205 protein-coding genes, 2 tRNA genes, 1 other RNA gene and 2 pseudogenes (2 of these 210 cut by a window edge) are annotated in these 230686 nt (G+C 57.3%); 120 read left to right on the top strand and 90 right to left on the bottom strand.

The window, feature by feature from the left end; genetic code table 11:
• Nucleotides 1-2543, bottom strand: partial view of a ribonuclease E gene (gene rne / locus IT895_RS10750; RefSeq protein WP_199283450.1) — the 5' portion only. The gene continues 781 nt to the left of window position 1, outside the view; the window shows 2543 of its 3324 coding nt (coding positions 1-2543); the start codon lies at nt 2541-2543; the stop codon falls past the left edge of the window.
• A gap of 665 nt (nt 2544-3208) precedes the next feature.
• Between rne and IT895_RS10745 the strand changes: the two genes are divergently transcribed.
• The 3 genes from IT895_RS10745 to sppA are packed head-to-tail and all read left to right on the top strand — an operon-like array spanning nt 3209 to nt 5920.
• The gene (locus IT895_RS10745; protein ID WP_085918037.1) at nt 3209-4150 is read left to right on the top strand and encodes an RluA family pseudouridine synthase; all 942 of its coding nucleotides are present in this window, start codon (nt 3209-3211) and stop codon (nt 4148-4150) included.
• Between the two features lie 9 nt (nt 4151-4159).
• A complete protein-coding gene (locus IT895_RS10740) occupies nt 4160-4810 on the top strand; it encodes an HAD family hydrolase (protein ID WP_085918038.1) in 651 nt (216 codons plus the stop codon).
• A 3-nt stretch (nt 4811-4813) separates the two neighbouring features.
• Nucleotides 4814-5920 (top strand): signal peptide peptidase SppA, encoded by a 1107-nt coding sequence (gene sppA, locus IT895_RS10735; protein WP_085918039.1) that lies wholly within the window; start codon nt 4814-4816, stop codon nt 5918-5920.
• On the opposite strand, the gene IT895_RS10730 is transcribed toward sppA, so the two are convergent.
• Complete coding sequence (locus tag IT895_RS10730; protein WP_085918040.1) at nt 5908-6522, bottom strand: Maf family protein; 615 nt, start codon at nt 6520-6522, stop codon at nt 5908-5910. The two genes, sppA and IT895_RS10730, sit on opposite strands and share 13 nt — an antisense overlap.
• Before the next feature lie 155 nt (nt 6523-6677).
• Between IT895_RS10730 and IT895_RS10725 the strand changes: the two genes are divergently transcribed.
• The 15 genes from IT895_RS10725 to IT895_RS10655 all read left to right on the top strand — a co-directional run bounded on the left by IT895_RS10725 (nt 6678) and on the right by IT895_RS10655 (nt 19648).
• Complete coding sequence (locus IT895_RS10725; protein ID WP_085918112.1) at nt 6678-7205, top strand: YceD family protein; 528 nt, start codon at nt 6678-6680, stop codon at nt 7203-7205.
• Between the two features lie 34 nt (nt 7206-7239).
• Nucleotides 7240-7410 (top strand): 50S ribosomal protein L32, encoded by a 171-nt coding sequence (gene rpmF, locus IT895_RS10720; RefSeq protein WP_027335444.1) that lies wholly within the window; start codon nt 7240-7242, stop codon nt 7408-7410.
• Between the two features lie 42 nt (nt 7411-7452).
• On the top strand, nt 7453-8475 hold the full coding sequence (plsX, locus tag IT895_RS10715) for a phosphate acyltransferase PlsX (protein WP_199283449.1): 1023 nt from the start codon (nt 7453-7455) through the stop codon (nt 8473-8475).
• A gap of 132 nt (nt 8476-8607) precedes the next feature.
• Entirely contained in the window at nt 8608-9567 is a 960-nt protein-coding gene (gene fabD, locus IT895_RS10710) for an ACP S-malonyltransferase (protein ID WP_085918042.1), read from the top strand.
• Nucleotides 9568-9622: 55 nt separating this feature from the next.
• The gene (gene fabG, locus IT895_RS10705; RefSeq protein WP_085918043.1) at nt 9623-10366 is read left to right on the top strand and encodes a 3-oxoacyl-ACP reductase FabG; all 744 of its coding nucleotides are present in this window, start codon (nt 9623-9625) and stop codon (nt 10364-10366) included.
• Between the two features lie 124 nt (nt 10367-10490).
• Entirely contained in the window at nt 10491-10724 is a 234-nt protein-coding gene (gene acpP / locus IT895_RS10700) for an acyl carrier protein (protein WP_008956801.1), read from the top strand.
• A 196-nt stretch (nt 10725-10920) separates the two neighbouring features.
• Nucleotides 10921-12159 (top strand): beta-ketoacyl-ACP synthase II, encoded by a 1239-nt coding sequence (gene fabF, locus IT895_RS10695; RefSeq protein ID WP_199283448.1) that lies wholly within the window; start codon nt 10921-10923, stop codon nt 12157-12159.
• 6 nt (nt 12160-12165) lie between these two features.
• Nucleotides 12166-12969 carry an aminodeoxychorismate lyase gene (gene pabC / locus IT895_RS10690; RefSeq protein WP_085918045.1) on the top strand — a complete coding sequence of 268 codons (804 nt, stop codon included), beginning with the start codon at nt 12166-12168 and terminating at the stop codon, nt 12967-12969.
• Nucleotides 12970-12990: 21 nt separating this feature from the next.
• Nucleotides 12991-14001: an endolytic transglycosylase MltG gene (gene mltG, locus IT895_RS10685; RefSeq protein ID WP_233337424.1), complete on the top strand. Its 1011-nt coding sequence runs from the start codon at nt 12991-12993 to the stop codon at nt 13999-14001.
• A gap of 24 nt (nt 14002-14025) precedes the next feature.
• Nucleotides 14026-14679, top strand: coding sequence for a dTMP kinase (tmk, locus tag IT895_RS10680; protein ID WP_176243639.1), 654 nt, complete (start codon nt 14026-14028; stop codon nt 14677-14679).
• Nucleotides 14670-15656 (top strand): DNA polymerase III subunit delta', encoded by a 987-nt coding sequence (locus IT895_RS10675; protein ID WP_085918048.1) that lies wholly within the window; start codon nt 14670-14672, stop codon nt 15654-15656. Before tmk ends, IT895_RS10675 begins: the two co-directional genes overlap by 10 nt.
• A gap of 18 nt (nt 15657-15674) precedes the next feature.
• The gene (locus IT895_RS10670; RefSeq protein WP_085918049.1) at nt 15675-16010 is read left to right on the top strand and encodes a PilZ domain-containing protein; all 336 of its coding nucleotides are present in this window, start codon (nt 15675-15677) and stop codon (nt 16008-16010) included.
• 19 nt (nt 16011-16029) lie between these two features.
• On the top strand, nt 16030-16866 hold the full coding sequence (locus IT895_RS10665) for a TatD family hydrolase (RefSeq protein WP_085918050.1): 837 nt from the start codon (nt 16030-16032) through the stop codon (nt 16864-16866).
• A gap of 23 nt (nt 16867-16889) precedes the next feature.
• A complete protein-coding gene (locus IT895_RS10660) occupies nt 16890-17465 on the top strand; it encodes a DUF1285 domain-containing protein (protein WP_085918051.1) in 576 nt (191 codons plus the stop codon).
• Nucleotides 17462-19648 (top strand): ATP-dependent helicase, encoded by a 2187-nt coding sequence (locus IT895_RS10655; RefSeq protein ID WP_085918052.1) that lies wholly within the window; start codon nt 17462-17464, stop codon nt 19646-19648. The genes IT895_RS10660 and IT895_RS10655 overlap by 4 nt, the downstream gene beginning before the upstream one ends.
• A gap of 66 nt (nt 19649-19714) precedes the next feature.
• Here IT895_RS10655 and IT895_RS10650 read toward each other — a convergent pair whose 3' ends face one another.
• Entirely contained in the window at nt 19715-21379 is a 1665-nt protein-coding gene (locus IT895_RS10650) for an electron transfer flavoprotein-ubiquinone oxidoreductase (protein ID WP_199283447.1), read from the bottom strand.
• A 427-nt stretch (nt 21380-21806) separates the two neighbouring features.
• Here IT895_RS10650 and IT895_RS10645 point away from each other — a divergent pair, with 427 nt between their 5' ends.
• The 13 genes and pseudogenes from IT895_RS10645 (at nt 21807) to IT895_RS10585 (ending at nt 33642) form a co-directional block, all read left to right on the top strand.
• Nucleotides 21807-22556 (top strand): electron transfer flavoprotein subunit beta/FixA family protein, encoded by a 750-nt coding sequence (locus tag IT895_RS10645; RefSeq protein WP_085918054.1) that lies wholly within the window; start codon nt 21807-21809, stop codon nt 22554-22556.
• A gap of 70 nt (nt 22557-22626) precedes the next feature.
• Nucleotides 22627-23553, top strand: a complete 927-nt coding sequence (locus IT895_RS10640) for an electron transfer flavoprotein subunit alpha/FixB family protein (protein WP_199283446.1) — start codon at nt 22627-22629, stop codon at nt 23551-23553.
• 213 nt (nt 23554-23766) lie between these two features.
• Nucleotides 23767-24378: a superoxide dismutase gene (locus IT895_RS10635; protein ID WP_085918820.1), complete on the top strand. Its 612-nt coding sequence runs from the start codon at nt 23767-23769 to the stop codon at nt 24376-24378.
• Between the two features lie 253 nt (nt 24379-24631).
• On the top strand, nt 24632-24853 hold the full coding sequence (gene nrdH, locus IT895_RS10630) for a glutaredoxin-like protein NrdH (protein ID WP_066320999.1): 222 nt from the start codon (nt 24632-24634) through the stop codon (nt 24851-24853).
• A 7-nt stretch (nt 24854-24860) separates the two neighbouring features.
• Nucleotides 24861-25295: a class Ib ribonucleoside-diphosphate reductase assembly flavoprotein NrdI gene (gene nrdI / locus IT895_RS10625; protein ID WP_233337220.1), complete on the top strand. Its 435-nt coding sequence runs from the start codon at nt 24861-24863 to the stop codon at nt 25293-25295.
• Nucleotides 25277-27457, top strand: coding sequence for a class 1b ribonucleoside-diphosphate reductase subunit alpha (gene nrdE, locus IT895_RS10620; protein ID WP_442786518.1), 2181 nt, complete (start codon nt 25277-25279; stop codon nt 27455-27457). The genes nrdI and nrdE overlap by 19 nt, the downstream gene beginning before the upstream one ends.
• Before the next feature lie 27 nt (nt 27458-27484).
• A pseudogene (gene nrdF / locus IT895_RS10615) lies at nt 27485-28459 on the top strand (class 1b ribonucleoside-diphosphate reductase subunit beta); the annotation flags it as partial.
• A gap of 224 nt (nt 28460-28683) precedes the next feature.
• Nucleotides 28684-29469: a DUF3450 domain-containing protein gene (locus IT895_RS10610; RefSeq protein ID WP_085918802.1), complete on the top strand. Its 786-nt coding sequence runs from the start codon at nt 28684-28686 to the stop codon at nt 29467-29469.
• The gene (locus IT895_RS10605) at nt 29466-30827 is read left to right on the top strand and encodes a MotA/TolQ/ExbB proton channel family protein (protein WP_233337219.1); all 1362 of its coding nucleotides are present in this window, start codon (nt 29466-29468) and stop codon (nt 30825-30827) included. The genes IT895_RS10610 and IT895_RS10605 overlap by 4 nt, the downstream gene beginning before the upstream one ends.
• Before the next feature lies 1 nt (nt 30828).
• Complete coding sequence (locus IT895_RS10600) at nt 30829-31371, top strand: MotA/TolQ/ExbB proton channel family protein (protein ID WP_066319976.1); 543 nt, start codon at nt 30829-30831, stop codon at nt 31369-31371.
• Nucleotides 31364-31771, top strand: coding sequence for an ExbD/TolR family protein (locus IT895_RS10595; protein WP_066319978.1), 408 nt, complete (start codon nt 31364-31366; stop codon nt 31769-31771). Before IT895_RS10600 ends, IT895_RS10595 begins: the two co-directional genes overlap by 8 nt.
• Nucleotides 31768-32526, top strand: a complete 759-nt coding sequence (locus tag IT895_RS10590) for an energy transducer TonB (RefSeq protein ID WP_199283445.1) — start codon at nt 31768-31770, stop codon at nt 32524-32526. The genes IT895_RS10595 and IT895_RS10590 overlap by 4 nt, the downstream gene beginning before the upstream one ends.
• Before the next feature lie 21 nt (nt 32527-32547).
• The gene (locus tag IT895_RS10585) at nt 32548-33642 is read left to right on the top strand and encodes a tetratricopeptide repeat protein (RefSeq protein WP_199283444.1); all 1095 of its coding nucleotides are present in this window, start codon (nt 32548-32550) and stop codon (nt 33640-33642) included.
• Between the two features lie 15 nt (nt 33643-33657).
• On the opposite strand, the gene xthA is transcribed toward IT895_RS10585, so the two are convergent.
• Nucleotides 33658-34491, bottom strand: a complete 834-nt coding sequence (xthA, locus tag IT895_RS10580) for an exodeoxyribonuclease III (protein WP_092825190.1) — start codon at nt 34489-34491, stop codon at nt 33658-33660.
• The gene (locus IT895_RS10575) at nt 34491-34739 is read right to left on the bottom strand and encodes a hypothetical protein (protein ID WP_066319991.1); all 249 of its coding nucleotides are present in this window, start codon (nt 34737-34739) and stop codon (nt 34491-34493) included. Before IT895_RS10575 ends, xthA begins: the two co-directional genes overlap by 1 nt.
• A 145-nt stretch (nt 34740-34884) precedes the next feature.
• On the opposite strand from IT895_RS10575, the gene rhlB reads away from it, so the two are divergent.
• Together rhlB and dinG are read left to right on the top strand one after the other, a co-directional pair.
• The gene (gene rhlB / locus IT895_RS10570; RefSeq protein WP_066319994.1) at nt 34885-36159 is read left to right on the top strand and encodes an ATP-dependent RNA helicase RhlB; all 1275 of its coding nucleotides are present in this window, start codon (nt 34885-34887) and stop codon (nt 36157-36159) included.
• A 5-nt stretch (nt 36160-36164) separates the two neighbouring features.
• Entirely contained in the window at nt 36165-38294 is a 2130-nt protein-coding gene (dinG, locus tag IT895_RS10565; protein WP_199283443.1) for an ATP-dependent DNA helicase DinG, read from the top strand.
• A gap of 42 nt (nt 38295-38336) precedes the next feature.
• On the opposite strand, the gene IT895_RS10560 is transcribed toward dinG, so the two are convergent.
• Nucleotides 38337-39413, bottom strand: a complete 1077-nt coding sequence (locus tag IT895_RS10560; RefSeq protein ID WP_066320000.1) for a 3-deoxy-7-phosphoheptulonate synthase — start codon at nt 39411-39413, stop codon at nt 38337-38339.
• Nucleotides 39414-39739: 326 nt separating this feature from the next.
• Here IT895_RS10560 and rpoE point away from each other — a divergent pair, with 326 nt between their 5' ends.
• From rpoE to acpS, 11 genes are all read left to right on the top strand, one after another.
• Nucleotides 39740-40339 (top strand): RNA polymerase sigma factor RpoE, encoded by a 600-nt coding sequence (gene rpoE, locus IT895_RS10555; RefSeq protein WP_066320008.1) that lies wholly within the window; start codon nt 39740-39742, stop codon nt 40337-40339.
• Between the two features lie 191 nt (nt 40340-40530).
• Nucleotides 40531-41283 carry a sigma-E factor negative regulatory protein gene (locus IT895_RS10550; RefSeq protein ID WP_085918792.1) on the top strand — a complete coding sequence of 251 codons (753 nt, stop codon included), beginning with the start codon at nt 40531-40533 and terminating at the stop codon, nt 41281-41283.
• A 131-nt stretch (nt 41284-41414) separates the two neighbouring features.
• Nucleotides 41415-41870 carry a SoxR reducing system RseC family protein gene (locus tag IT895_RS10545; RefSeq protein ID WP_199283442.1) on the top strand — a complete coding sequence of 152 codons (456 nt, stop codon included), beginning with the start codon at nt 41415-41417 and terminating at the stop codon, nt 41868-41870.
• A gap of 62 nt (nt 41871-41932) precedes the next feature.
• A complete protein-coding gene (locus tag IT895_RS10540) occupies nt 41933-43357 on the top strand; it encodes a DegQ family serine endoprotease (protein ID WP_199283441.1) in 1425 nt (474 codons plus the stop codon).
• 186 nt (nt 43358-43543) lie between these two features.
• Complete coding sequence (gene lepA / locus IT895_RS10535; protein WP_085918789.1) at nt 43544-45358, top strand: translation elongation factor 4; 1815 nt, start codon at nt 43544-43546, stop codon at nt 45356-45358.
• 15 nt (nt 45359-45373) lie between these two features.
• Nucleotides 45374-46168, top strand: coding sequence for a signal peptidase I (gene lepB / locus IT895_RS10530; RefSeq protein WP_199283440.1), 795 nt, complete (start codon nt 45374-45376; stop codon nt 46166-46168).
• A 61-nt stretch (nt 46169-46229) separates the two neighbouring features.
• A complete protein-coding gene (gene rnc, locus IT895_RS10525) occupies nt 46230-46922 on the top strand; it encodes a ribonuclease III (protein ID WP_066320021.1) in 693 nt (230 codons plus the stop codon).
• Nucleotides 46919-47818 (top strand): GTPase Era, encoded by a 900-nt coding sequence (gene era / locus IT895_RS10520; protein WP_085918787.1) that lies wholly within the window; start codon nt 46919-46921, stop codon nt 47816-47818. The genes rnc and era overlap by 4 nt, the downstream gene beginning before the upstream one ends.
• A gap of 8 nt (nt 47819-47826) precedes the next feature.
• Complete coding sequence (recO, locus tag IT895_RS10515) at nt 47827-48519, top strand: DNA repair protein RecO (RefSeq protein ID WP_199283439.1); 693 nt, start codon at nt 47827-47829, stop codon at nt 48517-48519.
• Nucleotides 48520-48551: 32 nt separating this feature from the next.
• On the top strand, nt 48552-49376 hold the full coding sequence (pdxJ, locus tag IT895_RS10510; RefSeq protein ID WP_199283438.1) for a pyridoxine 5'-phosphate synthase: 825 nt from the start codon (nt 48552-48554) through the stop codon (nt 49374-49376).
• A 3-nt stretch (nt 49377-49379) separates the two neighbouring features.
• Nucleotides 49380-49757, top strand: a complete 378-nt coding sequence (acpS, locus tag IT895_RS10505) for a holo-ACP synthase (RefSeq protein WP_085918784.1) — start codon at nt 49380-49382, stop codon at nt 49755-49757.
• A 24-nt stretch (nt 49758-49781) separates the two neighbouring features.
• On the opposite strand, the gene IT895_RS10500 is transcribed toward acpS, so the two are convergent.
• Complete coding sequence (locus IT895_RS10500; protein WP_199283437.1) at nt 49782-52478, bottom strand: ATP-binding protein; 2697 nt, start codon at nt 52476-52478, stop codon at nt 49782-49784.
• 92 nt (nt 52479-52570) lie between these two features.
• Between IT895_RS10500 and cysM the strand changes: the two genes are divergently transcribed.
• From cysM to rluF, 7 genes are read left to right on the top strand one after another with little or no spacing between them, the layout of a single operon-like run.
• On the top strand, nt 52571-53467 hold the full coding sequence (cysM, locus tag IT895_RS10495; RefSeq protein WP_199283436.1) for a cysteine synthase CysM: 897 nt from the start codon (nt 52571-52573) through the stop codon (nt 53465-53467).
• Nucleotides 53468-54868, top strand: a complete 1401-nt coding sequence (locus IT895_RS10490) for a TRAM domain-containing protein (protein ID WP_085918781.1) — start codon at nt 53468-53470, stop codon at nt 54866-54868.
• Between the two features lie 60 nt (nt 54869-54928).
• Nucleotides 54929-57205: a GTP diphosphokinase gene (gene relA, locus IT895_RS10485; protein ID WP_199283435.1), complete on the top strand. Its 2277-nt coding sequence runs from the start codon at nt 54929-54931 to the stop codon at nt 57203-57205.
• Nucleotides 57205-58047: a nucleoside triphosphate pyrophosphohydrolase gene (mazG, locus tag IT895_RS10480; protein WP_199283434.1), complete on the top strand. Its 843-nt coding sequence runs from the start codon at nt 57205-57207 to the stop codon at nt 58045-58047. The genes relA and mazG overlap by 1 nt, the downstream gene beginning before the upstream one ends.
• A gap of 47 nt (nt 58048-58094) precedes the next feature.
• Nucleotides 58095-60743 (top strand): phosphoenolpyruvate carboxylase, encoded by a 2649-nt coding sequence (gene ppc / locus IT895_RS10475; protein WP_085918778.1) that lies wholly within the window; start codon nt 58095-58097, stop codon nt 60741-60743.
• A 43-nt stretch (nt 60744-60786) separates the two neighbouring features.
• Nucleotides 60787-61332, top strand: coding sequence for a DUF924 family protein (locus IT895_RS10470; RefSeq protein ID WP_199283433.1), 546 nt, complete (start codon nt 60787-60789; stop codon nt 61330-61332).
• 36 nt (nt 61333-61368) lie between these two features.
• A complete protein-coding gene (gene rluF / locus IT895_RS10465) occupies nt 61369-62400 on the top strand; it encodes a 23S rRNA pseudouridine(2604) synthase RluF (protein WP_199283432.1) in 1032 nt (343 codons plus the stop codon).
• Nucleotides 62401-62411: 11 nt separating this feature from the next.
• Here rluF and IT895_RS10460 read toward each other — a convergent pair whose 3' ends face one another.
• The 3 genes from IT895_RS10460 to IT895_RS10450 are packed head-to-tail and all read right to left on the bottom strand — an operon-like array spanning nt 62412 to nt 64773.
• Nucleotides 62412-63080, bottom strand: coding sequence for an anthranilate synthase component II (locus IT895_RS10460; protein WP_199283431.1), 669 nt, complete (start codon nt 63078-63080; stop codon nt 62412-62414).
• Nucleotides 63077-64498 (bottom strand): anthranilate synthase component I family protein, encoded by a 1422-nt coding sequence (locus IT895_RS10455; RefSeq protein WP_066320063.1) that lies wholly within the window; start codon nt 64496-64498, stop codon nt 63077-63079. The genes IT895_RS10460 and IT895_RS10455 overlap by 4 nt, the downstream gene beginning before the upstream one ends.
• On the bottom strand, nt 64495-64773 hold the full coding sequence (locus IT895_RS10450; RefSeq protein WP_066320066.1) for a Trp family transcriptional regulator: 279 nt from the start codon (nt 64771-64773) through the stop codon (nt 64495-64497). The genes IT895_RS10455 and IT895_RS10450 overlap by 4 nt, the downstream gene beginning before the upstream one ends.
• 111 nt (nt 64774-64884) lie before the next feature.
• Between IT895_RS10450 and IT895_RS10445 the strand changes: the two genes are divergently transcribed.
• The gene (locus tag IT895_RS10445) at nt 64885-66789 is read left to right on the top strand and encodes a monovalent cation:proton antiporter-2 (CPA2) family protein (RefSeq protein WP_199283430.1); all 1905 of its coding nucleotides are present in this window, start codon (nt 64885-64887) and stop codon (nt 66787-66789) included.
• 234 nt (nt 66790-67023) lie between these two features.
• On the opposite strand, the gene IT895_RS10440 is transcribed toward IT895_RS10445, so the two are convergent.
• From IT895_RS10440 to IT895_RS10370, 15 genes are all read right to left on the bottom strand, one after another.
• Complete coding sequence (locus IT895_RS10440; RefSeq protein WP_199283429.1) at nt 67024-67521, bottom strand: hypothetical protein; 498 nt, start codon at nt 67519-67521, stop codon at nt 67024-67026.
• Between the two features lie 276 nt (nt 67522-67797).
• Nucleotides 67798-67959 (bottom strand): hypothetical protein, encoded by a 162-nt coding sequence (locus IT895_RS10435; protein ID WP_199283428.1) that lies wholly within the window; start codon nt 67957-67959, stop codon nt 67798-67800.
• Nucleotides 67960-68304: 345 nt separating this feature from the next.
• On the bottom strand, nt 68305-69054 hold the full coding sequence (locus IT895_RS10430) for a hypothetical protein (RefSeq protein ID WP_199283427.1): 750 nt from the start codon (nt 69052-69054) through the stop codon (nt 68305-68307).
• Nucleotides 69055-69076: 22 nt separating this feature from the next.
• A complete protein-coding gene (locus IT895_RS10425; RefSeq protein WP_199283426.1) occupies nt 69077-72430 on the bottom strand; it encodes a T6SS effector BTH_I2691 family protein in 3354 nt (1117 codons plus the stop codon).
• Between the two features lie 27 nt (nt 72431-72457).
• Nucleotides 72458-73375, bottom strand: coding sequence for a DUF4123 domain-containing protein (locus IT895_RS10420; protein ID WP_199283425.1), 918 nt, complete (start codon nt 73373-73375; stop codon nt 72458-72460).
• Nucleotides 73376-75448 (bottom strand): type VI secretion system Vgr family protein, encoded by a 2073-nt coding sequence (locus IT895_RS10415; RefSeq protein ID WP_199283424.1) that lies wholly within the window; start codon nt 75446-75448, stop codon nt 73376-73378.
• Between the two features lie 170 nt (nt 75449-75618).
• Complete coding sequence (locus IT895_RS10410; protein WP_442786517.1) at nt 75619-76191, bottom strand: hypothetical protein; 573 nt, start codon at nt 76189-76191, stop codon at nt 75619-75621.
• Nucleotides 76192-76227: 36 nt separating this feature from the next.
• Nucleotides 76228-77061, bottom strand: a complete 834-nt coding sequence (locus IT895_RS10405; protein WP_199283423.1) for a class I SAM-dependent methyltransferase — start codon at nt 77059-77061, stop codon at nt 76228-76230.
• A 42-nt stretch (nt 77062-77103) separates the two neighbouring features.
• Nucleotides 77104-78801, bottom strand: coding sequence for an AMP-binding protein (locus tag IT895_RS10400; protein WP_199283422.1), 1698 nt, complete (start codon nt 78799-78801; stop codon nt 77104-77106).
• A 59-nt stretch (nt 78802-78860) separates the two neighbouring features.
• Complete coding sequence (locus tag IT895_RS10395; RefSeq protein WP_199283421.1) at nt 78861-79769, bottom strand: hydroxymethylglutaryl-CoA lyase; 909 nt, start codon at nt 79767-79769, stop codon at nt 78861-78863.
• Nucleotides 79770-79780: 11 nt separating this feature from the next.
• Nucleotides 79781-81862 (bottom strand): acetyl/propionyl/methylcrotonyl-CoA carboxylase subunit alpha, encoded by a 2082-nt coding sequence (locus tag IT895_RS10390; protein WP_267905853.1) that lies wholly within the window; start codon nt 81860-81862, stop codon nt 79781-79783.
• Nucleotides 81859-82698 carry an enoyl-CoA hydratase/isomerase family protein gene (locus IT895_RS10385; RefSeq protein WP_199283420.1) on the bottom strand — a complete coding sequence of 280 codons (840 nt, stop codon included), beginning with the start codon at nt 82696-82698 and terminating at the stop codon, nt 81859-81861. The genes IT895_RS10390 and IT895_RS10385 overlap by 4 nt, the downstream gene beginning before the upstream one ends.
• Nucleotides 82699-82848: 150 nt before the next feature.
• Complete coding sequence (locus tag IT895_RS10380) at nt 82849-84456, bottom strand: carboxyl transferase domain-containing protein (protein WP_066320094.1); 1608 nt, start codon at nt 84454-84456, stop codon at nt 82849-82851.
• A gap of 22 nt (nt 84457-84478) precedes the next feature.
• Complete coding sequence (locus IT895_RS10375) at nt 84479-85648, bottom strand: isovaleryl-CoA dehydrogenase (RefSeq protein ID WP_066320097.1); 1170 nt, start codon at nt 85646-85648, stop codon at nt 84479-84481.
• Nucleotides 85649-85736: 88 nt separating this feature from the next.
• The gene (locus IT895_RS10370) at nt 85737-86186 is read right to left on the bottom strand and encodes a MerR family transcriptional regulator (protein WP_066320101.1); all 450 of its coding nucleotides are present in this window, start codon (nt 86184-86186) and stop codon (nt 85737-85739) included.
• A gap of 429 nt (nt 86187-86615) precedes the next feature.
• Here IT895_RS10370 and IT895_RS10365 point away from each other — a divergent pair, with 429 nt between their 5' ends.
• From IT895_RS10365 to mmsB, 8 genes are all read left to right on the top strand, one after another.
• Complete coding sequence (locus IT895_RS10365) at nt 86616-87407, top strand: ABC transporter ATP-binding protein (protein ID WP_199283419.1); 792 nt, start codon at nt 86616-86618, stop codon at nt 87405-87407.
• Nucleotides 87404-88162 carry an ABC transporter ATP-binding protein gene (locus IT895_RS10360; RefSeq protein ID WP_199283418.1) on the top strand — a complete coding sequence of 253 codons (759 nt, stop codon included), beginning with the start codon at nt 87404-87406 and terminating at the stop codon, nt 88160-88162. Before IT895_RS10365 ends, IT895_RS10360 begins: the two co-directional genes overlap by 4 nt.
• Before the next feature lie 109 nt (nt 88163-88271).
• Nucleotides 88272-89495, top strand: a complete 1224-nt coding sequence (locus IT895_RS10355; RefSeq protein ID WP_066320109.1) for an ABC transporter substrate-binding protein — start codon at nt 88272-88274, stop codon at nt 89493-89495.
• A gap of 85 nt (nt 89496-89580) precedes the next feature.
• Nucleotides 89581-90468, top strand: a complete 888-nt coding sequence (locus IT895_RS10350) for a branched-chain amino acid ABC transporter permease (RefSeq protein ID WP_066320111.1) — start codon at nt 89581-89583, stop codon at nt 90466-90468.
• A 3-nt stretch (nt 90469-90471) separates the two neighbouring features.
• A complete protein-coding gene (locus IT895_RS10345) occupies nt 90472-91470 on the top strand; it encodes a branched-chain amino acid ABC transporter permease (protein ID WP_199283417.1) in 999 nt (332 codons plus the stop codon).
• Nucleotides 91471-91732: 262 nt separating this feature from the next.
• Complete coding sequence (locus IT895_RS10340) at nt 91733-92887, top strand: acyl-CoA dehydrogenase family protein (protein WP_199283416.1); 1155 nt, start codon at nt 91733-91735, stop codon at nt 92885-92887.
• Nucleotides 92888-92949: 62 nt separating this feature from the next.
• Nucleotides 92950-94065 (top strand): enoyl-CoA hydratase/isomerase family protein, encoded by a 1116-nt coding sequence (locus IT895_RS10335; protein WP_199283415.1) that lies wholly within the window; start codon nt 92950-92952, stop codon nt 94063-94065.
• Between the two features lie 45 nt (nt 94066-94110).
• Nucleotides 94111-95013: a 3-hydroxyisobutyrate dehydrogenase gene (gene mmsB, locus IT895_RS10330; protein WP_199283414.1), complete on the top strand. Its 903-nt coding sequence runs from the start codon at nt 94111-94113 to the stop codon at nt 95011-95013.
• A gap of 33 nt (nt 95014-95046) precedes the next feature.
• On the opposite strand, the gene IT895_RS10325 is transcribed toward mmsB, so the two are convergent.
• Nucleotides 95047-95496: an Lrp/AsnC family transcriptional regulator gene (locus IT895_RS10325; protein ID WP_267905852.1), complete on the bottom strand. Its 450-nt coding sequence runs from the start codon at nt 95494-95496 to the stop codon at nt 95047-95049.
• A gap of 102 nt (nt 95497-95598) precedes the next feature.
• Here IT895_RS10325 and IT895_RS10320 point away from each other — a divergent pair, with 102 nt between their 5' ends.
• A complete protein-coding gene (locus tag IT895_RS10320) occupies nt 95599-96189 on the top strand; it encodes a LysE family translocator (RefSeq protein ID WP_199283412.1) in 591 nt (196 codons plus the stop codon).
• Between the two features lie 25 nt (nt 96190-96214).
• Here the strand turns inward: IT895_RS10320 and IT895_RS10315 are convergent, their stop codons facing one another.
• Nucleotides 96215-97147 carry a ketopantoate reductase family protein gene (locus tag IT895_RS10315; RefSeq protein WP_199285456.1) on the bottom strand — a complete coding sequence of 311 codons (933 nt, stop codon included), beginning with the start codon at nt 97145-97147 and terminating at the stop codon, nt 96215-96217.
• 274 nt (nt 97148-97421) lie between these two features.
• Between IT895_RS10315 and IT895_RS10310 the strand changes: the two genes are divergently transcribed.
• The gene (locus IT895_RS10310) at nt 97422-99113 is read left to right on the top strand and encodes a methyl-accepting chemotaxis protein (RefSeq protein ID WP_199283411.1); all 1692 of its coding nucleotides are present in this window, start codon (nt 97422-97424) and stop codon (nt 99111-99113) included.
• 101 nt (nt 99114-99214) lie between these two features.
• Here the strand turns inward: IT895_RS10310 and IT895_RS10305 are convergent, their stop codons facing one another.
• Nucleotides 99215-100069: a mechanosensitive ion channel family protein gene (locus IT895_RS10305; protein ID WP_199283410.1), complete on the bottom strand. Its 855-nt coding sequence runs from the start codon at nt 100067-100069 to the stop codon at nt 99215-99217.
• A 591-nt stretch (nt 100070-100660) separates the two neighbouring features.
• Here IT895_RS10305 and IT895_RS10300 point away from each other — a divergent pair.
• Nucleotides 100661-101785, top strand: a complete 1125-nt coding sequence (locus IT895_RS10300; RefSeq protein WP_199283409.1) for a molybdate transporter family protein — start codon at nt 100661-100663, stop codon at nt 101783-101785.
• A gap of 9 nt (nt 101786-101794) precedes the next feature.
• Here the strand turns inward: IT895_RS10300 and IT895_RS10295 are convergent, their stop codons facing one another.
• Nucleotides 101795-102223, bottom strand: coding sequence for a TOBE domain-containing protein (locus IT895_RS10295; protein ID WP_066320135.1), 429 nt, complete (start codon nt 102221-102223; stop codon nt 101795-101797).
• A gap of 176 nt (nt 102224-102399) precedes the next feature.
• On the opposite strand from IT895_RS10295, the pseudogene IT895_RS19605 reads away from it, so the two are divergent.
• Both IT895_RS19605 and IT895_RS10290 read left to right on the top strand, forming a co-directional pair.
• Nucleotides 102400-102594, top strand: a pseudogene (locus IT895_RS19605) (IS30 family transposase); the annotation flags it as partial.
• Between the two features lie 177 nt (nt 102595-102771).
• Entirely contained in the window at nt 102772-103524 is a 753-nt protein-coding gene (locus IT895_RS10290; protein WP_233337218.1) for a Crp/Fnr family transcriptional regulator, read from the top strand.
• A gap of 249 nt (nt 103525-103773) precedes the next feature.
• Here IT895_RS10290 and IT895_RS10285 read toward each other — a convergent pair whose 3' ends face one another.
• The 4 genes from IT895_RS10285 to IT895_RS10270 all read right to left on the bottom strand — a co-directional run bounded on the left by IT895_RS10285 (nt 103774) and on the right by IT895_RS10270 (nt 109121).
• On the bottom strand, nt 103774-104307 hold the full coding sequence (locus tag IT895_RS10285) for an invasion associated locus B family protein (protein ID WP_066320139.1): 534 nt from the start codon (nt 104305-104307) through the stop codon (nt 103774-103776).
• Between the two features lie 178 nt (nt 104308-104485).
• Nucleotides 104486-105898 carry a DegQ family serine endoprotease gene (locus IT895_RS10280; RefSeq protein ID WP_199285454.1) on the bottom strand — a complete coding sequence of 471 codons (1413 nt, stop codon included), beginning with the start codon at nt 105896-105898 and terminating at the stop codon, nt 104486-104488.
• A 172-nt stretch (nt 105899-106070) separates the two neighbouring features.
• The gene (locus tag IT895_RS10275; RefSeq protein WP_066320155.1) at nt 106071-106682 is read right to left on the bottom strand and encodes an exopolysaccharide biosynthesis protein; all 612 of its coding nucleotides are present in this window, start codon (nt 106680-106682) and stop codon (nt 106071-106073) included.
• 207 nt (nt 106683-106889) lie between these two features.
• The gene (locus tag IT895_RS10270; protein ID WP_199283408.1) at nt 106890-109121 is read right to left on the bottom strand and encodes a glycosyltransferase; all 2232 of its coding nucleotides are present in this window, start codon (nt 109119-109121) and stop codon (nt 106890-106892) included.
• A 117-nt stretch (nt 109122-109238) separates the two neighbouring features.
• Here IT895_RS10270 and IT895_RS10265 point away from each other — a divergent pair, with 117 nt between their 5' ends.
• Nucleotides 109239-109919 carry a TVP38/TMEM64 family protein gene (locus IT895_RS10265; RefSeq protein ID WP_199283407.1) on the top strand — a complete coding sequence of 227 codons (681 nt, stop codon included), beginning with the start codon at nt 109239-109241 and terminating at the stop codon, nt 109917-109919.
• 165 nt (nt 109920-110084) lie between these two features.
• Nucleotides 110085-111059, top strand: coding sequence for a calcium/sodium antiporter (locus IT895_RS10260; protein WP_199283406.1), 975 nt, complete (start codon nt 110085-110087; stop codon nt 111057-111059).
• 128 nt (nt 111060-111187) lie between these two features.
• On the opposite strand, the gene IT895_RS10255 is transcribed toward IT895_RS10260, so the two are convergent.
• Entirely contained in the window at nt 111188-113056 is a 1869-nt protein-coding gene (locus tag IT895_RS10255; RefSeq protein WP_233337217.1) for a putative bifunctional diguanylate cyclase/phosphodiesterase, read from the bottom strand.
• A 262-nt stretch (nt 113057-113318) separates the two neighbouring features.
• On the opposite strand from IT895_RS10255, the gene IT895_RS10250 reads away from it, so the two are divergent.
• On the top strand, nt 113319-114113 hold the full coding sequence (locus tag IT895_RS10250; RefSeq protein WP_199283405.1) for a 2OG-Fe dioxygenase family protein: 795 nt from the start codon (nt 113319-113321) through the stop codon (nt 114111-114113).
• Between the two features lie 110 nt (nt 114114-114223).
• Here the strand turns inward: IT895_RS10250 and IT895_RS10245 are convergent, their stop codons facing one another.
• Both IT895_RS10245 and IT895_RS10240 read right to left on the bottom strand, forming a co-directional pair.
• Nucleotides 114224-115588, bottom strand: a complete 1365-nt coding sequence (locus IT895_RS10245) for a DegQ family serine endoprotease (RefSeq protein ID WP_199285452.1) — start codon at nt 115586-115588, stop codon at nt 114224-114226.
• A 152-nt stretch (nt 115589-115740) separates the two neighbouring features.
• The gene (locus IT895_RS10240) at nt 115741-117972 is read right to left on the bottom strand and encodes a glycosyltransferase (protein WP_199283404.1); all 2232 of its coding nucleotides are present in this window, start codon (nt 117970-117972) and stop codon (nt 115741-115743) included.
• A gap of 117 nt (nt 117973-118089) precedes the next feature.
• Here IT895_RS10240 and IT895_RS10235 point away from each other — a divergent pair, with 117 nt between their 5' ends.
• Nucleotides 118090-118770: a TVP38/TMEM64 family protein gene (locus tag IT895_RS10235; protein WP_199283403.1), complete on the top strand. Its 681-nt coding sequence runs from the start codon at nt 118090-118092 to the stop codon at nt 118768-118770.
• A 90-nt stretch (nt 118771-118860) separates the two neighbouring features.
• On the opposite strand, the gene IT895_RS10230 is transcribed toward IT895_RS10235, so the two are convergent.
• Nucleotides 118861-119085, bottom strand: coding sequence for an amphi-Trp domain-containing protein (locus IT895_RS10230; RefSeq protein ID WP_085918741.1), 225 nt, complete (start codon nt 119083-119085; stop codon nt 118861-118863).
• Nucleotides 119086-119291: 206 nt separating this feature from the next.
• Here IT895_RS10230 and IT895_RS10225 point away from each other — a divergent pair, with 206 nt between their 5' ends.
• From IT895_RS10225 to IT895_RS10210, 4 genes are all read left to right on the top strand, one after another.
• Entirely contained in the window at nt 119292-120329 is a 1038-nt protein-coding gene (locus tag IT895_RS10225) for a hypothetical protein (RefSeq protein WP_199283402.1), read from the top strand.
• Between the two features lie 18 nt (nt 120330-120347).
• Nucleotides 120348-121154 carry a M48 family metallopeptidase gene (locus tag IT895_RS10220; protein WP_085918739.1) on the top strand — a complete coding sequence of 269 codons (807 nt, stop codon included), beginning with the start codon at nt 120348-120350 and terminating at the stop codon, nt 121152-121154.
• A gap of 131 nt (nt 121155-121285) precedes the next feature.
• A complete protein-coding gene (locus tag IT895_RS10215; protein ID WP_199283401.1) occupies nt 121286-122260 on the top strand; it encodes a calcium/sodium antiporter in 975 nt (324 codons plus the stop codon).
• Between the two features lie 88 nt (nt 122261-122348).
• Entirely contained in the window at nt 122349-123461 is a 1113-nt protein-coding gene (locus IT895_RS10210; RefSeq protein ID WP_199283400.1) for a mechanosensitive ion channel family protein, read from the top strand.
• Nucleotides 123462-123545: 84 nt separating this feature from the next.
• Here the strand turns inward: IT895_RS10210 and IT895_RS10205 are convergent, their stop codons facing one another.
• Both IT895_RS10205 and IT895_RS10200 read right to left on the bottom strand, forming a co-directional pair.
• On the bottom strand, nt 123546-123794 hold the full coding sequence (locus IT895_RS10205) for a hypothetical protein (protein WP_199283399.1): 249 nt from the start codon (nt 123792-123794) through the stop codon (nt 123546-123548).
• A 21-nt stretch (nt 123795-123815) separates the two neighbouring features.
• Nucleotides 123816-124349 carry an invasion associated locus B family protein gene (locus IT895_RS10200; RefSeq protein ID WP_085918737.1) on the bottom strand — a complete coding sequence of 178 codons (534 nt, stop codon included), beginning with the start codon at nt 124347-124349 and terminating at the stop codon, nt 123816-123818.
• Nucleotides 124350-124840: 491 nt separating this feature from the next.
• On the opposite strand from IT895_RS10200, the gene IT895_RS10195 reads away from it, so the two are divergent.
• Nucleotides 124841-125971 carry a putative sulfate/molybdate transporter gene (locus tag IT895_RS10195; RefSeq protein ID WP_199283398.1) on the top strand — a complete coding sequence of 377 codons (1131 nt, stop codon included), beginning with the start codon at nt 124841-124843 and terminating at the stop codon, nt 125969-125971.
• 89 nt (nt 125972-126060) lie between these two features.
• On the opposite strand, the gene IT895_RS10190 is transcribed toward IT895_RS10195, so the two are convergent.
• A complete protein-coding gene (locus IT895_RS10190) occupies nt 126061-126489 on the bottom strand; it encodes a TOBE domain-containing protein (protein WP_199283397.1) in 429 nt (142 codons plus the stop codon).
• A 211-nt stretch (nt 126490-126700) separates the two neighbouring features.
• Between IT895_RS10190 and IT895_RS19600 the strand changes: the two genes are divergently transcribed.
• Nucleotides 126701-126895 carry an ATP-binding protein gene (locus tag IT895_RS19600; RefSeq protein WP_442786534.1) on the top strand — a complete coding sequence of 65 codons (195 nt, stop codon included), beginning with the start codon at nt 126701-126703 and terminating at the stop codon, nt 126893-126895.
• On the opposite strand, the gene IT895_RS10185 is transcribed toward IT895_RS19600, so the two are convergent.
• Nucleotides 126890-128203, bottom strand: coding sequence for a DUF2254 domain-containing protein (locus IT895_RS10185; protein WP_199283396.1), 1314 nt, complete (start codon nt 128201-128203; stop codon nt 126890-126892). The genes IT895_RS19600 and IT895_RS10185 overlap by 6 nt on opposite strands.
• Before the next feature lie 666 nt (nt 128204-128869).
• On the opposite strand from IT895_RS10185, the gene IT895_RS10180 reads away from it, so the two are divergent.
• From IT895_RS10180 to IT895_RS10155, 6 genes are all read left to right on the top strand, one after another.
• Nucleotides 128870-129277, top strand: a complete 408-nt coding sequence (locus IT895_RS10180; protein ID WP_442786516.1) for a DUF2784 domain-containing protein — start codon at nt 128870-128872, stop codon at nt 129275-129277.
• Between the two features lie 53 nt (nt 129278-129330).
• Entirely contained in the window at nt 129331-130692 is a 1362-nt protein-coding gene (locus tag IT895_RS10175; protein ID WP_199283395.1) for a CHAD domain-containing protein, read from the top strand.
• Between the two features lie 133 nt (nt 130693-130825).
• On the top strand, nt 130826-131458 hold the full coding sequence (locus IT895_RS10170; protein ID WP_199283394.1) for an O-methyltransferase: 633 nt from the start codon (nt 130826-130828) through the stop codon (nt 131456-131458).
• Between the two features lie 166 nt (nt 131459-131624).
• Nucleotides 131625-132911 carry a cation:proton antiporter gene (locus tag IT895_RS10165; protein WP_199283393.1) on the top strand — a complete coding sequence of 429 codons (1287 nt, stop codon included), beginning with the start codon at nt 131625-131627 and terminating at the stop codon, nt 132909-132911.
• Nucleotides 132912-132978: 67 nt separating this feature from the next.
• Entirely contained in the window at nt 132979-133482 is a 504-nt protein-coding gene (locus IT895_RS10160; protein WP_199283392.1) for an MgtC/SapB family protein, read from the top strand.
• Nucleotides 133483-133708: 226 nt separating this feature from the next.
• Nucleotides 133709-134224, top strand: coding sequence for an MgtC/SapB family protein (locus IT895_RS10155; protein ID WP_199283391.1), 516 nt, complete (start codon nt 133709-133711; stop codon nt 134222-134224).
• 53 nt (nt 134225-134277) lie between these two features.
• Here IT895_RS10155 and IT895_RS10150 read toward each other — a convergent pair whose 3' ends face one another.
• Nucleotides 134278-136203 (bottom strand): DNA topoisomerase III, encoded by a 1926-nt coding sequence (locus IT895_RS10150; RefSeq protein ID WP_199283390.1) that lies wholly within the window; start codon nt 136201-136203, stop codon nt 134278-134280.
• A gap of 172 nt (nt 136204-136375) precedes the next feature.
• On the opposite strand from IT895_RS10150, the gene IT895_RS10145 reads away from it, so the two are divergent.
• Complete coding sequence (locus tag IT895_RS10145) at nt 136376-137623, top strand: ABC1 kinase family protein (RefSeq protein WP_199283389.1); 1248 nt, start codon at nt 136376-136378, stop codon at nt 137621-137623.
• Here the strand turns inward: IT895_RS10145 and IT895_RS10140 are convergent.
• Nucleotides 137620-138213, bottom strand: coding sequence for a GNAT family N-acetyltransferase (locus IT895_RS10140; protein ID WP_199283388.1), 594 nt, complete (start codon nt 138211-138213; stop codon nt 137620-137622). The genes IT895_RS10145 and IT895_RS10140 overlap by 4 nt on opposite strands.
• Nucleotides 138214-138365: 152 nt before the next feature.
• On the opposite strand from IT895_RS10140, the gene IT895_RS10135 reads away from it, so the two are divergent.
• On the top strand, nt 138366-140195 hold the full coding sequence (locus tag IT895_RS10135) for an SEC-C domain-containing protein (RefSeq protein WP_199283387.1): 1830 nt from the start codon (nt 138366-138368) through the stop codon (nt 140193-140195).
• A gap of 3 nt (nt 140196-140198) precedes the next feature.
• Here IT895_RS10135 and IT895_RS10130 read toward each other — a convergent pair whose 3' ends face one another.
• Nucleotides 140199-141566, bottom strand: a complete 1368-nt coding sequence (locus tag IT895_RS10130) for an AmpG family muropeptide MFS transporter (protein ID WP_199283386.1) — start codon at nt 141564-141566, stop codon at nt 140199-140201.
• Nucleotides 141567-141664: 98 nt separating this feature from the next.
• Between IT895_RS10130 and IT895_RS10125 the strand changes: the two genes are divergently transcribed.
• The 10 genes from IT895_RS10125 to IT895_RS10080 all read left to right on the top strand — a co-directional run bounded on the left by IT895_RS10125 (nt 141665) and on the right by IT895_RS10080 (nt 149831).
• Nucleotides 141665-142183, top strand: a complete 519-nt coding sequence (locus IT895_RS10125) for an FKBP-type peptidyl-prolyl cis-trans isomerase (protein ID WP_199283385.1) — start codon at nt 141665-141667, stop codon at nt 142181-142183.
• A 94-nt stretch (nt 142184-142277) separates the two neighbouring features.
• Nucleotides 142278-144605, top strand: coding sequence for a putative monovalent cation/H+ antiporter subunit A (locus tag IT895_RS10120; RefSeq protein WP_199283384.1), 2328 nt, complete (start codon nt 142278-142280; stop codon nt 144603-144605).
• Nucleotides 144598-145056: a Na+/H+ antiporter subunit B gene (locus IT895_RS10115; RefSeq protein WP_199283383.1), complete on the top strand. Its 459-nt coding sequence runs from the start codon at nt 144598-144600 to the stop codon at nt 145054-145056. Before IT895_RS10120 ends, IT895_RS10115 begins: the two co-directional genes overlap by 8 nt.
• The gene (locus IT895_RS10110) at nt 145044-145391 is read left to right on the top strand and encodes a Na+/H+ antiporter subunit C (RefSeq protein ID WP_199283382.1); all 348 of its coding nucleotides are present in this window, start codon (nt 145044-145046) and stop codon (nt 145389-145391) included. Before IT895_RS10115 ends, IT895_RS10110 begins: the two co-directional genes overlap by 13 nt.
• Nucleotides 145388-146905 (top strand): Na+/H+ antiporter subunit D, encoded by a 1518-nt coding sequence (locus IT895_RS10105; RefSeq protein WP_199283381.1) that lies wholly within the window; start codon nt 145388-145390, stop codon nt 146903-146905. The genes IT895_RS10110 and IT895_RS10105 overlap by 4 nt, the downstream gene beginning before the upstream one ends.
• Complete coding sequence (locus IT895_RS10100; RefSeq protein ID WP_199283380.1) at nt 146902-147375, top strand: Na+/H+ antiporter subunit E; 474 nt, start codon at nt 146902-146904, stop codon at nt 147373-147375. Before IT895_RS10105 ends, IT895_RS10100 begins: the two co-directional genes overlap by 4 nt.
• Before the next feature lie 13 nt (nt 147376-147388).
• Complete coding sequence (locus IT895_RS10095; RefSeq protein ID WP_199283379.1) at nt 147389-147658, top strand: monovalent cation/H+ antiporter complex subunit F; 270 nt, start codon at nt 147389-147391, stop codon at nt 147656-147658.
• A complete protein-coding gene (mnhG, locus tag IT895_RS10090) occupies nt 147651-148055 on the top strand; it encodes a monovalent cation/H(+) antiporter subunit G (protein WP_199283378.1) in 405 nt (134 codons plus the stop codon). Before IT895_RS10095 ends, mnhG begins: the two co-directional genes overlap by 8 nt.
• A 123-nt stretch (nt 148056-148178) precedes the next feature.
• Entirely contained in the window at nt 148179-148679 is a 501-nt protein-coding gene (locus IT895_RS19375) for a hypothetical protein (RefSeq protein ID WP_233337216.1), read from the top strand.
• Between the two features lie 3 nt (nt 148680-148682).
• Nucleotides 148683-149831, top strand: coding sequence for a GGDEF domain-containing protein (locus IT895_RS10080; protein ID WP_233337215.1), 1149 nt, complete (start codon nt 148683-148685; stop codon nt 149829-149831).
• Here the strand turns inward: IT895_RS10080 and IT895_RS10075 are convergent.
• The 6 genes from IT895_RS10075 to IT895_RS10050 all read right to left on the bottom strand — a co-directional run bounded on the left by IT895_RS10075 (nt 149815) and on the right by IT895_RS10050 (nt 156637).
• Nucleotides 149815-150249, bottom strand: coding sequence for a group I truncated hemoglobin (locus IT895_RS10075; protein WP_199283377.1), 435 nt, complete (start codon nt 150247-150249; stop codon nt 149815-149817). The two genes, IT895_RS10080 and IT895_RS10075, sit on opposite strands and share 17 nt — an antisense overlap.
• Nucleotides 150250-150269: 20 nt before the next feature.
• Nucleotides 150270-151130 (bottom strand): DUF3034 family protein, encoded by an 861-nt coding sequence (locus tag IT895_RS10070; protein ID WP_199283376.1) that lies wholly within the window; start codon nt 151128-151130, stop codon nt 150270-150272.
• 27 nt (nt 151131-151157) lie between these two features.
• Complete coding sequence (locus tag IT895_RS10065) at nt 151158-153485, bottom strand: bifunctional diguanylate cyclase/phosphodiesterase (RefSeq protein ID WP_199283375.1); 2328 nt, start codon at nt 153483-153485, stop codon at nt 151158-151160.
• Between the two features lie 36 nt (nt 153486-153521).
• Complete coding sequence (locus tag IT895_RS10060) at nt 153522-154193, bottom strand: Cupredoxin (protein ID WP_199283374.1); 672 nt, start codon at nt 154191-154193, stop codon at nt 153522-153524.
• A gap of 118 nt (nt 154194-154311) precedes the next feature.
• Entirely contained in the window at nt 154312-154920 is a 609-nt protein-coding gene (locus tag IT895_RS19370; RefSeq protein ID WP_442786515.1) for a transglycosylase SLT domain-containing protein, read from the bottom strand.
• On the bottom strand, nt 154901-156637 hold the full coding sequence (locus tag IT895_RS10050; protein WP_199283372.1) for a proline--tRNA ligase: 1737 nt from the start codon (nt 156635-156637) through the stop codon (nt 154901-154903). Before IT895_RS10050 ends, IT895_RS19370 begins: the two co-directional genes overlap by 20 nt.
• Before the next feature lie 181 nt (nt 156638-156818).
• Here IT895_RS10050 and IT895_RS10045 point away from each other — a divergent pair, with 181 nt between their 5' ends.
• Nucleotides 156819-157253, top strand: coding sequence for a hypothetical protein (locus IT895_RS10045; RefSeq protein ID WP_085918713.1), 435 nt, complete (start codon nt 156819-156821; stop codon nt 157251-157253).
• A 35-nt stretch (nt 157254-157288) separates the two neighbouring features.
• On the opposite strand, the gene IT895_RS10040 is transcribed toward IT895_RS10045, so the two are convergent.
• Both IT895_RS10040 and IT895_RS10035 read right to left on the bottom strand, forming a co-directional pair.
• On the bottom strand, nt 157289-158476 hold the full coding sequence (locus tag IT895_RS10040) for a benzoate/H(+) symporter BenE family transporter (RefSeq protein WP_085918712.1): 1188 nt from the start codon (nt 158474-158476) through the stop codon (nt 157289-157291).
• A 130-nt stretch (nt 158477-158606) separates the two neighbouring features.
• Nucleotides 158607-160022, bottom strand: coding sequence for an amidase (locus IT895_RS10035; protein WP_199283371.1), 1416 nt, complete (start codon nt 160020-160022; stop codon nt 158607-158609).
• A gap of 168 nt (nt 160023-160190) precedes the next feature.
• On the opposite strand from IT895_RS10035, the gene IT895_RS10030 reads away from it, so the two are divergent.
• The gene (locus tag IT895_RS10030) at nt 160191-160775 is read left to right on the top strand and encodes a helix-turn-helix domain-containing protein (protein ID WP_085918710.1); all 585 of its coding nucleotides are present in this window, start codon (nt 160191-160193) and stop codon (nt 160773-160775) included.
• Here IT895_RS10030 and IT895_RS10025 read toward each other — a convergent pair.
• Nucleotides 160736-161509 carry a glycerophosphodiester phosphodiesterase family protein gene (locus IT895_RS10025; protein WP_199283370.1) on the bottom strand — a complete coding sequence of 258 codons (774 nt, stop codon included), beginning with the start codon at nt 161507-161509 and terminating at the stop codon, nt 160736-160738. The genes IT895_RS10030 and IT895_RS10025 overlap by 40 nt on opposite strands.
• Before the next feature lie 141 nt (nt 161510-161650).
• On the opposite strand from IT895_RS10025, the gene IT895_RS10020 reads away from it, so the two are divergent.
• Nucleotides 161651-162628 (top strand): NADPH:quinone reductase, encoded by a 978-nt coding sequence (locus IT895_RS10020; protein WP_199285448.1) that lies wholly within the window; start codon nt 161651-161653, stop codon nt 162626-162628.
• A 70-nt stretch (nt 162629-162698) separates the two neighbouring features.
• On the opposite strand, the gene IT895_RS10015 is transcribed toward IT895_RS10020, so the two are convergent.
• The 3 genes from IT895_RS10015 to IT895_RS10005 form a co-directional block, all read right to left on the bottom strand.
• A complete protein-coding gene (locus IT895_RS10015; RefSeq protein WP_085918708.1) occupies nt 162699-164897 on the bottom strand; it encodes a TRAP transporter large permease subunit in 2199 nt (732 codons plus the stop codon).
• A 152-nt stretch (nt 164898-165049) separates the two neighbouring features.
• A complete protein-coding gene (gene dctP, locus IT895_RS10010; RefSeq protein WP_085918707.1) occupies nt 165050-166225 on the bottom strand; it encodes a TRAP transporter substrate-binding protein DctP in 1176 nt (391 codons plus the stop codon).
• 243 nt (nt 166226-166468) lie between these two features.
• The gene (locus IT895_RS10005) at nt 166469-167377 is read right to left on the bottom strand and encodes a MurR/RpiR family transcriptional regulator (RefSeq protein ID WP_199283369.1); all 909 of its coding nucleotides are present in this window, start codon (nt 167375-167377) and stop codon (nt 166469-166471) included.
• A gap of 272 nt (nt 167378-167649) precedes the next feature.
• On the opposite strand from IT895_RS10005, the gene IT895_RS10000 reads away from it, so the two are divergent.
• From IT895_RS10000 to IT895_RS09970, 7 genes are all read left to right on the top strand, one after another.
• Nucleotides 167650-168393 carry an enoyl-CoA hydratase/isomerase family protein gene (locus tag IT895_RS10000; RefSeq protein WP_233337214.1) on the top strand — a complete coding sequence of 248 codons (744 nt, stop codon included), beginning with the start codon at nt 167650-167652 and terminating at the stop codon, nt 168391-168393.
• Nucleotides 168394-168446: 53 nt separating this feature from the next.
• Nucleotides 168447-170624: an acetate--CoA ligase family protein gene (locus IT895_RS09995; protein ID WP_199283367.1), complete on the top strand. Its 2178-nt coding sequence runs from the start codon at nt 168447-168449 to the stop codon at nt 170622-170624.
• Complete coding sequence (locus tag IT895_RS09990; RefSeq protein WP_199283366.1) at nt 170621-171424, top strand: enoyl-CoA hydratase-related protein; 804 nt, start codon at nt 170621-170623, stop codon at nt 171422-171424. Before IT895_RS09995 ends, IT895_RS09990 begins: the two co-directional genes overlap by 4 nt.
• Nucleotides 171425-171593: 169 nt before the next feature.
• Entirely contained in the window at nt 171594-173444 is a 1851-nt protein-coding gene (locus IT895_RS09985) for an SLC13 family permease (RefSeq protein ID WP_199283365.1), read from the top strand.
• 169 nt (nt 173445-173613) lie between these two features.
• Nucleotides 173614-174372 carry a DeoR/GlpR family transcriptional regulator gene (locus IT895_RS09980; RefSeq protein ID WP_085918702.1) on the top strand — a complete coding sequence of 253 codons (759 nt, stop codon included), beginning with the start codon at nt 173614-173616 and terminating at the stop codon, nt 174370-174372.
• A gap of 122 nt (nt 174373-174494) precedes the next feature.
• Nucleotides 174495-175982, top strand: coding sequence for a glycerol kinase GlpK (glpK, locus tag IT895_RS09975; RefSeq protein ID WP_085918701.1), 1488 nt, complete (start codon nt 174495-174497; stop codon nt 175980-175982).
• Between the two features lie 542 nt (nt 175983-176524).
• A complete protein-coding gene (locus IT895_RS09970; RefSeq protein WP_085918700.1) occupies nt 176525-176749 on the top strand; it encodes a hypothetical protein in 225 nt (74 codons plus the stop codon).
• Between the two features lie 103 nt (nt 176750-176852).
• Here IT895_RS09970 and IT895_RS09965 read toward each other — a convergent pair whose 3' ends face one another.
• The 11 genes from IT895_RS09965 to betI form a co-directional block, all read right to left on the bottom strand.
• Nucleotides 176853-178502 (bottom strand): glycerol-3-phosphate dehydrogenase/oxidase, encoded by a 1650-nt coding sequence (locus tag IT895_RS09965; RefSeq protein ID WP_199283364.1) that lies wholly within the window; start codon nt 178500-178502, stop codon nt 176853-176855.
• A 131-nt stretch (nt 178503-178633) separates the two neighbouring features.
• A complete protein-coding gene (locus IT895_RS09960; RefSeq protein WP_085918698.1) occupies nt 178634-180373 on the bottom strand; it encodes an ABC transporter substrate-binding protein in 1740 nt (579 codons plus the stop codon).
• Nucleotides 180374-180446: 73 nt separating this feature from the next.
• Nucleotides 180447-180719, bottom strand: a complete 273-nt coding sequence (locus IT895_RS09955; protein WP_085918697.1) for a DUF2160 domain-containing protein — start codon at nt 180717-180719, stop codon at nt 180447-180449.
• Between the two features lie 11 nt (nt 180720-180730).
• Nucleotides 180731-181627, bottom strand: coding sequence for a carbohydrate ABC transporter permease (locus tag IT895_RS09950; RefSeq protein ID WP_199283363.1), 897 nt, complete (start codon nt 181625-181627; stop codon nt 180731-180733).
• 1 nt (nt 181628) lies between these two features.
• Nucleotides 181629-182513, bottom strand: coding sequence for a carbohydrate ABC transporter permease (locus tag IT895_RS09945; protein WP_176243663.1), 885 nt, complete (start codon nt 182511-182513; stop codon nt 181629-181631).
• A complete protein-coding gene (locus IT895_RS09940; protein WP_085918694.1) occupies nt 182506-183612 on the bottom strand; it encodes an ABC transporter ATP-binding protein in 1107 nt (368 codons plus the stop codon). The genes IT895_RS09945 and IT895_RS09940 overlap by 8 nt, the downstream gene beginning before the upstream one ends.
• Nucleotides 183605-184705 (bottom strand): ABC transporter ATP-binding protein, encoded by a 1101-nt coding sequence (locus IT895_RS09935; protein ID WP_085918693.1) that lies wholly within the window; start codon nt 184703-184705, stop codon nt 183605-183607. Before IT895_RS09935 ends, IT895_RS09940 begins: the two co-directional genes overlap by 8 nt.
• Nucleotides 184706-184906: 201 nt before the next feature.
• Entirely contained in the window at nt 184907-187396 is a 2490-nt protein-coding gene (locus tag IT895_RS09930) for an acyl-CoA dehydrogenase (protein WP_199283362.1), read from the bottom strand.
• A gap of 192 nt (nt 187397-187588) precedes the next feature.
• A complete protein-coding gene (gene betA, locus IT895_RS09925) occupies nt 187589-189262 on the bottom strand; it encodes a choline dehydrogenase (RefSeq protein WP_199283361.1) in 1674 nt (557 codons plus the stop codon).
• 97 nt (nt 189263-189359) lie between these two features.
• Nucleotides 189360-190829 carry a betaine-aldehyde dehydrogenase gene (gene betB, locus IT895_RS09920; RefSeq protein WP_199283360.1) on the bottom strand — a complete coding sequence of 490 codons (1470 nt, stop codon included), beginning with the start codon at nt 190827-190829 and terminating at the stop codon, nt 189360-189362.
• A 10-nt stretch (nt 190830-190839) separates the two neighbouring features.
• On the bottom strand, nt 190840-191463 hold the full coding sequence (gene betI / locus IT895_RS09915; protein WP_199283359.1) for a transcriptional regulator BetI: 624 nt from the start codon (nt 191461-191463) through the stop codon (nt 190840-190842).
• 182 nt (nt 191464-191645) lie between these two features.
• Between betI and IT895_RS09910 the strand changes: the two genes are divergently transcribed.
• The 6 genes from IT895_RS09910 to IT895_RS09885 all read left to right on the top strand — a co-directional run bounded on the left by IT895_RS09910 (nt 191646) and on the right by IT895_RS09885 (nt 195186).
• Entirely contained in the window at nt 191646-192581 is a 936-nt protein-coding gene (locus tag IT895_RS09910; protein ID WP_199283358.1) for a choline ABC transporter substrate-binding protein, read from the top strand.
• Nucleotides 192582-192667: 86 nt separating this feature from the next.
• Nucleotides 192668-192744 (top strand) — tRNA-Met (locus IT895_RS09905).
• A gap of 46 nt (nt 192745-192790) precedes the next feature.
• Nucleotides 192791-192887, top strand: an RNA gene (gene ffs / locus IT895_RS09900) — signal recognition particle sRNA small type.
• Nucleotides 192888-193194: 307 nt separating this feature from the next.
• Nucleotides 193195-193968 (top strand): DUF3750 domain-containing protein, encoded by a 774-nt coding sequence (locus IT895_RS09895; RefSeq protein ID WP_199283357.1) that lies wholly within the window; start codon nt 193195-193197, stop codon nt 193966-193968.
• Nucleotides 193969-194092: 124 nt separating this feature from the next.
• Nucleotides 194093-194491, top strand: coding sequence for an antitoxin Xre-like helix-turn-helix domain-containing protein (locus tag IT895_RS09890; RefSeq protein WP_085918675.1), 399 nt, complete (start codon nt 194093-194095; stop codon nt 194489-194491).
• Entirely contained in the window at nt 194491-195186 is a 696-nt protein-coding gene (locus tag IT895_RS09885; RefSeq protein ID WP_085918674.1) for an RES family NAD+ phosphorylase, read from the top strand. Before IT895_RS09890 ends, IT895_RS09885 begins: the two co-directional genes overlap by 1 nt.
• 30 nt (nt 195187-195216) lie before the next feature.
• Here IT895_RS09885 and mntR read toward each other — a convergent pair whose 3' ends face one another.
• The 4 genes from mntR to IT895_RS09865 form a co-directional block, all read right to left on the bottom strand.
• Nucleotides 195217-195693 carry a manganese-binding transcriptional regulator MntR gene (mntR, locus tag IT895_RS09880; protein ID WP_085918673.1) on the bottom strand — a complete coding sequence of 159 codons (477 nt, stop codon included), beginning with the start codon at nt 195691-195693 and terminating at the stop codon, nt 195217-195219.
• 128 nt (nt 195694-195821) lie between these two features.
• Entirely contained in the window at nt 195822-197375 is a 1554-nt protein-coding gene (locus IT895_RS09875) for a cation:proton antiporter family protein (RefSeq protein WP_199283356.1), read from the bottom strand.
• A 30-nt stretch (nt 197376-197405) separates the two neighbouring features.
• The gene (locus tag IT895_RS09870; RefSeq protein WP_085918805.1) at nt 197406-197855 is read right to left on the bottom strand and encodes an ion channel; all 450 of its coding nucleotides are present in this window, start codon (nt 197853-197855) and stop codon (nt 197406-197408) included.
• A gap of 64 nt (nt 197856-197919) precedes the next feature.
• Nucleotides 197920-199314 carry a GntP family permease gene (locus tag IT895_RS09865; protein WP_085918672.1) on the bottom strand — a complete coding sequence of 465 codons (1395 nt, stop codon included), beginning with the start codon at nt 199312-199314 and terminating at the stop codon, nt 197920-197922.
• Nucleotides 199315-199515: 201 nt separating this feature from the next.
• On the opposite strand from IT895_RS09865, the gene IT895_RS09860 reads away from it, so the two are divergent.
• Both IT895_RS09860 and IT895_RS09855 read left to right on the top strand, forming a co-directional pair.
• Nucleotides 199516-200862, top strand: coding sequence for a Na+/H+ antiporter family protein (locus IT895_RS09860; RefSeq protein WP_085918671.1), 1347 nt, complete (start codon nt 199516-199518; stop codon nt 200860-200862).
• 119 nt (nt 200863-200981) lie between these two features.
• Complete coding sequence (locus IT895_RS09855) at nt 200982-201668, top strand: type 1 glutamine amidotransferase domain-containing protein (RefSeq protein ID WP_085918670.1); 687 nt, start codon at nt 200982-200984, stop codon at nt 201666-201668.
• Between the two features lie 123 nt (nt 201669-201791).
• On the opposite strand, the gene IT895_RS09850 is transcribed toward IT895_RS09855, so the two are convergent.
• The 4 genes from IT895_RS09850 to IT895_RS09835 all read right to left on the bottom strand — a co-directional run bounded on the left by IT895_RS09850 (nt 201792) and on the right by IT895_RS09835 (nt 205379).
• Nucleotides 201792-202526: an RNA methyltransferase gene (locus IT895_RS09850; protein WP_085918804.1), complete on the bottom strand. Its 735-nt coding sequence runs from the start codon at nt 202524-202526 to the stop codon at nt 201792-201794.
• 127 nt (nt 202527-202653) lie between these two features.
• On the bottom strand, nt 202654-204297 hold the full coding sequence (gene groL, locus IT895_RS09845; RefSeq protein WP_085918669.1) for a chaperonin GroEL: 1644 nt from the start codon (nt 204295-204297) through the stop codon (nt 202654-202656).
• A 57-nt stretch (nt 204298-204354) separates the two neighbouring features.
• Nucleotides 204355-204648 (bottom strand): co-chaperone GroES, encoded by a 294-nt coding sequence (locus tag IT895_RS09840; protein WP_066320359.1) that lies wholly within the window; start codon nt 204646-204648, stop codon nt 204355-204357.
• A 224-nt stretch (nt 204649-204872) separates the two neighbouring features.
• Nucleotides 204873-205379 (bottom strand): FxsA family protein, encoded by a 507-nt coding sequence (locus IT895_RS09835; protein ID WP_085918668.1) that lies wholly within the window; start codon nt 205377-205379, stop codon nt 204873-204875.
• 181 nt (nt 205380-205560) lie between these two features.
• On the opposite strand from IT895_RS09835, the gene IT895_RS09830 reads away from it, so the two are divergent.
• Nucleotides 205561-206322, top strand: a complete 762-nt coding sequence (locus IT895_RS09830) for an SDR family oxidoreductase (protein ID WP_085918667.1) — start codon at nt 205561-205563, stop codon at nt 206320-206322.
• A gap of 49 nt (nt 206323-206371) precedes the next feature.
• On the opposite strand, the gene IT895_RS09825 is transcribed toward IT895_RS09830, so the two are convergent.
• Together IT895_RS09825 and IT895_RS09820 are read right to left on the bottom strand one after the other, a co-directional pair.
• The gene (locus IT895_RS09825; RefSeq protein ID WP_085918666.1) at nt 206372-207007 is read right to left on the bottom strand and encodes a hypothetical protein; all 636 of its coding nucleotides are present in this window, start codon (nt 207005-207007) and stop codon (nt 206372-206374) included.
• A 292-nt stretch (nt 207008-207299) separates the two neighbouring features.
• Nucleotides 207300-207384, bottom strand: a tRNA-Leu gene (locus IT895_RS09820).
• 76 nt (nt 207385-207460) lie between these two features.
• Here IT895_RS09820 and IT895_RS09815 point away from each other — a divergent pair.
• From IT895_RS09815 to IT895_RS09800, 4 genes are all read left to right on the top strand, one after another.
• On the top strand, nt 207461-208174 hold the full coding sequence (locus IT895_RS09815; protein ID WP_233337213.1) for a ComF family protein: 714 nt from the start codon (nt 207461-207463) through the stop codon (nt 208172-208174).
• Nucleotides 208175-208229: 55 nt separating this feature from the next.
• The gene (locus IT895_RS09810) at nt 208230-209204 is read left to right on the top strand and encodes a serine/threonine protein kinase (protein ID WP_199283355.1); all 975 of its coding nucleotides are present in this window, start codon (nt 208230-208232) and stop codon (nt 209202-209204) included.
• Between the two features lie 251 nt (nt 209205-209455).
• Nucleotides 209456-210007, top strand: coding sequence for a GTP cyclohydrolase I FolE (gene folE / locus IT895_RS09805; RefSeq protein ID WP_085919528.1), 552 nt, complete (start codon nt 209456-209458; stop codon nt 210005-210007).
• Between the two features lie 107 nt (nt 210008-210114).
• A complete protein-coding gene (locus tag IT895_RS09800; protein WP_085919529.1) occupies nt 210115-211572 on the top strand; it encodes an NAD-dependent succinate-semialdehyde dehydrogenase in 1458 nt (485 codons plus the stop codon).
• Nucleotides 211573-211659: 87 nt separating this feature from the next.
• On the opposite strand, the gene purH is transcribed toward IT895_RS09800, so the two are convergent.
• The 8 genes from purH to ppa all read right to left on the bottom strand — a co-directional run bounded on the left by purH (nt 211660) and on the right by ppa (nt 220454).
• The gene (gene purH / locus IT895_RS09795) at nt 211660-213240 is read right to left on the bottom strand and encodes a bifunctional phosphoribosylaminoimidazolecarboxamide formyltransferase/IMP cyclohydrolase (protein ID WP_085919530.1); all 1581 of its coding nucleotides are present in this window, start codon (nt 213238-213240) and stop codon (nt 211660-211662) included.
• 46 nt (nt 213241-213286) lie between these two features.
• Nucleotides 213287-213634 (bottom strand): DNA-binding transcriptional regulator Fis, encoded by a 348-nt coding sequence (fis, locus tag IT895_RS09790; protein WP_085919531.1) that lies wholly within the window; start codon nt 213632-213634, stop codon nt 213287-213289.
• The gene (gene dusB / locus IT895_RS09785) at nt 213631-214668 is read right to left on the bottom strand and encodes a tRNA dihydrouridine synthase DusB (protein ID WP_085919532.1); all 1038 of its coding nucleotides are present in this window, start codon (nt 214666-214668) and stop codon (nt 213631-213633) included. Before dusB ends, fis begins: the two co-directional genes overlap by 4 nt.
• A 109-nt stretch (nt 214669-214777) precedes the next feature.
• A complete protein-coding gene (prmA, locus tag IT895_RS09780; protein ID WP_085919533.1) occupies nt 214778-215689 on the bottom strand; it encodes a 50S ribosomal protein L11 methyltransferase in 912 nt (303 codons plus the stop codon).
• 71 nt (nt 215690-215760) lie between these two features.
• A complete protein-coding gene (gene accC / locus IT895_RS09775) occupies nt 215761-217101 on the bottom strand; it encodes an acetyl-CoA carboxylase biotin carboxylase subunit (RefSeq protein WP_085919534.1) in 1341 nt (446 codons plus the stop codon).
• A gap of 30 nt (nt 217102-217131) precedes the next feature.
• Complete coding sequence (accB, locus tag IT895_RS09770; RefSeq protein ID WP_199283354.1) at nt 217132-217602, bottom strand: acetyl-CoA carboxylase biotin carboxyl carrier protein; 471 nt, start codon at nt 217600-217602, stop codon at nt 217132-217134.
• A 259-nt stretch (nt 217603-217861) separates the two neighbouring features.
• A complete protein-coding gene (dsbD, locus tag IT895_RS09765) occupies nt 217862-219787 on the bottom strand; it encodes a protein-disulfide reductase DsbD (protein ID WP_199283353.1) in 1926 nt (641 codons plus the stop codon).
• Nucleotides 219788-219923: 136 nt separating this feature from the next.
• Entirely contained in the window at nt 219924-220454 is a 531-nt protein-coding gene (gene ppa / locus IT895_RS09760; protein WP_085919537.1) for an inorganic diphosphatase, read from the bottom strand.
• 262 nt (nt 220455-220716) lie between these two features.
• On the opposite strand from ppa, the gene IT895_RS09755 reads away from it, so the two are divergent.
• Nucleotides 220717-222432, top strand: coding sequence for a bifunctional protein-serine/threonine kinase/phosphatase (locus tag IT895_RS09755; RefSeq protein WP_085919637.1), 1716 nt, complete (start codon nt 220717-220719; stop codon nt 222430-222432).
• Between the two features lie 93 nt (nt 222433-222525).
• On the opposite strand, the gene IT895_RS09750 is transcribed toward IT895_RS09755, so the two are convergent.
• Nucleotides 222526-223785, bottom strand: a complete 1260-nt coding sequence (locus IT895_RS09750) for a 6-phosphofructokinase (protein WP_199283352.1) — start codon at nt 223783-223785, stop codon at nt 222526-222528.
• A gap of 80 nt (nt 223786-223865) precedes the next feature.
• Nucleotides 223866-224534, bottom strand: a complete 669-nt coding sequence (gene rnt / locus IT895_RS09745; protein WP_066320406.1) for a ribonuclease T — start codon at nt 224532-224534, stop codon at nt 223866-223868.
• A 191-nt stretch (nt 224535-224725) separates the two neighbouring features.
• Here rnt and IT895_RS09740 point away from each other — a divergent pair, with 191 nt between their 5' ends.
• The 3 genes from IT895_RS09740 to IT895_RS09730 are packed head-to-tail and all read left to right on the top strand — an operon-like array spanning nt 224726 to nt 227486.
• Nucleotides 224726-225946, top strand: coding sequence for an argininosuccinate synthase (locus IT895_RS09740; protein WP_199283351.1), 1221 nt, complete (start codon nt 224726-224728; stop codon nt 225944-225946).
• Nucleotides 225947-226001: 55 nt separating this feature from the next.
• Entirely contained in the window at nt 226002-226325 is a 324-nt protein-coding gene (locus IT895_RS09735) for an HlyU family transcriptional regulator (RefSeq protein WP_199283350.1), read from the top strand.
• Nucleotides 226326-226358: 33 nt separating this feature from the next.
• Nucleotides 226359-227486: a DUF294 nucleotidyltransferase-like domain-containing protein gene (locus tag IT895_RS09730; RefSeq protein WP_199283349.1), complete on the top strand. Its 1128-nt coding sequence runs from the start codon at nt 226359-226361 to the stop codon at nt 227484-227486.
• 12 nt (nt 227487-227498) lie between these two features.
• On the opposite strand, the gene IT895_RS09725 is transcribed toward IT895_RS09730, so the two are convergent.
• The 3 genes in view from IT895_RS09725 to IT895_RS09715 are tightly spaced (at most 2 nt apart) and all read right to left on the bottom strand, a layout consistent with a single transcriptional unit that may run on beyond the window.
• Nucleotides 227499-230270 carry a sensor histidine kinase gene (locus IT895_RS09725; protein ID WP_199285370.1) on the bottom strand — a complete coding sequence of 924 codons (2772 nt, stop codon included), beginning with the start codon at nt 230268-230270 and terminating at the stop codon, nt 227499-227501.
• 2 nt (nt 230271-230272) lie between these two features.
• Nucleotides 230273-230482: a hypothetical protein gene (locus IT895_RS09720; RefSeq protein ID WP_085919543.1), complete on the bottom strand. Its 210-nt coding sequence runs from the start codon at nt 230480-230482 to the stop codon at nt 230273-230275.
• A protein-coding gene (locus tag IT895_RS09715) for a 3'-5' exonuclease (protein WP_199285369.1) crosses the window boundary here: on the bottom strand, nt 230479-230686 show its 3' portion. 1856 nt of this gene lie beyond the right edge of the window; only the last 208 of its 2064 coding nucleotides appear in the window; its start codon lies off the right edge, out of view; its stop codon occupies nt 230479-230481. The genes IT895_RS09720 and IT895_RS09715 overlap by 4 nt, the downstream gene beginning before the upstream one ends.

The raw sequence follows: 230686 nt of genomic DNA, 5'->3' as shown, positions 1-230686 counted from the left end.
TCGGCAGGGCTTTCAGCCGTTGTGGTTGGCGCCTCGTCGACTGAATCAGCGATGCTATCTACTGAAGAGGAGGTTGCTTCCTGTTCAGCGGGCGGTTGCTTGGCCGTGTCCGCTGGCGCAGCGGCCGTTGGCTGAGTTGCCTGCGATGCAGTCTCGGTGGTCGCGTGGTTATCTGCTTGGCGCTCGTTGCCGTTGCCTGTCACCGCGTCATTTGATGCATTATCCGACTCGCTGGGGGCCTTGGCAGCCTCTTCCTGAAGTTTTAGCTGCTCGGCTTCGGCCTTCGGATTGATGGCCTGCTGACGCGTGCGCTGGCGCGGGTTGTTACGCGTGCGCTTGGGCTTGCCGTCATCCTGCTTGGCCGTCGGCGTATCGGCGTTGGCCTTGGCAGCGTTTTTGGTGTCGCTGGCATTCGCGTCACTGGCATTGCGAGAGGTGTCACGGTTCGACTCGCGACGGGCTTTGGGGGGTGCGCTTTTGCCTGCTGTATCGCTGTCGCTGCCCTTGGCAGAACTTGCCTGAGCAGTGTCCTTCTGACGGTTTGGCTTTTTGTCATTGCCCTGTGCGCTGTTGCCATCATCTTGCTGGGGATGGCGGCGACGGTTGCGGGTCCGGCTTGGGCCGTTACGCTTTTCGTCGGTCTCGTTGCCGGTACTGCGCTGGGCATTGCCCGTATTGCTCTTGGCCGCACTATCGCTGCGCTGCCGGTTGGGTTGCGTCTCTTCACGGCGAGCGGAGGGTGTGCGTTCGGTTTTGCGCGGCGCGGCTGGTTCTGACGGCTTCTTGGTCTGGTCAGTGGGCGTGGGGCGCTGTTCATCGCTACCCAGCCATTTGGCAACGCCGCGCATGAAGCGACCCAGCATGCTGGCATCGCTGGTGTTGCTTTCAGGTGCCGGGCTTTCCGGGCTTGGTTCATGCTGCAACGAGGCAGGAGCAGGGGCGTTGTGGGCAACGCTTTTAACCGCCGCTTCAGCCCGCTGGGCAGGGGGGACAAAGCTTGGCGCCGGTTCTTTGCCGATGTCGCTCTCCGTGGACAGCTCAAAGCTTGAGAGCGTTTGGCTGTCGTCTTCGTCGAGGTGGTCATCGCGGAGACGCTGCACATCGTAATGGGGGGTATCCATTTCCGGGTTGGGCAGCAGAACGACGCGAACGCCCTGGCGGGATTCGATGTCGGCCAGCACACTACGCTTTTCGTTAAGCAGGTAGGTTGCCACAGGGACTGGCAAGATAGCCCGTATTTGCGCGCTGCGCTCTTTCATGGCCTCTTCTTCGATCAGGCGCATGATGGATAGCGAGAGCGAGCGGACATCGCGAATGGTGCCTTGACCGTTGCAGCGCGGGCAGACCACGCCGCTGGTTTCGCCCAGTGAAGGACGCAGCCGCTGACGTGACATTTCCATCAGGCCAAAGCGAGAGATGCGGCCGATTTGTACCCGTGCCCGGTCAAGCTTGAGGGCATCGCGCATACGATTTTCAACTTCACGCTGGTTGCGGGCGGGCCCCATGTCGATAAAGTCGATGACCACCAGGCCGCCAATGTCGCGCAGGCGTAGCTGACGAGCGATTTCATCGGCGGCTTCTGAATTGGTTTGCAGCGCGGTTTCTTCAATATCGCTGCCACGTGTGGCGCGGGCCGAGTTGATATCGATGGATACCAGGGCTTCGGTATGGTCGATAACGATCGATCCACCGGACGGCAGTTTGACTTCGCGCTGGTAGGCCGTTTCGATTTGCGATTCGATCTGGAAACGCGAGAACAGCGGCACTTCATCGGCGTAAAGCTTGATCTTCTGCTGGTAAGACGGCATCACCTGACGAATGAAGGCGAGCGCTTCTGCGTGTATCTCGGGGCTGTCGATCAAGACTTCGCCGATGTCCTGGCGCAAGTAGTCCCGCATCGCGCGAATGATTACGTTGGATTCGCGGTAGATAAGGAAGGGGGCGGCGCGTTTACCCGCTTCGGTAGTGATCGACTCCCATACCTGAACGAGGTAGTCCAGGTCCCATTGCAGTTCTTCAGGGCTCCGGCCGATGCCAGCGGTGCGCACGATCAGGCCCATTTTATCGGGTACGGTAAGGTGGCCCATGGCCTCTTTCAATTCGCTACGCTCGTCGCCTTCGATACGGCGTGAGATGCCGCCGGCGCGCGGATTGTTAGGCATCAGCACCAGAAAGCGCCCGGCCAGACTGATGAAGGTGGTTAACGCTGCGCCTTTATTGCCGCGCTCTTCCTTATCGACCTGGACAATGACTTCCTGGCCCTCTTTGAGTACTTCCTTGATGCTCGGACGGCCGGAAACATCCTTGATGAAATATTCCCGCGAGATTTCCTTTAACGGTAGAAAACCATGACGTTCGGCGCCGAAATCAACGAAGGCTGCTTCCAGTGAGGGTTCAACACGAGTGATCTTGCCACGATAAATATTGGCTTTTTTCTGCTCTCTTGCGCCGGACTCGATATCCAGATCATACAACCGTTGTCCATCAACCAGAGCGACGCGCAGCTCTTCAGGCTGGGTCGCATTGATTAGCATTCTTTTCATAATGTCTCGCATAGCGTAGCGTGCCGACGAACCACCTTGGGGGTGATGTGGCGAACCGCTGGGTGCTGCGTGCTTGTGCTCGGCGCATAGCGATGCTGACGCATTTTACCAGGACGGCATGATCGCCGACCTGGCTAATTAGGCGTTGAGTACGTGGCGGAGGCAAGACATGTTTCGGTGGCTGTCACGTCCATCCGGCCCTGCTGACACCGCCAACACCTGGCATTCATCGATTCACCAACACCGTCATCGGCACGGTGTTGAACTTTGTCGTCTTAAGCAGGCAGCGCGTTGTGACGTTTCAGCCTGGCTACTTAGGACGTGGCGTTTTAAGCGATTGCCCACCGTTCAGGGTTGGGCACAATCTTGTCTGCCGTATGGAAAACGGGCGGCAGAGTTACTGCATTTTTTTACGGCGAGGGGTGGGTAATGCGTACACTGAACCACGCCTCTTGCTTCGGCCTGCGTGTTAGTCGGGCAGGCGCTGGCCAAACATCATCTTGATACCATCAATTAGCTTAATGACAACGCGATGCTATCAATGATCTCTATCAGCCGGTAAGCGCTTTGGAATATAACAGTAAAGCAAACGACCAGCAATTGACGCATTGGTGTTGGGTCTACGGTAGAATGTTGTTTTAGCCTATCAGCAGGAGTGCGCGGCAATGGCCGAAGGGCGTGAAGTACAGTGGGTGGAAATTGCCCAGGAACAATCTGGCCAGCGAATTGATAATTTTTTGATGACCCGCCTTAAAGGCGCGCCGCGTGCGTTGATTTACCGGATCGTGCGCAAGGGTGAGGTGCGAGTGAATAAAAAACGCATCAAGGTCGATTACCGGCTTCAGCCGGGCGACCTGGTGCGCATTCCACCGCTTCGTCTGGCGCCCCGCGAGGCGGTCAAGGAAGTCAGCGATAATTTGCGTGATCTGCTTGTCGGCAGCGTCATTATGGAGGGGCCGGACTGGATGGTGCTCAATAAGCCGTCAGGGCTCGCCGTCCATGGCGGCAGTGGGGTTAAAATCGGCCTGATCGAGGCGCTTCGTCAGGTGCGCGACGACCTGACGTTTTTAGAACTGGTGCACCGTTTGGACCGCGATACCTCGGGCTGCCTGCTGCTGGCCAAATCCCGCGATGCGCTTGTCACCCTGAACGAGTCACTGAAAAAGCACGGCATGGACAAGCGCTATCTGGCGCTGGTGGCAGGCCGCTGGCCGGCACGTAAGACCTACGAAAGCGCCCGTCTGGATCGCTATGACGCGGGCAACGGCGAGCGGCGTGTCAGGGTGGATCCCGATGGTAAGGTGTCGCGCACGCACTTCGCGGTTGTCGAGACGTTTGAAAAAGCCACGCTTATCGAGGCCGAGCCGGTGACCGGGCGGACGCATCAAATCCGTGTGCATGCCGCGCATGCCGGTCACGCGCTGCTCGGGGATGACAAGTATGCCAATCGAGAGAGCGGCCTGCTTACCAAGCAGCTCGGGCTTGGCCGACTATTTTTGCATGCCCGCGCACTGACCTTTCCTGAGCCTTCCAATGGACGTCCTGTAACGGTCAAGGCGCCGCTGCCTGAGGCGCTGGAAGACACACTTAATCGCGTGCGCCGATAAGGAGTTCCCATGCGCTATGAACTGGTCATCTTTGATTGGGACGGTACGCTGATGGATTCGGTGCCGCGTATCGTGTCGTGCATGCAGACGGCGGGTATCGAAGCGGGATTGGGTACGCTTCCACAGGCGGATATCGAGAACATCATCGGTCTGGGATTGCCTGAAGCCATTGAAACGCTTTGCCCGGGTATATCGCCAGAGCAGGCCGAGCGTCTCCGCCAAGGCTACGCGCATCAATTTGTGCATGTGGATACCACTCCCATGCGATTTTTCGCTGGTGTGGAAGATCATTTGGCGCGCCTTCGGCTAAATGAGGCGCAGCGACTGGCGGTCGCGACAGGCAAAAGTCGCCGTGGTCTGGACCGGATTTTCCAGGAGACGGGTAGCCTCGACTGGTTTCACGCCAGCCGCACTGCCGACGAAACACGTTCCAAGCCTCACCCGCAAATGCTGCAGGAATTGCTCGACGAGCTATCGGTACCTGCTGAGCGGGCGGTCATGGTGGGGGATACCGAGTATGATCTGGAAATGGCTCGATCGCTCGGTATGCCTCGCGTCGGCGTCAGTTATGGCGTTCATTCCCCTGAGCGCCTGGCGGCTAGCCAGCCGCATGAGATCGTGCACAGCGTTGATGAACTTTTTACCTGGCTACAGGGGTAAGTGATGAAGGATGATGATTCCCGCAGCAACATGAACAACGATGCATCGCCATCGTCCGAGCAACAAAAGATGGCAGATCGTTGGACCCAGGGCCCCGAAGTGCCCCCAAACAAGGGAAATGAGGAGGCGGGGCAGCCCGGTGACGACGCTGATACGCTGCGCGAGCGCCAGCGGTTGGCGCAGATCGAGATGATGGATCACTGGATTGGCGGCGTGTTGGCAGAGCAGCGGCGCTCGCGTCGTTGGAAGCTGTTTTTTCGTCTGCTGATGCTGACCCTGTTCGCGGTGGCGCTGGGGCTGGGTATATACCGTTTCTATGCCCCGTCGGAAGCGACGCCCGCTGCCGCGCACCTCGCCAGAGTGGACGTTAACGGCGTGATCGCCGCGGACGCGCCAGCCAATGCTGAACGTATCATTGAAGGGCTGCGCAACGCCTGGGACGCCGATAGCGCCGAGGCCATTGTGCTGCATATCAACAGCCCGGGCGGCAGTCCTGTGCAGTCACAGCGCATTTATTCGGAAATCATGCGGTTACGGGAGTCGGGCGATAAACCCATTGTGGCCGTCATTGAAGATATTGGTGCCAGTGGTGCTTATTACATAGCGGCGGCGGCTGATGACATCGTCGCATCCCCGGTGAGTCTGGTCGGTTCGATTGGCGTTATATACGCCGGTTTTGGCCTGGAAGAGGCCATTGACCGCGTGGGCATCGAGCGGCGGGTGTTGACGGCAGGTGATAACAAGGCGTTTCTGGATCCTTTTCAGCCCTTTGATGAGGAAGATGAGGCGTTTTGGCAGAGCGTACTCGAAAGCACCCACCAGCAGTTTATTGATGATGTAAAAGCGGGACGCGGAGATCGCTTGAGCGATAACGACGATTTGTTCAGTGGCCTTGTCTGGAGTGGTGCGCAGGCCCAGACGCTGGGGTTGGTCGACCAGTTGGGTAGTATCGATGATGTTGCCCGTGAGTACAGCGATGAGGCTGAGTGGCAAAACTACACGCCGAGCCTGGATCCGTTTGATCGGCTGACCCGGCGCTTCACTCAGACGGCCGCTCAACTGCTGGGGGTCGATACATCCCCTTCGCCGCTGCGCTTTCAGTCACCCTGAAGAAGGTTGGCGCCAAGCGGGTCGAGGCCCGCTTGGCGTAGCATGTCGCAAAGGGCGATCAAGGGTAACCCCATCAGGGCGTTGGGATCGCGTCCCTCAAGGCGTTCGAACAGCGCGATGCCCAGACCCTCCATGCGAAAGCTTCCAGCGCTATCAAGCGGCTGCTCTTTAGCGACGTAAACGCTTATTTCCTCTTGGCTCAGCTGTCGGAAGACAACCTCGAAGGGCTCCACGTGGACCCTGTGAGATTGGTGTCGGGTGTCAAGCAGGGCTAAGCCGGTAAGGAAGGTCACCCGTTGACCGGAAAAGCGGTTGAGATTGTGTTCGGCGCGCTCGCTGGTGTGCGGCTTGCCCAGGATGTCGCCCTCGAAGACGGCAATCTGGTCAGAGCCGATGATCAAGTGGTCGTTAAACCGGTCAGCCACGGCGTTGGCTTTGCTTAACGCCAGGCGATGCACCAACCGCTGCGGCGTTTCACCCATTTGCGGTGTTTCGTCAATGTCGGGCGAACAGCATTGATAAGGCAATTGCAGTCGGTCGAGCAGTGCGCGGCGCGAACGCGAGCTTGAAGCCAGCACCAGCGCAGGTGTTGCGTTAGACATGCGTTTTTCCTTCGTAAGGTAAGTGGCTTTTGCGGTCAATGGGCCTGATGGATGCCCAGTTTACCGAAACTTGGGCCTTATCCTATCGCGCGACCACAAAGAATTATGCCCTTGGCTTTGACACCAGCATGGGGAGTGCCTATCATTGCGCGCCTATGTTGACCTCACAACTCCCCAGCCGGGTTGAGCCTTATAAGCTTGCAGCCCGCCGCGAACGACTCGAAGGCCTGGTAGCGCTTGATAAGCTGCCACGCCTCGCCGAAGAAGCCGGACTCCAATCGGGTGACTGTCACGTCGTGCTCGAATTTGGTGTTGATGCTCAGGGGCGACGTGAAATTCGTGGTCATATGCAAGCAACACTGGCCCTTCCTTGCCGCCGATGTCTGGAGCCGCTCAGCCAGCACGTCACCAGCGATTTTCTATTAGGGATGGTCGCCGATGAAAGCCTGGCCGGAGAGCTGCCAGCCAGTCATGAACCGGTGCTGGTGGAACATGAACAGCTGGACTTGCTGACGGTCGTCGAGGATGAATTAATCCTCAGTCTGCCTCAAGTGGTCTACCACGACGAAGCAGATTGCCACGTTTCGGCAGAGCAACTGGTCAGCAAGACAGAAGGTGGGGAGCAGGAAGAAGCCCCCGCCAATCCTTTCGCGGTGCTTAGCACGCTGAAAGGCAAGAAGTAAGCACCCATAATCCGACAGACCCTGGAGTAATCCCATGGCAGTTCAAAAGAACCGTAAAACTCGTTCCAAGCGCGGTATGCGTCGTAGCCACGATGCCTTGACCGCTCCGACGCTGTCTCAAGACAAAGAAACCGGCACCACCCACCTGCGTCACCACGTTTCGCCGGATGGTTTCTATCGCGGTCGCAAGGTGGTTGACGCGTAAAGCGTCTTTGCCGGTCGATACGACTAAACGAATGGGTGCTTTGTGCGCCTAGCAATTGATGTGATGGGGGGCGATGAAGGCCCTCACGCGCTGATTGAAGGGGCTGCCAGGGCTGTTATCGATACCCCTGGTCTAGAGCTTGTTCTGTTTGGTCCGCATCAGCATATCAGTGCTGAGCTCTCGCGTTTGCCGCGGCCTTTGGCTGCGGCAACGTCACGTATAGCGGTCCACGATGTGGCTGATAGCGTTGCGACGACGGCGACGGCTGCCTGGGCGTTGCGTCGCGGGCAGTCGACCAGTATGGCGCAAATGCTACGCTGCCTGGCCAAAGGCGATGCCCAGGCGGGTGTCAGCGTTGGCAATACGGCCGCCCTGGTAGCGTTGGCCCGCCGAGAGCTGGGTATGCTGACGGGTATGTCGCGTCCGGCTATCAGCACGGCTATTCCGGCGCGCTGCGGGCGGCGCTGCTATCTGCTGGATCTGGGCGCTAATGTTGATTCGCCGGCGAGCCGCCTGGTCGAGTTTGCCCTGATTGGTGCAGCAATGGCAGAGCAGGTGGACGGTATCGCGCGCCCTCGCGTGGCGTTGCTCAACGTTGGTGCCGAGTCAACCAAAGGGAGTGCCAGCGTGCGCGAAGCCGATAGATTGCTTCAAGAATCGGCGGACAGCTTGCCATTTGACTACCTTGGTTATGCTGAGGGCGGCGATATCTTCCAAGGCGAACTGGATGTGATTGTCTGTGATGGTTTTGCGGGCAACGCCGTGCTCAAGGCAAGCGAGGGTTTGGCGGGTATGCTGGTCGAGCGGGTGCAGCTGGCGTTTGCGTCACGCCTGAGAGGGCGCCTGGCGAGCTGGGTTGCCAAGCCCGAGTTAAAGCACTTAAAACAAGAGCTGGATCCGGTACGCTACAACGGCGCCAGTTTACTAGGCTTGCAGGGAATCGTGGTGAAAAGCCATGGAGGTACCCGTGCAGATGGTTTTTACTATGCCATTCGCCGCGCGATGCAGGAGGTTGAGCACAACCTGCCCGAGCGGCTTGCCAAGCGCTGGTCTTTCAATGAGTAGCGACTTTTTTAATGGTGCAGTGATGATGTCACTGCATTGCAGGTTAGCGGGTTATGGCGAGCAGCAGGATGTGCCCATAACCGCGTCTATCGCTCAATTGAGCAAATGCCTACAAGAGCAAAGGTGAACGACATGTCTCAACCCCTTGCCCTCATTTTCCCCGGGCAGGGCTCTCAGCAGCTTGGAATGCTGCGCGAGCTTGCCGAGCGTTACAGCGTGGTGGGAACGACCTTTGAGGAAGCATCGGATGCGTTACGCTACGACTTGTGGAAAGTCGTGCAAGAGGGGCCAGATGCCTCGCTAAATGCTACCGAATGCACTCAGCCAGCGTTGCTGTCCGCCAGTATAGCGATATGGCGCGTCTGGCAAGAGCTGGAAGGGCCGCGCCCGACGGTCATGGCCGGGCACAGCCTGGGTGAATACAGCGCCATGGTATGCGCAGGTGTGCTTGGATTTGCCGAGGGCGTTAAATTGGTTCGTCTTCGCGGTGAGGCCATGCAGCACGCAGTGCCAGCGGGAGAAGGCGGTATGGCCGCCATTCTGGGCCTCGATAACGCGTCTGTGGAGGCCGCCTGTGCCAACGCAGCGCAAGGGGACGTCGTTTCAGCTGTCAACTACAATGCCCCGGGCCAGGTAGTGATTGCGGGCGGCAAAGCGGCCGTTGAGCGGGCGATTGTGGCGTGTCAGGAAGCGGGCGCCAAGCGGGCGATGCCGCTCCCGGTTTCCGTGCCTTCGCACTGCGACCTCATGCGCCCTGCGGCAGACCGCCTGGCGGCAGCGATGCAGGAAATCGAACTGCGTCCGCCGCGCTACACGGTCATTCAAAACGTAGACGCCGAGGCGCATGCTGACGTCGATACGCTGCGCACGCGACTGATTGAACAGCTTTATCAGCCTGTGCGCTGGAGCGACTGTGTCGAAACAATGGCCGCCCAGGGAGCAAACGTGTTCATCGAGTGTGGCCCGGGTAAAGTGCTGACCGGCTTGAATAAGCGTATTGTGCGTGGCAGTAAAAGTCTGGCGGTCAACGATCCCGATAGCTTGGATGCCGCGCTTGAGTTGGCTCGCGACGCGTTGGCGGATGATGCATGATAAGTGGTGATTTTCCGCTATCCTTGCTTATTTACATGGTGAAAGGCAGTACCTTATGACCCAAGAACGTAGAGTTGCGCTTGTTACGGGTGCCAGTCGTGGCATCGGCCGGGCAGTCGCTTACGAACTGAGCCGCCAGGGACGTATTGTCGTTGGTACCGCGACCAGCGAAGCTGGTGCAGCCAACATTGACGCTGACTTCGCAGATCAGGGCATTGAAGGGGCTGGCTTATGCCTTGATGTCACCGATCAGGCGAGCATCGATGATGTCTTGAAAACCATTGCTGAACGGTTTGCCGCGCCGACTATTCTGGTCAACAATGCCGGTATCACGCGCGATAATCTCTTGATGCGCATGAAGGAAGACGAATGGGACTCGGTGATGGATACCAATCTCAAGTCTGTCTACCGGGTCAGCAAAGCGTGCCTGCGAGGGATGACCAAGGCGCGTTTTGGGCGTATTGTGTCGATCAGCTCCGTGGTGGCGACCATGGGCAACTTGGGCCAGACTAACTACGCGGCGGCCAAGGCTGGCATGGAAGGCTTTAGCCGAGCGCTGGCCCGTGAGGTTGCCTCGCGTGCCATTACGGTCAACTCGGTGGCGCCGGGGTTTATCGCCACCGACATGACCGAAGCGCTACCGGAAGCGCAGCACGACATGCTGCTCAAGCAGATTCCGTTGGCGCGCCTGGGTTCTCCGGATGAAATTGCCGCTGCCGTGGGATTTCTGGCCAGTGATGCGGCAGGATACATCACCGGCGAGACACTGCATGTCAACGGCGGCATGAATATGCGTTGATGGCCTTGAGTTTGGCGGTTGCGTCAGCTCAAGGGCGTCTATAAACTACCCCGCAGCTTTTGGCTTGCGGTTCCCAAATAGCTGGTTATCCAAAACGGCTAATGTGAATGACTGGAGTACGTTGATGAGTACTATTGAAGAGCGCGTAAAGAAAGTAGTGGCTGAGCGCCTGAACGTTAAAGAAGAAGATATCCAGAATAGCTCTTCTTTTACTGAAGACCTGGGTGCTGACTCGCTTGACACAGTTGAGCTCGTCATGGCGTTGGAAGAAGAATTCGATACGGAGATTCCGGACGAAGAAGCCGAGAAGATCACCACGGTTCAAGAAGCTATCGACTACGTTAACGCCCATCAGTAAGGGGTAGTTGATGCATCGAACCCGGGTAGGTGGCTTGATGTCTACCCGCATTAAAAAGCCGTCCTTCCAGGGGCGGCTTTTTTGCTTTGCGGTCGCACTGAATATAACGTTCAATCTCCGTTATACTAGCGGCAACTTTGACGACTGATAATGACTCACAAGGGTCGAGTCACCATGGATGCCTGGAGGAAGATTGATGGCGCGAAGAAGGGTAGTGGTAACCGGGTTAGGCCTGGTGACCCCAGTTGGAAATACGGTCCATGAGTCGTGGGCCAACATTGTGGCCGGGCAAAGCGGTATCGCGCCGATTGAGCATTTCGATACCAGCGGCTTTAACACGCGGTTTGGCGGGTCGGTAAAAGGGTTTGATATCAGCCCGTACCTGAACCCTAAAGATGCCCGCAAGATGGATCTGTTCATCCAGTACGGCATGGCCGCGGGTGCTCAGGCAATTCAGGACTCAGGCCTTGAGTGTACCGAGGCCAACGCTGACCGTATTGGTGTAGCGATCGGGTCCGGCATTGGCGGGTTACCCATGATTGAACATAATCATGATGCGCTGAATAAAGGCGGTGCACGCAGGATATCGCCGTTTTTTGTCCCAGGGTCCATCATCAATATGATCTCGGGCAATATGGCGATTCAGCACGGCTTTAAAGGGCCCAATATTGCGATTACCACGGCCTGCACCACGGGAACGCACAATATTGGTTACAGCGCCCGCACCATTGCCTATGGTGATGCCGAGGTGATGGTCTGCGGTGGCGCGGAAATGGCCACCACACCGCTGGGGCTGGGGGGGTTCGCAGCCGCACGCGCGCTGTCGACCCGCAACGATGACCCGCAGGCTGCCAGCCGTCCCTGGGATACCGACCGTGACGGCTTTGTGTTGTCAGACGGGGCCGGTGTGATGGTGCTTGAAGAGTTCGAGCACGCCAAGGCCCGCGGCGCAACCATCTATGCGGAGTTGGCAGGCTTTGGCATGAGCGATGACGCTTATCACATGACGTCACCACCTGAAGATGGCAGTGGTGCTGCATTGTCGATGAGTAATGCCATCAAGGACGCGCAGATGAATTCTGCCGAGGTGGATTATATCAATGCCCATGGTACCTCAACGGCATCGGGCGACCTGGCTGAAAGTCGAGCTGTCGAAAAAGTCATGGGGCAGGCTGCTCAGCAAGTGGCCGTCAGTTCGACCAAGTCGATGATTGGCCACCTATTGGGGGCGGCTGGCGCTGTGGAAGCGGTGTTTAGCGTGCTGGCTATCCGCGATCAGGTCGCACCGCCCACGATCAACCTGGACAACCCGCAGGAGGGCTGCCGACTCGATTACGTACCGCACACGGCTCGTGACATGCGTATCGATGCTGTGCTGTCGAACTCCTTCGGCTTTGGCGGTACCAATGGGTCATTGCTGTTCAAAAAGGTGTAAGCCTGTATGAGTCAGCCCTGGGTACCTTTTGACGACCGCGGGCTGGCCTACGGTGACGGCGTATTTGAAACTGTTCTGCTGCACGATGGTCAGCCGGTGCTTTGGCAGCAGCATGTGGAGCGGCTGCTGGAGGGCTGTCAGCGGTTGATGATCGACCCGCCTTCGCCAGCCGCATTGTCGGCCACCTGGCAAGCAGCACCCACTGTCGGGTGGGAGGTGCTCAAGATTATCGTCACCCGGGGGAGTGGTGGTCGTGGCTACGCGATTCCTGACGTGGCGGCCCCCCGTCTTATGAGCCGTCGTGTGCCTTTTCAGCCGGATTCGTCGGCCTGGTCGAAGGGGGTTAGCGTACGTATCTGTTCGCTACGCCTGGCCCGGCAACCCCGCTTGGCGGGTATCAAACACCTCAATCGTCTTGAAAATGTGCTGGCTCGCCAGGAGTGGCAGGCAACGGACTACCGTGAAGGTCTGTTGGCTGATAACCACGGCCTGGTCGTGGAAGCCACCAGCATGAATCTGTTTTGGGAACAGAACGGGTGCATCATGACGCCGACGCTGGATCAGTGTGGTGTGGAAGGTACGCTGCGCGCCGCGTTGATTGATGCACAGCTTGTTACCCCTGCTCAACTGGCAATCGATGAGGTCGCGGCGGTTGACCGGTTGTGGCTGGCCAACTCAGTGCAGGGTGTATGGCCGGTCAATGCGTTGTGGACGGCTGAAGGCGCCCCTCTTCGTCGCTGGGGAGCGCCCAGGCATGATCCCTTGCAAGCCGTGGCCCACCCGCTGCTCGGTTACCCAGCGACGTCTTAACGTATTGAATATTGAGGTCTTATAGTGAAACGCTTGGTGGTTGCACTGGCCGTGATGGCCGTGGTTGGCGTTGCCGGTGTCGCGGGTGGTTATGTTTATTGGCAGCAGCGGCTTGATGCGCCGCTGTCGATTGATGAGCCCACGCTTTATCAGGTGCCTTCTGGTGCCGGCCTCAATCGCGTGGTCGCCGAGTTGGAGGCGCAAGGCATTATTGAGGATGCCTGGGCGTTCCAACTGATGACGAAACTTCAGCCGGATGAATTGCCGGACCTGCGCACAGGGGAATATCTTCTCGAGCCTGGCATTACCGGCATGGAGCTTTTGGCGCTGCTCGGCAGCAACGATGTCGTAACATATCCGCTGACCATTCCCGAAGGGTGGACCTTTGCCCAGATGCGTGAGCAACTGGCGGCAGCCCCCAAGCTTGAACAGCGCACGGCGGATATGAGCGATGGGGAGCTCATGGCATTGCTTGATCGAGAGGGGACGCACCCGGAAGGCTGGTTCTTCCCCGATACCTATCGCTATCACCTGGGGATGAGTGACGTTGATATCCTGCGTCAGTCGCTTGAACGTATGGAACGCATACTTGACGAGGTTTGGGCCGAACGCGACGACGACCTGACCATCGACTCGCCCTATGAAGCGCTGATCATGGCATCGTTGATCGAACGCGAAACCGGAGCACCTGAAGAACGGCGTGAAATCGCGGGCGTTTTCAAGCGGCGGATGGAGAGCGGCATGCGGCTGCAAACCGACCCGACGGTTATCTATGGAATGGGGGATCGCTACGATGGGCGGATTACCCATGCCGATTTACGCGAGGCCACGCCCTACAACACCTATGTGATTGATGGGCTGCCGCCGACGCCAATCGCGATGCCGGGGCGGGCCTCGCTGGAAGCGGCTGTGAACCCTTTGCCGGGCGACACGCTGTATTTTGTCTCGCGGGGTGACGGGACCCACAAGTTCTCGAGCACGCTGCGGGAGCACAACAACGCCGTGAACCGGTATATCCGTAACCGTGACTAATATTACCCAAATCCAGAGGCCATGATGACGAAGCGCGGGCGCTTTATTACCCTAGAAGGCGGTGAAGGTGTAGGGAAGTCCACCAATATGCAGTTCGTGGTGGCCTGGCTGGAGGCTCAGGGAATCGAAGTGGTGGCCACGCGGGAGCCAGGGGGAACCCCCCGGGCAGAAGCGATTCGCCAACTGTTGTTGGACCCCGCCCCCGAGGAATGGCTGCACACCGACGCCGAGCTGCTGTTAATGTTTGCCGCCCGCGCCCAGCACCTGGCCGAAAAGATTCTGCCCGCGCTGGCGCGAGGCGCCTGGGTGGTGTGTGACCGTTTCACTGACGCGACATACGCCTATCAGGGCGGCGGCCGTGGGATTCCGGTAGAGCGTATCGCAGCGCTTGAGGCATTTGTGCAGAAGGGAGTGGCGCCTGACCTGACGCTATTGCTGGATATGCCACACGATGCTGCCAGGCAACGCCTGGAATCACGCCTGCGCGACCAGCATACCCAGCGAGACCGGTTTGAGAAGGAGCAGGCAGACTTCTTTCAGGCTGTTCGTAATGCCTACCTGGCGAGGGCCGAGCAAGCGCCGGAGCGGTTTGCCCTGATCAACGCCCACCAACCCCTGACAGAGGTCCAGTCCGATATTTGTGACACCCTGGCCGGTCGAGCCGCGTTATGGGACTGAGCGGTGTGCTGCCCTGGCATGACCCCACCTGGCGCCAGCTATGTCGTCTTGCTGATGCTGGGAGAATGCCCCATGCGCTGCTGTTCAGCGGCGAGCATGGCGTAGGCAAGCAGCGCCTGGCAGAGGCACTGATTGCCCGAACGATGTGTGCCGCCCCCGGTGAGCAGGCCTGTGGTCAATGCCGCAGCTGTCAGCTGCTGGCGTCCGGGTACCATCCCGATTTGCTACGCATTTCGCCGGAGGAAGGCAAGCGCCAGATCCGTATTGATACCATTCGTGACGTCAATCGCTTTGTCTCGCAAACCGCGCAGCAGGGTGGCTACAGGGTCATCGTTATCTCGCCGGCTGAAGCCATGAACGTGGCCGCTTCAAACGCACTGTTGAAAAGCCTGGAAGAGCCGGGCGATCAGACACTATTTATCCTGTTGGCGGATGTGCCGTCCAGAGTGCTGCCCACCATTCGCTCACGCTGCCAGCAGTGGCCGCTACCCAGCGTCGCGTTAGCCGATTGCCTGGGCTGGTTGACCGAGCAGTTGGCAAGCGAGGACGAAGCGCGCTTCTGGTGGCAGGTGTCAGGTGGGCTGCCGTTGAGGGCGGTCGAGCTTGCCGCTCCTGAGGCGCGCGCCTTGCGTCAGCAGTTGCACGACTGCTTCGAGCAACTGGTACGCGGCGGGGAGCCGGTATCTGAAGCCGCGCGATTAGACCGTCAGGCGATAGATGCCATTTTATGGTACGGTATTGCCTGGCTTGAAGACCTGATCAGGCTGGGGTTGTCCGGCTCCACCTCTGCCCTGCGTAATCCCGATTTGCTTCCGCTTTACCGTCAAGCGGTGAAAAATGCCCGGGTACGGGACTGGTTTAAGCTGCTGGACTATGCCCGCGAGCAGCGCCGCCTGCTCGCCGTTGGTGCCAACCCCAATCCGCAGCTTGTGTTGGAAGCGTGGCTGGTGCGCTGGTCGGCATTACTCCGCTCCTAGACCGACTTGCGAGGTGTTATGGCAACGCAAAAAGCGCTCTCCCTCACGGTGCCCGATGTGCCCACTTTATTGTCTGCCTATATGCCGTTTCTTGACCGCGGTGGCATGTTCATTCCCACGCGCGGCTACTATGACCTGGGCCAGACCGTTTATTTACTGCTGACACTGCCGGGGGAGAGCGAGCGTCTCTCGCTAAGCGGCGAGGTGATCTGGGTGTCTCCCGACGGTGTCAGCGGTCGGCGCATGCCGGGGATCGGCATTCACTTCCACGCGCAGGATTACCGGGTACGTGACCGTATTGAAACCCTTCTGGCGGGGCAGTTGGATAAAGCTGCGCCCTCATTTACTCTTTAACGCCCACCACGAGAGCGACATGTTTGTTGATTCCCACTGTCACCTGGACCGCTTATCCGACACCACACACAACGGCAGCCTTGCGGCCACGCTGGAGGCCGCCCGCAACGTTGGCGTCAACCAGTTTCTTGCCATCTCCGTGACGCTTGAGGACATGCCCAAACTTGCCGGCATTGCCAGAGAGCACGGGGATGTCGTGATATCGGCGGGCCAGCATCCTCTCCATGACGCACCGGTCGAACCCGGTGTCAGTGATATCAAGGAGGCGGCGGAGCAATTCGACGCGGTGGCCATTGGCGAGACGGGCCTTGATTACCATTATGCGGACCGCGTGTCGGCAGGGGTTCAGTATGAACGTTTCAAGCGCCACTTGATCGCCGCTCGTGAGCTCGAGCTGCCCGTGGTGGTGCATACCCGCGATGCCAAGGAAGACACTCTGGCCTTGCTGCGTGAGCACAGCGACCCGCGAGTCGGGGGCGTGCTCCACTGCTTTACCGAAGATATCGAGATGGCGCGTGACGCCGTACGCTTAGGCTTTTATATTTCATTATCAGGGATTGTCACCTTCCGCAATGCTGAGTCGCTGCGTACCCTGGCGTGCCAGTTGCCCCTTGACCGGTTGCTGATCGAAACCGACAGCCCCTATTTGGCACCCGTACCGTATCGTGGCAAACCCAATGAGCCCGCCTGGGTGGTTGAAGTGGCCGAGTGCATTGCCGAGGCGCGTGGCATCAGTGTTGATGAAGTCGCCATGCAGACCACGGCCAATTTCTATCAGCTATTTCGTAATGCGGCCCCCGACGCCCCCGAACAGGTTAAGCAAGCGTTGGCACAATCGGGGTTATTGGCTAAGTAGGCGGGCCAGGGCGAGGTAATACGATGAACATAGACCGATTGCTTGATTATCGCCAGGGCGCTTCCAGCATACCGCCACTTGATGACTGGCAGCCCGCCTTGTCAGGCGATATGGATATACGTATCGACGCCCAGGGTGGCTGGTGGCACGAGGGCGTGCCCTTTGCCCGTGCCAGCGTCGCGCGGTTGCTGTCGACCTTGCTGCGTCATGATGCCGAGGGCTATTGCCTGGTAACACCGATCGAGCGCTGGCGTATTCAGGTGGACGATCGGCCGCTAGTCGCCGTGGAAGCCGATTTTCGTGACGATGCATGGTGGTTGACCACGCAGTTTGACGACGTCGTGCGCCTTGATGCCGAGCACCCCCTGACGTTGAGCGAGACGCCCCAGGGAGACCATGTGCCGGAAATTGCCGTACGTTTCGGACTGGCTGCCAGGTTGCATCGCCATGTCTATTATCAGCTTGCCGACGTTGCTGAGTTACGCGATGAAAGGGCCGGTCGTCAGGCGCTGAGTGTCTACAGTGCTGGTCACTGGCATCCCATCGGCTACCTTGAAGGGCATGAGCTTGATGGGTTATCGCCCAGCGAGGGGTCGTGAAGCTAACCGCTGAACAGCAAGCCGTCATTCACCACGATGAGGGCCATGCCCGTGTTGCAGCGGTGGCCGGCGCCGGTAAAACCACCACCATGGCCGCGCGGGTTCACTATTTGCTCGGCAGTGGTGTTCCGCCCAAGCGCATCCTGGTGCTGATGTTTAACCGCTCCGCCCGGGAAGATTTTCAGCGTCGGTTGGCCAGTATGGCGCCATCCGGCCAGGCGTTACCTGACGTTCGTACCTTCCACTCGCTGGGTCACCGGCTGACGCAAAGCCTGTGCCGCTGGGGCGTCCTGGCGCCGCGTCGCCTGTTGTCGGCGGAATGGCAGCTCGAGCGTTTGCTTCGCCAGGCCAGCCTGAATGTGCTCAGCGATGCCGTTGAGCGCCGCGATGCGGCGCTGGAAGGCGATCGACTCGAGACGCTGGCCCATTTTTGCGGTCTGGTTAAAGCCGAAATGATGGCGCCAGAGGCCCTCTTTGAACGTCTCAATTACGACCCCGATACGGACTATTTCCCCGCCGCCTTCAAGGAGGCCGAACGCCTGCTGCGTAGTGAAGGGGTGATGACCTATGCGGATTTGCTTTACCGTCCGCTGCAGGCAATCGAGGCCGATAGCGCCTTACGCAGCCGGGTAGAGGGCTTTCTCGATCACGTGATCATCGATGAGTATCAGGATATCAATGCGGCCCAGCAGCGCTTGCTGGCGGTTCTGGCGGGTAAAAGAGCCTCCGTGATGGCGGTCGGCGACGCCAACCAGTGTATCTACGAGTGGCGCGGCGCGCGGCCGGATACCATGCTGGAAAACTTTACCACCACCTTTGGTGAAGCAACCGATTACCCTCTCTCGACCACGTTTCGCCACGGCCATGCCCTGGCACTGGCGGCCAACCATGCGATTGCCGCCAACCAGCGTCGGCCGGATCAGCTATGTTTGGCCGCGACCCACAATCCGGATACCCGCTTGTCAGTGGGGCAGGGCGGTCGACAGCTGCTGGATGCGTTGATTGACTGGCAGGCGCAGGGCCGTGTGTTGAGCGACGTGAGTCTCCTGGTACGCAGCTGGGCGCTCTCGGTGCCGTTTCAACTGGCGCTTCTGCAGGCTGGCATCCCCTTTCGGCTGGCCCGGGAAGACCGCTTTGTGTTTCGCCTGCCGCTGGTTCAGGCGCTGGCCGGGTATTTAAAACTTTCCCGTCGTCCGACATTGCTGCAAGATCCCGAACAACTCACCTTGCTGCTGGCCCAGCCCACGCCTTTCGTGGCCCGTGAGCGCCTGCAGCGCCTAGCTCGGCAGCTCGCCAGTCGTCAAGCATGGCCGGAAAATCACGACCCGGTGATCAGTGATTTAAAGCCCATCCAACGGCGCACGCTGAAAAAACGCTGGGCGTTGCTGTGCGAACTGCCGCAGCTCAGTGCATGGCCGCCCGCCAAGCTGTTGCAGTACGTGGTCGACACCATCGAGGCCGAGAAAACCCTGAAACGCGCCGCCGCCCGGCGCGATAAGGGCGAAGAGGACGTGCGTTTGCTGGACGTGCTGATCGAGCAGGCGCAAAGCGTTTCAGACCCGGATGCATTTATCGAGTTGTTGGAGCGGCCGGTAGAGAATCAAGCGGCGGGGGTGCTGATCAGCACCGTTCACGGCGCCAAGGGGCTTGAGTGGCCCTTCGTCGCCGTGGCGGGTGTCAACGAGGAAGACTTTCCTTATTACAGTCGGGATAACCCGCTCACCGATGACCGCCTGGAAGAAGAACGGCGGCTGTTTTACGTCGCGATCACGCGCTCGAAAGAACAGTTGCTTGTGCTTCACGACGGCGGTGCACATCGCCCCAGCCGTTTTATTGCCGAAAGTGCCTGGCAGGACAGCATGCAGGTCGCCGCCTGCCTGGCCAGCGACAAGACGCCGTCGCCCACGCTGACGGTCACGTCGCCATCGCTTGTGGGACGTTATCTCAGCCAGCTAGGGCGTGATGACATTGAATTGGCCGCGCCCCAGGTTCAGGCCCCCCAGGCAGGCTACACCGCAAGCGCGTTCTATCCTGGCCAGCGGTTGCACCATGCGGTATTCGGCGAAGGCGAGGTGGCCACCGTGGAAGGTAACCCAAGCGACCCGGTGATTGATGTGCGCTTTGATCAGGCAGGGCGGCGACGACTGATTGCCAGCCGAGCGCCCATCGAGCGGCTGGCCTGATAAAGAAAATGCCCCAGTGATGGGGCATTTAGGCTTATTGACATGCGGGTTGCGTCACAGCGACCGCTACATATTCGGGTAATTGGGGCCGCCGCCGCCCTCCGGTGCTACCCAGGTAATATTCTGAGCCGGATCCTTGATATCGCAGGTCTTGCAGTGGATGCAGTTCTGGAAATTGATCTGGAAGCGAGGTTCGCCCTGATCATCTTCGACGACTTCGTAGACACCTACCGGGCAGTAGCGCTGCGCGGGTTCAGCGTACTTGGGCAGGTTGTCGCGAATCGGTAGGTCAGGATCGTCCAGCCGCAGGTGGCAAGGCTGGTTTTCTTCGTGGTTGGTGTTGGACAGGAACACCGACGAAGGTTTGTCGAATGATAGCTTGCCGTCGGGTTTGGGGTAGTCGATTTTCTCGCACTCGTCGGCGGGCTTGAGAGCCCCATGGTCGGTGGTCGTATCGTGAAGGTTGGGTAGTTTGTTGCCCAATAGCTGATTGGCAAAATTATACGCGCCGCCGCCGACAGTGCCGTATTTATGAATCGCCGGGCCGAAACTGGCGCTTTCTTTCAGTTCTTGATATGCCCAGCTGGCTTCCCATTTGTCGGTGAAGCTCGTCAGTTCCTGGGCGCCCTCGTCGCCGTTCTTGATCGCTTCAAACACGCTTTCTGCCGCCACCATGCCCGACTTCATGGCTGTGTGCAGACCCTTGATCTTGGCAAAATTGAGCGTGCCCGCATCGCAGCCGATGAGCAGGCCGCCTGGAAACGTCATTTTGGGCAGGCAGTTGAAGCCGCCTTTTGTGATCGCCCGGGCGCCGTAGGCGACGCGTTTTCCGCCTTCCAGATACTGGCTGAGTACCGGGTGATGCTTCATGCGCTGGAATTCGTCGAACGGTGACAGCCAGGGGTTCTGGTAGCTCAGGTCCATGATCAGCCCGACCACTACCTGCTGATTTTCAGCGTGGTAGAGGAACCAGCCACCATGTGCATTGTTGCCCAGCGGCCAGCCAGAGCCGTGCAGCACGACGCCCGGTTCATGCTTGTCGGCAGGCACGTCCCAAAGTTCCTTCAGGCCGATACCGTAGTGCTGTGGGTCGCGTCCGGCGTCGAGGGAAAAGTCCTCGATCAAGCGTTTGCCAATATGGCCGCGGGCGCCTTCGGCAAACAGGGTGTATTTTGCGCGCAGTTCCATGCCGGGCATGTGGCTATCTTTTGGCGAGCCGTCGGCGGCCACGCCCATGTCACCGATGAGGATGCCGCGTACCGCACCGTCTTCAACGATGGCTTCCTGGGCGGCAAAGCCCGGGAATATCTCCACGCCCAGGGCCTCTGCCTGTTCGGCCAGCCAGCGGCACAGGTTGCCCGCGCTGATCACGTAGCGGGTAAGGTCGCCGCCGGTATTATGCATGCTCTTGGGCACCAGCGCGTTGGGCAGTTTCTGCGCCTTGTCAGCATCTTTCAGCAGGTAAACATCATCGCGGATGGCGGGCGTGTTGAGGGGCGCGCCGCGCTCTTGCCAGTCGGGAAACAGCTCATTGAGAGCGCGGGGTTCAAACACGGCGCCGGACAGAATATGCGCGCCGACTTCCGAGCCTTTTTCAACCACGCAGACGGTCAGTTCCTGCTCCGCGTCGTTGGCCTGCTGCATTAGACGGCAGGCTGCTGCCAGTCCTGAGGGACCAGCTCCGACGATGACCACGTCAAAGTCCATCACATCGCGTTCAACGTTATCCACCTGGTGTCTCCTTACTCTCATAAGGGCCATTGTTTACAATGACTAGCGATTGGGAACTAGCTTATAAAAACATGGCCTTAATTTTAAACGGTCGTTTGCTTCTGGTTATCCTTCATAATAGGCATAATACCTGTGTAAGGTCACGCCTACGATGCTAAATGGCGATTTAACATTTAGCGATGGTGAATGGCGGCCTATCTATCGATGGGGATTCGACCAAGGCCGTAAGCAACCCCTATTGTTGCAGGCAGGTAGGCTATGGCAAATTAAAAAGGTTTTTTACTTGCACACCTATCAAACGCTCGAATGAATTTTATGCGGTAGCCTTTCCATGGGCCGCAATGTGATATCCCAAGCTTCTCAAGGTGCCTGCCAGGTGGGTGCCATCCAGGGTTAACGGCTTCACCACAAGCCAAGCGAGGAACCTATGAAAGTACTTGTCGCGGTGAAACGCGTCATCGACTACAACGTCAAAATTCGTGTCAAAGCAGACCACTCTGACGTCGATCTTACCAACGTCAAAATGGCCATGAACCCTTTCTGCGAAATTGCCGTGGAAGAAGCCGTGCGTCTGAAAGAGAAGGGCGTTGCGACGGAAGTGGTCGCCGTGACGGTGGGCCCCAAGGCCGCCCAGGAGCAACTGCGCACCGCGCTGGCGCTGGGCGCGGATCGCGCCATTCATATCGAAACCGACGAGCGCGCTGAATCGCTGGCCGTGGCCAAGCTGCTGGCCAAGGTGGTTGATGAAGAGCAACCGGGCATGGTGATTCTCGGCAAGCAGGCCATTGACACCGACAATAACCAGACCGGCCAGATGCTTGCCGCCTTGACCAACCTGCCCCAGGGTACCTTTGCGTCAGAGGTGGCCGTCGACGGTGACAAGGTTCACGTCACCCGTGAAATCGATGGCGGCCTGCAGACGGTTGCATTGACGCTGCCGGCGATCGTCACGACCGACCTGCGCCTCAACGAGCCGCGCTACGCCAAGCTGCCGGATATCATGAAAGCCAAGAAAAAGCCCATGGACGTGAAGACCCCCGCCGATCTGGGTGTCGAGATGGCGTCCAAGGTCAGCCTTTTGAAAGTCGAATCGCCAGCGGAGCGCAAGGGCGGTATCAAAGTGGCCTCGGTAGACGAGCTGATCGACAAACTGAAAAACGAAGCCAAGGTTCTTTAAGGTCGGTTCTTTACAACCCGTACTTTGAGACAAGTTCTTCGAGACAAGCGCTTTGAAAGGAGCTGATTTTATGAGCATTTTGGTACTTGCCGACCTGCATGAAGGCCAACTGGCGGGCGCCACGGCCCACGTCGTGGCCGCGGCTAAAGCCATTGGTGGCGATATCGACGTTCTTGTCGCCGGTGAAGGCGTTCAGGCCGCGGCCGAGGCGGCGGCCAAGCTTGACGGTGTGAGTAAAGTACGCGTTGCGGATAACGCCGTTTATGCCCACCAGCTTGCTGAGCCCATGGGCGCGCTGCTGGTCGAACTGGCCGATGGCTACACCCACGTGCTGGCCAGCGCCTCTACCACTGGCAAGAACGTACTGCCGCGTCTGGCGGCCTTGAAAGATGTCAGCCAGCTTTCCGATGTGCTTGCCGTGGATAGCGCTGATACCTTCAAGCGCCCGATTTACGCCGGCAACGCCATTGCGACGGTCAAGAGCGACGACGCGCTGAAAGTCATCACCGTGCGTACCACCGGCTTTGATGCCGTGGGTGATGGCGGCAGCGCCACCATCGAAGCCGTTGATACCGTGGTCGACAATGCCCAGTCCAGTTTCGTCAAGCAGGAGCTTGCCGAGTCGGACCGCCCGGAGCTTGGCGGCGCCAAGGTGGTGATTTCCGGCGGCCGCGGCATGGGCAACGGTGAGAACTTCAAGCTGCTCGACGGCATTGCCGACAAGCTTGGGGCGGCGATTGGTGCCTCCCGCGCCGCGGTTGATGCCGGCTTTGTTCCCAACGACATGCAGGTCGGTCAGACCGGTAAAATCGTTGCCCCGGAGCTGTATATCGCGGTAGGGATTTCCGGTGCCATCCAGCACCTGGCGGGCATGAAAGACTCCAAGGTGATTGTCGCGATCAACAAGGACGACGAAGCGCCGATCTTCCAGGTTGCCGATTATGGCCTGGTGGGCGATCTGTTCGAGATCCTCCCAGAGCTGGAAGGTAAGCTGTAACCATCTGAAATCTCGGAATTAAAAGCCGACTTCATGTGAAGTCGGCTTTTTTATATGAGCTGGGTTAGATAAACTGTCATTAGTTGACTAAAATGCTGGGGCAAAAGCGAAATCAGCCCCTTGCGGTTGAAAAAGCAATGAGGTGACCATACCTAGTTATTGAAACCGGATATTGCTGAACGCAAAGAAAGCCACTGAAAGGAGATGATCAATATGGCACATACACTTCCAGAGTTACCCTACGCGTACGATGCGCTAGAACCGCACATTGATGCGATGACCATGGAGATCCACCATTCTCGTCACCACAACACCTATGTCACCAACCTGAATGCTGCGCTGGAAGGCACCGGGCTTGAGGACGTGCCGGTGGAAGAGCTTGTGTCCAACCTGGACCGTGTTCCGGAAGACAAGCGTCAGCCCGTCATCAATAACGGCGGTGGTCACGCCAACCACTCCATGTTCTGGCAAATGATGTCACCCAATGGCGGCGGTCAGCCACAAGGCGGCGTGGCCAAGGCTATCGATGCCGAGTTAGGCGGTTTTGAGGCTTTCCAGGAAGCGTTCAAAAAAGCAGCGCTTGGTCGTTTCGGTAGTGGCTGGGCCTGGCTATCCGTCACGCCCGAGAAAAAACTGGTCGTTGAAAACACACTGAACCAGGACAGCCCGCTGATGCACGGCAATACGCCGGTGTTAGGCCTGGATGTCTGGGAGCATGCGTACTACCTCAAGTACCAGAACAAGCGCCCTGACTATGTCGCCGCTTTCTTTAACGTAGTGAACTGGGAAGACGTCGAACGTCGCTACCAAGCGGCCACCGCCTAACACCTAGCCGCGCTACGTATGACGCCATCTGATGGTGTCTGCTTAAAAACCGCCTCCTTAATCGGAGGCGGTTTTTTTTGCTGTCGTGAATAGTAATGGGCAATAGCTGTCAATATCCTGTGGATGAAAAATACCACATATGCTTGAATTGATTTTCTGATGGTCTATATATAGTATGCGTTGTAGCTTCTATAGGGGGCGGGCACAAGATATGCCCTACCCGAAAAATGCCGCTATGAAAAGGGAAATGACCATGGAAATTCAAATTTATAGCAAGCCAGCCTGTGTTCAGTGCACCGCTACCTATCGCGCGCTGGACAAGCAGGGACTTCCTTATACCGTGATCGACATCACCGCCGAATCGGGTGCCCAGGAAGAAGTTGAAGCGCTGGGCTATCGTCAGTTGCCGGTCGTCGTTGCCGGTGAAGACCATTGGTCAGGCTTCCGTCCAGACCGCATCCAAGCCCTGGCGTAAGTTACCCATGCTGACAGATGGACGCACGCCCTCCATGGTCGGCAATCTGGTGTACTTTTCCACCAAATCAGGTAATACCCACCGTTTCATTGAAAAAACAGGTTTGGTTGCACAGCGCTTGCCGCTTAATCGGGAAGCGCCGGTACCCCAGGTGGATCAGCCTTACATTTTGGTAACGCCCACCTATGGTGGCGGCCAGGCGAAGGGCGCGGTGCCGGGTCAAGTGATCCGGTTCCTGAATGACGAGCACAATCGCCACCTGATACGCGGGGTGATTGCCGCGGGTAACACCAACTTTGGCGACGCGTATGGCTTGGCGGGCCGCATCATTGCGGAAAAATGCCAGGTACCGTTGCTTTATCGATTCGAACTGTTTGGCACCGACGAAGACGTCGCCAAGGTCCGTGAAGGAGTAGAAGAGTTTTGGAAACGACAACCCTAGCCTCAAAAAACGTCACTGAAACGCAAAGGCCTGCGGCGGCAAGCGACGGTCGCACCATGGATTACCATGCGCTGAACGCCATGCTGAATCTTTATGGTGCCAACGGTGAGCTGCAGTTGGATAAAGACCGCGAAGCCGCACGTCAGTACTTCCTGCAGCACGTCAATCAGAACACCGTGTTTTTCCACTCCCTCGAAGAGAAGCTCGATTACCTGGTCGAGGAGCAGTACTACGAAGCGGACACGCTGGCGCAGTATGACTTTTCTTTCGTCAAAGCGCTGTTCGAGCAGGCGTATGCCTACAAGTTTCGTTTTCCAAGCTTCCTTGGCGCCTTCAAGTATTACACCAGCTATACGCTGAAGACCTTTGATGGCAAGCGTTACCTTGAACGCTACGAAGACCGCGTTTGCATGGTCGCGCTTGCCCTGGCGCGTGGGGATGAAACCCTGGCCAAGTCGCTGGTCGATGAAATTATCAGCGGCCGTTTCCAGCCGGCGACCCCCACCTTCCTGAACTGCGGTAAGCAGCAGCGCGGTGAACTGGTGTCGTGCTTTTTGCTGCGCATCGAAGACAACATGGAGTCGATCGGCCGCTCGATCAATTCGGCGCTGCAGCTTTCCAAGCGGGGCGGCGGCGTTGCCTTCCTGCTCAGCAATATTCGTGAGTCAGGCGCCCCCATCAAGCGCATTGAAAACCAGTCGTCGGGGATTATCCCGATCATGAAGCTGCTCGAGGATGCGTTTTCCTACGCCAACCAGCTCGGCGCGCGTCAGGGGGCCGGTGCTGTGTACCTGAACGCTCACCATCCCGATATCCTGCGCTTCCTGGATACCAAGCGTGAAAATGCCGATGAAAAAATCCGCATTAAAACGCTCTCGCTAGGGGTGACGATTCCCGATATCACCTTCGAACTCGCCAAGCGCAACGAAGATATGTACCTGTTCTCGCCCTATGACGTAGAGCGGGTCTACGGCGTGCCCTTCGGTGATATCAGCGTGACCGAGAAGTATCACGAAATGGTGGCGGACGCGCGTATCCGCAAGCAGAAGATCAACGCGCGCGCCTTCTTCCAGACCCTGGCCGAACTGCAGTTCGAGTCCGGTTATCCCTACATCATGTTCGAAGATACGGTGAACCGCGCCAACCCCATCGCGGGCCGGATCAACATGAGCAACCTGTGCTCGGAAATCCTTCAGGTGAACACGCCGACGGATTATGACGAAGATCTCGGCTATCGGCATATCGGCCAGGATATCTCCTGCAACCTGGGGTCGATGAACATCGCCAAGGTGATGGACTCGGGCGATATCGGCACCAGCGTCGAGGTGGCCATTCGGGGTCTGACGGCCGTGTCGGAAATGAGCAACCTGAGCAGCGTTCCCTCCATCGCGGAAGGTAATGCCAAGTCCCGGGCGATCGGTCTTGGGCAGATGAACCTGCATGGCTTCCTGGCACGCGAGCATATCTATTACGGCTCGGATGAAGGCCTGGACTTTACCAATCTGTATTTCTACTGCATCGCCTTTCACGCGCTGCGGGCGTCAAATCGTCTGGCAATCGAGCACGGCGATACCTTCGCCGGTTTTGCCGACTCTACCTACGCGTCGGGTGAGTTCTTCGATCAGTACACCGAACACGCCTGGGAGCCGCGGACCGAAAAAGTGCGTGGGCTTTTCGAGCGCAGCGGTATCGCCTTGCCGACCCAGCAGGACTGGCAAGAGCTGAAAGCCAGCGTCATGGCGCACGGGCTGTATAACCGCAACCTGCAGGCCGTTCCGCCCACGGGCTCGATTTCCTACATTAATCACTCGACGTCGAGCATTCACCCGGTCGCGGCCAAGATCGAGATCCGCAAGGAAGGCAAGCTGGGGCGGGTTTACTACCCGGCGCCGTTCCTCAATGAAGCCAATTTTGATTACTTCCAGGACGCCTACGAAATCGGCCCTGAAAAGATTATCGACACCTACGCCGAGGCGTCCAAGCACGTCGACCAGGGCCTGTCGCTGACCCTGTTCTTCCCGGATACCGCCACCACGCGTGATATCAACAAGGCGCAGATTTACGCTTGGCGCAAAGGGATTAAAACCCTCTATTACATCCGCCTGCGCCAGAGTGCGCTGGAAGGTACAGAGGTTGAAGGCTGCGTATCCTGCACGCTTTAAGCGTCCGACGACTTTCAAGAGACTGACGATATGAACATGATGCAACGTTTATCGCGGGTCGATGCGATTAACTGGAACCGTCTGCAAGACGATAAAGATCTCGAAGTGTGGAACCGTTTGACCAGCAACTTCTGGCTGCCGGAAAAAGTCCCGCTGTCCAACGATATCCAGTCGTGGAATACGCTGACGGATAAAGAGAAACAGCTGACCATTCGCGTGTTCACCGGCTTGACGCTGCTGGATACCATCCAGAGCAGTGTCGGCGCACCGGTACTCATGGAAGACGCGCGCACGCCCCACGAAGAGGCGGTCTACACCAATATCGCCTTTATGGAATCGGTTCATGCGCGCTCCTACAGCTCGATTTTCTCGACGCTGTGCACCACCCGGGATGTCGACGATGCCTTTCGCTGGAGTGAAGAAAATCCGACGCTGCAGGCCAAGTCGGAGCTGATTCTCGGCCGCTATCGCTCAGACGATCCGCTGATGCGCAAGGTGGCCAGTGTTTTCCTGGAGTCGTTCCTGTTCTACTCCGGCTTCTACCTGCCGATGTACTGGTCGAGCCACGCCAAATTGACCAACACGGCGGACCTGATCCGCCTGATCATCCGCGACGAAGCGGTGCACGGCTATTACATCGGGTACAAGTTCCAGCAGGATTTGGCCGAGGCAACGCCGGAGCGCCAGCAGGAAGTCAAGGACTACGCGTACGAGCTGCTGCTTGAGCTGTACGACAACGAAGTCCGCTACACCGAGTCGCTGTACGACGAGGTAGGGCTGACCGAAGACGTCAAGAAGTTCCTTCACTACAATGCCAACAAGGCGCTGATGAACCTCGGCTTCGAGCCGCTTTTTCCCAGCAGCGAAACGGATGTGGACCCCACGATCATGGCGGCGCTATCACCCAATGCCGATGAGAACCACGACTTCTTCTCCGGCTCAGGGTCGTCCTATGTAATCGGCAAGGCCGTCGCCACCGAAGACGATGATTGGGCTTTTTAGGCAATCATTGAGCACACAGCCTAATAAAGATCGGGAGCCCCAGCGGCTCCCTTTTTTGTTTTGTAGCAGGCTAAAGTTAGCTGAACGCTAATGATAAATATTGTCATTTATTTTATAAGTGGGTAGGCTATGGGCACTCGATATGAAACGCAACTCGTTCTTATATTTGATGTGTTCTCTATAGCGGCAGGGTGACTGCCAGTGATCAGTGACGGAGAGTCGATGTGCTGAATAAGCCTTTCTTTGCCATGCAGGGCTGCTGGCTAGCGTGCATGCTGGCCAGCAGTTCGCTAATGGCAAGTGACGAGACGCTCGAGCAGGCCAGTCAAGGTATTGATGCCCAGCAGCTTCAAGCCGAGCTTCAACAGCAGATAGATAGCGCCGATGAACAGACCCGGGCCGCGCTGCAAGAGCTGCGCGAGCTAGAGCGCGATACTCGCCAGCTTGAATCCCAGAACGCCTCGTTAGCGGGCCGCTTGGCCGAGGAAGCCGAGCGGCAGGCCCGCCTGGCTTCCGCGTTGGATACCCTGGCCGATACGCGCGCCGCGCTGCCGGACATTGAGCAGAACATGCAAGCCCAGCTCACCCAGTGGATCGAACGCGATCTGCCGTTTCTTAAAGAGCAGCGGCTGGCCCGCATCGAAACCTTGAAAAACGACGAGGGTGCGGAGCCCGCCGAGCAGATTGAAAGCATGCTCGATATCTGGCGCACGGAGCTGGATTACGGCCGTGAAATGGATACCTGGCGTGGGCGTTTGCGCTTAGACGATGATCAGCAACTGGAAGTGGACTTCCTGCGCATCGGGCGTATCGGTTTTTACTACCTGACACCCGATGGCCGCGAGGGCGGCGTATGGAATGCCGAGGACGGCGAGTGGCAGTCGTTGAGTGCCGAACACCTTCAGGCGGTGCGTGACGGGCTGCGGATAGCGGAAGACCAGCGGGCGCCGGATATCCTGACGCTGCCGCTCTCCATCACCGTCTCGGCCGATCAGGGAGAGCAGCCATGATACGCGATCTCAAGAAGTGCCATCGTTATGTGATGGTAGCGCTGCTGATGGGGCTGACAAGCTTGAGCCCGTTGGCGAACGCGCAGTCGCAGGAGACAACCTCGCTGCGTGAGGCCCGCGAGGCCGCTGAAATTCGTGACCAGCAGCGCTTGATCAAGCTGCTGGACGACCAGGCGGCGCTTGAAGAGGCACTGGAGCAGGCGCGGGATCGCCAGCAAACCGCCCAGGCGCGTCACGATGCCCTGCAGGCACAGGATGCCGCGCAGTCGGTCGAGGCGGAGCGCCTGGCGGCGCGTCAGTCAGAGCAGGGCGAAGCGCTAAGCAATCTGCTGGATGCCCTCAACCAGCATAGTAACGAGGTGCGTAACGCACTGGGTGAAGATAGCTGGCTGACCTTGAATGAAGACGTGTTGCCGCCAAGGCTGAGTGACGTCAACGTGCTCGAGCGGGAAGTGCTGGAAGACGTGGTCGACAGGCTGGCGATGCTGACGCGGAACACCGGCAATGCAGAGCGGCTTGAACGCCCCGTGGCCGATGCCAGTGGCGAAATTTCTCTTCAGAACGTCGTGCGGCTGGGGGATTTCGCCGCATTTACCAACACCGATTTACTGCGCCAGGACGAGGAAGGGCATTTGACGGTGCTGCCCCGGACACCAGCGGAAATAGCCGATTATCTGGCTGCTTATCATCAGGGCGAGACGCGCGTGATGGCGATGGACCCAACCCGAGGTAGCGTGATCGATGCCCTGGCGCAGCGTCCCACCCTGATGGAGCGTTTCCATCAGGGCGGATACGTCGGCTATGTGGTCGTTGCTCTGGGGGGCATTGGCTTGTTGGTTGCCTTGCTGCAATACCTTTATCTGCTGGTTACCAGTCAGCGAGTGAATCGTCAGCTGAAAAGCCCCGACCAGCTCAAGGGTCATAATCCCCTTGGGCGCGTCCTGCTGCGCTTTGAAGGCATGGACAAGCATCAGACGCCGGAAGCATTGGAAGCACGCCTGGATGAGGCGGTGCTCGCCGAGCTGCCTCGTCTGGAACGCGGGCAGCCGATTGTCAAACTGCTGGCGGCCATCGCGCCCCTGCTGGGGCTGTTGGGGACGGTCACCGGCATGATCGTGACCTTCCAGGCGATCACGGTGTTTGGCACCGGCGACCCGCAGCTCATGGCGGGTGGTATCAGCCAGGCGCTGGTGACGACCGTTCTTGGCCTGATTACCGCCGTACCGCTGCTGTTTGCGCAGACGGCGCTGTCAAGCCGCAGTCGCCACCTCACTCATGTTATTGAAGGGCAGGCAAGTGCCGCGCTGGCCGACCACCTGGAAGCCCAGCAGCCTTCCCAAGACGTGTCGGTGAGCTGATATGTTGACCGTTCCCCTTTGGCTTGAGCCCGTCGAGCGGCTGATGAATGCGGGCGGCGTGGTGCTGGTCGTGCTGGCCGTGGTGGCGCTGCTGGTATTTGGCATGGCCATTGAACGCTTCTGGTTCTATCGCATGACCTGGCGGCGAGCACGCCGCCAGCTTGTCAATCGCTGGGCCAGGCGAGATGACCATCACAGCTGGAGCGCGCGCACGCTGCGCAACGTCTGGACGGCGGACCTCGTGGTCCGTTTGCGCCGTCCGCTGCCCTGGCTAAAGCTGCTGGTGGCGTTATGCCCGCTGTTTGGCCTGCTGGGTACCGTGACCGGCATGATCGGCGTCTTCGACAGTCTGTCGCTGAGTGATACCCATCAGGCCCGGGCAATGGCCGATGGCGTGGCACGGGCAACGCTGCCGACGCTGACCGGCATGGCGATCGCCGTGGTCGGGCTTTTGTTTATCAGTCGTCTGGAACACATTATTCGACGCGAGGATCAGCGGTTGCACGACCGGATGGCGCGAGCAGTGGAGGAAAATGATGCGTAGACGACGTTCGATGGGAAGCGCTGACGACAATACCGAGGTGAACCTCACGCCGATGCTGGACGTGGTGTTCATCATGCTGATTTTCTTTATCGTGACCACCAGCTTTATCAAGGAAAGCGGGATTGAGATCAACCGCCCGGAGTCGAGTGACGCCAGTCCCAGGCCCGATGCCCAGGTATTGGTCGCGCTCTCGCCCGAAGGGGCGGTATGGGTGGATGGCCGCGCGATCGACGCCCACCGGGTGGGCGAAGAAGTCGCCGGCATGCTCAGCGAGGATGGCTCGGTGGTCATCCAGGCGGATCGCGAGTCGACCACCGGGCTGCTGATTGAAGTGATGGACCGTCTTGACCAGGCCGGCGTGGATCAGGTGGCGGTGGCGGCCAGCCGGAGCGGCCAATGATACGCCAGGCATTATCCATGGTGAGTGGTGGGATATTGGCGATTGGGCTGTTTTGGCTGCTGGCGCTGCTGGTCGCGCCGCCGGACGACCAGGTGGAACCACCAGAGCAGACGGTCTCGATGAACATGGTGGAAGCCCCCGAAGTAGCCCCGCAAGAAGAGGCACCACCCCCGCAGGCTGAACAGGCACCCACGCCTCCGCCACAGCCGATGCCGACACCCGAGCCGCCCCCGGTGGCCGACAGCACCATTGCCTTGCCGGAGATTGACCTGCCCGAGCCGCCCGAAGAGCCGGTGGAGATGGAAAGTGAGTTGCCGGAATTGACCGAGGCGACGCCCGAGCCGGAACCCGAGCCGCAGCCAGAACCGGAGCCGGCGCCTGAACCAACGCCGCAGCCCGACCCCGTTGCGCAGCCAAGTGAAGCCGAGCCTTCCGACGCCGAGCGCGAGGCAGCGCCAGAAGCGCCGCAGGAAGTGTCGGATGAACCGGTCAATGTCGGTCAGGCCGCGCCGACCAGTCGGGTCAATCCGACGTACCCTGCTCGCGCCCAGCGTCGCGGCATGGAGGGCTTTGTTGAGGTATCGTTTACCATACGTCGTGACGGCAGCGTTGATGGTTCTTCGATTCGCATTACGGATGCCCAGCCACGTCGGGTATTTGACGATGCGGCCCGCGACGCGATTGCGCAGTGGCAGTTCGAGCCTAGTGATCGGTTGCGCAACGCGACCCAGCGGATCGAGTTTCAACTGCGTTAACGACTTTATTGAGGTATGACCATGCGTGTATGGGGGTGCATCTGTTTAATCGGTTTGTGGGCATCGCTTGCCCACGCCAGCCCGGCGCTTCCCGGCGATATCATTGACGACCTGAACCGCTTGCAGACGCAATTACGCGACGCGCAATACGCAAGCGTGGTCACCCAGGCCACCCAGCAAGCCACCCGTCTGCAAACGGGGAATGCGGCTGACCGCTGGGCCAGCGCGCTGTATCAGCAGCTGGCCGCTAACGCCCTGGCGCGCCAGGGCCAGCCGGGTGATGCCGCAAATCGCTTGGCGCAAGCGCGCGAACTGGCCGAAGGTGAGCAAGCCCAGGCGGCCCGCTGGCTGCGCGAAGAGGCATCGTTGCGCCGCACGGCGGGGCAGACGACGCAGGCCAGCAACTTGCTTGCCGAGTGGCTCGAGTCCCAGGGCACCGCAGCCCCTGCCGCTGACACCTGGAAGCTGACCCGCTGGCTCGCCGACGATCAGCGTTGGCAGGAAGCGGCGGATTGGCTTGAACGTAGCCTGAGCCAAACCGCTGAGCCTGATGCTACCCAACGCAGATTGGCGCTGGTGATCTACCAGCGCACCCAGCAAACCGATCAGGCGCTTGACGTCTTGCTGGGCGGGCTTGATGAAGGCAGTGATGCGACTCACTGGCGCCAAGCCGCCGGTCTTGCTCAGCGGGCCGGTCAGCCGGGTATCGCCGCGGCGTTGTGGGACACCGCCTGGCGACTGGGAAGGTTGGATGAGGACGAGGACCGCTGGCAATTGATAAACCTGCACATGGCGGGGGGGACGCCCGCCAGAGCCGCCGAGTATCTTGAACGATGGCTTGAAGCGGGCGACATCGTGCGGGATGAAACCACGCTGCGCCTGTTGGCGAACGCCTGGCATCAGGCCCGCGACAAGAGTCGGGCCCTTGATGCCTGGCGGGCATTAGCGACCCTCAGCAAAGAAGGCAGCGACTGGCGACAATATGGACAGCTCGCTTTTGCCTGGGGGCAGGATGAGCGTGCCGAGAAGGCGCTGTCCCGTGCCCAGTCGCTGGGCGATGACCAGGCGGCTGAATGGCTGGCGACGCTCGAGCAGTCACCGCGCCATTCACTATAAAGCAGACCGCGTGGGTTATTCCGCCGACGTCAGGCTGAGCGAGAAGTCGCTCCAGGTGGGGGCGTGATCAGAGGGCCGCTGCATACCGCGCAGTACATAGTCGATTCCCGCGGCGCTGATACACTCGGCCAGCGGCTGGGTAACCAGAATATAGTCGATGCGCAGCCCGCGTTTGGGTTCGCGATCAAAGCCTTTTGAGCGATAATCGAACCAGCTGAACCACTCGGCATCGGTGGGGTGGCAAAGCCGGTAGCTGTCGCTCAATCCCCACGCCTTGATACCTTCCAGCCATTCACGTTCGATGGGCTGGAAGCTGGTTTTGCCTTCGCGGAGCCAGCGTTTGCGGTTGGCTTCGCCGATGCCGATATCCTGGTCCTCGGGTGAAATGTTAAAGTCCCCCATTACCGCAACGCGCTCGTCGGGTTGGTGCTGCTCGTCAAGCAGGCGCGCCAGCTGCTGGTAAAAGCGGGTCTTGTACGGGAACTTGGTGGGGTGGTTGATATTTTCCCCCTGGGGGAAATAGCCGTTCCACACGGTGACGGGCTGACCATCGTCGGCGAGGAGTTTGACGCCGATCATGCGGCGCTGGGCGTCTTCGTCATCGTCGGGGAAGCCGTAAAAGACCGCCTCAGGCTTGTGACGGCACAGCAGCGCAACGCCGTAGTGGCCTTTTTGGCCGTAGTAGTAAACGTGATAGCCCATGGCCTCCACATCGGCGAGGGGGAACTCGCTATCCTGCACCTTGGTTTCTTGAAGGCCGATCACATCAGGCTTTTGCGACTCGATCAATGCCTGCAGTTGATGAAGTCGCGCGCGAATGCCGTTGATATTGAAAGAAACAAGGCGCATCACGAACGATCTCCCGGCGGGTTATCCGTATCCTTGTCGGGGTGAATGGCGATATCCTGCCCGCTCTGTTGGCGCGCCAGCTTGCGCACGGCCTGAAGTTTGCGTTGCTGCTGTTTTTTTGCCACAAAACGGCGTGATGATGTCACCTGATCAGGGTTATCATGACGCCACTTTTTATAATCTTTACGCCGACCGGTTTTGATGGTTACTTTATCCGCCAGCGAACGGGTCTTTTTCTTACGCGTCATATCGCGCTCCTTGGTTCGTTAATGGGCCTATTCTAGCAGTCTAGTCACCTCCTTCGACAGCAGGGCGCGCTCTTATCGCCAAGCCCTGTTACAATGCGCGCGTCAAGATGCCTAATATCCACAGCAATGGACAGATAGATAGCCTATGAGCGAGTCGGAACAGACCACAGCATCGGCCCAGAACCGTAAGCCTAAACGTCGTCGTCGGAAGCCGCGTCGTCGTCAGTCGAATTGGGATCTTCGCCAGTTTCAGGTGCCTGCCGTGGCCGGCAAATGGCGCTTTCATGACTTCGATCTGCCGCTGCCGTTAATGCGCGCGATTCATGCTCAAGGGTTTGAGTACTGCACGCCCATTCAGGCCGAGGCACTGCGTCATACGCTGCTGGGCGGCGATATTGTCGGCAAGGCACAGACCGGTACCGGAAAAACCGCTGCCTTCCTGATCTCGGCGCTGGCTTATTTTCTCGAAGAGCCAACCCCGGATGGGCAGAAGCCCGGCGCGCCGCGTGCGCTGATTATCGCGCCCACCCGTGAGCTGGCATTGCAGATCGAGAAGGACGCCAAGGCCCTTGCCCGCTTTACCAAGCTGAACGTGGCAAGCGTCGTGGGCGGGATGGATTATCAAAAGCAGCGCGATAGCCTGGGTAAAAAGATCGACCTGCTTGTCGCCACACCCGGCCGCCTGCTCGATTTTCACGAGAAGCGCGATATCGACCTTTCCGAGGTGGAAGTGCTGGTGCTGGATGAGGCCGATCGCATGCTATCGATGGGCTTTATTCCCGATGTGAAGCGAATCATCCGCTACACGCCCAAGAAAGAAGAGCGCCAGACCTTTCTGTTCTCGGCCACCTTCACCGACGATATTCTCAACCTGGCCAGCCAATGGACGCTGAACCCTGCCCACGTCGAGATCGAAGTGACCGTCGAGAATCAGGCCGATATCGACCAGCGGGTCTACATGGTCTCTGACGATGACAAGCAGCGTTTGTTGGTCAAGCTGCTGGAGCAGGAAAGCTTCGAGCGGGTGATGGTGTTCGGCAATCGCCGTGACCTGGTACGCCAGCTCGACAGTCTGCTCAAGAAAGCCGGTATCAGTGCCGCCATGCTGTCAGGCGATGTGCCGCAGAACCAGCGTATCAAGACCCTGGAAAGCTTCCGCGAAGGCGAGATCCAGGTGCTGGTGGCCACCGATGTGGCAGGGCGTGGCATTCATATCGAAGACGTCAGTCACGTGATCAACTACACGCTGCCGGAAGACCCGGAAGATTACGTTCACCGTATCGGGCGGACCGGCCGGGCAGGCGCAAAAGGCGTCTCCATCAGCTTTGTCGGCGAAGAGGATGCTTTTTCTCTGCCTGAGATCGAGCGCTATATCAACGACAAGCTGCCCTGCGAACATCCGCCGGAAGGTATGCTTTAAGCCGCATGCTCGATACTGCCCTTAAAAGCGAGATTCAGGACGCCTACCGTCGCGTGGTGGAAAACCTCGGGTTGACCCCGCGCTACGGGCAGCGGCTGATGATCGCTGAAATCGCCCGCACGCTGGGGGGCATCGAGTGTGACGACGAGGGCAAGCGCACCAGCGACAACCACGTTTGTGTGCTGGAGGCGGGGACTGGTACGGGCAAAACCCTGGCCTACCTGGTAGCCGCGCTGCCCATCGCCAAGGCTCGCGGCAAGCGGTTGATCATTTCGACCGCCACTGTGGCGCTCCAGGAACAGGTGCTCAATCACGACCTGCCATCCCTGGCGAATCACAGTGGTTTGGCGTTTCGCTATGCGTTGGCCAAGGGGCGTGGGCGCTATGTCTGCGTTGCGCGGCTGGACCAGGCGCTGGAAGGTGCGGAGCCAAATCCCACGCTTTCGCTGTTCGAGCAGTCACAGCAGTCGCAGAGCAGTGACCTTGGCGTGATTGCCAGCGATATGGCCGAGGCCTACGGGCAGGGTGAATGGGAGGGCGATCGGGATAACTGGCCCCATGCGATCGACGATGCCCACTGGCGTCGACTGACCGTCGATCACCGCCAGTGTACCGGACGCCGCTGCGGCCATTTTGGTGCCTGTGCGTTTTTCCGCTCCCGCCGGGAACTGGAAAACGCCGATGTCATCGTGGCCAACCACGACCTGGTGCTGGCGGATCTGGCGCTGGGCGGCGGTGCCATCCTGCCGGACCCCGCCGACTGTATCTTCGTATTCGATGAAGGCCATCACCTGCCCGACAAGGCGCTGTCGCATTTTGCCCACCGCTTTGCCATCAATGGTTGCCTGCGCTGGTTGAAAACCCTCAAGAGCAGCTTGACGGACTTGAACCAGGGGCTGGCTGTCCAGCCAACCATCGCCCGATTGCTTGCCGGTTTGCCCGAGCTTATTCATACCCTGGAACCCGCGTTGGGCGATGTGTTCAGTATGGGACATCAATTGGCGGGTCGCGCCAATGGCCTGGCCGATGAAGAAACCACCCATCAGTCGCGGTTTGAAAAGGGGCAGATTCCTGATGCGCTGCGCGAACAGGCCGAGCAGTTGTTAACCTTGTTTGCCACCTTGTCGCGCAGTCTTGAGAGCATCAGCGATGTGCTGCGTGAAAGCCTCGATCCAGACAAGCAGACCGGCTTGGACCGCGAGCAGGCGGAAACCTGGCTGCCGCTGGTGGCGCTGCTTCACGGACGGTCGCTGGATGCCCACTCACTGTGGCAAGCGTTCAGCGACCGTGACGCGGCCAATGCGCCGCCCAGCGCGCGCTGGATCACCCTGAGCCGGGTGGCTGGCGAGCCGGAAATCGAGTTTTCGGCAAGCCCGGTATCCGCCGCGCACACATTGGCCAAGCACCTTTGGGGGCGCTGCCATGGCGCCGTGGTCACCTCGGCAACACTGACGGCGCTGGGTCGCTTCGAGCGGCTTCAGGAGCGGGCAGGGCTTGCCAATCGCTACCGCTATCAGGCGCTGCCCAGCCCGTTTGATTACGCCAATGCCGTGCTGAGCGTGCCCAAGGAAGCGACGGACCCGAGTGACCGTGACGCCCACGAAAAGGCGATCGTCGACTTTGTGACCCAACTGGCGGATCGCGAAGCGGCGCTGGTGCTGTTTTCATCAAGGGCGCAGCTGCGCGGGGTCGAGAAGGCGCTGGGTGAGCCCGTCAGGGAGCGCGTGCTGGCCCAGGATGCATTGCCCAAGCGGGAGCTGATTGAGCGTCATCGCGCGGCGGTGGACAGCGGTAAGGGCAGTATTATTTTCGGACTGGCCAGTTTTGCCGAGGGCATCGATCTACCGGGTGATTACCTGACCCATGTGGTCATCACACGGTTACCCTTTGCGGTGCCGGATGATCCCGTGGGGGCGACGCTTGCCGAGTGGATCGAAAGCCAGGGCGGCAACCCGTTCATGCGCATCAGCGTGCCGGATGCATCGATCAAGCTGGTGCAGGCCTGCGGCCGACTGATCCGCAAGGAAAGCGACAAAGGCACGATCACGTTGTTGGATAAACGCGTCATCACGCGACGCTACGGTCAGGCGCTACTGGATGCGCTGCCACCTTTCAGGCGTGAAATCGCCTCATGACATGACGCCCACCGCGTTCAACGCGGTGGGCGACAGGCAGGGTTACGACGGGCGGCGCTTGGCCAGAACCGGTGCCAGTTTGGCGTTCATCTGGGTAAAGGCATCGACGGTGGTTTGCCAATCGATGCAGGCATCGGTAATCGAAACGCCGTATTGCAGGTCTTTTAGATCGGCAGGGACTTTCTGATTGCCCCAGCCAATATTGGATTCCACCATCAGGCCGATGATGGACGTATTGCCATCCAATATCTGGTTGGTCACGTTTTCAAGGACCAGGGGCTGAAGTGCCGCGTCCTTGTTCGAGTTGGCGTGGGAGCAGTCGATCATGATATTGGCGGAAAGGTTGGCTTTTTTCAGCTCTTTCTCGGCCAGGGCCACGCTCACGCTATCGTAGTTGGGCTTGCCGTTGCCGCCGCGCAGTACCACGTGACCATAGCCGTTCCCGCGGGTACGGATGATGGCGACTTGTCCCGACTGGTTGATGCCCAGAAAGTTGTGCGGGCTGGCGACGGATTGCAGCGCATTGATCGCCACGTCCAGGCTGCCGTCGGTACCGTTCTTGAAGCCGACCGGTGAAGACAGGCCAGAGGCCATCTCGCGGTGGGTTTGCGACTCGGTGGTACGCGCGCCGATAGCGGACCAACTGATGCAGTCCTGCAAATACTGGGGGGAGATCGGGTCCAGGGCTTCGGTGGCCAGCGGCAAGCCGATCTCGGCAAGGTCGACCAGCAGCTTGCGGGCGATATGCAGGCCTTCGTCGATTTCGAACGAGTCGTTGATGTGCGGGTCGTTGATCAGGCCTTTCCAGCCGACGGTGGTGCGGGGCTTTTCAAAATACACTCGCATCACGATATACAGGCTGTCGCTGACCTCATCCGCCAGTTTGCGCAGGCGCTTGGCATAATCGAGGGCGGCATCGACATCGTGAATCGAACAGGGGCCCACTACCATCAGCAAGCGCGGGTCGCTGCCGTCCAGAATGCGCTGGATGGTATGACGACCCTCTATCACGGTGCGCTCGGCAGCATCGGTAAGCGGCACATCCTGCTTGAGGGTTTCCGGGGTGGTAAGTACGTCCTGGGCAAGGACGTTAAGATTGTTGACCTGCTGATCTGACATTGTGCTACCTGTGCGTGCGTGATGATCGATTAATGGCGCCTACTATCGCTTGTCAGCGCAGTAAAAATCAATTGTTGCGGAACTTGGCGAGGTAAATTGAAGTCAGCCGCTGGGTTTTGTTCAAGGGGTAAACGCTTGATGCGCCGTGCAGAACGCGTAACACTTAGCTATCAAAAGGCGATCACGTTACAGTGCCAATTCATGTCATTCGAATGATTAACCAATGCCCAAGGAACGTTATGTTGCTTGCTGTCAACACCCAATGTATCGGGTTTAAAGGAAGAGTTGCGCTCGGCGGTCACCGTCCGGGTGGGGGGAGCGTGTGAATGGGCACTCATGAAACAGATCAACAGCTTGTAGAACGTGCCCAAAAAGGCGATACACGTGCATTTGATCTGCTGGTAAAGAAATACCAGCATAAAATTATTGGCCTGATTGGGCGCTATGTCCATGACCATGCCGAAGTTCACGACGTCGCTCAAGAGGCTTTTATCAAGGCCTATCGAGCGCTGGGAAAGTTTCGCTCGGAAAGTGCCTTTTATACCTGGATGTATCGCATTGCGATCAATACTGCCAAAAATCACCTGGTATCCCGCGGGCGGCGTCCACCCGGCAGCGATCTGGATATATCCGATGCCGAAATCGTCGACCAAAGCGGTCGCCTGGCTGATGCCGAGTCTCCCGAAGCGTCGATTGCACGTGACCAGCTGGAAGCCGCCGTTTATGAGGCGATCGAAAAGCTGCCGGATGATTTGCGCACCGCGATTACGCTGCGTGAACTTGACGGGCTGGCGTATGAAGATATTGCACAGGTGATGCAGTGTCCGGTGGGTACGGTGCGTTCGCGCATTTTTCGTGCTCGCGAGGCCGTTGACGAACATATTCGCCCCCTGGTGTCCACGGCACGGAACAGTCGCGATGATTAATGGTCAATGTGGGTAGATTAAACGTGAATGGCGAAAAATGACTGATCACCGTGAACTGTTTGGTGTCATCATCGTCAAAGCCATTACATTCCCCAATGGGAAGCGACAGCGAAGCAGCCGGTGAATCAGCGTAAAAGCAACCTATTACGATGGCATCAGCGCTTCTTCTCAACAGTGTGAGGGTGTGAAGTATGAGTCAAAACACACGGGAATCACTTTCGGCATTGATGGATAGCGAAAGTGATGAGCTTGAACTGCGCCGAGTGTTGAAGGCACTACCGAACGATGATGATGCCGCTGATACGTGGCGACGCTATCATTTGGCACGCAGCATGATGCGGCGCGAACGGGACGTGGATGTGAGTGTTGATCTTTCCGCTGGCGTAATGGCTCATTTGCAGAGTGAACCCACACCCGCGTCGGAAGACGACTCGATGGTAAGCCGTAGTGCTGGAAGCGTGTCTTTCGCACGTGGTGCCGGCGTGGCAGCGGCAGTTTCGCTGATGGTGATTACCGGCGTTCAGTTTTTCGGCAACAATGCCGGAACTGTCGAGCAGGGTGGTAATGAAGGGGTAGCAACCACTACGACGCCTGCCTCTAACCAGGTGCAGCCGGTCAATCTTGCCGCCACACCGGCTGTCTCCGGTGGCCAGGCAGCGGGCGCTGGGCAAAACGAAATGCCCATGTTCGAGCAGACCCCTTTTCGTATGAACGCGCAAGCCTCGGGCAGCGGCCTGATGAATGTCAGTGAAGGTGGCTTCGTGGGGCCTAGTTCCCAGCAGGCTGTCTCGGCCCAGCAAGGGACGAATATCGACATTGAACAACTGCGCATGCTGCAGTCTTATCTTGAGCAACAGACCCAAGGCGCAGCAGGATATCAAGCCGATCAAGGGTCGACGTTGATGCGGTCCGCAGGAGTGACAGAGCCCTTGGGCCAACGCTGATCAACAAAACGAGCGGCCAACATGGAAAGTGATAAATAGACGTTGAAAAGAGCTTCTCTCTATTTCAACGTCCATTTTTTGTGGGTGCCGATTGGGCGATCACTCCTCGGCGACTTGTGGAGAGGGAAGTGATGCCGATATTACCGAGCAAGACGTTTATTGAGCGCAAGGCGCGGGTAGTGGGCTACCACGACAAGGGGATTATCGTTGAAGCGACGGCATCGTCTGGCTGCACTCAATGCGCGAAAGGGCAGGGTTGTGGGCTGGGGCTTCTCTCGCGTCCCCGCTCGTGGCAGTTGGAAATAGACGTACCAGCATGTTGGGAAGGAGACCCCGTTCCGCCACTGAACAGCGAGGTAACGGTGGCGATAGAAAAAACCTCAGTGACTCGGTTGACGTGGTTGGTCTACGGGTTTCCGCTTCTGGCCGGATTGGTGGTCGCCGGCCTGGGGAGTGTGGTGAGTGATTCGACCTGGCTTGCCCCGGGGCTTTTTTTTGGTGTCTTGATGTGTGGCATGGTGGGTCTTAAATATGCGTTAGGTCAGCGAGCGGAGTTATTTCGCCCACGATTGATCGACGCACCGTGATGGATGGCTCGCTGTGAGCTGTATTAACTTGGCATGATAGTGTTTTTAGTAGGAGTTCTTGCATGAAGCGCTTAATGTTTTCCTCCACATTGTGGGTATGCTTTGTCGTGTTGTTCGCTTGGGGGCAAAACGCCCACGCCCAGGATCTGCCTGACTTTACCGATCTCGTTGAAGACGCTGCCCCCGGTGTGGTCAATATTTCCACTAGTCGCACGGTGCAGCGCGGCGGGCCCTCATTTGACAATTTTGGCGGGCAGGAGATACCCGAGATATTTCGCCACTTCTTCGGCGATAATTTTAGTGATCGTTTCCCGTCACCTCCAGGTAGCGGTCGTGGGCGAACAGAAGAACGCCAATCACTGGGCTCTGGCTTCATTATCAGTGAAGACGGCTATGTGATGACCAACGCCCACGTGGTGCAGGATGCCGATGAAATTCTGGTGCGTTTGAACGACCGTCGTGAATTGAACGCCGAGCTTATTGGCAGTGATCCGCAAACTGATGTGGCGCTTTTGAAGGTGGAGGCAAGTGATTTGCCCACGCTAGAACTCGGCGATTCCGACGAGCTTCGCGTCGGTGAGTGGGTGGCGGCGATAGGTTCTCCATTCGGATTCGATCATTCGGTGACCGCTGGCATTATCAGTGCGATCAATCGCACGCTTCCGCGGGATGCCTACGTGCCGTTCATTCAAACCGATGTGGCGATCAACCCGGGTAACTCCGGTGGTCCGCTGTTCAATCTCGATGGCGAAGTTATTGGTATCAATTCACAGATTTTCACGCGTAGCGGCGGGTTCATGGGCGTTTCCTTCGCCATCCCGATCAATGTCGCGATGGATGTGGCCGATCAGCTTCGCGAAGATGGGTACGTTAACCGTGGCTGGTTAGGGGTGATGATACAGCCCGTATCCCGTGACCTGGCCGAGTCATTCGGCATGGAAGAAGCCGAAGGCGCGCTAATCGCTGATCTTGACCCTGAAGGGCCGGCGGCGAAAGGCGGGCTTAAAGCGGGTGATGTGATCCTTGAAGTCAACGGCGAAACCGTGGACAGTTCGAGCAGTCTGCCGCGTCTGATCGGGCGTGTCGCGCCGGGCAACGAAGTGGACTTGCTGTTGATGCGTGATGGAGAAGAGCGCAGTGAGTCAGTCGAGCTGGGGACCTGGCCGAACGTTGAACAAGCGTCTGTACCATCGTCGTCCAGCGATAGTCAGGTACGCCTTGGGGTGTCGGTGGCCGAAATTGACCAGGAAACCCGTGAGCAACTTAACCTGGAAGGCGGTGTCATCGTGCGTGAAGTAGAGCCCGATAGCGTGGCAGCACGTGCAGGGCTGCGTGCAGGTGATGTGCTGGTGAGCCTGGACCATCGCAGCTTAACGTCGCCTGAAGAGCTGCGTCGCATCGTGGAGGAGTTGCCCACTGATCGAGCGATTCCGCTACGCCTCTATCGCGAGGGGCGCTCGCTCTTTGTGGCGCTGCGCTTTGAGTAACTGATTAACCTCTCTATAACGGCAGTCCGTTTTCACTTAACGGGCTGTCGTTTTTTTTGCTCTTTTTTTTGCACATAGCACCGGGACCGTCGTAACGGTACAATGGCGTCAAATTTCTACTGCGTATACCACAGCAAGACTGTTAACCGTACATGGTTGCGTACATATACCGGATAAAAACGGCCAATGACCCAAGAAACAGTTAGCAAAATCAAGCACATTAGAAACTTCTCGATCATCGCGCACATTGATCACGGCAAATCCACCCTATCAGACCGGTTGATTCAAACCTGTGGTGGTTTAACCGAGCGCGAATTGAAAGAACAAGTGCTTGACTCGATGGATATCGAACGCGAGCGTGGCATTACCATCAAGGCTCAGTCGGTAACGCTGGACTACACCGCGTCCGACGGGCAGGTCTACCAGCTCAATTTTATCGACACGCCCGGGCACGTCGACTTTTCTTATGAAGTGTCCCGCTCGCTTTACGCCTGCGAGGGCGCGCTGCTGGTTGTCGATGCCGCTCAGGGGGTTGAAGCCCAGTCGGTTGCCAACTGCTACACCGCCGTTGAACAGGGCCTGGAAGTATTGCCGGTGCTGAATAAAATCGACTTGCCCCAGGCCGACCCTGACAGGGTGGCTCAGGAAGTCGAGGAAATCATCGGCATTGATGCGACCGATGCCTGTCAGGTGTCCGCTAAAAGCGGGATTGGCATCGATGAGCTGTTAGAACGTCTGGTACGCGATATACCGCCCCCCAAAGGCGACCCTGACGCCCCCTTGCAAGCGTTGATTATCGACTCGTGGTTTGATAACTACCTTGGGGTTGTGTCGTTGGTTCGCCTGTTTGACGGTACGCTGCGCAAAGGCGACAAGATCCGAATCAATTCCACAAATAGAGATTGGAATACCACTGAAGTGGGTATTTTTACGCCGCTGCGCAAACAGACCGATATTCTGCGTGCTGGCGAAGTGGGCTTTATCGTGGCGGGTATTAAAGACATTCACGGTGCCCCGGTGGGTGATACCATTACGCATACCAAAACACCGGATGTGCCCAGGCTGCCAGGCTTTAAAAAGGTCAAACCGCAGGTGTATGCCGGGATCTTCACCGTCAATTCCGATGATTATGAAGATTTTCGCGATGCGTTGGAAAAGCTGGCACTTAACGATGCCTCGCTCGAATACGAACCTGAAAATTCGGATGCGTTGGGCTTTGGTTTCCGGGTAGGTTTTCTTGGCACGCTCCACATGGAGATCATTCAAGAGCGCCTGGAACGTGAATACGATCTGGACCTGCTGACGACCGCTCCCACGGTGGTCTACGAGCTTTCCATGAAAAATGGCGATCTCCTTTACGTATCGAACCCCTCCAAGCTGCCCGACATGGCCGACGTTGAGCAAATGCGCGAGCCCGTTGTGCGAGCAAGTATTCTAGTACCCCAGGAGTTTGTCGGGAATGTGATTTCCGAATGTGAACTCCGTCGCGGCACCCAGCTGGACATGCAGTTTCTCGGCAACCAAATCCAGTTGACCTACGAATTACCGATGTCTGAAGTCGTGATGGACTTTTTTGATCGATTGAAGTCTATTTCACGGGGTTACGCGTCGCTTGAATATAATTTTGAGCGTTTTGAAGCGGCCCAACTGGCCCGCCTGGACGTGCTGATTAACGGTGATAAAGTAGATGCCCTCGCGGTGATTATTCACCGCGATCACGCCCACTCGCGGGGTCGACTGCTGGTGGAGAAAATGAAAGAGTTGATCCCCCGGCAAATGTATGACGTGGCGATTCAGGCCGCTATCGGAGGGCAGGTTGTGGCGCGCTCCACTGTCAAAGCGCTGCGTAAAAACGTGACGGCAAAATGTTACGGCGGTGATGTTAGCCGTAAGAAAAAACTGCTGGAAAAACAGAAAGCTGGTAAGAAACGTATGAAGCAGGTCGGTCGGGTGGAGATCCCCCAGGAAGCCTTCCTTGCTGTACTCAAGGTTAACGACTAAGGAAGACGTCCACCCATGGATTTTGCATTACTGCTGGTACTTGCCGTTGCGCTTTCTGGCGTTATCTATTTGCTTGATGTGGTTTGGCTGCGTCCCAAGCGTCGGGAGCGTGTCGAGCGCGCCGACGCCAATACCCAAGAGGGGTTGGACCCGGCCACCCGGGAAAAGCTGCTTAAAGAGCCATGGCTAGTCGATTATTCGCGCTCATTCTTCCCGGTATTGCTGGTCGTGCTGGTGGTACGCAGCTTTATCGTTGAGCCGTTTCAAATCCCTTCCGGGTCGATGCGTCCGACCCTTGAGGTGGGCGACTTTATTCTGGTCAACAAGTTCGCTTATGGCCTGCGCCTACCGGTCGTCAATACGCGGTTCCTTGAAGTCGATGATCCTGAACGTGGCGATGTCATGGTGTTTCGCTTCCCTGAAGAGCCCTCGGTCAACTTCATCAAACGCGTGGTAGGTCTGCCTGGTGACCAGATTCGCTATGAAGGCAAACAGCTGTACATCAATGGCGAGCCGGTGCCCAAGGAGCTGATGGAAGAGAGCGCGACTCAGCAGCCGTTATTTGAAGAGCGTTTAGGTGACGTGGAGCATTATATCTATAACAACCCCCGTGATCCCGGGCCGCAGATGCGTGAGGTGGAGGTGCCCGAAGGCCACTATTTCACCATGGGCGACAACCGCGACCACTCCAACGACAGCCGTTACTGGGGGTTTGTGCCTGAAGACAATATTGTCGGGCGCGCCTTTGCTGTCTGGATGCACTGGGATGGTGGTCTGCCAAGCTTTACCGACGTGCGCCGTATTGAGTAATGAAAACAATCGTCATGTATAACCATTTATTTTTAGTCGACGTCAATGACGTAGGGGCCCCGTGAGTACTTCGTTAACCGCTTTTTGCCGACGTATTGGCCATACCTTCGGCGATATTACGCTGATAGAGCTGGCCATGACCCACCGCAGTTACGGCGGCCGCAATAATGAACGCCTGGAGTTTCTGGGCGATTCCATCGTCAATTTCGTGATTGCGGAAGCCCTTTATGAGCGTTTTCCGCAGGCCCGTGAAGGTCAGCTATCGCGCCTGAGGGCGCGTCTGGTTAAAGGACAAACGCTGGCAGAGCTGGCCAGGGAAATGACTTTTGGTGAATGCTTACGGTTAGGCTCAGGCGAAATGAAAAGCGGCGGGCATCGCCGGGAATCGATTCTGGCGGATGCGGTAGAAGCGGTGATCGGTGCCATCTACCTGGATGCAGGCATGGATGCCGTTCGCGAGCGTGTCCTGTCATGGTACGCCGAACGGCTGGCGGGTATATCGCTGCAGGACACCCAGAAAGACCCTAAAACACGGCTGCAGGAATTTCTTCAGTCTCGCCAGGCGGCGCTACCCCGCTACGAAGTGGTTAGCGTCAAGGGGGAGGCTCACGCCCAGATGTTCACTGTGGAATGTTACATTGATCTGCTGAGCGAACACACAACGGGCAAAGGCCCCAGCCGTCGCCACGCAGAACAGCAAGCCGCTGAAGAAGCGCTCGCCCACCTTGAAAAACGTCCTGGAGACAATGCATGAGCCAGTCCTGTGGATTCGTTGCGATTGTCGGCCGCCCCAATGTCGGCAAATCCACTTTGATGAATCGTATTCTGGGGCAGAAGATTTCGATTACCTCCCGGCGGCCGCAGACCACACGCCACCAGGTGATGGGGATCAAGACGGAAGGCGACGCCCAGTTTATTTACGTCGATACACCGGGCATGCACATCATGTCCAAAGATCGCAATAAAGCGATTAACCGGTTCATGAACCAGGCGGCGACCCAGGCCCTGCGTGACGTTGACTGTGTCGTGTTCATTATTGACCGCACTCGTTGGACCGATGAGGACCAAGCGGTGCTTAAGCGCCTTGAACACGTCGATGCGCCCATCATCCTGGCGGTTAACAAGGTGGACCGTCTCAATGACAAAAGCGACCTGCTCCCCTGGCTTTCCGAGGTGGGAGCGCGCCGTGAGTTTGCCGCCATTGTGCCCATTTCCGCCAAGCATGGTACCCAGGTAGATACCCTCGAGGAAGAGGTTGCCAAGCATCTTCCCGAAAGCATTCACTATTTCCCCGAAGACCAGATTACCGATCGTAGCCTGCGGTTCATGGCGGCTGAGCTGGTGCGGGAAAAAGTCATGCGCCAGTTGGGTGACGAGTTGCCCTATCAGATGACCGTGGAAATAGAAGAGTTTCGCGAAACTGAGCGCGTGACCCACATCAGTGCGCTGATTCTGGTGGAACGCCAGGGGCAGAAAGTCATTTTGATCGGTGAAAATGGCGAGCGCATCAAGAGCATTGGCCGTGAGGCGCGCCTGGATATGGAGCGTGCGCTGGGTACCAAAGTCATGCTGAATCTGTGGGTGAAGGTTAAACGTGGCTGGTCAGACGATGAGCGCGCGCTGAAGAGCCTGGGCTACGATCTCGATTGAGCATGGCAATGTCGGCGGAGCCGGCCTTCCTGCTTCACCGAAGGCCATACCGCGAAACCAGTGCGCTGGTGGATCTGTTGACACTCCACCATGGGCGTATCCGAGCGGTCGCCCAGGGCGGTCAGCGACCCACGTCAAAATCGCGCCAGCGGCTTCAGCCTTTTACTCCTCTTCTAGTAACCTGGCGAGGCGAACGTGAGCTCAAGCGGCTGAACCTGATGGAATCACGGGGAGCGACAGCGCTGTTGGCGGGCGAGGGCCTGCTTTGTGGGTTTTATGCCAACGAGATTGCGACTCGCCTGCTGCCGCTGGAACTGCCCGCAGGCAATGTCTTTGCCTTTTACACCGCCTTGCTGGAGGCGCTGCCGATGCCTGCCGCCCGTGCGCTGGCGCTGCGCCGTTACGAATGGTCGCTGCTGGAGGTCCTGGACGCCACGCCACGCTTCTGCACCCCTGACGGTGGCGCGCTCGACCCTCAGGCCCAGTACCGATTCGATGCCGCCAGCCGGGCGTTCATCCCGGCCGCCAAAGGGCTGGACGGTCGCACCCTACGCTATATTGATCAACATGACTGGCAGGAACCGACGCTTGCCAACGCGTTGAAGGCCGTCATGCGCGCCGCGCTGGCGCCGCATCTGGGGACCACTGCATTACGCTCCCGGGAATTGATGCGCGATCTTGCCCAGCGTCGCCAACGTTAGGTAATCATCCTTTATAAAACTGGAGGCCATTTATGCATCCCCCCCGGATACTGTTAGGCGTCAACATCGATCACATTGCCACGCTGCGTCAGGCACGCGGCACCCGCTATCCGGATCCCGTTCAGGCCGCGCTGTTAGCCGAAGAGGCGGGCGCCGACGGCATTACCGTGCACCTGCGCGAAGACCGCCGCCATATTCAGCTGCGCGACGTGAAGCTGCTGGCCGAGGTGCTCAATACGCGCATGAACCTGGAGATGGCGGTAACTGAAGAGATGCTGGCGCTGGCCGAGGACATTCGTCCGGCCCATGTATGCCTGGTCCCCGAGAAGCGCGAAGAATTGACCACGGAAGGCGGTCTCGACGTGGTGGGAGGCTTCGACGCCGTGGCCAGTGCCTGCCAGCGACTGGCGGCAGCCGGTTGCGAAGTGTCGTTATTTATCGATCCCGACGCGGACCAGATCGACGCAGCGCAGCGGGCGGGCGCACCGGTCGTTGAATTGCACACCGGGGCGTATGCCGAGGCGCGCCCGGGCAGTGAGACAGCCACGGCCGAGTACCAGCGGTTAACCGCTGCCGCCACGCACGCGGTATCACTTGGGCTGGTGGTCAATGCCGGCCACGGGCTGCATTACCATAACGCTGAGGCCATCGCCGCATTGCCGGGCATCAATGAGTTGAATATCGGCCACGCGATTATTGCACGCGCTCTCTTTGTTGGTCTGAAAGACGCCGTTGCCGAGATGAAACGGTTGATAATCGCGGGTCAGGAAGCCGGTCTGATGGCGGCGCTGGATGCTCATGACCATGAACATGAGGAGCAGCACGGTCATGTCCATGATGGCTGCTGTGGGCAGTGATCCGTGATCGTCGGTATCGGCTCAGATATAGCGCGGATAGAGCGTTTTGAGCGGGCCTTAAAGCGTCATGGACCGCGCTTCGCACTGCGTATCCTGGGCCCTGAAGAACACGTCATGTGGCAGCAGAAAGCGCATCCCGTCGCCTTTCTGGCCAAGCGGTTTGCGGCCAAAGAGGCTTTTGTCAAAGCGCTGGGCCTGGGATTGCGGCATGGGTTGCAGTGGCGCGATATTCAGGTGCTCAATGATGCCCTGGGCAAACCCTACTTTAACCTCCAGGGGGCTGCCGCCGAGAAAGCGTCAGCCGCCGGGGTGGCCGCTCTGCATATCACGTTAAGCGATGAAGATGACTATGCCATTGCGTTTGTAGTCCTGGAAAGCTAAGTGGTCCTGGAAAGCTAGGTCGTCCTAGCCAAGCGTGCCCCGCTGGGCAATGAGCTTGTCCATGGCCCGGTAAAGATCGTTGATGAGGGTGTCCGCATGGTCCAGCCCGCTGGTGCGCAGCCGGGTTTCCAGGGTCTCGACAATCAGTGCTAACTCGGGGGTCCCGCAGTAGCGGCTGGCACCGTTCAGGTCGTGGACGCTGTCCAGCAGCGCTTCAATGTCGCGCTGCTGATGAGCGGCATCCATGGCTTGCCGCGTGGCGGGCAAATTGTCGATCAGGCGCTTGATCTGGGCCCGTGCAATGTCATCCTTGCCGCCGGCCAGGCGTGTACCCAGCGTCAGGTCGATTACCGGTAACGTGGCAGATGTGGATGTTTCGCTGGGCAGCTTTTTAGTCGGCAAGGGCGCTGAATCCGGTGCGTCAATGCCCAGGAACCGGTTGAGCAATTGGTTCAAGTCATGTTCGTCTATCGGCTTGATAATCACGTCGTCCAGCCCTTCGGCCAGCCAGTGCTGACGCTCACTATTCAACGCGTGCGCGGTCACCGCAATGATCGGACAGCGGCTCCAGGCATTGCTGATGCGTCGCAGCGTCTGGGTGGCTTGGACACCATCCATCTCAGGCATGCGGATATCCATGAACACCATGTCAAACGTCTGCTCCCGACCAATCTTGATCGCTTCATGACCGCTTTCCGCCAAGGTAATGTGCCGACCGGGTGCCTCCAATAACGCACTGAGCAGTTGTCGGTTGGATGTATTGTCGTCGACAACCAATAATCGATACCCCTCGTCCGCGGCAGGTAACGCCGGAAGAGGAGCGTTTTGGAGGGAGGGGACTTCGCTGACCGACACCAATAGATGCGTCAGCGAGACAGCCAGTTGCGAACGGGTAAATGGCTTGCAAAGCAGCTCGCCTTTGAACGGAAAATCGAGTTTTGGCAGTTCAAAGCTTGACCCGTTGACCAGCACCAGTACGGGACACTCGGCGGCACGGATGATGTCCTGCCACTGGCTAAGCGCCTTGGGTTGTAAATCATCCTGGTCAAGACTGATGAGCAACAAATCGCTGGCCGCGTTGCTGGAAAGCGCGACCGGCATTGCTCCCCAGCGCTCCAGTAGATGATCCAGCACATGGCGCGTGGTGGTGTGTGGTTCGTGAACGCGGATGATCGGACCGTCAAGGCGCAGCTCTGGGCTGCGCTCGTCGGCGTGGGTGGCCTGGAGGGGCAGGGTAAAAGAGAACGTCGAGCCTTTATTCAGTTCGCTCTCGACGCTGATCTCGCCCCCCATACGGTGAATGAGCTGACGGCAGATGGTCAAGCCGAGCCCGCTGCCGCCAAACTGCCGGGGGTGGCTGGGCTCGGCTTGAGAAAAGGCGCTGAATAACTGTTGCTGGTGTTCTTCGCTCAGGCCGATGCCTGTATCGCTGACGCTGATATTCAGCACGACATGTTTGCCCGCATAGTGCTCCAGCATGACCCTGACGACCACATCGCCCTGATGGGTAAACTTGAGGGCATTGCTGAGCAGGTTATTGAGCACCTGGTGCAGTCTGAGCGGGTCGCCGCTGAGCGGTGTTGGCACATCGTCGTACACCATGGCCACCAGATGAAGGTGTTTACGCTGGGCTTCGGGGGCATGCAGGCCGAGAACCTCATCAACCAGCGTCACGATGTCGATATCGGCTTCTTCCAGGGTTAGCCGGTTGGCTTCCAGCTTGGAAAAGTCGAGCACATCGTTGACCAGCATGAGCAGGTTATCGCAGGCCCTATGCACGTGCTGTAGCCAATCGCGCTGCCGGTCATCCAGGGACGAACGGCCCAGTAGCCGACAAAATCCGATGATCCCGTTCAGTGGTGTACGGATCTCGTGACTCATGTTGGCGAGAAACTCCGACTTCACCGTATTGGCCCGCACCGCGCTGCGATGGGCCAAGTCGAGCTTGATATTCTGTTCTTCGATGGTCTCCATGGATTCCTGGAGTTCGCTGGTCGCCTGTTCGATTTGCGTTTGCATGTCATGTTTGGCGCTTTGGAGATGACGGGCAAGGGCATTGATCTGTTGGGCTAACCGGTTAAGCTCGACGGCGTCATGTGACATCGCCGTTTGCTCATAATCGCCCCGCGTCAGGCGATAAAGTGCATGGTTTGCCTCTTCAATGGGCCGCGTGACATAGCGGCTGATCGCAAAGGCAATCAGGAACAGGCAAAGCCCGAGAAGCATGCCGCCCAGGCTTAAACTGGCAATCATCTGATAGCGAGCAAGGTTTAGTGAATAGGTGTCAATCGTGGCTTCGAGCCACCCCGCTCGTGAGGGAGGCTCGTTGCCTGTCGTCGACGCCTCCAGAGGAGCTTGCAAGCGCCATCCATCATCAGTGGTGACCAGTTGTGTGGTATCGGGATATGACGAGAGCGGTGATGCTGAGTTGGTGCGCCCGCGCACCATGAGACGGTTTTTGTGATCATCGAAGATGGTGACTGAACTGATGCTCGGCTGTGCCAGGAAGGCGGCAACGTGGGTGTCCAACTGATCAATATCTGTTTCCAGTAACGCCTCTGCCATGTCGGGGGCAATGGCGTGACTGGCGCTTACAATACGCTCCTCTAACAGTGCGTGGGCTTTTTGGTCGTTTTGGATGATGAGCAGTATCGCCATGCAGGCATAGACCACAAGCGGAAGGCCAAGCAGCGCAAAAAGAAGTCGCGTGTTCAAAGACATGAAAGCAGCCTGCTGATTCAAGAGGGTTACCTGTCCAGTGTACGTTAGCACCGATATAATGTAGGTAACGATCACGATAAGGAATTGATGCGATGGATTATCCCACGTTAGAAGAGGTGGTTGGCAACACGCCGTTGGTGCGTCTGAAGCGTATCAGCGCGGGGCGCAACAATACCCTCCTGGCGAAACTGGAAGGTAACAATCCGGCAGGGTCGGTGAAAGACCGGCCCGCGTTGTCGATGCTCAGCGAGGCAGAAGCGCGCGGCGATATTACGCCCGGCGACACGCTGATCGAGGCCACATCGGGCAATACCGGGATTGCCCTGGCGATGGCCGCTGCCATTAAGGGTTACCGCATGGTGCTGATAATGCCCGAGAGCGCATCCGAGGAGCGTAAGCAGGCCATGGCAGCATTCGGCGCTGAGCTGGTGTCGGCAAGTAAGGAAGGCGGCATGGAAGAAGCCCGGGATATTGCCGACGGCATGATTGCTCTGGGGGAAGGCAAGCCGCTCAACCAGTTCGCCAATCCGGACAATCCCCTGGCCCACTATCGGACGACAGGCCCTGAAGTCTGGCGGCAGACGGGCGGCGAGGTAACCCATTTTGTCAGCTCCATGGGGACAACCGGTACCATCATGGGGGTATCGCGTTATCTGAAAGAGCAGAATCCTGCCATCCAGATTGTTGGCCTGCAGCCAGCAGATGGGGCGAGCATTCCGGGGATCCGGCGCTGGCCGCAGGAATATCTGCCAGCCATCTTTGAAGCGCCACGAGTGGATGCCACGCTGGATATTGCCCAGCACGAAGCCGAGGAGCACATGCGGCGTCTGGCGCGTGAAGAGGGCATTTTTGCGGGCGTCTCCTCCGGCGGGAGCCTGGCGGGAGCGCTGCGTATTGCCGAGCAGGTGGAAAATGCCGTGATCGTGTTTATCGTCTGCGATCGCGGAGATCGCTATCTTTCCACGGGCTTGTTTGCCCCGGAGGTATAGATGGCCATGCTGGGAAAACGGCGACCGCCGCGTCCCGCGTCGGGGCATTCCGGGCTGGCACGCCAACCCACGGCGAAACCCTCGAGCCAGTCGCCGCAAGAGTCAAACACGCTGGTGATAGAGCGCCTGGCGCATGACGGCCGGGGGGTGGCTCACAACGCCGAGGGCAAAACGGTTTTTATCGACCAGGCGCTACCCGGCGAGTACGTTGACGTGGCGGTTCACCAGACCCGCAAGCGCTACGACGAAGCGCACGTCAAAAATCTGCTGACCCCCTCGGCGCAGCGTGTTGCGCCGCCGTGCCCGCATTTCAGCCATTGCGGCGGCTGCGATCTTCAGCACATGACAGTGGCGGCGCAGCGCGAGCATAAAAGGGAGGTGGTTCGCGATTTAATGGCCCGCCAGGGAATCGAACTGGGTGAGATCGAATCGTTGCACGACGATGTTCAGGGCTACCGTCGGCGGGCACGCCTGGGCGTTAAGGTCGATGCTGACGGCCATCCACGGCTGGGCTTTCGAGCGGCCCATTCTCACAGACTGATCGACATCGAACGCTGTGTGGTGCTGGTCGATGGGTTGCAAGCGCTGATTGCTCCCTTGCGCGATCTGCTGGCAACGCTGGATGCCCCGCGTCAGGTTGGGCATATCGAACTGCTGGCGACCGCCAGCCAGCGAGTCGTTCTGGTTCGTCAATTGAAAGCCAATCCATTGGACGCCGAGCGCTGGCAGGCGTTTGCTGACCACCACCAAGTCGCTTTAGGCACCTGGTTAGGGCGTGAGAGCCCGAGACTGCATTGGTATGGTGCAGCGCCGGTACTGGAAGAGACCCTCGATAGGCCGGATGCGACGCCGTTGACTCTTCATTTTGCGCCTGGTGACTTTTTACAAGTCAACGCCGCCGTGAATCAGCAGATGGTCAATACTGCCATGCATTGGCTGGCGCTTTCGCCCGGCCAACGAACGATGGACCTGTTCGCCGGTATCGGTAACTTCAGCCTGCCAATGGCAGCGGCCGGAGCTTGTGTACATGCCGTGGAAGGCAGTCCTGCCATGGTCGAGCGGCTGGCGGATAATGCCCATCGAAATCGACTTGATGTGACGGGCCAACAGGCCGATCTCAGCGACCCGGATACCGTCGCCTCACTGCTCAAGGCCGAAGGTCTGGAGGCACTGGTGCTTGACCCGCCACGTAGTGGGGCCGAGGTCATTTGCCAAGCACTGGCGCGCAATCCGGTTGCCAGGATAATGTATATTTCCTGTGATCCCGCCACGCTTGCCCGTGATGCGGCACATCTTGTGCATGCAGGTTACCGCATCAACCGCGTCGCAGTGGCCGACATGTTCATGCACACTGCACATATGGAAACGCTGATGCTGTTTGAACACACTAAGTGTGCCTAAAACGTCGTTAGCCTCGGCAGCGGTGTCGCAAACGGCTGCCTCGAATGGATGAGAATCGTCATGGTAAAAGTGCGTGAAGACCAGCCGCTAACCGACAGCGGAACGGTGGACTTGCAGAAATGGTTATCTCGCCTGCAAGAAGACGTGCGTCTTCCGGAACCAGCGCGTTTACGCGAGGCCTGTGAGCTTGCTCAAACCCTGGAGCTCGAGGCGCCCAGGTCACACCGTGTGTGGCTGACGCCGGGTTCCAGCTTTCGTATGGGCCTGGAGATGGCCGACATCCTGGGGGAACTCAAGCTCGACCAGTCAACGTTGGAAGCAGCCGTTCTCTATCGTGCGGTGCGAGAAGGCCTGTTGAGTTTGGAGGGAGTCACCAAGCGCTTCGGCGATGAGGTGGCCAACCTCATCGATGGTGTCTTGCAGATGGCCGCGATCAGCTACCCGCTGGCCCCCAACCATGGCATGGGCCAGCACAACCAGCAGGAAAACCTGCGCAAGATGCTGGTCAATATGGTCAGTGACGTGCGCGTGGCGCTGATCAAAATTGCCGAGCGTACCTGTGCTCTGCGCCAGGTCAAAGATGCGCCCCGTGAAAAGTGCCAACAGGTCGCCCGGGAAGTGGCCGATATCTATGCACCGTTGGCGCACCGCCTGGGTATTGGCCAGCTCAAGTGGGAGCTGGAAGACCTCTCGTTTCGTTATCTCCACGAAGATGAATACAAAGCGATTGCCAAGCTACTGGCGGAAAAACGCCTCGACCGGGACCGCTATATCAACGATGTCGTAGAGACCTTGAAAGGCTTGATGGAAGCTCAGAACATCCATCATTACGATGTCGATGGGCGCGCCAAGCACATCTATTCGATCTGGCGCAAAATGAAGCGCAAGCGGATCGATTTTTCCCAGGTTCACGACGTACGCGCCGTACGTATCCTGGTGCCTGAAGTGGCCGATTGCTACACGGTATTGGGGATTGTTCATTCCCGTTGGCATCACGTACCCAACGAGTTTGACGACTACATTGCCAACCCCAAGAAAAACGGCTACCAGTCGCTGCACACGGCTGTGATGGGGCCGGAAAACAAGGTTCTGGAAATTCAGATTCGCACCTTTGCGATGCACGACGAAGCCGAGCTAGGGGTCTGTGCCCACTGGCGCTACAAGGGCCACGACACCAACGCCAAGAGCCGCAGCTACGAGGAAAAAATCGCCTGGCTGCGCCAGGTGCTCGAGTGGCAGGACGAGGTTGGCGGCTTTGGCGACCTGCGCGAAGGGCTTTCAAGTGATGTCGCCCCGGACCGCATCTACGTGTTTACCCCCGATGGCCACGTGATCGATTTGCCACGGATCGCCACGCCTATCGATTTCGCCTATCGCGTGCACACTGAAATTGGACACCGTTGCCGCGGGGCCAAGGTCAATGGCCGTATCGTGCCGCTTACCTACAAGCTGAAATCCGGTCAGCAGGTCGAAATTCTTACAGCGACAAAAGGCGGGCCAAGCCGGGACTGGCTCAACCCGAGTCTTGGCTATGTGCGCACCTCCCGGGCCCGGGCGAAGATCCAGGCCTGGTTCAAGTACCAGGCCCGCGATCAAAACCTGGACGAAGGTCGCGTGCTTTTTGATCGTGAAATGCGCCGCCTGGATGTCGATGGGCTCGATCTTCCCAAGCTGGCCAAAGCGGTTAATTACCAAACGCCGGATGACATGTATGCCGCCTTGGGGGCGGGCGACTTGCGCATTGGACAGGTTCTTCACCTGGCCCAGCAGTTGTTTGGTGAAACCGATGACCAGGACCAGCTCGACCGACTGCTGGCCAAGCCCAAGCGTCAGTCCAGCAAGGCGACCAAAAGCGATATTACCGTGCTGGGGGTCGGCAACCTGAAAACCAGCATGGCGAACTGCTGTCGCCCGGTTCCCGGCGAACCCATCGTCGGTTTCATTACCCAGGGTCGCGGCGTGACGGTACATCGCCAGGATTGCAGCAACATCCTGCAATTGCGCCTGGACGAACCCCAGCGCATTATTGAGGTGGAGTGGGGTGAGCGCGCCGAGACGCGCTATCCGGTAACTATCGAGATCCAGGCCTGGGACCGTTCAGGCCTGCTGCGCGATGTCACCGGTCTGCTGGGCAACGAAAAAGTCAACGTGCTGGCGGTGAATACGCTGACCGACACTGACGAAGGTATTGCCCGGCTTCGCATTACCCTGGAAGTCGATGGTCTGGAAGCGCTGGGGCGTCTTTTCTCACGTATTCAACAATTGCCCAATGTGACCGAGGTGCGTCGCCTGCGCGACACCGACCCGGACAAGACAACGCGGGGGGGAAGGGGCTGATGCGTTACTCGCTGGATGATTTGCTCACCCTGATGCAGGTGCTTCGAGACCATGAGCAGGGCTGCCCCTGGGATATCAAGCAGGATTGGGACAGCATCGTGCCGCACACTCTTGAAGAAGCCTACGAAGTGGCCGATGCCATCGAACGCCGCGCTTTTGATGAATTGCCCGGCGAGCTGGGCGATCTGTTGTTTCAGGTGGTTTACTACGCCCAGTTCGGGGCGGAAGAGCAGCGCTTCGATTTCCATGACATTATCGATACGCTCACCGACAAGATGTTGCGTCGCCACCCGCATGTCTTCCCCGACGGCACCTTGAACTCACGTCGACCACCGGGGGTCAGTGCCAGGGACGTACAGACACAGCAGGTGAATAGCCGCTGGGAATCGCTGAAAGCCGCAGAACGTGACGAAAGGGCGCGTGCTGACAGGGCAGGCGTACCTGCCTCGGTGCTTGATGACGTGCCCCGAACCCTGCCCGCACTTAGCCGTGCGGCCAAGCTTTCCAAACGCGCGGCAAGGGTGGGCTTTGACTGGCCGGATTCCCATGGCGTTCTGGCCAAGATCCGCGAAGAGCTTGATGAAGTGGAAGAGGCCCTTGCCGCAGGCGACCAGCAGCAAGCCCATGAAGAAGTCGGTGATCTGCTGTTTGCCGTCACTAATTTAGCACGCACGCTAGGGGCCAACCCGGAACAGTGCCTGCGCGCGACCAATGCCAAATTCGAGCGGCGCTTTCGCTACGTAGAGGGCGAACTCAGCGCTGCCAAGCGGCCACTCGCCGAGGCCACGCTGGACGAGATGGAAGCCCACTGGCAGGCAGCCAAAGCCGAAGACACCCAATAACATCGTTATCAACCGTTTATACGCGACCCCTGCAAGGAGGCCACGCCATGAGCCATGATCTACACGAATCGCTGCGCGATAACGTGCGTATTCTGGGCGACAGCCTGGGGCGTACCATTGCCGACGACCTAGGCCAATCATTTGTCGATAAAATCGAAACCATTCGTGCCCATGCCAAGCAGGGGCGGCAGGGTGATTCGCTACAGCAACGTGATTTGATTGAATACCTGCGTCAGCTACCTGAGCAGGATTTGCTGCCCGTCACCCGTGCTTTCAACCAGTTCCTCAATCTCGCCAATATCGCCGAGCAGCACTACCGGGCGCGATTCCGCCGTGTTGAAGACTACAAGCCAGGCTCGCAGCCGGTGCTAGGCGAGCTGCTCAAGCGCGCCGAGCAGGCAGGCAACTCGCCGCGCAAGCTGGTCGAGAGCCTTGCCAATATGCGGGTTGAACTGGTGCTCACCGCGCACCCTACCGAAGTCATTCGCCGCACGCTGATTCAAAAGTACGATGCCATCGACGACTGCCTGACGGCCATTGAAGGTTCTGATGACTACCCTGAGCGTGGTGCCCGCGCACAGGGGCGGCTGGAGGAACTGATCAGTCAAGCCTGGCATACCGACGAGATTCGCCATGAACGACCCACGCCCGTCGATGAGGCCAAGTGGGGCTTTGCCGTGATTGAAAATTCGCTGTGGCAGGCGGTGCCTGACTTTCATCGTGATCTGGACAACCTGCTGCTCGATACCGCTGGCGAACGCTTGCCGCTGGACGCCGCGCCCATTCGCTATGCCTCCTGGATGGGAGGTGACCGGGATGGCAACCCAAACGTCACGGCCAAGGTCACCAAAGAAGTGCTTCTTTTGGGGCGTTGGATGGCAGCAGACCTCTACCTGCGTGACCTTGAGCAACTCAAGACCGAGCTCTCCATGTGGAAGGCCAATAGCGCCCTTAAAGCCGAAGCGGGCGACGTGGCAGAGCCTTACCGCGAAGTACTGAAGCGCCTGCTGGCGAAAATGGAGTCCACTCGCGACTGGGCAAAGGCCGAGCTGGAGGGGCATAACTATGACGGCGGGCCGATTATCGAAACCCGCGACCAGCTGTATGCGCCCTTGCTGGCCTGCTACCGTTCTCTGTGCGATGTGGGCCTGGACACCATCGCCAACGGCGCGCTGCTGGACACCCTGCGCCGGGTGGCGGTCTTCGGCGTCACGCTGACCAAGCTCGACCTGCGTCAAGAAGCTAGCCGTCATGCCCAGGTAATGGAAGAGCTGACCGACGCGCTGAACCTGGGTCACTACCGTGAGTGGGATGAAGCCCAGCGCCAGGAATTTTTACTGGCCGAACTTGAATCGCGGCGGCCGCTGATCCCGCGCCGCTGGGAGTGTTCGGCAGAATCCCGCGAGGTGCTCGATACCTTCAAGGTGGTCGCCCAGGAGCACAGTGAAGCGCTGGGGACCTACATCATCTCCATGGCGGCTGAACCGTCAGACGTGCTTACCGTAGCGCTGTTGATGAAAGAGGCCGGCGGCAACGTGACCCTGCCGATTGCACCGCTGTTTGAAACCCTGAACGACCTGGATCACGCAGGCGACGTGATCGACCAACTGCTGGCGCTGCCGGGCTATCGCAAGCTGATGCGCAAGGGCCAGGAGGTGATGATTGGCTACTCGGATTCTGCGAAGGACGCCGGGCAGCTGGCCGCCGCCTGGGCCCAGTACCGCGCTCAGGAGTCGTTGGTCAATGTGTGTGAGCGCCATGGTGTCGACCTCACCCTGTTTCATGGCCGCGGTGGCACCGTTGGCCGTGGCGGCGGCCCCGCCCACGCGGCGATTCTTTCCCAGCCGCCTGGCTCGGTGAACGGCAGCCTACGGGTGACTGAACAGGGCGAGATGATTCGCTTCAAGTTTGGTCAGCCCGATATTGCCCTGCGTTCGATGGAAATTTATGCCTGTGCGGTGTTGGAGGCCACGCTGCTGCCGCCGAGGGCACCCGAACCGCACTGGCGCGAAGAGATGGACCAGCTTTCCAGCGTTGCCCACGCCGCCTATGTTGGCGTTGTGCGTGAAGACCCGGACTTTGTACCTTACTTCCGTTCGGTAACACCGGAAGGCGCACTGGGTAGGCTGCCGTTGGGCTCGCGGCCAACTAAACGCCGCCAGGATGGTGGGGTGGAGACACTCCGCGCGATTCCGTGGATTTTTGCCTGGACGCAGATACGTCTGATGCTGCCCGCATGGCTGGGTAGTGGCGAGGCGTTCTCGCACCGGCTGGCGCAGCCGGGCGGGCGCGAAGTGCTACAGGAAATGCGCAACGAGTGGCCGTTCTTCGGCACCTACCTCGATATGCTGGAAATGTTGTTGGCCAAAGCCGACGTGGCGATTGCTGCCTACTACGAGCACCGCCTGGTGGACGAGCCTTCGTTGAAGGCATTGGGTAAACAGTTGCGTGAGCGGTTCGCACGGCTGGAAGAGTCCGTGCTGGATATTCTGCAGCAGGAGGAACTGCTGGAAAATACGCCGCTGATTCGTCAGGCGATTGATGTGCGTAACCCCTATATCGATCCGCTCCACGGCTTGCAGGCGGAGCTCTTGCAGCGTAATCGTGACGCCGACGGGGCTATCAGCGCCGATCTTTCAAGAGCACTGATGGTTACCATGGCGGGGATTGCGGCCGGTCTACGTAATACGGGCTAGTTTTTATCACCATCAGCGTTTTTGTCACCATCAGGAGGCGTCAATGTCATCAGATGCTCAAGCGGTACTCGATTTCTGGTTTGAGGCCTTGACGCCTGCGCAGTGGTTTAAAAAAGACCCCGAGATGGATCAGGCGATCCGGGAGCGGTTTGGCACTCTGCATGCCCAGGCAGCGCAGTGCGAGTGTTACGCCTGGCGGAAAACGCCCCAAGGGCGGCTCGCGGAGATCATCGTGCTGGATCAGTTCTCGCGCAATATCTATCGCGACGACGCCAGTGCCTTTGCCACCGATACCTTGGCGCTGGCGCTGGCTCAGGAAGCGGTGGCCGCTAGCGCCGATGCTGAGTTTTCCAGTGAGCAGCGGGCGTTTCTGTATATGCCCTATATGCATAGCGAGTCGGCGACAATTCACGAGCGGGCGATGGAGCTGTTTAACCAGCCTGGGTTGGAGAAAAACTTCGACTTTGAAGTGCGCCACAAGGCGATTATTGATCGCTTCTGCCGCTACCCGCACCGTAATGCGCTGCTGGGGCGAGTTTCTACCGACGAGGAGCTGGCGTTTCTGAAGCAGCCCGGGTCGTCTTTTTAAGCGTTTTCTTTATCCCTTTCAGACACATGGCGTTCTATGACGTTACGAAAATCTACCCGTATCAACAAATATATCAGTGAAAGCGGCCTGTGCTCACGGCGGGAAGCCGACCGCTATGTGGAGCAGGGCAACGTCTGGATTAACGGACGCCGCGCGACGACAGGCGACCAGGTAGTGGCAGGCGATCGGGTCAAGGTCAACGGCCAGGATATCGAGCCTCAGGAAGAGGAAGACCTTGTCCTCATCGCGCTCAATAAGCCGGTGGGTATTGTCTGTACCACAGAGCCAAGCGAAAAAGACAACATTGTCGATTTTGTAAAACACGGCACGCGCATTTTCCCCATTGGTCGGCTGGATAAGGACTCCCAGGGGCTGATTTTGCTCACCAATAATGGCGACCTGGTGAACAAGATATTGCGGGCCAACAACCACCATGAAAAGGAATACCGGGTAACGGTCAACAAACCGATTACCGATGACTTCATTCAAGGGATGCAGAACGGGGTACCCATCCTTGGTCAGGTCACCAAGAAATGCCACGTGGAAAAGGTATCCACCTTCGAGTTCACGATAACGTTGGTGCAGGGATTGAACCGTCAGATTCGCCGCATGTGTGACTATTTCGGCTATGACGTCACCCAGCTCATTCGCACGCGCATCATGAATGTATCGCTCAAGGGCCTGGCGCTGGGCGACTGGCGCGACTTGACCCCGAAAGAGATCGCGAAGATTGAGGCGTTAACCGCCAGTTCAGAGGCCAAGCCCGCGCCGTCGTCTGCGCCAAAGCGTTCGAGCAGCCAGAATAAATCTCGGCAAAATGCCGTTGGCACGCCGGGCAAGCGTGGCGGTAAATCCAGTGACAAAACGCCGAGCAAAGGGACGGGAAAACGCACTGCCAGCGGGTCAGGGCGGCCCAAGGCCAAAAGCGCTGGCGGCAAACCAGCGCTTAAAGGCAAGTCAAGTGGCGTGCCTTCTGGCAGGAAAGCGACCGGACGAGGCAAGCCCGTCAAAGGCGGTGGTGGCAAAAACAAGCCTATGAAGGGAAAGTCTCCCTCGCGCCGAAAGTAATAGCGCCAACGTCAGGCGTCATAGGCAAACAGAAAGTTGCCAATCAACTCCTTGCCGCCTTCGGTCGCAAACGATTCCGGGTGAAACTGAATGCCGTGAATGGGGTAGTCCCGGTGTTTAACCCCCATCAATTCGAATTCGCCGACCGCCTGCCAGCGGCTACGCTGTTCAAAGTTGTCCGCCGCCAGGGCACCTACCGTCGCGGTGACTTCCAGGCATTCAGGCAGGGTCGCGGCATCAGCAATCAGCGAGTGATAGCGCATCACTTCGAGCTGGTCGGGGACGCCATTAAACACCGAGTGGTTGTTGTGGTTGATGGGACTGATCTTGCCGTGCATGGGTAGCGGTGCTTTGACCACCTGGCCGCCAAACACGTGCACAATGCCCTGCATGCCAAGACAAACCCCCAGCAGCGGGGTGGTTTTACCGAGCTTTTCTATCACCTCTGCACAGACGCCGAAGTAACGCGGGTCATCCGGTGAGCCGGGGCCAGGCGAGATAATAATGCGGTCCGGCGCCATGGCTTCAATGGTCTTGAAGTCGATCTGGTTGTTGCGCTTAACGAGTATCTCGAAATGGGGCACCCTGCCGCGGTTTTTTTCGGTGGTCAGAATCTCACCAATGAACTGATACAGGTTATAGGTGAAGGAGTCGTAGTTATCGATGATCAGCACCTTCATGCGGGGCTCTCCGTTTCCGTGCTCATAAAGGGGGCCAAGGCCTTGCGGGTGCCGGCAAATTTACGGCGAATCTCCTCGTACTCATCCTCGGCGTTGCTGTCATACACGTTGCCGCCGCAGGTCTGCACGTAAGCACGCTCGCCGTTCACAAATACCGTACGAATGGGGATGGCAAAGGTGCAGTCGCCGTTGAACGAGAACTGCCCCACAGCGCCGCCGTAGGGGCCCCGTCCGTCATTTTCCAGGTCGTCGATAATCTTCATCGCCTCGATCTTGGGGGCGCCGGTGAGCGTGCCCGCCGGGAAATTGCTGGCCAGGGCGCTGAACATGTCATCACCCTCGGCGATAATGCCGACAATCTCGCTGGAGATGTGCTGGACGTGGCTGAAACGCTTGATATCCATCAGACTGCGCACTTTTACTGTGCCAAACTGCGCCACCCGGCCAATATCATTGCGGTGCAGGTCGACGATCATATTGTGCTCGGCGATCTCTTTGGGGTCATTGAGCAGTGCCCGGGCGAGTTGGGTATCCTCCTGGGGCGTTTGACCACGGGTGGTGGTGCCCGCCAGCGGGAAGGTTTCCATTTCGCCCTGGCGTAGTCGAAACAGCAGCTCCGGGCTTGCGCCAATCAGCTTCTGATCACCAAACTTGACGTAGTACATCTGCGGCGAGGGGTTAATGGTGCGTAGCTGGTCGTATAGCGCCAGGGTATCGCCCTGAATCCGGAAGCGCTTTTTAAAGCCGACCTCGCACTGGAAGACCTTGCCGTCGATGATGTCCTGTTTCACCTTGGCCACGGCCTCGGCGTGCTCTGCCTGGCTCATGGTATCGCCCAGGGCAGTGATATGCAGCGGGCCGGGGGGCGTGTCGTCGGCGTCGATCAGCGTCTGCAGGAACTCGTAGCGGCTATTGTCGTAGTAAAAATAGATAACCTCACCGGTCATCTTGTCGAGGATCAAGCCGTCTTTATAGAGCCCGAACCGGAACGTATCGAAATCATCGCTGGCTTTTAACGTCAGCGATGGCTCGAAGTACTGCATGGCGTCGTAACCGAGGTAACCGCTTAACCCACCGGCATATTTACGCGAAATAATGTTCTGGGGAATCAGGCTGCGCAGCAACTCATAAGGGTTATCGCTCGGGTAGTGATTGGCATGGCCGTCGCGGTCTTCGATCGTCAGCGTGTGGCCGTTGGCGTAAAGCGTGTACTCTGGGTCAAAGCCGATGATCGAGTGGCGCGCCATATGGCTATCTTCGCCCAGCGACTCCAGCATGTAGCAGTTGGTAAACTGCCGCTCGATTTTTTGGAAGAGCGCAAAAAAATCGCAGTCCGCCGCCAGCGTCACGTAGTGCGGCTTGCGCGGCAGCGTAAAAGGCTCAGGGCCTTGTGCGTCTTGCTTATCGGCCGTGGTCATAGATGATCATTCCGTGAAGAAGGTCGTGAAGAGGGTAACGAGGTCAAGGCGCGTGAGCCACGGGATACCGTGGCGATCCCTACGCCCAGGGTTTCGGCAATTTTGCGATGGGGGACACCCTCGCGCAGCAGCTTGAAAATCTGTAGGCGCTTACTGATTTCTTGATACTCTGCAGGGGTCAGCAGGCTGGCAAGTGCTTCATCCATTGCCTCTGGAGAGTCGATGGCAAGCAAGTGGCGAACCAGCTCCGCCTGGTAATCATCGTTTGAAAGCATGGTTTGAAGACATCGTGTGCCACCAGGTAATAGATAATGTACTAGCGTACTAGTACGATACCGTTTGCGTCAGTGAAGTCAAGCTAGTTTAAAAAAATACAAGGAGTCTCAATGACCGCGTACTTTATCCAGGCGTTTATTTATCTTGTGGCGGCGGTGATTGCTGTTCCCCTTGCAAAACGCTATGGGCTTGGCTCGGTACTGGGCTACCTGATGGCCGGTGTGGTCATTGGCCCGATACTGGGTCTGGTGGGGCAGGAAACGACCACGATTCAGCACTTTGCCGAATTTGGTGTGGTGATGATGCTGTTTTTGGTCGGTCTGGAGCTTGATCCGAAAGGGCTCTGGGCCATGCGCGTACGCCTGGTCGGTCTTGGCGGACTGCAGGTAGGATTGACCACGGTGGCAGGCACAGCCATTGCCTGGTGGCTGGGGCTTACGTGGCAAACCTCGCTCGCTATCGGCTTGCTGTTCGCATTGTCCTCGACAGCGATTGTGCTGCAAACCCTGAGTGAAAAGGGTCTGGAAAAAACCGAGGGAGGCCGCAGCGCCTTCTCCGTGTTGCTGTTCCAGGACATCGCGGTCATTCCCATGCTGGCGCTGATTCCCCTGCTGGCGCTGCCAGAGTTGATGGGGGCAGGGGATGATCGCGCCAGTCATGCGGGCATAAGCCTGGTGGCTCACTTGCCCGGCTGGGCGTATGCCCTGGTGGTGGTCGCGGCGATCGGCAGCGTGATTGCCGGCGGTTACTACCTGGTACCGAAACTATTCCGTTATGTGGTGGGCTCCGGGCTGCGTGAAGTGTTCACGGCGACGGCGCTGATGCTCGTCATCGGTATCGCTGCCCTCATGAGCCTGGTGAACCTTTCCCCGGCACTGGGCGCGTTTCTGGGCGGTATCGTACTGGCCAACAGCGAATTCAAGCATGAGATCGAAGCCAATATCGATCCGTTCAAGGGGCTTCTGCTGGGCCTGTTCTTTATCACCGTCGGCGCGGGGATCGACTTTCAGGTACTGGCCTCGCAGTGGGGCACGGTGCTGGTACTTGGCGTCGTGGTGATAGCCGTCAAGGCAACCATTCTGCTCGTTTTGGCGTTGCTGTTTCGGGTGCGTGGCAGCAACGGTTGGCTGTTCACCCTGAGCCTTGCCCAGGCCGGTGAATTCGGGTTCGTGCTGTTGACCTATAGCGTGCAGAACAGCGTGATTCCCGTCGAGATTTCCCAGGTACTGTCGCTTGTCATTGCGCTGTCGATGTTCCTGACGCCGCTGCTGTTCATCGCCTACGACCGCTTGGTGCTGCCACGCTATCGCCGGGCCAAAAACGACGGGCGCGAGGCGGATGCCATTGAAGAACAGGCGCCGGTGATCGTGGCGGGCGTGGGGCGTTTCGGACAGATCATTTGCCGCCTGCTGTGCGCCAACAACATGCCCATCGTCGCGCTCGATCACGAGCTCGAGCAGATCGAGAACCTGCGGCGGATTCATATCAAAAGCTATTTCGGTGATGCCAGTCGCTCAGATCTACTGGAAACCGCCGGTATCGAACAGGCGCGCCTGCTGGTCGTGGCCATTGATGACCGCAAGCGTGCCGTTGATATGGTCAAGTACGTCAAGCATTACTACCCCCATGTGTGGGTGCTGGCCCGGGCATTTGACCGTGGCCATGGTTATCAATTGCGCGAGGCTGGTGCCGACGACATCGTCAGCGAAACCTACCATTCCGCACTGGAGATGGGCGGGCATGCGCTGACGGCCATGGGGGTCCACCCGATGCGCGCCAAGCAGATGACCTGGGCATTTGTGCAGAACGAGGAGGCCCACGAGGACGAACTGTTCGATGCCTGGAAAGAAATCGAGGAAGGCATCAACTTCAGCCCTCGCTACGGCGAGCTTTTCATGAAGCTGGAAGAAGCCCTGAACAGCGCCATGCAGCAGGATTGGCCCGAGCCCCAGCGTGAGGACGTGCCGATCTGGACGCCGCCTGTGCCGACGGAAGATAGTGATGAAAAACGCTAGAACGGCATATGCAATGAAGCGCTGAGCATATTGAGATGATCAAGGGTGGGGTCATAGACCCGCTCCGCTACAAGCTTGAATTTGGTATCGTTCGGTCCGATTAGTTGTCGGTATCCTATACTTTGCTTCACTTTAGTGGATAAAGCAGAAGGACTGCTGGCCTTCTTGCTTCTTTGGGTGCTTCAAAGTGCTACGGTTGCTCTATGAAGCTAGGACTAACCCCCTCAGTAGACCTTATTCCGGCAGCGTCGCAAAATGCGAATGCACAACAAGCTTTCCTTCACGATAGGGCGTATTCGGAAGGCGCTGCTTAAATGTATCTAGGCACTTCTCAAAATCTTTTTTGTGGCAATAAACTTTGCTGTAAACAGAGTAATGTGAGCCATCTTCATTATACCAAGTAAAACGCAGGCCAATCAGGCGACGCTTTCTCCAAACAGCAATATTTTCTGTATTCGGCCAATCTATCTCATGATATTCTTCATTGCGCACCATCGACTGATAGTCTTTAGAATTACCCATCAACGCCGCCATCACGCCAATGCCGATAGGGCCAATTGCGGCGATAATAAAGTCAGGATTAATAAACATCAAACACAACACCCCCACGCCGGAAATAATGGCCGTCCATTTCATCACCGGCTTGACTGAGTCGATCTGTGGCTTCCAGGAAAATACCTCAATGTGTTTATCGGTTAAACGATAAACGATGATCGTCGTTTGGTGAGTCATGCTCATGCTAATAAGTATGACAAATCCCCCCCCCCACCTGCTCCCAATATAAACGAGGACATACTAGGCTCATTAAAAGAGAAAGCTGCAAACCCTACTGCGAATGAAATAATAAAGTTTATACAAAATAAAATATTAGCAATAAACGTATAGTAGTCCCGAGTCCGTATCTGCCATGCCATCACTGCTGGTTCATCAGCATGTCTCCAGGGCATTTCTGCTACATAGTCCCGCTTGGGTTGAATAAACCACATGGTGAATACTCTCTTTAATCAATCAGGCAGTCGGTAACGTCAGAGGTAAGCTTGCTGAGTTTTCTGTGTAACGGTAGTGTTTATCGATCTCGATATTCCCCTGGCTGAGCATTGCTTGATAGAAAGGAAAGCGCAACTGCCCCTGACTATCGCTGTAGATAGCTTCGTCATAGATGACTTCCATCAGGAGCGGCTGGCCTTTGGGAAGTTGATCTACTGATAACCAGGCTTGCCATACCCGTAGCGGATCATCTGCGTTTTAGGAAATAGGCTCTTGTAGATGCAAGGGCACTTCCGATGACGGTGTGGTTTGAAAGCTACCAGAGGAGGCCCAGGACCCTGCCGCCAATCGCTCCGGTATGGTGATATTTTCTCCCGATAAACTGGCAGGCAAGGCTAGCTGCACCCAATAGCCTTGTATGATGGGCACACGTCTAGCTAGGAAGTGATAGTAGTACGAAAGCATGCGATATATGGCAAATTCTGTTTTAACACCCGGCCTCAGGTGAACTAAATACGCCAGCATTGCTTATTCCGGCAGCGTCGCAAAGTGCGAATGCACAACAAGCTTTCCTTCACGATAGGGCGTATCCGGAAGGCGCTGCTTAAATATATCTAGGCACTTCTCAAAATCTTTTTTATGACAATAAACTTTGCTGTAAACGGAGTAATGTGAGCCATCTTCATTATTCCAAGTAAAACGCAGGCCAATCAGGCGACGCTTTCTCCAAACAGCAATATCTTCTGTATTCGGCCAATCTATCTCATGATATTCTTCATTGCGCACCATCGACTGATAGTCTTTAGAATTACCCATCAACGCTGCCATTGCACCTATTCCTATGGGGCCAATCGCGGCGATAATAAAGTCAGGATTTACTAATACCAAACACAACACTCCCACACCGGAAATAATGGCCGTCCACTTCATTACCGGCTTGACCGAGTCAATCTGTGGTTTCCAGGAAAATACTTCGATGCGCTTATCGGTTAAACGATAAACGATAATCGCCGTTTGATGGGTCATGCTCATGCCAACTAGCAAGAGAAAAGCGAACATTACCCCCCCCAATAATAATGAAGACATAAAATGTTCATTAAAGGAATAAACGGCAACTGCGCCTACAGTGGCAATAGCCAATATCATATAAAACATTAAGTTAGCATAAAATATGTCGTAGTCTCGTGTGCGTATCTGCCACGTCATCACCGCTGGTTCATCAGCATGTCTCCAGGGCATTTCTGCTACATAGTCCCGCTTGGGTTGAATAAACCACATGGTGAAAACTCTCTTTTATCAATCAGGCAGTCGGTAACGTCAGAGGTAAGTTTGCTGAGTTGTCTGTGTAACGGTAGCGTTTATCGATCTCGATATTTCCTTGGCTGGGCGTTGCTTGATAGAAAGGAAAGCGCAGTGCGCCCTGGCTATCGCTGTAGATCGCTTCGTCATAGATGACTTCCATCAGGAATGGCTGGCCTTTGGGAAGTTGATCCACCGATAACCACGCCTGCCATACCCGTAGCGGATCATCTGCGTTATAGGAAACAGACTCTTGTAGCTGGAGAGGTACTTCCGATGGCGGCGTGGTTTGAAAGCTATCCGAGGGGGTCCAAGCCCCGGCCGCCAATCGCTCTGATATAGTGATGGTTTCCCCCGACAGACTGGCGGGGAGAGCCAACTGTACCCAGTAGCCTTGTATGATGGGCACGCGTCTACCCGGGGAGTAGGGAGACATCGTGCGGGAGGTGTCGAACTCAGCTCCAAGGGTGGTAACAGGGGTTAGCTTGAGTGAAGGTTCAAGCAGCGCCTCATTCAAGGCACGCAGTTCTGCGCTATTGTCATTATCACTGCCCGTCCACTTATTGGCTTTACCCCAGGTGCTTTGATAGAGCCATAAGCGTATGCCTTCGCGACGGTAGTTTTCTGCCAACACCGAGAACAGCAGATAGCCAACACTTAAAGTCAGCATTGCCCACCCCGCCCAGGGCGCCATAATCCAGCCAAAGGCAAACCGGCGACTCAATAATGCGCCAACCAATTGAGCACCACTGACACCTGTCATGCCTATTGTCATGAAAAACTTTGCTGTCAGTGCTTGTCGTTCATCCTTGTTTGTTGAGTTTTTGCGCTGCTGCCATATCTGCCAAGACTCTACCCCCGCCCCAATCGCCGCAAAAGCGGCTAAACCGGCTACGCGACTTGCGAGTTTTCCAGCAATCCTAGCAGCACTAGATTGTCCAGCAGCTTTCCACGTTGATATACCCGCACCAGTAATGCTGGTCATTGAACCGCGTAATGGCGCTAAGTTTTTGGCATGCCGCTGCCAATAAGGTATTACCCAAAGCGACATCACGGCAGAGGTGGCATAACTTGCCTGACTGGCAAGGGTGGCCATCTCCTCGCGGTCAACGCCATCTTTTTCCGCATCTAGCAGAGTATTGGTCACGTTGACGAGGTTAAGCGCCGCTATCAATAGTGGTAGTCCACCGATGCCTCGGGCATTTACCCAGCGCTGCAGGCGCTCCCGCGCGGCGGCTGCGTTTCCCGCTGCCCGGCCTAGCCGCTGCCGGTGCTGTTCGCGCAGTTCGCCAAACCCAAGGTCAGCCAGCACGCCCGCGCTCGCTTGACTACCTCCGCCTGCGGTGAAGCGCTTGGGTTCGTTTAGTGCTAGCAAGCGGTGCTCCTGTTCAAGGCGGGCGATGTCACGATGCGTATTGGCGCGCGCGCCAGGCGACATGGGCAGGCTTAACCTGCTCGAAAGGTTTGCCTTGGACTGCGACAAGCGCTGCATAGCCCGTCGCCAGCGGCGGTGCTGTGCGCGTGCGGCGTCGTCTCGTTCTAAATAAAGGCCATCATTATCCGGATGGACGAAGGCCACCACCATGGTGATCGAGAGGTTTCTGATTAACTGCTTTGAGGCGACTTGGGCGCCTGCTCCGGCGGCGGGAAGCGCATGGTAGGCGATAGATTGCCAACTCGCTTTGCCTGCCTCTGCAGCGACTTGTTTGAGTACGGAGAAAGCATCTTTGACAGGAGGTGCCAATGCTTGAAAAACGGCTGATTGCTGCACATGTTCGTAGCCCAGGACAGTGTCAAGGTTAACGGCCACATTACCGATGTTCAGCGCATCACCCAGTTCGATGCTTATCGCTTGATCATCCGGGTCGCCGGATGCCAGCCACTGAGCAGACACTTGATCCAGTGCTTGTGCCAACACTGGAGAAAAGTTGAATGGGCCGGTGCCAACCAGCGTATCGCGCTCACGGAAGGTACGGGTTAACCACTCACGGCCTGTCTCATTCGCTCCAACGGCGTCCGCGATTAAGGCGACGAACTCCATCAGGCACTGGCTTTGCGCCTCATCACAATTGTCATAAAAGAGTTCTTCCGCTTGAGCCGGTAACCGTTCAAGCCAGACGATGATATCGCTGAGGCTGGCATGTGCATGGCTGCGTAACCGTTCTAGCTTGGGTTCGTACGTAGCAAGATAATCAAGAGCCTCGTCATGATATACGTCATCACGCCATGGACGTTTGCTTTTCCAGGCATCCAGGTCGTCTCGGCTTGGCGGTTCGATTCCCATGGCGGCTAAATTGGAATCGATCGTTTCAAGCCGTTCTTCATGATGGCGCTGTAGGGTGGAGCCCTGCTGCCCAAAGGGAGAGCCGCGGTTAACGGCGTTAGACAGTTCCTGGGCCTCAAGAGCTTCCAGGCGCTGCTGAAGCAGTTCCTGGGCCTGCCGATGCCGCTCTGGATCGTTACGTACGTCTTTGGGTAGTTCGCTATCGTCGGTCCCGCATAACAACTGCGTGACCGACGCCATCTCTAATCGATGCCCGTGTTCATCAAGAAAAGCCTCAAGTTCCATTTCGCGGCCAACAAGCGCCATGGCCAGGTCATTGACAATCCCTAAATCGTCATCAAGCGCGATAAAGAGTGCTTCGTCGTGACGGTCCACCTTAGCCAGTACGCTGTCCTGAGTGATTTCAAGCTTGACCGTGAGTAACTCGTAGACGCTATCGTCATCGGCTTGGCTGTTTTCGGTGTCACTGTCCCGCTCAACGGTCGAGACGGTGGTAGCGGTAAAACCATCGGCCGCGCCATTGGGGGTAATATCAGCGACATGCTCTGCGAGTTGGGTTAAAGGTCCCACGTGGGCAGTGAGCGATGTGCCATCTGCGGTGGCGTTCAACGCCGTCATCGGGTCAAGGGAGCGCATCAAACGCTGGCGTGCGTCGGCATTTTCCCGCATGTGCGCGCGAATACGCTCAGTCCACTGCACTGATGAGTAGGCCAAGGCCAGCGACGTACGCGTTGAGTAAGTGAGGTGGGGGGCTCCGCTGAACGTGGCGCCTTCCACGCGGTATTCGTCAAGTCGTTGCTCTCCTTCTTCCTCTACCCAGACATAGAGCCAGCCATCCCGTAGTTGCCGAAGCGTGTAGCCGCGAGTTTCGATAGCAGGATAGCCAGGCCCCTGCCAATGCGCATCAATTGGGTGTGGCGCCGGAGCCTCTGCCTCGGCGGACGATTCATCAATGGCATAGCGGGCGGGGAAAATTGCAACGTCGATAAGTAAGGGGCACATGCCTGTGCCAAAAGGGGTTTCATCAAATTGGGCGTCGCGAGCTTGGGCCTGTGCATCCGTGTTAGCCATGGGTGTTCTCATCTAAAAAAGCGGTACTTAGGAAAGTGATTCATGATTCTGGATACCTTGAGAAGCGTTAACAGCCGGTGTGCGGCTCCAGGCATCAAGGGCCTTAAGCTGATCTTGCCGGGAGAGTCGAGCTTTGTTGGGTGCATGCCGTGTCCAACGGGCATAGAGTCCATCGTTTGCCGTCATAAAGTCGTCGCCCCAGATCAAACTAAGCGCTACCCAGATCGCTATTTGGCGTTCGGTATTCGCCCCCCAAGCCATGGCATCGTCCAAACGGTCATCAAGCCATTGGCCACGGCCTTCGGTAGGGCGGGTTTGCCACGCCTCGGCCGCGTGCTCGTTGAGGTAATCCGTCAGGCGCTCCTTGAGTTGCCAGCGGGTCACCGCCTCAAGGGCCGCTAGCTGGTCACGCCCCATGGGTGGGAAGGCATCTGCTGGCACCGTCTTCGTTGTCCCTGAACTCACTTGAGAGCTAAATGCCTGCCAGGTAATGGGACGCGGCTCGGCCCAGTTCGGCGCCCAGTCCGCCACCCACCACGTATCGATAGGCCCCATGAGCGCCGCCGGGAGGGCATTCCCATAGCTGCTCAACCAGTGCCTCGTCACCAGGGGGTCGCCGAAGCGCAACAACTGTTCTTGGCCTTCTTCCCCTTTAAATGTCACAAACCGAACCAGGTGATTGCTCAAGTCGCCCGTGCTTGCGTGGCTGCTCAGTAACGAAAGCGAACGATATAGTCTTTCGTCGTCAGCATGAGCTTCATCCGCCAGGCCATTGCTTTTAAGACGAACCAGAATTGGCCCCTGCTCAGCCAACGATGACCAGCGGGTCATCAAGTAGAGGGGCTCAATCTCGTCAACGTCATCGCGGCTATACAAGCGTTGGAGCGCATTGGGGTAACGAGCCCCGTCCACCAATGCATGTGTGATTGCCTGGGGACGTTCCATCTAGCTATTTCCCTGGTTTGTCTCTTCACAAATCTCACAGCTTGGCGGTGCTTTCAGCAAGGTTTTAAGCTGGGCGGGCCGATTGATAGGCGCAACGGCCTGGTGGCTCGCTGTCTCTGCTTCCATCGGCAATGTCGGTCCCTGCGCGGCCTGACCACTGCCACTGCCTGGACTGCCCCCAGAATTGATCTTGACCTGCGGACCTACAATGGTGACGCCGCTGGGGTCGATTTTTAGGAAGCTGCTGCCGGCGGCTTTGAGGGTGATTTCCGCACCGGCTTCGATCACGACTTTCATGCCTGCCTTGTGGTGCACTTCCTGTCCCGCTTCCAGCAGTTGTGCGCGGCCGACTTTTTCGTGGCGGGTGCCATCAACCGTTAGATGATCGTCGCCTTCTACCTTCGTATGGCGGTTGTTATGCACCGTGTGGTGATCGTCGTTATCGATCTCGCTGATGCGGTCGTTGTGCACCTTGAGGTGGCTGTCGCGGCGGATCTCTTCGGTGCGGTCGTTGAGCGTTAACAGCTCCAGGTCTTTCTGGGCGTGGAGCCAGATCTGCTCTTCGCCCGCTTCGTCTTCGAAGCGCAGTTCGCTGAAGCCCTCGGCCTTGTGGCTTTGTGTGCGCAGTACCGTGCGGGTTTTGTGTTCCGGCAGCGAATAAGGTGCGGTATTCACGGCGTGGTAGGTACGCCCGGTGATCAGCGGCTGGTCGGGGTCGCCTTCGAGAAAGGAGACAATCACTTCGTGACCAATGCGCGGAATGGCGATGCTGCCATAGCCGCCGCCCGCCCAGCCCTGGGCAACCCGCACCCAGCAGCTTGCCGTTTCATTGGGTTCGGCGTAGCGGTCCCAGGGGAACTGGATCTTGACCCGGCCGTGCTCGTCGCAGTGGATCTCTTCGCCCTCAGGGCCGACTACAAAGGCGACCTGGGGGCCATCGACACGGGGCTTGGGATTGGGCGTAGCGCGCCAGGGGGCATCACCGGGGATGAGCGTGACCTGATTGTGGTAGCGGGTCATACCGTTGGCATCGCCCTGCGTGATGCCATCTTCTTCCAGCGCCTGGGGCTGTTCGCCGTGGTGAAGAACACTGATGGCCTGCCAGTCGCGGTTGAGGCTGTCGGTGTCGTGGTCGGTCAGCGTAAAGCGCAGGCCGGGGGCCAGTTCGGGCAGGTCGCTTTCGGCGCTGGCGGTGATCGCTTCCCGGCGCAGTTGCTCCAGGCGGATACGGGTAAAGGGCTCGCCGGAGGCGTCCTGCTTATAGCGGCCGGGGTAGTCGTAGTGTTCGTAATCGACCTGCTGTCCATGGCCTTCCACGTCACGGCCCAGGTGGTCGTGCAGCTGCGCATAGGCGGGATTTTTAAAGCTGTAGTCTTTCAGCGTGGCGGACGAACTCGCCACCCGGGCGGTATGGCTGAGCTTGCGCACATGGCGCATGGGCGCAGTGCCTCCGGCACGGCTGTGGTAGCTGCGCTCGCCGAGATGGGTCAGTACCTGCGGATCGTCGGCAAACACCAGTCGGTGGGCGCCCGCGTCACTGTCCTCAAAGTCATGGAAGTAAAACAGCCCTTCTTCGGCGGCCAGGCGCTCAATAAAGGCGAGGTCGGTCTCGCGGTACTGCACGCAGTACTCGCGCTCGGGCAGGTCGCGGGTGACTGCAAAGGCTACGTCGCGAATGCCGCGCTCATCGCATAGGGTATTGATGATGGTGAGCGGATCGGTCTTCTGGAAAATCCGCGAGTTGTGGCGTAGCGAGAGCCGCCACAGCGCCGGGCGCAGTACCAGGGAGTAGAAGGTGCGCCGATGGCCGCGATCGCCCCGGCCAAATTCGCTGACGATACCGTGCACCCGGCGCAGCGGTTCGCCGTCCTGCCAGATGGTGAGTGTTGCTTCGCGATCCAGCAGCTCGGCAGCCTCCAGGCTGCCGTCGCGGCTGGCCAGGTTGAGCGCCAGTTCGAAAGGCTGGGAGAGGGCTTCGCGATGGGTGAAGTCGATCACCGCGACCTCTTCAACGCCGGGGAGCGCTAGGGTGAATTGCAGGCCTGTTTTGTGTGCCCCCGTTCTTTCCGACATCGTGCCGCTCCCTGGACCATTAATCGCTAATGAAAACGGTCAGAATAGCGAGCCAGAAGCGAAGCGCAACCCTTGCAGGGCACGTCACAGCGATCTCTTACATGTGTAAGAGATCGCTTACAGATCAATGGGGCATCACAAGAACGCGAAGTAGGCTGTGGGGAAAAAAGTTAAAACGGCAGATGCAATGAAGCGCTGAGCATATTGAGATGATCAAGGGTGGGGTCATCGACCCGCTCGTATTCCAGGCGGCTGACGAGGCGGTCGACGGTGAGGGTGGCGCCAAACCCTTGCAGTAGGGCGGTGCCGCTTTCATCGATGTCTTGCATTGGCCGGTAGCTTTCACCGCGCCATTCAGTGAGGCCTGATTTTGCGTAAACGCTGAATGCCCCCATGCGGATGCCTGCCACCACAGCGCCGCCTAGGCTGAGGGTGTCCATGATCAACGGCTTAATACTTGATGAGATAGGCACTTCTTCGCTCTCGCGGTAGGCCAGTTCAGCGCCGATATCCAACTGGGGCAACTGCCATGGGCTGAAGCCAGCGGTTAACCGGAAGCCGCTGGTGTAACTGTCGATACTGCTCAGGTCGCTGCCTTCGAGGATGACGCCATTGTCCAGCTGCATTAACTCACTTTGCGGCAAGGCATACGACGTGGCGGGCGCGAACTCGTCAGCAGCATGGGCGCCAGCGTAAGGCACGGCGCAAAAAAGGAGGGTGCTTGCCAAGCGTTTCATTGGCATTTTTCTTACACCTAGAAGCGTAATGAAAGGGTAGACCTAGTAAGCGTAGCAACTGGCCTTGATTTCTACCAATTTAATTGCCCCATTGACCAGGTTTTCGACCAGGTGCTTGCCCATTTGGGTAAAGCGGTCGCCAAAAACCCACGCTGGTGAAAGTGCAGCTGACCGCGGGGTCTGTTCTTTTTGCAGTTGGCGCTGCCGCCACTCAAGGGCCGTATCGGTCCAGTCGTCGAGGTGTTGAATGTGAAAGCCCTTCGATTCGAGTAGATGGACTAATGCATCCTGGGTAAGTAAATGGGAATGCGCTGGTGAAGCCGCCCAAGGTACGGGGTAGACAAGGTCTTCCACGTTGGGGCCACTGATCACTTCGTGCATCACCAGTTGACCGTTCGCGCTCAGCACGCGGTGACATTCATCCATCACCCTGGCCGCATCGGGCATGTTGAGCAGGCTGTGCTGGAAGACCACCGCATCGAAACACCTCGAACCAAACGGCAAGGCACAGGCATCAGCAGTGACAGAGACAAGCGTCGGGCTGCCTGCGTTGACTGCCAGCGCGCTAAGCGATTGGTTGAGTACGTTAAACCGATGGGTGAGGTCGAGGCCGACCATGTGATAACCCAGCGTCGCTCCCTGGCGCATTAGCCCACCCAGACCAGCGCCAATATCCAGCACGCGTGTGGGGGCAACGGGGTCAATCAGGTTCAGCAACCTGGCGGACGCGGCCATGCCGCCAATATGCAGTTGGTCCAGGGGGGCAAGCTGGGGCAGCGTCGGTCCGTCAGGGTAATGGGCCCGGATTTGTTCAAGCACTTCGCGATCGCGCAGTGCCTGCTGGTAATGCGTCACCAGAGGCGAATGAAAAGCCATTTGATGCTCCTTCGCTAGCCGACGAGCCGCCAGCGTGTGCCGCTAGTCGTCTAACCCGAGCTCTTGAATGGAAATCTCGCGCATTTTGAATTTCTGGATCTTGCCGGTGACGGTCATCGGGAACTCATCGACGAATTTGAAGTAGCGCGGAATCTTGAAGTGGGTGATCTTGCCCTTGCAGTACTCGCGCAGTTCTTCCCCAGTGACTTCATCGGCGGTGCTGTTGAGCTTGACCCAGGCAATCAGCTCTTCGCCATACTTCTTGTCCGGCACACCGGTCACCTGTACTTCTGAAATGGCTGGGTGGGCGTAAAGGAATTCCTCGATCTCCTTGGGATAGACGTTTTCCCCGCCGCGAATCACCATGTCCTTGATGCGACCGACGATCTGGATGTAACCCTCTTCGTCCATGGTGGCCAGGTCGCCGGTGTGCATCCAGCCTGCTTCGTCAATCGCCTCCGCGGTGGCCTTGTCGTTGTTCCAGTACTTCAACATGACGCTGTAGCCGCGGGTACACAGCTCGCCGATTTCGCCACGGGGCAGAATACCGCCGTTGCCGGGGTCAACGATTTTGGTTTCCAGGTGCGGCTGGGTACGCCCCACGGTGGAAACGCGCTTATCAAGGCTGTCATCGGCACCGGTCTGGGTGGACACCGGGCTGGTTTCGGTCATGCCGTAGGCGATCTGCACGCCCTTCATGTTCATCTTGCTGATGACCTGCTTCATGATCTCGGCAGGGCAGATGGAACCCGCCATGATACCGGTGCGCAGCGACGAGAGGTCGGTATCAGGGAAATCCGGGTGATCCAGCTCGGCGATAAACATGGTGGGCACGCCGTACAGTGCGGTGGCTTTCTGTTCGTGCACCGCCTTTAGCACGGCGCCGGGGTCAAAGCCTTCATCAGGGTAGATCATGGCCGCACCATGGGTCATGCAGCCCAGGTTGCCCATCACCATGCCAAAGCAGTGATAGAGCGGCACCGGGATCACCAGGCGATCTTCGTTGGTAAAGCCCATGCTTTCAGCAACGAAGAAGCCATTGTTGAGAATGTTGTGGTGGGAGAGCGTCGCCCCTTTGGGGAAGCCCGTGGTACCCGAGGTGTACTGAATATTGATCGGGTCGTCGAACTGGAGCGTGGCCTGCAGGTCGTCAACGTCGGTTTGGCTGACGTGGCGAGACGCTTCCATCATGTCGGCCCAACGCCACATACCGGGGTGTTTATCGGCGCTTAAATTAATCACGCACTCAAGCTCGGGCAGCTTTTGTGACGTCAACTGGCCTTCGGTACAGGTGTTAAGTTCTGGCGCCAGTTCATACAGCATGGCGCTGTAGTCCGAGGTTTTGAAACGGTTGGCCGTCACCAGAAAGCGGGCACCGGATTGATTCAGCGCGTACTCCAATTCATGGGTCCGGTAGGAGGGATTAATATTGACCAGGATGGCGCCAATTTTGGCAGTGGCGAATTGGGTGACGGTCCATTCGCTGCAGTTGGGCGCCCAGATGCCCACACGATCACCTTTTTTGACGCCAATAGCCAGCAGGGCTCGGGCACAGCGGTTCACTTCATCCTGAAGCTCGCGGTAGCACCAGTGAATATTCTGGTGTAATGCAATCAAGGCGTCGTTATCCGGGTACTGCGCGGCGATCTGGTCAAATTTATCGCCAATGGTCATGCCCAGCAGCGGCTTGTGGGCGGTGCTGCTGGTGTAGCTTGGAAGGGTAAGTGCAGGTGATGCCATGGTATCTCTCCAAATATTATTGTCTTGTCCGAGCGAGGGCCGCGACGGTTTGTTGCTTGTTATGAGCTGGCGCGGCCTTTTGCCAGGGCGACTTTAGAGCTGGGCTTGCGGCCTAACTGGCCGGTAATCCAGTAGCCGGTATCGATCACGGCCTGCAGGTCGATGCCCGTTTGAATCCCCAGCCCTTCAAGCAGGTAGAGTACGTCTTCGGTGGCCACATTGCCGGAAGCGCCCTTGGCATAGGGGCAGCCGCCGAGCCCGGCGGTGGCGGCATCGATCACGCTGACGCCTTCTTCCATTACCGCGTAAAGATTCGCCAGCGCCATGCCGTAAGTATCGTGGAAATGAGCGGCCAGGAACTCGACGGGCACCTGCTGGCGCGTCGCCTCGATCATGCGCCTGGCAGCCAATGGGGTGCCCACACCAATGGTGTCGCCCAGTGAAATTTCGTAGCAGCCCATGTCATAAAGTGCCTTGGCTACCTCGGCCACCTTGCCAGGTGCTATCTCGCCCTCGTACGGACAGCCCAGCACGCAGGAGACGTAGCCGCGAACTCGAATGCCTGCCTCACGGGCGCGTTCCAGTACCGGTTCAAAGCGCGCCAGTGACTCGGCAATCGAGCAGTTGATATTTTTTTGCGAAAACGCTTCTGACGCGGCGCCAAAGACGGCCACTTCGTCAACGCCCGTTTCCAGGGCGTTCTCCAGGCCTTTCAGGTTGGGCGTCAGTGCAGAATAGACCACGCCTGGCTGGCGCTTGATGCCGCTCATTACCTCAGCCGCATCGCCCATTTGCGGCACCCACTTGGGTGACACAAAGCTGGCCGCTTCAATATGCGTCATACCCGCCTTGGCGAGGCGTTCGATCAGGGCGATTTTGGTCCCCGTGGGCACGATGCCCCCCGGCTCGTTTTGCAGGCCATCCCGGGGGGCCATCTCAAACAGCTTGACGGACGTAGGCAATGGCATAAGAGTGACTCCTATTCGTTGGCCGCAAAGTCGAGCAGCACAGCGCCCTGGCTGACCGTATCGCCAGCTTGAAAATGGAAAATCTCCACGCTGCCATCCGCGGGGGCGGTCATGGTGTGTTCCATCTTCATGGCTTCCATGACCATCAGCGGCATGCCTTTCTCGACGGCAATACCGGGCTCCACCAGCAAGGCGACCACCGTGCCGTTCATGGGGGCAGTGAGGGTGGATTCCGCTTCGTGGTGGCCGTGGTCAATGGCATCAATACGCCGCCAGAACAGGCGGGTTTCACCGCTGGGGTCGGCCATGATCACCACGTGCCCATCCCGGCGTGCCTGCAGGCGTTGGCGGTGGCCGTTCAGGGTGACGGCGACGGCGTCGCCGGTCAGCGGCTGTAGGCTGGCGGTGAGCGTTTCATCATTGATTGTCAGGTTCCAAAGTGACTCGCCAGCGTTGCGCTTGCCCTCGACGATGACCACCGCTTCATCGCTGTCGGGTGCTTGAGCACTTGCCGGGTCACACAGGGCGATGCGTATGGTGTGGGGCGCGTTGAGGCGAAAGCCGTCGTGGCGATCCCAGGGAGAGTCACTTTCGCATTCCTGGGCAAGCTGGTGCAGGCCGATCAGCGCGGCACTGGCATAGTCTTCCCGGCTATAGGTTCGCGGCGCGAATAGCGTGGCTTCGTTGCGCTCGATAAAGCGCGTATCCAGCTCCACGTTCTTGAAACCAGGGTGGGTCGCCAGGCGCATTAAAAAGGCACGGTTAGTGACCACCCCTTGAACGTCCAGCGCTGCAAGCGCGCGGTTAAGCGTCGCCAGCGCCGCATCGCGGTCGGGGCCGTGCACAATCAACTTGGCGAGCATGGGGTCGTAGTGCATCGATACCGCATCGCCGCTTTCCACACCGCTATCCAAGCGAACCTGATCGGCGTTCAAGCCTGCACCTTCCAGATCCAGTGCAAAGCGGGTAAGCAGGCCGGTGGCGGGGATGAAATCCTGGTCCGGGTCTTCAGCGTAAATACGTGCTTCAAAGCTATGGCCGGTGATGGCTAGCTCATCCTGATGACACGGGAGCCGTTCCCCCATGGCAACACGCAGTTGCCACTCGACCAGATCCTGGCCGGTGATCATCTCGGTGACCGGGTGCTCGACCTGGAGGCGGGTGTTCATCTCCATAAAGTAGAAGGAACCATCCGCGTCTAATAGAAACTCTACGGTGCCTGCACCCACGTAGCCGATCTCTTTTGCGGCACGCACCGCCGCATCGCCCATGGCGCTGCGCAGTTCCGCCGTCATGCCGGGAGCGGGGGCTTCTTCGATCACCTTTTGATGACGCCGCTGAACGCTGCAGTCACGCTCGAACAGGTAAACCCCGTTGCCGTGGCGGTCACAGAATACCTGCACTTCCACATGGCGGGGCTGCACCAGGTATTTTTCGATCAGCATGCGGTCGTCGCCGAAGGCGGCTTTGGACTCACGGCGGCAACCGTCTAACGCGGCCTGAAAGCCATCACCCGATTCAACCACGCGCATGCCTTTGCCACCGCCACCCGCGCTGGCTTTGAGCATGACCGGGTAGCCGATTCGGTCAGCTTCACTGCGCAGTAGGGTATCGTCCTGGTCATCCCCGTGGTAGCCAGGCACCAGCGGTACACCCGCATTGGCCATGCGCGCTTTGGCGGCGGATTTATCGCCCATGGCGGCAATGGCCGAGGCGGGCGGGCCCACAAAGGTAATGCCTGCTTCTTCAAGCGCTTTGACGAAACTGCCGTTCTCGGAAAGAAAGCCGTAGCCCGGGTGAATCGCGCCGGTGCCGGTGCGCTTGGCGGCGTCTATCACGGCGCCAATATTGAGATAGCTCTCACGCGCGGCAGCAGGGCCTAAGCGCACGGCCTCGTCGGCTTCGCGCACGTGGCGAGCGCTGGCATCGGCGTCGGAGTAGACGGCGACGGTTTTCAGGCCCATGCGGCGTGCCGTGCGCATTACTCGGCAGGCGATTTCGCCGCGGTTGGCGACCAGTAGGGTGTCAAAAGGTGTTGTGCGAGCAGCGTTGTCAGCTTTTTCTGTTGTGTTGATAGAGGGCGAATGGCTCATGAGCGACGCTCCGAAGCGTTAGATGTGTTATTGGAGTCGACCCAATCCGGGCGGCGCTTCTCAAAAAAGCTGGATAAACCCTCCTGGCCCTCCTGGCTTACCCGCAGCTGGGCGATGACCTGGCAGGTATGCTCGCGGGTGGCATCACTATCAGGCGTTTGAGCCACTGCGGCCATTAGCGCTTTGGTGGCACGCTGGGCCTGGGGCGAGCCTGCTAACAGCGTTGCCAACAGGGTCTCCACCTCGTCGTCCAACTTATCGTGCTCCACTACCAAGTGGACTAGACCAAGAGCGAGCGCCATTTCCGCGTCTATCACCTCGGCGGTTAGCGCATAGCGGCGCATTTGCCGCTCGCCCAGGGCGCGCTGCACATAGGGGCTGATGACGGCGGGCGAAAGGCCAGTCTTGACTTCCGACAGACAGAATTTGGCTTTTCCTGATGCAACCACTACATCACAGCAGGCGGCGAGCCCCACCGCGCCGCCAAAGGCGGCACCCTGAACGCGGCAAACCGTCGGGCAGGGCAGTGTGTCGAGACCGTGCATCAATGCGGCGAGTTTGCGGGAGTCGGCGAGGTTATCCTCCAGGTCGTAATCGACCATGCGTTTCATCCAGTTCAAATCGGCTCCGGCCGAGAAGCTCTTGCCTTCAGAGCCGAGTACCACCACGCGCACATCCCCTGCGTCCGCAAGCGAATGCAGCCGACTCAAGTGATCGTTCAGCTCGGCGATCAAACTGTCGTCGAAGGCGTTATGCACCTCGGGGCGGTTCAGGGTTAGCCAGGCGACGCCACGCTCGTCGATTTCGAGTCTTGAGTAGGAGGTGTTATCTGACATCTTGGACCTCGTTAGCAAAGCTGGAAGCTGCAAGAGCGGCGCTTCGCGCCTGGAAGCTGGAAGAAACCCCGATACCTTGCCGCCGAAGCGTGAGGACGAGACTTCCAGCTTATCGCTTCAAGCTTCTAGCTCCCTTGCGTAGCAAGGGGGTTACATTCGGAACACGCCAAAGCGTGTCTCTTCGACTTCGGCATTCATCGCGGCAGCCAGTGAAAGCCCCAGCACATCGCGGGTTTGCAGCGGGTCAATCACGCCGTCATCCCAAAGGCGGGCGCTGGCGTAGTAGGGATGGCCCTGGTGCTCGTACTGCTCGCGGGTGGGTTGCTTGAAGGCTTCTTCTTCCTCCGGCGTCCACTCGCGGCCTTCGCGCTCGTACTGCTCGCGTTTCACCTGGGAAAGCACGCCCGCGGCCTGTTCACCCCCCATCACGGAAATGCGCGCATTGGGCCACATGAACAGCAGGTTGGGGTCATAGGCGCGGCCGCACATGCCGTAGTTACCGGCGCCGAAGCTGCCGCCAATCAGGACGGTGTATTTGGGCACCTTGGCGCAGGCCACGGCGGTGACCAGCTTGGCGCCGTGCTTGGCAATACCTTCATGCTCGTACTTGGAGCCGACCATAAAGCCGGTAATGTTCTGCAGGAAGATCAGCGGAATCTTGCGCTGGGCGCACAGCTCGATAAAGTGCGCACCCTTAACCGCACTTTCGGAAAACAGCACGCCGTTATTGGCCACGATGCCTACCGGGTAGCCGTGAATATGGGCGAAGCCGGTGACCAGGGTGTCGCCGTAGTAACGCTTGAACTCGTCGAAGTCGGAGCCGTCGACGATGCGGCCAATGACTTCCCGCACGTCATAGGGTTTTTTAAGGTCGGTGCCGACAATGCCATACAGCTCGGAAGGATCGAGCTTTGGGGGCTTGGGCGCCTGCATAGCGAGCTGGCCGCGCTTTTGCCAGTTCAAGCGTGATACGCAGGCACGGGCCAACTGTAGTGCGTGGGCGTCGTTTTCCGCATAGTGATCGGCCACGCCGCTGACCTTGGCGTGCACGTCGGCACCACCCAGGTCTTCAGCGCTGATGCTCTCGCCGGTGGCGGCTTTTACCAGCGGCGGGCCGCCGAGGAAAATCGTGCCCTGTTCTTTGACGATAATCGACTCATCCGCCATGGCGGGTACATAGGCGCCGCCCGCGGTACAGGAGCCCATCACCACGGCAATTTGCGGGATGCCCTCGGCGGAGAGGGTCGCCTGGTTGTAGAAGATGCGCCCGAAATGTTCACGGTCGGGGAAGACTTCATCCTGGCGGGGCAGGAAGGCGCCGCCGGAATCGACCAGATAGATGCATGGCAGGCGATGCTTGCGGGCGATCTCCTGGGCGCGAATATGTTTTTTGACCGTCAGCGGAAAGTAAGTGCCGCCTTTCACCGTGGCGTCGTTGGCGACGATCACGCACTCGACGCCGGAAACGCGGCCAATGCCTGTGACCACCCCTGCCGCCGGGATCTCGCTTTCATACACGTGGTGGGCGGCAAGCGCTGAAAATTCGAGAAACGGTGAGCCTTCATCGATCAAATGATCGATACGGTCACGCACGAAAAGTTTGCCGCGGCTTTCGTGACGCTCCCGGGCCTTGGCGCCGCCGCCCTGGGAGATGGCCGCGGTCAGTTCACGCAGTTTGTTGACTTCACCGAGCATGGAGGCTTCGTTGGCTTGAAACACATCGCTGCGGGGATTGATTTGGCTATTCACGGTGCTCATGGCGCGGCCCTGCTGATGTTCGTTAAAGGGTTTCAGTGAAGAGTTCGCGACCGATCAGCATCCGCCGAATCTCGCTGGTACCTGCGCCAATTTCATACAGTTTGGCGTCACGCAGCAGGCGGCCAGTGGGGTACTCGTTGATATAGCCGTTGCCGCCGAGTAGCTGAATCGCATCCAGTGCTACCTGGGTGGCTTTTTCCGCGCAGTAGAGAATCACCCCGGCAGCGTCTTTGCGGGAAGTCTGGCCGCGGTCGCAGGCTCCTGCCACGGCATACAGATAGGCCCGGCAGGCGTTCAGGGTGGTATACATATCCGCTACCTTGCCCTGCACCAGTTGGAACTCGCCAATCGACTGGTTGAACTGCTTGCGCTCGTGGATATAGGGCAGCACCACATCCATGGCGGCCTGCATGATGCCGATGGGGCCGGCCGCGAGCACGGTGCGCTCGTAATCCAGGCCGCTCATCAGTACGCGAACGCCTTTGCCCTCATCGCCCAGAATATTCTCGGCGGGCACGGCGCAGTCCTGGAACACCAGCTCGCAGGTGTTGGAGCCGCGCATGCCCAGCTTGTCGAGCTTCTGGGCGGTCGAGAAGCCGGGCATGTCTTTTTCGATAATAAAGGCGGTAATGCCTTTGGAACCGGCGTCCGGGTCGGTCTTGGCGTAGACCACCAGTACATCCGCGTCCGGGCCGTTGGTGATCCACATCTTGTTGCCGTTGAGAATGTAGTGGTCGCCATCGCGTTTAGCACGCAACTGCATGGAAACCACATCGGAACCGGCGCCGGGTTCTGACATGGCCAGCGCCCCCACATGGTCGCCGCTGATCAATTTGGGCAGGTACTTGGCCTTCTGCTCGGCGGAGGCGTTGATCTTGATCTGGTTGACGCACAGGTTGGAGTGGGCGCCGTAGGAGAGCGCCACCGAGGCGCTGGCGCGGGAAATTTCTTCCATGGCGATACAATGGGCGAGATAGCCCATACCGCTGCCACCATCTTCTTCAGAAACGGTAATCCCCAACAAGCCCATGTCGCCAAACTTCTTCCATAGGTCGTTGGGAAATTCATTGCTCTGGTCGATCTCGGCAGCGCGGGGGGCGATCTCGCTAGCGGCGAAGGCGTTGACCTGCTCGCGCAGCATATTCAGCTCGTCATCAAGACCGAAATTGAGTTCTGAGTAGTGTGAAAACATGGTCAATCACCTGTTGTTCATTGTGTTGATAGTGATATTTAAAAGTGTGTTGGTAAGCGCGCTGGCGGTATCTAGTGCCGTTATCCGTTCAATGCGTGGTCGCGGATGAAGAGGGCGATGTTGTATCGGTTTCCGTCTGCTCTTCTTCGCGTTGCTTTTGATTCAGTTCTTCCAGCGCCTGGCGGCAGCGAATTTCTGCGCTTTCGAGCTCAAGCTGGACCATGGTGATGTCTTTCATCTGTTGGTCGAGCGCCGCCCTGCGCTCGGCGATCTTGCTGAGCATTAAATTCAGCTGTTTTTTACTACCGCTGCGGGTCTCGTCCCAGAGCTCGAACAGCTCGCGGATTTCGGCGAGTGAAAAGCCAAGACGTTTACCACGAATGGTCAGCTTGAGTCGCACCCGATCCTTACTGCTGTAGACTCGGGTTTGCCCACGGCGGGTGGGGTGAAGCAACTCCTGATCTTCGTAGAAACGGATGCTGCGGGTGGTCAAATCAAATTCGTTGGCCAATTCACTGATCGAGTAGGTTTTGCTCATGGTGACGTTCTCTCAAAAGGGCATTGTTCCCAAGAATCATTCTTAAGGCATACCTTCTATGGAACACTGCCAGTGAGGCTAAAACAAGTTTACGTTAACGTAAAGCATATCTTGTTTTCTTTGTTTTGCTGATGAAAATTGCCAATCTTCTGAATTTTCAGTTGTTTTTGTAAAACATGGTTAGTGTCTTTCCCTTGCGTAGACCAAAGTTGTAATTGTAATTACCTGACAGAGGTTGCTAGTTTGCACCTACACCTTACGTTAAGGTAAGAATATGTTGCCAGCTAACGAATTCTGTTTCTGCAAGTTGATAGAGGTCGATAGAGGCTGGTGTAAAGAAGTCACTGGAACATGAGGCATGCATCAGCATGCCATCGTGGGTCAGGGGGCTCTAAGTCAGCACAAGAACAACAAGAGGCTTACCACTTCATGTGTGCAGACGATGTCCGGAAAGTGCCCGTTCTCGAAACGCGCGGGTTGACCAAAGAGTTTCGTGGTTTTACAGCGGTGGACGATGTCAATCTCCAGGTACAGGAAGGGCATATCCACGCCTTGATAGGGCCTAACGGCGCGGGCAAAACCACAGTTTTCAATCTGCTGACCAAATTTCTACCCCCTACCCGCGGAGAGATTCTCTATCGGGGTAACCCCATTACCTCGATGAAATCCAATGAGATCGCGCGATTGGGTCTGGTGCGCTCCTTCCAGATTTCAGCCGTCTTTGCCCATATGACCGCGCTGGAGAACGTGCGGGTGGCGCTCCAGCGTAAGTTGGGTACCTCGTTTCACTTCTGGAAGTCAGAGAAATCGCTGGATCACCTCAATGAGCGTGCCCTCGAATTACTGGAAGAGGTGGGGCTTGGCGAGTATGCCGATACGCTAACCGTTGAGATGCCTTACGGGCGCAAGCGGGCATTGGAAGTCGCCACCACGCTGGCCCTTGATCCGACCATGATGCTGCTGGATGAACCCACCCAAGGCATGGGCGCAGAAGACGTCGACCGCATCGTGGCCTTGATCAAGCGGGTATCGAAAGGCCGTACCGTCTTGATGGTAGAGCATAATCTGAGCGTGGTGAGCCGCCTGTGCGATCGTATTACCGTTCTGGCGCGGGGGGCCGTGTTGGCCGAGGGCGATTACGACAACGTTTCCCGTAACCCGCTAGTGCGCGAAGCCTATATGGGCAGCGACGCCGTCGAAGAGGAAGGAGCTGCCGTATGAATACCGCTGAAGCGCAGGCACCTATCGATCAGGCACCTGGCGATAATGTTCAAGGCCTGGAAATGCTGCGCGTACAGGATCTGCATGCCTTTTATGGCGAGTCGCATATCCTCCACGGGATCGATTTCGACGTAAAGCGCGGTGAACTGGTGACCTTGCTGGGCCGCAACGGCGCCGGGCGTAGCACTACCCTGAAAGCCATCATGAACATGGTAGGGCGGCGTTCCGGCTCGATCGTCATCAACGGTAACGAAACACTGCACATGAAGCCGCACCATATCCCGCGCCTGGGCATTGGTTATTGCCCGGAAGAGCGTGGCATTTTTGCCAGCCTTGATGTGCATGAAAACCTTTTACTGCCACCTACTGTGCGTTCAGACGGCATGAGTCTCGATGAAATCTACGCCATGTTTCCTAACCTCTACGAGCGGCGTAGAAGCCAGGGTACCCGGCTTTCCGGCGGTGAACAGCAGATGCTGGCGATGGCGCGTATTTTGCGCACGGGCGCGCGGATGCTGTTGCTGGATGAAATTACCGAAGGCCTCGCGCCGGTGATTGTGCAAAAGCTCGGTGAGGTGCTGGAACAGCTCAAGGCGCGTGGCATGACCATTGTGCTGGTGGAGCAAAACTTTCGTTTTGCCGCGCCGCTGGCGGATCGCCACTTCGTCATGGAGCACGGGCAGATCGTCGAGGAAATCAGCGCAGCCGAGCTGCCAAGCCGCCGTGAGCATCTCAATTCAATGCTGGGGGTATAACCCGACACGGTTTTCAAGCTTTATTTCACAAGCCACATGCTTGACCAAGCACGCTTGATATTTCGCCTGTATCACAACAACAAAGGCTCTCTAGAGTCAGGAGAATAGCATGACATTTAACAAGAAAACGCTAGCCTGCTGTGTTGCCGCGGCGGCAGCCACCAGCCTGATGGCCTCGAATGCCCAGGCGCAAATGAGTGACGACGAAGTGCGTATTGGCTATTTAGCCGATATGTCGGGTACCTACCGTGATCTTGCTGGCCCTGGTGGCTTAACCGCCATGGAAATGGCGGTTGAGGACTTTGGCGGCAGCGTCAACGGCGCGCCCATCGTTATTTCCAGTGCTGATGATCGCAACAGTGCTGACGTCGGCGCCAATACCGTGCGCGGCTGGATCGACGAGGACAACGTCGACATGGTTGGCGGCCTGGTGGCGTCATCGGTGTCGATCGCCGTCAGCAATGTGATCGAAGAAAACGATGGCCTGGCGATTGTGTCTGGCTCTGCGGCGTCGAGTATCACCAACGAGCACTGCACGCCTAATCACATTCATTGGGTATACGACACTTACCCGCTCGCCAACGGTACCGCTAAAGCGGTGGTGGATCAGGGCGGTGACAGCTGGTTCATGTTGACGGCGGATTATGCCTTCGGTCATGCGTTGGAAGCCGATGTAACCAGCGTGGTGGAGGCGAATGGCGGTGAAATTGTTGGTGGTGTCCGGCACCCGTTCCCGACCAACGATTTCTCATCCTATATCCTTCAGGCCCAGGGTTCAGGTGCCAAGATTGTGGGCCTGGCCAATGCGGGCTCCGATACGGTCAATGCCATCACCACGGCGAGCCAGTTTGGTCTGACGCAATCCGGGCAGCAGTTGGCAGGCCTGCTGATTTTCCTTAACGATGTGCACGCGCTTGGCCTGGAAGCCACCCAGAACCTGCTGCTGACTACTGGCTGGTATTGGGACATGGACGATCAGTCACGCGAGTGGGCGGAGCGCTACTACGCAGAAGAAGAACGCATGCCGACCATGGTGCAGGCAGGTATCTACTCAAGCACCATGCATTACCTGAAAGCCGTTGAAGCCGCTGGGACCGACGACCCTGAAACCGTTCGTGCCCAGATGGCGGAGATGCCGATCGATGATTTCTTCGCTCGCAACGGTCGTATTCGTGAAGACGGCCGCATGATCCATGACATGTACCTGGCCCAGGTGAAAACCCCTGAGGAATCTACCGGTGAATGGGATCTTTACGAAATCCTCAGCACCATTCCCGCCGAAGAAGCTTACCGTCCGCTGTCTGAGAGTCAGTGCGAACTGGTGCAGAACTAAATCAGCCCAGAGGTAATAAACAAGCATCCATCTTCGGGTAGCAGTCGTTGGCTGCTACCCGCTTGATGTCGGGGAGAGTCGTACCATGACGATGATATTCGGCGTGCCATTGGCCGTTTTCCTGGGGCAACTGACACTGGGCCTTGTGAACGGTGCTTTTTACGCACTGCTCAGCCTGGGTCTGGCGGTCATCTTCGGTCTGTTGAAGATCGTCAACTTTGCCCACGGAGCGCAATACATGCTGGGCGCTTTTGCCGCGCTGCTGGGCTTTCGCTATTTAGGCATCAATTACTGGCTGGCGCTTGTGTTGGTGCCGCTTGTTGTGGGGGCTTTCGGTATGTTGATGGAGCGCTTTTTGCTTCGTCGTATTGCTCACCTGGACCATTTGTACGGCCTATTGCTGACCTTTGGTCTGGCGCTGATATTCGAGGGCACGCTGGTCAATATTTTCGGCGTTTCTGGCGCGCGCTATACCGCCCCTGAAGCGCTACAGGGCGGTATGAACCTGGGCTTCATGTTCCTGCCCGTGTATCGGGGGTGGGTGCTGGTGGCGGCCCTGGCGATGTGCCTGTTCACCTGGTTCATGATCGAGCGGACCCGGCTGGGGGCCTATCTTCGCGCGGGGACAGAAAACTCCCAGCTGATGCAGGCGTTTGGCGTTAACGTGCCCTTGCTGATTACCTTGACCTATGGCTTTGGCGTTGGTCTGGCTGCCTTTGCCGGTGTGCTGGCGGCGCCGTTGTATCCGGTATCGCCGACCATGGGCTCCAGCCTGCTGATCGTGGTGTTTGCCGTGGTGGTGATCGGCGGAATGGGGTCGATTCTGGGGGCGATTATCACCGGGTTGTCGATGGGAATCATCGAAGGGCTAACAAAAGTTTATTACCCCGAGGCAGCCAATACGGTGATCTTTCTGGTGATGATTCTGGTTCTGTTATTACGCCCCTCAGGGCTGTTCGGTAAGGAGGCGTAAACCATGACGCAATCTCAACACGAAGCCATAGCCGCGCCGTCGATGGTCGTCGAGCGGCAGCGTCGGGCCAAGCAGCGCCGCACCATGTTCTATCTCGCGCTGATCGCGATAGGGTTGGTCGCCCCGTTTCTGGCCTATCCTGTCTTCTTGATGAAAATTCTCTGTTTTGCACTGTTTGCCTGTGCATTCAATCTGCTACTTGGCTACGCGGGGCTGCTTTCGTTTGGGCATGCGGCCTTTCTGGCGAGTGGCGGTTACGTCACCGGTTATCTGTTGGCCAGCTACCCTGGACTCACGCCAGAGGTGGGAATTATCGCAGGCACGTTTTCAGCGACGCTGTTGGGAATACTGTTCGGCGTGCTGTCGATCCGCCGCCAGGGCATCTACTTTGCCATGGTGACCTTGGCGCTGGCGCAACTGATGTTCTTCGTCTACATCCAGGCGCCCTTTACCGGTGGAGAAGATGGGCTTCACGGCGTACCGCGGGGCGAGCTGCTGGGCTTTATCGACCTGAGTAATAATGTCGCCATGTACTATTTCGTGTTTGCGATCTTCCTGTTTGGCTTTGCGTTGATTCAGCGCGCGGTGCATTCGCCATTCGGGCAGGTATTAAAAGCGATTCGCGAAAACGAACCCCGGGCGGTCTCGCTGGGCTATAACGTGGATGCCTACAAGCTACTCGCCTTCGTGCTGTCTGCCGCGATCGCGGGGCTGGCGGGTTCCACCAAGACCGTGGTGTTTCAATTGGCGTCGCTGACCGATGCCCACTGGCATATGTCGGGCGAGGTGATTCTGATGACGCTGCTGGGTGGGGTCGGCACCTTGCTCGGCCCTGTGATGGGGGCAAGCCTGGTGGTCAGCCTTCAGCATATCCTTGCGCAATCACCGCTGGGTAATTGGGTGAGCGTCATCCTGGGGATCATTTTCGTGGTCTGCGTGCTGAGTTTCCGCAGCGGCATTGTGGGGGAGCTTGGCAAGATGTACCGCAAAAACTTTAAGTAAATACCCGCTGCTTTATCGACAAAGCGGGTCGCGTCTGTCCGTTGTTGGGTGCCATTCGGCACCCTTTTTTGATCAGGAAGCCGTCTACGCCAAAGGTCGAGGGGGAGGGTGGTTGCTTATGGCAGGGTTAAAATATAAGTTAACGTAAACGTCAATTAGCGTGTTTGGCTTTTCGTCATCCCCGCTTGAAGAACACAATCACAATATCGAAAGCGCCCCCTTGAGGCTTGTTAAAGGGGGCGGCTTTCAGCGGAGCGTCGCGATGAATTTCGAGCTGAGTGAAGACCAGGTTGCGTTTGCCGATATGGCGCGTGCCTTTGCCCAAAATGAGCTGGCTCCCCATGCGGCGGAATGGGACCAGGAGGCTATATTCCCCGTTGAGGTGATCCGCAAGGCAGGTGAGTTGGGTTTCTGCTCGCTCTATGCACCGGAAAGCGTCGGTGGGCTGGGGCTTTCACGGCTTGATGCCAGCATCATTTTCGAGCAGCTTTCCATGGGCTGCACCTCTACCACGGCGTATCTCACGATCCATAACATGGTCACCTGGATGCTGGCCGATTTCGGCACGCCTGAGGTCATCGAGCAGTGGGGCGAAAAGCTGGCCACCGGCGAGCTGTTAGGTTCTTACTGCCTGACCGAGCCCAACTCAGGTTCCGACGCCGCCTCGCTCAAAACCACGGCCAAGCGCGATGGCAGCGACTTCCTGCTCAACGGCAGTAAAATGTTTATTTCCGGTGCGGGCAGTACCGATGTGCTGGTAGTGATGGCACGCACGGGCGGAGAGGGCGCAGCGGGCATTTCCGCTTTCGCGGTGGATGCCAATTCAGACGGCATCAGCTACGGCCGTAAGGAAGCCAAAATGGGCTGGAACAGCCAGCCTACCCGAATGATTACCTTTGAGGACGTGCGGGTGCCTGCAAATCAGATGCTTGGCAACGAAGGTGACGGCTTCAAGATCGCCATGAAAGGCCTGGATGGCGGCCGAATCAATATTGCCACCTGCTCGATTGGTACCGCTCAGCAGGCCATCAACGAAGCCCGGGCCTATATGCTCGACCGCAAACAGTTCGGCAAGCGTCTGGCGGACTTCCAGGCGCTTCAGTTCCGCCTGGCCGACATGGTGACGGAGCTTGTCGCCGCGCGGCAGTTGGTACGCCTGGCCGCCACCAAGCTGGACGCGGGCGACGCGGATGCGCTTACCTACTGCGCCATGGCCAAGCGCTTCGCCACCGATGTAGGCTTCAAGGTATGTGACGAAGCACTTCAGCTGTACGGCGGCAACGGCTATATCAAGGAGTACCCGATGGAGCGCTTTGTGCGTGATACCCGCGTGCATCGTATTCTTGAGGGGACCAATGAGATCATGCGTCTGATCATTTCACGCCGGGTGCTTGCAGAAGGCGCCGCCGAGCTATGAACGCTGCAAAGCCGGTCGTTGATCCAATCATTGTCGTGGTTGCACCGAATAAGGATGGTTAGATGAGTAGCGTACTGTTTGCCGAACACCCCACCCAGGACGGCCACATCATTGCGGAAATAACCCTCAATTCTGAGCGTTCGCTGAATGCCCTGACCCTGGAAATGATAGAGGAAATACTGCCCCGCCTGGCCGACTGGCAGGAGGACCCGCGCGTGGTCGCCGTGCTACTTGATAGCGCCGGAGAAAAAGCCTTCTGCGCCGGTGGTGATGTGGTCAGCCTCTACAAGGCGATTAAAGGTGAGGGCGATCCCGATTTTCCGGAGCGCTTTTTCCATCAGGAGTATCGTCTGGATTACGCGTTGCATACCTACCCAAAGCCAGTGATTTGCTGGGGTAACGGTATTGTCATGGGCGGCGGTATGGGACTGCTGAGCGGCAGCAGTCATCGGGTGGTGACAGAAACGTCGCGTTTGGCGATGCCCGAGGTCACCATCGGCCTTTACCCGGACGTGGGTGCCAGCTGGTTCCTTAACCGCCTGCCCAATGGCACCGGGCGTTTTCTGGCCATGACGGGCAGCCAGATCAACGCGCCGGATGCCGTTCACCTGGGTTTGGCCGACCGAGCCATTGCCAGCCACGAGCGCGATACGCTGGCGAAAAAGCTGACTCAAGCCGCCTGGGGCGAAGGGGAGAACACGGATACCCATGGGGTCGTCAACCGTATTCTGCGCGAGCTGGAGCAGGCGTCCCAGCCGGTGTTCGAAGAGCTGGAAGCCCCGGTATATAAATTCTCCCCGCTGATCCGCGAGCTGATGGATCACGATACCGTTGAACAGATTGTTGCTGCTATTGCGGACGTCAAAAGCGATGACAAGTGGTTTAGCAAAGCGCAGAAAACGCTGGCTCACGGCAGCCCGGTGTCCATCACGCTGATCGATGAACAGCTCAAGCGGGCCAAGTACATGTCGCTTGCCGAGGTGTTTCAGTCGGAACTGGCGCTTTCGGTCCAGTGTTGCCGTCACCGGGAGTTCCCCGAGGGCGTGCGTGCCCTGCTGGTGGATAAAGACGGTGAGCCTGCCTGGACCTACCCCGATGTGGCATCGGTTGAGGCGTCGTTCATCGATGAACTGCTAACACCGCCGTGGGCAACGAATCCGCTCCACGATCTTCGCTAACGTTTTCCAACATACAATTAACGACTTACAACAAGGACAAACGCTATGAGCACCGTCGCATTTATCGGTTTAGGCAATATGGGCGGCCCCATGGCCGCCAACCTGGTCAAGGCAGGCTTTCATGTGTGCGCCTTCGACCTTTCGGCAAGCGCGCTGGAAACGGCAAAATCCCAGGGCTGCGACGTCGCAAGTTCCGCCCAGGAAGCCGTTGCCAATGCCGACTTCGTGATTTCGATGCTGCCTGCAGGCAAGCACGTCATGGGCCTTTATGCCGAAGGCGATGCGCCTCTGTTTGACGTGATCAAGCCCAGCGCGTTGGTGATCGACTGCTCCACGATCGATGCGGATACCGCCCGAGACGTGGCGGCGCTGGGTGAGGCGAAAGGGATTGGCTTTGTCGATGCGCCGGTGTCCGGCGGTGTGGGCGGCGCCCAGGCAGGAACGCTGACGTTTATCGTGGGTGGCAGTGAGGCCCAGTTCGCACAGGCCGAACCCGTGTTGGACGCCATGGGTAAGAATATCTTCCACGCCGGTGATCATGGCGCCGGGCAGATTGCCAAGGTATGCAACAACATGCTGCTGTCGATTCTGATGGCGGGTACCTGTGAAGCCATCAATATGGGCGTCAAAAACGGCCTGGACCCGGCGGTGCTGTCGGAAATCATGAAGCAAAGCTCCGGTGGCAACTGGGCGCTCAATGGTTATAACCCCTACCCGGGCGTAATGGAAAAGGCGCCCGCGTCGAACGACTATCAGGGTGGCTTCCAGGTGGACTTGATGATCAAGGACCTGGGCCTGGCCATGGACGTCAGCCAGCTAAGCGCCTCGCCGGTGCCCATGGGCTCCGCCGCCCGCTCACTGTTTACCTTCCACAAAGCAGGCGGTAACGGCAAGCTCGACTTCTCAAGCCTGATGCGATTCTACCAGGACAAAGACGGTCACGCATAACGCGCAGGCAAGTGATGGGCTCGTTGGCAGAGCCTAGCCGCGCTCGTCCTTGGGCGAGCCCATCACAATCAGGGTGGAAATGGCGCTGACATGAGGCTGGGTGCCCAGCACCTCGGTATGAAAGCGCTTGTAGCTGGCGAGGTCGCGGGTTTCGACGCGCAGCAGATACTCGAACGGGCCGGCGATGTTGTGGCATTCTGCCACTTCATTGGCCACGGCCATCGCCCGCTCAAAACCCTCCTGAGCCGCCTTGGTATGTATTGCCAACCCCACCGTGACATACGCCACAAAGCCTCGCCCCATCGCCTCTGGCGCCGTGATTACCCGATACCCGAGAATGACCCCGTTTTTCTCGAGCTCCTGCACCCGGCGCAGGCATGCCGAGGCAGACAGGTTGACCCGCTTGGCAAGTTCAACGTTGCTCAGGTTTCCATCACGCTTGAGTTCGTGCAATATTTTTCTGTCAAGGGCATCTATTTTCATATTTTCTTGCGAAAAGTGGTTATTTAAATGGATATTAGGCACCATATTGCGCATTCGAGCACGTAAAATTCTACGCATACTCACCCAAAAGAGACAGCGAGAATGAGCATATCGGTATTGGCTGCCTTAACGGCCTTTGCGTTTGTCACCACTGTGACCCCAGGTCCCAACAATTTGATGCTGATGGCTTCAGGCGCGAACTTTGGCTTCAGGAAAACCCTGCCTCATATGCTTGGTATTATGGTGGGCGTCAGCGTGATGGTGCTGGTAGTCGGGGGCGGACTCATGTCGCTTTTCGATGCCTATCCGCTGCTGAGCAAGGTGCTGCAGGCGGTATCGATTGCCTACCTGCTTTGGCTTGCCTGGAAGATCGCCAACGCCGCGCCGCTCAAGGCATCGGATGAAAAGGGCACGCCCATGACGTTCCTGCAGGCGGCGGCCTTTCAGTGGGTGAACCCCAAAGCCTGGGCAATGTGCCTTTCGGCCATCACCCTCTACGCGCCGGACAGAACCCTGCTTTCCGTCGTGATGGTGGCCAGTGTATTTGCCATGGTCAGCTTTCCCGCGATTTCGATCTGGGCCTGGCTGGGTCTGGTGGTGCGCCAGTGGCTGACCAGCCCCAGGCGTAATCGGGCGTTCAATATCACCATGGCGGTGTTGCTGGTGGGCTCGCTGTATCCGGTGCTGGGCTAGATCAACAGGTCTTAGGTTTTTGTGCTTAGTGAGGGCTCAGATAACTGGCTTCCAACGCCGCTAGCTCGGCATCAAGCGCTTGCAGCACCTCGCATGGCAACCCATGGTGCTGGGCACTTTCGATGAGTGGCCCCAAAATCGCCCCGCGCTCGGTGGGGCGGCGGGCCTCCACATCCTGAAGCATCGAGGCCTTGTTATCCGCGGTATTGTCCACCACCTGCCATACCAGCGCCCGCCACGCGTCTTCGCCTTGGCCCGAGTTTGGCGGCTGAATGCCCTCTGCCTGCAATATCATCGCCACTTCGGTGATCACAGACACCACGCGGCCCGAATACTCGGTACCGCGTAATTTGCCGTTGTGCACGCCATGCAGCGCCACCAGCGGGTTGATGGCGGCGTTGACTGCCAGCTTCTGCCAAAGCCGCTGGCGGATATCGTCCACTGCCGTGGCATCAAACCCAACCTGGGCTAATATTTGCACCAGCGTTTTCGCCAGGGCAGGGTGCCGGTTATGCAAATCGCCAATAAAGGTGTGCCCGCGCCCCGCATGCACCACCTCAGCATCGCCGCTCAGATAAGCACCTTGGGTCGTGGTGGCATTTAGCACAGGGCCCGGCCACGCCTGGGTAATCCGCGGCTGGGCCAAAAAGCCGTTTTGCCAGAGCACCAGCAGGGTCGTCGAGGGGATAACCTGCGAGATGCTTTCAAGCGCCTCTTCAGCGGCCATGGCTTTGGTGGTGATATGCACAAACCCAGGCGCAGGCAGGCCTGCAGATGCCATTTGATCAACGGTAAGCGCGTTTAAACGCTGAGGGCGCCGCTCGCCTTCTGGCGTGGTCAGCCATTGCGGCTCAGCCAGCGCCCGGCGGCCAACCAGGGTGATGTCACCTATGGGCGACAGCGAATGGGCCAACAGGCGGCCAATGGCACCAGGGCCGAGTATCCAGTGGGGAGTCATCATCGAGACAGCATCTGCAGCGAGTATGGCGACAAGCTTACCGTGTTCATTACCCAGAGTTGAAGGTCGGTAACGGTCCAGGGTGACTGTCATCGTTAATTGACACAGGTCAATATTGTCAGAAATGCCGTCTTTTTAACTCAATTTTATGCACCTGGCGCCGATATTCTCTTTAACCTCGCATAAACCAGTATTTTAAATACTTTTTTACGAGGTGCCCTCCCATTGGCTGGATGCATTCACCTTGAATGATCCCCTCTCGTAGAGAACGAAGATGCATAACCTATTGAAAAAATTAACCGTCAAGGCGAGCCTGACGGTCGTGCTAGGCCTGTTTACCACCTTGATTCTGGTCGTGGCGGGGCTTGGCTACAAAACCAGCATGCTGGGCGCTGGTTCGATTGATGAGCTCAACCGCATCAATGTCCAACAGCTGAATTCTTTGAATCGGGCGCAGGTGAATATTGCCGATACACAGCTGTTTTTTATGAACCATCTGGACGCGCTGAACGAGGGAGACCAGGCGCTCGCAGAACGCTATCTTGACCAGGCAGGGCAGACCCTCCAGATGGCCCAGCAGCGTTTTGATGCCTTTTTGGCTGTGCCCAAGTCAGAAACAGGCAAGCCTTACGCAGACGCGATCGAGACCGCTTTTACTCAATTGCTCTCGCGAGGCCTGATACCTCAGTACGAAGCACTTAACCGCAATGATGAACGTGCCTATCGAGCGGCCAAGCGCGAAGGCGACCAGCTCAATCTTGCCTATATCGAAACCAATGAAGTCTTTATCGACTATGCCACAGCCCGGGGCAGTGAGTTGATGGCAGGCTACCAGTCAACCATGACGACGTCAGAGTACGTAGGGATCGGCGCATTGTTGCTGGTCATCCTGAGTGTCGTTGTGGTGCGAGTCGGTATGATGCGCGTGGTCATTCGGCCCCTTCAGGAAGCCGTTCACCACTTTGAACGCATTGCCCAGGGCGACTTATCGCACAAGATCGCGGATCGTGGCCGAAACGAAATCGGCCAACTGTTCGCAGCCATGCAGTATATGCAGTCAGGACTTTCTCAAACGGTATCGAGCGTGCGTGACAGCAGTGGCTCGATTCATATTGGGGCGCGGGAAATTTCAATGGGCAACGCCGACCTCTCATCACGCACGGAGCAGCAAGCCGCCTCGCTGGAAGAAACCGCTGCCAGCATGGAACAGCTCACCGCAACGGTGAAGCAAAATTCAGACAATGCCCGTCAGGGTAGCAAGCTAGCGAGTGATGCCTCTACCACCGCAGCGCGGGGTGGTGACGCGGTCGGCCAAGTCGTCGACACGATGCATAGCATCTCGGAAAGCTCCAGAAAGATCAGCGACATCATCGGTGTGATCGACTCGATTGCCTTTCAGACCAATATTCTGGCCCTAAATGCGTCTGTCGAGGCAGCGCGTGCGGGTGAGCAAGGCCGCGGCTTTGCTGTTGTTGCCACGGAAGTGCGCAATCTTGCCAGCCGCAGCGCCGATGCCGCCAAGCAGATAAGAGGCCTCATTGAAACATCGGCAGGCCAGGTGCATCAGGGGTCTACCCTCGTGGAAGGAGCCGGTAAGACAATGGAAGAGATCATGGCGTCCGTTAAGCGCGTTGCTGACATCATGGATGAAATTTCGGCGGCATCCACAGAGCAAAGCGATGGCATCGAACAGGTGAACCAGGCCGTTTCACAGATGGACGAGGTAACGCAACAAAACGCCGCCTTGGTTCAGGAAGCCGCGACCGCCGCTGCGTCCCTGGAAGACCAGGCCGCCCAGCTTGAAACAGCGGTGGCTATCTTCAAACTGCAGGGTGGCGTCGCCTCTTCAGCGCTGCCGCTTCGCAAACCGGCGGCAAGAGCAATCGCCAGCAACCCGGCGCGCCCTTCACTTGGCCAGCCTGCCAGCACCAAGAAGGTAGCAGAACTGGAGTGGGAAGAATTTTAAGTCATCGATTTGGATGAGGGGCACTTCATCCCTGGTAATAGTCATAGGGCCACTACTGGAGTGGCCCGCTGCCAGCGTTTCTAGCGGTCTGGCGTAGCTGGTTATGCTGGGGCTGAGGCATTCGCTGTCGTGCGCAAATGCCAATAGCGGCGCAGTACGGCATCATTGATAGCGCGTTCCATTTCAAAGGCGCTTGGCGTGGGGCAGAAAAGCGTGACGCCAATGCGCTGCTTGCCAATGTCTGTGGTCGTCAGGGTCACGCGGGGTTGGGGGTCAGCGATGTCGACGCCGCTGCGTTTTCTGATGACCTCGCTGTAGCGTTGGGCCAATTCGGAATGCGGCGCATGCAGGGAGGCCACTTCGTCTTCAAGCGCCGACAGTTCGGATCGCATATCCACGTCGGCCTCTAACACCACGCAGACGTCGAGATATACCCACTTCTTGAAGAAGTTCTGGTTCTGAACCGGGGTGGTCAAGAACACGCTGTTGGGCACCACGATGGTCTTGCCGGAGTATTCAAAACGGCCCACCGCGCCGCCAATTTCCTGCAGAGTCGTCGCCAGCATGGTCTCGTCGACCACCTGACCGCGCAGGCTGCCGATTTCGACCCAGTCACCAATCTCGAACGGCTGGTTGACGATACGCAGCACGGTGCCCGAAAGGCACAGAATCAGCTCCTTGGTCGCGATAACCAAGGCCACGGCAAAAGCGGTGATGGAAAGGGCAAAGGCATGCAGGGAAGGCAGCCAGATCAACGCCAGGCCGAGCAGCGTCAGGATGACGGCCACATTGCGGATACGGGCCAGCCACGCACGCCGGTAATCGGATAGAATCTCTTGGCGCCCTCGAATGACACGCACGGCAAGGATACGCAGCGTTATGAGAATCGCCACGAGCGCAACCGAGCTTACCAGACGGTTGCTCAACAGCTCCAACCAGAAGGAATCCTCAGGCATGATGGTTTGGCGCTCCTCTTGCAGGTCTTCGACACATCACGATCTTGGCACAGTGATGCGATGCCGTCGATCAGAGGCGAGCGCCACCTTCCACGGAAAGCATGGGCGACGCCTGTCTACCAGCGGCAAAGCAATTAAAACCCGCAGGGCGGGGATACACTGATTAGCAAGATTTTTTGCGGCAGTGTTGAGGGTGAGGATCCCGTTATTTGAGCCTGACCGGTAGCATGGTTTTGATGGTCACGAGGCTTCTGCCCCCTTATGTCCAACACTCAACGTAGTGTTCGGCTCAATAAAGTAAGGCACGCTGGTGCATTGTGTTCGCATGCCTTTGGGTTGCATTATCTACCTTGGTTGTTTCACCTGTATTCAACGGTGGAATTAATGCAGCTTTATGCATAATAAAAGTACCTCGGCATTACAGTGTTCGAAATCGAGCACCTGACTTTATGCGTGGGGCAATATTTTTGCCAAGCCACCGGCTTTCCTGAGCGTGTTTATGACCAACGCGATTGGGGAATAGATGTTTTACAAGCCTCAAGAGATCAATAACTTCCTGCTAATGGAAAGGTGATTGCCGAGTAAACCCGTATGCCCTCATCGAAAAATAATTTATTGAAAGATGCCAGCGGCGCGCTGGGCGATTTAGGTACCTTGCTTCCATTGAGCCTAGGAGCTATTGGGGTTGCGGGATTAGCCCCAATACCTGTGCTCTTGGGGTTTGCGGCGTTCTACATTGCAACGGGGCTGTATTACCGTCTTCCGATACCGGTACAGCCGATGAAAGCCGTCACTGCCGTATTACTTACTACCCAGGTGAGTGCTGAGAGCCTGGTCGCAAGCGGTGTTTTGATCGGCGTAATATTGTTGTTACTGGGCTCGACCGGCTGGATTAATTGGCTGGCACGTCTCTTACCAAGATCCGTGTTAACCGGCCTACAATTAGGGCTGGGGATTCTACTGGCCAACATGAGCCTGGGGTTGATAGGGACCTCCTGGGCGGTGGGATTGACTACGTTAACCGTGTTGATCATTACCCTAAAGATGTTGCCGAACATGCCAGCGGCGCTGATAGGGCTTTGTGCGTCAATAGCAATCGGCTTATTGGTTGGGGCTCCGAGCTTATCGCTCCATATAACCCATTCGTTCACTTTTTCCTGGCCTGAGCTACCGAATATAACCAACTGGCAGCAAGGGTTTTCCATGTTGGTGTTGCCACAGTTGGCGCTTACATTAACCAATGCCATCTTGCTCACAGCGTTAATGGCAGAAGACTACTTCGGCGAGCAAGCTCATCGTGTCTCGCCAGCTCGGCTTTCGGTGAGCACTGGATTGGCCAATCTGTTTATGGTCCCCCTCGGTGCGTTGCCTATGTGCCACGGAGCGGGCGGATTAGCGGCGCACTATCGTTTCGGAGCCCGCACAGGCACGGCTCCCGTATTGCTGGGAATTGGCTTGCTTGTGACCGCTATGGTACCGGGAGGGCTTGCCTCCATTGGCACTATTCCCATGGCAGGTCTAGGAGCAATGTTATTATTGGCCGCCTTCGAGCTCGCATTCACTAAGCGCCTTAGGGCAGCCAAACCGTCGTGCTGGCCTGTTATCGCCATCACTGCGTTGATTACCGTCTGGACCGATCCATTTTTTGGATTATTAGCCGGTGTCGGTGCGGAAACGATTAGAGCTGCATGGGAGCGTAGCCAAAAGGTGGCGTAGAAAAAGTTGTTAGGCAGTGGCCGCCAAAATAATGTGTGAGGCCTTGATAATCGCCGAAGCGTTAACGCCAGGCTCCAAGCCCAACTCTTCCACTGCATCACGGGTGACAATAGAGCATACTCGGCTACCCCCCAGCAGTTCCAATATGACCTCGGCATTGACAGCACCATCGCTAACGCTAAGGACTTTCCCTTTCAGGCAGTTGCGTGCAGATAAGCGCACATCATCAGACTCGGTCATCAGCATGACCCAAGGTGCTTTAATAAGCGCAATGGCCTCACTTCCTGGAGCCAAATTCAAGTTCTTGACACTATCACACGTCACTACCGCGACCAGTGTCTCCCCTCCAGACAGTTCCATTGTTACTTCAGAGTTTACAGCCCCGTCTTTCACTGCAAGAACGTTGCCTTTTAATACGTTACGGGCGCTAATTTTCATTGTCTATTCCTTAGTCAGTCAGCTGATTTGGATTCCTGAATTCATAGAATAACTGCAGCACTTTGGATAATACGATAGAGGCAGGAGGGGCCAGCAGCGGTATCCTCTCCGCCTGACTGACCAAAGTGAAGCAGCGTATGGGATACCGACAACTGACCCAGGCACAACGATAGCAAATTTTTGCCCATAGGGATGTAGGATTGAGCCAACGTCAGATTGCTCCACAGCTTGGCATTCACAACAGTACCGTGAGCCGTGAGCAGAGATATAATTCGGGTGCCAAGGGATATGAACCCTCACAAGCGCAGTCTTACAGCGATCAGAGGCGCCGCTCCGCCTGGAAGTGGACAAAGCAACTTCCTAGCCTGATTATCGAAATTCAAGCTGGCCCATCGCCAAGTGTGGCTCAAAGGCCTTTCCTGTCGCCGCTCTGCAGGAATTTACTCAACTGCTTGATAATACGCACTATCCATAACCTATGTTAAGTGAGCGAGTAGGCATATGCATTAGAATAAGATGAAAAAATCATTTGCCTGAGAGGTGATAGAGTGGCTCTCCTCGATACAGTCGTCATGCGGGGCCTTAGCAGCCAAGGGGCATTGTCAAATGAAGACAAAGCCTTTTTGCTGGAGCTTGAGCTTAGCCCTCGGCACATGTCAGCCAGCGAGGTGCTGTGGCTGGAGAACGGGCATGCTGATCTGTTCTGCGTGGTCAAGGAAGGTTGGGGATACTCCTATCGCAACTTGAAAAATGGTTCGAAGCAGATTCTAAAGTTCTACCTCCCCGGGGATATCATCGGCATTCGCGATTTTGGCTTCACCCGTCGACTGGCAAGTGCGGCGATGATAAATGACGGTGTGATCTATCCGTTCTCCTATCAGCAGCTTTTTGAACTCTTTGGACGTTCAAGCCTGGCTGTCGGGATCATGGCCACCGCGATGCGTCAGCAAGCGTTGCTTTCCGAGCGGCTGGTCTATCTTGGCAAGTATGCCGCTCATGAGCAGCTGGCACACTTTCTCTACGAGATCTATCTGCGACTCAAGCGGATTGGAGCGGTGGAGGATAATAGCTTTCTCATGCCGCTCACTCAGGAGCTGATCGGCGATGCGCTGGGGATGAGCCCGGTACACGTGAGCCGGACCTTCTCGATGCTGCGGGAGGAGGGGCTGGTGATCCGAGATCGCCAGCGTGTCAAGTTGCCCGATCCCGAGGCGTTGGCGCGGCTAGTTGAATTCAATGACAGCTACATCGATGAATTCCTACCTCACGCGTTTTCTGAGCTGCTAAGAGCTACCCCATAAAGCAGAAGCGCGGGTCGCTTCCGCTGGAATGATTGCTAGCTTGAAGCAACATCTCCATGGGTATGTCTTGGAGCATGCATGTAGGCCAATTTCGCTTACCCAGGCTTTCACAATTCGCGCCGACTGGCTGGTAGAAAGATGTGTTGATCTGTATTAAGTACAACGGTTCGGGTCTGGGGCCTGCTGACAGCGGCTGGGTAGACAAAACCAGCCTTCGTGGGCCGGTTTTGTCTGGTAAGGCTCCCAAGATCAGGGAGCGATGCGGCTACTGGCGTCGGTAAAGCCGATCAGCGAAATATCTAGATCCATGCGTTCACCGCGTGGATCAATCATGCTGAGGGTTGCCGAAGTGCCACTACGGAGTTGCTGCAACATCGACGGCTCAATGGGAACATCAGCACGGCACCCTTGCGCCTGGCAGACCTGATAGGGGAACTGGATGGGCTCACCGTCATCCACACTCAACTGCATGCCCGCGGACAGACGTACCCCCAGCGGCACGAAGAAGCTCATCACCGGGCCATCGATCTGGGGCGGGTAGTCGAGCACTACCTGCATCAATGGCTGGTTGCTGCCAGGTTGAGTGACCAATTGCACCATCGCACAAGGGGTCGGACTCTCGGCATTACGCTGGCAACGGACCTCCCAGTCCTGGAACGACTCGGTGGTGACATTATCACCGGAAGCTGTCCCCGGTTGTTGTTGGCTGAAGGCGTTGGGTGAAAACACCAAGATCGATAATAGCCCCATCATGCGTAGGGTTTGAGTAAGATAGTGCGGCATTGGCGTAACCTCCGTTGGTTTGCTGATAGTAAATGATAATATCTACCATGCCTGCTTGTTCGCTTGAGGTCGAGCCCCTAGGGTCACGAAAGGTGGCCACCGCCTCGAGCCGCTATGAAAAAGCGCATCGGTGATACGGGCCACCGATGCGCTGACGGGGTGAGCTTTCTCTCAGATGTCAGTCCTCGTCGCCAAGGCGAATGGCGACAAAGTAGGCGCGGCCTTCGCGATTGAGCAGCACAGGCAGCGTTTGATCGCCAGACAGATTGGTCAGCATTTCCTTCAACTGGCCCGGACTCTCAATCGGCTGCTGGCCGATGCTGACCAGCACATCGCCGGGGCGAATGCCAGCGGCAGCGGCGCGTCCGGTCGGGTCGACCCTGACGATGCGTACCCCATGTTCGATGCCGAGCTGACGTTTCTCCATGTCGTTCAACGGCTGGACCGCGATGCCGAGTCGAAGCGGATCGCCGTCTGATTGATGAGGACCGGCATTCGGCCACTCGCCAACCTCTACCGTGACGGTCTCATTCTGGCCGTCGCGCAATATGGAGAGCTCGACCTCTTCGCCGGGTGTCGTCTTACCGACCAGGCGCGGCAGCGTGGTCGAGTGGTCCACCTCCTGGCCGTTGACTTCCAGGATGACGTCGCCTGCCTGAAGGCCACTGTCCGCCGCTGGGCCGCTGGGTTCGAGTTCGGCGATCAAGGCGCCTTCGGCCTGTTCCATACCGAAGGATTCAGCCAGGTCTTTGGACACCGGCTGGATGCTGACGCCGAGCCAGCCGCGACTCACATAACCGTCTTCACGCAATTGTTTGGCAACATCCATCGCCACATCGATGGGGATGGTGAAGGAAAGGCCCATGTAACCACCACTGCGGGTGATGATCTGGGAGTTGATGCCCACGACTTCGCCATCCAGGTTGAATAGAGGTCCGCCCGAGTTGCCAGGGTTGATCGCGACATCGGTCTGGATGAAGGGGACATAGACATCCTGGGGCAGGGTGCGGTTGATGGCGCTGATGATGCCGGAGGTCACAGAGTGATCAAAGCCAAAGGGCGAGCCGATGGCGGCGACCCACTGGCCGACCTTGAGGTCGTGGGACTCGCCCATCTCCAGAGTGGGGAGGTCGTCGGCTTCGACCTTGAGGACCGCCACGTCGGTCTTCTCATCGGCCCCGATCAATTCTGCCTCAAGCTCGCGGCGGTCATTGAGGCGGACCAGAATTCTGTCGGCATCCTTGACGACATGGGCGTTGGTCATGATGTAGCCGTCTTCATCGAAGATAAAACCCGACCCCAGTGACCGACGCGGCTCGTTATCATGACGGGGTGCGCCGCCAGGCGGCATCGGAAACCGGTCGCCAAAGAAGTGGCGAAAGATCTCCGGGATCTCCTCTCCGCCGAATTGCCGGGAGGAGGTCATTGCCCTGTCGACATCGCGAGTGGTCGAGATGTTGACCACGGCAGGCGCGGCCGTGTCGACCAACTCCGTAAAGTCTGGAAGCCGTGGTTCGGCGAGCGCAGGCGTTGCCAACATCAGCAATAGCGCTAAGCTTATCAGCCAAGAGGGTGAATGGAGCTTGGGCATCACGATTGACTCCTGTCTTTCGAGTGCATGTAACATGACAGCATTTTTATTACAGCAGTCACTTTACAAAGTTCCGTACGCTTTCTGAGCGGGGCTCCTATCCGTCAGTCTCTATAAGCGATGAATCCTGCTAGGGCGTGCTAATTACCGTCTTGTCATGATGATTTTCGCATCAGGTTGATGTGATGAGCGGCCCGTTGAAGAAGCCTTCGATGAGCCACCAACTACTGCCGATAATGGCTGTGGAGACCACACCGGCAATCAGGGCAAGGCCGAGTCCCGCGACGACAGCGATGCCATCGCGCTGGGCGAGGCCTAACGACAAAATCAGTACTGCCAAGCCGGGCAGCGTATTACCGAATGGAATCGGGAGCGCTATCAACACGGCCATGATGAAAATGACGACGCCGATGCTGCGAATTGCCAGCGGTGTGTTAAGGCACGCCAGGCGGGCGCTCAGGCGCCGTTCAAGCTTTTCGAGATGAGGCGTTGCCTTGCCCAGGACCCGCTCCAGCTGCTCAATTCCGATACGCAGTTGGGCAATACGCGAAGGCAACCGAATACGCTTGGCGCCGACAGCCATCTGCATGCCAATGAAGGCTAGCGCTGTCCCAAACACCATGCCAGCGGGAATACCAGGCGTGGGCACAATCGCAGGGATCGCGAAAAGCATTAATACCAAAGGAGTCGCGCGCTCATCGAGAGCGTCCAGAATGTCACTTAGGGAGGGGCGTTGATTTTTCAAGCTACCAGGAAGAGCACGCAATACATCGGCCAAGCTCATCTCTTATGCATCCCTCATCCACGTCGTTAGAAGTTCGACGAGTGGAATATATATAGATGGGCGGTAAATAGATATCCATCTCTTCCCATTTTTTGCTACCGCTATGGTCAAGTCTGCGTTGTTTGACAAAAGCCACTGCTATTTCGACAGGCTCATGTGTCATAAGTCCGGGTCAGTTAAGCCATTAAGTCGTCGGGACTCGCACGCTTAATCAGCATGGCGCTTACGTCGCGCTTCGATCACGTAGCGGTAAACACGTAGCACAGCTGTGGCAAACTTCTCGATACAGTGTTCGGCGGCACAGCGCGAGGCTTGTTCGCTCATGCGTGTTTTTAATTTATCGTCGCTGAGCAGGGTGTCGATACGTTCGCACCAAGCCTGAGGGTCGGGGGCCGTCTTGTAGCCGTTAACCCCGTGCTGAACGATATCCTCGATGCCGCTGGAGCGGATCACCACTACCGGCAGTCCCGCGGCCATGGCTTCGAGTACCACCATGCCTTGCGTTTCCGAGCGGGAAGCGAAGACGAAAAGCTCGGCCAGGTGGCAGTAGCATGCTACTTCGTCGGGAGGGACGGCCCCAACCAACGTAATGTGCTTGCTAAGGCCTAACGCTTCAATTCGTGCCTGCAATCGCTCGTGGTCGTGACCCTCCCCAAGCAGTAGCAGGTGAAAGTCGTGCTCACTGCTGTCGCGTAAAAGCGCTAAACCATCGAGCATAAAGTCGATGTTCTTCTCTTTGCTCAGGCGTGAAATTGATACCAGCACGCGTTTGCCTTCAAGCCGGTAGCGTTGGCGTAGCGTGTCGATCGCGGCGCTGTCAGCGGTGGCAAAACGTGCGTATTCGATCCCCGTCGGCTGGACAAAGATCGGTTGCTTGACGCCGATAATACGCATGTACTCCTCGGCGGAGCTGGTAGGAACAATCACCGCATCGCAGCCGTTGGCAAAGCGCTTGACCAGGGCGTGGGAAATCAAGTTGCGAAACAACGGCCCTGGTAGTGGCACATAGTGAGCGTAGTGCTCCAAGCGGGTGTGGTAGGTGTAAACCACGGGCACTCTCAATAACCGACCCAACAGCTGACCGGCGCGGCCGATCCAGAACGGGTGGTGAACGTGAATCACCTGTGGAGCAAAGGCGCGCACACGCTTAACCAAACGCCAAGAGAAAATGTTAGCCAGGCGAAACTCTTTGTGGCGGCCCATTGGCAACAGCGAGGCCAGGCGCAGTACATCGGCTTCCTCATTGGGAGGCTGATGGGGGTAGCCCGGGGCGACGACCAAGACGCTATTACGAAGCTCTGTTAAACCGCGTTTTAAGCGCTCAACCGATATCGGTACGCCACCGATAAATGGCAGGTAGTTATTGGTAAACATGGCCACGTGAAGTGGCATATCACCACCGGCATCCGGGTCAATATCAAAGTCAGGGTAGTAATCCTGCTCGGTGAAAATCCGCTTGTATAACCAGAGCGCGATGGCAATGAACGTGGAAACGATCAAGATGAAGTTCAGGTAGCCAACGTAAAACAGTGAGTAGATAAAAAACCATAAACTTTCCAGCGTGCGCCAGATCGGGTGCTGGCCAATATCCAGGCGCCGTTCGCTAATCTGGATGTCATCGCCGTCAACGCTGACGGAGACAAAGTGATGGTAGCTCTCGTCATCATTGAGCACTAATCCGCCGGCACCGCCGGTGGTGATATAAGTAGTGCCACCATGTTGCTGACGGTCAAACAGCGGCACCTGGGAAGAGAACACTGCATCCACGTCGGCCTGCTCGATCTGGCGGGTCAACCCTTGGCGCGCGGGATTCTCAAGGTGATAGTCATGGTCATCGTCCAGGCCGAACAGCCCTGCATGGTCCACCGGGTAGAGTGGGTGGGCACTGAAAAGAAACTGATTGGGTTCGCGCTTTGCGGCAAGTACTTCATCAAGCCATCGTATTTGCCAGCCAAAGTCGGTGGTGCCGGTGCTGTCAAGAAAGGTGAACCGGCTTTTCCCTGCGGCAAAACTAAAGTGATAGGGGCCGAAGTGGTCGTAAAAGCGAAAGCCACCGAGCCGACTTTCCTCATGGGGGCCGAAGGTTAGCAGGTATGGCATTTCCAAATAACTGAGGGTGCCAAACAGTGCGCGGTATTTGTCCTCGCCACCGCTGGCGACAGCATTGCCAGCGGAGATGATAAAGTCATAGCCCTCGCGATTCAGGCGAGGGATAATTTTGCGCTCAAAAATGCCCACCGAGTTGTTAATGTTGCCCAGCACAGCAAAACGGTAGGTATCACGTTCGGTAAGCATCGACTCAATGGCGTTGACCTGGGCAGCGTGAGCACTGGCAAAGTCCTGCTCAAAAAAATTCAGGTAAGCTTTGTAACCCAGCAGTGCAGCAATAAGGGCAAGGTTGAGATAGAAAAACCACGAAATGAGTCGCTGGCGGGGCACTCGGAGTGTCTCCTGGCTGGGTGGGTAACAGGGGCGATAAGCTGACACAAACGTGCCCGCGCGTCGACAACCCAATATTTTACCCTGTTGGCAATTGGATTTGAGGAGAAAAAGCGGATGGTGCGTCCCGTCACAATAGCGCTAAGTGTTCTAGCATTGCTGCTTGCACTCGGCGGGTTATGGCAATGGCTGACGGTCAATGACGTTGTGACAGTCAATGGCCTCCGTGCGTGGGTAGCCGCATCCCCTCAGTGGCGAGATTCTTCTTGGGTGTTTGTGCTGGTGACGATCGTCTATGTGATCGCCCTTTTGGTGATGTTTCCACTGAGTATCCTGGTGGCCGTCACCGGTTTGATCTTCGGTCCGGTATGGGGGTTTGTTTATGCGACGATGGGGACGCTGGCGTCGTCGGTAGTGTCGTATGCTGTAGGGCATCGCCTGGGACGCGAGGCGTTGCTGAACCATGGCGGCAAGCACATGAAGGGGCTTTCGCACTACCTGTCCCGTCGTGGCATCCGTGCAATGACGCTGATTAACCTGCTCCCATTGGCACCTTTTACCCTTACCAATATGATGGCGGGTGCGTTTCACATCAAGTTTCGCGATTACATGGTCGGTTCAACCCTTGGCATTGTGCCTGGGCTCGCAGCCGTCACCCTGCTGGGCAGCCAGTTGGGTGCGCTTGTGACGGCCAGTGATCCGCGCGATGTCATGCTGTCGCTGGCCGGTCTGGGGCTTGGCATCTTGCTGCTATTTGCGTTGCGCTACTACTCCCGGCGCAAATCACGCACGCGCTAGCGGCTTGCTGTTACTCAGTCGACAATAACTAGTGCCGCTTCAGCCGTCGCCAAGTGAATCCTCGCCGTCACGTCAGATCAATAGCGAGCGCTATTCATGATAAAGATACCGGCATCTTACGGGCTGGTTACAAACAGTGCCATTCACAACGATTGAGGAAACGTCGTGATCCTACCGATTCTGGCCATCATCCTGGGTTTTATACTGCTCCTGTGGAGTGCTGACCGCTTCATTGATGGCGCCTCGGCGGTGGCTGGGCACATCGGGTTACCGTCGTTGGTGATCGGCATGGTCATCGTCGGGTTCGGTACTTCGGCGCCCGAGATCGTCGTGTCCATCATGGCGGCCCTGGAGGGAAATCCCGAGCTGGCCCTCGGCAATGCGCTGGGATCCAATATCTACAATGTTGGCCTGATTATCGGAGTGACGGCGCTGATCGTGCCGATTGCGGTGCATTCGACGATTATCCGCCGCGAGTTACCGCTGCTGTTGCTGTTTGGCGCCGTGGCTGGGGCATTTTTCTGGAATGACCAACTGGGTCGGCTGGAGTCCGTGTTGCTACTGATGGGGTTCTTCGGCCTGATGGCCTGGACGACCTGGACAGCACTGCGTGGCAAGGGTGACCCATTAGCCTCGGAGACTGAACAGGAACTTTCATCGCCTGCCATGACGCTTGGCCGGGCCATCCTGTGGCTCCTGGTTGGCCTGGCGCTGCTGCTGGTGAGCTCGCGGGTGCTGGTCTGGGGTGCCGTCTCCGTGGCGAGTGCCCTGGGCGTCAGTGACCTCATCATCGGATTAACGATCGTGGCGCTGGGTACCTCGCTCCCGGAGTTGGCATCGTCGATCGCCGCGGTGCGCAAGGGGGAGCACGATATTGCCATTGGCAACGTCGTGGGTTCCTGCATGTTCAACCTATTAGCGGTGGTGGGCATCGCGGGTGTTATCGCACCGATGGAGGCGCTTTCCGCCGAGGTCATGCGCCGAGACTGGCCGGTGATGATGGCCATGGTAGTGGGCCTGTTCATCATGGGGTTTGGGGTTCGCGGAAAGGGACGGATCAACCGTATCGAAGCGAGCCTGCTACTGCTGGGGTTAGTGGTCTACAACGGCTGGCTGGTAAGTGCTGTGCTGACAGTCTGACCGAGCCGAGTAGTGGCATGCCGTCGGGCGAATGACTGGGCGGCCAAGGGTGCCGTTTCTAGGCGTGCGATAAAGGCACTGTCGGTCAACTGAAAGCCTGGGGGTTGTACGTCAAATCACCATGCGGTTCAGCTAGACGGCCCTTCGTTACCAGGCATAAAACCGCCCAACAGGCGTTCGATTTCCTTGGCAGGCATCGGACGGTAGAAGAAGAACCCCTGGACGAGGTCGCAATGCATTTCGCGAAGCAACGACAACTGTTCGGCGTTCTCGACGCCCTCGGCCACCACCTCCAACCCCAACCGGTGACCGATGAAGATGGCACCTTCCATGATGGCCCGATCCTTCGGCTGCGTGGGAGCGTCGTGGATGAAGGAGCGATCAATCTTCAGGGCGGTGACTGGGAAGTGCTTGAGATAGCTCAGGGACGAATAACCGGTCCCGAAGTCGTCGATAGCAATGTGAATACCGCGATGATAGAGGCGCCACAGGTCCTCGAGGACGGTCTCGTCGGCTTCGATCAGGACATTCTCGGTCAATTCGATGCCGATATCCCGCGGTCCCAAGCCGTGACGCTGCAGCGCGTCCTCGAAGCTCATTAGGGCATCGGGACGCACCAGTTGACGCCCCGAGACATTGATGTCGACGCGGTGCTCATGAAAGCCCTTGGCACGCCATTCCACCTGCTGGCGGCAAGCCTCTTCGATGACCCAGTCGCCCATGCGATGGATCACACCGGAACGCTCGGCCAGCGGGATAAACTCGGCAGGCGAGATCGGCGGGCCCTCGGCAGGCTCCCAGCGTAGCAAGGCCTCGAGATTCTCTATTCGCCCACTGGCCGCCGAGACCTGGGGCTGGTAGTGGAGGGAGAATTCACCGTTATCCAGGGCTTCCTCGAGTTGCGCCGAGAGGTAGTGCTGGCGAACCAGCTCATCATGGAGCTTCTGTTGGAAGAAACGTACAACACCCCGACCATCCAGTTTGGCACGATTCTTGGCAACATCGGCATTGCGGATCAATTCGCGTGACGATTCACCATTCTCGGGAAAGAGCGCCACACCCAGGCAGGCTGTGACCTGAGACTCCCGACCATCCAGGACGAAAGGTTCGCGGAAGACATTCTGGACATGACGAACGACCCGTCTGACATCGGGGGCCAAGTGGACGCCGGGAAAGGCCAGCACGAATTCATCGCTAGAGACACGGGACACCAGGTTAGTGACTTGCTGGCACTCTCTCAGTCGCCGAGTCAGCTCAATGAGCAGGCGATCGCCCTGATCATAGCCAAGGGCATCATTGATCTCGACGAAGTGATCGATGTCCAGATAGATGGTTGCCAGGCCATTGCCCTGGCGTCGACAGGAATCCAACTGACCGTCCAGATCGACCTCGAAGGTCTGGCGGTTAGGGAGATGGGTGAGCCTGTCGAAACGGGTGGCGAATTCCAGATCACGGTGGGCGCGCTTTTGGTCGGAAAGATCGACATCCACGCAGAACATCAGGGGGGAGTCGGTATGCTCATTGAGCATCAGATGCTGCGAAAAGACCGATACCAGTTCGCCGGTTTTGTGCTTGAGCTCAAGTTCATCGGCGGGTATTGCGACCCCTTCTTTGATCCAGGCACAATGCGCCTGGATCACCTCGTCACGCATGAAGGCAGGAATGATCAGATCTTCCAGTAACTGTCCCTGGGCTTCCTCAGCGGTATAGCCATAAAGACGAGTGCTACTCTCATTCCAGTAAATCACTCGCCGATCGCGATCATAACCCTGGACCGCCACCTTAGGCAGGCTCTCCAGCAGGGCGCGGAATCGCTGCTCACTCTCCAGATACTGGCGACGTACTAACTCAACTTCTTCTCTGTTGGCATCGTGCGAATCGATGCCAGCAGTTGAAGGTGTCTTTGACGCCTTCAACACGCGCGCACCGGAAAACCCCCTGCGTTTTTTCTTCAGGCGTTCCGGATCTCGGTAATGTCGGGAATCGCTGGCAGCCATGGGGTCCACTTAAATAACAAACACTGTTAAGAGCCATCATGATGGCCAAAATAGGCACTTTGTTATGATTATCCTACACCTTGTAGGAGATAACCTACACATACGTCATCAACGGTCTGATCCTTTTTTCAAAAATAATCACTCTTTTTTAGTACATTTTTTTGACATATCGTTGCAAATCTTTTCATTTTCTTCCTGTTGACCGCAGTGTTTACACCGGCAACACCGGGCAATTCCGCCCAGTTAACAGGAGAAGACCCACATGAAACTCGATACTCTGAAGCACGGTTTCGACCCCACCTCCATGCCTGCCGATTCACTTGCCGATTATTGGAATCCGGGAGTGACCGAGGCACTGAGACAACAGGATTGGGCGAAAACCGATATTCGGGAGCGAATCGATCTGACCGCCTGGCAGGGATTTACCGCTGACCTGCCGCGCGATCCCTATGTCAATCAGCGATGGAAACGGATGTCGTGGCTTGCCCTGAATGATCAGGGAGATGTCGAGGATATGGGCCAATGCCCCATGGCCCAGGGAGGGGCCTTCAACGACGCGGAAAGCATGGCGGATCGTCTGCGGTACTATGATCCGCTGACTCGGGAGTTCATGGGACGCCCCGATGTAAAGGCCTTCGTTCGCGCCTGGGCAAGGCTGTGGAGTATCGGTGCGCACGAACCCATTCTGATGCAGATCACCGGGGTTCGCGGAGAAGGCAACATCGACCCCCTTCAGGGACAGGGAATTCATGCTGATGGCTGCAAGGCTCTCAGCATTCTGGTCATCAATCGGGAAAACGTGGCGGGCGCTGAGAACCACCTCTACGCAGACAAGGCCGGCACGCAACCCTTGGTCGATATCACCATGGATCCGGGTGATATCCTTCATCTGCGCGATGATCGGCTATTCCACAGTGTCGACGGAATCGAACAGCTCGACAGCGAGGCACCCTTCGAGCGGTTCATCATCATCATCAACAGCCGCTTCGTGGACGACTTCCAGAACCGGATGCTGCGTCGCCACTTCCCGGAAGCGGTCCTCAATGAGAGCTGCTGATACTCTCGGTAAATGGAGAACCTAGCAATACCCACGCCCCCGGAATTCCGGGGGCGTCTTGGTTGTGCGCCAGGCAGAACGAACCTGGGTGAATTTTCTCTCAGCCGTGATCAGTCATCGTTGCCAAATCGTATGGCCACAAAGTAGGCGCGGCCTTCGCGGTTGAGCAGAACAGGCAGCGTTTGATCGTCAGGCAGATTTGTCAGCATTGTCTTCAGCTGGCCTGGGCTCTCAATCGGCTGCTGGCCGATGCTGACCAGAACGTCTCCGGGGCGAATGCCAGCGGCTGCGGCGCGGCCGGTCGGGTCGACCCTGGCAATGCGTACCCCATGATCGATGCCGAGCCGACGTTTCTCCATGTCGTTCAACGGCTGGACAGCGATACCCAGTCGAAGCGGATCGCCGTCTGATTGATGAGGACCGGCATTCGGCCACTCGCCAACCTCTACGGTGATGGTCTCATTCTGGCCATCGCGCAATACGGAGAGTTCGACGACGTCACCGGGTGCTGTCTCACCGACCAGGCGTGGCAGTGTAGTGGAGTGGTCCACCTCCTGGCCGTTGACCTCCAGTATGACGTCGCCTGCCTGAAGGCCACTGTCAGCCGCTGGGCCGCTGGGTTCGAGTTCGGCGATCAAGGCGCCCTCGGCCTGTTCCATACCGAAGGATTCTGCCAGGTCCTTGGACACTGGCTGGATGCTGACGCCGAGCCAACCGCGACTCACATAGCCGTCTTCACGCAATTGTTGGGCAACATCCATTGCCACATCGATGGGAATGGCGAAGGAAAGGCCCATGTAACCACCACTTCGGGTGATGATCTGGGAATTGATACCCACGACTTCGCCATCCAGGTTGAACAGAGGTCCGCCTGAATTGCCGGGGTTGATCGCCACGTCGGTCTGGATGAAGGGAACATAGACGTCCTGAGGCAAGGTGCGGTTGATGGCGCTGATGATGCCGGAGGTCACAGAGTGGTCGAAGCCAAAGGGCGAGCCGATAGCGGCGACCCACTGACCGACCTTGAGGTCGGTAGACTCACCTAGGTTCAGGGTGGGCAGGTTGTCTGCCTCGACCTTGAGAACCGCCACGTCGGTCTTCTCATCGGCTCCGACCAACTCTGCCTCAAGCTGGCGGCGGTCGTTGAGGCGTACCAGAATCTTGTCGGCATCCTTGACGACATGGGCGTTGGTCATGATGTAGCCGTCTTCATCGAAGATGAAGCCCGACCCCAGCGATCGACGCGGCTCGTCTCCATGGTCGGGTGAGCCGCCTGGCGGCGTCGGAAAACGGTCGCCAAAGAAGTGGCGAAAGATCTCCGGGACCTCTTGCCCGCCGAATTGCCGGGATGAGGTCATCGTCCTATCGACATCGCGAGTGGTCGAGATGTTGACCACGGCAGGCGCGGCAGTGTCGACCAACTCCGTAAAGTCCGGAAGCTGAGGTTCGTCGGCAAAGGCTGGCGTTGCCAACATCAGCAATAGCGCTAAGCCTATCAGCCAGTAGGGCGATTGGGGTTTGAGCGTCACGACTGGCTCCTTTCTTTCAAGTGCATGGAACATGACAGCATTTTTGTTACAGCGGCCACTTTATAAAGTTCCTTACACTAGTGTCGGGACTTGCACGATTAATCAGCATGTGACTTACGTCGTGCTTCGATCACGTAGCGGTAAACACGTAGCACTGCTGCGGCAAACTGCTCGATACGGTGTTCGGCGGCACAGTGCGAGGCTTGCTCACTCATGCGTGCTTTTAATTTATCGTCGCTGAGCAGGGTGTCGATACGGTCGCACCAAGCCTGAGGGTCGGGGGCGGTTTTGTAGCCGTTAACCCCGTGCTGAACGATATCCTCGATGCCGCTGGAGCGGATCACCACTACCGGCAGTCCCGCGGCCATGGCTTCGAGTACCACCATGCCTTGCGTTTCCGAGCGGGAAGCGAAGACGAAAAGCTCGGCCAGGTGGCAGTAGCATGCTACTTCGTCGGGAGGGACGGCCCCAACCAACGTAATGTGCTTGCTAAGGCCTAACGCTTCAATTCGTGCCTGCAATCGCTCGTGGTCGTGACCCTCCCCAAGCAGTAGCAGGTGAAAGTCGTGCTCACTGCTGTCGCGTAAAAGCGCTAAACCATCGAGCATAAAGTCGATGTTCTTCTCTTTGCTCAGGCGTGAAATTGATACCAGCACGCGTTTGCCTTCAAGCCGGTAGCGTTGGCGTAGCGTGTCGATCGCGGCGCTGTCAGCGGTGGCAAAACGTGCGTATTCGATCCCCGTCGGCTGGACAAAGATCGGTTGCTTGACGCCGATAATACGCATGTACTCCTCGGCGGAGCTGGTAGGAACAATCACCGCATCGCAGCCGTTGGCAAAGCGCTTCACCAGGGCGTGGGAAATCAAGTTGCGAAACAACGGCCCTGGTAGTGGCACATAGTGAGCGTAGTGCTCCAAGCGGGTGTGGTAGGTGTAAACCACGGGCACTCTCAATAACCGACCCAACAGCTGACCGGCGCGGCCGATCCAGAACGGGTGGTGAACGTGAATCACCTGTGGAGCAAAGGCGCGCACACGCTTAACCAAACGCCAAGAGAAAATGTTAGCCAGGCGAAACTCTTTGTGGCGGCCCATTGGCAACAGCGAGGCCAGGCGCAGTACATCGGCTTCCTCATTGGGAGGCTGATGGGGGTAGCCCGGGGCGACGACCAAGACGCTATTACGAAGCTCTGTTAAACCGCGTTTTAAGCGCTCAACCGATATCGGTACGCCACCGATAAATGGCAGGTAGTTATTGGTAAACATGGCCACGTGAAGTGGCATATCACCACCGGCATCCGGGTCAATATCAAAGTCAGGGTAGTAATCCTGCTCGGTGAAAATCCGCTTGTATAACCAGAGCGCGATGGCAATGAACGTGGAAACGATCAAGATGAAGTTCAGGTAGCCAACGTAAAACAGTGAGTAGATAAAAAACCATAAACTTTCCAGCGTGCGCCAGATCGGGTGCTGGCCAATATCCAGGCGCCGTTCGCTAATCTGGATGTCATCGCCGTCAACGCTGACGGAGACAAAGTGATGGTAGCTCTCGTCATCATTGAGCACTAATCCGCCGGCACCGCCGGTGGTGATATAAGTAGTGCCACCATGTTGCTGACGGTCAAACAGCGGCACCTGGGAAGAGAACACTGCATCCACGTCGGCCTGCTCGATCTGGCGGGTCAACCCTTGGCGCGCGGGATTCTCAAGGTGATAGTCATGGTCATCGTCCAGGCCGAACAGCCCTGCATGGTCCACCGGGTAGAGTGGGTGGGCACTGAAAAGAAACTGATTGGGTTCGCGCTTTGCGGCAAGTACTTCATCAAGCCATCGTATTTGCCAGCCAAAGTCGGTGGTGCCGGTGCTGTCAAGAAAGGTGAACCGGCTTTTCCCTGCGGCAAAACTAAAGTGATAGGGGCCGAAGTGGTCGTAAAAGCGAAAGCCACCGAGCCGACTTTCCTCATGGGGGCCGAAGGTTAGCAGGTATGGCATTTCCAAATAACTGAGGGTGCCAAACAGTGCGCGGTATTTGTCCTCGCCACCGCTGGCGACAGCATTGCCAGCGGAGATGATAAAGTCATAGCCCTCGCGATTCAGGCGAGGGATAATTTTGCGCTCAAAAATGCCCACCGAGTTGTTAATGTTGCCCAGCACAGCAAAACGGTAGGTATCACGTTCGGTAAGCATCGACTCAATGGCGTTGACCTGGGCAGCGTGAGCACTGGCAAAGTCCTGCTCAAAAAAATTCAGGTAAGCTTTGTAACCCAGCAGTGCAGCAATAAGGGCAAGGTTGAGATAGAAAAACCACGAAATGAGTCGCTGGCGGGGCACTCGGAGTGTCTCCTGGCTGGGTGGGTAACAGGGGCGATAAGCTGACACAAACGTGCCCGCGCGTCGACAACCCAATATTTTACCCTGTTGGCAATTGGATTTGAGGAGAAAAAGCGGATGGTGCGTCCCGTCACAATAGCGCTAAGTGTTCTAGCATTGCTGCTTGCACTCGGCGGGTTATGGCAATGGCTGACGGTCAATGACGTTGTGACAGTCAATGGCCTCCGTGCGTGGGTAGCCGCATCCCCTCAGTGGCGAGATTCTTCTTGGGTGTTTGTGCTGGTGACGATCGTCTATGTGATCGCCCTTTTGGTGATGTTTCCACTGAGTATCCTGGTGGCCGTCACCGGTTTGATCTTCGGTCCGGTATGGGGGTTTGTTTATGCGACGATGGGGACGCTGGCGTCGTCGGTAGTGTCGTATGCTGTAGGGCATCGCCTGGGACGCGAGGCGTTGCTGAACCATGGCGGCAAGCACATGAAGGGGCTTTCGCACTACCTGTCCCGTCGTGGCATCCGTGCAATGACGCTGATTAACCTGCTCCCATTGGCACCTTTTACCCTTACCAATATGATGGCGGGGGCCTTTCACATCAAGTTTCGCGATTACATGGTCGGTTCAACCCTGGGCATTGTGCCAGGGCTCGCAGCCGTCACCTTGTTGGGCAGCCAGCTTGGTGCGCTTGTGACGGCCAGTGACTCCCGCGATGTCATGTTGTCGCTGGTCGGCCTGGGGCTTGGCATCCTGCTGCTATTTGCGCTGCGACAATACTCCCGGCGCAAATCGCGAACGCGCTAGCGGCTTGCTGTGACTCAGTCGACAATAACCAGCGCCGCTTCGGCCGACGCCAAGCAAATTCTCGCCATCATGTCAGGTGACTACCAGTCGCTATTCATGATGCCATTTGATCTGAAACTCTATTTCTTCTTCATCATCTGAGCGTTCGTGCTCGATGGTGAACGCCGCTCGGACGGGAACGTAAATACGCTCGCCTGCAATCTGAATATCGAAACGTTCGCCGTTCTCGATGGAATCCGCCAACCGCCGCAGCTTGGCCACAAAGTCTGCTTTCGAGTAGCCTTTTTCTACATCCCTTTCTTCTTTAGTGCTCATTTAACGCTCCTCGGGTCAGTCGTTATTGCCAGTACGTATCGGTAAGTCGCTTGATTTCCAGCATAACAGGCCATACGTAGTTGGTAATGTGCGACGTAAGGCAAACGCGGCAGCGACGAAACTTTTCCAGAGCTTCTGGGACACGCGACGCCGACGTTAAGGTCTAGGCTTCGCTCCACTTTTGGCAGTTGTAAGGATCATACACCATGACGCACGCGACCATTCTACAGCAAGGAACTATCCACTGCTTTCCCGCTGGGTTGCGCGATGAGCAAGGAAAACTGGTCAATGCCGAGGTCTCCGCGGTGCTCTATGACGGCAAAAGGCTGATTCTGGCCAGTGACAAGCCGGTCCCCGGCGAGGAACGCTCGGCGGTCTTTGCCATGCCGATGACGGCACAAGGCCCGGATGACAGCCAACTGGAATACTACACAGCGCCGCTGGTCAAGCAGGCTGTCAAGTACGAGGATTTATCCCTCACGGCGGATGGCCGTCACGTACTGGCAACCACAGGCTTTGATCGAATCGACAGTGAAAGCCATGTCCTGAACGACTATAACCATTTATTGATTTGGCCGCTGGGCGAACCTGAAAAAGTGCAGGCAGTAGACCCCGACCCACGGGATGGCGTCGAAGGCTCCCTGGAACTGCGCACCAAGCTCGATGAGGCCGTTGGCTTCCCTTATTACAAGGTTGAGGGGCTTGCTGCGGTACCTGGAGAGCGCGGCGATGGCCTGTTGTTGTTCGGCATTCGCGAACAGGGGCGGGCGCATGATGACTTCCGTTACGTAAGCCGTATCGTGGGCGCTCATTACGAGATTAGCGACACTGGTAACCTGGTGTTTATCGATAAAATGCGCGAGCACTACGCCTTTGATCCCGGCCATCACCCGGCGGTTCGTTATGACTGCGGTTTATCGAGCCTGGAGTATGATCCCTACCATGCACGCCTTTACCTGCTTAACAGCTTCGAGGTGAAGGAAGCCGGGGAAGAACGCATCGGCGGTTACCTGTGGGAGGTTAGCCTGGGCGATTTTCGAGCGGGCAGCAGCCCGGCACTAGTGACCACGCCTGAGGGACTGCCCTTGGAGTTCGAGCACAAGGCTGAGGGGCTTGCCGTACTGGATCATGATCGACTGTTTGTTGCTTACGACAACGATCGGCATCTCGGTCTAGGCAGCGTGGATGAGCGTGATGAACGACATGCCTGCGAGGCGCCCTATACTCTCCTGCAGGTTACCTGATCCTTGGCGAGGCCGTTGATGCGTCTGCGATTCCCGTTACACCTGCTGTTCATATTGCAGCTGGCACTTCTGGCTGGTTGCGATGAGACGCCAACAGGGCGTTCCCAACTGGCATTGGTGCCCGAAAACCTGATGGCACAGATGGGGGAGGACACCTTCGACCAGTTACTCAATCGCCAGCCAGTATCACGCGATACGCAGGTGAATGAACTGGTACAGTGTGTGGCTGACAAAGTCGTGGCGGGCGCTGAGGCAAGCTACCCAGGGCTCGCTTTCCCTGAGCGCTGGGACGTTGTCGTCTTTGAGGACTCTTCTCCCAACGCCTTTGCTCTCCCTGGGGGGCGCATCGGTGTGCATACCGGTTTACTTCGAGTGGCCGAGACACCCGCGCAACTCGCGGCGGTGATCGGACACGAGGTAGGCCATGTGCTGGCTGACCATGGTAATGAGCGATTGACCCAGCAACTCGGCATCAAGGCTGGGCTTTTGGTCGTAGGATTACTGGGTGAGGGTGAGCTGGGGCATCAGCAGTTGATGCAGGCTTTGGGCATCGGCGCCCAGATCGGCATCAGTCTGCCGTTCAGCCGGACCCATGAGGAAGAAGCCGACCTGATGGGGCTGGCGATCATGGCCCGTTCGGGGTTTGACCCGCAAGAGAGCGTTGCGCTGTGGCGCAATATGGCCGCTACCGGTGGAGGTCAGCCTCCAGAGTTTCTTTCGACTCATCCCGCTCACGAATCTCGTATCAAGGTGCTCGAAACGTCCATGGATGAAGCGTTGGCAACCTACGAGAATGCCTCGCCTGCAGACTGTTCCACATCGTGAGGATCCAGATAATCTGCCATCCTGTCTCTTCAGCTATCTGATACGACATTCCGACCATGACGACGATAAAGATACCGACATCTGACGGGCTGGTTACAAACAGTGCCCTTTACAACGATTGAGGAGACGTAGTGATCTTACCGATTCTGGCCATCATCCTGGGGTTTGTCCTGCTCCTGTGGAGCGCTGACCGCTTCATCGATGGTGCCTCGGCGGTAGCCGGGCACATCGGGTTGCCTTCTTTGGTGATCGGCATGGTCATCGTCGGGTTCGGCACGTCGGCACCCGAGATCGTCGTGTCCATCATGGCGGCCCTGGACGGGAATCCTGAACTGGCCCTCGGCAATGCGCTGGGATCCAATATCTACAACGTTGGCCTGATCATCGGAGTAACGGCGCTGATCGTGCCGATTGCGGTGCATTCGACGATCATCCGTCGTGAGTTGCCGTTGCTATTGCTGTTTGGAGCCGTGGCAGGGGCATTCTTCTGGAATGATCAACTTGGCCGATTGGAGTCGGTGTTGCTACTGATGGGGTTCTTCGGCCTGATGGCCTGGACGACCTGGGCAGCCCTGCGTGGCAAGGGTGATCCATTAGCCGTCGAGACTGAACAGGAACTCTCTTCGCATGCCATGACACTTGGCCGAGCCATCCTGTGGCTCCTGGTTGGTCTGGCGCTGCTGTTGGTGAGCTCGCGGATGCTGGTGTGGGGGGCTGTCTCCGTGGCGAGTGCCCTGGGCGTTAGTGATCTCATCATCGGACTAACGATCGTGGCGCTTGGTACCTCGCTGCCGGAGTTGGCATCGTCGATCGCCGCGGTTCGCAAGGGGGAGCACGATATTGCCATTGGCAATGTCGTGGGTTCCTGCATGTTCAATCTATTGGCAGTGGTCGGTATCGCTGGTGTTATCGCACCGATGGAGGCACTTTCAGCGGAGGTCATGCTCCGCGACTGGCCGGTGATGATGGCCATGGTAGTAGGCCTGTTCATCATGGGCTTTGGAATTCGCGGCAAGGGGCGGATCAATCGAATTGAGGCGAGTCTGCTACTGCTGGGGTTAGTGGCCTACAACGGCTGGCTGGTCAATGCTGTGATGACTGTCTGATCGAGTCGCGTAATGGCGCCCCGTTAATGTCCAGGCTAGAACGCTGCCATACACGGCTGAGCCAACAGTCGACCAATGAAGGAAGGCAATGCTGAAAACTTTGGAAGCGGGTTTACAGGCCTGGATGTTGCCGGGCATTTTGACGTTGCTTGCCGTGATAGCCAGTTACGTCCTCTACCGGCTGACACTAGCGGTGATCCGGCACTTTTCGAAACGGCGAACCGTCCCCCGACTGTTTCTGGATGCGGTTGACAAGGCGCTGGGCTTGGTTATCAGCCTGCTGGTACTCAGGGCTATGCTTGATGGCGCTCCGGATGGCCTGCTGCTCTTGAGTCCGTTGAAGCAGATGGTCACTTTGCTACTGATTCTGTCACTGACGTGGGCTGCCGTTCGCCTTACTTCTGTCATTGGCGACGTTATCGTGTTTCTGAACCCGGTATTGGAAGGACAGTGGAAACGGGCCCGCAAAGTAGAGACACAGACACGCTTCCTGGTCCGTTGCCTGAATGTCCTCGTTGTCATTGTGGGCTTTGGTGCCGCGCTGATGACCTTCGAGCCGGTACAGAAAGTGGGGGCCAGCCTGCTGGCGTCTGCAGGTGTTGGCGGTATTGTCCTGGGTTTTGCTGCACGGCCGGTACTCAGCAACCTGTTATCGGGCATTCAGATTGCGCTCACCCAGCCGTTTCGTATTGATGATGTGCTGATTGTGGAGGGCGAGTGGTGTTGGGTCGAGGAAGTGACTGCAACCTATGTCGTCCTGCGGGTGTGGGACCAGCGTCGGCTTATCGTTCCGTTGCAGTGGTTTATCGAGAACCCTTTCCAGAACTGGTCGCGGAATACAGCGGATTTGCAGGGCGCAGTCTTTATCTGGGTTGATTACACCATGCCCATCGAGCCGCTGCGCCAGGAGTTCTCGCGCTTGCTGGATACGATGAAGCAGTGGGATGGCAAGGTGGCGACGGTTCAGGTGACCGACGCCAATGAACAGGCGATACAGGTCCGCTTCCTTATGAGTGCACCGAACTCCAATCAAAATTGGGACCTGCGATGCTCTATTCGTGAAGGGTTGGTGACATTTATACAGCAGCATTACCCCTCGCAACTGCCTCGCCTTCGGGCGCGATTGGAGGATACTTCTCCGGAGTTTGAGGGCGGCGAAAAACTGAATCGTTCAGGGCCTTCCGGAAGCTCAAAACCTTGAGTTGATGAAGCTTGCCGGTCTCTCGGCTTACATGAAAAGCCTAGGCTCACCACTCGCTACTCCTGTTGCTCCTCCATCACTTTCTCAATCCATTCTAGCCAGGTTTCGGTCAGGCACTGGCCGAGGCTCAGCGTGTGTCAGAGTGCGCTGGGCGGGCGTCAGCGCTTGTGGGTTGCGGTACCACTCCTGCTTAATGTCGGAATAGGTCGCCAGGCGCTCCTTGAACTCCCGGAGAGTGGCGAGCTGTTGGTAACGGGCCTGTTCATCATGGGCTTTGGGGGTCGCGGCAAGGGGGGCAATCGTATCGACGTGCCGGTCCTTATGGACCGGCATTGTCGGGCAAGGCCCCAACGATCAGGGGTTGAGGCGGTTATTGGCGTCGGTAAAGCCGATCAGAGAAATATCCAGGTCCATGCGGTCGCCGCGTGGACCAATCATGCTGAGGGTTGCCGTATTGCCACTGCGGAGTTGCTGCAACATCGACGGCTCAATGGGGGCGTCAGCACGGCACCCTTGCGCCTGGCAGACTTGGTAAGGGAACTGGATTGGCTCACCGTTATCCACACTTAATTGCAAGCCTGCGGCCAGACGCACCCCCAGCGGAACGAAGAAGCTCATTACCGGATCATCGATCTGGGGTGGGTAGTTGAGAATGACCTGCATCAAGGGCTGGTCGCTGCCAGGTTGAGTAACCAATTGCGACATCGCACAAGGCGACGGGCCCTCGGCATTACGCCGGCAACGCACCTCCCAGTCCTGGAAAGACTCGGTGGTGACATCATCACCGGTAGACGTACTCGGTTGTTGTTGGCTGAAGGCGTTGGGAGACAACACCAAGATCGATAATAGACCCATGATGCATAGATTTTGAGCAAGACAGCGCGGCATTAGCTTGATCTCCTGTTGGTTCACGGATGATGGATGATAATACTCACCATGCCTGCTTGTTCGCTTGAGGTCGAGCCCCTTGGGTCAGTGTTGAGCTCAATGACGCTCGAAGCAGTCCTGAATTGTCAGCTAGGCCCGAGGCGTTAAGTTAAAAGTCGAGCAACATTCAGCGAAGTATCCGGCTCAATAAAGTAAGGCACATCGAGGCATTGTGTTCGAATGCCCTTTAGCTGCATTATCTACCTTGATGGTGTTGCATACATTTAACGACGGAAATAATGCAGCTTTATGCATAAAAAGCTTCTGCGTTTCAGTGCTTGAATTCGAACACCTGCCTTCATGAGCTGGCACAAATTCGCTAACACCTCTTGCACTGCCACCGGCTTCCCTGAGCGTGTTCATGACCACGAGCATGTGTAATAGGCGCTTTACAAGCGCCAACAGATGAATCAATTCCAGCCCAGGTAAAGGTGATAACCGAGTAACCCCATATGCCTTCATCGAAAAATCAGTTTTTGAAAGATGCTAGCGGCGCGCTCGGTGATCTAGGCACGTTATTGCCGCTTAGCATAGGTGCTATTGGGGTAGCAGGTTTAGCCCCGATACCTGTTCTGTTGGGATTTGCTGTGTTCTATATTGCAACGGGGCTTTACTATCGCCTGCCTATACCGGTACAGCCCATGAAAGCAGTGTCTGCGGTGCTTCTCACCAGTCAGGTAAGCGCGGAAAGTTTAGCCGCGAGCGGCATACTGATGGGTGTCGTTTTACTGCTATTAGGTTCAACCGGATGGATTAATTGGCTAGCGCGTCTGGTGCCTAGGTCGGTTCTAAGCGGCATCCAGTTAGGGTTAGGGCTATTACTCGCCTATATGAGCATTGGCCTTATTTCCACATCACCGCTGGTTGGTGTTGTCACGTTATCTGTACTGGTTTTAATCTTGCGGACATTGCCACATTTGCCTGCGGCTCTATTGGGGCTTTGTGTGGCAGTAGCCCTCGGCACCTTAATGGAAGCGCCAGGCATTGAACTGGATACAGAGCAGTTTTCTACTTTCTCTCTGCCTGATTTGCTTAGCTTGAGCGTCTGGCGAGAAGGGTTTTCGATATTGGTGTTACCCCAGTTAGCGCTGACCTTCACCAATGCCATTCTGCTGACTTCATTAATGGCGGAGGATTATTTTGGTGCTAAGGCATATCGTGTCACGCCTGCTCGGTTGTCGATGAGTACCGGACTTGCCAACTTTTTTATGGCACTGCTCGGGGCATTACCCATGTGCCATGGCGCGGGTGGTTTGGCGGCTCATTATCGCTTTGGGGCTCGAACTAGCATTGCGCCTGTTTTGCTGGGAATAGGGTTGTTCTTGGTGGCTGTGGTGCCGGGCGGACTCGCGTTGTTAGCTGCCATTCCGACGGCGGGTCTTGGGGCGTTACTGCTAGTGGCGGCCACTGAACTAGCCTTTACAAAGCGTCTTAGGACTGCCAAAGCATCTTGTTGGCCAGTGATCGGCATAACGGCAGTCGTCACGATATGGGCAGACCCTTTTTTAGGACTGCTAACCGGGATGATCGTAGAAGCTACCCGAGCTGTCTGGGGGCGTCGCCAACAGATAGCTCGAAGATAGAAATGTCGCTTTAAAATACAACGAAATGAAAGCGCTGTCGCTGCAATATCAGTTGAGCTGCGACAGGCTTAGCAAGTAGCTAAATCTACTCAAGCAGAAGCGGCTAGAATGATATGCGATGATTTTATGACGGCGGAAGCGTCGACTCCTGGCTTCAGGCCTAGCTCTTCAACGGCATCGCGGGTAACGATTGAGCAGATGCGGCTACCACCTGAAAGTTCGAGTATTACCTCGGCGTTTACGGCCCCATCGCTAACGCTAAGGACTTTTCCATTCAGGCAATTACGGGCGGAGAGGCGAATGCCATCTGACTCGGTCATCAACATTACCCATGGTGCTTTAATAAGCGCAAGGGCTTCAACACCGGGTTCCAGGTTAAGGTTTTTAGCGCTTTCGCAGGTCACGACTGCGACCAATTGCTCACCACCGGCCAGTTCCATGGTGACTTCAGAATTTACAGCACCTTGGTTGACGTTGAGAACGTTACCTTTCAATACGTTGCGCGCACTAATTTTCATTCAAGTCTTCCTTAGGATTTGTTCATTCAATATCAGCGTAAACTAAGTGTTTCGGCAAGGCCAAACAGTGGTCACTTTAACCGCATCCATGACGAAACATAACCGAGTTCGATTCCTGCGACCTCCGTACACTTGTTCCTATCGCCACCCATGGCAAGCATTGTATTAGCTAAAATTAAAATATAGGTTTTGGCCGAAAAAGGCCCGATGCCTGTCTCCAGGTTTTCATGAAAAGCTGAGGACTACCTTACAGCGATCCTGGGAAACACTTCTGAAGTCCGCCGTCTTCCCGGGACATAAACTATTTGAGGGCTGCGACTTCAAGTTCGCTAGCGGCATCCTGCGCAAACCGCTGAACGAGCTGACGAGCCTGGCGTTCGTAGAACGAGTGGAAGACCCGTTATAGTGAGTTTGGTTCTGTTATGGGTGGCAATGCCGAAAACTCAGCAGTTTTGCGCACAGCATCGATATCGTCTTGAAGCGACATGGCGCTTTCTGAACGGGCCAGTGCCATCCTTGAATGTTTTCTGGCGGCCGCCACCATCGCACTGTCACCTGTTCCGGCCAGAGCGAGCAGGGCTTTCTGCAATCGGATCGACACCTCCACCATACCCGCGCCGTCCCGGGCAATTGCCGTAAAAGCATCGTCGAACAGGTCGTCGATCAGCAGTTCTGGCACTGAGATACGGTTATAGGTAATCGCTTGCAACCGGTCTATCTCTACGGGGGATTGCCAAAGGGTAAATAGTCGCACCAGTGTGCCAATCACGTTTATCGCGGTTCCCGGGTCATTGATGCCCGGCGACAGCGCTTTGTCGGCGATTTCGGACAACGCCAGCAGCCCGAAGCGAGGATCATCCTCAAAGGTACGGCTTGAGCCAATTGTGAAGGCACTGGAGAAAGCCTCTGTCTCGAACGCCTTGCATTCTTCGGCGTCTTTAACAATATGAAGCAATGGAAGGTGTGTATGAACAAAGGTACCCGGCAGTACCGCTACTGTTACGTGGCAATTGTGCGCTTCAGCACAGGCTTGTAATGTCTCCAGGTCGATATGCTGGACATAGCCAATTTTCGAAGAACAGGTAGGAATGCCCTTGTCAGCCGCTTGATGCGGGGAGGCTGTCAACGCGCCGAGTGAAGGCGCATGCCGACGGCGGTTCAGTGCGTCGCCTGCGGCCTTTTCCGCTTTCTCGATGGTATTCACCACCTTGCCTAGCCGTGCGATTCTGTCCACCCAACGAACGAATGTGATGATGACAATGGCAAACACCAAAAGCGTCAGTGCAAAGATCGCAAACCGTCCTGCCGCGTCAAACATGTCATTCTGGATGGTTATCAGCGAAACAATACTGAAGATAAAGGCGCCTATAAATGCCGACAATGCGTTCTGGGTAACGTCATCCGCAATCACCAGCGGTATGGAGCGGGGAGTTGCCCCGGTGCTGGCGGATGCATAAGCGGCCACCATGGAGCCCACTGCAAATGTTGCAATCACCAGCATGCTGGACGCCATGATGGTCAGTAGCGATTCGACAGACGCCAGGGTGATATCGGGTAGCACACTCGACAGCCCCATCGTGTCAGCGAGCATGGCGATGAAGGTACCGCCTATAGAAAGCACGCAAAGGAGCAGTGGTTTGACCCAAAGACGCTCGCTAATCCGACTAAAAGCAAAGCGCAGCTTGTCCAGGGTAAACAGCTTTGATTGAGCCATATTTCCATCCTCTGTGGTTAGGCTCAAGGTTCTGAGGCCGACTTGTAAAAATCCAGGCGGCAGGTCCGACGTCGAACCCAGTCGAGCTAACGGCCGCGCATATGCTGTCTTCGTTCTCACGCGCCTGCACCCATCTAGGCAATCCAGAAAACGCCCAGGCGAGAACCTGTATCTGGAGAGTGTACGCCTACTCGAGATGCGGAGGAATACAGCGAGCGCCGCATAAGCGCTGTAAACAGTGCATTCCATCGGCGAGGTATGCCAGGATTGCCGTTTATCCTAGGCAGCGTGCGCTTGCATCTTTCAGGCGCTTAATGGTGGGAATTCACGAGTTGGCCAATGCAGCTGGATATGTGTGGTTTATCTATTTCGTCAGTTGTGTCGACTTGTCGCTCTCGCTGGTCCCAGCGGGCTTCACGGAAGCTGCAAGACGCTGTTTACGATTTCGGGTGGCGCGATAGGGTTTGTCATCGTTATTGCTCTTTGCATGTTTGGCATGCGTGATGACGGAATCTTTGGCAGAGTTTATTTTGGCAAGCGTTGCTAGCCGCATTCGACACTGGCTAGAACGTGCCGGGCGAGGGTTTAATCGCGTTTGCAGAGGTCTGTTCATGGTAATTGGCGCAGCGCTGCCGTTGCGGGCTTGAAGCATCTACGGAATGAATCGTGATATCTGAACAGTGGCTACTGCTGTTACTCGCAGACGCTATCCTGATACTCCACGTACTATTTGTAGCCTTCGTGGTATTAGGCCTGTTGGCTATTTACGCAGGGTACTTCCTGGCGTGGCAGTGGGTGCGTCATCGTGTTTTTCGTATCGTGCATTTATGCGCCATCGGTTACGTCGTGGGGCAAACCTGGTTGGGAATGATCTGCCCGCTGACGACCTGGGAGATGGCGCTCAGAGCCGAGGCGGGGGCTGTCACCTATGCCGGGTCTTTTATTCAGCATTGGCTGCACAGCCTGCTTTACTACAGCGCCCCGGATTGGGTGTTTGGCATCGTTTACAGCGTATTTGGCGGCTTGGTGCTGACAAGCTGGTGGGTGGTCAAGCCGAGTAAACGGATTCACTAGCATAAGGGTGTGTACTAGGCTTTGTGAATCATGTCGCAATGAGGAGCGAATACATGCGGCATCTTTTCGTGATGCGCCACGCCAAGGCCAAGCAGCCCAGTGGCAACATGACCGACCACCAACGGCCGTTGCGTAAACGGGGAAAACGTCAGGCGACGGCAATGGCGCCTGTGCTGCAGCGCTGGCAAGCGTTGGAGGGGCAGGTTCACGTCAGCACGGCGGCTCGTACGCGGGAAACCCTCGACGACATCGCCGCGCAGTTGCCAGAACGAGCACTCATCAATCAGCCTCAATTTGACGACGCTCTCTACACCTTCGACGGTGAAGAACTACTGGCATGGCTCAAAGCACTGCCTGATGAACCCGAAAAAATGCTTGTTATTGGTCATAATCCGGCCCTTGTGGATCTCGCCTGCTGGCTCAATAAGGAAACGCCGACGTCGCTGCCTACCGGCAGCGTGCTGCATTTCAGGTTGCCCGATAGACCCTGGTCATCCATGGAACCTGGCTGTGCGGAGCTGGTGAGACGACTGACCCCGGAAGAGGCCAGCTATTCACTTTTCAAGCGCCTTGCCCCCAAACCATCTGATCATAAAGGCAACACGTCCAGCCGACTCCTTGCCATGCTCGAGCACCAGTACCGGATGGTCAGGGCCCTGGAGCCGGGGGTGATCGCAGGTGTTGATGCTGAATTTCTGCATCAGTACCGGGTTAACCTGCGTCGCAGCCGGGCAGTGGGCGAATCCGTACGTTCCATTACCAAAGTGCCTGGCCTGAAAAAAATGCTTAAGCGGCTCAAGCACCGTGCCCGGGCCACCAGCGACCTCCGCGACCTTGACGTGTTTCTGGAGGATATTGGCAATACGTCACCGCCGCTTTCTTTCGCGACTCGTCAAGCTTTGCAGCAATGGCTTCAGGATTGCCAGCGGGCAGAGCATCAAGCCCTTTGCGAGCAGTTAAGCGCGCCAGCCTACGCTGAGGAAATGCAAAACTGGCAGAGGTTTATCGTTTCCGATGACGTCAAGAAGGCGCTCACCAAGCTGACGCCCAAGCGTATCAAGGCGGTGCTCAATAAGCGCATTGCGCGTCACGATGAGGATCTGGCAGCACTGTCTTCAGATAGCTCTGACACCGCTTTGCATGAACTTCGCAAAGGCGTGAAGCGCATCCGTTATCTGGCCGATCTGAATCCCAAGGTCCCCAAGTCGTTTCTGGCAGAATTGAAGCACCGTCAGCGCCTGCTCGGTGACTTTCAGGATCTATGCACTCGACAAGCCTGGCTGAATGCCTTCATCGAAAGCGCTGATAACGACGCTGAACAGAAGAAAGAGTGCGCGTCATGGGGCGCTTCGTTGGAGAAGCGAAAGCACGAACTGCGCAATGAGGTATTGGCATTGGCGCCTCTGGCCCGCTAGTTGATACCCATCTGGCGAAGCTCATCAGGTGCGTTAAGTTAAAATCGTGCAGTTTTGCATGGCGATACATGGCTTTCCATGGTCAAGCACTTGAGCCTCAACACTATACGGTCAAACGCAAAGGAGTCCTGGGATGGCTAAAAAACCTCAAGGAAGCGGCAGTTCGCCTTCCGGGTCAAGTGAGTCATTACAAGCGCTGCTAGTCGAATTGGAGCAATTTGGGCAGGAAAACGACGCGGCAATCGCCGAGCGCCCACGGCGAATGCTGAATATTACCCGTGATACCGGGGAGTTTCTGTCAGTACTGGTTCAGGCGACCAACGCGCAGCGTGTGCTTGAGATTGGCACGTCCAACGGATATTCCACCTTGTGGCTGGCTCAGGCGGCACAAAAGATTGCCGGGCACGTGACGACAATTGAGCAATCTGACTTCAAGCTTGAGCTAGCGGCCAGTAACTTTGAGCGCTCGGGGCTTTCTGATGTCATCACCCTGCTTCGCGGGGAAGCGGGCGGCCTGCTGGAAACAATGCATGACGAAAGCTGCGACCTTGTTTTTCTGGATTCCAAACGCTCGGCGTATGTGGCCTGGTGGCCTACCATCAAACGTTTACTACGCAGGGGCGGGCTTCTTGTCGTTGACAACGCCACGTCCCACGCCGATGAAGTGGATTCTTTTATGACGTTGGTATCGGCAGATGCCGATGTCACTACCTGCACAGTACCCGTCGGGAATGGACAGTTCCTGGTCACCCGGTGTGCCTTTTAGCGGCATAGCTTACAGGGACCGGCAATTTTGGCAGCTTTGTTCCATAACATGGAATGACGATTTAGCTGAGGTGATCGCCAGTTTTGTGGGTGCCATCGTATTGTGTTCGTGACCGGACAGCTTTCATGCGCCACACTGCTACTCAACCCGCCTCGGATGAATCCCTGTGACCAACGCTACCTGGTTTGTATTGATCGGAACCCTGCTGATCATGATGGGGTTGCGTTCGCCCGTTCTACATCGCCTGCGACTGACACCTTCCATTGTCTATTTGGCTATTGGGGTGACTCTTGGCCCGTCGGTCTTGGGAGCATTTCATTTTAATCCGTTAGAACAAGCGCATTTGCTGGAAGTGCTCGCTGAAATTGCGGTTCTCGTATCGTTGTTTATCGCGGGAATGAAAATGCCGATGCCGTTCAAATGGCGGGAGTGGAATGCCCCCGTTCGGCTCGCGATTATCTCCATGACCATCAGTGTCGTCCTGACCGCTGTGTTTGGCTATTACGTGCTGGCCTTGCCACTAGGGGCGGCGATTCTGCTGGGGGCTATTCTGGCACCCACTGATCCCGTTTTAGCCACCGATGTTCAAGTCCGGCACATGGGGGATAAAGATCCTTTACGTTTCACGCTGACCAGTGAAGCGGGCATGAATGACGGCAGTGCTTTTCCGTTTGTCATGCTGGGGCTGGCAATGCTCAGTTCCCCGGTTAGTTACGAACTGCTTGGGGCTTGGGTGTTAAAGGATGTTTTATGGTCGACAATCGTTGCCCTGGTTGTCGGGCTCGTAATGGGGCGCTTATTAGCACAGCTTGTATGGAAACAGCGCTTTCTCAGTAACGAAGGCCCGTTGCTGGATGACTTTCTGGGTATGGGCTTGATCGGCGTGGTCTATGGCGTCTGTCTGCTACTCGATGCCTGGGGGTTTCTGGCCGTTTTCGCGGCGGCTATTTCACTTCGTCAGTCGGAGCTTAAGCTGGCGAGTATTCACGGGCCTAACCAAGAAACGGGCTTTAACCGGCAAATTCCGGTTAATTCCGAAGAGCCGACGCCACCGAATAGCACTCAAGTATCTGAAGGTTCCATGTTGTTCAAGGAGTCACTGGAGCGGCTCTCCGAGCTGGTGCTGGTCATGCTACTGGGTGGAATGTTGTTTCTTGACTCATGGAGTTTAAGGGCCGTCGGGGTGGCGCTATTCCTTTTTCTCGTGGTTCGCCCCGCCAGCGTATTCTTGGGTCTGCTTGGTTCTGGTACACCGATGCGGCTGCAGATGCTGGTTGGCTGGTTCGGCGTACGTGGAATCGGCTCGATCTATTATTTGATGTTCGCGATCGTCTTTGGTCTGCCGGAAGCGCTGGCCGTGGAATTCATCCACATCACGCTAGTGGTCATCGTGCTCTCGATCGTCGTCCACGGACTAACCGTCAAACCGATGATGACAAAGTGGTGGCCATGAGCAGGCCTGGCGCCTCCATTTACCCTTTTCAGGCCTGAGCTTTTTAGTGACCAACAGGAATGAAGTGATGGAATTGATCCGCAGTGTCGTTATTTCCGAGTTCTCGGATTTCAATGACATAAGTGAGCTTATTGCTTTGATAGTTCGACTACTGATGGCTATCTTGCTAGGTGGCCTGCTGGGCCTTGAGCGTCAACAGAGCGGCAAGGCGGCTGGAATACGCACCCATATGCTAGTTTGCATGGGCGCTGCGTTATTTATATTGATTCCCCAGCAAGCAGGTATTTCTGATTCGGAGATGAGCCGAGTTATTCAAGGTGTTATTGCCGGGATCGGCTTTCTTTGCGCCGGAAGTATCATCACTGGCAAGAATGATCAGGCTGCTACAGGGCTTACCACAGCAGCCGGTATTTGGTTCACAGCGGCCATCGGCATAGCGGTTGGCCTTGGGCGTGAGCAAACGGCGGTACTGTGCACACTTCTGGCTTGGCTGGTGCTTTATGTGGTGCCTTTCTTTTCACACTCAATCAGCCAGAAAAAAGCTGCCTATTTAAAACGATATCAGCGCTAAACCCCAAAATGGCAGTATTCTTCCTGACGTTTCTGCCGCAGTTTATCGTCGGGGGTGATGGCCCTGACCAGGCACAGCTTTTATTGAATGGCAGTTTGATTATCTTGGGGGCAGCTTTAATAGAATTCCATCTGGTGCTGGCTGGAGCTAAGCTGGGCAATTTCCTGAAAAGCAGATGCCATTTCTTCGCTACCCATCTATGTTCAAGAGGTACAGGAGCTAAAAGGTGCACGCGATCAGCGACGTCATAATCTCCGAGTTTTCAGATTTTAACGATTTGGGTGAGCTCATCATTGTGGTGATCCGGCTACTATTGGCAGCTGTTCTCGGTGGCCTGTTGGGGCTCGAGCGAGAGCAGCGAGGCAAGGCGGCTGGTATTCGGACCCACATGCTGGTCTGCATGGGCGCTGCTTTATTCATTTTTATTCCTGAGCAGACGGGGATTTCTGATTCAGAGATGAGCCGTGTCATTCAGGGGGTCATTGCAGGCATCGGTTTTCTGTGTGCCGGCACCATCATTACCCGCAAAGATGAACAAGGTACGTCAGGCCTCACCACGGCGGCTGGTATTTGGCTGACGGCCGCCATTGGGGTAGCCGTTGGTCTGGGGCGCGAGCAGACAGCCGTTTTATGTACGCTGCTGGCCTGGATGGTGCTTTACGTGGTGCCTTTCTTTTCGCGCCCCATCAGCAAGAAAAAAGCTTCAACCTCTGAGGATGATGACGATCATTCCGATGTTTGAAGCCACCAAACGACCATAGCCCCATCAGTTGCCAAGTCGATAAGGCGTTAGCTTTACTGCACTGTTGTTTTACGACTGCCCCTGCTGTTGGCTTTCTTCTTGCTATAACGGTTTCTCGGCTTACTAGCGTGCTTCACCGGGCCACCGGCTTCGCCCTGTGCCGTTTGCAGGCTGTTGCGAAGCCTGGCGGCGTCGCTGTGGCTGAGCAGGCCGCGCAAGTCGTCCAGTAATGCCTGCTGAAAGGTGTTGGCGTCGTCCTGCTGTTCGGCGATGGCGCGCAGTCGCTGTTCCCAGAGTGCGGTGCGTTCGGGGGTGCTGACCGCTTCAGGCAGGGCGGCGATCAGGGCGCTGCCGAGCTTGGTGGCGCGCAGGGCCTTTTGCTGGCGGACCAGGTAGCCGCGCTGGACCAACGTTTCGATAATACCGGCGCGGGTGGCTTCGGTGCCCAGGCCATCGGTGTCGCGCAGGGTGCGACGCACGGCAGGATCGTCTACGTAGCGGCCGATGTTCATCATTGCCTTGATCAGGCTGGCATCGGTGAAGGGTTCCGGTGGGCGGGTTTCCTTCTCCTCAACGCCTGCACCCAGCGCCTGGCAGGCTTCTCCTTGGGTGAGCGGCGGCAGCGGCGGGCTTTCATCGCGGGTGGTAAACAGCGGTTTCCAGCCGGGGTCAAGAATGCTTTGGCCGCGAGCGCGGAAGGCTTCATTAAGCAGCGTAAACTCGGCTTTTACCTCAAAGGTGCGCAGCGGACGGTAAAACTGGGCCATAACGTTGCGTACGATCAATCGAAAGACATGCCCTTCGGTGGCGGAGAGCTGGCTGAAATCTGCTGGCTTGCCGCTGGGGGCGATGGCGTGGTGGGCGCCTACCTGCTTGTCGTTCCAGGCTTTGGAACGTAGCGAAAAGTCCGCGCCTTTCAGCCACTGTTGAAGGGCTTCATCGTTCTGGCAGGCACCGTTCAGGCTGCGCTGGGCAAGCGGGAGGTGCTCTTCGGGCAGGTAGCGGCAGTCGGAGCGCGGGTAGGTAATCAGCTTGTGCTGCTCGTATAGCCGCTGGCAAATATCCAGTACTACCTGTGCAGAAAGCCCGTGACGGCGGGCAGCGTCGACCTGAAGGGCTGAGAGCGAGTACGGCAGCGGCGGTGCCTGGCGTTTTTCCTGCTGGTCGAGTTGGGTCAATTGACCCGAGGCGCCGGGTAGCTGCGCTGCCAATGCGTCGGCGGGTCGGCGGTCGATCAAGCGCCCCTGGTCATCTAATGGCTGGTGTTCCTTGGGTGCCCACCAGGCGCGCAGCTGGCCCTGAGCAACCTTGAGGTCGACCCAAAGGGGGTAAAAAGGGTGGGGCACAAAGTCTCGAATAGCGTTGTCGCGGCGCACGATCAAGCCCAGCACCGGGGTTTGTACGCGACCTACGGAAAGCACGCCGTCGTGGCCTGCCTGGCGGCCGGTGAGCGTCCAGGCGCGGGTCAGATTGATGCCGTAGAGCCAGTCAGCACGGGCGCGTGCCTGGGCCGCCTGGAACAGTGGCTGGTACTCGGCGTTGGGTCGCAGACTGGCAAGGGCGCGGCTGACGGCGGGCCTGTTGAGGTCGCTGATCAGCAGCCGTTGTACCGGGCCGCGGTACTTCATGTAGTCGATCACTTCCTGTACCAGCAATTGACCTTCGCGATCCGGGTCACCGGCGTGAACGACCTCGCTTGCCTGTTTAATCAGCTTGCGTATCACCGCCAGTTGCCCGCGCGCTTTTGAGCGCGGCATCAATTTCCACTGCTGCGGCACAATGGGTAGCCGATCCAATCGCCATTGTTTATCGGCAGGGTCGTAGGCCTCCGGGGCTGCCTGTTCCAGGAGGTGTCCCAGGCACCAGGTAACCGTGGTATCGCCGCAGTGAATGGCGCCGTCCTGTCGTTTTCCGCTCCCGGGAAGTGCATCGGCAATTGCCCGGGCAAGGCTGGGTTTTTCGGCGATAATCAAGCGCATGCGGAAGATGCCTTAAATTGTGTAACGTAGGAATATGGTAACAGACACCACACACGTAAGCGCATAGCAGGGGTTGTCGAAAAAATGATGTTCAGCAATTATGCGTATAGCTTTTGTATAATTTGACAGGATTGCGTAAGCTGCTTATCAGATGCTCAACGAGGCGACTTAAATGCGAGATCGCGGCAGAACACGACGTTTGATGGGGTTGGGGGCACGCACTGGCGGGGCGCTACTCAAGACACGCCTGGGTGGCCAGGCAGACTGGCGGGCTCTGGGCGAGGCGCTATTTGAGGGACTATCCGAGCTGAAAGGCCCGGCCATGAAGCTGGCGCAGATCATGTCCCAGTGGGATGACCTCTTGCCGCCGGACCTGGCCGAGGAGCTTTCGCGCCTTCAACGCCAGGCGGAGCCGATGCCCTGGCCGCGCATACGCGAGGCGCTGGTGATGCAGTACGGCGAGCTGGATTCGCACTTTCGGGACATCGAAGAGCGGCCCTTCGCCAGCGCTTCCATGGGGCAGGTGCACAAGGCGGTCACCCATGCCGGCGAAACAGTGGTGCTAAAGGTGCAGTACCCCGGGCTTGCCGACGTGCTGGAAAGCGATCTCAAGCAGGTAAAGCGTATCATGGGATTGGGCCGCTGGTTCAAGGTGCCCCAGGCGCGCCTGGATGCGCTGTTTGAAGAGCTGGCAGCGGGGCTACGCGACGAGCTTGATTATCGCGCCGAGGCCGATGCCATGGCCCGTTACCGCGAACGCTACCAGGCCGATAGCCGCTTGGTGATACCCGAGCCGCTTTTTGAGCTTTCCGGCCAACATGTGCTGGCGATGCGTTTTGTGGGTGGTACACCGCTGCGCGATCTGGAAAGCGCTGACGATGACACCCGCCAGAAAATCGCCGGGGCGTTGGCGGACTGGATCACCGAGGAATTGTTTACCTACGGCGAGCTGCACGCCGACCCGCATGCGGGTAATTTTGCGGCCGATGATCAAGGCCGGTTGGTGATATACGACTTTGGCGCGGTGATTCCAGTGCCCGAGACCCGCTTGAAAGCGATGATGCAACTCCTCAACGCGACCCTTGCCCATGATCCGATGGCAATGGATGAAGCGCTGATGCAAATGGGGGGCCGCCAGGGGCAGGGCGCCCCCTTATCGCTTTATCGCGAGTCCGCCGAGTGCGTGGCGCCGCTGTTTAGCCCCGGTGAACAGGACTTCAGCGATGTGCGCGTCCATCGCCGCCTGCGCGAACTGACGCCCAAGGTATGGGGGGCCATGGACCGTCTGCAGCCCCCCGCCGATACGCTGCTACTTTCACGCGCCCTCAATGGCCATTACTGGAACCTGGTGCGCTTACAGGCAAGGCTTGATATGCACTCGCGGACGGCACCCCTGCTTGAATGGGCGCGAGTGGCTTAATCGAGACGCTTCATCCAGAACACCATTGATTTGTGGCTTTCTTCATTTTCGCCGATATCTTTCCAGGCGAAAGTGGTGGCGAGTTCTGGGTGGCGTTGGTAACCCTGGGCATTCCAGAAATCATGCAGCGGACGATAATTGGATGGCGCTAGTGGATGGCCGGCGGGGCGCTCAACAGCGCAGAAAGCGACTCTATCAAACCCTCTGAGCTTGGCATGCGCCTCTCGTTCGGCCATGAAGCGTTTGCCGATGCCGCGTCCACGGTAATCATGAAGCAGCACCGATTCCCCATAATAAAACACGCTCGAGGGATCAATGCCGTTGGCCTCGAACGGGCGACGGAACTCGTCGACTTCATCGGCCAGCGGCTGTCCGGTGGCGGCGCCCACCAATGATTCGCCGTCGAAGACCAGGACGAACAGGCTGTCTGGATTATCCGCGTAGCGACCCAGGTAATCCGCTTCGTAGCTCAGGTCACCATCGTAGAGGTAGGGGTAGTCACGAAATACCTCAATGCGCAGGCGTGCCAGTGCCTGGACATGAGGCGTTATTTCGGCCCCTTGGCAGGTGGTTAGTGTCAATGTGTCCATTGGGTTGCTCTCCAGATAAACGTTGGCCGGGTGGGTAGAAGCGTTTCCCGCTGGCAGTCCTTGGCGATCTTGCCAATCCTCTCTGCGTGCCCCCAATGGTCATGCTAGACTATGTCGCTTTTCAATAGGGTCTTTTATAAGTGGAGACGGCAATGCTGGCGGTATGGGTCGATCAGCTGCTGGGATTTGCCTCCGGGGCACTCTCGGCTATCAGGCAGGATGAACACTACCCCGATTTTATGACCTGGGTGCGTGCCGAGGGGGCGGAATATTTCAATGATGATCTGGCGACGGCTCAGGCGCTTGCCCCCATTCTATGGTCGCAAACGCCATTGGAACGGCTGGATTTTGCCTGCGAACCCCTTGCCACGCCCGGTCTAAATGAGCCCTGCTGGTGCGATTCCGGTCACAAGTTCAAGCAGTGCTGCGCGCGGGTCGAATTCCCCACTGAAATCCCCGAGCAGATGATGTGGATGCTCTCGCTGCGCGAGTGGAAGGGCGCGACCCTGAAAGCCGCGCTGGATAGCCAGCGTGCGCTGCCCCAGGCACTGCTTGAAGCCGGGTTGATTGCCGCTGAAAGTGGCCAAAGCGGCCGCGCCATGCAGATTCTTGAATCGCTGTTCGATGGCAGCGACTGGTCGCGGCTGCCTGAACAGGCTGAACCCGCGTTTGAAATTCTGCTGGATATTTACCATGAACGTGGTTTTTCCCGCAAGCGTGCCGACCTGCTCGACGAAGTCCTTGAGCGCGGGCCGCTGTTCCTGCGCGGGGTGGCACTTGAACGGCTATGCCTGACGCACCTGGACAATGATGACCTGGACAGCGCCCGCGCAGCGTTTGTCAAAGCCCAGCAGGCATTGCCGGATTCGCCGACGCTGGCGTATATCGAAGCCATGCTGCTGCTGCATGAAGGGCACGAGCGTGAAGCTAAGGAGCGCGCCAATTTCTGGTATCGCCGCTTGGTCCGGCAGGGCGACCTTGACGACGATCAGCTCGATTTCCTGGCGGCGCTGGCGGACAACCCCGGTGCTACCCTGGCGGATCAGTTGCTCAGTGCTGAAGAAGACTTGGCAACGCCTCTAATCTCATTGCAGGCGCTGCTCGCCGCGCTCCCCACTGCGCCGAAGATCGACATCACACCTAATCCTGATACCGGGCATCTGGAGTACCACGTCAGCGCACGCGAAGCGACGCTGTTCGCTGCCTGGCACGAGCAGTTTCAGGTCATGGTTGATGACGACGTAGCGCTGGGTTTCCGCGGCGAGCCATGGGGCAACGCAGTGGAGTGGATGTCGGCGTTGTGCGCCCACCCCGAATGGCTGGATGCGCCTCAAGTGGTGCAGGACCTGACGCTGGCCCTGACTAGCCGTTTTGGCAGCTTGCCGTGGATGGCCCCCAGTCTGTTGGCACCGCTGGCCAAACGTCTCTCGCGCTGGCTGACCCAGGCTCGTGCCGAGGGCGAAGGTAGCCTGCGCTGGGACGATGCCAATAATGCCATCCTGCTGCGCATTGGTCTGGCCCTGGTGGTGGGCATGGAGCGCGGCGCGCGTCAGCATTCACGTGAACTGGCCGAAGAGCTCTTGGCGATCGATCAGGAAGACAGCCTGGGGCTCCGTGAACTGGTACTGGACCAACTGCTGCGCGACGACCGCAATGAAGAGGCGCTGGCGCTCACCGAACAAGCCAGTGGCGATGGATCGCTGGAGCTGGGACTGCTAATGGGCCGCACGCTGGCGCTATACCGCCTTGGCCATCACGAAGCCGCAGAACGTTCGCTCAAGGAGGTAGTTACCCATAACCGCTATACGCTGGACATGATTTGCGCTGAAAACCCACGCCCGGTAATGCCCCATCCCGATGGTCAGGTTGATCCTGGCTCGAGAGCCGAGGCCTGGCAATACCGCACACTGATGCGCGATCAGTGGCGGACGACCCCGGGGGCGTTGGACTGGCTTGATGCCCACCGCCCGGCGAGCCGTTAAGCGTTAGCGGGTGGCCGCGACGGGGGCGGGAACGAGCTCCTTGTCGCGATTGATCCAGATGGCCAGCAAAATGGCGGGCAGGCCCAGCAGGGTGGCCAGCACAAAAAAGCTGGCGTAGCCCTGGCCAGTCACCACCAGCCCGCCAAAACCGCTGAGAAACTTGCCGGGTAGCGTCATTAACGAAGAAAACAGCGCGTACTGGGTGGCGGTATAGGCGCGGGAGGTCAGGCTGGAAAGAAAGGCGATGAATACCGCGCTGGCAAGTCCGTTGGCCAGGTTGTCGCCAGTAATCGTGAGCACCAGCATGGGTAGTTGGTTGCCAATTAGCGCCAGCGCTGCAAATAACAGGTTGGTGACCATCACAATCCCTGCGCCGAAGATCAGCAGCGGCCCGATGCCGTAGCGGGCCACCAGCAGGCCGCCAAGAATGCCGCCCGCAATGCTCATCACGATGCCAAACACGTTGGTTACGTTGGCGATGGTCTCCAATGAAAACCCCAAATCGATGTAGAGCGGGTTGGCCATCGAGGCCATGGCCAGATCGCTGATGCGAAACACCCCAATAAACACCAACAGCCACAGCGCCTTGATCCCATAGCGGGTGAAGAAGTCGGTGAAAGGGCAAACGATGGCGCCTATCACCCAGGCGCCGATGCGTCGCAATAGCTTAGGTTTGCCCCGACTGGCTCGAATGAACGCCCGCACCCTGGGTTCGTGAATCAACTGCACCGTCAACGAGGCCCGCTTGGGTTCCGGGCGCACCAGTACGGTCACCACGCCGACACCCACCAGCGCCGCCATGGTCAGGTACGCCACCTGCCATGACACCGCCGAGGCGACATACAGCGCCAACGCCCCGGCGGCTATCAACCCGCCTCGATAACCGATGATATAGGTTGACGCCATGGCCGCCTGTACATCGTCCTCGGCGGATTCGATACGAAAGGCATCGATGGCAATATCCTGGGTGGCGGAACCGAAAGCCACCAGCAGCGCAAAGGCCGCGACCCATCCCAGATTGCCCACCGGCTCAAGCCCCGCGAGACCGACGAGCCCGGCGGCGATCATTGCCTGGGCGAGCAACATCCAACCCCGTCGCTGGCCGAAGTGGCGGGTCAAGACCGGCAGTGCCAGGCGGTCGACCACCGGGGCCCAGAAAAACTTGATTGAATAGAGCATGCCGATCCAGGCGAAAAAGCCAATCGCCGCGACTTCTACGCCGTCGCTGCGCAGCCAGGCGGAAAGCGTCGAGAACACCAGCAAGAAGGGCAGTCCGGCGGAAAACCCCAAAAACAGCATGGTAATGACCGGGGCACGCAGGTAAATCGCCAGGGCGGCGCGCCAACTGCGCTGGGGCGTAGGGGTGGGCATGAAATGCGACTCCAGAGTAAGACGGTGACAGCGGCCTGATGATACGCTATGCCCACGCTTGGACACACAGCCAACAGCTTACCGGAGAGGAGTTTTGCATGTCGATTTCAGCACATCAGGTGGTTACCTTGCACTATCGTTTGTATGACGTGTTGAACGATGGCGGAGAACAACTGCTGGATGATTCCCAGTCGCGGGATAAGCCGCTCGAGTATTTGCATGGGCATGACAATATCCTGCCGGGGCTTGAGCGTGCCCTGGAAAGCCAGCCAGCAGGTGCCGAGCTTAGCGTAATGCTGGCCCCGGCAGACGCCTACGGGGTTTATAACGAGGCGTTGGTGCAAACGGTCAGCCGTGCCTCCTTCGGGAATACCCCGCTTGAGGTGGGCAGCCGTTTTCAAACTGAGGGAGAGGCCGGGCCACAGATCGTTACGGTGCTCGGCCTTGATGGGGATAACGTGAGCATCGATACCAACCACCCTCTGGCAGGCCATACGTTGCGTTACCAGGTCAACGTGCTCACTATCCGCGAGGCAACAAGGGCGGAACTGGCCAAAGGACATCCGTTACCGCCGGATACCGATTACAGCAAGGTAGAAGACCGCAAGGTACTTTAAAAGGTACTTTAAACCGTTGATTGGCAAGCCAGCGCTGACTAGTCTAAAGTTTGCTCCTTGAACGTGGGGGCGAGAACACAGGAGATACCGCCAGATGCAACTTGCCTTATTGATGGGATTTTTGCTGGCGGCGGTAGCCCCGCTGCTGCATCGCTGGTTCGGTGGGCACACGGCGCGAGTCATGGCGGCATATCCTGCGCTGATGGCTGTCTGGTTGCTGGGGCTGGCCCCGGAGATACTGGCCGGCGAGTCGCTGTTGCTGGAGTGGGCCTGGGTGCCGGGGCTCGACATTAGCTTGACCTTTTTCATCGACGGGTTGTCTTGGCTGTTCGCGATGCTGATCACGGTGATCGGCACCCTGGTGCTGGTCTACGCGGGCGAGTACCTGCGCGGCCATCGCGATCTTGCTCGTTTCCTGGTGATAATCACCGCCTTCATGATGTCGATGCTGGGCCTGGTGCTGGCCGACAACCTGGTGACGCTGTTTGTCTTCTGGGAGCTCACCAGCATCACGTCTTACCTGTTGATCGGTTTCAACCACACCGACCCGGAGGCTAGAAAGTCGGCGTTGCAGGGGCTCTTCGTTACTGCGGGTGGTGGTTTGGCATTGCTCGCGGGCTTCGCCATGCTGGGGGTGGCCGGCGATAGCTGGTCACTCGTCGAACTCAATAGCCAGGGCGAGGCGCTGCGCGAGCATGCCCTCTATGCGCCACTCTTGGTCTGCGTGCTGCTGGGCGCCTTCACCAAATCGGCCCAATTCCCTTTCCATTTCTGGTTGCCCAACGCCATGGCAGCGCCCACCCCTGTCTCCGCTTATCTGCATTCGGCGACCATGGTCAAGGCGGGCGTCTATCTGCTGGCTCGCCTGCATCCCTCGCTGGGCGGGACCGAACTCTGGGTGATTACCCTGTCACTGGTGGGCGCCCTGACCATGGCCACTGGGGCTTTCTTGGCCATTCAGCACACCAATATCAAGAAGCAGTTGGCCTATTCCACGGTGATGGCGCTGGGCACCCTGACCATGCTGCTGGGTATTGGCACCGAGGGTGCCCTGACTGCTTTCGTGGTTTTTCTGCTCGCTCACTCTCTCTATAAGGGCGCGTTGTTCATGGTCGCCGGTATCCTCGATCATGAGACCGGCACCAAGGACGTCACCGCCATGGGCGGCTTGCGCTCGCTGATGCCGCTTACTGCCGTCGTCGCTGCGGTGGCCGGGGTGTCCCTGGCCGGCCTGCCGCCGTTGCTGGGTTTTTTGGGCAAGGAGCTGATGTTCAAGGCGGTGCTTGAGGCGGAGGCCTGGCGCTGGTTGGTTCTGCTGCTGGCCTTCACGGCGGCCTTCCTGACGCTGGCGGTGGCGGCCGTCGTGGTGCTGCGCCCCTTCTTCGGGGAGCGTCGTACGACGCCCAGTTCGCCCCACGACCCGCCCATGGACATGCTGTTCGGGCCGGCGCTGCTGGCTGGGTTGTCACTGGTCTTTGGTCTGGTGCCGGGTCTGCTGGATAGCCTGGTGTCGGCCACCGCGTCCGGGATCGGTACCGCTGAGGTGGCAGCACACCTGACGCTTTGGTACGGGGTCAACCTGCCGCTGATGCTGTCGCTGGCCAGCCTTGCGCTAGGTATTCTGGTATTCCGCCACTGGGATCGTGTGCGCGCCGCGCTGACGCGGCTGGAACCGCTCATGACCCGTGGCCCGGAGGCCGGCTATGAGGCCATGATGCGCGGCCTGGTGGCGGTCGCCGGATGGCAGACGCGGATGCTGCAGAACGGCTACATCCGTAACTATCTGGTGATGACCCTACTGGTACTGTTGGGTCTGGTAGGCCATGCGCTATTCTTCCGGCACTCGCCGAGCTTTCCCTTTTCGGTGGACGCCTATTTCCACGAGGTGGTGACGGCGGGTCTGATGGTGGCCGGGGCGGTGGCAGCCTGCGTGATGCGCTCCCGCCTGGCCGCGGTGGCCGCGGTGGGTATCATGGGCTTCTCCATCGCCCTGACTTTTGTGCTGTTCAGTGCGCCGGACCTGGCCATCACTCAATTGCTGGTGGAGACCCTGACGGTCATCCTGCTGGTCCTGGTGTTATTTCGTCTGCCGCGCTTCGCCACCCTTTCCACCACGACAGAGCGCCTGCGCGACCTGGTGGTCGCCTGCCTGATGGGCACCATGGTCACGCTGCTGATGCTCTCAGTACTGGGTGGCGAGCGGCTGCCCAGGATCTCCGACTACATGGTCCAGAACAGTCAGCCGCTGGGCCATGGCCACAATATCGTCAACGTCATCCTGGTCGACTTCCGGGCGCTGGATACCCTGGGGGAGATGTTCGTGTTGGCCCTGGCGGCCATCGGTGTCTATGCCATGATGCGCTTCCACGCCGAGGAGTATGACGCCAAGCCCTCGGCTCCGCCGGAGAGATACGATGATTAAACCGGGCACGCTGATCCTTACGGTTGCCGCGCGGCTGCTGATGCCGTTGCAGTTGCTGTTCTCCGTGTTTCTTTTGTTGCGCGGCCATGATGAGCCGGGCGGGGGATTCATCGCCGGGCTGGTAGCGGCGGGGGCCTTCGCCCTTTACCTCTTCGCCTTCGGGCGACGGGCCATGCACGCCATCCTCAAGGTCTCGCCGCGGGATCTGGTTGGTATGGGATTGCTGCTGGGAGTGCTCTCGACGTTGCCTGCCTGGTGGGTCGGCGATCCTTTCTTTACCGCCCAGTGGTGGACCATCCCGATCATCGACTTCAAGGCTTCGACGCCGCTTATATTCGATATTGGCGTCTATCTGGTGGTGCTAGGCTCGGTGCTCACTGCCATTAGCGCCCTGATCAAGACCGACCACGAGGATCAACCCGACCCTGAGGAGGCCACATGGAACCATTGATGGCTGTGTCCATCGGCATCCTGTTCGCTACCGCTATCTACATGATGCTGCGCCGCTCCATCGTCAAGCTGGTGATCGGACTGATGTTGCTTTCCAATGCGGCCAACCTGTTGATCTTCGTTACCGCAGGAATGACTCGCGGGGCGCCGCCGCTGGTCCCCCCAGGCATGACGGCGCCAGAGGGGGCGGTCGCCGACCCGCTGCCACAAGCCCTGGTGCTTACCGCCATTGTCATCGCTTTCGGCGTGTTGTCCTTTGCGGTGGTACTGGTGCGGCGTGCCTGGGAGATCGTTCGCGCCGATGACCTCGACAAGATGAAGGATACCGACACGTGATGCCCCAAGTTGCGCTGCCCATCCTGATCCCGCTACTTGCCGGGGCCGTCTCGCTGGTATTCTGGCGCTCCCGCGGCATGCAACGTTTCGTCGCCGTGGCTGGCACCGGTGGCCTGCTGGCCACCGCCATCTGGTTGCTGGCCACAGTGAATCGCGAGGGCATCCTGGTGATGCACATGGGTGACTGGCAGGCGCCCTTCGGTATCAGCCTGGTGGCCGACCTGTTGGGCGCCATCATGGTGGTGCTCACCGGTATTATCGGCTTCGCCGTGGCGCTTTACTCCCTGGCCACTGTTGGTCGAGGCCACGAGAAGTTTGGCTACTTCCCGCTGATGCACCTGCTGCTGGCCGGGGTAGCCGGGGCCTTCCTCACCGGCGATATCTTCAATCTCTACGTCTGGTTCGAAGTAATGCTGGTGGCGTCCTTTGCGCTGTTGATACTCGGCAGCGAGAAGGCCCAGATGGAGGGCGCAATCAAGTACGTGACCCTGAACCTTGTGTCCTCGGTGATCTTCCTGGTAGCCGTCGGCTTGCTCTACGGCATGGTCGGTACCCTCAACATGGCCGACATCGCCCGGCGTCTCGCCACGCTGGAAGACACTGGCATGGTCGATGTGCTGGCGATGATGTTCATGGTCGCCTTCGGCATCAAGGCAGCGGCCTTTCCGCTGTTCTTCTGGCTGCCAGCTTCCTACCATACGCCCCCAGTGGCGGTCTCGGCGCTGTTCGCCGGGCTGCTTACCAAGGTGGGTGTCTACGCGTTGTATCGGGTCTTCACGCTGATCTTCAACCAGAGCCCCGGCTATACCCATGAGATTCTGCTCTGGGGGGCAGGGCTGACCATGCTCTCCGGGGTATTGGGCGCGGCGGCCCAATATGAGTTCCGGCGCATCCTGTCGTTCCACATCGTCAGCCAGATCGGCTACATGATCCTGGGGCTTGCGCTGTTCACGCCACTGGCGATCATCGGCGGGGTCTTCTACATCATGCACCATATCATCGTGAAGACGAATCTCTTCCTGGTCAGCGGCATCGTGCACCGCTTGCGCGGGACTTATCAGCTCAAGCAACTGGGCGGGCTGTATCGCAGCCATCCCTGGCTGGCCGTGTTGTTTCTGATTCCGGCTCTTTCACTGGCGGGCATGCCGCCATTGTCCGGCTTCTTCGCCAAGTTTATCGTGATCCGTGCGGGCGTTGAGGCCGAGGCCTGGGGTGTGACTTTCATCGCTTTGCTGGTCGGCCTGCTGACGCTCTATTCGATGGTCAAGATCTGGAACGAGGTATTCTGGAAGGCTACTCCGGAGGATGGCGATGCCGACCCTTATCCAGCGTTGGGTCAGCGCGAGATGTGGCTGATGACCGCGCCAGTGGTGGGGCTGGCACTGTGCACCTTGTTCATCGGCCTCAACGCCGAGCCGATCTATTCTCTGGCCGAAGCCTCCGCAACCGAACTGCTCGATCCGTCTCGTTACATCGAAGCAGTGCTGGGCGAGGCTGAGGAGGTAATGCCATGATCGGTGCGGCCTGGAACCTGTTGCTGGGGTTTGCCTGGGTAGTGCTCACCGGCGACTTCAGCGGACGCAACCTGCTCGCCGGTCTGCTGTTCGGCTATCTGGTGCTGGCGTTGATCCAGTCCCAGGTGCCGGCGCTGGCGGGCCACGCCCAGCGCCTGCCGCGGCTGATCATGTTCATCGGCTTTTTCCTCAAGGAACTGTTGCTGGCCAACCTCAAGGTGGCCTTCGACATCATTACGCCGCCCTGGTACATGAAACCGGGGGTGATTGCGATGCCGCTCAAGGCGAGCAACGAGTTCGAGATTGCCTTCGTCGCCAATCTCATCTCGTTGACGCCTGGCACCTTGAGTCTGGACGTCTCCGACGACCGCCGGGTGCTTTACATCCACGCCATGTTCCTCGACAACGAGGACGAGCTGCGCCGGAGCCTAGCCGAGCTTGAGCGCCGCGCTCTGGAGCTGTTCCATTGAGAGGAGGGGAGCCGTGTCGACTGTCATTCTGCTGAGCCTCGCGCTCATGTGCCTGGCCTTGTGCCTCGCCTTCGTGCGCCTTTTCAAGGGCCCCAGCCTGCCCGACCGGGTGGTGGCACTGGAGCTCTTTTCGTCGATTCTTGTCGGCACCATTGGTCTCGTCGCCATCGCCACCGATGTGGCCAGCTTGCTGGACGTGGCTATCGTCATGGCGCTGATGGCCTTTATGGCGGCCATCGGCTTCGCGCGATTCCTTGAGCGAGGAGGGCCACGCAATGATTGAACTGCTCAAGAGCGGGCTGATTCTGGTCGGCGCCATCTTCATGTTCCTGGCCGCCCTGGGGCTGGTGCGGATGCCCGACCTGCTGACGCGCATGCATGCCACTACCAAGGCAGCGACCCTGGGGGCTACCCTGATCATGCTGGCGGTGGCTCTGCACTTTGGCGAGGTGGCGGTAGTCGCGCGGGCCTTCGGGGTGATTCTCTTCATCATGATGACCGCGCCAGTGGCGGCCCATGTGATTGGCCGGGCAGGTTATTTTGTGGGGGCGCGCCTGTGGAGCGGCACGGTCAAGGACGAGCTAAGACCCAATTACGATCCGTTGACCCATGAGCTGAAAAGCGGCCTTGAAACGCAGGAGAACGCCAAGCGGCACCCCCGCGACACAGACCCTGATTGACCTGCCGCCCACTTCTGCCTTTCAGTCGATTGAATTCAACCTGAGTTCATCGCGGTTGAAAGGCAAAGTAAATTTGGAAATGGTACAGTCGGTCCTATCGTCAACTATTGAGAAGTTCACGCTATGGATGCTGCCGTTTTCAAGCGTTGTTTGCGCCGTTTCCCCGCAGCTCGCTGGGCGCTAGGGGTGGGCATCGCCGCTTTTCTGGTGCCGGTAACGAGCATGGCGCAAACGCTAAGACTGATTGATGGTGATATGGTCAAGCAGGTTGATGTCGAGCAGCTTCGCCAGTCTTCAGACAGCCACTTTCAAGTGTTTGACCCTTATCAGGGAGAAACTGTGGCAATGCAAGGCATGCCGTTTGCTGACTTTCTTGCCCGCCACTTTGGCCGTGTGCCTGCCAAGTTGCGCTTTACTGCCTGGGACGGTTACGAGGTCACGCTAGGCGGTTGGGATGACCCCAACTGGTATCTGGTGACGATAGAAGACGGCAAGCCATTGAGTCTGCGTTCAAGGGGCCCTGTACGTCTGGTGGAGCGGGAATACGGTGACCGGGACGTTAACAGCTTACGCGAGTTCAATGACTGGATCTGGATGATTCGCAGTATCGAAGCGCGTGGGTAACCCATGAAGCCAATTCTTGACTCATCCCGTGACGTTGATAAAAGCGACTGGGCCAATCGCAAGCGGCCGGGCCGCTACATCAAATGGCTATCGCTCAGCCTGATGAGTTTCATGGCGCTGATGGTGTTGATCATCTATGAAGCCCGCTGGGTGTTTCCCGAGATTCAGACTTACTTCAGCCAATCGGGTAACCTGACGGGGCAACAGTTGGCTACGCGTTCCCGGCACTATTTACAGGATGCTCAGGCCCGTCTGTTGGACATGCCTGGGCCCGAAGAACGGGCAGCGGCGATAACCGACATCGAGTTGGCCTACGGCCTGTTCGACGTGGATGTTTACCATCAGCAATATGACTGCACGTCACCCAGCTTAGGCGTGCTGGACGAGACGGTGACGTCGCTGGAAAGCGATAGCGTGTTACCGGTGGTGCTCGCTCGAGAACTGCTCGACCCGATTGCCTGCCTGACGCGTATCGAAATGGGGCAGTTGGATCGCCGCGCGGAAGCCATTAACACCTTTTCGGAGAGAACCCGCTGGCACAACCAGGTGCTTATCTATACCAGCCTTCTGATCTTTGTATTTGGCCTGCTGTTCTGGTGGCTGCATGAACGGCAATTAAGGCGTACAGAAAAGGCGACTCAGGAAACACTGCGGTGGATGGGGCGTGCCATGCGTGACCCTTTAACGGGCATTGGCAATCGCAGTGCACTCCACCAGGACGTCATGCAGCAAGCCCAGCAGTTGCTAGGCCTGGTGTTAGTGGATATCGATTTTTTCAAACAGTATAACGATACCATGGGGCATCCGGCGGGTGACGCTCTGTTACGCAACCTTGTACTGTTAATTGCCGATGCCTTGCCAGAAGAGGCGACTCTCTATCGGCTGGGCGGCGATGAATTTGCGGCGTTATTGCCTTGCGAGGATATTGATGCGCTGGGTCGCTACTGCCAACAGCTTCACCAAGAAGTGCAACGGTCAGCGTTCTCGCACGCCGCCCATCCGGATAAAAAACAGGTGACGCTCAGTATCGGGGCAACCTGTTTTATGCCGTCGAGAGTGGGGTTCCCCCGGGCCTATGAAGCCGCGGATAACGCCCTTTATCAGGTGAAGACAGCGGGACGGGATGATTGGCAAATCATTGCCGTCGCATGACATCGGCATACAGTGGCGCTAATCGCCCTAATAACTCGTTTTGAGCTGCCAGAGGAACGCCTTCCTCCGCCATTGCGTCGGCCAGATACTCAACCACACGATTGAAATGCGCATCGTTGATGCCCATGTGCTGGTGGGCACGATCCATGGGCGGCCCTTCGTATTGGCAGGGACCGTCGCTGATATCGCATAGCTGGGTGGCGAAAGCCTCTGCAAAATGGTCGATGTTGGTGTTGGCAAAAAAGACCACGACCTCCGGGTCGTCTGCCACCCGATATAGCATGTTCTCGACCACGCGATCAATGGCCTGCATGCCGCCAAGTCGTGTGTAAAGCGATGGTTGGGTCGTATGCTGGGCCGAACAGCCAGTCAGCCAGAGTGCCATCAGCAGCGTGGTGGCGTAGTGGTGAAAACGCATGATGGAGTCTCCTTGACGGGTCAAAAGGCTGCCTGAAGCGACGCATAGGCGCCATCCTGAGACGGTAACCCGGCGATATCGCCCAACGCTAACCAGGCCGCGGTCAGCGATACGTGCTTGTTGAAGAAGTAAGCGCTATAAAGGCTTTGCCAGTCGTCTTCCCGGGCTGCGCTAAGCCGATCAGGCTTTTGTCGATATTCCATTCCCATCACCCACTTGGGTGTCACAAAGAGTCCCAGGCTGCCTTCGGCAACCCATTCGCGGCCGCCGTTATTGCCGCCAAACCCCAGCAATCCGCCTTGATTAGCGTCGGTATTACGCAGGGTGGCATTCAGCAACAGGTTGCGCCCAGCCACGGTGTTGAACACCAGTTTGCTGGCACTTAGATAAATATCGTTCCCCTGGCCGTGCTGCGCCCCTAACGCGTTGGGGATACTGTCATCGGCCAGGTTTTTATGTTGAACGCCCGCGCTCCAGATCCCCCAGGGGTGGTACAACACATCGCCGAATAACCGTACCTTGGCACCGATAATGGTTTGCTCCAGCTCGCCGCCTAAGGTTTCGAGGTCCAGGGTTTGGCGTGCCACAGAGACCTCGACGCGATCGTAGATGTTGGCGCTGGCAGCCTCGACCGTTAAGCGATAATCATCCAGCCAGGCGCGCGAGACGGTTGCCGTTGCCCCGAATTCCTGCTCACTGGCGGTACTTGTAAGCAAGGCCCAGGGCGAGAGTCCACCGCCAGCGGCTCCCTCAATAGCGCCCACACCACCGGTACCTATCAGACGACTGCCAGCAAGGGACGCACTGCTTATTGAAAGCCCAAAGAGGATAATAAGGAGTGGCTTGCCTTTTGCTATTGCCTTAGGGATGACGTTGGACATGGACAGGCTCTCTCGGTAAGCACGCTGTTAATGCGTGAAGGTGAAGATTTCGGTGCTTTTCAGCCAGGGAATCACCTGGTCACTCGGCATGGGTTTGGCGATCCAGTAGCCTTGTAGATAATCGCAGCCCAAGTCATTCAGCAAGGCGGCGCTAGCCGCATTTTCAACCCCTTCGGCAACAATGCTCAGCCCTAGGCTGTGACCCATCTCGATCGTCGAACGTACAATCGTCAGGTCGTCTTCCTGGGAGTCGAGCTTGAGCACAAAGGACTTGTCGATCTTGAGTTCGTTAACCGGCAATCGCTTGATCTGTGCCAGGGACGAATACCCGGTGCCATAGTCGTCTATCGCGATGGACACGCCGAGGCGGCTCAGCTCATCCAGCGTTCTGGCAGCGGCATTGATGTCCTGCATGACGGCACTTTCAGTAACCTCCAGGCTCAATTGATCCGCTGCTAAATCATGGCGCGCCAGCAACTCGGCTAACTGCCCCGGAAGATCGGGGTCGGTGACATCGCTGGCGGATAAATTGACAGCCACGCTGATTCGAGAGCCTTGTTGCTGCCACTGTTGGAGCTGTGAGGTTATGTGTTCAAGCATCCACTGGCTAAGCTTGCGAATATTGCCCGAGCGCTCGGCCAGGCCAATGAACTCATCCGGGGGCACAAAACCAAGCGAAGGGTGCCGCCAACGCATCAGTGCTTCAAACTGGCATACCTCCCCATCATGCGTTGCCACTTTGGGTTGATAGGCCATCCAAAGCTGATTGTTGCTCACTGCATCGCGGAGATCATGAATCAGCGTCAGCTGGCGTAAGTGGCGTTCGTCCTGGCCTTCGGCGTAACGCTGGTGGGCATCCGGGTGATGACGCGCCATGTCGAGAGCAATATCGGCGCGGCGTAGCAGCAACTGCGCCTTCGCACCGTGTGCTGGATAGCTCACTTCACCCGCAGCCAGTGAAATGCCGATTGACGAATTATCCAGGTCGATGGGCGTTGAGAGTGCTGCGAGTTCACTGATGCGCCAGTTTGGCGTGGTGTCAGGTTGATTGATCAGCAGTAAGAATTCGTCGCTGGCCAAGCGATAGGCGGATTGAATAGGGGATGTCAGCGCTTTCATACGGTGGGCAAGGGTTACCAGCACATGATCGCCCAGTTCGTAGCCGAAGGTATCGTTGATGTTGCGAAAGTCCTTAATGGCCAGGCGCAGCAGGGTAAAGGGGTGACCGTCGTCTATGCGGGCATTGATGTCTTCCAGGGCGCTGATGCGATTGGGCAAATCGGTGAGCAGGTCATGGCGTGACTGATGCCGCAGGATCGCTTCACGTTCGGCAATATCGTCTTGCATCGAGCGCAGCGTCCCCGCGAGCAGCCCGGTTTCACTTTGGGATGATTCTGCTGGGACGTCAGTGACACGCTCACCTTGACCAATCCGTCTGGCAACGTCGGCCAGCGCGACGAGCGGGCGGCTGATACTACGGGCACTCCAGGCCGCAATAGCGATTGTGAACAGCAATATAAGTGCCACGATAATGACTAGCTGCCACTGTAGGTCGTCGTAGGCGGCTAGTAATTCGTTACGTGACAGCTGAATGAGCGCGAACGTTTGATTCCTTGAGTCCTTATATAGCTCGCTCGCATAGGTCAGATAACCATCGTCAGGCGTCATCTGACTGGTTCCTGAGTACGCCCCTGCCTCAGATGCATTATTGAACTGACTTAATGGCTCGGCTGCTTTTTGGGAATGCGAACTGGCTAGATACGTTGATGTCTGGTCAGAGGTGTAATTGACCACGCTGATTTCCAGGCCGGTGAGGGCATTGATTTCCTCGACGACGGCGTCGTCAATTAAAAAGCCCATGCCCACCCAACCAATCACGTTGGGCGCTTGTACCGGCAACATGACAAGCTCGTAGGGCTGTCCATCAGCAATCACGACGCTGAACGCAGAACCCTGCTGGCGAGCGGTTTCAAACAGCTCGGGAAAGGGCATGGGCGTTTGTGAGGGATGATGGCTGCTGGCAAGCAGTTGGCCGTCCAGGTCGCTTAACAGCACGATGTCGGCATCAGCCCGAGTACCGTGATTAACTAATACCGACTGTAGCGTTTCACGATCCTGGGAGGCGACCGCGCTTTTAAAGCCAAAATCATCGGCCAGAATCGCCACGTTATCGTGTAGCTGATCGCCGCGTCTTTCGAGTAATTGGTCGAGAACACGGGCTCCCACCTCAAGGCGCTGAGTACCCTTGGCCAGGGCATCTTGCTGAGTGGCGCGCAGAAACGCCAGGCCGGTGGCCAGCTGTGAGACCACCACCACGGTTAACAGCACGAGCATCAAACGGGTACGAAAGCGCATATCGTTGTTATCTGGCCCTCAAGTTGTCGCTAGGCACTAGGTGGCCTCTCTAAAACGTTGCTGCAACGGCGACAGCTTCTCGGGTGGCTTCGGGGTGGCGCGCAGTTCCAGAGGGACCGACAACTGCTCGGTTGGGGCAATTTCGCCTTCCCACCAGCGCTGCTGGCTATCGTGGAGGCGTTGATGCCAAACCCTTACGCGATGCTGGCCGGGTGGCATCGATGGCAGGACGACCTGTCCGTTGTTATCGGTCATGGCATAAAAAGGGGCATCGCTGACCACTATAAAGGCCTGCATGTGATCGTGAATGTTACATCCCAGCACCACCACGCCAGGCGTATCAAAATGAACGGGCGGTGGCGTTTCGTTCAGATAAAGATTGAGATCAAAGGTTTTGGCGTCGGAAAAAGAAAATACATGGTGACGTGTCGTGTCTTCGTTGGGAAATGTTACCTGGCTATTCACCGGGATTGTCAGCACCTCGGGGTGAAAAGCCGCACCGCGCTGATAAATTTGCTTTACGCTGGTATCGCGCGATGCCGAGTATGGAAAATAGACTTCCACCACGGCATTGCTCAGCGGTTCACCATTGCTGTCGGATACGCTGATACGGGTATCACTGGCAAGCGTATCAGGGCTGACACTGAGAAGAACAAGCGAGGCGCCGCCGCATAAAAGCGCCCGATACGCACGTTTGAGATATACCATAAGCATCCTTGGTTAGCAGAGCCGGATATCGAACTACTATCATGCGAGTTTATGTCAGGAAAGTCATGCCACGTACTTAACGATAGGCTCACAGATATACCACACGCAAGTATCAGACTTATCGCCAGTGGTCACGCCAGGTACGCAGTACCCGTTCTGGATACCAGGTTTTGCCTAAGCTGCCGTTGTAACGTGCCAAAGCCCGGGTAAAGTCGCCCTGTTCGACGGCGAGGTAGTGGGCGAGGATGGTGCAGCCATAGCGCAGATTGCGGTTTGGGTTCGTCAAGTCATCCATCGGCAACCCCAGTTCTTTGATCCAAAACGGCATGACCTGCATGAGGCCCACAGCGCCCGCGGACGATACGGCTTGTTTATCAAAGCCGCTTTCCACGTGAATCAATGCCAGAACAAGCTCGGGCGGCAGCCTGGCAAGACGTGCCTCCTGGTAGACTTGGGTAAGCAGCTTGCGGCGCTCGGCTGGCTCGCTGATAAAGTCAGCCAGATCGGTGTCCATACGCTGTCGCCACTGTCGCATCAGCCATTGCTGTTGAGGTGTCTGATGGCGCTGATGGGTATCCGCCAAGGTCGGGCGAAGAGACCCGGGTAGTGGCTCCTCGGCCTTGACCGGTGGGCCTAAGAAGAGACTGGCGGCCAGGCAGGCCGCCAGTGTTGGCCGTGACAATGGCCGGGCGATGCAGGTTGAGCGTCTATTGAGCAGTCGGGGCAAGGCCGGCCTTTTCTCGAAGGAAGTCAATAATCTGCTCGGCAGGCACCATGGTGGCATCGCTGTCACGGCGGCCTTTGTATTCGAGTTCGCCGTTGTCCAGGCTGCGGTCGCCAATGACCAGGCGATGGGGGATGCCCATGAGTTCCAGGTCGGCAAATTTAACCCCGGGACGCGTGTCGCGGTCATCCAGTAACACATCCAGGCCAGCGGCACTGAGCGCTTGGTAAAGGCGCTCAGACTCTTCGCGCACCCGCTGCGACTTGTGAGCGTTCATGGGGACGAGCGCAACCTGGAAAGGCGCTATGGCGTTGGGCCAAATGATACCGGCATCATCATGATTCTGCTCGATAGCGGCGGCCACCACACGGGTAATGCCAATGCCATAGCAACCCATCCAGGGGTGGCTGGTTTTACCATTATCGCCGAGCACGTTGGCATTCATGGCTTGCGAGTATTTTTGGCCCAATTGGAAGACGTGGCCCACTTCGATACCGCGCTTGATCGAGAGCGTGCCTTGTCCGTCGGGTGAGGGGTCACCATCAACCACATTGCGCAGGTCGGCAATCTCGGGCAAGGGCGTGTCGCGTTCCCAGTTGATACCGAAATAGTGTTTGTCATCGGTATTGGCACCGGCTCCAAAATCGCTCATCAATGCCACGCTGCGGTCGATGATGATGGGCAGATCTAAGCCTACCGGGCCAAGGGAGCCAGGGCCTGCACCAACCACGGCGCGAATTTCTTCCTCGCTGGCCATGGTCAATGGTGTTGCCACTTGGGGAAGGTTTTCCGCCTTGACTTCGTTCAGTTCGTGGTCACCGCGCACCAGCAGGGCGATGAGTTGGCCATCGGCACCCTTCACGATCAGCGTTTTGATGGTTTTCTCGATGGGCAGGCCAAACTGCTCGACCAGTGCCGCAATGGTTTTAGCGTCTGGCGTGTCGACCAGACGCATATCTTCTCTGGGGGCTTCGCGCAAGGCGTCACTACCCAGCGGTGCAGGTATTGCCTCGGCTTTTTCCATATTGGCGGCATAATCCGAGCCATCGGAAAACACGATATCGTCCTCGCCCGAGTCGGCCAGGACGTGAAACTCATGCGAACCCGTACCACCGATCGAACCGTTGTCGGCGATCACCGGGCGGAAGTCGAGGCCCAAACGGTTGAAGATGCGCGTATAGGCATCGTACATACCCTGGTAAGTTTCCTTGAGCGATGTCTCGTCCAGATGGAAGGAGTAGGCATCTTTCATGATGAATTCCCGCGAACGCATGACCCCGAAGCGTGGGCGAATCTCGTCGCGGAACTTGGTCTGAATCTGGTAGAAATTGATCGGCAGCTGTTTGTAGCTGGCGATTTCTTTACGCACCAGATCTGTGATGACTTCCTCGTGGGTGGGGCCAACGCAGTAATCGCGGGCGTGGCGGTCTTTCAAGCGTAAAAGTTCAGGACCGTACTCCTCCCAGCGCCCGGATTCCTGCCAGAGCTCGGCTGGCTGAACCGCAGGCATCAACACTTCCTGGGCGCCAGCGTTGTTCATTTCCTCGCGCACGATGGTTTCCACTTTACGCAGCGTGCGCAAACCCAGCGGCAGCCAAGTATAAAGGCCCGAGGTGAGACGGCGGATCATGCCCGCGCGTAGCATGAGCTGGTGGCTGATCACCTCGGCGTCCGCCGGGGTTTCTTTCAAGGTGGCAATGAGTAGTTGGCTGGCGCGCATGGGCGAGAGCATTCCTTGTTGATGGGGTGGACCCGTTATCATTCGTTGGGACATTGTACGGCCAAGCGGTTAAGGCGGCAAAATTGCGCTGAGATTACCCGCGCTGACTTATCCGTTCGGTGTGCTAAAATCATCCCGTTTTAACCCTATATACAATCGATTATCAACGGGGAGACCCTGCATGCAACGCACAGTTAACCAGTGGTTGAAGGGGGCCGTCATTGGCGCGGCGGTTGTCGCCATCAGCGGTTGCGGGACGCTTTTTCACCCGGAAAGGAAAGGTCAGTTGGGCGGCGATATTGATCCTGCCGTAGCGGTGGCCAATGGCGTTGGACTGCTTTTCTTTATTGTCCCCGGCGTGATTGCCTACGCGGTGGATTTCTCTAATGGCACGATCTATCTACCCAGCCGGACCAACAGCGATATCGAGATGCAGTCGCTGGGTGACGACATGGACATAGCGTCGCTGGAAAAAGTGTTGTCTGAGCAGGCAGGGAAGCCTGTGGCGCTGAAGAATGAATTGGTCAAGGTTGAACAAGTGGATAGCCTTGAAGAGGCGCTGGCCATGGTGCGCATGTCGGGCGTGATGGATGACGATCGCCTCTCGGCCATGTAGTCACGCCTGCCCGCAAAGACCAGGCGCCAGACGCATCAGCGTCGTCTGGCGATGAGATGGCGGGTGACCATCCCGGCGATCAGTCCCCAGAAGGCGCCGCCGATGCCCAGCAGGGTAATGCCCGACCCGGCGAACAGAAACGTCACCAGCGCGGCGTCGCGTTCGTCGGGCTTCGAGAACGCATCGGCCAGCCCGCTGCTCAACGTTCCCAGCAGGGCAATGCCCGCCACGACCGCCACCATGGCCCCGGGTAGCGCGGCAAACAGCGCCGTGACGGTGGCCGCAAAGACCCCCAGCAGCAGATACAACAGCCCGGCGACGATGCCGGCCGGGTAGCGGCGCCTGGGATCCGGGTGGGCATCCGGGCCGGTACACACGGCGGCGCTGATGGCGGCCATGTTGAGTGCGTAACCGCCGAAGGGCGCCAGGGCCAGGGTAGCGCCGCCGGTCGCTACCAACAGCGGCGAGCTGTTTGGCGTATAGCCGGCGGCGTTCAGCACGGCCATGCCTGGAACGTTCTGGGTGGCCATGGTGATGATAAACAGCGGAATTGCCACGCTGATCAGCGTCGCCAGAGAAAACTCAGGCGTCATGAGTACTGGCAGGGTAGGCGACAGCGGCAGGCCCTCAATCGCCAGCTGACCCTGCAGAATGGCCCAGATAATGCCGGTCAACACCACGCCGGGTACGGCAAGCGTCGGCCAGAAGCGCCGCCCGATGCCCCACGCGGCCAGCAGCGCCAGGGGCATGAGCCAGTGCTGCTCGAGCCGGGTAAAAATCTCCAGGCCGAAATTGAGCAGGATGCCCGCCAGCATGGCCGAGGCCAGGCTGCTCGGGATATGCCGCATCAGCCGTTCGAACACACCGGTGAGGCCACACAGGGTGATCAACCCCGCCGATACGATGAAGGCGCCAATCGCCTCCCCCAGCGGCACGCCTGGCAGGTTGGTCGCCAGAAACGCTGCCCCGGGCGTCGACCAGGCGGTCACCAGCGGCATGCGGTAACGCCACGATAGCCCCAGCGACGTCAGCCCGACGCCAATGCCCAGCGCCCACAGCCAGGAACTGGTCTGGGCGCTAGAGGCGCCGGCGGCTGAGGCCGCCTGAAAGATGATCGCCGCTGAACTTGTGTAGCCAATAAGTACCGCGACAATACCCGCCGTCACGTTGGAGAGCGAGATATCGCGCTTGAGACATGGGGTATCGGAAGAAGGCGTCGGCATGGCAGTGACTCGTTCGCGGCTGGCGTCTGGAAAAACGCTCAGCCTCGTCAATGAGGCCGAGCGTTATAACGGACAAATCAGCCTATCATCGTGCGCTATAACGCACAACGGTGGTGAGTACTGCGCCTTTTCATGCGAACTGTGAGGGATTGGGCACGGTGGGAAAGCGCGGCGGGTGCGCTTCCATGAAGGCATGGCAGGCGCGCAGTACCCGCACGTCGTCGAACTTGCCGCCCGCCAGTTGGAAACCCACCGGCAGCCCGTTGTCGGTAAACCCGCAGGGCACCGAGGCAGCGGGCTGCTGGCTGAGGTTGAACGGGTAGGAAAAAGGCGCCCACTCTTCCCAGTCGCCCATCCCGCTGCCCGGCGGCACCTCCTGATTGACTTCGAACGGCAGGACGGCCACGGCCGGGGTCATGATGAGGTGATAGTGCTGGTTGAAGTGCTCGAGCTCTCGGGTCAGCAGGGCACGATCCGACAGCGCACGGAAGAGGTCGAGGGCGTTCCACGCCTCGGCCTCGCGGGCGTTGGCCACCATGCCGGGGTCCAACTGCTCGCGCTGGGATGGAGTCATCTGCCGCCATTGATCCAGGGAGGCGGTAAACCAGATCTTGCGAAAGGTATCCAGCGGCGAGGAGAACCCGGGGTCCACCTCGACGATCTCCGCCCCCAGCGCTTCCATTTTCTGAGCGGCCTCTTTTACCCGGCTGGCAACTTGCGGGTCAACGTCGGCGTAGCCCAGATCGGCCGAATAGCCAATGCGTAATCCCGTAAGGCCCTTGTCGAGGTCGGCACCCCAGCAGTCAGGCTGCCCTCGGGTGGCGTAGGGGTCGCGGTAGTCGTAGCGGCCCATCACATCGAGCATGCTCACCGCATCGCGCACCGAACGCGTCAACGGCCCGAGATGCGAAAGGGTCGGTTCCTTGGCAGGCGGCCACTGGGGCGTCCAGCCGAAGGTGGGCTTGAAGCCGAAAACGCCGGTGAAGGCAGCGGGAATACGTATAGACCCGCCCGAGTCACCGCCCTGGTGCAGCACGCCCATGTTGAGAGCGGCGGCCGCGGCGGCACCGCCCGACGACCCACCGGGGGTGAGGCGCGTGTCCCAGGGGTTATTAGTGGCGCCAAACACGCGGTTATCGGTAACGGCTTTCCAGCCAAATTCGGGCGTATTGGTTTTGCCGAGAAAAATTGCCCCGGCCTCACGCAGCATGCGCGCCGGGGGTGCATCGGTATCGCAGAGCCCGTCGCCGCTGGTCAACGAACCCGCGCGACAGGGCATACCGGCCACCTCGGTCAAATCCTTCATCGATACCGGAATGCCATCAATCGGGCTAAGTGGTTTGCCCTGGCCCCAGCGCCGGGCCGACGCTTTCGCGGCTTGCTCGGCGCCCTCAGCATCCACATGGATGTAGGCGTTGACGGCACAGTTGAATTGGTCAATGCGTGCCAACGCTGCACGCGTCGCCTCCAGTGGAGACGCCTGGCGTGTTTCGAAGAGCTGCCTGAGGGTTTGCGCATCCATGGCGCCGAGGTCTGTATCACTCATGTCACTGTCCTTGTTGGTCATGGCTCAAAAGGGCTAAATAGAGCCTAGTGGACGGGGCGGTCAGCGTCTAACCGGCCTCCGCGTATTACTTAACATCAACGTCAGTGGCTGGTACATGTCCTGTGATAAGTGGTGGGCAAAAAACGCCACGTACCTAAGGAGCGTTTTATGACTGCTGAGCCTCACACTCTGGCGGCGCATATCGCCGCGACCGTGAAGCAACTGCGCCGTGAGCGTGGCTGGAGCCTGACCCGTACGGCGGAGGCCACCGGCGTCAGTAAAGCCATGCTGGGCCAGATCGAGCGGGGCGAGTCGAGTCCGACCATTGCCACGCTGTGGCGGATGGCCAGCGGCTTTCGCGTATCGTTTTCCAGCCTGTTTGATGCGGGGGCAGAGGTGGAGGCCAGGCCGCCGCATCCGCCCACCTGGCAGGATAGCGCCGGGATGCAGGCGCAGGTGCTGTTTGCCTACGACCCGCTACTCGGGTTTGAAATGCTGGCGATCGAGCTGGCGCCGAATTGCGCCAGCGAATCGGCACCCCACGCGCCCGGCGTGGTGGAGCATATCGTGGTGATCGAGGGCACCATGGCGCTGCGCATCGACGACGCCTGGCAAACGGTGACGGCGGGCCAGGGCGTTCGTTTCGCCGCTGACCGGCCGCATGTCATGCGTAATGACGGCGATACACCGCTACGCTTTCACGACGTCATCCATTATCTGCCGTGTGCGGCGCTGGCCGAGGCCGATAAATAACGCTGGAAGGCCTCGGGTTCATCGGTGATCGCGCTGGCAGGCCCCCAGGCCCAGAGCGGGTGGAAGGCGTGGGGATCGTTGGGGGTATAGCAGAGCAGCACATAGCCCGCCTGCACAATGGCGTCCGCCTGTGCGGGCTTCAGGCGGCCCCAGTGGACATGAAGGCTGAACGCCTCGATCTCGGCGCACAGTGTCCGCCAATCCTTGGGCAGGCGGTTGACCAGCAAGCCGAGCGCCAGCTTGTCGGCCGTTGCAAAGGAGCGGCTGTGGCGTAGCGCCGTTTGATCAAAAGACGACAGTACAAGCCGCTCGGCGGGCAAGGCCTCGAGCACGGCTGGCAGAACGCGGTCGACCAGCGCGATGGGGTCGTGGCCGCGATTGACCTTGAGTTCCAGATTGACGCCCATCCCCAGCTTGTTGAGCAGTGCCAGCATGGCCTCAAGGCTTGCCATCCTTTCCCTTTCGAAAGCCTTGCCAAACCAGCGGCCGACATCGAGGGTCTGTGCCTGGGGCCAGGTCATGCGGCGCAGCCTGCCGCGGCCGTCTGAACAGCGCGCGACGTCGGCATCGTGCCAGATCACGGGCGTGCCGTCCCTCAGCAACTGAACGTCGAGCTCAACCCAGTCAACCCCGGCCTGATGGGCGGCGCGGACGGCCGCGAGGGTGTTTTCCGGGGCGGCGGCAGAGTAGCCGCGGTGGGCAATTAACGTGGGCAGTGAAATAGCAGGGTGCATTAGCAATGTTCCGTTAGCCGTCGGCGATCAACAAATCCCAGTCTAGCATGGGGGGTATGACAACCGCGTTGCGCTGCCGGGCCGATAGCGTTAGCTTGACCACTACCCAATAAAAAGGAGTTCCCTGTGTCCCAAGAACATGTGTCTCAACGAATTCAATTTGCTCGCACCGGCGGTTCAGAGGTGCTCGAACTGGTGGATGTGACACCGGCGGCACCTGCCGCTGGCGAAGTCCGTGTTGCCAACGAGGCGGTTGGCCTCAACTTTATTGATATTTACTTCCGTACCGGGCTTTACCCGGCGCCTTCTTTGCCTTCGGGCCTGGGTACCGAAGGTGCCGGTATTGTGGATGCGGTGGGTGAAGGTGTTACCCATCTGAAAGAGGGCGATCGGGTCGCGTATGCCCAGGGGCCACTCGGCGCCTACGCCGAGTTGCATACGCTACCGGCTTCCAAAGTCGTCAAGCTGCCGGACTTCATTAATTTTGAAACCGCCGCGGCCAGCATGCTCAAAGGGCTGACGGTGCAGTACCTGCTGCGCCAGACCTATGAACTCAAGGGCGGCGAAACGATTTTATTTCATGCCGCCGCCGGTGGCGTTGGTTCGATCGCCTGCCAGTGGGCCAAGGCGCTGGGCGTCAAGCTGATCGGGACCGTCAGCTCACAGGAGAAAGCCGACCTTGCCATGGCCAACGGTGCCTGGGCGACCATCAACTACACCCAGGAAGACGTGGTCGACCGTGTGCGCGAACTCACCAACGGCGAGATGTGCGACGTGGTCTACGACTCGGTCGGCAAGGATACCTGGGAAATGTCGCTGAACTGCCTCAAGCCGCGCGCCTTGATGGTCAGCTTTGGCAACGCATCAGGCCCCATCGACGGTGTGAACATCGGTATTCTCAACCAGAAAGGTTCGCTATTCGTAACACGCCCGAGCTTGAACGGCTACGCGGATACCCGTGAGCGCTTCGAGATGATGTGCGAGGATTTCTTTGCCATGTTGGAAAGCGGCAAGATCAAAATTGATGTGGCCAACCGCTACCCGCTTAAAGATGTGGGCCTCGCCCAGGACGCGCTGCAAAGCCGCAAGACCACCGGCTCCACGGTGCTGCTGCCCTGAGGTTGCCTCCCCGGAACGAAAACCGCCCTCGCTGAGCGAGGGCGGCAGAAGGGCGAACGGTCAAGCGCGGTTAGCCGTAGGCCAGGTTGGGGAGCCAGGTGACCAGTGCCGGGAAGAGAATGACCAGCAGTAGTCCCAGCGCCTGAATGCCCAGGAATGGGAAGGACGAGCGGAATATCTGCGCCATGGTGATATGAGGTGGGCAGACCCCCTTGATATAGAAGAGCGCATAGCCGAACGGCGGACTGAGGAACGACATCTGCATGTTGACCAGATAGATGACGCCGAACCAAAGCGAAACATCCGCGGCGTCGACACCGGGTAGGCCAAACACGCCATCGAAGGTCATTCCCTTGATCAACGGCACGAAGATCGGCACCGCCAGCAGCAGGATGCCGACCCAGTCGAGGAACATGCCCAGGGCTACCAGCAGTACCATCATCACCATCAGCACCGCATAGGGACCCAGTCCCGCGCCGGAGATCAGCTCCTGCACGAACGTCTGTCCGCCCTGCAGGATGTAGAAGCCGACGAAGATGCTGGCGCCGAAGATGATCCACATCACCATGGCAGAGGCGACCAGCGTGGTCATGCAGGCGGCGTGCAGGTTGGGCCAGGTCAGGCGCTTGTGCATGGCCGCGACCACCAGGGCACCGAAGGTACCGATACCCGCTGCCTCCACGGGCGTTGCGATGCCAGTAAAGATGATGCCGAGTACCAGTATCACCAGCACGATGGGCGCCAGCATGTTGCGCAACAGGCGGAGCTTCTCTTTTGTATCAACACGGTCTTCAACCGGCATTGGCGGGGCCATCTTGACGTTCAGCGTTCCTCGCATCCAGCAGTAGAAGCCATACATGAAGGCGAGCAGCAAGCCTGGAATCAGCGAGCCGAGGTAGAGCTCACCCACTGACTGCTGGGCGATAACGCCGTAGATGATCGCCAGGATCGAGGGCGGGATAAGGATGCCCAGGGTGCCGCCGGCCATGATCGACCCGATGGCAATTTCCGGATCGTAATTGCGCTTGAGCATCGCTGGGAGGGCAATCAGACCCATGGTGACCACTGCCGCCCCAATCACGCCGACCATCGCTGCCAGAAGCGTTGAGGCAATAATCGTGGCAATGGCCAAACCTGCCTTGAGGCCGCCCATCCACTTGTAGACGACGTCGAACAGCTCTTCGATGATCCCGGCTTTCTCAAGGACTGACGCCATGAAGATGAACAGCGGAATGGCTGAAAGCTGATAGTTGGTCATCATCGGGAAAATGCGCGATGGCATCAGGTTGAGCATCGCCTGATCGCCAACCGTATACAGGAATACCACCCCTAGGCCACCGGTGACGAAGGCCAATGGCAGGCCTGCGACCAGCACCACCATCAGCGAACCGAACATGACCAATGTCAGGGCCCCGATGCCGAATGAGCTTAGGCTACCTGAAATGCTACCTGCCAGACTCTCGTAGTCGGTGACGGCGATATTGACCATCTCGAACAACAGCCAAGCTGCCAGAATGGCGGCGATAACCACCATCACGCGTGCGAAGGTTCGGCTACCCTCATGTAAGCGCCAGTGGTACCGATACGCCTGAATGTCCCGAATCAGTTGGCCGAACCCCTGTAGCAACAGCAGCAGTGCGCCAAAGAAGAGCATGAATTTCACCGGATAGAACTGGATGGCCCATTCGGTGAAAGAGGTCTCATTGGAATAGCTGGACCCAAAGAAGTACGCGTCGCTCACCGACTGGGAGAAGAACGTCCAGCCGGTCGTTAGTAAAGCGAGGGTGAAGATGAAGAAGAATATCGAGGTGACAATATCCAGTGCCGCTCGGTTGAGGGGCCTTGCCCGACTGTACAGGATATCGACGCGAACATGTCCACCTTCGCGAAGCGCATAAGCACCGGCAATCAGGTACTGCATGCCGAACATCAACGTCATCGACTCATGGGCCCAGTTAGTCGGGGAGTTGAAGGCATAGCGTACGAGGACTTCGTAGGCGAAGATGAAAGGAGCAATCAGCGCCCAATAGGCCACATAACGGCCGGAAAAGCCGGAAAGACGGTCGACAATGGTCGTAAATACGTTGCCTGGCGGTTGATAGGCGACGTTGGTGGCCTCACCTGCAGGTATCTCGGCGGTGTCGCCGCCGCTGACCGTGGCACCTCGACGGAAGCTACGGTCGACGAAAAACATGACCACCAGTGGCAAAAGCAACAGCACTGACCAGTATAGCCAGTGCGGAAGAACGAATTCGATATCAAGATTCATGGACACTCCTCCGTGACACCATCACCTCCTGGCGATGGAACCGGATCATCAAGCCGACGGGATGCGGAAAAAGGGTTGCTCCAGTCAAATCGGATGTTGCGATTTCATCGCAACATCCGATGTTGTCGAGCAAATAAGTCAGGCGTTGAGCATCAGGCGTTAAGTTCGTAGCCCTGAATGTCTTCGTCAGTGACCAGTCCCACTGCAGGATCCATCATGGTGTTGAGGTGCGCTCTAAACAGCCGAGCCGCATCTGGATCCTTGTTGGCCCACTTGAACCACAGCGGGATGGCGGCATCGCGGAAACGGCTGGCATCGTTTTCGGTGAGGTGGATGATTTCCACGCCTTTTTCGCGATATTTGGGCCATGCTTCAGCATTGGCCTTCTGGATTGCCGCATAATGCTCGCGGGAATAGGCAGCCACCAGATCATGCATCAGATCCTGAGTTTGTGGCGACATGCGCTCAAAGACTCGACGGTTGACAGAAATATCCATTAAGTCAACAGCTTGATGCAGGCAGGGCGTGGAGGGCGGCCCCATGATGATGTAGTCAGCTACCTGCCAGAAGCCTAACTCGTAGTTGACCGCGGCGCCGGTGTAATCGGCCGCATCAATAGTTCCTTTCTCAAGTGCCGGATATACCTCGGAGCCCGGGAGCAGAGTCGTCTGTGCACCAATAGAGGCGAAGGTTTCAGCCACGATGCCGCCTGGCATGCGGATCTTAACGCCTTTGAAGTCATCGAAGCTGCGTAGCGGAATCTTGGAGTGGATCAGGTTAAGGTCATGATGAACATAGCCCAGCAGTTCCTGGCCCTGCTTGCGATAAAGGTCCTTGGCAATGCCGAAACCGCCATAGGCTCCGAACATCATATCCCACTGGTGAGGGACGGAAAGCCCCATCGGATAGGCAGTCAGGAATACACCGGCTGGCATTTTGCCTGGCCAATAAACGGTGAACCAGTTCTGGCCGTCAAGCACGCCGTTACGTACCGCATCGGCAACCTCAAAGGCTCCCGCCACGGCGCCGGCAGGGAAGGGCTCAATGCGCACCTCGCCTCCCGTTGCTTCGGCGACGCCGGCAGCCCACTCCTCAAAGATTCTGTAGCCCGTCGTGCCAGGCTGCCAGGAAGACTGCATGCGGATGCGAATGCCTTCCTGGGCCTGAACATTGCCGATCCAGGGGGCGGCGACGGCAGCGGCGGAACCGACTGCTGCGGTTTTAAGGAAATTACGTCGCGTTGAGGATCCCTTGGTGATAGAGGAAGGTAGCTCTGTTGACGTGGAGATTAAAGATTCTGACTTCGTGTTTTGCTCTTTGTTATGCATGTTGGAAGCTCCAGCAGTGATCATTGCCACTGTTTGTTTTTGTATTCCCATACTAAACGTCGTGTCACTTTTGAGTTCCCTGTGGCACAGGCAAGGTGATGCCAAGCGCGAAGGCATCACTTTACGTAAACAGAATTTAGCGAGTCCTGAGCTAAGCGCCAATTAATATTTTCAACGTTTGCCATAGTACAGCGAATGTCGAATGTCGAAATACCTGCTTGGTCTCCATCAATAGTCTTATCTTTAGTCGGTCTCAACATACGCCCCCATATGGAGCATACGCTGTTCGAATCTGGACACGTTGTCGACCAGAGAATCAGGGCCGAAGGCGACACATTCCGCCAGAATGGCTTCGATGAGCGTGATGGCCGACAGAATCGAAGGAAAAAAGTGTGGGGTCGCGTTGGCAAGGTTAAATGTGATCTGTGCGCCGGGTGCCAGTGGTGAGCGCATGGTATCCGTTACGACAATGGCCTTGACGCCGTTTGCGCGGGTAACTTCCAGTGCTTTTACCGTTTCTGCGCAGTAGGGCTCAAAGCCAAAAACGACGACAATATCGTTTTCATCGAAGCCGTCCAGCTCGGTTAATAACCCGCCTTCCAAGCCTCGAATAAGGCTGATGTTGGGCATGGCAATGCGACCCACATAAGCAAAGTGGTAGGCGCAGGCAAAGGTGTCGCGAAAACCCACCACGGCGATATTGCGCGCCGCTAAAAGCTGCTGAGCGGCATCGCGTACCCGTGCCTGGTTATCCGCGGTGAACAGGCGCCCAATGTTGTCGAAGGCGGCATCGCCGACATCAACAAAGAGGGGGTCATCAGGCTGACTTGCCTGGTAACGAAGCCGGTTGGCGCGCCCTGATAGTTCCACAGACGGTGTCTTAACCGCCGACTGAAACACCTCGCGAAACGTTTCATAGCTTTTGAAATCCAGTCGCTTGGCCAGACGCACCAGGGTTGAGGGCGTGACCTGTGCCGCTTCTGCGGTTTTGCGGATGGATTGAAATGCGATGTTCGGGGGGTGTTCCATCACATAGCCTGCCGCCTGTTTCAACTGTGGGCTGAGCGTCGGGTAAACCGCCGCAAGACGTTGATTGATGGTATCCAGCGGCGAGGCAGATGAAGTGATCGTTTCACTGTTCTTGGATGTCATGTAAGGCTCCAGCGCATTCAGGCGGGTAGTTTAGACCATCACACTTGATCGATACATTTGTATCTTTTTTATTTTTTAATGAAACAATCGTGTTGACTGGGGCGCAGGGTGGTCCTAGGATTGAATTTGATACATATGTTTCTTTTTATTAAAAATATAGAAACGTATGTGTCTACGTATTCACCTTTCCGCCAGGTATCCCGACCGTTATGACCATGCCGCTAGATTTACCTTCCTGTTCCCATCTTGTAGTCACCCAGCAAGACCATGTAATGACGGTGCGACTCAATCGGCCCGACAGGCTCAATGCCGTTGTGGAATCGCTATATCACGAGCTACTTGGCGTGCTGGCCGTTGCCCAGCGCGAGCCGGATATTCGCGCCGTGGTAATCACCGGGGAAGGGCGTGCCTTCTGCGTCGGCGCTGACATGAAAGCCCATGAAGGCGCGGGTCGGACGCTTTTCCAGCGGCGCCAATATCTCCAGTTGGGGAACGACGTGGGCGAGGCAATCGCTCAACTGAGCAAGCCGGTGATTGCCGCCGTGAACGGCTATGCCCTGGGGGCGGGCGCCGAAATGGCGGTGGCCTGTGATTTTATACTGATGGCCGATGATGCTCAGATCGGTTTTCCCGAAACCAGTATTGGCACCTGCGTAGGCGGTGGCGTTTCCAAGTGGTTACCCCAACTTGTCGGGCTGGCCCAGGCTCGTCGGCTTCTGTATATCGGCGAAAGAATCAATGGAACCGAGGCAGCACGGCTGGGTCTGGCGCTGGCCAGTTATCCAGCGGATCAGTTGATGCCAGAGGTCGAGTCACTGGCGTTGCAGCTGGCGGAAAAGGCGCCGGTGTCATTGGCCATGTTGAAGCCGCTGGTCAATCGAGCCGCGCAAACCGACATGCCAAGCCAGCTTCAGCAAGAACTTGATGCCGTCTTTACCTGTTCGACCACCGAGGATTGGCAGGAGGGGGTCAACGCCTTCGCCGAAAAACGCGCGCCCCAGTTCAAGGGCCGTTAGGCGTCCGCTCCAACACGCATTGTCGACTTGTCTTACTTTCTAAAGGTAACTCCATGCAATCCATCGAAGGTCATCTTCCTTCTCAAAGCCCGCTGCATGCCATCCTGGCGCCGTCGGGCATTGCCGTCGTTGGCGCCTCGTCTGATCCCACCAAGCGCGGCTATAAGGCCATGGTCGGGCTGATCAAGGGCGGCTATGGCGGTGAGATTTACCCGGTCAATCCCAAGGCGACTTCGATTTTAGGGGTCAAAGCCTTTGCCTCGATCAGTGCTATCCCGGGCACCCCGGCGCTGGCGCTGATTTGTACTCCCGCCGCCACGGTGCCCGACCTGATTACTGAGTGTGGCCGCCTCGGCATCAAGGGGGCCGTGGTGTTGGCCAGCGGCTTTGGCGAGACTGGCGAGGCAGGCGCTGCGCTGGAAGCCCGCATGATGGCCAACGCCCGGGCCCATGGCGTGCGCATCATCGGGCCCAACACGTCGGGGATGTTCAACCTGCACCATCGGGTTAATCTGCTGGCGCTTGATAACCTCAAGACCGGCGACATCGGAATTGTCTCCCAGTCGGGCAACATGCTGCTTTCCCTGGCGCTGGAGGCCCAGCACAACGGGCAGGTCGGGTTCAGTACCTACATCGGGCCGGGCAATCAGGCCGATATCGGCTTCAACGACTACCTCCGCTATCTGGGGGAAGATGAGCATACTCGGGTGGCGACGCTTTATGTGGAGGGCTTTCGGGACGGTCGCCAGTTTCTCGATGCGGCGCGTGAAGTCACTACCATGAAGCCCGTCGTGGTATATAAGTCGGGCTCTACCGAGCAGGGCCAAAAGGCCGCCAGTTCTCACACCGGGGCTCTTGCAGGCAGCTACCGGATGACCGTGGACCTGTTGCGCCAGGCTGGGGTGAGCGTGGTGCAATACTCCGATGAAATACTCCCGGTGGCGGAAGGGCTGGGCCGCTTGCAAAAGTCAGAAGGTAAACGCGTGGCGGTGATTGCCGACGGTGGTGGTCAGGCAACGATCGCCGCCGATCGGCTGGCGGAGGCGGGCTTGACACTGGCGACGCTTAGCCGAGATACCCAGGTGAAACTCGAGGCGCTTTTGCTGCCCCAGGCCTCGACGCTGAACCCTGTCGATGTGGCGGGGTCTTCGGATGCGAATCCTTCCCTCCTGGCAGAATGCATGGCCGTGGTGGCCGCTGATGCGAATGTCGATAGCGTGTTTCTGGTAGGCATGTTTGGCGGCTACAGTCTCCGCTTTGCCGAGTCCTTGCTGGGGGATGAAATGCGCGGGGCCGAATCCATGATTGAGCTTGCCCATTCGAGCGGTAAACCGCTGGTCATCTACAGCCTCTACGCGCCCATTAACCCCCCAGCGCTGAGCCGTTTGCACGAGGCGGGGTTGCCCGTTTACGCCTCCATCGAACACGCGGTAAGAGTGCTGGCGGCGCTGGGCGAGCGCGGTGAATACCTGGCGAAATGCGCCGTTCAACCCGCAAATCTGCCGATGCAGGCATCCCGTAACGGCCAGGCAATATTATCCAACGCAAAAGAACAAAAGCGGAACTTGCTCGAGTTCGAAGCCAAGGGACTGCTGGCCGAGCATGGCATTCATGTGCCCGACGAACGGTGGGTGCAAGGTAGCGATGAGATGGAGGAAGTTGCCCGTCACTTTGGCGAACAGCCATTGGCCATGAAAGTGGTTTCCAAAGATATTCTGCACAAATCCGACGCCGGTGGGGTCAAGCTTGGCCTGGTAGGCGAAGCCGCATTACGCGATGCCTACAAAACCATCGTCGCTAATGCCCAGTACTACGACCCTGGCGCACGACTCGAGGGGGTGCTGGTCACGCCGATGGTAGAGAAAGGGGTGGAGGTGATCATCGGTATGCTGCGGGATCCGGTCTTTGGCCCGGTGCTCATGTTTGGCCTGGGCGGCGTTTTCGTTGAGGTGTGGGAGGACGTGGCGTTTCGTTCACTACCTATCACGCAAGCCGATGCCGAATCCATGGTGAGCCAAATCAAGGCGCAAAAAGTGCTTGAAGGGGTCCGCGGTGCTCAGGCGGTCAATAAGCAGGCACTGGTATTGCTGTTGATGCGCATTTCAAAGTTGGTGGACGCCTATCCGAGCATTCGTGAGTTGGATTTAAACCCGGTAATGGTGTATCCAGAAAGCCACCCCCACGGGTATGCCATTGTGGATGCCCGCATCATTTTGGAGCGTGAAGAATGAGTCAATCGTTGCCGACACTGACGGATGCGACTTTAACGCTTGAAGAACGGGTGGCTACGCTCACCATGAATCGTCACGACGTGCGCAATGCGCTTACCGGCACTGCGTTGGTCGATGACATTGTCGCTACGGCTAACTGGGTTAACCACGCTGCCGACGTGTCGGTATTGGTGATTACCGGGGCCGGATCGGCGTTCTCCGCCGGTGGTAACGTCAAGGATATGGCCCACCGCGACGGCGACTTCGCGGGCGACGTGGCGGAAGTCGCTGAGCGATACCGCCGGGGCATACAGCGTATGCCGCTGGCGCTTGAAGCGGTGGAAGTGCCCATCATTGCGGCGATCAACGGGCCTGCGATCGGCGCCGGGTTTGACCTGGCCAATATGGCGGATTTGCGCATTGCCTCGCGCCAGGCCAAGTTTGGTGAGACCTTTCTCAACCTGGGCATTATTCCCGGCGACGGCGGCGCATGGTTCATGCAACGCCAGATCGGCTACCAGCGTGCCTTTGAGCTGACCTTGTCCGGCCGGGTGATCGATGCCCAGGAAGCCTTGGCGTACGGAATTGTACTGGAGGTTGCCGAGCCCGATGTGTTGATGAAGGCGGCGTATGAGCATGCCGGGCGGATCGCTGCCCAACCACCAAAGGCGACTCGGTTGACCAAGCGGCTAATGAAAATGGCGCCCGACATGGAGCTAAAAGGATTTCTGGACGTCTGCGCCGTTTTTCAGGGCATGTCTCATAACGAACCCGAGCATCTGGAAGCCGTTCAGCAAATGTTGGATCGCATGAAAAAATAGCGCCCCAGGTCTGCGGACTCAATCAATGATCTTTCTCAGCCCGGCATCGCCGGGCTTTTTATTGGCGTATAGTCAATGTCTAATATGATTTACCTGCTTGCCACTATCTGATTTACAGTAAAGCAAGCCGACGATAGTGACGGTGCTCTACAGGGAGGTGATTCAATATATGGCAATCGAGGACGTGGGGCTGGCGCCGAGCACGCTGGTGTTTTTAGTGCTGGGGTTAACATTGGCGGCCTTTGTATGGGGGCGGTTTCGCTATGATCTGGTCGCCCTTTCAGCGCTATTGGGTTCGGTCATGCTTGGCTTGGTGCCTGCCGAAGATGCCTTTATGGGGTTTGGCCACCCTGCCGTGATCACGGTTGCCGCCGTGCTGGTGCTGAGCAAAGGGTTCGAACGCTCAGGTCTGGTCGATATTATCGCCGACCAGATACTCAAGGTGGGTGATCGCTTGATACTCCAGTTGCTGGCGTTGGTGGGAACCGTCTTGGTACTCTCGGGCATCATGAACAATGTCGGGGCGCTGGCGCTGTTGTTGCCCGTCGCCATGCGTATGGCAAGGGAGCATGACACCTCTCCATCGCTATTGCTGATGCCACTGGCATTTGGCTCACTGCTGGGTGGGCTGATGACGCTTATCGGTACCCCGCCGAATATCATTATTTCCAGTTACCGGGGGAACGTATCCGGCGATACCTTCAGCATGTTCAGCTTTGCCCCTGTGGGAGGCGTCGTGGCGTTGGCCGGGTTGGCATTTATCGTATTGGTCGGCTGGCGACTAACGCCCAAGCGTAGCGGCCAGGCATCAGCCGCGGATATGTTTGACACTGCCAACTATCTGGTAGAGCTCAAGGTCAATGATGAATCCAAGGCCAAAGGGTTGACGTTGCAGCAGCTTCGCGACGAGCTTGAAGAGTCTATTCCGGTACTGGCAGTGGTGCGTGATGACAACCGCCAGGCAGGCTATTCGTTCCACGGTATGTTACAGGCAGGCGATATCCTGCTTTTGGAAGCCGGACCTGAAGAACTGAAACTGCTGGAAGACAAGGCAGGGCTGAGCGCCGTCGCCGAGCTTGAAGGGGATGACGAGGATGAGGAAGCCCGCGACCTGGCTGCAGAAGAAGCGTCGGATTCGCATCCGCCGGTGGATACCGAAGGGCTACAGCTGGTGGAAGTGGTGGTACGTAATGACTCCATGATGATCAATCGGAGTGTTCGTCAGTTGCGTCTCAATCACCAGTTTGGTTTGCATTTGGTGGCGGTGGCTAGGGATGGCGCCCGGTTAAAGCAGCGTCTGCGGGATATTCGCTTTCAGACCGGGGATATCCTGTTGTTACAGGGCGAGGAGAATGAAATTGCCGAAAGCCTGCCAGCGTTGGGTTGTTTACCGCTGGCTAACCGCAATTTAAGCCTTGGTCAGCCGCGCAAATTGCTGCTTTCGATGGCTATCTTTGCGGCTGCGATTGTTGCCATGCTGCTGGACGTATTGCCGGCTGCGGTGGCGTTGAGTAGTGCGGCACTGGTTTCGCTATTGATTGGTGTGCTGCCACTTCGGGAGGGCTATCAGGCGATCGACGGGCCTGTGATTGTTCTCTTGGGGGCCATGATTCCGGTCGGCGAGGCCCTGGAGACCAGCGGCGGGGCGGGTCTGATCGCCCAGGCGTTGCTGCAATGGGGAGCCGACTGGCCGGTGGTGGTTACCCTGGTGGGGCTGTTTATCCTTTCCATGCTGCTTTCCAATGTCATCAACAATGCGGCAGCGGCGCTGCTGATGGCGCCCATTGCCGTCAGCCTGGCCAGAGGGTTCGAGGTATCGCTCGATCCCTTCCTGATGGTGGTCGCTGTCAGTGCGTCCTGTGCCTTTCTGACCCCGATAGGCCATCAGTCCAATACGCTGGTGCTGGGGCCGGGGGGGTATCGGTTTGGCGATTACTGGAAGTTGGGTTTACCCCTGTCAGTCATCGTGCTGCTGGTGTCGATACCGATGATCCTGTGGGTATGGCCGCTGTCGACATAACGTTCGTCTTCGAGCATCAATAAGCGTTATTTGATAGAAATTTTGCTACGCTGCTATGTTTAAAAGAGAATGGTTTAAAAGTGAATGGTTTAAAAGTGAATGGTTTTTAAATAAATAGTTTTAAAGTAAATACGTTCTAAAACGAAAAAATAACGCCACGGGCTAGCTTATGAATCAACAGTTTCGTCAAGACGCGATCATCGAGCTGGTCCGCCAGCATGGATACATGAGCATCGAGCAGCTCACTGATCATTTTGCCGTAACGCCGCAGACCATTCGCCGAGATCTGAATACACTGGCGAACGATGGCCGCGTGAGGCGAGTTCATGGGGGCGTGGGGATTGAATCCAGCACCGTGAATACCGCCTACAGCACTCGTAAAACCCTGCATCTTGAAGAGAAAGAGCGGATCGCACGCTGCCTGGCTGACCATATTCCCAATGACGCGTCACTATTCATCAACATTGGTACCAGCAACGAGGTGATTGCTCAGGCGCTGCTCGATCATCAGGGGTTGGAGATTATTACCAATAACCTCAACGTCGCGGCGATTCTGCAGCACAAGGAAGATTTCACGGTGATCATCGCAGGGGGGCAGGTGCGTTCCCGGGATGGCGGGATTATTGGCGAGGCCACGATCGACTTTATCAATCAGTTCAAGGTCGATTACGGCATTATCGGTATCAGCGGCATCGACGAAGATGGCTCTTTGCTGGAATTCGACTATCAGGAAGTGCGCGTTGCCCAGGCCATTATTGCCAATTCACGGCGCGTTTATCTGGCGGCCGACTATTCAAAGTTTCACCGCAACCCGGTGGTACGCCAAGGCAATATTGCCCAGTTGGACGCACTGTTTACCGACCGTAAACCGCCTGAGGCCATTCAGCGCCTGCTGACCCAGCACGATGTCGCGTTGCACCTGGCCTGATCAGGTGAAGGCGGTTATGTTTTCATACTTGAGCATTGCTGGCGGCTGGCGTAGCCTTTGGTGATAATAATTCGAAAATAAATGTACAGAATCGAAACTACCAACAACAAAGTGAACGTGCCATGTCCTCCTATATACTTGCCATCGATCAAGGTACGACCAGTTCCCGTGCCATCCTGTTTGACCGTGAAGGTCAAGTAACTGCTGTCGCGCAGCAGGAATTTACCCAGCACTATCCCTACGACGGTTGGATCGAGCACGATCCTGAAGATATCTGGGACACTGTCGTTGCCACCTGCCAGGAAGTTGTCAAAAAGGCAGCTATCAAGCCAGAGCAAATTGCTGGCGTGGGGATCACCAATCAGCGCGAAACCACCATTGTGTGGGACAAGCGCACCGGAAAGCCGGTTTATAACGCCATTGTGTGGCAGGACCGGCGTACGTCGTCGCTCTGCGAACAGCTGCGCGATGGTGGCCATACCGAGCGTGTGCAGGCCAAGACCGGCCTGCTGATCGACCCGTACTTTTCCGCCACCAAGCTTGCATGGGTGCTGGACAACGTCGAAGGGACCCGAGCCCGGGCTGAGAAAGGCGAATTGCTCTTTGGTACCGTCGATAGCTTCCTGATCTGGCGATTGACCGGTGGTCACCATCACGTAACTGATGCCACCAATGCCTCGCGCACCGCCTTGTTCAATATCCACGAGCAGTGCTGGGACGACGAACTGCTCGACCTGTTCGATATCCCGGCAAGCTTGCTGCCTGAGGTGAAAGACTCGAGCGATGATTTTGGCACCATGGATGCCCGCTGGCTGGGTGTTGAGCTGCCGATTGCGGGTGTGGCGGGGGATCAACAGGCAGCGCTGGTCGGTCAGGCGTGCTTTCAGCCGGGCATGGGGAAGAGTACCTACGGGACCGGATGTTTCATGATCGTCAACACCGGAGACACACCGTCTCTGTCGCGCAACCGGTTGCTGACGACCATTGGGTATCGCCTGAACGGCAAGCCGACCTACGCCATGGAAGGCAGTATTTTTGTCGCCGGCGCCACGGTCCAGTGGCTGCGCGATGGGCTGAATTTATTTGCGGATGCGGCGGAGACCGAAGCCCTTGCCCGTAAAACCCGCCGCGGGCATAGCGTTTATCTAGTCCCTGCCTTTACTGGCCTGGGGGCACCGCACTGGGATCCGAAAGCCCGCGGGGCGATTTTTGGTCTGACCCGCGATACCGGGATTGCGGAAATTGTCGCCGCTGGTCTTCAGGCAGTCTGTTATCAGACGCGTGATCTTCAGCATTGCATGAATGACGATATGGAAGCCCCACCCGGCAACCTGCGTGTTGATGGCGGCATGGTCAAGAATAACTGGGTCATGCAGTTTCTGGCCGATATGCTGAACGTGCAAGTGGACCGCCCCACGATTCTGGAAACCACCGCTCTGGGCGCCGCCTACCTGGCCGGCCTGCGGTTAGGCTGGTATCAGACCCTGGACGAGATAGAGCAACTCTGGCGCTGCGAGCGAAGCTTTATACCGAGTATGGAGGAGGCGAACCGCGAACAACTGTACCAAGGATGGTTGGACGCGGTTTCCCGCGTGCGTTCAACGGATTAACCTATTCCCGCCAGAGGCCGCTATCGCCATGGCGGTGGTGATAGCGGCCTCATTTTATTAACCCATGGTCGACTGGCGTCGTTGGGTTGATGGCGTATACTGCCACCGCTTATCCAGGCCACCTCGGGTAAGTTTCCCGACGTTATCAATGCGTTCCCTGCGTACTGTCCCTCCATCGTGAAATTCTATGACACCTTTCGGGGTTATTCGACGCTTATGTAGTCGAGCTACAACGCTGCCTGCGGCCAATGACGCATTGTGAGCTTTACGGCAGTGCACCATAGTGAAGTCATGGATCAGGGCGGTGTTTCGTTATCCCGATTGACCCCTTCTGACCACTGCTACATTTGATGCGCTTTTGAATTACCCGGGCGCTTGAAGCGAAGGTCTTGTAACGCTTGTGACCTTATCGCAGTCACCGAACTGGACACTTATCCGGTCCAGCATGAGTAGCAACGTCACCATTCGTCATTAACAAGATGGCTGCTTAACGATTAACGACAATAGTAAGCAGCGGATGACCATACCATGAGGGTTGAACCATGAACTGCATCGAATTAAGCCAACAAGCCGACCGAATCGCGAATACGTTCAGCAAGCAAGACCTGGCCAAGCTGGTAGTAGCGCTAAAAGGCCAGCGGGAGTCGCTTCAGCACGCGGTTGAAGTCATCGACACCATTGATAGCCGTATGGGGTACACCATTGAAGAGGCGTGGGACGAGGTGCTGGCAGGGGATTCCCAGCTGCTGGTTGAAAACGAAGAATAGCGACTAAAGATTAGGTTCTGACGCTCTTCACTTTCCTCTATCCCCCTGGCGGCCACCGTGAGGGGGATTTTATTTGCCACTGCGCTCCCATTGCCGCCACTTTCTAGGAGGGAACTTCCTGTTTGGGTGTATAGGGTTGGGCGGTATCCCGGTTCTGGGCGAAATACGCCTCAAAACGCTCTTCGGCTTGCTCGCCAAATAGAACACGGCAGGCTTCTTTCAACCCCTTGGAGTGGCGCAGTTGCTCGTGGTGCACTACAAGCGATACTTTGGCTCGGCGGCGCAGGAAATCCTCAAGCTGGGTGATCATCTCATGGTCGCGGGCATGTTCAAGCTCGCAGCGAATGTATTCCGTGCCCTCGATCAGAATGTCGGCTTCTGCCGGGTCCTGGCGGATTTTTTCGAGCATGGGCATCGCCTGTTCGGCATAACGTCGCCAAAGGCGTGATGAGAGAGGCTCTGAGGATGTCGCCGCTGTCATGGCGTCCAGGTTCATGCGCTTGGCATGATCCATGAACTGTTGTTTCACGGCATTGGGGGGCTCGCCATACCAGCGGAAGCCCTGGTCGGGTAGTTCGACCCCAAGCTTTGCGACGGCTTCAGCGATTTCATCGCCCACGTTCAGGCAGTCGGTCAACTTGCCGCCAAAAATACTGATGTGTGCGCTATCCTGATTGGTATCGATCACATGCTTGCGGGATAGCTGGAGAAAGTCGCGGTCGTTGCCTTGATCCGCCTTGATGGCCAAGGGACGCACGCCACAGCGGGTCGAGATGATATCGGCCTGACCCAGTGGCTTGTCGAGGGTCAGGCGCTTGTTGATGTTTTCCAGCACGAAGTCAATGTCGTCACCGGTAACATCCACCTCGGGGTGTTCCATGTGCGTATCGGTGGTCCCGATACAGGTGCGGTTGCCCATGGGAATGACAAAGAACAGCCGCCCGTCGTCGGCGAAGAAGGCCAGCACGCGCTGGGAATCCGTCAACTGGGGCACGATCAGGTGAATACCCTTGGAGTACAGGTGTTGGTGGGTGGTCTTTTGCCCGGTCAGGGTGTTGTGCTGGTCAACCCAGGGGCCTGCTGCATTAATCAGCACCTTGGCGCGGATATCGAAGGTTTGGCCGTCCATCACGTTACGCGCCTTGGTGACCCAGACATTCCCTTCACGCTCGGCACCCAGTGACTCAACATAATTGGCGGCAGTTGCCCCATGATTGAGTGCATGACGAACGAAATTGAAGACAAAACGGGCATCGTTGTCGTGCAGGTAGGCATCCGAATATTCAAAGCCGCCGACGGAGTCATCGACATCGATAATCGGTTCTTCCTGCTTGATATTCTTGGGGGACAGCAAGCGGGGTCGCCGGGTAAATCCATTGCCCATCAGCCAGTAGAGCCAGGTGCCAATCCACAAGTAACGCGGTGAATGGCGAAACCCCCGGGTGATGTTGGTCAGAAAACGAATTTCCTGAACAGTGGATGGGTAACTTTTAATTAAATGATTACGACTCTTGCAAAGCTTTCGAACCAATGCAAAGTCTTTGCTTTCCATATATTTGATGCCTCCCCAAACGAGATTTGAGGAGTGCATGCTGGTGCTGCCAGCGAAGTCGCCACGATCGATCAAGGCAACCCGGGCGCCTTTACCTGACAGCGCCGCAGCGGTGGCGGCACCATTGATGCCACCACCAATGATCAGTACATCGAATTCATCGGAATGTAGTTTCTCGATATTACGGTTACGCAGTTTCATAGCGGATCCAAATTAACAAAGAAAGCCCCGTTCACGGTGCTGTATGGGCGACCGCGCTGTTGGTAAGTGTCGATAGAGGGTGCCGCCGATGAAGCCGGAAAGGGCGGGCCGTGGGGCCCGCCCAGCCGGTATTAGCGCGTCCCGGCCGACATCCATTCTTCCATCATTTCGTCGTAAGGCACGGTGGTGCCTTGTGGCATTTCGTCATCCAGCTTGGCTTTCGGCGCGCCATCCTGGTCCAGCCAGTATTGCGGGTCACGCTCTTCGTTCAGCACGGGGGCGTAGCTGTCGAAGACATCGGCACGGGCAAGACGGTGCATGGTGCTATCCATATCCGCCGCCAGTGCATCGAGGCCTTCCTGTGGCGATACATCTCCGCTCATGACCGGTGCAAGGTTTTGCCACCATAGGGGCGCCATGCGGGGATAATCGGGGACGTTGGTGCCCGTTGGGGTCCAGTTGGACTCGTTGGGGCTGCGGTAGAATTCAACCAACCCGCCGAGCTTGGGTGCCATTTCGGTCATCTGCTCAGAGAAGATGTCGGACTCGCGGATCGGCGTCAGGCCGTGCATCAACTTCTCAAGCGATACCGTCTTGGAAACGGTGAACTGACCAAACAGCCACGCCGCTGTGCGACGGTCTTCGGGGGTGGAGTCAAAGAACGTCCAGGCGCCTACGTCCTGATAGCCAACCTTCATGCCTTCTTCCCAATACGGGCCGGTGGGCGAGGGGGCCATGCGCCATAGCGGATTGCCTTCGTCATCGGTCACGGCGACATCGGGGTCGGTCATGTCGGCCGTGAAGGCGGTGTACCAGAAAATCTGCTGGGCAATATGGCCTTGAGCAGGCACCGGACCCGCTTCACCGAAGGTCATGCCTTGGGCTTCGGGTGGAGCGAAGTCGCGGAGCCAGTCAACGGCCTTTTGCATGGCAAAGACGGAGGCGGGAGAGTTGGTCGCACCGCCACGGCTAACGCTGGCCCCCACCGGCTGGCTGTCTTCGTTGACACGAATACCCCAGTCATCTACCGGGTTGCCGGAAGGAACGCCAGGACTGCCCATACCTGCCATGGAGAGCCAGGAGTCGTGGAAACGCCAGCCTAGTGAGGGGTCGCGGCGACCGTAATCCATGTGACCATAGATCTCTTTGCCGTCGAGCTCGCCAACATGGTCGGTGAAGAATTCGGCGATATCCTCATAGGCGGTCCAGTTGGTGGGTACGCCCAGGTCGTAGCCGTAAATATCCCGGAACTGCTCCTGCAGGTCTTCGCGCTGGAACCAGTCGTAGCGGAACCAGTAAAGGTTGGCGAACTGCTGGGTTGGCAATTGATAGATGCTGCCATCTGGCCCGGTGCCGTACTGCAGCCCGATGAAGTCGTCCAGATCCAGCGTGGGTAGCGTGTAGTCGGCCCATTCGTTTTCCATCGCCTCGGAGAGGTTGATGGTGGTGCCATAGCGGATGTGGGTACCGATGGCATCGGTATCGTTGACGAAACCATCGTAGATGCTGTTACCCGACTGCATCTGGTTTTGCATGGTGTCGACAACATCGCCTTCGCCAATGATGTTGTGAGTGACGTTGATACCGGTTAGCTCACTGAACGCTTCAGCAAGTACTTCGCTTTCATAGACGTGGGTGGTTAACCCCTCCGCAACGGTCTGGATATCCATGTCGCGAAATGGTTCGGCCGCTTTGGCAAACCACATCAGTTCTTCGATCTGTTCCTCGCGGCTCAGGGTCGAGTTTTGGAAATGCTCGTCGACCAGCCGCTCGGCCACCGCCCGCGCATCGTGGTCGTCTGCGGCTAGCGAACCGGATGCTAGCAGCAGGCTGGCGGCGAGGGTGGTAAGTTTGAAATTGTTATGTCGCATATAGACCTCGTTGTGTTGTGATCTTCCCTAATGGCGAATCCGTCCATGAGACCGCTTTTGGTTCTCGCACCGGTTACCCCCAGCGCATCAGCACCAACAGCCAGACCAGCGAAGCTGCCAGTGCTAACCAAATCGATAATGAGGTAAAGCCAATCACGCCAAGATGAATAAACGCAGCAGACAGAAGGCCAACAAACAGCCGGTCTCCGCGTGTGGTCGTGATGGGTAGAAAGCCCTTACGCTCTATGGTGGGCGAGACAATTTCCCAGACCGTCATCCCCGCCAACATGGCGGCAATGGCGGAAAAGAAAATAGCGGTGGGCACCGTCCATACCATCCAAGACATACATCACCTCCTTAGGTACGACCCAGGGCAAAGCCCTTGGCGATATGGTTGCGGACAAAGTAGACCACCAGAATGCCTGGCAAGATGGTCAGCACACCGGCTGCGGCGAGCGTGCCCCAGTCAATCCCCGACGCGGTGGACGTGCGCGTCATGATCATGCCAATGGGCTGTGCCTCGGTGGCCGTCAGCGTTCTGGCCAGGAGCAGCTCAACCCACGAGAACATGAACAGGAAGAACAGCGTGACGCCGATACCCGAGCGAATCATCGGGATAAAAATCTTGATGAAAAAGCGTGGAAAGCTGTAACCGTCGATGTAGGCGGTTTCGTCGATCTCCTTGGGAACGCTGCTCATGAAGCCTTCAAGAATCCAGATGGCCAGTGGAATATTGAAGAGGCAGTGCGCCAGCGCCACGGCAATGTGCGTGTCGAAGAGACCGACCGAATAATAAAGCTGGAAGTAGGGCAGCAGGAATACAGCGGGCGGCGCCATGAGGTTGGTCAGCAGCCAGAAGAACAGGTGCTTATCGCCAATGAAGCTGTAGCGGCTGAAGGCATACGCAGCCGGTAGTGCCACACAGATGGTGATCAGCATGTTCATCAGTACATAGGCAATCGAGTTGACATAGCCCATGTACCAGCTTGAGTCGGTAAAGATACCGATATAGTTGTCAAAGGTAAGGTTCTCCGGCCACATGGTCATGGAGCCCAGTATTTCGCTGTTGGTTTGCAGCGACATGTTCAGCAGCCAATAGATGGGCAGAATCATCAAGAGCAGATAGACGCCCAGCAACAGGCGCGAGCGCAGCTTGGTTCTGGCGTTGCGCTTGCGGCGTTGTGCGGGTGTGGTGCGGCTGAAAATGGTGTTGTATTTTTCACCCTGCTGGGTGTTTTCCAGTTGGTAGCTCATATCAGGCTCCTCCCTGGGAATGCTTGTCTTTCTGCATGTTCATAATGGCGGTGTAGAACACCCAGCTCACCAGCAGGATGACCAGGAAGTAGATAATCGAGAAAGCAGCGGAGGGTCCCAAGTCCTGCTGACCCACCGCCATGGTGGTCAATGATTGACTCAGGAAGGTCGTTGAGCTGCCAGGCCCGCCACCGGTCAGTACAAAGGGCTCGGCGTAAATCATGAACGAGTGCATGAAGCGCAGCAGCACGGCAATGACCAGCACATTGGTCAGCTTGGGCAACTGAATGTAGCGAAATACCGCCCATTTTGAGGCACGGTCAATGCGCGCCGCCTGATAGTAGGCTTCGGGGATGGAGCGCAGGCCGCTGTAGCAAAGCATGGCGACCAGCGGGGTCCAGTGCCAAACGTCCATCAGGATGATCGTCACCCAGGCATCGGCGGCGTTACGGGTAATGTTGTACTCGATGCCCAACTGGCGAAGTCCCCAACCCATCAGGCCGATATCACCGCGTGTGAAAATCTGCCAGATACTGCCCACTACGTTCCAGGGGATCAGCAGGGGCAGAGTAATCAGGATCAGCACTGCCGATGCTTGCCAACCACGTTTGGGCATGATCAACGCAATGCCGATTCCCAGAGGGATCTGGATGGCAAGAATGGTGAGCGAGAATATTATCTGGCGTAGAAAAGCCGCTTGCAGGGCCGGGTCGTTGAGCATGGTTTCGAACCACTCGGTGCCGGTAAAGAAGCGGGCGTTAGCGCCAAGCACGTCTTGCACCGAGTAGTTGACGACGGTCATCAGCGGCACGATCGCGGAAAACGCGACCAGGACAAGCATTGGCAGTACCAATAGCCAGGCGCGGTTGTTATAGACTTTATTCATGATCTACCTCGACTCGGTATTCATCGACGTAAAGGCTCAGTTTGTCGTCGGGAAAACGGATATAGACGGTGTCACCCAGGGCAGGATGGTCTTCGGGCAGCCTGGCTTTAAATGTTTGCTGATTGAACGAGAAGGTGAGAATGGCGTAGGTGCCAAGGTCCTGCAGGTTCTCTTTTTGCACGGCAATCGTGTCGGGTGCGGCGCTTGCGTGAACGTCGATGAATTCCGGGCGAATGCCGAGCTTGAGGTTGTCGCTCTCGGTCTTTTTAAGCGTGGCCAGATAAGCATTGCTTAACGGCAGTGGCTGGTCGCCGAAGTAGGCCGTATTTTGTGCCTCATCGTAGCGAAGCTCGAAAAAATTCATGCCTGGACTACCGATGAAATAACCCACGAAAGTATGCGCGGGTGTTTCGAACAGTTCCCGTGGCGTACCGAACTGCACCACCTGGCCTTCGTACATCACGGCAATCTTGTCAGCGAAGGTCGAGGCTTCAAGCTGGTCGTGAGTGACGTAGATCATGGTGATGTTAAACCGCTCGTGGATTTCCTTGAGCTTGCGGCGCAGCTTCCACTTCAACTGCGGGTCGATGACGGTAAGCGGCTCATCAAACAGAATGGCGGTAACGTCGTCGCGGACCAGACCGCGCCCCATGGAGACCTTCTGTTTTTCATCGGCGGTCAGGTTTTTGGCTTTGCGCGATAACAGCGGTGTCAGCTCAAGGATGTCGGCGACTTCCAGTACCTTGGGTTTAACCCGGTACTCGGGGGTGTTCATGTTGCGCAGCGGGAAGGCGAGATTATCGAACACCGTCATGGTGTCGTAGATCACCGGGAACTGGAACACCTGGGCGATGTTGCGCTCTTCCGGTGGCAGTTCGTTGACCCGGTGGCCATCGAAGAGTACATCGCCTTCGGTAGGCGCCAGTAGCCCTGAAATAATATTCAGAAGGGTTGATTTGCCGCATCCGGACGGTCCCAGCAAGGCATAAGCGCCGCCTTGATGCCATACGTGTTCCATATGGCGGATGGCGTAATCCTCGGCCGATTGCGGGTTGGCGCTGTATGTGTGCGCGAGTGTTTTAAGCACGATCTCAGCCATGCGCGGCGCCCTCCGTCTGAGCCAACGGGGTATGCACAATGTGGCCCTGCTGGTCGAAAACAAACAGTTTATGAATGGGGAAATAAACCTTGATGGGCTGATTGACCTTCAATTCGTGTATTCCCAGGAGATGCAATACCAGTGGGAAGTGCGCATGACGCGCATGAAGAAAAGTTTCGGACCCACTGATTTCGGCAACATCCACGGTGACCGGCAGTTCCAGATCATCCGCGGCTTGTGGTGTAAGGCTCAAATGCGAGGCGCGAACCCCGAACTGGTAGTCACCAGGAGGCAGCTTTCGCAAGGCATCGTCGCAGGTAAAGTGAGTGTCGTTATCGAAGGTGATGTCGTTGTCGGTGAGCCGACCCGGCACGATATTGATCGGCGGCTCAGAAAACATCTCGGCGCTGAGAATGCCGTTGGGTTGCCGGTAGATTTGATCGGTGGGGCCGTACTGCAGCAGCTTACCTTCGTGAAGGATGGCTGTGTTGCCGCCGAGTGCAAGAGCCTCATTAGGCTCAGTGGTGGCGTACACGGCAATACAGTTACGCACTTTGAACAAGTCGCGCAGCTCGTCGCGCAGTTCCTCACGGAGTTTATAGTCCAGGTTGACCAGCGGCTCGTCGAAGAGAATGACATCGGCGTCTTTTACCAGAGCGCGGCCCATGGCGGTGCGCTGTTGCTGGCCACCGGACAACTCCAGAGGATAGCGGTCAAGCAGATGCTCGATATGCAGCATCTCAGCAATTTCGCCGACGCGCTTGTTAATTTCGCTTTTTGGCTGTTTGGCGAGTTTAAGCGGCGAGGCAATATTGTCGTAGACGGTCAAACTGGGATAATTGATGAACTGCTGATATACCATCGATACGTTACGGTGGCGTACCGGTACTCCGGTGACGTCCTTGCCGTCCATCAGAATCCGACCTTGGGTAGGTGGCTCAAGGCCGGCCATCAAGCGCATCAGTGTGGTCTTGCCTGCGAGTGTTCTGCCCAATAGCACATTGAAGGAGCCCGGCTCGAGTGCTAGGTCAACGTCGCTAATATAGGGAACACCGCCTACGGTATGGGCGATATTTTGCAAATGTAGTGACATGCGAATCTCGCTAGCGTCGTTGTTATTGGAGAATATCTAGCTTTCGTTTACGAAATCCTAGTTGATCGTTTTCGAACCTGCAATGCCTTTATCTGCTTTCGTTTGCAGTTTTTGGATGAAAAATCGAAAATTAAACGAAAGTCTAGGGTCAAAAAAAACCGGCCTCAGGGAGGCCGGTTGAAGGTTGGTGCGAGCGAGTGGCTATTTAATGCTGTCTGCCGTCTCAGATGCTTGTGTCGACTGCGGCTTGGCATTGTGATCAATCAGCGTCGACTTGTCGGTAGCAAAGGTTTCGTAAGGGAAATCGTCTACAGTGAGCATTTCCAATACCTCAGCTTCGAATTCACGCATGAACTGGGCGTCTTCTTCGCTAATTAGACGGCCTTCCAATGCCGCTTCCACCCGTGCTTCAGGATGCAGTGCCGTCTGCGGCAGTTCACCCTTGGCATAGGCTTTGTTGACCGTGCGATAGATTGCCTCAGCACGCTCGTAGTCCACCAGCAGCGCGTTATAGCGGGCGAGCGGGTTGCGCTGTTCGCCGTCGTCGGCGTCCCAGGTATTGTGCAACAGCTTGGTACGCAATGCGCTGTGGGTGGAGACGCGCTTGGCGATATCCCGCGCATCGTCATCGTGGGGCTTGTCCCAGCGGCGACCGGTCGGCATGACGATCACTTTCAGCGTCTTGCCCAGCGCCCGGTTGGGCAGGTTATCGAAAATCTCGACAAAGGCCTGTTCAGCCCGCTGGAGCAGGAAACGACAGCTGTAATGCAGCAGGGCTTCTTCGCCTTCCACCTTGTCACCCGCTTGCCATTGCTTGAGTACCATCGAGGCCAGGTAGAGGTTGGAAAGCACATCGCCAAGACGGGCGGAGAGCATTTCACGTTTCTTCAAGGCCGATCCGAGGCTTGCCATGGCCGCATCGGCGCACAGTCCGAAGCCTGCCGAGAGGCGGGCGATGTCCTGGGCGTAGGCGGCCGCCGGGCCGTCGAACGGCACATTGGGTTTGCCGATGCCGAAGCCCAGGGTGAAGGCGCGGGCCGCGTTGCCAAAGATGAGTCCCGCATGGCTGAAGAACGCCTTGTCGAATGCCTTGATATCGTTGGCGTCTTTCGCGGCTAGCTCCTCAAGCACATAGGGATGGCAGCGGATAGCTCCCTGACCGAAGATCATCAGGTTGCGGGTCATGATGTTGGCGCCTTCCACGGTGATCGCCACCGGATTGGCGCTGTAGCCAATACCCAGGTAGTTGCGTGGGCCCAGAGTGACCGCCTTACCGCCATGTACATCCATGGCATCGGCAAGAATATCGCGCTGGAATTCGGTCAGTTGGCTTTTCAGAATCGCCGAGGGGACGGCGGGCTTTTCGCCATGGTCGATCAGGTTGGCGGTTTGATAGACCGTTGCCTGGGCGATGTACCCGAGGGCTGCCATGCGCGCCAGAGGTTCCTGCACGCCTTCCATTTCCGCCACGGGCACGTTGAACTGACGGCGCACGCGGGTGAAGCCGCCGCTCCAGCCCAACGCATAGCGCGCCGTGCCGGTGGCGCCTGAGGGAAGCGTAATACAACGGCCGATGGAGAGACACTCGACCAGCATGCGCCAACCCTGGCCGATCATGTCGGGGCCGCCGATGATCGTATCCAGCGGGACAAAAACGTCCTTACCCTTGATCGGACCATTCATAAACGGGCTGCCGATCGGATGGTGGCGACGACCAATCTCCATACCGTCGGTATCGCGGGGAATCAACGCCAGGGTAATGCCGCGGTCTTCTTCATCGCCGAGCAGGTTCTCGGGATCAAACAGCCTGAAGGCAAGACCGACAACGGTGGCAATGGGCGCCAGGGTGATCCAGCGCTTTTCAAAGTTGAGCCGCAGGCCGAGGACTTCTTCACCGTTGACCATTTGCTTGCACACGACGCCGGTGTCCGGCAGCGAGGTAGCGTCTGAACCGGCACGCGGGCCCGTCAGGCCAAAGCAGGGAATCTCACGGCCATCGGACAGGCGCGGCAGGTAGTGATCTTTCTGCTCCTGAGTACCATATTTGAGCAGTAGCTCGCCTGGGCCCAACGAGTTGGGCACACCGACGGTAACCATCAGCGTTTCATTGGCGGAGAGCTTTTGCAGCACCATGGACTGGGCCTTGGCCGAGAAGCCCAGGCCGCCGTACTCCTTCGGAATGATCATGCCGAAGAAGCCTTCTTTTTTCAGGTAATCCCACAGTTGCTGGGGAAGGTCCGCGCGCTCAATGGCGATATCCCAGGCATTACACATGCCGGCGGCTTTTGCGCACTGGTTGTCGAGAAAGGCTTGCTCGTCTTCACGCAGGCCGTCGTCTTTAAAGTTGAGCAGCTTGTTCCATTGGGGCTTGCCGGAAAACAGCTCGCCATCCCAGGAGACAGTGCCCGCTTCCAACGCAGTGCGCTCTGTGTCAGAGACTTTGGGCGCGACTTTCTTGAACATTGCAAACAGCCGCGGGGTAAGCCACTGGCGGCGTAGCGCAGGAAGCCCGGCAATGGCCACAGCGGCGGCGCCCAGCAGTAAGAGCACGCCAATGACGGCGGCATCGAACACCAGGCCAACAAGACCCAGCACGGCAAGCACGACCAGGGCGGCGGTTGCACCGGCTTCGCGGCGCATCACCGCGAGCAGGCCAACAGCCGCCAGCACGATCAGTAGTAGGGTGAGCATAGTGCCTCTCCATATGTTGAGGGATAGTGTTGAAGGATACGATATGGTTAATAATGCACAGATTTAAACAGATGTTTGAATATTGGCAGACCTGCGCCACCCAGTGCAAGTATTTCGATGCGTTAAAGGGACATAAAAAAACGTCGCAGCGCTGGGCTACGACGTTTTAGAGTTTTGCTAACCAGACTTGGTTCAGTGGCGTTTGGCTGGTGCGCCGTTGGCGACGTAATAGTCGACGTTGGCCCGGGGCAGGGGCTCACGTTCACGAATCCGGTCGGCGATCTTTTCGGCCAGCATGATGGTGGGGGCATTCAGGTTGCCGGTGGGAATCACCGGGAACAAGGACGCATCGACCACGCGCAAGCCGTCAATGCCATGGACGCGGCCCTGGCCATCCGTGACTGCCATTTCGTCGTTGCCCATCCGGCAGCTACCACAGGGGTGATAGGCGGTTTCGGCGTGCTGTTTGACAAAGGCATCGAGTTCGGCATCCGACTGAACATCCGGGCCGGGTGCGATCTCGCGGCCACGGTATGGGTCAAAGGCTGGCTGAGCGATGATGTCGCGGGTCAGGCGAATGGCATCGCGGAACTCTTGCCAGTCTTTGTCCTTGGCCATGTAGTTGAACAGGATGCTTGGCGCCGCATGGGGATCTTTCGAGGTCAGGCGAATGCGGCCGCGGCTTTCCGAGCGCATGGAGCCGACATGAGCCTGGAAGCCGTGGGCCTGCACCGCGCTTTTACCGTTGTAGCTGATCGCGATGGGCAGGAAGTGGTACTGCAGGTTGGGCCACTCTTCCTCATCGCGGCTGCGGATAAAGCCGCAGGATTCAAACTGATTGCTGGCGCCCACGCCGGTGCCCTTGAACAGCCACTCGGCACCAATCTTCGGCTGGTTGTACCATTTGAGCGCCGGATAGAGCGAAATAGGCTCTTTGCATTCGTACTGGATGTACATCTCCAGATGGTCCTGGAGGTTTTCACCGACACCGGGCAGGTCGTGAATTGTCTCGATATCGAGCTCTTTAAGCAATTCCGGGTTGCCAATCCCCGAGCGCTGAAGAATCTGCGGTGAGGCGATAGCACCGCCACACAGCAGCACTTCACGACGAACGTAGGCCTGCTGTTTCTCGCCTTTTCGCTCATAGCGCACGCCCACTGCACGCTTACCCTCGAACTCGATTACATCGGTTACCGCATGAGTTTCGATGGTCAGATTTTCGCGCTGCTTGGCGGTATCCAGGTAGCCACGTGCCGTCGACGCTCGGCGGCCGTTAGGCGTCACAAAGCGGTCCATGGGACCAAAACCTTCTTGCTGATAGCCGTTGACGTCGTCGGTCTCAGGGTAGCCTGCCTGCTTTCCGGCCTCGATAAAGGTGTGGTAAAGCGGGTTATTGCCCGCCTTGGGCGTCGTGACGCTGACCGGCCCTTCGCCGCCGTGATAGTCATTTGGTCCGATATCGCGGCTTTCGCTTTTTTTGAAGTAGGGCAAACAGCTTAAATAGTCCCAGTCTTCAAGACCCGGTTGCTTGGCCCAGTTGTCGTAATCCAGCGCATTGCCGCGGATATAGCACATGCCGTTGATCAGCGAGGAGCCGCCCAGGCCCTTGCCGCGGCCACATTCCATGCGGCGGCCGTCCATATTCGGTTCGGGGTCGGTTTCAAATGCCCAGTTGTAGCGCTTGCCCTGCAGCGGGTAGGCCAGGGCAGCGGGCATTTGGGTTCGGAAGTCAAAGCGATAGTCTGGGCCGCCTGCTTCCAGCAGCAGCACGCTGACGTCACTGTCTTCAGTTAGGCGAGTTGCAAGCACATTGCCTGCGGAACCTGCACCGATAATGATGTAATCAAATTCACGTGGTTGAGACATACTGATTCACCGGGACTTATAGGGGGAGGGTGCGACTCTGGGGGTGGCTTGGCCACCCCCAGCGCCCTTGGTTCATGAGTTCGTGTGTTGAAAACAGTTAAAACACAGACTCAAACGGCCCCATCTCGATCTGTACAGACTTGGTCTGGGTATAGTGGTTGAGCGTCTCGACCCCATTTTCGCGGCCAATGCCCGATTCTTTATAGCCGCCAACTGGCATTTCGGAGGGCGATTCGCCCCAGGTATTGACCCAGCAGATACCGGCTTCCAACTGATGGATCACCCGGTGGGCGCGGTTCAGGCTTTCGCTGAAGACACCGGCGGCGAGGCCGTAGGTGGTGTCATTGGCGCGGCGAACCACCTCTTCCTCGTCATCAAAGGCGAGTACCGACATCACCGGGCCAAAGATCTCTTCCTTGACGATGCGCATGTCATCGGTGCAGTCGGTGAAGACCGTCGGCGCCGCCCAGGCACCGTTGGCCCAGCTGCCGCTGTTCCAGTCCTCGCCGCCCACCAGGACGCGTGCGCCTTCGGTTTTGCCGAGAGCAATGTAGGAGAGCACTTTCTCCTGGTGCTCGAAGCTGACCAGCGGGCCGAAATTGATAGCCGAATCCATGGGGTCGCCCGCCTTGATACGCTTGACGCGCTCGACCAGTTTGGCCTCAAAGGCGTCTTTGACGCTGCGTTCCACAAACACGCGGGTGCCGTTGGTACAGATTTGGCCGGAGGAATAGAAGTTGGCCATCATGGCAGCATCGGCAGCGCGATCCAGATCGGCATCGGCGAAGACCAGCAGCGGCGATTTGCCGCCCAGTTCCATGGTGACGTCTTTGAGCGTCGATTCGGCCGCTGCTGACATGACCTTCTTGCCGGTACCGGCTTCACCGGTAAACGATACCTTGTCGATACCTTTATGCCCGGTCAGCATGGCGCCCACGCGGCCGTCACCCTGGACGACGTTGAACACGCCGTCGGGGAGACCCGCCTCGGTGAAGATTTCGGCAAGCTTCATCGTCGTGAGCGGCGTGACTTCACTGGGCTTGAAGACAATCGCGTTACCCGCGGCCAGTGCCGGGGCGGCTTTCCAACAGGCGATCTGAATCGGGTAGTTCCAGGCGCCGATGGCACCGATCACACCCAGCGGTTCGCGGCGGGTGTATACGAACGAGCTATCGCGCAGTGGAATCTGGCTGCCCTCGATAGCTGGGGCGAGGCCTGCATAGTACTCCAGCGCATCGGCACCGGTGACGATATCGACGCTTGCGGTTTCGCTGATTGGCTTGCCGGTATTGCGAGTTTCCAGTTCAGCCAGCTCGTCATTACGCTCTCTTAACAGCGCAACGGCACGCAGCATGATGCGTGCGCGTTCCATGCCGGTCATGGCGGCCCACTTGCGCTGGCCTTCGCGGGCCGCTTCAACGGCGCTATCAACGTCGGCCTGGCTTGCCTGACCGACCGTTGCCAGCAGGCTGCCATCGAAAGGATTGGTGATGGTAAACGTATCGCCTGAGGTGGCATCAACCGGGCGACCATTAATGAAAAGAGGCAGTACATCATGAGTAGCCATGGTGGTCTCCTTAATAAGATTCGATCATGGATGCAGGCTGTTGGCACCCATGGTGAGCAAGTAGTTGGTCAAGGTAGGTGTGGGCCAGGTGGCGGGCTTCGTTGGCGTCCAGGCCTTCTGGGGTAAGTGCGCCGCGCAACCACAGGCCGTCGATCATGGCGGCCAGACCCCGAGCCGCGTTGCGAGCATCAGACCTCGGCATTATCTGGCGAAATTGGTGGCATAAATTGGTGTACAGGCGGCGGTCATTGACATTCTGCAGGCGTTGCAGTGTCGGCTTGTGCATGCTGCTGGCCCAGAAGGCAAGCCAGGTCTTGGCGGCCGGGCCGGTCACCTGAGTGCGGTCAAAGTTGCCTTCAATAATGGCACCAATGTGGGCGCGTGGCGTCTGGTCTTCCAACGCTTGGCGACGCACTGAAATAGCGTGGTTGAGGTCGGTCAAAATTTGCCGCATGGTAGCTTCCAGCAGTCCATCCTTGCCGCCAAAGTAATGGCTGATAATACCTGCTGACACCCCCGCGTGGCGGGCAATCCGCATGACAGTGGCTTCCGCCAATCCAACTTCGTCAATAGCCGCCATGGTGGCGTTAATTAATTGCTCGCGGCGTATTGGTTCCATTCCCACTTTAGGCATGGCTGTCTCCTGTCGCGTTGAATGCCTATTCACCCATTACCTTGAAAAACGACTTTAGGCATGATTACCTAACAATGATGGCATCTTTTTATTGAACGTTCAATCAACAAAAAGATGTTAGCTGCCGCTGCGATATGAATGCGGAGCGGGTGATCGATAATCTGATGAAAAGGGGACGCTGAATGAAGAAAACACATATTGGTATGATGGGGGCGATGGTCGTCACGGCGGGACTTCCTTCACTGGCGATGGCTAACGAATGCAGCACTGTTCGCTTCGCCGAGGTAGGCTGGACCGACATCACTGCGACCACAGCGCTTGCCAGCGAAGTGCTTGAAGGTATGGGCTACGAGGCACGAGTGGATACCGTATCGGTACCCATCGCGTACTCGGGCATGGAAAACGGTGACTTTGATGTCTTTTTGGGCAACTGGATGCCGTCAATGGCCTCAATCAGTGACCCTTACGTTGAAAAAGGCACAGTTGATCGGTTAACGGCCAATTTAGAAGGTGCCAAATACACCCTGGCCGTGCCGCAGTATGTTTACGATGCAGGCGTCACGTCGGTCGAAGACCTGGCAGAGCATGCCGACCAGTTTGACCAGCAACTGCATGGTATTGAAGCAGGCAACGATGGCAACGAATTGATCCAGCAAATGATCGATGACGATGCTTTCGGCCTTGGCGATTGGCAGTTGGTCGATTCCAGTGAAGCCGGCATGCTGGCCGAACTGACAGCGCGGGTACCCAATGAAGATTGGATGGTATTTCTGGGTTGGGAGCCACACCCCATGAATACCAACTTTGACATGGCGTATCTTGAAGGGGCTGACGATTACTTTGGCCCTGACCTGGGTGGTGCGACGGTGTATACCAACACCCGTGGTGGTTACGCGGAAGAGTGCCCTAATGTTGGTGAACTGCTCAACAACATGACGTTCACACTCGAAATGGAAAATCAGTTGATGGGCGAAATCATGGACGATGGTGAAGACCCCCGTGATGCCGCGCGTGCTTACCTGCAGGAAAATGATGAGCTGCTAGGCGAGTGGTTAGCCGGCGTGGAAACGATCGATGGCGAGCCTGCTGAAGAAGCTGTGCGTAACGCATTGCAATAAAAGGTGCTTGGAGCAAAAGGCAGGTCGATAACGGCTTGCCTTTTGCCGTTAAGATAGGCACAATGCGTCTCCGCTGATGTCGGAAAGGCTACGTAGCTCAGTTGGTTAGAGCACATCACTCATAATGATGGGGTCCCCTGTTCAAATCAGGGCGTAGCCACCACTCAGCGTAGGCAGACTCGCAAATGAGTCAGCTGTTATGGTGGCCCCTTAGGTCCTCCCGCAACGCTAAACTGCAAACCCCGCCAGGCCCGGAAGGGAGCAACGGTAGTGGTGGATGCGTGTGCCGGGATGTGGCTTTTGGGGCCGCCTCCATTTCTGATCCCCCGTTTTTTGATTCTCCCTCCTGTTGATTTTCAACCTCTTTGTATGCTCGACGGCAAACCGCTATGGCAGTTCCATGATCTGTTCATGTTTTCTTCCATTTGGCATTGGTTGAATGATTGCCTCTCTAGCCTCGCGAACCGAGATTGGCAGAAGGTCACGTCACAATAAAGCTGGCTGATAACGTTGTTGCGTGTGAGCCACGTTTAGAGTCATCGCTCGATTTGTATCTCACCTCACGGTACTTTTACCGTCTTGCCATAACGGCTGTTAGCGACAAGAGGCTTCTATGAAAAAAACACTAGCGTTGCTGGGGCGCTGGGCAGCGGTGTTGCTCTTGCTGCTAGGGGCTCTGCTGGCTGGGCCGGTGTGGATGCTGGCCAGTGACCAGATCGTGACAGATGGGCACTGGTCCGCGCTTGATCGCTCGTCGGCGGATATCGCCCCGTCGCCGGAGGATGTCTCTGAGGCGGTCGTGCAGGTTTACGCCGCACGTGCGTATAACTGGCGAGGTGCCTTCGGGGTTCATGTATGGATTGCCACCAAAGCGCAAAACGCTGACTACTATCGCTTGCATCAGGTGTTGAGTTGGCGTCGACCTACGGTGGTGTCGTCGATCGATATGCCTGATCGCTTTTGGTTTGGCAACTCCCCCGAACTGCTGGCGGATTACCGCGGCGAGCCAGCGCAAACCATGATTCCCCGGATTGCCGATGCGGCGGCACGTTTTCCCTATGCTGACCTGTACCGCGTGTGGCCGGGACCCAACAGCAATAGCTTTATTGCCTGGGTGGCTCGGGAGGTGCCTGGGTTCAACGTGTCTCTGCCGATCACGGCGATTGGTAAAGACTACCTGTTTGACAGTGTTTTCGCCCCTGCGCCGAGTGGTACCGGTTATCAGCTTTCTCTGGGGGGTGTGGTGGGATTGCTTGTCGCCCGTGAAGAGGGGGTTGAGGTGAATATCCTGGGGCTTGGCGTGGGGATTGATTTCATGCGGCCGGCGATCAAGCTGCCGGGTGTCGGCCGGTTGGGGATGCCCGCCCGGGCCATGGGGAATCATTAAATGTTGGCGCGCTTGTTGGCTGCCTCGCAGCCAGCAAGAAGGCAGATAAGAGCTTAATGGTGTACACTGTCTGTAGATACCTTTATAGATTTATTGTATTTGCAGAATGGGCCATGAGATGACGATGCAAACGGCAAACGAACTTGCTCATAACAAGGCAGCGGCAGCGGTAGGGCTGAAAGCAGCGGTCCGTATTCTGGATAAGTGGCGCGCGACCGGTGAGCAGGGAGAAGCCATTTTGCGTGTTTCCCACAGTACCTATGCCCGGGCACGCCGTGGTGACGTGGCTGAAATCAAGCTCGACAACGATCAACTTACGCGAATTAGCTATCTGCTCAATATTCATGCGGCATTGCGCATGCTGTTTGAGAACCCTGATAACCTGTATGGGTTTGTCTCGATGGCCAACTACAACCCCTATTTTAACGGCCGCACGCCGCTTGACGTTATCAGTAGCGGTGATTTTGCCGCGCTTTACGAGACCTTCAAGCGTATCGATAGCCTGCGGAGTGCCCAGTGGTAATGCCTGACGAGCTGCCGTCATGTGCCGCAAAACGGGTGGAAAGTTACCGCCTGGTCAACAGCAAGTTTCCACCGATTGAGCTGTTTGACGACGTTGCCAATGCCGAGGAGTTTGAAGCCCTCTACGCGCTTCAGGCATTAACCAATCCACGCTTGCGAAACGAGGTTGGCGATTTGGGGCTTTTGCCAATTCAAGATATTCCCTTCGGCATTCGCGGCTGCTCTTATGCCACCGCACCGTTTACCCATGTCAATCCTAATGGCTCGCGCTTTAGCGATGGCAGCTTTGGCGTACTCTATGTCGCGGATTCACTGACTGCTGCGATTACGGAAGTAAAATATCACCAGCAAGCGTACTGGCGAAAAGTGCCGTCGCTGCACTATGAACGCTTCGTGTTTAGAGGGCTGAAATGTGTGTTCGATGAAGGGGGATGCCGAGATGGGTTGGTGTTAGCACCGAGCCACCCCATCTATTGCGCTGATGATTACCGGGCATCGCAGGTCTTGGGCGAAGCATTACGTCGTTCAACTGGAACGGGGCTGCGATATCACTCGGTGCGGCACGAGGGAGGTGTCTGTTGGGCGCTGATGACGCCGCGTCGTGTCAAGCAGATGATTCAGACCACTCACCTGGAAATGATCTGGAATGGTGACATCGCCCAGGTTAATCGGCTTTCAGCCGTATCAAGGTCGTAAAAAAATCGTAAAAACAATGAAGTGGCTGTTTTATGTCTGATGCTTTTCAGTAAAACGCCGCATGATGGCCAGTGTTTCATCGCTGACGTGATGCTCCATGCCCTCTGCATCAATGCGGGCGGTGTTGTCGCGAACGCCCAGGGCGCGCAGGAAATGCAGCACAATATCATGACGTGCGCGTGAGGTTTCGGCCATTTTATGGCCTTCCTCAGTCAAGAAGAGCGACCGATAGGGACGGCTCGTTACCAGCCCCAGCTCATTCAGACGTCGGATCATTTTCGATACAGTTGCCTGGCTAACCGCCATGCGGCTGGCGATATCAGCCGCGCGTGCTTCGCCACGATGGCGCAAAAGATCCCCGATCAGTTCCACATAATCTTCGATCAGTTCAGTTTCGTGGGCGTTGCGCACGGTTTCGTACTGTTGTGCATGCTGCTCGACAGGCGGCAGCGCATCGCCACTTAGGCGTGAATTAGGCGGCAATGGCGGCTGTTCGTGATCGCTCATAATGGCTATATAGGTTGGCTATATCAGAGTGAGTAAAAACGTTGATTAGGATGGTAACGTATTTTTTGGAATAATTGTTAGCCAAGGTTAAACTATTTGCATGGTGCTTTTTTGTTGAGCTAACGCCCTCAAAACCTGATTGGCGCAGTAGACTGTAGGTTTTCCCAGGTTTTTTCGGCGATACCGATACCGGCACCGGCCATCAGCAAATAGGTTTGGTCAGCGCCAGCCGCCATCAAGGGGGCTTCTTCATCGGGATAGTTGATACCCGCAATGATCGTACCTTTAAAACCCGCTTTACGAAGCTGGCGAGTGGCAAACAGCTTACTCTCAGTGTTGGGCGTTGCCAGCATTACGGCTTCAAGGGCATGAATATCCAGGTGCGACCAGAAAGCAACATCTTCCACATCGGCATAACGTATGTCGCGCTCGGAGGCCGCCACTTTATTCGGGTCAGAATCAATGCCGATCACCCGCAAATGGTTCTCGACGAAAAAGTCGTAGGCGGCACTGCCGGTCCGGCCCATGCCAATCACCATCATTTTGGCATCGCCGAGGGTGACGGGCTGCTCATCGGGATGGCGTAAATGACGTTCAAAGCGGGTCAGGCGGACTTCGTAACGATCAAACAGGGCGTGGGCGACTCGGTTGAGCGGCGCGGAGATGATAAATGAAAGCGCCACCGTCAGCGCCAGCGGTACCAGCCACTCTTCCAGAATGCTGGACGCCACGATCAGGCCGAACTCGCTGTAGGCTGTGAGGCTGAGGCTCCCCAGAAAAGCGCTACGGGCGCGGATCTTGAATATAACCAGAAGGGCAAAAAACAGCGCGGTTTTTAGTGGCAGCAGCATTGCCATCACGCCAGCGAAGATCAGTGCATTAGCGTCCGGTAGGCCCGACATGCCTATCTGCAGGAAAAAGCTGATCAGCAGTATTTCCTTTAGCCCCCAGAGCGCCTTGGACATTTCCTGGGCACGTGGATGTTTGGCCAGCAAAAGTCCCATCACCAGAGCGCCCACTTCGCCGCTGAGCCCCACGACATCAAAGCCCATGCCGCCGATGGCAATGGCCAACACTGCCCCCATCAGCACCAGCATTTCATCGTGCTGGGCAATGCTCATCAGCCAGTAAAGCACCGGCCGTAGTAGCGGCAGCGCCAGGATCCAAAGTGCCCACCAGGAGGGAGACTGGCCGCTGTAAATGCTGATGGCGGCCAGTGCCACCAGATCCTGGATAATCAGGATGCCGATAGCCAGTCGTCCATGCAGCGCCCGCAATTCTCTTTTGCCCTCGAGCACCTTGGCAGCCAGTACCGTGCTGGAAAATGATAGCGCAATGGACAGCAGAATGGCGGTATCAAGCGCCAGGCCCATCAAGACCACGAAGCCGGCAGTGAAAATAAAGGTGGTGATGCTGAGGTGTATAAAAGCACCGCCCAGCACAGCAGGTTCGACGAGGTTTTTTAGGTTGAGTTTCAAGCCAATGGTGAATAACAGCAGCAATACGCCCAGATGCGCCAGGTGTTCGAGCAATGGGCCAGCCTCGGTCGGTAAACCCAGATAGGGCCCGGCAAAATTAAGTGCAAAACCGGCCGTTAAAAAACCCACCAGAGGTGGCAGACTGAGTTGGCGAGCTATAATCCCGAAGATAAAGGCAAACGATAAAATAATGACTTCAAACATGCACAATCCCTAGCGTATGGAACAGACAGGTTATTTTCTTACTCGCCAATGCTTTTGCATTTCGACAAACGTGAACGACGCTGACCAGGTGATCAAGACAAAACCGGTCAATGCTAATGTGCCATACAAGAAACGGATCGGGCCGGTTGCATAAATGTCGCCGTAGCCCACCGTGGTGTAGGTCACGGCAGCGAAGAATATATGATCCAGCAGGTTGAAAACGCTATAGCCGTTTAATGCGCCGATACCTCGCAGCTCGACCAACCACCACCCTGTAAGCCCAAACAGCCAGATTTCGGCGATGTGGGTCATCAGAACGCCGAATGCCATGGCCAGAATGCGCTGACGGTGGGGTCTGTGTGATCGCTCAATCTGGCGGGAAATAAGCCAGAGGGCTTCGTAGTGCAGCAGAACCGCGAGCACGACGGTGATAGACGTGGTGATGACCACCACGACGTGTTCAGGGTACGGAATGGTCACGAAAAGCTGGGCCCGTGGTTGCAAACGCTGGTTTTGGGTTAACTATCTCATGCGCGCGGTTATTTTAGAAGCTGCCGAACAGCGTGCCGAGGGTGATAACGCTCACCAGTGCGGCGATAGGCAGCACGATCGTGACCATGGCCACGTTGCCGTAGGCCTGTCGGTGGGTGAGTCCGCAGATGGTCAGCAGCGTAATGACGGCGCCAGAGTGGGGCAGTGTATCCATGCCGCCGGCGGCCAGTGTGGCAACGCGATGCATGAGCTCGGGGTCGATGTTGGCCGCTTGTGCCATCGCCAGGTATTCGCCGCCCAACGTTTCCAGTGCAATCGACAGGCCCCCCGACGAGGAGCCGGTAATACCTGACAGCACGCTCATCGCCAGCGCTTCGGAAATCAGCGGATTACCCGGCGATGCGTTGAGCACCGTATCGCGAATGATGGTAAAGCCCTCGAGGCTGGCAATCACGGCACCGTAGCCGACGACGGAGGCGGTGTTGAAAATCGGTAGCAACGAGTCGACACAGCCGCCATTAACCGTATCTTTCAGGGCTATCCAGTGTCGCCAGCGGCTGATGACCAGCCATATGGAAGCGCTCAGCAGGGCGATCAAGATTGACCACAGGCCGCTCTGCCGGGCGGGCGTTACGCTGGCGAATTCATCGCTGATAAAACTCAGGTCCATCGATGGGAAAACAAGGTACGTCAGCAGGCCATTCAGACCGATCACCATGATCAACGGAATCAGCGCCGTGGTTAACCGCATGGTGGGTGGCGAATTCTGTGAGTCGCTTTCATCCGTCTCGCGTTCTTTATGAAGGCCGTAGCCCTCATTCAGTGCGGCCGCCCGTTTTACTCGGGATTGCAGGTAGGCCATTCCCAGCCCGAGCATCACGAGCCCGGCGATGACTCCCAGGCCGGGAGCGGCAAAGCTGTTGGTGGCGTAATAAGGAATTGGAATTGCGTTCTGAATGGCCGGGGTGCCGGGTAGAGCGGTCATGGTAAAGGTGAAAGATCCCAGTGCAATCGCGCCAGGAATCAATCGTTTGGGAATATCGGTGCGGCGAAATAATTCGCGGCTGATGGGATAAATGGCAAAGGCTACGACAAATAACGAAACGCCGCCGTAGGTAAGAATGGCGCAGGCCAGCACGACCGTCAGTACCACATGGCGGGTGCCCAGCTTGTTGACGATGCCGTTGGCGATGGATTGAGCCGCGCCGGAATCCGACATTAGCTGCCCAAACAGGGCGCCCAGAAAGAACAGCGGAAAAAACTGAATGGCAAAACTGCCGAGGGCCCCCATGAAAGTGTCGGTATACATCGGCAACAAAAAGGCGGCTTCACCCGAAAGTGTAACCGCCAGCGCCGCCATCAGCGGGGCGAGCAGCAGAACTGTCAGCCCACGGTAGGCAAGGAAGATGAGCAGAAGCAGCGAAATGACAATGGCAAAGGTGCTCATGGGCGCTCCGGAGCAGCATGAATCTGAGTTAATCCAAGAGCCAGGATACCAACATATCAGGCTTCGTGTTGCATGGCAGCAATGCGGAGCTGTTGTTCTTGGTGATATATCGGGTAAATGGCGCCGCGAATAGCGATTTTCTCTGATAAAATCCCGCGTTTTCTCGCTTACCACTTCTCACTGCCTATTTTAGGAAGATTGATGAACGCCGTAATTATTGCCGTACTTGTGATGGTCGCGCTCTCGCTCGCGCGAGTTTCAGTTGTGTTCGCCCTTGTCGTGGGCGCGTTAGTGGGTGGGCTCGTGGGCGGGCTCTCATTGGATCAGACGCTCGAGGCATTCAACGATGGGGTGGGCGGCGGTGCCCAGGTGGCGCTTGCATACGCGACGCTGGGCGCTTTCGCCGTGGCGATTTCCCGCTCCGGGCTGCCGGACATGCTGGCCAACGTGTTGATCAGGATGCTGGGTAAAGAAACCCATGCAGCCAACCAGAATCGAGTGAAGTGGGTGCTGTTGGCCGCGGTAGTGCTGGTCGCGATTCTGTCTCAGAATGTGATCCCCGTGCATATCGCGTTTATCCCGGTATTGATACCACCCTTGTTGACCGTCATGAACCGCCTGCAGCTGGACCGTCGGGCGGTAGCCTGTGCCCTGACATTCGGCTTGACGGCCCCCTATATGCTGCTGCCTGTGGGCTTTGGGGCTATCTTCCTCAATGATATTTTACTGGCCAACCTGAGGAGTGCGGGTGAACCGCTGGGCCTGGAGATCACCCGCGAGATGCTGCCCATGGCGATGGCCATACCGGTCGGCGGGATGCTTGTTGGTTTGGTCGTGGCGCTTACTTTCAGCTACCGCGGCCGTCGCGATTATGCGGTCAAGCCGTTAGCCAATACACCGGCAGGACATTCGGCCACGCCCGCCACGCCCCACACACTTGGGCTGGTCATGTCCGGGGTCGCCATTGTCGCCGCTCTCGGGCTTCAGCTTTATAGCGGCTCGATGATCCTCGGCGGCTTGGTAGGGATTGGGCTGCTGTCGCTGGGGGGGATTTTTAAATGGCGCGAAGCCGATGACTTGTTTACCAGTGGCATGCGCATGATGGCGTTGATTGGCTTTATCATGATTTCGGCGGCCGGTTTTGCGGAAGTCATGAAAACCACCGGCGATATCGACACGCTTGTCGCGGGTGCTGTCGACCTGTTTGGCGATAATCGCGGGCTCGCTGCGCTGGTTATGCTGTTGGTCGGGTTGTTTATCACCCTGGGAATCGGCTCGTCATTTTCGACGATTCCCATTATCGCGGCTATTTTTGTGCCGTTAGCGGTTCAGTTCGGCTTCTCGCCCATGGCCACCGTCGTACTTGTGGGCACTGCTGCTGCCTTGGGTGACGCGGGCTCCCCCGCATCAGATTCTACGCTCGGTCCTACGGCAGGCCTCAATGTCGACGGTCAGCATGATCACATGTGGGACAGTGTCGTACCGACGTTCTTGCACTATAACGTACCGCTTATCGGCTTTGGCTGGCTGGCGACGATGATGCTTTAACCATCCAGGGCGCGGCGTCTAACAAGGACGGACGGGTTCGGCTTGCAACTCAGGGGGCATGCCCCCACCTAAAAGAGTGTTAGGCGGAGTTTTGAACGCATCACGCTAGGAGAATTTAGATGAGCAAGCGTATTTTGGTAGTACTGACGTCTCACGATCAGTTGGGCGATACCGGAGAAAAGACGGGTTTCTGGCTGGAAGAGCTTGCCGCGCCTTACTACGTGTTCAAGGACGCCGGGGCCGAGGTGACGTTGGCATCGCCGAAAGGTGGCAAGCCGCCGCTTGATCCAAAAAGCGATGCCGAAGATGGCCAAACCGATGAAACGCGGCGCTTCAAAAAGGATGAGCAAGCCAATGCCGCCTTGGCCGCCACGCATCGCCTGAGCGATATGAAAGCAGATGACTTTGATGCCGTGTTCTATCCGGGAGGCCATGGCCCGCTGTGGGATCTGGTCGATGATAAAGATTCTATCAAGCTGATCGAAACCTTTATCGCACAAGGTAAGCCGGTGGCCTCGGTCTGCCATGCGCCGATTGTGCTCGTCAATGCGAAGGACAGGAATGGCGAACCATTGGTGAAAGGTCGTGAAGTGACCGGCTTTACCAACGGTGAAGAAAAGGCCGTGGGGCTGACGGATGTTGTTCCTCATCTGGTAGAAGATGCGCTTCAGCAATGTGGCGGTATTTACAGCAAGGCAGACGACTTCACGCCTTATGTGCGTGAAGATGGTCAGTTGATCACCGGCCAAAACCCGCCATCCTCAGCGGCCACCGGTGAAGCGCTGGTGGCGTGGTTGGACCGTTAATCAGTGTTACGCACACTAACTGTTAGCGGCATAGACGAACGGCGAGCACAAGCTCGCCGTTTTTTTGTGGGTAGGTATTACGCACCGTGCCCGATGGATGGGTTGATGGCTGTGTGGCACGAGTTATCGATCCGGCAAGTGGGACTCGAAAGCGCTGAGCAAGCCACGCAGCAGAGAAAGCTCTTTGCGGCTCGGCTGAGCGCGGGTAAACAGGGCTTGCAACTGTTCCTCAGTGCGCGCATGGGGCTGGGTGATAAAGCCGCTTTGCTGCATCAATCGCCCTAAGTGCTCCTGAAAGTACAAGAATTGTTCGCGGCTCGGCGGCGTGGTTTCAGTCGGCTGCTGATAAACATAGTGGCTGTCGTCGCGCCTGCGCCATGCGCGGTGTACTTCGTAGGCAAGGATTTGCACCGCTTGAGAGAGGTTCAAGATGCCGTAGTCAGGGTTGGCGGGAATGCTGACTTGATGCGTGCAGCAGCGAATCTCGTCGTTGGTCAACCCTGAGCGTTCGCGGCCAAACACGAGTGCTACCGGCGCATGCTGCGCGTTCTGTGTCACCGCCTGGGCCATATCGTCGGGTTCTTCAAAATGGGGCAGGGGGAGGCTACGAAGCCGCGCACTGGCGCCTACTACCTGAACACAGTCACTCACCGCTTCGTCAAGCCGGGTGACGACCCGGGCGTTGTCGATAACGTCTGTCGCCCCGGCGGCAAGGCGGGTGGCTTCCTCGTCGGGAAATTGACGGGGGTTGACCAGCACCAGGTTCGTCAGCCCCATGGTTTTCATGGCCCGGGCGGTGGCGCCTATATTACCGGGATGGAAGGTTTGCACCAGCACAATGCGAATGTTGGAAAGCACGGTGATAAGACAGCCTGAATAGCGAATGGAAAACGACGATTTTACCACGCTTTAACGACAAGAACCCCGCACAAGGCGGGGTTCTTGATGACGGCTTACCGTCAGAGCGATAAGGCTCGGGGGCAGCTTACATCATGCCGCCCATGCCACCCATTCCGCCCATGCCACCCATGTCCGGAGCGGCTTCTTTCTCGTCCGGATCGTCGGCGATCATGCACTCGGTGGTGATCATCAAGCCAGCAACGGAGCCTGCAGACTGCAGCGCAGAACGCGTTACTTTGGCAGGGTCGAGGACGCCCATTTCAAACAGGTCCCCGAATTCACCGGTCTGCGCGTTGTAGCCGAAGTTGCCTTCAGCGTCCTTCACGCGGTTGATGACGACGGCGGGCTCTTCGCCAGCGTTGCTGACGATTTGACGCAGCGGCGACTGCAGGGCGCGCAGGGCCATGTTGATGCCGTGGTTCTGGTCTTCGTTATCACCCGTCAGACCCTGTACCTTGGCCATGACGCGGACAAGCGCGGTACCACCGCCAGGCACTACGCCTTCTTCAACGGCGGCGCGAGTCGAATGCAGCGCATCTTCAACGCGGGCTTTCTTCTCTTTCATTTCCACTTCGGTGGCCGCACCGACGCGGATAACCGCAACGCCGCCTGCCAGTTTGGCAACCCGCTCTTGCAGCTTCTCTTTGTCGTAATCGGAAGACGTGTCTTCGATCTGGGTGCGAATCTGACCCACGCGAGCTTCGATATCGGCTTCAACGCCGGCGCCATCGATGATGGTGGTGTTTTCCTTGGACATGGTCATGCGCTTGGCAGTACCCAGGTGATCCAGGTTCGCCTGCTCGAGGGTCAGACCAACTTCTTCAGAAATCACGGTGCCGTTGGTGAGGATCGCAATATCCTGAAGCATCGCCTTGCGACGATCGCCAAAGCCAGGCGCCTTGGTGGCCGCGACTTTCACGATGCCGCGCATGTTGTTCACGACCAGCGTGGCCAGCGCTTCGCCTTCGATGTCTTCGGCAACGATGGCAAGCGGTTTGCCTTGCTTGGCAACGGCTTCGAGAACCGGCAGCAGCTCACGGATGTTGGAGATCTTCTTATCCACTAACAGGATGTAAGGATCTTCCAGTTCAACGGACATGGTGTCCTGGTTGGTCACAAAGTAGGGCGACAGGTAGCCACGATCGAACTGCATACCTTCGACGACTTCCAGTTCGTCTTCGAAGCCACGACCTTCATCAACGGTGATGACACCTTCTTTACCGACTTTTTCCATTGCTTCGGCAATGATCTCACCGATGCGCTTGTCGCCGTTAGCGGAGATGGTGCCTACCTGAGCGATGGATTTGGTATCGGTGCAGGGCACTGACATCGCCTGGATTTCTTTGACGGCTGCCGTGACGGCATGGTCAATACCGCGCTTGAGGTCCATCGGGTTCATGCCGGCAGTTACGCCTTTCAGGCCTTCCGCGATAATAGCCTGGGCCAGAACCGTGGCGGTGGTGGTGCCGTCGCCCGCGACGTCAGAGGTCTGCGAAGCAACTTCCTTGACCATCTGGGCGCCCATGTTCTCGAACTTGTCTTTCAGTTCGATTTCCTTGGCCACCGATACACCGTCTTTGGTGACGGTCGGTGCACCAAAGGATTTTTCGAGAACAACATTGCGTCCCTTCGGACCCAGTGTGACCTTCACTGCATTGGCAAGAACGTCAACACCGCGCGCCATGCGCTTGCGAGCATCATCGGAAAACTTGACTTGTTTAGCTGCCATGTTCGTTACTTCCTAATAAATTTCAAGAAATGGGAAAGTAATAGGTCGAGGCGGTGATCAGCCTTCGACAACTGCCAGAATATCGGCTTCGCTCATGATCAAGACTTCTTCGCCGTCGATTTTCTGCTTTTCAACGCCAAAGCCGTCTTTGAAGATCACGTTATCGCCAACTTTCACGTCCAAGGGGCGAACGTCGCCGCTTTCCAGAATGCGGCCATTACCAACGGCGATAACTTCACCACGGGTAGGCTTTTCCTGCGCATTGCCCGGAAGCACGATGCCGCCAGCGGTTTTCTGCTCTTCTTCCACGCGACGAACGACGACGCGATCGTGCAAAGGACGGATATTCATGCTTACGTTCTCCTGAGTATCGTCAAAGCCCCAATCAGGGCGGTTAGTGTTGATAGTTTTCGTGGGCGGTGCCCGCGAAAAATGAAGACAAGATGTCTTCGCTGTAAATGGCAACCACTTTATAGTGAAGCAGTTACCGAACTTGTGTGCTGTTTGAAAAGTGGGGGCTGCGGGTGGCCTTTCAAGGGGGCGCTAATAAAAAAATCTCAAGCGCTGTCTATTCGCTAGCCGCGGTGTTTCGGCTCATCCCGGCTAATAAAATCCCCTTCGATCGGTCCTTCCGGCTTTTCGGTGGACGACGCGCTCTCGCTGTGACGATAGCGGGGCTCATCCTGATGAGAGGCCCACGACGGATCATGCCCGGTCGTGCGGTGGGTGGCGACCTTTAAACCCAGCGCGGTAAGCAGTTTAAACAGCAGGCGACGGGCATTCGGCACAAGGCAGGCAAGGCCGAGGGCATCGGAGAGAAAACCCGGTGCCATTAATAACGCACCGCCAAATATCAGGGCGGCACCGGTAAACAGCTCATTAGAGGGAATTTCACCTGCCTGCATGCGCTGACGAGCGCGGGCAAACGTTGCCACGCCTTCCTTGCGAATAAGATGCAGACCCACGACCCCGGTGCCAATCACCAGCAGCAGAGTCATTAATAAACCGATCTGGCTGCCAATCGAGAACAGGATGACAAAGTCAAGCAGCGTGAACAGGGAAACAAACACCAAAATGGGCATAACTAACTCCGTAATAAACGTCGTGATAGATATGGTGACAGTCTGATTGAAAAACAAGCCGGACTAAATAGCCTAGCGAAGCTGCATTGCGCTTTTAGGGGATTGCCGGGTGATGGTTTGCGTGTCAGTTTGAACGACGAGATGTATCAACGTGATCAAAACGGACGGGAAGGAGCGTTAAATGAAGCTGGATGGTCGGGTAATTGCGATAACTGGAGGTGCACAAGGCCTGGGCTATGCCGTGGCTCAGCAACTGGGGCAGAAGGGAGCGCGGCTGGCGTTGCTGGATATTAGTGGTGAAGCTCTGGATAGCGCTGTCTCAACATTGGCACGGCAGGGGATCGATGCGCAGGGAGTGGTCGTTGATGTTGCCGATGAAGCATCAGTGGTGCAAGCATTTGCGGACATTGCCGAGAAGCAGGGTCCGGTCAGCGGGTGTGTCAATAATGCGGGCATTACCGACGATGCCCTCATGGTGAAAGCCAAAGAGGGGCAGGTGGAAACACGCATGTCCCTGGCGGCCTGGCAGCGCGTGATTGATATCAACCTGACGGGCGTGTTTTTGTGCGGACGAGAAGCGGCGACGCAAATGATCGAAGCCCAGCATGAAGGCGTGATCGTCAATATTTCCAGTATCTCTAAAGCGGGTAACCCCGGGCAGAGCAATTATGCGGCCGCGAAGGCGGGAGTACATGCATTGACTGTCACCTGGGCAAGCGAGCTGGCGCGCTATGGTATTCGCACCGGTACGGTGGCGCCGGGCTTCATCAATACTGACATGACCGCCTCGATGCGCCCCGATATGCTGGAACGCATTGCCTCAAAGGTGCCGTTAAGGCGTCTGGGGGAGGCGGATAATATTGCGCAAAGCGTGGCGTTTATCCTCGATAATGATTATTTCTCTGGTCGAATCATCGAGTGCGACGGTGGGCTGCGGCTGTAGCCATAGTCCATGGGTGCCGTGTTGATAGTGGCGTATGGCCAACGCCGGGCTAGCGATTCGTTTCAAGGTTATCCACTTCTTCAGCCCAGCGCTTTACTTTACGGCGCTGAAGCCGCCCGTTGAGACGTTTGGTATCCACGCTGATGGGGATCAATGTCTTTTCGGAAGTGGATGGGTCGCTTAGATAGAATGACCGCGACGCTCCGACGGGCCTGTCTTCCGAGCCATAGATGGCAATCACTCGCAGCTCCAGTTGAAGCCCGGTCTGATCGTAAATGGTGTTGTCCAGTTGCCAGGTAGCGCAGATCTGATCGGCAATGTCGGCAAAGCGTTGCATATGCAGGTAATCGCCAGAGGCTAGCGGCCCCTGGTGACTTCTGATGGATTTCCCTTCCTGCTCATTCTCTTTCTCTTCCTGGTACTCCGCGACGTCGACCATGTAGCTGCTTTCTTGGGTATGAAGAAGTGCTGCCACATGTTGAATGTAGATGGATTCACTACTCATGTTGCTTATTAGACAAAGCGCATTCTGGCCGGTGCCAAGGCCGCGATTGATAATGATGCGTGGACGCCGCTGGCGAACGTAGCCGTTATAGAGTAGCTGCAGGTAAAATAACCAAAGGAGAACGGTGAAGATGCTTGTGGCGGCGGAAATCGCCTGACTATTTCCGTTAAGCCAGTCCATAGGTCTGTTCCTTAGCCCGTTTAATGGTTTGGAGTTAGCGAGTAGAACAAAAGCTAGCTCAACAGGCTAAAAAATCCAGTTAGCCAATGAGTTGTGGTTCAATTTTAATCAGGTAAACCTGATTTGTTGGGCAATAAAAAAGCATTGCGGGGACGTAAGAAAGCAGATAAAGACGATTAGAAGGGATGCAAATGTTGGCTAAGAAACTGACCGAAGCATGCCCAAAACAGACTATATGAGCACTAAAAGCAAGGAGGGGATAAATCTAGCTGATTGAAAAATAATGCTTAATTGGTGCGGATGGGGAGACTTGAACTCCCACGCCTTACGGCACTAGAACCTAAATCTAGCGTGTCTACCAATTCCACCACATCCGCAGAACGATGCGTATACTATCAATCTTTTATATAAAGTCAATGATAAAGTGTACAAGCCGCCAGCCAAGGAGTGCTCATGCGATTGAAACGCTGGGTAGCTGCCGGTAGTGCTCTGCTAAAACAGGGACTGCCGGGTTATTGTGCGTTTTGTTTGGCACCGCTTGAAGGGGACGCAAGCTGGTGCTCGGAATGTTTCGAGCAGTTGCCCTGGAATAGACCTGCCTGTCCGTGCTGTGGTGATCAGTTAACGAACGATCACCACTTCTTGTGCGGGCATTGCCTCAGTAAGCGGCCTGCCTTCGAGGCTGCTTATGTGGCGTTACGCTATGAATTTCCCGTTAATGCACTGGTGCGCGATTTCAAATTTAACGCCCGGCCTCGGGCTGGCATGTTGTTGTGTGAGTTAATGCAACAAAGCCTGCCATCGCCACCCTTTGATGCGATACTGCCCGTGCCAATGACGCCAGAGCGCGCTCGCGACCGCGGGTTCAATCAAGCGCACTGGTTGGCTTTCGAGCTCGCCAAGCGAAGCGGCTTGCCCGTGCTCGAAGCTCGTCGACTCAAGCAGGGGCCTTCGCAGCGCCGCTTGAACCGGCAGGCGCGTTTTGCCAATCTGGCGGGTGCTTTCGTGATTGATAAACCGCCGCCTGCGTATGTCGCGATTGTTGATGACGTTGTCACCACGGGGGCTACGGCCCATGCACTCGCTTTGGCATTGCGCCGGGCTGGAGCGCAGCGTGTTGATGTGTGGGCGGCGGCGCGCACACCTCTGGTGGTTGATGACGCCTGACAGCACGATGCCCTCGTCGATGATACGCTTTTACTGATTGATCCCTGGAGACACCATGACGCATGCTTTTCACCAGCTTTCTCCTGGCCTTGTGATGTCAGCGGTGGAGTCGTTGGATATATGGCCAACGTCGGAACCATTTGCGCTAAACAGCTATGAGAACCGCGTGATGATGTTCCGCGATGAGCAAGGCGGTCAATGGATTATCAAGTTCTATCGTCCAGAACGCTGGCAGGACGCCACTATCCAGGAAGAGCACGATTTTCTTGTCGAGCTTAGCCAGGCCGGAGTGCCGGTGGCCACCGTTTGGCGTGATCGTCGCGGGCAAAGCCTGCATCGCTATGAAGGGTATCGTTTTGCGTTATTCCGCCACTGCCCTGGACAGGCCCCCGAGTTGGACAATGATGCCCACCTTTTCGCGCTTGGTGAACTGATGGGGCAGTTGCACGAGTCGTCAAGCAAGGGCACTTTTATCCATCGTCCACGTCTGGAGTTAGTGGAAGGAGTGAAAGATGCTCAGCAACGGGTCTTCGATAGCCAGCGTTTGGATCGTTACCAGCGTCGGGGTTATGAAAGCGTCATTACCCGCATGCTGAAAGCGCTTCGTCCCTATCAATGGGGTGATGAAACAATGATACGTTGTCACGGTGACTGTCATTTGGGCAATATTCTGGGGCGCGATGAGCAGTTTTCACTGGTGGATTTTGATGATTGCCTGATGGCGCCAGCGATCCAGGATATCTGGATGCTGCTATCGGCGAATGAGCCCGTTGAGTGGCAGCGTCAGATGAGTGAGATTGTCGAAGGGTACGAAGAAACGCGGCCCTTTCCCCATCAGCAGATAGAGCTGATTGAACCACTGCGTGCCTACCGGTTGATAAGGCACAGCGCCTGGCTGGTCTCTCGCTGGCAAGACCCTGCCTTCCAGTTAGCGTTTCCCTGGGTCGCTGATAAAGGGTACTGGGATCAGCATATCCGGCAACTTGAGCAACAATTGCTAATACTAAAAAAGCCGCAGTGGTTGGCATAGTGTCTTTCTATCACGCGCATAGCGGGATGCCGGATCAAGCCAAGCTGCCACCCAGCGCTTAGGTGCGCTAAGATGCACGCTTTTATTGCGTTATGTTAATATTTTATTGTACATACCTTACTTAAAGTATATTTTCTGTACATGGTTGTGTCTGGATTGCGTCCAATCATTGCCATGGCGGCCTATGGCCGACTCTTTTTAGCGCGATGGAGCCATATTGATCGTGCACGACATTTTTGACGAGGCTTACCATGACGGATGATATCGCCCAGTATTACCAACAGATCATCAGCGCACTTGGGGAAAATCCCGAGCGTGAAGGGCTCAGAGATACCCCTCTTCGCGCAGCAAAAGCAATGCAGTTCCTGACGCATGGCTATCATCAGTCGCTGGAGGAAATCGTCAACGGTGCCGTTTTTGAGTCGCAGACTGACGAAATGGTGCTGGTCAAGGATATCGAGCTGTATTCAATGTGCGAGCATCACCTGTTGCCTTTTATTGGTAAGTGTCACATCGCTTACCTGCCGAACGGTAACGTGTTGGGGCTCTCCAAATTTGCTCGTATCGTCGATATGTATGCCCGACGCATGCAGATTCAGGAGAACCTGACCCGGGAAATTGCCGAGGCAGTGCAGCAGGTCACCCAGGCGCGTGGGGTGGCCGTGGTAATTGAAGCGCGTCATCTTTGCATGATGATGCGTGGCGTCGAGAAACAAAACTCGAGTATGACGTCATCCGTCATGCTGGGCGATTTCCGGGCCAATCAGGCAACGCGTCAGGAGTTCTTGACGCTGGTCAATTAACCCTGTGCGACACGATACTGTATTACGGTTGGTCTGTTACCCTGTTTCGTCATAGCATGAATACGTTATTTTGCTGATGAGTCCCTTATCCGGGGCAGGAGTCTGTCATGGAAGCGCTTAAAGAGACACAGCTGTACTGTCCGTTTGCCTATATCGATGGAAGTTGGGTAGCGGCCGACAGCGGTGACCAGATCAACGTGCTTAACCCGGCCACCGGTGAGATAGTGGGCGATATGCCAAGGCTGGGTAAAGCGGAAACCGAACGGGCCATTGAAGCGGCTGATGCAGCACTTCCCGCGTGGCGCTCGCTGACTGCCCAGGAGCGGGCGGATTTGTTATTGAAGTGGCATGACCTGATGCTGGAACATCAGCACGATCTCGCCATGCTGATGACCCACGAGCAAGGCAAGCCACTGAAAGAGGCGGCGGGTGAAATTGCCTATGCGGCGAGCTTTCTTCGCTGGTTCGCTGAAGAAGCTCGGCGCGTCTACGGTGAAACCATTCCTGCCGCCAAGGCCAACCAGCGTATTGTGGTGACCAAACAGCCTGTTGGCGTTGTCGGTGCCATCACCCCCTGGAATTTCCCGGCGGCGATGATTACCCGTAAGGCGGGTGCTGCTCTGGCGGCTGGCTGTACCATTGTGGTCAAGCCAGCGAGCCAGACGCCGTTTTCGGCCACGGCCCTGGCCATGCTGGCGGAGCGTGCCGGTATTCCCCGCGGCGTTTTCAACGTTGTGCCGGGGAGCGCTGCTGACATCGCCGAAGCGCTGACCCAGTCACCTAAAGTGCGCAAGATTACCTTTACCGGTTCGACCGAAGTTGGCCGCAAGCTGATGGCGCAGGCTTCCGAGCATGTGCAGAAAATATCGCTTGAGTTGGGCGGCAACGCTCCCTTTATCGTCTTTGAAGATGCCGATCTGGATGCGGCGGTTGACGGCGCCATGGCTGCCAAGTTTCGTAACGCAGGGCAAACATGCGTCTGCACCAACCGTTTTTTGGTCCAGTCCAGCGTCATCAATGCGTTTTGCGAAAAGCTCGCCGTGGCGATGAACAGCGAGCTGAATGTGGGCGATGGCACTCAGGAAAATATCAACATCGGGCCGTTGATTGACCAGAATGGCGTTCAGAAAGTCAGTGAGCACGTCCAGGACGCTGTCGACCATGGGGCAGAGCTGTTACTGGGCGGGTATCCGCACCCCTTGGGAGGTAACTTCTTCAGCCCAACCTTGATCAGCTTTGCCACGAATGAAATGAAAGTCGCCCATGAAGAGACCTTTGGCCCGCTGGCGGCTGTCTTTCCCTTCGATGACGAAGAGACGGCCATTGAAATGGCTAACGACACTCAATATGGGCTGGCGTCTTACTTCTATTCTCGTGATTTGTCGCGGGTCTGGCGGGTAGCTGAAGCGCTTGAATATGGCATGGTAGGCATTAATACCGGCCTGATTTCCAATGCAGCGGCGCCGTTCGGCGGTGTGAAAGCATCCGGCCTGGGACGCGAAGGGGGGCACCAGGGCTTGGAGGAATATCTGGAAACCAAGTATCTGTGTATTGATCTCAGTTAAACCCCGCTTTTCATTTTTCCTGAGCTGAAACAACCCTCACTGAACACGTCAATGAGGGTTGTTTGCTGTCGGGGACCCTAGTCTGGCTTAGTGGCGGAAATGACGCATGCCGGTAAACACCATGGCAATGCCGGCTTCATTGGCTGCATCGATCACTTCCTGATCGCGCATTGAGCCGCCCGGCTGAATGACGGCGGTGATACCTGCCGCCGCAGCGGCATCAATGCCGTCACGAAACGGGAAGAAAGCGTCCGACGCCATTACGGAACCCGGCACTGAGAGACCCTCGTCGGCCGCCTTGATGCCCGCAATCTTGGCGGAATAGACACGGCTCATCTGTCCCGCGCCAACGCCTATTGTCTGGCCACTGTGGGCGTACACGATGGCATTGGATTTAACGAACTTGGCGACCCTCCAGGCAAACGAGAGATCACGCAGTTCCTGCTCGGACGGAGCGCGCTCACTGACCACCGTCAGGGCATCACGCGTTACCATGCCGTCGTCACGCTCTTGAACCAGCAGGCCACCGTTAACCCGCTTGAAGTCGAAGGCGGGCTTGGTTTCGCTGGGCCAATGTGCGCTGACATCCAGTAGCCGGACATTCTTCTTCGCTGCCACAATGGAAGCGGCGTCGGCGCTGACGCCGGGGGCGATAATCACCTCTACAAATTGGCGATCGACGATTGCCCGGGCCGTGTCGGCATCGAGCGCCACATTGAAAGCGATAATGCCGCCAAATGCACTGGTAGGGTCGGTCGCAAAGGCTTTGTCGTAGGCTTCAAGGGCGGTGGCGCCAATCGCAACGCCGCAGGGGTTAGCGTGTTTGACGATAACGCAGGCGGTGTCATCGAATTCTTTGACACACTCAAAGGCAGCATCGGTATCGGCGACATTGTTGTACGACAGCGGCTTACCCTGCAGCATTGTTGCCGTCGCCACGCCGGGTTCGTTGGCTCCTTCCTCCACGTAAAAAGCAGCCTGCTGGTGCGGGTTTTCACCGTAGCGCATGGCCTGTTTCTTGTGCAGTTGCAGATTTAGCGTCCTTGGGAAATCGGCGTCTGTTGCCTCGACCTGGCGTCCCAGGTAGTTGGCAATGGCAGCGTCGTAGCCTGCGGTGTGTTCAAAGGCTTTTACCGCGAGGTCGAAGCGGGTGGCTTCGCTGACATACCCCTCCTGAGCGGCGAGCTCACCCAGCACCCGGGGATAGTCGTCGGCGTTGACGACAATCGTCGTGTACGCGTGGTTCTTGGCGCAGGCGCGGACCATGGTCGGGCCACCGATATCGATATTTTCGATGGCGTCCTGCCGCGTGCAGTCCGGCTTGGCGACGGTGGCAGCAAAGGGGTAGAGGTTTACCACGACCATATCAATCGGGGTAATGTCGTTCTCCGCCATGACCGCGTCATCCTGGCCGCGGCGGGCGAGAATGCCGCCATGGATTTTGGGGTGCAGTGTCTTGACGCGGCCATCCATGATCTCGGGGAAGCCGGTGTGTTCGCTAACTTCCTTAACCGGAATCTGGTGTTCCTGTAGCAGGCGGAATGTGCCGCCCGTGGACAGAAGCTCCACGCCATGCTCGGACAAGCCGCGGGCAAATTCAACGATGCCGGTTTTATCAGAAACGCTCAAAAGGGCGCGGCGTACAGGGGTCGCAGTGCTATCAGCCATGAGGGTGCTCGTGTGCAGAGTAGAGAATGAAAAGTCAATGACGCCCTCAGGGTGTTGGGGCGTCGCCTTCAATAAGTCCATAAAGCTTGAGTTTCTTGCGCAGCGTGCCACGGTTGAGGCCCAGTACATCCGCCGCACGGGTCTGATTCCCCTCGGTGTGCTCAAGCACGCAGGCGAGCAAAGGCGCCTCTACTTCGGCCATCACCATGGCATACAGGTCGCTCGCCTGACTGCCATCGAGATGCTCGAAGTAGCGACGCATCGCAGCTTCCACGGCCTCTCGAAGAGGCTGCGGCGGCATATTGGCCTCGGAGTCTGCCAGTGTGCCGTTGAGGCGCGTATGGCTGTCTGACGCGCTGTCGCTGGAAACAAGGTCAAGATCGCGTTCGGTCATGCTGCATAGCTTCCTTTGGCTAGCAGACGCTTGATGGCATCGGGTGCCATGGCGTCATTGATCCAGTTGACTTGTGTTTCGGTAGTGGCCAATCCGTTGAATTGTTGCTTTAAATCACGCCGCTGAGCTGGAGTGAAACGGGCATCTTCGCCCAGGTACCAGCCAAGGTGCTTACGCGCAATGCGCACGCCCATGGTGTCGCCATAAAAGCCATGAAGGGCGTTTAAATGATCAATGAGCACGCCACGGCGCTCTTCCAGGCTGGGTTGAGCGCGGTGCTCACCATGTTCCAGAAAGTGCTGAATCTGATCAAAAATCCAGGGATTTCCCTGGGCGGCCCGTCCGACCATAACGGCGTCTGCTTGCGTGTAGTGCAGCACCTCTACCGCTTTTTCCGGGGTGGTGATGTCCCCGTTGGCAATCACCGGAATGCCCAGTCGTGACTTGATATCGGCAATGGTGTCGTACTCTGCCCATCCAGTATAGCGCTGCTCGCGATGTCGGCCATGAACTGCCAACGATTGAATGCCTGCTTGCTCTGCAAGACGCGCAATACGGACGCCGTTATTGGAGTCAGCACACCATCCAGTGCGAATTTTAAGGGTGACAGGAATATCGACGGCGTTGACGACGGCGTCAAGAATCTCGCCAACCAGTCTTTCGTCGCGAAGCAACGCTGAGCCTGCTGCCTTATTGCAGACTTTTTTGGCCGGACAGCCCATGTTGATGTCGATTACCTGTGCGCCAAGATCGGCATTGAGCCGGGCTGCCTGGGCGAGCATCTCGGCGTCGCCCCCGGCAATTTGCACAACCCTGGGGGCGGGTTCGCCACGATGATCCATGCGCAATTTTGATTTGCGTGTATGCCATAGATTGGGATCGGCAGTGACCATCTCGCCAACTACCCAGCCTGCCCCGAGCCGACGACACAGCTGGCGGAAAGGACGATCGGTCACCCCCGCCATGGGCGCTAATATGACCCGGTTCGGCAGGGCGTGTGGGCCGATCTTGAGTGGTGGTGTTGCTAGGGTCATGGCAGTTGGCGCTTTGATGTTGCGGTTAACGACCGTCAGGCCGCCCGAGGACGCGTATGATACGCTTACTCGACGGCGGGGTGAAGGCGGCCTGAGTGTCAGCGACAGATTAAATGAGGCGATGTCCGGTAAGGCGTACCCAGCCTTCCCGCATGACAGGCGCATCCATGCTGAGCCCCTGTTGCTGATAGGCCTGCATGACATCATCGGCCTGGTTGGCCAAAATGCCCGAAAGGGCAATGTGACCGCCAGGGGCAACGTGGCCAGCAACCGTTGATGCCATTTCGATCAGCGGACCCGCCAAAATATTGGCGGTGACAATCGGGTAGCGGCTTTTGACGAGTTGCTCAGGAAAGCAGAGTGCCAGTGCTGTTTCGTCGATATGATTACGCTCGGCGTTGTCACGACTGGCCTGCAGTGCCTGGGGGTCAATATCGGTACCATCGGCATGGGCCGCGCCGAGCTTTAATGCGGCAATGGCCAAAATGCCCGAACCACAGCCAATGTCCAGCACAGACTGGTCAGCGAGTTGCCCCTTGACTGCCAGGCTATCAAGCCATTCAAGGCACAACGCCGTGGTCGGGTGGGTACCCGTACCAAACGCCAGGCCCGGGTCAAGGACCAGGTTGACGGCATCGGACTCGGGTGGTTCGTGCCAGCTTGGCACAATCCAGAGCCTTTCTCCCATACGCAGTGGCGTAAAGTCTTCCATCCACTCGCGTTCCCAATCGCGGTCTGCGAGTAGCTCATAGTCAATGGCCGGGCAGGGTTCGTCCGGTACCTGTTCCGACCAGGCGGCTTCGATGCGCGCAAGCATGGCGTCAATGCCCTCGAGGTCATCGTATAGCCCGGTGACGACAGTGTCCTGCCATAGAGGCGTTGTGCCGCGTTCGGGTTCGAATACCGGGTCATCCTGGGCGTCTTGAAGCCCAATTGCCGTCGCGCCTTCTTCAAGGAGTAATTCTTCCAGCAGTTCTGCCTGCTCGGGCGGGACGTGCGCTTTGAGTTGAAGCCAGGGCATTCCGGGTCTCCGCAGCAGCAAAAAAAGCGGGATGACGATGGTCATCCCGTGATGATCGATCTCAGCGTGTGTTAGCTGCTGAGTTTCTTTTCTAGATAGTGAATATTGACGCCACCCTGGCGGAAGTAGCTATCGCGCACCAGGTCTTTTTGCAGATCAATGTTGGTTTTGATGCCTTCAACCAATAGCTCATCCAGTGCGTTGCGCATGCGGGTGAGGGCAATTTCCCGGTCCTCTCCCCAGGTGATCAGCTTGCCGATCAGCGAGTCGTAATGGGGCGGGACGGTATAGCCGGTATACATGTGCGAGTCCATACGCACGCCAAGGCCACCTGGTGCGTGGTAAAGCGTTACCTTACCGGGTGACGGCATGAAGGTGCGCGCGTCTTCCGCGTTGATGCGGCATTCGAACGCGTGGCCGTTCAATACAACGTCTTCCTGGCGGATCGTCAGCGGCATGCCCGAGGCAATGCGCAGCTGTTCCTTGACAATATCCACGCCGGTCACCATCTCGGTGACAGGGTGTTCGACCTGGACGCGAGTGTTCATCTCGATAAAGAAGAAGTTGCCGTCTTCGTAGAGGAACTCGAAGGTACCCGCGCCCCGGTAGTTGATTTCCACGCATGCCTGGCGACACGCTTCCAGCACCTTGGCACGCGCGTCAGGGTCGATGCCGGGAGCTGGCGCTTCCTCGAGGACTTTCTGGTGGCGACGCTGCAACGAGCAGTCACGGTCAAAGAGGTGAATGGCATTGCCCTGGCCGTCGGCGAGTACCTGAACTTCCACATGACGGGGGTTTTCGAGAAACTTCTCCATGTAGACGGTGCCATCGCCAAACGAGGAGTGGGCCTCGGTGCGGGTGACGGTAATCGCGGAAAGCAGGTGGCCCTCAGTATGCACGACGCGCATGCCGCGCCCGCCACCACCGGCTGCTGCCTTGATGATAACCGGATAGCCGATGCGCCGCGCGGTCGCAAGATTGGTTTCATCATCATCGCCAAGTGGGCCGTCCGAGCCTGGAACCGTGGGGACGCCAGCCGCTTTCATTGACTCGATGGCGCTGACTTTATCGCCCATCAGGCGAATGGTTTCAGCGCGGGGGCCGATAAACGTAAAGCCTGAGCGTTCTACCTGTTCGGCAAAGTTGGCGTTTTCGGATAAAAAGCCATAGCCGGGATGAATGGCGCTGGAATCGGTCACTTCCGCTGCGCTGATCAATGCCGGAATATTAAGATAGGACTGAGCAGAGGAGGCCGGACCGATACATACCGCCTCGTCGGCTAGGCGTACGTGCATGAGTTCGCGGTCCGCCTTGGAATGAACCGCCACGGTCTTGATGCCTAGCTCTTTACAGGCCCGGAGGATACGTAGGGCAATCTCGCCGCGGTTGGCGATAAGTACCTTGTCGAGCATGGGAGAGTCCACCCGTATTGAAATGAAGGATTAAGCGATGACGATCATTGGCTGATCGAATTCCACCGGCTCACCGTCTTCTACCAGAATGGCTTCCACCACGCCGTCACGGTCGGCTTCAATTTGGTTCATCATCTTCATGGCTTCCACGATACACACCGTATCGCCTTGCTTGACCGTATCGCCGACTTCAACAAAGGATTTGGCGCCAGGCGCGGGGCTGCGATAGAAGGTACCGACCATTGGCGAGTTGATGGCTTCGCCGCGATAGCTGTTGCCTGGAGCGGGCTCTTCTTCAGGCGTTGCGGCGTTAGCCGCAGGCGCAGCAGGTTGCTGTTGAGGGGCAGGCTGAGCGTACTGGGGCATTGACTGCGGGTGCCAGGTGCCCCCATTGGGATGACGACTGATGCGAACCGACTCTTCGCCTTCCTGGATTTCAATCTCGCTAATATTGGATTCTTCAAGCAGTTCAATCAGTTTTTTGACTTTACGGATATCCATTACCTAGCCCCATCACTATCGTTGAGAGTGGTGTGTTCATCACGCGTCAATAGCGCAGTAAACCAAATTATAAAATGTAGAGAACGCCGCATGATGACGAACGTTACCCTTTTTTACTGCTTATAAAAGCAGAAGTTCAATCAATATGGTGGCGAAGTGTGCCGAAAAACGTTATCGATGTCCAGTTATCACATGCCTGGCACATAAGGCTATTCTTAAACGGTCGTTTGACGGCGTTCGCGACAGGACGCCCCAATATCTAACCGTTGCCTGCCTGGCGACTCTCTTCCCAGCGCGCCAATTCGCGCAGGTGCTGGGCAAAGTCGGCGGCGTTGATATCGCCCTGTATGCGCGCTGCACGGACCTCCTGACCATTCTGGAAAAAGAGCAGGCTGGGTGGGCCAAAAAGCTGGTAGCGGTTCAATAGTTGCCGACTTTGCTCATTGGTATCGGTGACATCGACGGCAATGCGCTCAAAGCCTGAAAGTTGCTCAATGACATCGGGGTCAGTATAGACCTTGCGCTCCAACTGGCGACATGAGATGCACCAGTCAGCCGTAAAATGAACGAAGACGGGTTTGCCCTTTGTCTCAGCTGTGTCGATGGCGCTGTTGAGTGCTGGCAAGCTGTCCAAATGCTTAAAAGCCAATGGTGCTTGAGCGTCGCTTTTGTTGGTCGTCTGGATGTTTAGCGGGCGCAGCGGATTATGCGAGCCCAAGGCAGCGCCAAGGGTAAGGGCGATGCCCCAGGTCAGCAGGATAAGGCCCAGCGTTTGACGCGCTTTAGCCCAGCCCGATGGCGTATGGGTTTGCAAGGCGCCCAGTGTGAGGGCGGTGCCAATGGCAAGCCCCGCCCAGAGCAGCAGGGCAATTGACGGTGCTATCAGGCGTTCTACCATCCAGATTGCCACCCCGAACAGCAATAGCCCAAAAGCCATTTTGACCCCGTTAAGCCATGCGCCGGAACGTGGCAGCAGAGTGGCGCCGAAGGTGCCGACCAGCAATAGCGGCACGCCCATCCCCATGCCCAGTGCAAATAGCATGGCACCTCCCGTCAGCGCATCACCGGTGGTGGAAATGATCACCAGTGCCCCGGCCAAGGGTGCCGTTACACAGGGAGACACCACCAGGACCGAGAGTGCACCTGCCAGTGCCAGGCCAGCCGGGCCGCTGCGTTGTGCTCGTGTCTGCCAGGCATCGACGCGTTGCGCCAGGCGTGGTGAAAGGCGTAAATCAAAGGCGCCAAGCATTGCCATGCCAAACACGCTGAACAGAATGGCAAAGGAGATCAGTACCGGCGCGGACTGGAGCTGTGCCTGGAGGTTGAGACCGGCCCCAAAGAGGCCCATCAGCACACCCGCGCCAGCGTAGGTAATGGCCATACCCAGTACATAGCTGGCCGACAGCATGAACGCACGGGGACGTGAGGGCTGTTGACCGATGATGATCGAAGACAGGATGGGCACCATCGGCAATACGCAGGGTGTGAATGTCAGTCCGATGCCGGCCAGGAAGAAAAGCCCTAGCGCCAGCGGCAGGCTGGCATCGGTCATCAGTTGGCTGAAGCGGCTGTCCTCGCTTTGTGGCGCGCCAAGGGTTGCAGCGCTGTGGTTCAATGCCACCGTCGAGTCGGCAGCCGTTGCCGCATCGGTGGCGTTATTCGACGCGTCCGTAGGCGATGCGGGAGGCGTTTCGTCGGCGTTCGCTCCGGTCTCCCAGTCGGCATATGCGCGTGGCGGTTGGCTCTCGGTAGCCTTCAGTGCGATGGTTTCCGGCGGGTAACAAAGCCCGGCATCGGCGCAGCCCTGGAAGGTGAAGTCGACATCCAACGGACCTGAAAAGTCACTTTCCAACGGCGCTTCCATGACCACTTGGTCGCGGAAAATATAGACGTCACCCATGAACTCATCATTGGTGAAGGTACCCTCGGGCAGTTCGGCCATACCCAGGCGAACATTGTTCGTCAGGCTTTCCACGGCAAACTGGTGCCGGTAGAGGTAATACCCGTCAGCGACTTCGACGCCCACGAAGAGCGTGTCGCCGTCATGCCAGGCGGTGGGTTGAAAGGCTTCCAGGACGGGTAGAAAGTCGTCGTTCTGATCGCTTGAAGAGAACCACTGCGCCTGGGCAAATAATGGTAGCGTGCCGAGCAGAAGCAACAGACCTAAACGTCGAATCGTGTGCAAAATGTGTCCTTGGTCGATAACGTCATATCAGCAGCTAGCATAACGCAACGTGGCGCGCTGGCAACGGGCTTCAGGGAGAATGCTGACCGTCAACGAAACAGGGCCACCCGAAGGTGGCCCCGTTCATCACGTACGCTTAGGCTTTTTGGTAGGCCGCTGCCGATTTTTCAATGGCTTTGCGTGCCGCATCGACACCTTCCCAGGACTCGACTTTAACCCATTTGCCTTTTTCCAGATCTTTATAATTCTCGAAGAAGTGGGCAATTTGCTGACGCAGCAATTCGGGCAGGTCGGTGACTTCCTGAACGTCGTCATAGAGCGAGCTAAGCTTGGGGTGCGGGACACATACCAGCTTGGCGTCTTCCCCGGCTTCATCAGTCATGTTCAGGATGCCGACGGGGCGTGCACGAATGATACTGCCGGGCTGCACCGGATGTGGAGTGACGACAAGTGCGTCCAGCGGGTCGCCATCGTCGGCCAAGGTGTGGGGAATAAAACCGTAGTTGGCCGGGTAGAACATGGGGGTGGCCATAAAGCGGTCGACCAGCAGGGCCCCCATGTCCTTATCGATCTCGTATTTGATCGGCGCATGATTGGCAGGAATTTCAATCGCCACATACAAGTCGTTGGGCAGATCCTTACCAGCGGGGATGTTGTCGAAGTTCATCGTTAATTCCTTGGTCGTACAATGGCTAGGCAATCGAAGTTGCTGTATGAATAACACCGGATTATACGAACATGGCCGCAAGATTACCAATGCGACATAGGTGTTGCGACGACAAAGCGTTTGCCATCCTGCGATCGGACTGCACGGCAAGCTTGATAAGGTCACGACGTTTGGCGAGCATCGTTCAGTATCTCCAGTGTGTATCATAGGAAGTCCTAGACAGTGATGTCAGTTGCCAATGCTGTATGCTCAGGAGGATGACTTGGCCCATGCCCAATTGCTGATCAGTTACGGTCAGGCATTTGTTGCCCCGGATCGGCGCCTGCACCGCAGCTCCATGTCGGTACGCTTCCCCGAGCCGCCTTTGCTCAAGGCTAAAGGGAGTTGCGCGGTCATTAGCGACTCGCTGGCGCGCAATACCCTGGCCAAACAGGCAGGCGATTTAAGCGTAAGGGGGTTTTTAGCCGATTATTTTTCAACACCTGATCACTGGGATGTAAAAACCTCGGCGACGCGTGTACTAAGAGCGCTCAACAGCTGGTGTTATGGTCAAAGCCAGCATGTGCAGAATGGCAGCTTCGTATCATCGCTGTCGGCCTTGATCTTCCGTGAACGCGATGCCCACCTGTTCCATATGGGTGACACCCTGGTGTTTCGCCTGAGAGGGGCCGAGTTTGAACAACTGACCCGTGACCACGTCACGGACCTTGGGGGGTATCGCTATCCATCACGGGCGCTGGGTATGGATGGCAGTCTGGATATTGACTACTCCCATCTGCCCATGAAGCAGGGCGACCTTTTCCTGTTTACGACCCAGGCCGTTGGGGGCACCTTGCTGCCTTCCGACTACGTGCGACTGATCCGCCAGGATGCCAGCGATCTAGATGCGGCCTGTGAACGCCTTGCCAATGAAGCGAAACAACGCGCTCAGGATCGCGGCTATGGGGGTGACCAGTTCTGTTTCCAGTTGGTACGCATCGATGAACTGCCTGAAGAAAGCAGCGACCATCCCGGTCAGTTATATGGCGAATTGCCGATACCGCCGGAACTGGCCCCCGGGGCGAGACTGGATGGCCTGGAGGTGCTGGCGGTGTTGTCGCGTACGGCCCAGTCACGCATATACCGTGTGCGCGATGTCTACTCAGAGCGGGAAATGGTCATGAAGGCGCCCAGCCCGGAGCTTTCGCTGCGTAATGCCTATCTAGAGCACTTTCTGCTCCAGCAGTGGGTGGTAGAGCGGGTCAACTCGCCGTTCGTGGTCAAGGTTGTTGAGCCGTCACGGCCGCGGCGTTACCTTTACTATCTGATGCAGCATGTTGAGGGCGAGACCCTGCGTCAGTGGGCCGAGCGCCATCCCCAGGCAAACCTGTCCCAGCGGCTGGATATCGCCAATCAGTTGGGCAAAGCGGTTCAGGCATTGCACCATCGCGACATCCTGCATCAGCAAGTCAATCCCGATAATATTCTGATCGACCCGCACGGGAAGGTCGTCCTGGCCGACTTCAGTGCCTGCCACATGCGCGAGGTTGACGGCCATCGCCATTCAGGCGAGCTGTTAAGGCAAGTGGGCTTCAATGAGCACACGGCCCCCGAGTATGCCCTCGGGGACAGCGTCGGGCGGCGCAGCGACCAATACTCGCTGGCGTCGACCGTATATTGGTTGTTGACGGGCGAACTGCCTTACAGCCTGACGCCTAACCGGCTGCGCAGTCATACCGACCTGGAAGGGCTGAGCTACCGCAATGCACGCACCACTAATCCGGAAATATCGCCGGAGCTTGATGAGGCCTTGCGGCGCGCATTGGACCCTCAACGATCACTGCGTTTCAGGCGGTTATCCGAGTTTCTGCATGCCTTGCGGCTGCCATTGGGTAAACGGACACCGGGCGAGAAAGAACGCAAAGAGCCACGCCATTTCTGGCAGGGTGTTGCCGGTATTCTGCTCTTGCTGCTTGTGTTGTCCTGGCTGTTGCGTTAGTGCTCGCTCTTTGCCGTTGAGCTGACAAAAAGCCCGGGCGTCGTGGAGACTCCCGGGCTTTTTGTGTATCAACCTACAGGTATCAGCGAACGGTTAAAGCGTGAAAACAGGCAGCTTGCGTTCTACCTTGGCCAGTTTCAGCTTGGCCACTTTCGGCAGGCCGTTTTCAAACGGTGGAAAATCTTCGCCCTGAATCAGCGGTGAAAGATAGTCGCGACACGTGTCGGTAATGTCGAAGCCTTCCTCGCTGATGAAGTCGCGGGGCATGAACTTTTCCTGGTTCGCCACCTGGGAGAGCGGGGCAGAGATAACATCCCACTGATAAGGTGACTGAGAAATACGGCGAATCGCTGGCATCATGGCGTTCTTGCCCGCCAGTGCCAGTGATACCGCTTCGCGACCTACCGCGTAGGCCTGTTCTACATCGGTTTTAGACGCCAGGTGACGGGCAGCGCGCTGCAGGTAATCCGCAACGGCCCAGTGGTATTTGTACCCCAGATCCTGCTTGATCATGCCTGCCAGCGTAGGGGCAACGCCGCCCAGTTGGCGGTGGCCAAAAGCGTCGGTGTTGCCCGCATCGGCCAGGAAGGTGCCGTCTTCGTAGCGTGCCCCTTCCGACACCACGATAACGCAGTAGCCATTCTGCTTGACGCTTTGCTCGACCCTTTCCATGACCGCTTTGCGGTTGAAAGGAATTTCCGGGAATACAATCAGATGGGGGGGCTCACCAGCACCTTCACCGGCTAACCCGCCTGCCGCCGCGATCCAGCCAGCGTGGCGACCCATCACTTCAAGTACAAACACCTTGGTCGATGTGGCGCACATTGAGGCGATATCCAACGACGTCTCAAGAGTTGAGGTGGCGATGTACTTCGCCACACTGCCAAACCCTGGGCTGTTGTCGGTAACCGGCAGGTCGTTATCGACGGTTTTGGGTACATGAATCGCGGTCAGCGGATAGCCAAGCTTTTCGGAAAGCTGTGAGACCTTTAGGCAGGTGTCGGCGCTGTCACCCCCGCCATTATAAAAGAAATAGCGGATATCGTGGGCCTTGAAGACCTCGATCAGGCGCTCGTATTGGGCGCGGTGGGTATCGATATCCTTAAGCTTGTAGCGGCAAGAGCCAAACGCACCCCCCGGGGTGTGGCGCAAGGCCGCGATGGCGTCGTCGCTTTCCTGGGTGACATCGATGAGGTCTTCCGTCAGGGCTCCAATAATGCCGTTATGACCGGCATAGACCTTGCCAATCTGGTCGGGGGCTTGTCGGCAAGCTTCGATGACGCCGCAAGCGCTGGCATTGATCACAGCGGTGACACCGCCTGATTGGGCGTAGAAGGCATTATACTGAGCCATGGAAACGTCTCATCTCCTGAAAGTCGGAAAGCGTAATAAGTGGGCGAAGTTTAGCGTAAAGCGCTAAGGCCTGCATACGGCTAGTCGCCGCTATCCAGAGCCTGTTCGCGTTGGGCCAACTGCCAGCCGCCTAAATCCTTGTAGCGGTTGACCATGGCGCAGAACAGCTCTGCTGTGCGTTCGGTATCGTAGCGTGCCGAGTGAGCCGCTTTGTTATCAAATTCGATACCCGCTGCCTGGCAGGCGCGCGCCAGAACGGTCTGGCCATAGACCAATCCCGCCAGGGTCGCTGTATCGAAGCTGGAAAAAGGGTGAAAGGGGTTGCGCTTGACACCGCAGCGGTTGGCAGCCGCATTTAAAAAACCATGGTCGAATGCCGCGTTATGGCCGACCAGGATAGCCCGCGAACAGCCGTGGGCTTTAATCGATTTGCGAATAGGACGAAAAATTTCGCCCAAGGCTTCTTCTTCACTCAGCGCGACCTGCTGACGTAAGGGGTCATCCAGATTGATGCCGGTGAAATCCAGCGCGGACTGCTCAACGTTAGCCCCCTCAAACGGCTGAATATGGTAGGCATGAGTGGCATCGGGTAAAAGGTTGCCTTCTGGGTCCATTGTCAGGGTAACGGCAGCAATTTCCAGCAAGGCGTCGCCTTGTGCATTGAAGCCGCCGGTCTCTAAATCAACGACAACGGGCAGGTAACTGCGAAAACGTTGGGCCATTAATTCGCGGGCAATCGCCTCGCTCATGCAGCTCTCCTTAGTCTGCGAGTAATCGGTTAGCGCTTTTCGTGGATGATTCTAGCAGTTTCCTTTTAAGGCGTCGTTGGCGGTATTCGCTGAGCACTGAGAACGCTATACTTGGTGACTGGTGTTTTTCAACGTAAGCCATTCCGCGATTAGCGAGTCTGGCGCGCAATTGTTCAGAAAAGGAGTCAAGAATGTCCGATGTCAAAAAGGTTGTGCTGGCATACTCAGGCGGCCTGGACACATCCGTTATCGTTAAGTGGTTGCAAGAAACCTACAACTGCGAGGTGGTGACATTTACCGCCGACATCGGTCAAGGCGAAGAGGTTGAGCCAGCGCGCGCCAAGGCAGAGGCGTTGGGCGTCAAAGAAATCTACATTGAAGACCTGCGCGAAGAGTTTGTGCGTGATTTTGTCTACCCAATGTTTCGCGCCAACACCATCTATGAAGGCGAATATCTGCTGGGTACCTCCATCGCCCGCCCGTTGATCGCCAAACGCCTGATCGATATTGCCAACGAGACCGGTGCCGATGCGATCTCCCATGGCGCGACCGGCAAGGGCAACGACCAGGTACGCTTCGAACTCGGCGGTTATGCGCTTAAGCCTGGTGTGAAGGTGATCGCACCGTGGCGTGAGTGGGATCTCACTTCGCGTGAAAAGTTGATGGCGTACTGCGAAGAGCACAACATTCCCGTCGACTTTTCCAGTAAAAAGAAAAAATCGCCTTATTCCATGGATGCCAACCTGCTGCATATTTCTTACGAAGGCGGCATTCTGGAAGATCCGTGGGCGGAAGCCGAAGAAGACATGTGGCGCTGGAGTGTCTCGCCGGAAGCGGCGCCTGATCAGCCGACTTACGTGGAACTCACGTTCGAGAAAGGCGATATCGTGGCGATTGATGGTGAAGCCCTCAAACCCCATGAAGTGCTTGAAAAGCTCAATAAGCTGGGTGGCGATAACGGCATCGGCCGTCTGGATATCGTAGAAAACCGCTACGTGGGCATGAAATCGCGTGGCTGCTACGAAACCCCGGGGGGCAGCATCATGCTGCGTGCCCATCGGGCGATCGAGTCGTTGACCCTGGACCGCGAAGAAGCCCATCTCAAAGACCAGTTGATGCCGAAGTACGCTGAAGTCATCTACAACGGCTACTGGTGGAGCCCTGAGCGTCGCATGCTTCAGGCGGCGATCGATGAAACCCAGCACAATGTTTCGGGTGTTGTGCGCATGAAGCTCTACAAGGGCAATGCCATCGTGGTGGGCCGTCAGTCAGAGCAGTCGCTGTTTGATGAGTCGATTGCCACCTTTGAAGACGACGCCGGTGCTTACGATCAAAAAGACGCTGAAGGCTTTATCAAGCTGAACGCGCTGCGTCTGCGGATTGCGGCTGGTAAAGGTCGTCAACAGAGCTAACGGGCTGGTTGGGCGGCAAGTGTGGCTTGCCGCCTGCCGGACGCGAGGAGTCAAAATGTTAAAAAAATTACTCTCAGGTTTGTTGGGTGGCGGTCAGGAAGGCGCCACGGGTAAAACCCAGTCGGCCGACCCCGTCGAATATAAAGGCTACATGATCACCTCTCAGCCCGATAACCAGAGTGGCCAGTATCGGGTGAGCGGTTTGATCAGCCGTCCTCAGGGCGAGGGCGAGGATCTTGAGCACCGCTTTGAGCGTTCGGACATGTTGCCCAGCCGAGATGCCTGCGACGCCATAATGATCACCAAAGCCCAGCGCTACATTGATGAAGTGGGCGACGACATGTTCAAGCCCGACCCACGCCACGAAGGTGGCCGGTGACGGAGAGGCGGCTGTAACGTTAAGGAGAGGCGTATGCGGGTTGTCCACCAAGCCTCACCCTGGCGCTCCCTGTTTACTGATGACGGGACGCTCAAGCTATCGGCGCTCACCGCGCCGTTGAGCCACCTTTCAACCCATCTTTCTTCGCCGCTTACCTCGTTAGCCGATGCGCATGCGTGGCAGCTGTCCCTGGCTGAATCACTGGTTCACTACGATCTGCCAGCCTGGCGCATTAGTGAGGTGATCAGTGACCATAACGCCATGCTTTACCGCCAGGCGATTTCGCTATCGCTTGACGAAATGCGCGCACAAGGCTGGGGGGAACCGCCAGTCGACTACTGCGTCCTGCTGTTAGGCTCTGCAGCGCGCTACGAGAGTTTACTGGGTCCCGACCAGGATAACGCACTGATTATTGACGACTATCCCGACCATCGACACGTCGAGATCGACGGCTACTTTCAAGCATTAGGCGAGCGGTTTACCAATCGCCTGGACGAGGCAGGTATACCACTGTGCCGAGGCCACGTGATGGCGCGCTGGCCGATGTGGCGCAAGCGGTTGAGCGAATGGCGCGCGCAGCTGTCAATCTGGAGTGCCGACCGGCGGGTAAAACGGGTACAGCAGACTAATATTCTGCTTGATTTTTCACCGGTTGCGGGCAATCCCGCGCTGGCAGAACAACTGGCTGAAAGCATCGCGGCGACGTTGCCCAAGGCCTCCCTGTTCATGCACGAGATGGCCGCATTGCTTGACGAGCTGCCGGTGGCGGTGGATCGCTTCGGGCGGATCGCCTCAAGCCCCGGTCTTGCGGCACCCCACGAGCAGGCTGTCAACCTGAAACAGCAGGGGTTAATGCCGCTGATCAGTGCCGTGCGCTTGCTTTGTGTTCGCCACCAACGCCATGAAATAGGCACTCGGGAACGGCTGGTTGCGCTCAGCCATGCCGCAGAGGTGCTGACAGCGTCGCAATCAGACATGCTCCTGGCAGCCTTTGAGCGCTTACAGCAGCGATTACTGGATCAGCAGCGATACAACAAGGCGGGCGGCCATGTTGCTGACGGGTGGATTGATGTGCACCGTCTGCGCGAAGATGAGCAACTGCTGTTAAAGTTCGACCTCCAGCAGATCAAGGCGTTTGTAAAGCAGGTGAGAGCGGCCTAGCAAGCGGTGGGATTATGGCGATGACGGCGATGCCGATGATTCTGTCGTCGTAGGGTGATCAGGGGCGGGCGGCAGCTCCAGTGTCAGGCATGCACCGCCCAGAGTTCTGGCATCTTCAACCCAGAGGCGTCCACCCAGATGGGCAATAATGCCCCGGCTGATGGGTAGCCCGAGCCCGCTTCCCTTGGGGCGGCCGTGGGGGATATCGCCGTCCTGCTGTATCTGATGGAATTTTTCAAATACCCGCTCGCGCTCATCAACGCTAATTCCCGCGCCGTTATCTTCCACGCTTAAGCGGAAATGATGGCGGTGACGGTATAGGCTCAGGCGCACCATGGGCTGATGGCGATCAGCAAACTTGCCCGCGTTATCGAGCAGATTGATGATTACCTGTTCCAGGCGGTCCTGATCGCCGATCACCATGGCCGGGTCGGCCTCAAGACTCATCTCAAGCTTGATCCCGCGTTCTTGATGCAGGTGTGCAATGGTATCCACACTGCGCCGCGCCAGCGCAGCCAGGTCAAGAGGCACCGGGTTAAGCGTTAAGCGGCCGCTCTCCAATCTGGCAAGATCCAGAATCTCTTCTATCAGGCGGGATAGTCGCTGGCTTTCATGAACGATGACGCCCAGAAAGTGCTGGCGCTTTTCGTCGGGTAGCTCGCTGTTATCACGCAGAATCTCCGCAAAGGCGCGGATCGAGGTGAGCGGTGTGCGCAGTTCATGGCTGACCATGGCGACAAACTCATCCTTCAATCGGTCCAGCTCGCGCAGCCGTTCATTTGCAGCGCGTAATTCTTCGCCGATTTGCGCCAACTCTTGGGACTTTTGCTCCAGGCGGCGGTTGTACTCAAGGGTTTGCGAGGTGGTATCCAGAATGCTCAGAATCGACTCGATATCCAGCGCTTCGCCGCGTACCACCGAGTTGATCAGAACCCGGGCAGAGGCGCTGCCCAGCGACCCGGCAAGGGCCTGCTCGGCGCGGGTAATCAGCTCGGCGTTGGCGGGCTCATCTGCTGCGAAGGCATTGTCGGCGCGGTTCTGACGGAAGACGCGCCGCGTTGCCTGGTTGCCTAGGTAGCGAATGAGCAACTCGCTAAGCGCCCCTTGCGTCGTTTGCCCTCGCCAGAGTGGGGCGGTTTGCAGGTTGGGGTGCATCGCTTCGGTGAACAGTGCTGCCTGGGTCTGTTCAAGTGGTGTGGGGCGGGTAAATAACGAAACACCCACCAATAGCCCGACGTTGGCCAGCATGCTCCAGAGTAGCGAATGGGTATAAATATCCCAGTCTTCGAGACCGAATAACCCATAGGGGATCAGCCAGGCGATTCCCCAGGGACCCTCGGTAAGCAATCCGGCATCCAACCAGCCGGACTGGGCAAAGCCTGGCAGCAGCAGCGTATAACACCAGACCACGAAACCCGCGATTAATCCTGCAGCGGCGCCCTGGCGAGTGGCACCACGCCAATAAAGGCCGATGAGCAGCGCCGGGGCGAACTGAGCCGCGCCGGCAAAGGACACCAATCCAATAGTGACCAGGCTATAGGAGTCGCCAATCAGCGCATGGTAGAGGTAGCCGAGAAGAAGAATCAGCACAATGGCCACCCGGCGGATGCCGAGCAGCCAGCCAGCAAGCTCGCCCTTGGTGCTCAGGTGCAGCCGCCGCGAGCGCAACAGCAGCGGCATGACCAACTGGTTGCTGACCATGGTGGAAAGCGCAATCGTCTCGACGATGACCATGCCGGTGGCGGCCGAGAGACCGCCTATAAATACCAGCAAGGGCAGCCCTTCCAGCCCGGCGGAAAGTGGCAGCGTCAACACAAAGCTGTCGGGGTCGCCAGCGCTCACGCCCAGGAGCAGTCCCGCCAACGCAATGGGAATCACGAACAGATTGATCAGCAGCATATACAGCGGGAACAGCCAGCTTGCCCGGGTGAGATGCTGCTCATCGACATTCTCGACAACCAGGACCTGAAACTGGCGCGGTAGGGTTAAAAAGGCCAGAAAAGCCAGTACCAGCATGCCTACCCAGCCGGTCGCGCCGCCAGGCACACTATCCAGGCGCATGCTGCCGGCCAGGCCGGGCGTTGCGGCCACCTGGTCAAACAGCGCGCCAGGCCCTTCAAACATGACAAAGACGACGAACACGCCGACGGCCATGAACGCCACCAGCTTGACGATCGACTCCAGCGCAATGGCTGCCACCATGCCCTCATGGCGTTCGCTGGCATCCAGGTGGCGGGTACCAAACAGGATGATGAAAACGGCCAGAACCAGAGCGACCCAGAGCGACTTATCCATCCAGAAGTGTTCATCGACAAGGGTGGTGTCGGCCGCTGCGGGGTAGTTGATCAGCACCGCATGGCTGACGGTGATCGCTTTTAACTGCAAGGCGATGTAGGGCGTGATGCTGATCAGGGCCATCAAGGCGACGAGGGCGCCGAGGCTGCTGCTTTTGCCGTAGCGGGCACTGATAAAGTCGGCAATCGATGTGATGCGCTGGCGAGCGGCGATGCGCACCATTTTGCGGATGATAAAGGGCGACAGCAGCATTGCAAGCGTGGGCCCCAGATAAATGAGCAAAAAACTGGGCCCATGCTCGGCGGCACGCCCCACGCTGCCGTAGAAGGTCCAGGCAGTGCAGTAAACGGCGATGGAAAGCGCATAAACCGTGGGGGAGCCGATCAGTGACCGGCCCTGTTCTGCGCGACGATCTCCCCAGGCAGCGACCACGAACAGCAGGGCCAGATAACCAAAGGCGGTGCCCAGAATAATAGGGTCAGTGCGCATGGTCAGCGGCCTGCACGGTGTTCCATCAGCCATGCCGCCAGGCCGATGATGATTGCCCAGGCGCTAAATAGATACAGGGATAGCCAGCCAATGTGGGGTGAGGGAAGGCGGTCAACCACAATGATCAGCGGCGGGCAAAACAGCACCAAGGCAATGGCAACTAGAGCGACCAGGCGTTCTGTTTTGCGTGATTGAGGGCCTGAAGGTGTCATGAGGCGCTGGCATCCTCTCGGTCGAAGGCATTGGCCTGGAGGGCAAGTAGTTGCTCCAGAGTATTGATGCCTCGGGCTTCCAGGCGTGGTAGCAGGGCAAGCCAGAGTTCGGCGGTGACGCGCGCATCACCCAACGCCGTGTGACGTGTGCCGGGCGGGAAGGCCAGGTCGTAGCGCTCGGCGAGGCTATCCAGGTCGTGTCCA

The sequence above is a fragment of the Halomonas sp. A40-4 genome, from assembly GCF_015767635.1.
GTDB lineage: Bacteria > Pseudomonadota > Gammaproteobacteria > Pseudomonadales > Halomonadaceae > Vreelandella > Vreelandella janggokensis.
Note: the sequence above shows the minus strand (reverse complement) of the source record. Positions and strands in the feature narration are given on the sequence as shown.

Coding starts and splice junctions, on each gene's coding strand:
- IT895_RS10745 (WP_085918037.1), top strand. CDS start 3,209: ATGGCCGAAGGGCGTGAAGTACAGTGGGTGGAAATTGCCCAGGAACAA.
- IT895_RS10740 (WP_085918038.1), top strand. CDS start 4,160: ATGCGCTATGAACTGGTCATCTTTGATTGGGACGGTACGCTGATGGAT.
- sppA (WP_085918039.1), top strand. CDS start 4,814: ATGAAGGATGATGATTCCCGCAGCAACATGAACAACGATGCATCGCCA.
- IT895_RS10730 (WP_085918040.1), bottom strand. CDS start 6,522: ATGTCTAACGCAACACCTGCGCTGGTGCTGGCTTCAAGCTCGCGTTCG.
- IT895_RS10725 (WP_085918112.1), top strand. CDS start 6,678: ATGTTGACCTCACAACTCCCCAGCCGGGTTGAGCCTTATAAGCTTGCA.
- rpmF (WP_027335444.1), top strand. CDS start 7,240: ATGGCAGTTCAAAAGAACCGTAAAACTCGTTCCAAGCGCGGTATGCGT.
- fabD (WP_085918042.1), top strand. CDS start 8,608: ATGTCTCAACCCCTTGCCCTCATTTTCCCCGGGCAGGGCTCTCAGCAG.
- fabG (WP_085918043.1), top strand. CDS start 9,623: ATGACCCAAGAACGTAGAGTTGCGCTTGTTACGGGTGCCAGTCGTGGC.
- acpP (WP_008956801.1), top strand. CDS start 10,491: ATGAGTACTATTGAAGAGCGCGTAAAGAAAGTAGTGGCTGAGCGCCTG.
- fabF (WP_199283448.1), top strand. CDS start 10,921: ATGGCGCGAAGAAGGGTAGTGGTAACCGGGTTAGGCCTGGTGACCCCA.
- pabC (WP_085918045.1), top strand. CDS start 12,166: ATGAGTCAGCCCTGGGTACCTTTTGACGACCGCGGGCTGGCCTACGGT.
- tmk (WP_176243639.1), top strand. CDS start 14,026: ATGACGAAGCGCGGGCGCTTTATTACCCTAGAAGGCGGTGAAGGTGTA.
- IT895_RS10675 (WP_085918048.1), top strand. CDS start 14,670: ATGGGACTGAGCGGTGTGCTGCCCTGGCATGACCCCACCTGGCGCCAG.
- IT895_RS10670 (WP_085918049.1), top strand. CDS start 15,675: ATGGCAACGCAAAAAGCGCTCTCCCTCACGGTGCCCGATGTGCCCACT.
- IT895_RS10665 (WP_085918050.1), top strand. CDS start 16,030: ATGTTTGTTGATTCCCACTGTCACCTGGACCGCTTATCCGACACCACA.
- IT895_RS10660 (WP_085918051.1), top strand. CDS start 16,890: ATGAACATAGACCGATTGCTTGATTATCGCCAGGGCGCTTCCAGCATA.
- IT895_RS10645 (WP_085918054.1), top strand. CDS start 21,807: ATGAAAGTACTTGTCGCGGTGAAACGCGTCATCGACTACAACGTCAAA.
- IT895_RS10640 (WP_199283446.1), top strand. CDS start 22,627: ATGAGCATTTTGGTACTTGCCGACCTGCATGAAGGCCAACTGGCGGGC.
- IT895_RS10635 (WP_085918820.1), top strand. CDS start 23,767: ATGGCACATACACTTCCAGAGTTACCCTACGCGTACGATGCGCTAGAA.
- nrdH (WP_066320999.1), top strand. CDS start 24,632: ATGGAAATTCAAATTTATAGCAAGCCAGCCTGTGTTCAGTGCACCGCT.
- nrdI (WP_233337220.1), top strand. CDS start 24,861: ATGCTGACAGATGGACGCACGCCCTCCATGGTCGGCAATCTGGTGTAC.
- IT895_RS10605 (WP_233337219.1), top strand. CDS start 29,466: ATGATACGCGATCTCAAGAAGTGCCATCGTTATGTGATGGTAGCGCTG.
- IT895_RS10600 (WP_066319976.1), top strand. CDS start 30,829: ATGTTGACCGTTCCCCTTTGGCTTGAGCCCGTCGAGCGGCTGATGAAT.
- IT895_RS10595 (WP_066319978.1), top strand. CDS start 31,364: ATGCGTAGACGACGTTCGATGGGAAGCGCTGACGACAATACCGAGGTG.
- IT895_RS10590 (WP_199283445.1), top strand. CDS start 31,768: ATGATACGCCAGGCATTATCCATGGTGAGTGGTGGGATATTGGCGATT.
- IT895_RS10585 (WP_199283444.1), top strand. CDS start 32,548: ATGCGTGTATGGGGGTGCATCTGTTTAATCGGTTTGTGGGCATCGCTT.
- xthA (WP_092825190.1), bottom strand. CDS start 34,491: ATGCGCCTTGTTTCTTTCAATATCAACGGCATTCGCGCGCGACTTCAT.
- IT895_RS10575 (WP_066319991.1), bottom strand. CDS start 34,739: ATGACGCGTAAGAAAAAGACCCGTTCGCTGGCGGATAAAGTAACCATC.
- rhlB (WP_066319994.1), top strand. CDS start 34,885: ATGAGCGAGTCGGAACAGACCACAGCATCGGCCCAGAACCGTAAGCCT.
- dinG (WP_199283443.1), top strand. CDS start 36,165: ATGCTCGATACTGCCCTTAAAAGCGAGATTCAGGACGCCTACCGTCGC.
- IT895_RS10560 (WP_066320000.1), bottom strand. CDS start 39,413: ATGTCAGATCAGCAGGTCAACAATCTTAACGTCCTTGCCCAGGACGTA.
- rpoE (WP_066320008.1), top strand. CDS start 39,740: ATGGGCACTCATGAAACAGATCAACAGCTTGTAGAACGTGCCCAAAAA.
- IT895_RS10550 (WP_085918792.1), top strand. CDS start 40,531: ATGAGTCAAAACACACGGGAATCACTTTCGGCATTGATGGATAGCGAA.
- IT895_RS10545 (WP_199283442.1), top strand. CDS start 41,415: ATGCCGATATTACCGAGCAAGACGTTTATTGAGCGCAAGGCGCGGGTA.
- IT895_RS10540 (WP_199283441.1), top strand. CDS start 41,933: ATGAAGCGCTTAATGTTTTCCTCCACATTGTGGGTATGCTTTGTCGTG.
- lepA (WP_085918789.1), top strand. CDS start 43,544: ATGACCCAAGAAACAGTTAGCAAAATCAAGCACATTAGAAACTTCTCG.
- lepB (WP_199283440.1), top strand. CDS start 45,374: ATGGATTTTGCATTACTGCTGGTACTTGCCGTTGCGCTTTCTGGCGTT.
- era (WP_085918787.1), top strand. CDS start 46,919: ATGAGCCAGTCCTGTGGATTCGTTGCGATTGTCGGCCGCCCCAATGTC.
- recO (WP_199283439.1), top strand. CDS start 47,827: ATGTCGGCGGAGCCGGCCTTCCTGCTTCACCGAAGGCCATACCGCGAA.
- pdxJ (WP_199283438.1), top strand. CDS start 48,552: ATGCATCCCCCCCGGATACTGTTAGGCGTCAACATCGATCACATTGCC.
- IT895_RS10500 (WP_199283437.1), bottom strand. CDS start 52,478: ATGTCTTTGAACACGCGACTTCTTTTTGCGCTGCTTGGCCTTCCGCTT.
- cysM (WP_199283436.1), top strand. CDS start 52,571: ATGGATTATCCCACGTTAGAAGAGGTGGTTGGCAACACGCCGTTGGTG.
- IT895_RS10490 (WP_085918781.1), top strand. CDS start 53,468: ATGGCCATGCTGGGAAAACGGCGACCGCCGCGTCCCGCGTCGGGGCAT.
- relA (WP_199283435.1), top strand. CDS start 54,929: ATGGTAAAAGTGCGTGAAGACCAGCCGCTAACCGACAGCGGAACGGTG.
- mazG (WP_199283434.1), top strand. CDS start 57,205: ATGCGTTACTCGCTGGATGATTTGCTCACCCTGATGCAGGTGCTTCGA.
- ppc (WP_085918778.1), top strand. CDS start 58,095: ATGAGCCATGATCTACACGAATCGCTGCGCGATAACGTGCGTATTCTG.
- IT895_RS10470 (WP_199283433.1), top strand. CDS start 60,787: ATGTCATCAGATGCTCAAGCGGTACTCGATTTCTGGTTTGAGGCCTTG.
- rluF (WP_199283432.1), top strand. CDS start 61,369: ATGACGTTACGAAAATCTACCCGTATCAACAAATATATCAGTGAAAGC.
- IT895_RS10460 (WP_199283431.1), bottom strand. CDS start 63,080: ATGAAGGTGCTGATCATCGATAACTACGACTCCTTCACCTATAACCTG.
- IT895_RS10455 (WP_066320063.1), bottom strand. CDS start 64,498: ATGACCACGGCCGATAAGCAAGACGCACAAGGCCCTGAGCCTTTTACG.
- IT895_RS10450 (WP_066320066.1), bottom strand. CDS start 64,773: ATGCTTTCAAACGATGATTACCAGGCGGAGCTGGTTCGCCACTTGCTT.
- IT895_RS10445 (WP_199283430.1), top strand. CDS start 64,885: ATGACCGCGTACTTTATCCAGGCGTTTATTTATCTTGTGGCGGCGGTG.
- IT895_RS10440 (WP_199283429.1), bottom strand. CDS start 67,521: ATGACTCACCAAACGACGATCATCGTTTATCGTTTAACCGATAAACAC.
- IT895_RS10435 (WP_199283428.1), bottom strand. CDS start 67,959: ATGGAAGTCATCTATGACGAAGCTATCTACAGCGATAGTCAGGGGCAG.
- IT895_RS10430 (WP_199283427.1), bottom strand. CDS start 69,054: ATGTGGTTTATTCAACCCAAGCGGGACTATGTAGCAGAAATGCCCTGG.
- IT895_RS10425 (WP_199283426.1), bottom strand. CDS start 72,430: ATGGCTAACACGGATGCACAGGCCCAAGCTCGCGACGCCCAATTTGAT.
- IT895_RS10420 (WP_199283425.1), bottom strand. CDS start 73,375: ATGGAACGTCCCCAGGCAATCACACATGCATTGGTGGACGGGGCTCGT.
- IT895_RS10415 (WP_199283424.1), bottom strand. CDS start 75,448: ATGTCGGAAAGAACGGGGGCACACAAAACAGGCCTGCAATTCACCCTA.
- IT895_RS10410 (WP_442786517.1), bottom strand. CDS start 76,191: ATGCCAATGAAACGCTTGGCAAGCACCCTCCTTTTTTGCGCCGTGCCT.
- IT895_RS10405 (WP_199283423.1), bottom strand. CDS start 77,061: ATGGCTTTTCATTCGCCTCTGGTGACGCATTACCAGCAGGCACTGCGC.
- IT895_RS10400 (WP_199283422.1), bottom strand. CDS start 78,801: ATGGCATCACCTGCACTTACCCTTCCAAGCTACACCAGCAGCACCGCC.
- IT895_RS10395 (WP_199283421.1), bottom strand. CDS start 79,769: ATGCCATTGCCTACGTCCGTCAAGCTGTTTGAGATGGCCCCCCGGGAT.
- IT895_RS10390 (WP_267905853.1), bottom strand. CDS start 81,862: ATGAGCCATTCGCCCTCTATCAACACAACAGAAAAAGCTGACAACGCT.
- IT895_RS10385 (WP_199283420.1), bottom strand. CDS start 82,698: ATGTCAGATAACACCTCCTACTCAAGACTCGAAATCGACGAGCGTGGC.
- IT895_RS10380 (WP_066320094.1), bottom strand. CDS start 84,456: ATGAGCACCGTGAATAGCCAAATCAATCCCCGCAGCGATGTGTTTCAA.
- IT895_RS10375 (WP_066320097.1), bottom strand. CDS start 85,648: ATGTTTTCACACTACTCAGAACTCAATTTCGGTCTTGATGACGAGCTG.
- IT895_RS10370 (WP_066320101.1), bottom strand. CDS start 86,186: ATGAGCAAAACCTACTCGATCAGTGAATTGGCCAACGAATTTGATTTG.
- IT895_RS10365 (WP_199283419.1), top strand. CDS start 86,616: ATGTGTGCAGACGATGTCCGGAAAGTGCCCGTTCTCGAAACGCGCGGG.
- IT895_RS10360 (WP_199283418.1), top strand. CDS start 87,404: ATGAATACCGCTGAAGCGCAGGCACCTATCGATCAGGCACCTGGCGAT.
- IT895_RS10355 (WP_066320109.1), top strand. CDS start 88,272: ATGACATTTAACAAGAAAACGCTAGCCTGCTGTGTTGCCGCGGCGGCA.
- IT895_RS10350 (WP_066320111.1), top strand. CDS start 89,581: ATGACGATGATATTCGGCGTGCCATTGGCCGTTTTCCTGGGGCAACTG.
- IT895_RS10345 (WP_199283417.1), top strand. CDS start 90,472: ATGACGCAATCTCAACACGAAGCCATAGCCGCGCCGTCGATGGTCGTC.
- IT895_RS10340 (WP_199283416.1), top strand. CDS start 91,733: ATGAATTTCGAGCTGAGTGAAGACCAGGTTGCGTTTGCCGATATGGCG.
- IT895_RS10335 (WP_199283415.1), top strand. CDS start 92,950: ATGAGTAGCGTACTGTTTGCCGAACACCCCACCCAGGACGGCCACATC.
- mmsB (WP_199283414.1), top strand. CDS start 94,111: ATGAGCACCGTCGCATTTATCGGTTTAGGCAATATGGGCGGCCCCATG.
- IT895_RS10325 (WP_267905852.1), bottom strand. CDS start 95,496: ATGAAAATAGATGCCCTTGACAGAAAAATATTGCACGAACTCAAGCGT.
- IT895_RS10320 (WP_199283412.1), top strand. CDS start 95,599: ATGAGCATATCGGTATTGGCTGCCTTAACGGCCTTTGCGTTTGTCACC.
- IT895_RS10315 (WP_199285456.1), bottom strand. CDS start 97,147: ATGACTCCCCACTGGATACTCGGCCCTGGTGCCATTGGCCGCCTGTTG.
- IT895_RS10310 (WP_199283411.1), top strand. CDS start 97,422: ATGCATAACCTATTGAAAAAATTAACCGTCAAGGCGAGCCTGACGGTC.
- IT895_RS10305 (WP_199283410.1), bottom strand. CDS start 100,069: ATGCCTGAGGATTCCTTCTGGTTGGAGCTGTTGAGCAACCGTCTGGTA.
- IT895_RS10300 (WP_199283409.1), top strand. CDS start 100,661: ATGCCCTCATCGAAAAATAATTTATTGAAAGATGCCAGCGGCGCGCTG.
- IT895_RS10295 (WP_066320135.1), bottom strand. CDS start 102,223: ATGAAAATTAGCGCCCGTAACGTATTAAAAGGCAACGTTCTTGCAGTG.
- IT895_RS10285 (WP_066320139.1), bottom strand. CDS start 104,307: ATGCCGCACTATCTTACTCAAACCCTACGCATGATGGGGCTATTATCG.
- IT895_RS10280 (WP_199285454.1), bottom strand. CDS start 105,898: ATGCCCAAGCTCCATTCACCCTCTTGGCTGATAAGCTTAGCGCTATTG.
- IT895_RS10275 (WP_066320155.1), bottom strand. CDS start 106,682: ATGAGCTTGGCCGATGTATTGCGTGCTCTTCCTGGTAGCTTGAAAAAT.
- IT895_RS10265 (WP_199283407.1), top strand. CDS start 109,239: ATGGTGCGTCCCGTCACAATAGCGCTAAGTGTTCTAGCATTGCTGCTT.
- IT895_RS10255 (WP_233337217.1), bottom strand. CDS start 113,056: ATGGCTGCCAGCGATTCCCGACATTACCGAGATCCGGAACGCCTGAAG.
- IT895_RS10250 (WP_199283405.1), top strand. CDS start 113,319: ATGAAACTCGATACTCTGAAGCACGGTTTCGACCCCACCTCCATGCCT.
- IT895_RS10245 (WP_199285452.1), bottom strand. CDS start 115,588: ATGTTGGCAACGCCAGCCTTTGCCGACGAACCTCAGCTTCCGGACTTT.
- IT895_RS10235 (WP_199283403.1), top strand. CDS start 118,090: ATGGTGCGTCCCGTCACAATAGCGCTAAGTGTTCTAGCATTGCTGCTT.
- IT895_RS10230 (WP_085918741.1), bottom strand. CDS start 119,085: ATGAGCACTAAAGAAGAAAGGGATGTAGAAAAAGGCTACTCGAAAGCA.
- IT895_RS10225 (WP_199283402.1), top strand. CDS start 119,292: ATGACGCACGCGACCATTCTACAGCAAGGAACTATCCACTGCTTTCCC.
- IT895_RS10220 (WP_085918739.1), top strand. CDS start 120,348: ATGCGTCTGCGATTCCCGTTACACCTGCTGTTCATATTGCAGCTGGCA.
- IT895_RS10210 (WP_199283400.1), top strand. CDS start 122,349: ATGCTGAAAACTTTGGAAGCGGGTTTACAGGCCTGGATGTTGCCGGGC.
- IT895_RS10205 (WP_199283399.1), bottom strand. CDS start 123,794: ATGCCGGTCCATAAGGACCGGCACGTCGATACGATTGCCCCCCTTGCC.
- IT895_RS10200 (WP_085918737.1), bottom strand. CDS start 124,349: ATGCCGCGCTGTCTTGCTCAAAATCTATGCATCATGGGTCTATTATCG.
- IT895_RS10195 (WP_199283398.1), top strand. CDS start 124,841: ATGCCTTCATCGAAAAATCAGTTTTTGAAAGATGCTAGCGGCGCGCTC.
- IT895_RS10190 (WP_199283397.1), bottom strand. CDS start 126,489: ATGAAAATTAGTGCGCGCAACGTATTGAAAGGTAACGTTCTCAACGTC.
- IT895_RS10185 (WP_199283396.1), bottom strand. CDS start 128,203: ATGGCTCAATCAAAGCTGTTTACCCTGGACAAGCTGCGCTTTGCTTTT.
- IT895_RS10175 (WP_199283395.1), top strand. CDS start 129,331: ATGCGGCATCTTTTCGTGATGCGCCACGCCAAGGCCAAGCAGCCCAGT.
- IT895_RS10170 (WP_199283394.1), top strand. CDS start 130,826: ATGGCTAAAAAACCTCAAGGAAGCGGCAGTTCGCCTTCCGGGTCAAGT.
- IT895_RS10160 (WP_199283392.1), top strand. CDS start 132,979: ATGGAATTGATCCGCAGTGTCGTTATTTCCGAGTTCTCGGATTTCAAT.
- IT895_RS10150 (WP_199283390.1), bottom strand. CDS start 136,203: ATGCGCTTGATTATCGCCGAAAAACCCAGCCTTGCCCGGGCAATTGCC.
- IT895_RS10145 (WP_199283389.1), top strand. CDS start 136,376: ATGCGAGATCGCGGCAGAACACGACGTTTGATGGGGTTGGGGGCACGC.
- IT895_RS10140 (WP_199283388.1), bottom strand. CDS start 138,213: ATGGACACATTGACACTAACCACCTGCCAAGGGGCCGAAATAACGCCT.
- IT895_RS10135 (WP_199283387.1), top strand. CDS start 138,366: ATGCTGGCGGTATGGGTCGATCAGCTGCTGGGATTTGCCTCCGGGGCA.
- IT895_RS10130 (WP_199283386.1), bottom strand. CDS start 141,566: ATGCCCACCCCTACGCCCCAGCGCAGTTGGCGCGCCGCCCTGGCGATT.
- IT895_RS10125 (WP_199283385.1), top strand. CDS start 141,665: ATGTCGATTTCAGCACATCAGGTGGTTACCTTGCACTATCGTTTGTAT.
- IT895_RS10120 (WP_199283384.1), top strand. CDS start 142,278: ATGCAACTTGCCTTATTGATGGGATTTTTGCTGGCGGCGGTAGCCCCG.
- IT895_RS10115 (WP_199283383.1), top strand. CDS start 144,598: ATGATTAAACCGGGCACGCTGATCCTTACGGTTGCCGCGCGGCTGCTG.
- IT895_RS10110 (WP_199283382.1), top strand. CDS start 145,044: ATGGAACCATTGATGGCTGTGTCCATCGGCATCCTGTTCGCTACCGCT.
- IT895_RS10100 (WP_199283380.1), top strand. CDS start 146,902: ATGATCGGTGCGGCCTGGAACCTGTTGCTGGGGTTTGCCTGGGTAGTG.
- mnhG (WP_199283378.1), top strand. CDS start 147,651: ATGATTGAACTGCTCAAGAGCGGGCTGATTCTGGTCGGCGCCATCTTC.
- IT895_RS19375 (WP_233337216.1), top strand. CDS start 148,179: ATGGATGCTGCCGTTTTCAAGCGTTGTTTGCGCCGTTTCCCCGCAGCT.
- IT895_RS10080 (WP_233337215.1), top strand. CDS start 148,683: ATGAAGCCAATTCTTGACTCATCCCGTGACGTTGATAAAAGCGACTGG.
- IT895_RS10075 (WP_199283377.1), bottom strand. CDS start 150,249: ATGCGTTTTCACCACTACGCCACCACGCTGCTGATGGCACTCTGGCTG.
- IT895_RS10070 (WP_199283376.1), bottom strand. CDS start 151,130: ATGTCCAACGTCATCCCTAAGGCAATAGCAAAAGGCAAGCCACTCCTT.
- IT895_RS10065 (WP_199283375.1), bottom strand. CDS start 153,485: ATGCGCTTTCGTACCCGTTTGATGCTCGTGCTGTTAACCGTGGTGGTG.
- IT895_RS10060 (WP_199283374.1), bottom strand. CDS start 154,193: ATGGTATATCTCAAACGTGCGTATCGGGCGCTTTTATGCGGCGGCGCC.
- IT895_RS10050 (WP_199283372.1), bottom strand. CDS start 156,637: ATGCGCGCCAGCCAACTACTCATTGCCACCTTGAAAGAAACCCCGGCG.
- IT895_RS10045 (WP_085918713.1), top strand. CDS start 156,819: ATGCAACGCACAGTTAACCAGTGGTTGAAGGGGGCCGTCATTGGCGCG.
- IT895_RS10040 (WP_085918712.1), bottom strand. CDS start 158,476: ATGCCGACGCCTTCTTCCGATACCCCATGTCTCAAGCGCGATATCTCG.
- IT895_RS10035 (WP_199283371.1), bottom strand. CDS start 160,022: ATGAGTGATACAGACCTCGGCGCCATGGATGCGCAAACCCTCAGGCAG.
- IT895_RS10030 (WP_085918710.1), top strand. CDS start 160,191: ATGACTGCTGAGCCTCACACTCTGGCGGCGCATATCGCCGCGACCGTG.
- IT895_RS10025 (WP_199283370.1), bottom strand. CDS start 161,509: ATGCACCCTGCTATTTCACTGCCCACGTTAATTGCCCACCGCGGCTAC.
- IT895_RS10015 (WP_085918708.1), bottom strand. CDS start 164,897: ATGAATCTTGATATCGAATTCGTTCTTCCGCACTGGCTATACTGGTCA.
- dctP (WP_085918707.1), bottom strand. CDS start 166,225: ATGCATAACAAAGAGCAAAACACGAAGTCAGAATCTTTAATCTCCACG.
- IT895_RS10005 (WP_199283369.1), bottom strand. CDS start 167,377: ATGACATCCAAGAACAGTGAAACGATCACTTCATCTGCCTCGCCGCTG.
- IT895_RS10000 (WP_233337214.1), top strand. CDS start 167,650: ATGACGGTGCGACTCAATCGGCCCGACAGGCTCAATGCCGTTGTGGAA.
- IT895_RS09995 (WP_199283367.1), top strand. CDS start 168,447: ATGCAATCCATCGAAGGTCATCTTCCTTCTCAAAGCCCGCTGCATGCC.
- IT895_RS09990 (WP_199283366.1), top strand. CDS start 170,621: ATGAGTCAATCGTTGCCGACACTGACGGATGCGACTTTAACGCTTGAA.
- IT895_RS09985 (WP_199283365.1), top strand. CDS start 171,594: ATGGCAATCGAGGACGTGGGGCTGGCGCCGAGCACGCTGGTGTTTTTA.
- IT895_RS09980 (WP_085918702.1), top strand. CDS start 173,614: ATGAATCAACAGTTTCGTCAAGACGCGATCATCGAGCTGGTCCGCCAG.
- glpK (WP_085918701.1), top strand. CDS start 174,495: ATGTCCTCCTATATACTTGCCATCGATCAAGGTACGACCAGTTCCCGT.
- IT895_RS09970 (WP_085918700.1), top strand. CDS start 176,525: ATGAACTGCATCGAATTAAGCCAACAAGCCGACCGAATCGCGAATACG.
- IT895_RS09965 (WP_199283364.1), bottom strand. CDS start 178,502: ATGAAACTGCGTAACCGTAATATCGAGAAACTACATTCCGATGAATTC.
- IT895_RS09960 (WP_085918698.1), bottom strand. CDS start 180,373: ATGCGACATAACAATTTCAAACTTACCACCCTCGCCGCCAGCCTGCTG.
- IT895_RS09955 (WP_085918697.1), bottom strand. CDS start 180,719: ATGTCTTGGATGGTATGGACGGTGCCCACCGCTATTTTCTTTTCCGCC.
- IT895_RS09950 (WP_199283363.1), bottom strand. CDS start 181,627: ATGAGCTACCAACTGGAAAACACCCAGCAGGGTGAAAAATACAACACC.
- IT895_RS09945 (WP_176243663.1), bottom strand. CDS start 182,513: ATGAATAAAGTCTATAACAACCGCGCCTGGCTATTGGTACTGCCAATG.
- IT895_RS09940 (WP_085918694.1), bottom strand. CDS start 183,612: ATGGCTGAGATCGTGCTTAAAACACTCGCGCACACATACAGCGCCAAC.
- IT895_RS09935 (WP_085918693.1), bottom strand. CDS start 184,705: ATGTCACTACATTTGCAAAATATCGCCCATACCGTAGGCGGTGTTCCC.
- IT895_RS09930 (WP_199283362.1), bottom strand. CDS start 187,396: ATGCTCACCCTACTACTGATCGTGCTGGCGGCTGTTGGCCTGCTCGCG.
- betA (WP_199283361.1), bottom strand. CDS start 189,262: ATGTCTCAACCACGTGAATTTGATTACATCATTATCGGTGCAGGTTCC.
- betB (WP_199283360.1), bottom strand. CDS start 190,829: ATGGCTACTCATGATGTACTGCCTCTTTTCATTAATGGTCGCCCGGTT.
- betI (WP_199283359.1), bottom strand. CDS start 191,463: ATGCCTAAAGTGGGAATGGAACCAATACGCCGCGAGCAATTAATTAAC.
- IT895_RS09910 (WP_199283358.1), top strand. CDS start 191,646: ATGAAGAAAACACATATTGGTATGATGGGGGCGATGGTCGTCACGGCG.
- IT895_RS09895 (WP_199283357.1), top strand. CDS start 193,195: ATGAAAAAAACACTAGCGTTGCTGGGGCGCTGGGCAGCGGTGTTGCTC.
- IT895_RS09890 (WP_085918675.1), top strand. CDS start 194,093: ATGCAAACGGCAAACGAACTTGCTCATAACAAGGCAGCGGCAGCGGTA.
- IT895_RS09885 (WP_085918674.1), top strand. CDS start 194,491: ATGCCTGACGAGCTGCCGTCATGTGCCGCAAAACGGGTGGAAAGTTAC.
- mntR (WP_085918673.1), bottom strand. CDS start 195,693: ATGAGCGATCACGAACAGCCGCCATTGCCGCCTAATTCACGCCTAAGT.
- IT895_RS09875 (WP_199283356.1), bottom strand. CDS start 197,375: ATGTTTGAAGTCATTATTTTATCGTTTGCCTTTATCTTCGGGATTATA.
- IT895_RS09865 (WP_085918672.1), bottom strand. CDS start 199,314: ATGAGCACCTTTGCCATTGTCATTTCGCTGCTTCTGCTCATCTTCCTT.
- IT895_RS09860 (WP_085918671.1), top strand. CDS start 199,516: ATGAACGCCGTAATTATTGCCGTACTTGTGATGGTCGCGCTCTCGCTC.
- IT895_RS09855 (WP_085918670.1), top strand. CDS start 200,982: ATGAGCAAGCGTATTTTGGTAGTACTGACGTCTCACGATCAGTTGGGC.
- groL (WP_085918669.1), bottom strand. CDS start 204,297: ATGGCAGCTAAACAAGTCAAGTTTTCCGATGATGCTCGCAAGCGCATG.
- IT895_RS09840 (WP_066320359.1), bottom strand. CDS start 204,648: ATGAATATCCGTCCTTTGCACGATCGCGTCGTCGTTCGTCGCGTGGAA.
- IT895_RS09835 (WP_085918668.1), bottom strand. CDS start 205,379: ATGCCCATTTTGGTGTTTGTTTCCCTGTTCACGCTGCTTGACTTTGTC.
- IT895_RS09830 (WP_085918667.1), top strand. CDS start 205,561: ATGAAGCTGGATGGTCGGGTAATTGCGATAACTGGAGGTGCACAAGGC.
- IT895_RS09825 (WP_085918666.1), bottom strand. CDS start 207,007: ATGGACTGGCTTAACGGAAATAGTCAGGCGATTTCCGCCGCCACAAGC.
- IT895_RS09815 (WP_233337213.1), top strand. CDS start 207,461: ATGCGATTGAAACGCTGGGTAGCTGCCGGTAGTGCTCTGCTAAAACAG.
- IT895_RS09810 (WP_199283355.1), top strand. CDS start 208,230: ATGACGCATGCTTTTCACCAGCTTTCTCCTGGCCTTGTGATGTCAGCG.
- folE (WP_085919528.1), top strand. CDS start 209,456: ATGACGGATGATATCGCCCAGTATTACCAACAGATCATCAGCGCACTT.
- IT895_RS09800 (WP_085919529.1), top strand. CDS start 210,115: ATGGAAGCGCTTAAAGAGACACAGCTGTACTGTCCGTTTGCCTATATC.
- purH (WP_085919530.1), bottom strand. CDS start 213,240: ATGGCTGATAGCACTGCGACCCCTGTACGCCGCGCCCTTTTGAGCGTT.
- fis (WP_085919531.1), bottom strand. CDS start 213,634: ATGACCGAACGCGATCTTGACCTTGTTTCCAGCGACAGCGCGTCAGAC.
- dusB (WP_085919532.1), bottom strand. CDS start 214,668: ATGACCCTAGCAACACCACCACTCAAGATCGGCCCACACGCCCTGCCG.
- prmA (WP_085919533.1), bottom strand. CDS start 215,689: ATGCCCTGGCTTCAACTCAAAGCGCACGTCCCGCCCGAGCAGGCAGAA.
- accC (WP_085919534.1), bottom strand. CDS start 217,101: ATGCTCGACAAGGTACTTATCGCCAACCGCGGCGAGATTGCCCTACGT.
- accB (WP_199283354.1), bottom strand. CDS start 217,602: ATGGATATCCGTAAAGTCAAAAAACTGATTGAACTGCTTGAAGAATCC.
- ppa (WP_085919537.1), bottom strand. CDS start 220,454: ATGAACTTCGACAACATCCCCGCTGGTAAGGATCTGCCCAACGACTTG.
- IT895_RS09750 (WP_199283352.1), bottom strand. CDS start 223,785: ATGGCTCAGTATAATGCCTTCTACGCCCAATCAGGCGGTGTCACCGCT.
- rnt (WP_066320406.1), bottom strand. CDS start 224,534: ATGAGCGAGGCGATTGCCCGCGAATTAATGGCCCAACGTTTTCGCAGT.
- IT895_RS09740 (WP_199283351.1), top strand. CDS start 224,726: ATGTCCGATGTCAAAAAGGTTGTGCTGGCATACTCAGGCGGCCTGGAC.
- IT895_RS09735 (WP_199283350.1), top strand. CDS start 226,002: ATGTTAAAAAAATTACTCTCAGGTTTGTTGGGTGGCGGTCAGGAAGGC.
- IT895_RS09730 (WP_199283349.1), top strand. CDS start 226,359: ATGCGGGTTGTCCACCAAGCCTCACCCTGGCGCTCCCTGTTTACTGAT.
- IT895_RS09725 (WP_199285370.1), bottom strand. CDS start 230,270: ATGCGCACTGACCCTATTATTCTGGGCACCGCCTTTGGTTATCTGGCC.
- IT895_RS09720 (WP_085919543.1), bottom strand. CDS start 230,482: ATGACACCTTCAGGCCCTCAATCACGCAAAACAGAACGCCTGGTCGCT.